The sequence below is a fragment of the Rathayibacter agropyri genome (assembly GCF_013249015.1).
Taxonomy (GTDB): domain Bacteria; phylum Actinomycetota; class Actinomycetes; order Actinomycetales; family Microbacteriaceae; genus Rathayibacter; species Rathayibacter agropyri.
In genome coordinates this window covers 170254-400259 of sequence record NZ_JABRPL010000002.1, presented here as the reverse complement: position 1 = coordinate 400259, position 230006 = coordinate 170254, and the positions used below count along the sequence as shown (strand labels likewise).

Sequence of the window (230006 nt, the reverse complement as noted above, 5' to 3'; positions counted from 1 at the left end):
CCGTACTCGAGAAACGGCGAGAACTCGGTCCAGCCCTCGGGTCCGCGCATGAGCGCGATCTCGCGATGGTCGACGCCGCGGAATCGCGTGCGTAGCGGCAGGGCGACGACGCGGAGCCCCGCATCGATCTCGCGGAGGGAGGGGAGCGGGAAGGCGGGCACGTCATCGTCCATTCGGCCATTGTCCCCCGCAGGGACCAGGCGCGGGCGCGTCGAGGCGCCGGGCCCGCGGAGGTGTCAGACTAACCAAGTTGTCACGCGAAAGCGGAGGAGTGCGATGAGCCAGGTTCCTACGAGTCCGCCGCCCTCGATGCCGCCCGCTCCGGGCCCGACGCAGGGCTCGATTCCCTCACATCGCCCGCTCGGGACGGGTGGCTGGGTCGCGCTGGGCGCGAGTGTCGTTGTCGGACTGGTCTACACCGGTGTCCTCGGCACGCTCCTCGCGCTCGGCGTTGGCGCGGCGTTGGACGCCGCCCCTCAAGACCTCCCCACGGCGGCTCCGGGCGCCCCGACCGATGATCCCTTCGGCAGCGGCGACCCGTCCGATCCGCTCTACGACTACCCCGGCTACCAGGACGGTGATGCCGCTGCGGTGCTTGGCCAGCCCTCGGCCGAGCAGGTGCGGCAGAAGTCCGACGCGGCCGTCGCCGCGGTCGAGGCCGCGCTGCTCGCGAACTGGACCTCGGCCAACGACGAGTACTACGAGCAGTCCGAGAACGCGTATGGCGGCCCGTCGCTCCTCTACGACTACATCTCGGCGACGGAGTACGCGGCGGGTGACGTGGCGAGTGGAGCCGACAAGCAGGGGGCGGTCGACCGCTTCACGGCGGCGCTCGCTCCGCTCGGCTTCGACGAGGTGGACGTTGCGAGGACTCCCGAGCAGTGGTCCGATCAGGGTTATCAGCTCGAGGGCACCCTGCCGGAGGAGGAGGCATCGACGGCGCTCTGGATCGTGACGGCCCGCTCCTCCACCGACAAGGTGCCAGCGATCGAGCTCGGCCTCGCAGACCTCGACGCAGACCAGAGCGGGCGGGTCGCCGAGATGCTCGAGGATGTCGGGCTGTCGCCGGATCCGCAGGGCGCTTTTCTCGCGGGTTACGCCAATGGCGTGCTTACGGAGGGCGATCGAGACGAATTCATTGACCGGATGAAGGAGTACGGCGGCGTTAAGACGTCGTGACCCCGTTCGGTGGGGCTCTCCCGCGGTGCTGTACGCCCGCGGTACAGGCCGCCCGCCGCCTCCGCAAGCCCAAGCCGACGGATCAAGCGCCACCTACCGTGAGGGCATGGCGGAACCCCGAGCGACCCGGCCCCTGCGCGACTACGCCGCGATCGGTGACGGACGCACTGTCGCTCTGATCGCCAGGGACGGCAGCGTCGACTGGATGCCCGTTCCGGACCTCGGCTCGACGCCTGCGTTCGCCGCGCTCCTCGACGCCGAGTCCGGAGGTTGCGTCGAACTCGCTCCCGACGAGCCCGCGGAGGTCACGCGGGCCTACGTGCGGGACACCAACGTGCTTCAGACCACCTTCGCCACCGAGTCGGGGACCGTCCGCGTCACCGATGCGCTCGTCACCGGGATCGCCGGCCGGCTCCCGTGGGCCGAGCTAGCCCGCAGAGTCGACGGCATCGACGGCGAGGTGCGGATGCGCTGGGCGGTCCGCCCGGGCACCGGCCTCGGCACCTTCTCCCCGTGGATCCAGAACGCCGACGGCCGCTCCCTCATCCGCGCCGGCGACATCACGATTGGTGTGACGGGCGAGGAGCACGGGCCGGACGGCGATGACGCCCCCTCCGGTGCTGGCGATGAACTCACCGGATCTTTCGTGGTGACAGCGGGGAAGGACGCCGTCCGGCACGTCCTGGTCGTCTCGGCCACGCACGACGAGCCCCTGCATTTCCCGGTCGCGAAGAACGTCGACCGCGGCATCGACCGCACGATCCGCAGCTGGCAGGCGTGGTCGGAGGAATTCTCCTACGACGGTCCGTGGGCCCAGGCGGTGCAGCGCAGCGCGCTCGCGCTCAAGCTGCTGATCTATTCGCCCACCGGAGCGATCGCCGCGGCCGCGACCACGTCGCTGCCGGAGTCACCGAACGGCGGCAAGAACTGGGACTACCGCTTCGCCTGGGTGCGCGACGCCGCCTACACGGTGCACGCGCTCGTGCGTTTCGGCCTGCGTGAGGAGACCCACGCCGCTCTCTCCTGGCTCCTGCGCACCATTAAGGCCCACGGGCCGGACCTCCACATTTTCTACGGGCTCGACTGCTCCGCGCCGCCCGCGCTGACGGAGTACGACGTCCCCGGTTATGCGGGGATCGGACCCGTGGTCGCCGGCAACGGAGCTCAAAGCCAGCTCCAGCTCGGCGTGTTCGGCGACCTCTTCGATATCTGTCGCATGTATGTCGATGAGGGCAATGTCCTCGATATTCAGACCGGCCAGTTGCTGGCCCGGGTGGCCGACACGACCTGCGACCTCTGGCGCAACCGCGACGCGGGGATGTGGGAATTGGAGGAGCAGCAGCACTATACCTCCTCCAAGATGGGCTGCTGGCAGGCGTTGGACGCGGCTGTGCACTTGGCCGAGGCCGGTCAGGTGGCGGGCAGCCCCGACCGCTGGCGCTTCGAGCGTGAGCGCATTCGCGACTGGATCGAGGAGCATTGCTGGTCTGAGGTACTCGGCTCGTATGTGATGTACCCCGGGAGTGAGGAGCTGGACGCCTCGGTGCTGCTCCACGGCCCGAGCGGGTACGAGCGCGGCGAGCGGATGGTCTCGACGATCGACGCCCTGGTCGGCGAGCTCGGCCGCGGCGCTCTGATGTTCCGCTACTCCGGGATGGAGGGCGAAGAGCATCCGTTCGTTGCCTGCTCCTTTTGGTTGGCGTCGGCGCTGGCCTGCGTCGGCAGGCACGACGAGTCGGTCGCGCTGATGGACGAGCTCGTCGCGACGGTGCCCAACGATGTCGGCATCATGTCCGAGATGATCGCCGTGGACGACCTCGCCTTCTGGGGCAATCTGCCCCAGGGGCTCAGCCATCTCGCGCTTATCAACGCCGCGATCACCATTGAGGAGTTGGCGCCGGAGAAGGTGGGTCGCGCGTAACTCCGTCGCCGGTGTCCGCGCAACCCATTGAGGGGAGCGCCGGGGGAGCGTAGACCGGATATACCCCGCCACACTGCACATGCCACACCGCACCCGCAAGGAGACCTCTCAGCTATGGACCTCGGAATCGCCGGCCGCACCGCCCTCGTCACGGGAGGTGACTCCGGCATTGGCTGGAGCACCGCGAAGCTCCTGCTGGCGGAGGATGTGACGGTCGTGATTTCGGACAAAGACCAGGGCACGCTTGATGAGGCGGCCGCGCGGCTCGATGCTCCGGAGGGGCGGCTGCACGCCTTCGCCGCTGACGTCACGAGCACGGAGCAGCTCGCCGAGCTGCACCGCCGCGTCGGCGAGTCGGTCGGCGCGATCGACATCCTCGTCCAGTGCTCCGGAGTCACCGGCGCTCAGGGGATGTTCCACGAGATCGACGACGAGGGCTGGACGAGTACCCTCGAGGTCGATCTGCTCGGGCCCGTCCGGCTCGTTCGCGAGTTCCTCTCCGACCTGCGCTCCGGAGGCTGGGGCCGTCTCGTGCTTACTGCGTCGGAGGACGCCGTGCAGCCCTATGACGACGAGCTGCCCTACTGCGCCGCGAAGGCGGGGGTCCTCGCCTTCGCCAAGGGCCTCTCGCGCTCCTACGCGCAGGAGGGCCTGCTGGTGAACACGGTCTCGCCCGCATTCATCCACACCCCGATGACCGACGCGATGATGCACAAGCGCGCTGGCGAGCGGGGCACCTCAGTTGACGAGGCGATCTCGTCGTTCCTCGACGAGGAGCGCCCGTACATGGAACTGAAGCGCCGCGGCGAGGCGGAGGAGGTCGCTGCCGTGATCGGGTTCCTCTGTTCCGACCTGGCCTCCTTCGTGAATGGCTCGAACTACCGCGTCGACTCCGGGTCCGTCGCCACGATCTGATGACGTCCGTCCCGTGCGCACCCCGCGCAGCCGGGCGGTGACCAGCCGAAGAAGCACCTCAAGAGAAAGGAACGGTCCATGACCACCACACTCGATCGCCACGTCGAAGCCCCCGCGGGCTCCGGTGCTAAGACCAGCCGCCGCCAGAATGCCGAGAAGGGCTTCAAGGCGTCGAAGGAGCTGCTCGACAGCCTCCAGCATGTGCTCGTTGATCTGGTCGAACTTCACGTGCAGGGCAAGCAGGCCCACTGGAATGTCGTCGGCAAGAACTTCCGCGACCTCCACCTCCAGCTCGACGAGATCATCGAGTCGGCGCGCGAGTTCAGCGACGACATCGCCGAGCGGATGCGCGCCCTGCACGGGATCCCGGACGGCCGCAGCGACACTGTCGCCGCGACGACGACGCTGCCCGAGTATCCGCACGGCGAGATCGATACGGCCGAGACCGTCGATCTGATCACCATCCGCCTCGAGAACACCGCCGCCACACTGCGCGAGGTGCACGACCAGGTGGACGAGGAGGACCCGACGAGCGCGGACCTCCTGCACGCAATCATCCAGAGTTTGGAGCAGTACGCCTGGATGGTGTCGGCGGAGAATCGCCGCACCTCCACCGCGAAGTAGTAGCGGCGGGGATCTCGATACGCCTCTTTCCCCGCGGAGGGGGCGTATCGAGATTCGCCGTTGCAGTGCGCATCAGTAGGGTCGAGCACATGAGCACGCAGGTCTCCGAACTCTTCGACGCGCACCGCTGGGTGCCGGTCGACGGCTTCGATGCACTCGAGGACATCACCTATCACCACGACCGCTCGGGCCGGATCGCGCGGGTCGCGTTCGATCGGCCAGAAGTCCGCAACGCGTTTCGCCCGCGGACCGTCGATGAGCTGTTCCGTACGCTGGAGGACGCGCGCACGAATCCGCGCATCGGCGTCGTGATCCTCACCGGCAACGGCCCGAGCCCGAGAGACGGCGGCTGGGCCTTTTGCTCCGGAGGCGACCAGCGCATCCGCGGTCGCGACGGCTACCGCTACTCCGACGGCGAGACCGCCGAGGGCATCGACTCCGCGCGCACGGGACGCCTGCACATCCTCGAGGTGCAGCGGCTCATCCGCTTCATGCCCAAGGTCGTCATCGCCGCGGTCCCCGGTTGGGCGGCGGGAGGCGGCCACTCGCTGCATGTGGTGTGCGATCTGACCATCGCCTCGGCCGAGCATGGCCGGTTCAAGCAGACGGATGCCGACGTCGGCTCCTTCGACGCCGGCTACGGCTCGGCCTACTTCGCCCGCCAAATCGGGCAGAAGGCCGCCCGCGAGGTGTTCTTCCTGGCCCGGGAGTACTCGGCGCAGCGCGCCTACGACATGGGCGCGGTGAATGCGGTCGTCCCGCACGCCGATCTCGAGACGACGGCCGTGGAGTGGGCCGAGACGATCCTGACCAAGTCGCCCACGGCGATCCGCATGCTGAAGTACGCCTTCAACGCCGTGGACGACGGACTGGTCGGTCAGCAGCTGTTCGCCGGTGAGACCACCCGCCTCGCCTACGGCACCGACGAGGCAGTCGAGGGCCGCGACTCCTTCCTCGAGAAGCGCGAGCCCGACTGGTCACCGTTCCCGTGGCAGTTCTGAGCGGGGTGGAGCGGCGGTGACCCGCACACTCGCCGACGTCGATCCAGCCCCCGACGCGGTGTTGATCGCCCTGCGCGCCGCACTCGACGGCAGCGGTCCCGCAATCCGGGTGCGTGCGCCCGGCGCCGTCGCGCCCGCCGAGGACCAGGTCGTCCCGCAGCGCGTGGCGGTCGTCATCGAGACGTCGGGCTCGTCCGGTCCCCCGAAACGGGTGGCGCTCGCCACCTCCGCCCTGCTCACCAGCGCGTCTGCGACGCTGGCCGAGCTTGGCGGTCCCGGCCGCTGGCTGCTCTGCCTGCCGACGCACTACGTCGCCGGGCTGCAGGTGCTGGTGCGTTCGGTGACCGCGGAGGCGGATCCGCTCGTGTTGCGGCCAGGCGGCTTCGACGCTGCCGCGTTCCTCGCGCTCGCCCGCACCATGCCCGTGGGGGAGCGGCGCTACTCCTCCCTCGTGCCGGTGCAGCTCGCGCGGCTGCTGGAGCTCGCCGAGCGCGATCCTGCTCAGGCGGAGGCGCTGCGCTCGTTCGACGCGCTCCTGATCGGCGGCCAGTCGACCCCGCAGGCTCTCCGAGAGCGCGCTGCCGCGCTCGGAGTGCCACTCCGCCTCACCTACGGTTCGAGCGAGACGGCGGGCGGCTGCGTCTACGACGGCGTCCCCCTACACGATGTGCGAATGCGCGTAGAGGACGGGCAGATCCTCCTCGGCGGCGCGACCCTCGCCGAGGGCTACCTCGATGCGGCGGGCGCGCTCGAGCACAGTGCCTCGGTCTTCGTCGTCCTCGACGGGGAGCGTTGGTATCGCACGGGCGACGCGGGCACGATCATCGATGGTCGCCTCCGGGTGACGGGCCGGCTCGATCGGGTGATCGTCTCCGGCGGCGAGAAGGTGTCGCTCGACGTGGTGGAGAGCCTGCTGCGCGACGGGATCGTGCCGGACGCTGTCGTCGTGCGTCGCGCGGATGAGCAGTGGGGCGAGGTTCCCGTTGTCGTTACAGCACAGGAGGCGCCGGCGCTCGCCGCCGTGCGCGCTCTCGTCGTGGACCGTCTCGGGCGTGCCGCCGCTCCCGCCGCGGTCCTCGCCGTACCGGCGATCCCGCTGCTAGCCTCCGGCAAGCCCGACCGCCGCGCCCTCGAACGAGGTGCCGCCGGGGCGGGCTAGGGCCACTCGGTAGGATTCCCTCCGTGTCGAGTACGAGTCGCAAGAAGAAGCCAACGGCGAAATCCCGCAGCGGGCGGCCCGGCGGCAGGCCCAGTGCTGTCGCCGTGACGCCCGCCGGTCCGCGCGAATGGATCGCCGGTGCCCGGCTGCGAACGCTCCCGCTCGCCGTCGCCCCCGTGCTTATTGGCACCGGCGCCACTCAGGTGCTTGACGAGGGCTGGCACTGGGTGCGCGCCCTGCTCTGCCTCGCCGTTGCCCTCGCGCTCCAGGTCGCCGTCAACTTCGCCAACGACTACTCGGACGGCGTCCGCGGCACGGATGCCAACCGTGTCGGTCCCTCACGCCTGACCGGCTCCGGAGCGGCGAAGCCGAAGCAGGTGCTCACCGTGGCGCTCGTTTTCTTCGGCCTCGCCGCCGTCGCCGGACTCGCGTTGACCGTGCTCTCCGGCCACTGGTGGTTGCTGATCGTCGGCGCGGCCGCGATCGCCGCCGGCTGGTTGTACACAGGCGGACGTCGTCCCTACGGCTACCTGGGTCTCGGCGAGCTCTTCGTCTTCGTCTTCTTCGGCTTGGTCGCTACCGTCGGCACGACGTTCGTGCAGATCGGTCGCACCAATCAGGAATCGTGGCTCGGCGCCGTCGCTGCCGGGCTCTTTGCCTGCGCAGTGCTGATGGTGAACAACATCCGCGACATCCCCACCGACCGTCTCTCCGGTAAGCGCACTCTCGCGGTGCTGGTCGGACCGGCGGTGGCCCGCGCCATCTATATCGGCTTGGTGCTGGTGCCGTTCGCGATCTCGGTGATCCTCGCGCTCTTCTACCCGCTGGCCTGGCTGACGCTCTTTGTCCTGCTGATGATCCTGCCGGCGATCCTGATCACTCTCACGGCGCGCACGGGCAAGGAGCTGGTCTTGGCGCTGCAGCTGACGAGCCTCGGTGGGCTGGCGTACGCCGTGATCCTCGGGGCGGCGCTGGCGTTCTGATCAGCGTTCGTCGCGGGAGGCGTCCACCGCTGCATCCTCGATGTCGTCGTCAGTTGGTGCGCGCGGAGCATCCTTGCGGCGCTCGTAGATCGCCTCCGCGATCCGCTCGCGCGGCGCGCGGAGCATGATGTACGAGAGTGACAGACTCGCGATCGCGGCCACGAACCCGGCGGTGACCGCGGCGGTCAACTCGGAGTCGACGAAGGTGCGCGCCGGCAGATACACCAGCACGAAGACGCCGGCGAACATAGCCAGGCGCAGGAGCGAGTAGACGGCGACCGCGCGGCTCAGTTTCACCGGGACAGTGTACGTCGGCTCCCGTTGACATCGGCCCCTGCACACGGTTCCGTGAGCACCGTGGGAGCCTCCTGTCCAGCATCCGAGCAGGACGTCCCCGAACGAGGTGCCGGACGTAGACTCGGTCTATGATCCGCCTTGTCATTGGCCTGCTTGTGGCCCTCGCCGTCTTCACGGTTTACGCCGTGATCGACTGCGCCATGAGCAAGCGGCACGCGGTGCGCGCACTCCCCAAATGGTCCTGGCTTCTCGTCGTGATCCTGCTGCCCGTCATCGGCGCGGGCCTGTGGTTCTGGATTGGCCGCCCGCGTCGCGAGCGCACCGGCGGACGCCGCTACACCGCGCCCGATGACGACCCCGACTTCCTCGGCACGATCCGCACGGCGCGCGATCCCGAGCAGGACCGACTCCAGGCCGAGCGCATCGCCCAGCTCGAGCGCGACCTCGCCGAAATGGATGAGAAGGGCGAGGCGGACGGCCCCGGCCACCGTGATGCCTGATTCCTCACCGGTCGCCCCCTCCACTCGCTTCGCGGTCGACCTCGTTACTCGGTTCGTCGCGCTCGGTGTCCGCGATGTGGTTGTGGCGCCCGGTTCCCGGTCCCAGGCGCTCGCACTGGTCGCCGCCGAACTCGAGACCCGCGGCGCCGTACGTCTGCACGTGCGGATCGACGAGCGCTCGGCGAGCTTCCTCGCTCTCGGGCTGGCGCTCGAGACCGGCCTGCCCGCGCTGGTGATCACCACTTCCGGGACCGCGACCGCGAACCTGCACCCTGCCGTGCTCGAGGCCGATGCCTCTGACGTGCCGCTCATCGTGCTCACGGCCGACCGCCCGGACGAGCTGCGCGGCATCCGCTCGAATCAGACGACGGAGCAGCGCGAGCTCTACGGGCGCGCTGTTCGGCTGTTCGAGGACGTCGTCGCTCCTGGCTCCGAGTCGACGTCGGAGGAGGCTGTGGCGCTCGCCGACCGCGCGCTCGCTGCGGCGCTGCATCCGGGCGGACCGGTCCATCTCAATCTCGCGTTCCGCGAGCCGCTCTCCTCCCGGCTGCCGGATTTCGATATCCCGAGTGCCGTTCCCCCCGTCGAGCCCGGCCCCGCGGAGGAGATCGAGTGCGTCCCAGCCGGACCCGATGAGCCGTTCACCGTGGTCATCGCGGGGGACAAGTCGGGCGAGGACGCCGAGGCGACCGCCCGCGCGGGCGACTGGCCGCTGCTGGCCGAAGTGTCCTCCGGCGCCCGCTTCGGGCCGCAGGTTGTCGTCGCCTGGCGCCGTCTCCTGGCCGACGCCGAATTCGGCGGACGCGTGCGCCGCGCGATCGTGTTCGGTCACCCGACCCTCTCGCGGGAGGTGCCGGAACTGCTGCGCCGGAAGGACGTGGAGGTGATCGTCGTTGACCGGGGCCGTCCGCAGTTCTACAACCCTGGCCGACGCGCGCGCCGGGTCGCCGGCGTCGAGGTGGTGCGCTCCGCGGAGCCCACCCGGGCCGAGCGCGCCTGGGCTGGATCGTGGGTATTCCGAAGCCGCGCGCTCGTCCAGGCCGCCGACCCCGAGGCGCTGGCGGAGGCGCCAGACGGTGGCACCATGTCTCTGGAGGACCGCCGGAGCTTTGCCCGCAACGCGCTCGCTGCCGTGCGCGCGCCGCTCACCCGCGAGTCCGTGGTGGCGGCCGTCTGGCGGGTGACCTGGCCGCACGACCGCTTGCTGTTCGGCGCCTCGCGCCTCATCCGTGTTGCCGACGGATCCCTTCCGGGCAAGAGGATCACCGTGCACTCCAACCGAGGGCTCGCCGGCATCGACGGCACGGTCTCGACCGCCCTGGGGATCGCGGTCGCGTCCCAGGCGACCGAGCGCGGTGCGGCGGGAGTGACGCGGGTCGTCCTCGGCGACCTCACGCTCCTGCACGAGGCGGGTGGCCTGCTGCTCGCGCCGGGCGAGCGGCGCCCACGTGTGCAGCTCGTCGTGGTGAACGACGGCGGGGGGACCATCTTCGACGGGTTGGAGGTCGCGTCGAGTTCGTCGCCCGACGCCTTCGACCGGGTGCAGTTCACCCCGCAGTCAGTCGACCTGGAGGCGCTGGCGCGGGCGTACGGGTGGAGCCACCGGCGGGTGTCGACCCGTGGCGAGCTGGAGCACGTGCTGACGTCGCCGGGTGAGGGGCCGGGGATCGTGGAGATTCCGCTCGGACGCTGACGGATGCGCGGCGTAGGCGTCCCTCCACAGGCGTCCGTGGTGCACGAGTTGTCCTGATTGACCGCTGCTGACGGTCCTGTGTCGGTGGTCCCTGGTTCAATACTCGTATGATCAAGACAGGTACGGCAGAGGCAACGATGGGCGAGGTGCGGGCGCACGGCGACCGGGCCGCCGCCCTCGCGCGGAGCGCGTCACCCGTGCTCCTCGCCGCGGCCGAGGCGTTGCATGCGGGCTATCGGGCGGCGCTGTCCTGTCCGGAGTCGTTCGCGCGGGCGCGCTCGCTAGCGCGCAGCGAGTCGAGCGATCTGGTGGAGCGGTCGGTCCGGGCCGAGTTCGCCGTCGCGCTCGGGGTCTCAGAGCGCGTCGCGTCGCGGGAACTCGAGCGGGCGCAGCTTCTCGTCGAGGAACTGCCCTGCACGCGCGCAGCTCTGGCCGCGGCGAGGCTGCGGTGGGAGGCAGGGCAGGCGATCTGTGCGGTGGCGGTGTCGCTCCCTGCGGCGTCCCGCGCGGAGTTCGACGAGCGAGCGGCGGAGTGCGCCATAAGGATGACGCCCACCCAGCTGCGACGCGCGGTGGCGCGATTGCGGGACGAGCTACACGAGCAGCCCCTCGGTGAGCGGCACGCGCGCGCTCGCGCCGACCGCGGGGTGTGGCTGACGCCCGAGATCGATGGGATGGCGACCGTGTGCGCCTACGTTCCGGCGCCCGTCGCGGTGGGCGCTCTGGCCCGCCTCGACCGCATCGCTCGCAACCTCCGTGACGGCGATGGGGAGCACCCGGGCGGCGGCGACGAGCGGACGCTGGCGCAGTTGCGCGCCGATGCGTGGGGCGATCTGCTCTGCCGCGGGGATGTCGCCGGTACCGCACCGACCGGTGAGGACGAGGGCGCGGTGACGTTCGTGCCTGGCCTGCGCGCCGAGGTGAGGCTGACCCTCGCGGTGAGCACCGCCTCCGGAGCCGATGACGCTCCGGCCGAACTCGACGGCTACGGACCGATCCCCGCCGAAACTGCCCGCGAACTCGTCGGTGTCAGCGCCTCCTTTACAAGGGTGCTGACCGATGCCGGGACGGGCGCGGTCGTCTCCGTCGGACGCACTCACCGCGTCCCGCCGCCGCGGATGCGGCTCCTCCTCCAGTTGCGGGATCAGACGTGCCGGTTTCCGGGCTGCACCCGTCCGGCGTCCACGGCCGAGGCAGACCACACGATCGAGTGGCGCAACGGTGGCGAGACGTCCCCGGCGAATCTCGCTTCGCTCTGCGTCGGGCACCACCACGTGCGCCACGGCGATCGCTGGACCTACGTTCTGCATCCCGACGGCACGGCCGAGTGGACCACTCCCACCGGCCGCCGCGTCACTACCCGGCCGCCGGTGCTCCCGGGCCGTCCGCCGGGACCGCAACCCCGATTCGTCGACACACCACCGCCGTTCTGAGGCGCCCACGCACGTCCGCTGACGGAGTGCGCGTCACCCCAGAGCGTCGAGCATCGGCCGGAACTTCATCCGCGTCTCGGCGAGTTCGGAGTCGGGATCGCTGTCCGCCACGATGCCGGCTCCCGCCCACGCGGCGACCGCGCCGTCGGCGGCGACCTCGGCACTACGGAGGCCGACGGCCCACTCGCCGTCGCCGTTCCCGTCGATCCAGCCCACCGGCCCGGCGTAGCGGCTGCGATCGAAGGGCTCTAGCTGCTCCAGCAGCGCCAGCGCGTCGACAGTCGGGGTGCCCGCCACGGCAGCCGTCGGGTGCAGCGCGTTGACCAAATCGAGGGCGGTGGAGGAGTCGGCGAGCTCGCCGTGGACATCGGTCGCGAGATGCCACAGGTTGGGCAGGCGCAGGGCGAACGGTTCGGTGCCGGCGGAGAGCCCGCGCGTGTGCGGGCGGAGCTCGCACAGCAGGCTCGCCAGGGCGAAGGCGTGCTCCGAACGATCCTTGGCGCTGGCGAGGAGCGCGACGGCGACCGCCTCGTCGCCGGAGTCGTCGTCTCCACGAGCGGCTGTGCCCGCGAGCACCCGCGCCGAGACGGCCCCCTGGTCGACAGCGACGAGCGTCTCGGGACTAGCGCCGAGGAAGCCATCGACGGCGAAGGTCCAGCAGTCGGGATAGCCATCGGCGAGGGCCCCGAGCACGCGCCGCAGGTCGGCGCCGCGGGGGAGACGCCCCCGCACGTCACGAGCGAGCACAACCTTGTCGAGGTCACCGGCGCGGATCGCGGCGACCGCTGCGGCGACAGCGTCGCGGTACGCCACGGGGGACATCGCGCCCGGGAGCAGCGGGACGTGGTACTCCTCGCCAATCGACTGCTCGACCGGGACCTCCGGCAGGGCCGTCCCCTCCGGCGCTATGCGGGTGAGCCAGGAGCGACCGTCGCGGATTCCGACGACGGTCCGCGGCACGATCAGAACGCTGGTGGCGCGCGACAAGCTCGAGAAGGCGAAGGCGCCGAAGGCGACGAGCCCGGTGCCCGGCATCCCGAGCGGGTCCTCGACGGTCGCGGAGGCGGACAGCGCGCGCCAGGCATCCGCCGCATCGCGCAAGCGGTCCGGCCCGGAGAACTCCAGGCGCAACGTCTCGCCGCGCCCGCTCAGCCCGGAACCTCCGCGCTGCCAGAGGAGGGGGCGCTGCGGATGAGAGAGGGGGAGGGGCGTCAACGGGGGGTCCAGCGGGGTCGTCTCCACCCGAAGGGGAGGAACCCCGGCGCCGATGAGCGTCACCCAGTCAGAGTACGCCCGCGCCAGAAGGTGAGACGTCGTACGCCGTCCGTGGGGCGTACCCGGAGCCCGTTGCTACCGTGATCCGGTCCGGGGGGCGCCGCGCGAGGCGGAGCGGGGCGACTCCGGCGCTCCTGTTGATCAGGAGCGCGAGGACCGGGCGCGGGATGCCGGATGCACAGCCGTCATCCCGCGCCTCGCCGTAGACTCGAGGATCGTGGGATGCCGGATGCACAGCCGTCATCCCGCGCCTCGCCGTAGACTCGAGGATCGTGACGAAGGCTGACCTCACCAAGCGCCCCAACGAGGTCGCCTCGATGTTCGACACGGTGGCTCCCGCCTACGACCTCGTGAACACCCTCCTCTCGGTGGGCAACGATCACCTCTGGCGCCTCGCGACGACGCGAGCGGTCAACCCTGCGCCCGGAGAGCGCATTCTCGATGTCGCCGCCGGCACGGGCACGTCCAGCGCCTCCCTCGCCCGCTCCGGCGCCCACATCGTTGCCGCCGACTTCTCGCCCGGGATGATCGAGGTCGGCCGTCGACGCCAGGCGGGCAACGAGCGGATCGAGTTCGTCCAGGCCGACGCGATGGACCTCCCCTTCGAGGACGACTCCTTCGACGCCGTGACCATCTCGTTCGGCCTGCGCAACGTCGCGGAGCCGCGCACCGCGCTCGCCGAGTTCCACCGTGTCCTCAGGCCGGGCGGACGTATCGTGATCTGCGAGTTCTCGACGCCGCCGCTGGCTCCGCTGGCCGCTGCGTACGACTTCTACCTCTCGACGGTGATGCCGGCCGTTGTGCGGCTCGCCTCGTCGAACAACCCCGCCTACGACTACCTCGGCGACTCCATCCGCGCCTGGCCGAAGCAGAAGGTCGTCGCCCGCTGGCTCCGGACCGCCGGCTTCGAGCGCGTCGCCCACCGCGACCTGACCGCGGGAATTGTGGCCCTCCACCGTGGCGTCAAGCCGATCGCAGCGAGCCGATGACGGCCTGGGTCCCCGCAGGGGGGGACGCTAGGGTTTCCCTGTGAACGCCACTGCGCCCGTCGCCCGCCGCAGCCCGTCTCTGACGGCGCAGCTCGGCCTCTCCGAGCGCATTTTCTCCTCCACCTCCGACCGCGCTCTCGCCCGCACGATCGACGCCGGGCTCGAGCAGGTCGAGGAGGGACTCGTCCGGCAGCTGTCCTTCGCCGACGCCGTGGCCGACGTGTCGACCCGGTACCTTCTCGAAGCCGGCGGCAAGCGGGTGCGGCCCATGCTCACCCTCCTCGCCGCGCAGCTCGGCCGCGGCAACACTCCGCAGGTGCTGCTCGGTGCACAGGCCATCGAGATCACCCATCTCGCCTCGCTCTACCACGACGATGTCATGGACGAAGCCGAGAAGCGCCGCGGTGTCCCCTCGGCGCAGACCGTCTGGGGTAACAACGTGGCGATCCTCACCGGCGATCTGCTCTTTGCACGCGCGAACCAGCTCATGGTCGAACTCGGCGACAAGGCGATCCGCCTCCAGGCCGACACCTTCGAGCGCCTCGTCCTCGGGCAGCTCCACGAGACCGTCGGCCCGACCGACGGCGAGGACCCGGTGGAGCACTACCTCTCGGTCCTGGCCGACAAGACCGGATCACTCATCGCGGCGGCCGGCCGCACCGGCGTCGCCTTCGCCAACGGACCCGAGGAGTACGAGGAGGCCATGCGAGTCTTCGGCGAGAAGATCGGCGTCGCGTTCCAGATCGTCGACGACGTGATCGACCTCTCGCCGCAGCCGGAGGAAACGGGCAAGAACCCGGGCACCGACATCCGCGCCGGCGTGTCGACCATGCCCATCCTTCGCCTGCGCGAACGCGCCTCCGCCGACCCGGCGGCCGCGGCGCTCCTCGCCCGCATCGAGAGCTATGTGAGCCGCTCGAACGACGAGATTGCGCACACCCAGGAGCAGAGCGCCGACATCTCGGACGCCATCGCGCAACTGCGCGACCACGATGTCACCGCGCAGACCCTCGCCGAAGCCCACCGCTGGGCCGACGAGGCCGTCGCCGCCCTCGCCCCGCTGCCCGACGGCTCGGTCCGCAAGGCGCTCACGCGCTTCGCCGACACGGTCGTCGACCGCACCGGCTGACCCCGATCGTCGCGGCGCGCCCCTGCGCCGCAGGAATGAGACCGGACGAGCGCTTCGGCGCCCCGGCAGGAGGAACACCATGACCAAGCTCAGGCTGGCCATCGTCGGTGCGGGGCCCGCGGGCATCTACGCCGCCGACCTCATGATCAAGGCCGAGAAGAAGTACGACGTCTCGATCGACCTGTTCGAGCACCTCCCGGCACCGTACGGGCTGGTGCGTTACGGAGTTGCACCTGATCACCCCCGCATCAAGGGCATCATCACCGCCCTCCGCGAGGTGCTCGACCGCGGCGACATCCGCATCTTCGGCAACGTGCACTTCGGCACCGACATCACGCTCGAGGACCTCAAGCGGCACTACCACGCCGTGATCTTCGCGACGGGAGCGGTGCGAGACGCCCCACTCAACGTCCCGGGCGTCGAGCTCGAAGGCTCCTACGGTGCGGCGGAGTTCGTCAGCTGGTTCGACGGCCACCCTGACGTACCGCGCACCTGGCCGCTCGAGGCATCCTCCATCGCGGTCATCGGCAACGGCAACGTCGCGCTCGATGTGTCGCGAATGCTCGCAAAGCACGCCGACGATCTCCTTCCCACCGAGGTCCCGCCGAACGTCTACGAGGGGCTGAAGGCGTCTCCGGTCACCGACGTTCACGTCTTCGGCCGTCGCGGCCCGGCGCAGGTCAAGTTCACCCCGCTGGAGCTGCGCGAGCTGGGCGAGTTGCGCGACGTCGACATGATCGTCGCCGACGAGGACTTCGAACTCGACCCGGCCTCGCAGGCCGCGATCGAGACGAACAAGCAGGTCATGGTCATCAACCGGGTGCTGAACCAGTGGCGCACCCGCGAGGTGGGCAGCGCCACGCGTCGCCTCCATCTGCACTTCTGGGCCAAGCCGCTCGCGTTCGTCGACGACGGCACCGGACGCGTCGGCGCGATCCGCTACGAGCGCACCGAGCCCGACGGCGAGGGCGGCGTCCGCGGCACCGGGGAAATCCGCGAGATCCCGGTGCAGGCGGTCTACCGGGCGGTGGGCTACTTCGGTTCGCCGCTGGACGGCCTGCCGTTCGACGAGATGCGCGGAGTCATCCCCAACCGCGAGGGCCAGGTGCTCGACGACCAGGACGAGCAGGTGCACGGCGTGTACGCGACAGGGTGGATCAAGCGCGGACCGGTGGGGCTGATCGGTCACACCAAGTCCGACGCGATGGAGACCGTCGCGCACGTGCTCAACGACCAGGCTTCGTGGTGGACGCCCGAGCATCCGGAGGAGTCGGCCGTCGTCGCGCTGCTCGAGGAGCGCGAGGTCGCCTACACCGATCTCGACGGCTGGCACCGCCTCGACGAGCACGAGATGTCGCTTGGCGCGCCCGAGGGCCGGGCCCGCGTGAAGGTCGTTCCTCGCGAGGACATGGTGGCGATCTCGCGCGTCCCCTAGGCTGCGGGCACCGCTTCGGACGGAGACAGCATGACCACGCCCGCGCCTCACGACGTCATCCGGGTGCGCGGTGCGCGCCAGAACAACCTGCGCGGGATCGACCTCGACATCCCGAAGCGGCGGATCACCGTGTTCACAGGGGTCTCGGGCTCGGGCAAGTCGTCGCTCGTCTTCGGCACCATCGCGGCGGAGTCGCAACGGCTCATCAACGAGACGTACTCCGCGTTCGTGCAGCAGTTCATGGGGTCACCGGCGCGTCCGGATGTCGAATCCCTCGACGGGCTCTCGGCGACGATCGTGGTCGACCAGGAGCGGATGGGCTCGAACGGCCGGTCCACGGTGGGCACCGCGACCGACGCGTACACGATGCTGCGCATCCTCTTCAGCCGGGTCGGTACTCCGCACGCGGGGACAAGCGGTGCCTTCTCGTTCAACCTGCCCGAGGGGATGTGCCCGCGCTGCGAGGGCACGGGTCGTGTCTCGGACATCGACCTTCACGCGCTGTACGACGCGTCGAAGTCGCTCGAGGGCGGCGCGCTCGACGCAATTCCCAACTTCGTCGTCGGCGGCTGGTACTGGAAGGGACTCGCGGAGTCGGGGCTCTACCCGGCCGACGTGCCCATCGCCGACTTCACTCCGGAGCAGCGTGACGCGTTCCTTCACCGCCCCGCGACCAAGATGGCCATCGCCGGAATGACGATGACCTACGAAGGGCTCCTGGTGAAGGTCACCCGCCTTTACCTGGCGAAGGAGGCGTCCCAGCCGCATATCCGCGCTTTCGCCGAGCGGGTGGCCACCTTCGCGGCCTGCCCCGAGTGCGGTGGCGGCCGGCTCACCCGCACGGCGCTCGCGTCGCGGATCGACACTCTCAACATCGCCGAGTGCTCAGGCATGCAGGCGACCGACCTGGCCCGGTGGCTCCGCGGACTTCATGAGCCCTCGGTAGCGCCGATCATCGACACACTTCTCGGCACGCTCGATGCCCTTGTGCAGGTGGGCCTCGGCTACCTCTCGCTTGACCGGGAGTCGGGGACCCTCTCGGGCGGGGAGGCGCAGCGGGTCAAGATGGTGCGGCACCTGGGGTCGAGCCTCACCGATGTCACCTATGTCTTCGACGAGCCGACGGCGGGCCTGCATCCGCACGATGTCTCGCGGATGATCGAGCTGCTGCGGCGCCTGCGCGACAAGGGCAACACGGTGCTGGTGGTCGAGCACAAGCCGGAGATCATCGAGATCGCCGACCACGTTGTCGACCTCGGCCCGCGCGCCGGCGCCGACGGTGGGGAGCTGCGATTTGAGGGAACGGTCGAGGGATTGCGGGCCTCCGGCACCCTCACGGGGCGTCACCTTGACCACCGCGTACCGGTGAAGGAAGCGGTGCGCCGCCCGACCGGTGTGGTCGAGATCCGCGGCGCCTTCACCCACAATCTCCGCGGCGTCGATGTGGACATCCCGCTCGGCGTGCTCACGGTCGTGACCGGAGTCGCGGGCTCGGGCAAGTCGTCGCTCGTGCACGGCTCGCTCGCGACTCGGCCGGGAGTAGTGGTCGCCGACCAGTCGCCCATCCGTGGCTCGCGGCGGAGCAACCCCGCCACCTATACGGGCGTACTCGACGCCATCCGCGCCGCCTTCGCCAAGGCGAACGGAGTCAAGCCGGCGCTGTTCAGCGCCAACTCGGCGGGCGCCTGCCCGGTCTGCAAGGGCGCGGGGATGATCTTCACCGAGCTTGGGCCGGCGGCCACCGTGTCCTCGATCTGCGAGGAGTGCGAGGGAAAACGCTTTACGGCCGAGGTGCTCGAGTACCGCCTGCGCGGGAAGAATATCCATGACGTGCTGTCGATGCCGATTGGCGAAGCCGCCGAGTTCTTCGCCACGGGGCCGGCACAGACGGTGCTTGCGCGGCTGGTCGACGTCGGGCTCGGTTACCTCACGCTCGGCCAGCCGCTGAACACCCTCTCTGGGGGTGAGCGCCAGCGGCTCAAGCTGGCCATCAACATGGCGTCGTCAGGCTCGGTGTACCTGCTCGACGAGCCGACGACCGGCCTGCATCTGGCTGACGTCGACACGCTCCTCGGCCTGCTCGACCGGCTGGTCGACTCCGGGAACTCGGTGGTCGTCATTGAGCACCACCGGGCACTGATGGCCCATGCCGACTGGATCATCGACGTGGGACCGGGCGCTGGCCGGCTACGCGCGCTGACGTCTCAGCGGAAGTTGACGAACTGGAGGTCGAGTTCGAGGTCGGCCCCACGCAGCAGGGTCATCGTGGCCTGGAGGTCATCGCGGCTCTTCGAGGAGACGCGCAGCTCGTCGCCCTGGATCTGCGACTTCACCGACTTCGGCGCCTCGTCGCGGATGAGCTTGTTGATCTTCTTCGCGTGCTCCTGGTCGATGCCCTCCTTGAGGGTGGCCTCGATCCGATACTCCTTGCCCGAGGCGAAGGGCTCGCCGGCGTCGAGGCTCTTGAGGCTGATACCGCGCTTGATGAGCTTCGACTGGAACACGTCGAGGATGGCGTTCGCCCGCTCCTCAGTGTTGGCCTTGATCAGGATCTTCTCGCCGCTCCACGCGATCGAGGCGCCGACGTTTTTGAAGTCATAGCGTTGCTCGACCTCCTTGTGGGCCTGGTTCAGGGCGTTGTCCGCCTCCATCTTGTCGATCTTGCTGACGACGTCGAACGTTGAATCTGCCATGGCTGCGAGTGTAGCTTTCAGTCGCGGCTGGTACTTCTGAGGGGTGCGCCGCCTCCCCGTCCTCCTTCTGCTTCCGCTCGTCGGGGTGCTCGTCGTCGGCTGCGGTCGGCACGCCCCTCCTCGGCAGGTCGAGGAGGGGATGTCCACGATCCCGCCCGCAGCGACGGCGCCCGTCGCGGCCGATCCTGCCGTGCTGCAGGATCCCGCAGAGGCGGCGAAGACGCCGGTGCGCCTCCTCACCGACGAGACGTGGCTGGCCGGGGCCGCTGAGACGACCGGTATCCCGCTGCGGGCACTCACCGCCTACGCCGGTGCCGCCCTGCTGACCTCGTCCGTCAATCCCGGCTGCCGGCTCGACTGGGCCACGCTGGCGGGCATCGGCTACGTCGAGAGCCGGCATGGCACCATCGACGGCGGCACGCTCGGAGCCGACGGCCGACCGACCGCGCCGATCTACGGCCCGCGGCTTGACGGCACGCGCTTTGATCGCGTCGAGGACAGGGACGGCGGAGCCCTCGACGGCGACGCGGAGGTCGACCGCGCGATGGGACCGCTCCAGATCCTCCCGGCGACCTGGATGGCCTGGGCGTCGAGCGGCTGGGATCCGCAAAATGTCGACCAGCAGGCGGTCACCGCGGCCCGCTACCTCTGCGCGTCCGGCGGCGACCTCTCGACGGAGTCGGGCTGGCGCGCCGCCATCGCCGCCTACAATTCGGCCGACAGCTACGCGGGGAAGGTTGCGGAGGCGGCGTCGCGATACGCGGCCACAGTCTCCTGACGCCGCGCCGTCTCGATTTCCGATCCGTCCGCCGCGTAGGTATCCTGATCCAGCGCCTCCGGTTGTGAACACGGTCGGGTGCGCCACGGCGAGTTACCCTAGCGGCCAAAGGGATCTGACTGTAAATCAGACGGCGTAGCCTTCGGGGGTTCGAATCCCTCACTCGCCACAGGATTGCAGTGGCCACAGAATCGCAGGCAACAGAATCGCATTGTGCGATAAAGCGCACAGGCCGTACTGTGACATACATGTCACATGAGCGCGGAACGATCATCCGGTCGGCCAGCGGCGTCGGTGCGCTCGTCGCCGAGAGCCGCGTGGGGCAGGGTCTGACGCAGGCGCAGCTGGCTGAACGGGCCGGAGTGACTCGGGAGTGGCTCAACCGGTTCGAGGCGGGATCGCCCTCCGTGACCCTGTTCCGTGTGATGAGGGTCCTCCGGGAGTTGCGGCTGGAGGTCGTCGTCCGCGCAGCGGAGACTCGGGATGATGACTGAACTCGCTCTGTTCCTCGACGGGGAGCCGGCAGGACTCCTCCGGCAGAGCGCCACCGGGAATGTCACCTTCGAGTACGACGGTGACTACTCCGCGTCGGCGTCCGCTACTCCGCTCTCGCTGTCGATGCCGCTCGAGCGCCGGACGCATCCGAGTCGCGCGGTGCTGCCGTTCCTCGAGGGCTTGCTCCCGGATAGTGCTGATCGGCGGAACGCCCTCGCTCGGGAGCACGGAGTCTCTGCGGGGAATCCGTTCGCGTTGCTTTCGCACATCGGCCGGGACGCGGCTGGCGCTGTGCAGATCCTGCCCGCGGGAGAGAGCAGCCCCGATGCTGCCCGTCGTCAGGGGGACGTCGAGCTGCTCGACGACGATCGCTTTGCCGAGGTGGTCGCCGACGTGATCGCCAATCGGGACGTCTGGGGACGGCGCGAACTTGGTGTCCGCTGGAGCCTGCCGGGAGCGCAGCCGAAGATCGCACTCTTCCGATCACGCGACCAGCTCTGGGGAGTCCCTAACGATTCGACTCCGACAACGCACATCATCAAACCTGCGGTTCCGCCCTACCCGGACCACCACCTGAACGAGTTCATGACGATGACCGCGGCTCGCCACCTGGGTCTGGACGTCGCGAACGACACGATGATCGTGACGACCCGTGGTGACGCGGCCTTCGTCTCCGAGCGGTACGACCGGGTCACGGTCGGTACCCGGTGGGTGCGGCTGCACCAGGAGGACCTCTGCCAGAGCATGGCTGTCCTGCCTCAGAAGAAGTACCAGGTCGACGGAGGGCCGAGCGTCCGGCAGATCGCCCGCCTTTTCCGCAGTCTTCCGGATGCGCAGGACAGGGTGCGCAACGCGGAGCGGTTCTACGACGCCCTCGTCTTCTCCCTAGCCTCGCAGGGGACGGACGCGCACGCGAAGAACTACTCCCTCCTGCTCGAAGGGGACCATGCTCGGCTGGCGCCCCTGTATGACCTGGGCAGCCATGCACCGTACCCGACGCGGGGCGCGGCGCTGACACTGGCGATGTCCATCGACGACGAGTACCGCATCCACGCCATCGGGACGGACGCGCTCGTGCGCGCCGCAGGCTCGCTCGGCCTCGACGACGAGTACGCGCGGGACCGGGTGGGTGTCATCACGGCAGGAGTGGTCGACGCTTTCGACCGCGCGGCCGACGAAGCGCGCGCCGTCATCGGATCGCACGTGTTCATTGACCGGCTGCTGGACGGCATCGCGTCGTGGGCGGAGGAACGCGGCTGGCGATGACTCTGGTCAGGTCGTGAGCGTCGAGAAAGGAGCCGAGACGATCGTCGGCGGCGCAGCAATGGTGATGAGTGCGTTGTCCACGAGCTGAACTCTGGCGAACACTGAATTGAGGATAGTGAATTCCTCGGACGGGATGCGGTGGCGGTCGACTCGGATAATCCCACTCTTCCTCGGTGCCGACCGGAGCATCTCGATCAACTCCGCGCGACCGGCCGTGGCGCCCTCCTTCGCACTGTTCTGAATGTGGTCCAGCGCGTGGAACGACCACTCCCGCTCGTCGTCCTCACCGGACTGTGTGGAACGTGTGGTGAAGGGCGTCGGCGCTGTGCCGTCCAGGAGCACGTGACCGGCCTGGACGGTCAGGTCGATGCCGTCCCTTCCGTAGATCGAGTACCCGAGCAAGCGCGCATCAGCATGGTTCGATTGCAGGACAGGAAGGCCGAAAGTGCGGGCGCGGTCGTCATTTACGTGCACTCGAACGACGCCGGGCGGAAGATCTGCTTCAGCCATGATCAGAGGGAATCGCTCGGATGACCGGCGGAGCAGTCACCCAACGATGTCTCGACGACACCGTTGGACACGTTCGCGAACACTGTCGTTCCCTGGCCCGCCTCACCACCGTACGTGAAATTCGTTCCCCAAGAAAGGCTCGCGCCTGGTACTGGCGGAAGGCCGCTGCGGTCAACGAGCTGATTGCCGGTAGAGGCGCTTACGGAGATGACCCACGTGTGGTAGAGCGCTGTACCGAGAAGTCCGTTGAGATTGTAAGCCGTGTACCCGGATGTCTTCGTGTAAAGAGTCAGTGTCGCCGTGCCGCAGTCTCCTGCAACGGTGTTTAGCTGAGGGAATATTGATGCTGCCCTGGTCTCACCCGTTGTCGGATTGTATTTTGACGTCGCACCTTCCAGGCTTCCATTCGGGGTGCCTATAGGTACCGCGTACTGCCACCCGTCTTCGTCGGTTCTCACGTCGTAACCATTCTTTCCTGCTCGTTCTGCATTGTAGCCGCCGAAGACCAGCGCGGCTGTATGCACTGCTGGCGTAGCAAACGGGGCTTCCTCGGCGACTGCGTTCGTCGTGCCGAGGATTGCCGTCAGGATAATTGTTGAGGCGATCGCTAGCGTATCGCGCGAAAGAGCTGTTGGCATTGTTGATTCCCTATCATATTGGCTGCACCGGAGCGTTGCCCACTGAGATACAAGGACTCTCATTGATGAAGTGGCGAGCGTGCAGGGGACCGCATGGTGCGCTCGGTCCCTAGGCTTGAGCTATGCGCGACCACGCCTCCCTCCTCGCCATCGCCCGCTCGATCGCCGTCGAGGCGGCGCATCTCGCCCGTCAGCGGCGGCAGGACGGAGTCGAGATCGCCGCGTCGAAGTCCTCGCCGGAGGACGTGGTGACGGCGGCCGATCGCGAGGTCGAACAGTTGATCCGCCGCCGTCTCGCCGAGGCTCGGCCGGACGACGGATTCCTCGGGGAGGAGTCGGGTGCGGGCGGCGGGACCAGCGGGCTGACCTGGGTCGTCGATCCGATCGACGGCACCGTCAACTACCTCTACGGCATCCCCTCCTACGCGGTCAGCATCGCGGTGGTCGAGGGCGAGCCGGACCCGGCGACCTGGACGGCGCTCGCCGGCGCGGTCGTGAACGGGGCGACGGGTGAAGTCACCACCGCGAGCCGCGGTCAAGGAGCGGAACGGGACGGCGTTGAGCTTCGAGTCGCGGCTCCGCAGTCGCTGTCGCTCGCTCTCGTCGGCACGGGGTTCGGCTACGACGCCGGCCGCCGGATGCGGCAGGGTGCGGTGGTGCAGGAGCTGCTCGGCTCGGTCCGCGACATCCGGCGCATCGGTTCGGCTGCGCTGGACCTGTGCTCGGTGGCGACCGGGCAGCTGAATGCCTACTTCGAGCGCGGGCTCAACCCGTGGGACCTGGCCGCGGGCGCGCTGATCGCGCAGGAAGCGGGAGCGCGGGTCGCGGGCCTGGACGGCGCTCCCTTCGGCTCCGGATTGCTCATCGCGGCGCCTGACCCGCTCTTCGCCGAGCTGGAGGAGTTGCTGCGCCGTCTGCGCGCGGACGAGGTCTAGGCGGGGTGTGGACGACCTCGGGGGAACGCGCCGTTCTGCGGGCGGCGCTGGCCGGATCCTGGTGCCGTAGCTATCCTTTATGAATTCGTGATGTTCGCACAGGGTGCGCCCACGTCCGCACCCGGCCTGCCCTCCAAACGGAAGATCTTGATTCAGTGAGCCACGATTCGCCCGCCCCCCTCACGCGCCGCGAGCTGCGCGAGGCCGAGCGACGCGTCGCCTCCGTCCGCACCGCCCCCGCACCGGTGGCCGCCCCTCGCTCGGCGCCGCTCAGGCCGGTACGCCGCCCCCGCGTCGGCGGAGTCGTCGCCCTCTCGTACGTCGCCGCGATCGTGGCGGCCACGTCGCTGCCGGCCACGTCGCTCCTGACCGCCGAGGACGTGCAGGCGCGCGGCCTGACGACTCCGTTCGGTGCTGACCCCCGCCGCGGTGCGCAATCCTTCGTGGCCGGTGAGGTCGGCGTCGAGACCGTCGCCCGCGATGGATTCGGCGTGCAGGAGCGCAAGGCGCACACCAACGTGGCCGACATCGTCCGCACCTCCGACTCGGGCTTCACGAACGACCCGAACGCGTCGATCCAGTGGCCGTTCGCGGTCGGCGTGCCGGTCGGCGACCGATTCGGCTACCGCAACTGCGCCGGCTGCTCGGTGAACCACGGCGGCACCGACTTCAACCCGGGCAACGGGTCGCCCATCCAGTCCATCGCCGACGGAGTCGTGCGCACGGTCATCGACGGCGAGGGCTCGCTCGGCGTCCACGTGATCATCGACCACGAGATCGACGGGCAACTCGTGTCGAGCGTCTACGCGCATATGCAGCACGGCTCCGCGGCGGTGAAAGAGGGCGACCCGGTGAAGGTCGGCCAGTTGCTCGGACTCGTCGGCACGACCGGCATGTCGACCGGCCCGCACCTGCACTTCGAGATCCGCCTCGACGGCGTCACGAAGGTCGACTCCTACCTCTGGCTGAAGGCGAACGCGGGACGCTGACGCTGGTGCGCTACTCCGTCCGTAGCCAGACCGTGGCGTCCGCGGGCAGCGCCGGCTCGTGCAACTCCTCCGACGAGAGCACCACGGAGCCGACGGGCAGCTCGACCGGCGCCTCGCCCAGGTTGGCGATCACGGTGATCGCTCCGTTCCTGAAGGCGAGCACGTCCTCCGGGTACCCATCGAGCCACTCGACGACGCCTGAGCCCAGGTCCTCGGTGTGGCGCACCGACAGCACCGTCCGGTAGAACTCGAGGGTCGAGCCCTCGACACCGCGCTGGCGGTCTCGTGCGAAGGGCGCCCACTCGCCCGGCTGCGGCAGCCAGGAGGCGCCTGTCGAGTTGAAGCCGTAAGCCGGCGCCTGGGCCTCCCAGGGGAGCGGGACCCGGCAGCCGTCGCGGCCGTAGCGTACGCCGTGCGTGCGGAACCAGCTCGGGTCCTGCCGGGCGGAATCCGGCAGATCGATCGCCTCGGGCAGGCCCAGCTCCTCACCCTGGTAGAGGTAGGCGGAGCCGGGGAGCGCGAGCATGAGTGCCGTCGCGGCCCGCGCCCGACGCAGACCGAGCACTGGATCCGGCTGGCTCGGAGTGAGCGGACCGACGCCGTACCCCTGCGGAATCTCGACGGGGAGGCCGAGCCGGCTCGCGTGGCGGATGACGTCGTGGTTCGAGAGCACCCAGGTCGGGGGAGCACCGACCGAGGTGAACGCCTCGACCGAGGAATCGATGACGTCACGCAGGTCGGAGGCGTTCCACGGCGTCTCAAGGTACGCGAAGTTGAAGGCCTGGTGCAGTTCATCCGGCCGCACCCACTGGGCGAGCTTCGACAGCGGCTGCACCCACGCCTCCGCGCAGAGTACGCGGTCGTCCGGGTACTCGGCGACGAGGGAGTGCCAATCGCGGTAGATCTCGTGCACGCCCTCCTGGGCAAAGTAGGGAGCAGTGGTGGGTTCGTTGCGGTTCTTCGAGGACATTCCGCTCATGGGGCTGTAGTGGGCCGGGGGCGTGTAGTCCGGCAGACCTGGGGCCTTGATCATCCCGTGCGCGACATCGATGCGGAAGCCGTCGACCCCGCGGTCGAGCCAGAAGCGGAGGATCTCGCGGAAGCGCTCCCGTACCCACTCGTTCGTCCAGTCGAAGTCGGGCTGCGAGGGGTCAAAGAGGTGCAGATACCACTGGCCCGCACTGCCGTCTGGCTCGGTGACACGGTGCCAGGCTGGCCCGCCGAAGACCGACACCCAGTTGTTCGGCGGCAGCTCGCCCGACTCGCCCCGCCCGTCGCGGAACATGTACCGCGCTCGCTCGGCGCTGCCGGCAGGGGCGGCCAGCGCCTCCTGGAACCAGCGGTGCGCACTCGAGGAGTGGTTCGGGACGAGGTCGATGATGATGCGGATGCCGAGGGCGTGCGCGCGGGCAAGCATCGCATCGAAGTCCGCGAGGGTGCCGAAGATCGGATCGACGTCGCAGTAGTCGGCGACGTCGTACCCGGCGTCGTTCTGCGGCGAGGTCATGAAGGGCGAGAGCCAGACGGCATCGATGCCCAACTCGGCCAGGCTGTCGAGCCGCGAGGTGATGCCGGGCAGATCGCCGAGGCCGTCTCCGTCGCCGTCGGCGAATGAGCGGGGGAAGATCTGGTAGATCACGGCGGTGCGCCACCACTCGGCTTTCGGGCGGCCGCCTACCTCTCGGGAGGGGCGGGGGGAGTTCTCTGGCGCGTCGGAAAGGGCGGAGTCCACTGTCATGGCATCGAGCTTAGAGAGCGGGCGGGTCCGCCGGGATGGGGATGTGCGCACGCGACGGTGCAAGCGACAATCCGGGCTTTTAGTCTTGCTCGTCGGCGCGGTTGACCGCGTCTGCGAGTTCGTCGACGACGAGGAACCCCGGCGAGACGGACTCGGCCCGGTACCCCGCCCGGCCGACCATGTGCGCCGAGACCGGCACGGTGAGCAGTTGGAAGCCGATCACGAGCACGATCGTGCCGGCCGCGGCGAAGCCGGGATTGCGGATGGCCACGGCGAGCATCACGCAGATCAGACCGAGCACCTGCGGCTTCGTACCGGCGTGCATCCGCGAGAGGAGGTCGTCGAAACGGAGCAGGCCGATGGCTGCAACGAGGGACAGCAGTGCGCCGACGATCAGCAGCACGGCGGTGAGAATGTCGAAGAACAGGTCCATATCAGTCCTCTTCGCGATTCGCCATGAATTTGGCCACGCTGATCGAGCCGAAGACGGCGAACAACGCGAGCCCCAGAGCCACGGGCAGAGTGCCTGCGTGGTGGTTGATAGCCATCTCGGCGCCGATCCCGCAGATGATCGTCGCGACGAGCACGTCGGCGGCGACGACACGGTCGAGCACCGAGGGGCCGCGGAGGATGCGCACGAGCGCGAGCAGGCAGGCGACCCCGAACACGGGCACCAGGATCCAGACGAGCCAGCCGATCATCGGACCGCCCCCGCCCCGGCCTCGAGCGGCTGGTTGACGCGCCGCACGTCGTCTCGGGAGCCGATGGCGCGGACAATGCGCGCCTCCGTCCGCAGGACCGTGAGGCGCACGTCCTCGATCCGCTCGCCCTCATCGTGCACGACACCGAGCACGTGCAGGTAGAGCACGTTCTGCTGCGGGTCGACATCGATCACGAGCGATCCCGGCACAAGCGAGACAGCCTCGGTCGTCCAGACGAGCATCCCCTCGGAGCGGCTGCGCAGGTGTACGGCGACGATCGCGTTGTGCACCGGCACCGGCAGGGTGAGGATCTGCCAGGACACCCGGACCGACGCCACCGCGATGTCGGAGAGGAGGCGCAGGAGGAACACCAGCACGAACCAGGGGTTCACGCGGTTCGAGAACTCGACCGGCGGCAAATAGAACACCCGCGTGATGAGCAGGGCGATCAGGAGGCCGGAGACGACCGAGAGCACCGAGACGTCGTCCCAGAGCAGCACCCAGATGCCGACCAGGGTCACGAACATCGCGACACGGTTCCAGATGTCGACGCGGCGGCGGGGGCTCATCGGGGACCCTCCTCTCCGAAGGACGAGTCACGAAAGACGGTCGCGATATAGGTCGCGGGATCGGCGACGGCGCTCGCGGCGTGCTCGCTCGCGTCGTAGAGCGGACCGGCGCCGACGGTGAGCGCGACGCCGACCACGACCATGCCGGCAGTCGCGAACACCATCATCGGCGGGGAGTGACGGGTGCGGATGCTGCCCGTGTCGTGCGGGTCCTCCTGGAGCTGGTCGATCAGGGGCGACTCATAGCCGGGCACTTCCTCCTGTCGGCGCCAGAACGCCATGTTCCACACGCGGGCGACGGCGTAGAGGGTGAGCAGCGATGTCACGGCGCCGGCCGCGATGACGGCCCAGATCAGCCATGACGGGTGGTCGACGGCCGACTCCGTGCCGGCGACGAAGAGCCCGACCTTGCCGAGGAAACCGGTGAACGGCGGGATGCCGCCGAGGTTCATCGCCGGGATGAAGTAGAGCAGGGCGAGCAGCGGCGAGGCCTTGAGCAGCCCGCCGAGGCGCAGGATCGACGTGGTGCCGCCGACGCGCTCGATCAGGCCGGTCGCGAGGAACAGGGTCGTCTGCACCGTGATGTGGTGGATGACGTAGAAGATCGTGGCCGCGTAGCCGGCCGGTGTGCCGACCGCGATCCCGAAGACCATGTAGCCGATGTGCGAGACCAGGGTGAACGACAGCATCCGCTTGATGTCGGCTTGCGCGACCGCGCCGAGGATGCCCACGATCAGCGTCAGCAGCGCGAGCACCATCAGCACGTCGCTCAGCCGCCCGCCCGGAAACAGCAGAGTCTCGGTGCGGATCAGCGCGTAGACGCCGACCTTCGTGAGCAGTCCCGCGAAGACGGCGGTAACCGGCGCGGGCGCGGTGGGGTAGGAGTCCGGGAGCCAGAACGACAGCGGGAACACGGCCGCCTTGATCCCGAAGCCCAGGAGCAGCACCACGTGCAGCACCAGCTGCACATCGGCCGGCAACTCGGCGATGCGGATCGAGAGCTGCGCCATGTTGACCGTGCCGGTCGCGCCGTAGAGCAGGCCGATCGCCGAGAGGAAGAACACGCTCGAGACCAGGCTGACGACCACGTAGGTCGTGCCCGCCCGGATCCGCGGCGCCGTTCCGCCGAGCGTGATCAGCACGTAGCTCGCTGCGAGCAGGATCTCGAAGCCGACGTAGAGGTTGAAGAGGTCGCCCGCGACGAAGGCGTTGAGGATGCCCGCCGAGAGGATCAGGTAGGTCGGGTGGAAGATCGTGACCGGCGTCTCCCGGTTGCCATCGACGAGACCCTGGCCGACCGAGAAGAGCAGGACGCCGAGCAGCGTGATCGAGGTGATCACCAGCATCAGGGCGGCGAGCGGATCGACGACCAGCACGATGCCCCACGGCGGCTCCCAGCCACCCACGTAAACAGCGCTGCCGCCCTCGTCGCCTGTCAGAACGAGCACGAGCAGCACCGAGGAGATCACCAGCACGCTCGAGAGCGTCGCGATGTTGACGGTGATCTGCGCGCGCCGGTGGCGACCGAGGATGAGTGCGACGGCCGCTCCCAGGAGGGGGAGGGTCACGACGAGCGGGATCAGGGCGTTCATCGGTCCTCCTTCCTGTCGTCGGTCATGGCGCTTTCGCCGTGCTTGGCGGCGGTACCCTCGTCGCTGGATTCGAGCAAGACGTCCAGCGCACGGTCGTCTGCCGTGGTCTGCGCCGAGATGCCCGCCGCGTCTTCGCGGACGGATGTGTCGGTCTCGTCGTCCTCGACCTGGTCGGCGTTCGCAAGTCGCCAGCGCCGGTAGATCATGGCGAGCAGGAAGGCCGAGACGCCGAACGTGATCACGATCGCCGTCAGGATGAGCGCCTGCGGCAGCGGATCGGCCATCTCGGCGGCGATCTGCTCGTAGGAGCGGCCGTCGTCGGTGACGAACGGGGCGACGCCCGAGCGGCCGGCCATCAGCAGAATGAGGATGTTGGTCGCGTTCCCGACGAGCAGGAAGCCGATCAGGATACGGGTCAGGCTCCGTTCGAGCATGTGGTAGACGCCCGCGGCGTACATCACCGCCATCACGATGACGAGGACGACGGTGATGCTCATACGCCGTTCCCCCTGCCCGGTCCGCCCACGACGGTGGAGCCCGTGGGGAGCGTCGTCTCGAGGCCGTCGACCGTGCCCACCGCGGGGCCGGGCGTGCTGCTGATGGAGTGGGTGACGCCGTCGCCCGAGGGTGCGCCGTTCTCGGCTTCCTCGCCGTGGCGGTCGACCTCGCCGCCGAGGCTGCGCAGGATGTCGAGCGTGAGGCCGATCACGATCAGGTACACCCCGATGTCGAAGAGGGTGGAGGTGCCGAGGTGGAGCTCGCCCAGCAGGGGCACTTCAAGGTCGAGCCAGCTCGACTCGAGCACGTCGAGCCCGAAGGCCAGCGACGAGACCGCGGTGCCGACGGCGAAGAAGAGGCCCAGTCCCAGCACCTTGCCCGCGTCGATCGGAGCGGCCTCGCCCAGTTCGAACCGGCCGCCCGCGAGGTAGCGCGCGACGAGGGCGAGACCGGCGAGCAGGCCGCCCGCGAAGCCTCCGCCCGGGGTGTTGTGGCCGGTGAAGAGCAGGTAGACCGAGACGATCATCGCGGGGTGGAAGAGGAGGCGTACCAGCACCTCGAGCACGATCGAGCGGTTCTCGGGGCGGAGGGTGCGGCCGGCGACGAGCCAGGAGCCGCGGTCGCCCGCGCCCTGCAGTTCGAGGCGGGGCGCGCCTCCCGCCCGGCTCGAGAGGAAGATCAGGCTCGCCACTCCGGTCGCGACCACGACCAGTACCGAGATCTCGCCCATCGTGTCCCAGGCGCGGATGTCGACGAGGAGGACGTTGACGATATTGCGGCCCTTGCCCTCCTCGTAGGCAAGGCGCGGCAGCTCGGCCGAGATCGGCGTGGCGGTGCGGGCCCCCAGGGCGATGGTCGCGGCGAGGGCCATGACGGCCCCGACAGCGATGCCGATCACCGCGCGCAGGCGCTTGCGCATCGGCCGGTGCTTCGTCGCGATCCTGGTGGGGAGGCGGCGCAGCACGAGGACGAAAACCACCAGGGTCACCGTCTCGATGAGGGCCTGGGTGAGAGCGAGGTCGGGAGCGCCCTGGAGCGCAAAGAGGGCGACCATCCCGTAGCCCGTCGCGCCGGCCAGGAGCACGGCGGCGACGCGATTGCGGGCCAGGGCACAGAGCACCGCGGCGAGAATCATCACGGCCGCGACCGCAAGTTGCCCCGGGCTGTCCCAGAAGACGAGATCGCCCGGCCAGGTGCGGTTCAGGGCGGCAGCACCGCCCACGCCGAGCACGAAGACGGCGAAGATCACGGTGAGGTAGCGGGGGAGCGAGCCGCGCTGCACGAACTCGGTGACGGTGCTGGCGACGCGGTCGAGCGAGCGGACGGTCGCCCAGTAGCCCTCGGCGGAGTCGATCAGGTGGGGGAGCAGCGACTGGGCTCGAGCGACCGCCACACGCTTGGCGAAGAGGAGGAGGCCGACGCCGATGCCCAGGGCGCTCACGCCCAGCGCAGGCTCGAACCCGTGCCAGAGGGCGAGGTGGTAGCCGCCGTGATCCGAGGCTTCGGCGGCCGCAGCCAGTTGCGGGTCGGCATCCGGCGCGGCGTACGGGAGCGCGTCGGCGTACACGGCCACGAGCGGATCGAGCACGGCGGCGGTGAGTCCGCCGATCACGGTGGCGGCGGCGAGCAGCACCGGAGCGGCGGTAAAGCTCCACGGCTCCGCATGCAGGTGGGTGTCCGCCAGCCCCTTCTTCCGCGCGAAGGCGCCCCAGAAGAAGCGGGCGGAGTAGGCGACGGTGAGAATCGAGCCGATGACCAGTCCGACCAGTGCGACCCAGGCCCAGAACGAGCCCTGTTCACTCGCCGAGATCAGGCTGGTGAACACCGCCTCCTTCGCCACGAACCCGAGCAGCGGCGGGACGCCCGCCATCGAGAGCACGCCGATCAGCGCCGCGGCCGCGAGGACGGGCGCCCGCCGAGCGAGGCCGCTGAGCTTGCGCAGGTCGCGGGTGCCCGCGCGATGGTCGACGATCCCGACCACGAGAAAGAGCAGGGCCTTGAAGAGGGCGTGGCCGATCAACAGCGTCAGCCCGGCGAGCGCGGCATCGCGCGAGCCGAAGCCGACTGCGACGGTGAGGAAGCCGAGCTGGCTGACCGTGCCGTAGGCGAGCACGAGCTTGAGATCGTACTGCCGGAGCGAGCGCCAGCCGCCGACGAGCATCGTCCAGACGCCGACGCTCACCACGACGGGCAACCAGACGGAGTCGTCGGCGAAGCCGGGCGCGAGGCGTGCGACGAGGTAGATGCCCGCCTTCACCATCGCGGCGGCGTGCAGGTAGGCGCTGACCGGTGTGGGCGCGGCCATCGCGGCCGGCAACCAAAAGTGGAACGGCACCAGGGCTGACTTCGAGAATGCGCCGAGCAGCACGAGGACAAGCGCTACCGAGACCAGCGGGCCGGAGGGAGCGGCGGCGACGATCCCCGAGAGGCTCGTCGTGTCCGCCTGCACGATCAGGATGATGATCCCGACCAGCATCGCCAGGCCGCCGAGCGTCGTGACGAGCAGCGCCTGAAGCCCTGCTCCACGGCTTTCTTTCCGGCCGTTGTAATGGCCGATCAGGAGGTAGGAGAGGACGCTCGTCGCCTCCCACAAGACGAAGAGGATGATGACGTCGTCGGCGGTGACGAGGCCATACATCACTCCGGCGAAGGCGAAGAGCAGCGCAGCGAACCGGCCGAGCGAGGGCTCATCGGGCTCGAAGTAGCGGGCGCAGTAGGCGAGCACGAGTGCGCCGACTCCGCTGACGACCAGCGCGAGCACGATCGACAGCGCGTCGAGCCGGAACGAGAGAGCAATGTCGAGTGCGGGGATCCACGGAATGCTTTCGCGGATCTCGCCGCCAGCGAGGATCGTCGGCAGCGCGGTCGCGGTGGCGACGAAGGTCGCGGCCGGCACGAGCGCCAGGGCGGAGAAGGTCTTCGGGCCGAACCGATCAACGACCCACGGGGTGATCACGGCGAGGGTGAACGAGATGAGAAGGATGAGGAGCATCACATGTTCCTCTCAACGTGTACCCAGCGCAATCGTGCGTCAAGGATACCGGAGGCGTTTCTTGCCCAACCTGAGTGTGGAGAGGCTTGACGATCGCGGCTCCCTGGGCGACGGCCTCTAGCGTGGTGACATGGCCCGCTCCCTCCTGCCCACTCAGCTCTGCCGCCTCCGCATCCACGACCTCGCCACCGGAGTCGCGACGACCGTCTTCGAATCCGAGTCCGTGCTCGTCGAGGCGCCGAACTGGACTCCGGACGGGACGGCCCTCGTGGTGAACGGCGATGGTCGGCTGTTCCGCCTCCCGCTCGACGGGCCGGCGGTGCTCGAGCCGATCCCGCTCGACGGTGTGCCGGCCGAGCTCAACAACGATCACGTGCTGGCTCCCTCCGGCGGCCTGGCCTACGTCTCGGCGCGGGACGGACACCTCTACGCGGTCGCCCTCGACGGCTCCGCTCCCGCCCGACGGCTGACCGAGGTGCGCGAGGGCTTCAAGCACTATCTGCACGGCGTCTCGCCCGACGGGACGCTGCTCGCCCTGATCGGCGGCGGCCTCACCTCCAGGCAGTGGCGGACGAACGTGTACACGATGCCGGCAGAGGGAGGCGCGCTCACCGCGCTGACGGACGACGCCTTCGCTGACGACGGGGTCGATGTCGCGGCCGATGGGCAGACGCTCGTGTTCAACTCCGAGCGCGGCGGCGAAGGAGCGCAACTCTTCCGGATGGGCCTCGACGGCTCGGGGCTCTCGCGGCTGGTCGAATCGGGTACCGTTGACTGGTTCCCGCACGAGTCGCCGGACGGCGCGCACCTGCTCTACCTGGCCTATCCCGCGGGGACGCTCGGGCATCCCGAGAACGTGGACGTCGAGCTGCGGTTACTGGAGCTCACCGGGCGGACGAACCGTGAACCCGGACGAGTCGTGCAGCGGATCCTCGGCGGGCAGGGCACGATCAACGTCGCGGGCTGGGCCCCGGACTCGACGCGTTTCGCCTACGCCGACTACCCCCTGCGCTGAGGGAGCTTGCGGTCTCCGGCCCGTCACTGGGGTGCTAGCATCTAACGGTGCCAAATCGCGGGCACGCCCCGATCGGGGCTGTCAGACCCGCGGGTGCGCCCCCTTAGCTCATTGGTAGAGCACTTCCTTGGTAAGGAAGAGGTAGTGGGTCCGATTCCCACAGGGGGCTCCGTTCCCGCAGGCCGAGCCTGCGGGCAACGCGCGGCGGGGTAGCTCAGGTGGTTAGAGCACACGGCTCATAATCGTGGTGTCGCGGGTTCAAGTCCCGCTCCCGCTACCACCCAGTAAAGACGGGTCAGTCAGTGGCTTCGGCGGCAGGCTGGCCCGTCTTTTTCCGTGCTCACCTCGTGGACGCCGCGGTCGTCCCTCCCCGCCCGCCTGTGGAGAACGGGCGGCCGATTGGTAGGGTCTGGTCTCACACCGACCAGGGGGACACATGGACATCACTTTCAAGGGGACCAACGGCGCGATGTCGTTCGACGGTCGCTCGATCTCGATCACCAGGAAGGGCCTCGGTGCCGCGATCTTCTCGGGTTCCCACGGCACGGAGAAGCAGTTGCCCATTGCCGTCGTCTCTTCCATCCAGTACAAGAAGAGCGGCCTAACCGCCGGCTACATCCAACTCACGGTGCCGGGAGACGCGCAGAACAAGTTCGCCGGGAAGAGCCAGACGATTCAGCAGGATGAGAACGCGGTGATCTTCCACGCGAAGCAGAATGAGGAGGCCCGCAGCTTCGCGGACGCTGTCAACGACGCGATCCACGACGCCCACCAGGGTTGCAGCTCGGCGACGGAGTCGGACCTCGTCGACCAACTGAAGAAGCTGGCGGAGTTGCGTGATGCGGGCGTGCTCACCGAGGAGGAGTTCGCCGCGAAGAAGGCGGATCTGCTCGCGCGCATGTGACGTTGTTTGGAGCTATCCAATTGGTGCGGATATCCTTTACGATGTACTGGTGTACCGATGTCGTTGCGGCGTGGCACTGAGAAATAGGCGCGGACGCTATCTCGGCCCCGTTGGAAGGGGAGACGGAGACACAAGGGCGGACTTTGACGACGCGCCCCAGGCGTCACCATTCCATCTGATCCATATCTCGCACGCTGCCGGGCTCGCGCCGTCGTTGCTCGAAGTTTCTGACAGAGAGGCATGAGCTGAGGTGGGAACAAGTTCGTCGAAGACATCGAACTGAATGCTCTCTGCGGTGACATCGGAGCACGTAGCCAGAATCCCCTCAAGATCGTCGTCCGATGTTGCCGGAGCTGCTTCTCGGATGCCGGCCGAGCTTTTACTCAGAGCTGCGTTCTCTAGGAGTTCGAGAACCTGGCGTCCTGATCCTTCGGCAGGTAGTCGACTCGCGCCAGGTTGCAGGAGGAGGAAGAAAATTCCTCCTCCTGCGGCAAGGAGCACCGAAGCGGAAATGAGGAGCGTGAGCCAAAGTTTGCTCTTCTGCATTTTATCCTTCGTCGTGCTTTTCTCGATGTGGTCAGTTGTCTCTCCAGGTCGGTCGTGTGGGAGCCGTAGCCGAATAGCACCCGGGGTCAGAGCCAGCCGTTTCGTTCCACGATGCGCAGCGCATCGGCCCGATTGCGGGCGCCGGTCTTGCCGATGACCGCCGAGAGATGGTTGCGGACCGTGCCCTGCGAGAGGTGCAGCATCCTGGCTAGCTCGGCGATCGATCCGCCGGTGCGCGCGGCGGCGAGTACGTCGGTCTCGCGCTCGGTGAGCGGAGTGCCGCCCTGCGCCAGTGACTCCGCGGCGAGGTCAGGATCGACGACCCGCAGCCCCTGCCCGACCCTCTGCACCGCGTCGGCCAGCCGGGCTGACGGAGTGTCCTTCACGACGAAGCCCGACGCGCCGGCCTGCATTGCGCGGGTGAGGTAACCGGGGCGTCCGAAGGTCGTCACGATCAGCACGCGGCAGGACGGCAGCGCCTCGCGGAGCAGGGCCGCGGCCGCGATTCCGTCGAGGCCGGGCATCTCGATGTCCAGGAGTGCGACGTCGGGAGCCGAAGCGAGGGCCGCCGCGACCACTTCGTCGCCGCGGCCCACCTCGGCGACCACGGTGATGTCGTGCTCCAGGGAGAGCAGCGCGGCGAGCGCGCCCCGCACCAGCGCCTGGTCGTCGGCGATCAGGAGGCGCAGCGGCGCGGCACTCATTGCCCGGCTCCGGGCAGCGTCGCCGCCAGGCGGAAGCCGCCGAGGTCGCTCGTCCCGATGGAGAGGCGTCCGCCCGCCGCCTCGACCCGCTCGCGGAGCCCGGCGAGCCCGGTCGAACTCGCCGTCCCGTCCTGCGGGCCCACGCCGTCGTCGGCGACGTCGACCGTGCAGGGCGTGAGGCGGATGCGGCAGTGCGAGGCGCCCGAGTGGCGGATGACGTTGGTGACGCCCTCGCGGATCACCCAGCCCGCCAGCTCCCGGTGCTGCGAGAGGACGGCGTCGGTGGACGAGGGCAGATCGGCCGAGATCCCCGCGGCGCTCAGGGCACCCCGGGCGGCGGCCAGCGCGCCGCTCGCGGTCGTCGCGCGGAACCCCGACACGGTGGCCCGGAGATCGGCAAGGGCGCCGCGCGCGAGGGACTCCACATCGGCAATCTCGGCCCGCGCGCGAGCAGGGTCGCTGGTGAGGACGCGCCCCGCCAGCTCCGACTTCACCGTGATCACCGTGAGCGAGTGCCCGAGGATGTCGTGGATGTCACGGGCGACGCGGCTCCGCTCGCGCTCGGCAGTCAGCACCTCGAGTTCGGCGCGGGTCACGTGGAGCTGGTTCACGGTGGCGATGGTGCGGGCGAAGGTGGCCATCATCAGGGAGATCGAGAAGATGATCACCGGCACGACGACGGTGCTCTCGGTTCCTGGGCTGCCGTCGAGGCGGAGGGCGAGCGCCACGAGCGTGAGTGCCCCGATGATGCCCAGCGTCAGCCACCACGAGAACAGGCACAGTCCCGCGACCACGCCCACATAGGTCCAGAGACCTGTTACGCCACGGCCCAGCCAGGGGAGGAGCGTGAGCGAGAGGGCGAGCATTCCGGCGCAGATCAGCGCCCGGCCACGGGTCGACACGGTCCAGGCAATCGGCGGCGCAACGAGGAACGCGACGCTGAAGCCGGCGATCAGGGCGACGCCGGCGACCCGGCCGGGCCACTCCGGGGACGCAAGAACTGACGAGTAGACCCAGAAGAGCGAGATGACGGCGCCGACGTACCAGCGCCGAGCGAGCGGCGTCCAAAGCGCACCGCGCTCGCCGTGCGGCGCCATGCTCGTGCTGCTCACGCGCTCACTTTAGGGGCGGGAAGACCGGTCTTCCCGCAGCTGTCACACCCGCCCGGTGTCTCGGCGAAAGACGACGACGGTCCCGGTCAGGAAGACGCCCAGCCAGACGAGCACGTTCACGAGGGCGCCGACGTCAAAGCCCTCGCCCGTCAGCGGCGCGCGGGCGAGCTCGGCGATGCCGTACACCGGAGTGAAGGTGGCGAGGGTTCGTAGGACGTCAGGCATGTTACTCACCGGGTAGAAGAGCCCGCCGAGAAACGCGAGTACCACGATCAAAAGGCTCGTGATCTGCGCCGCGTTCTCGCCCGGCACGAGGTAGCCGACCATCAGGCCGAGCGTGGTGAAGGTGGCGCTCGCGAGCAGCCAGCCCGTCACTCCGGTCGCCATCCACTGCACGGGCGAGAGCTCGATGCCGCTGAGCGCCCCGACGACGTAGGTGGCGACGACGGCGAGCGCGCCGAGAACCATTCCGGCGATCATCTTGATGAGAACGTTCACGACCGGGTTCAGCGGAGTGAGCCGAAGCTGCCGGCTCCAGCCCTGGGCGCGCTCGACCGCGACGGCGGCGCCCGTCTGCGTCGCCGACATCATCGCGCCGTACATCGCCATGGACACCATGATGAAGGCGGCAATCGACACGCCCCCCTCGGAGACCGGGGTCGCGGTCAACGCGTCGTCGAGGCGTGGGTAGCCGACGATGAAGAACATCAGGACGGGGAAGAGCAGAGTGAAAAAGAGCGTCCGCCGGTTCCGCGTCCGCCGCAGGATCTCGATGCGGAGGTAGGTGATGGTGAAGCCGCCGAGCGCCGAGGAGCGGCGGTCGAGGCGGACGCGATCCGCAATGGGGGCTGTGCTGGTCATGCGGAGGCTCCTTCGGAGGTGAGGGCGAGGAAAACGTTCTCGAGGGTCTGAGCGGTGATCTCGACGTCGCGGGCGTCGGTCCGGGTGAGCAGGTGCCGGGCGAGGGCGTCGGAGTCGTCGGTGTGCACCGCGATCCGGTCACCCTTCGCGTCGACGCTCGAGACCCGGGGGAGGCCGGCCAGTGCGGCAAGGTCGGCGCCCGGAAGGGTGGCGCGGACGATGCGCCCCGAGACGACGTTCTTGATGGCGCTGGTCGTGCCGTCAGCGACGATCTGGCCGCGGCTCATCAGGACGATCCGGTCGGCGTACTCGTCGGCCTCCTCGAGGTAGTGCGTCGCGAAGAGGACCGTGCGGCCTCGCTCGGCATCGGCGCGGATGGCGCCCCAGAAGGCGCGGCGGCCCTCGACGTCCATCCCGGTCGTCGGCTCGTCGAGGAGGAGCAGCCCGGGGTCCGAGAGCAGCGCCATCGCGAACCGGAGTCGCTGCTGCTGACCACCGGAGCACAGGCCCACCCGCCGGTCGGCAATCTCACGGATGCCAGCCCGCTCGAGCACCTCGTCGACCGCGCGGGTTTCGGCGAAGAGACTCGCGGTCAGCTCGAGCGTCTCGCGCGCGGTGAGGTCTGTGAGCAACCCGCCCGTCTGCAGGACGGCTGAGACCAGTCCGTGCGCAACGGCGGTCCGGGGCGGGCGCCCGAAGACGCGCACCTCGCCGGTGTCCGGTGTCGAGAGCCCCAGGAGCATGTCGATGGTCGTCGTCTTGCCCGCGCCATTGGGGCCGAGGAAGGCGACGATCTCGCCCGGGCGGACCGTGAGGTCCACGCCGACGACGGCGGCGACGGAGCCGAAGCTTTTGGTGAGGGCGGTCGCCTGGACGGCGAGGAGGGTCGAGGTCATGCCATCAGCCTGCCCGCCCGCCGGCTTCCACGCCCCGGCCCTCCGTCACCACCGGCCCATGACATCCGTCATACGAGGGCCGACCGGGGGGTCAGACGGGGCACGCGCGGGTAGGCTGCGCGGTCGCGAGACGCACGAGCCGCTCGAGGGTGCGCAGACCGTCGGAGGAGAGCACCGACTCCAGATGTCCCTGCACCGACGCGACGTGCTCGCCGCGCAGGGCGTTCACCACTCCTGTCAGGGGATCGACCGAGACCTCGAGCCCGAGTTGTGGCGTGCGCTCACCGCCTGGAGCGAGTGAGGAAAAGGTGTTGTAGAAGCCGATGGCCGCATCCTCGCCGAACACATCGACGGCCATTCGCACACCCTGGCGCGGAGCAGGCAGGGGCTCGACCGCCAGGCCGGCCAGCAGTGACAGCATCTGGTGGCTGAGGCAGACGGCGAGCAGCGGACGCTTCGAGTCGAGGCGCGCGGTCATCAGCTCGCGCAGGCGCGCGATCCGCGGCTCGGAGTCGTCGCGCGGGTCGCCGGGGCCGGGGCCGAAGACGACGAGGTCATCGCTCAGCACGTCGTCGACCTGTGACCAGCGCTCGACCCGGGCATCCATGCCGAGGTGCCGTAGCTGGTGCGCGAGCATCGTCGTGAACTGGTCTTCGTTGTCCACGATGAGCGCAGTGTGCCCGGCCAGCCCCACGATGTGCTCCGAAGCCTGCGGCCGCAGCCAGAACGACGCGAGCCGCTCGTTACGCGCTTCGAGCGCCTCCTGAACACCCGGTTGCGCATTGAGGTCGATCGCCGGCGGCACGTCGCGGTGCGGCAGCAGCCCCAGGGCGGACAGCACGCCGGAGGCCTTGGCGCGCGTCTCGGCGACCTCACCGTCGGGGGTGGAGTGGCGCACCAGAGTTGCGCCGGCCGGCACGGTGAGCCTGCCGTCGGGGCGGAGATAGGCGGTGCGGATGAGGATGGGCGCGTCGACCGTGTATCCACTTTCCTGCGGCTCGAAGAGCGCGAGCACGCCGGAGTAGTAGCCGCGTGGCTCCTTCTCATACTCTGCGATCACGGCGCAGGCATTCTCCATTGGCGAGCCGGTGACGGTCGGCGCGAACATCGTCAGGCGCAGGACCTCCCGGACGTCGAGATCTGTGCACCCCTCGAGCAGGTACTCCGTGTGGCTGAGGCGCGACATCTGCTTGAGGAACGGCCCGAGGATGCGGCCACCGGCAGGGCAGACCGCGCTCATCATCTTCATCTCCTCATCCACCACCATGAAGAGTTCCTCGCTCTCCTTCACATCTGCGAGGAACGCGAGTACCTCTTCGCCGGTCGGTCCGGCGGCTGGGTGGCGGAAGGTGCCGCTGATCGGGTTCATCATGGCGACCCCATCGCGCACCGAGACGTGACGCTCGGGTGTCGCCCCGACCGCGGTGACGGTGGGGGAGCCATCGGAGCCTGGGGTGTGGATGGCAAAGGTCCAGTAGGCGCCCGACTCGTCGGTCAGCAGCCTGCGGAACCAGGCGAGCACCGCTGCCACCGGGGGAGCGTCGGTCTGCGCGACGAAGGCACGGCTGATCACGAAGTTCGCGCCCTGGCCTCTGCCGATTTCCTCGTCAATCACGTGGCGGACAATGTCGGCGTACTCATCGTCCGGCACGTCGAAGCCGCGCTCCTCCACGGGGATTTCGCGTTCGGGCAAAAGGCGCAGTACTTCCGCCAGCGGCACGCTCTCACGCTCACGGACGACGAGGTTGCGCAGTGGCGCCCCATCGTCCTTCGCCGCGAAGCCGCGCTCTCGCACCTGCCGGTAGGGAACCAGGGTCAGCACGTCGGCGCCGTCGAGGGGGATGTCGGCCAGGCCCTGGACGTCGAGGACGTCACCGGTGAACACGTCGACCTCTGAGTGGTCCTGACGGAGGACGACTGCGAACGGCAGCGAGCCGTCGGAGGTGAGGATGCGGGAGAGGAGCGAGGTCATCGTGGTCCTTGAGGGTCGTGCCCCACCCGGGCTCTGACAAGCAGAACGACCGCCCGGAGGAGGCGGTCGAGTGCGAGAGTCTGCGCGCGTCGGTCCGCCTACGAGGCGGGCCACCAGGGGCTGATGATCGGCGCGGGCACGGAGGGAGTCTAGGGGACGCGTTGGTGAGCGGCCAAGCGGAGATCAGGCAGTGGTCAGGCAGTGGTCAGGCAGTGGTCGGCACGGCGTCGATCGGCTCACCGCGCAGGGTGCGCAGCAGGAGCGTCGCGCCCGCTGTCGCCGCGGGCATCGCGACCACGGCGCCACCCGGGATGAGGAACGCAAGGTAGACGGCGACCCCGAATCCGAGCGAGACAGCGCGGTGCTCGCGGAGGAGTCGCCGACGCTGCCCGAGCGAAAGCCCGCGAGCGTCACCCGCGAATCCGGTCAGTTCCAGCGCGAGCGCCCGCCCACCGGCGAGGGCGCCGATGATCAGCCCGATGATCGACCCCACCACGGGTACGAGGCCCAGCAGCACCAGCACCGCCCCGATCCCGATCGATGTCGCGACCAGAACGGCGCAGTCGCGGAGTCCTCGTCCGACGCCACTCCAGAAGCCGGTATCCCGCTCATCCGGGACGCCGCCGAGCCCGTTCTCGACGTGACGCCAGATCCGCTCGTAAAAGGGGTCCCCGACCAGCAGCGTGACCGCGGCGAAGAGCACTACGCCGAGCGCGACGATCGCGCCGACTATCGCGACGGCGAGCAGGAGGCGCGTGGTGGCGGTCCAGCCCTCCTCCCAGCCGTCTGCGAAGGGCGTGAGCGCGATCACCACGTCCTGAACGCGCGTCAGCACCAGGACCAGCACGCCGACGAAGACCAGCCCGACGATCAGCGGAGGGATCGCCCCGAGGAGCATCGCGCGAGGTGAGCGGCCCCAGGTGCGGAAGCCGCGGAGGAACAGCCGAGCGCCACGGCCGAGGTCACGCAGGACTGACATTCCCTGATCCTCGCAGGGTCAGGGACCCTGCTGACCACGGATCACTCACGCTTCGTGCCACGCTTCGAGATCACCCATCTCAGTATGGGATTCTGTCCGCGCTCCTCCACAGCGGGCAAAAGACCGGCTTTTGTCCACAGCCGGGTCCGGATCCGGGCGGGGGGACGCGTCGATGTCGGTGCCGCCTGGTGGGCTTGCCACCTCGAACGATTGGTGCGGAACGTGGACGAACGACAGGACGACAGGAACAACGAATGCCCCCGGTGGTGCGCGGGCGAGCACGACACTCTGGTGGCGGCGGGGGAGCGGCTGCACCGCTCACCGGCGCGCTCGCTCCCGGTGGTGCTGTGGGCGGGTGGGGGTGATCCCTCCGCCGCGACGGTGCACCTTTCGGTGTGCCGCCCCGGGGCCCGCGGCGAGGACCGCTTGCGCCTCGAGGCGGACGGGCTCGGCGAGCTCGATCTCGACCTCAGCTCGGCGGCGCGCTTGGTGGCCGCGGCCGACGCGGTGCTGCGGCTACTCGAGGCCCTCTGATGAGCGCGGTGGATTTGGCGGCAGCAGATCGATCAGGTCGATCTGGAGCGCCTCGCACAACGCGAGCAGAGTGTGCAGCGTCGGGTTCGCCGGCGAGCCGGGCTTCGATTCGCCCTTCTCAAACTTCTGGTACGTGTAGCCGGCGAGGCCCGCCGCGTGGGCGATCCGCTCCTGGCTGGCGCCCAGGGCGATGCGGGCACGGTGCATGTTCGTACCGAGCTCGCGGGCGTACGTCGCCCAGTCGCGCTCGGGAGTGGGTGTTGACATGCCCGCCAGCTTCGAAGATGTTGGGCTATCGGTCAGCCATATACAGATGGGTAATATTCGATGGTCATACCAGAATGGCGCATCGTGCCGCGGTTGGTTTGGAACGCGCCAGAACGCGCCGGACGGCAGCGCCTAGTATTGCCGGGTGTCAGTGAATCCCGAACTCGTCGGGCGTGTCTTCGCGCCCACGGAGCCCTATCAGGTGGGGCGCGAAAAGGTGCGCGAGTTCGCGCGCGCCGTCTCTGCGACCTCCCCTCTCCATCACGATGTCGGGGCCGCGCGCGCCGCCGGTTACTCCGACCTCGTCGCTCCGCCCACCTTCACCGTCGTCGTGCAGGAGTACACCCTCGCGCAGCTCCTCGCTGAGCCCGACGGCGGAATCGACTTCAGCCGGGTCGTGCACGGCGACCAGCGCTTCAGCCTCAGCCGCCCCGTCGTGGCCGGCGACGAGCTGACCGCGACCCTGTCTGTCACAAGCATCAAGAAGCTCGGCGCGCACTCGATGGTCACGACCGAATCGCGGATGGTCGACTCGGGTGGCGAGCACGTCGTCACTGCGATCTCCACCCTCGTGGTGAGGGGTGACGAATGAGTGCGACGCTGCCCGTCCTCGCCGATCTGACCGTCGGCCAGGTCGTTGCCGAGCGCCGGTTCTCCCTCGATCGGAACACTCTCGTTCGCTATGCGGGCGCCTCGGGGGACTTCAACCCCATCCACTACCGCGATGACGTCGCGGCCGAGGTGGGCCTCCCCGGTGTCCTCGCCCACGGCATGCTCACGATGGGCACGGCCGTGCAGGTCGTGGTCGACTGGGTCGGCGACCCGGGACGCGTCCTCGACTACCAGGTGCGCTTCACGCGTCCGGTCGTCGTCGACCCGCGTGACGGCGCCGCGATCGAGGTCGTGGCGAAGGTCGGCACGCTCGACCCGGAGCAGGGCGCGGTCCGCATTGACCTCGCCGTGTCCGTCGCTGGCCAGACCGTGCTCGGCAAGGCGCAGGCGCAGGTCCGACTCTCGTGATCGCCTCCCAATGAGCGCGCCCCTTCTCTCCGCGCTCACGACCCTGCGCGTCGGGGGTCCGGCCGAGCGCCTCCTCGAACCCGCCACCGAGGCGGAACTCGTCGAGACACTGGTGAGCGTGTGGTCCGATGACGAGCCGTGGTTGCTGCTCGGCGGCGGCTCGAACCTGCTCGTCGGGGACGACGGCGTCGAGGGGACGGTCATCCGGGTGCGCACCTCGGGCGTCGAGCGGCTGCCGTCCGACGAGCCCGGCCAGGTCCGGCTCCGGGTGCAGGCGGGGGAGTCGTGGGACGGCCTCGTCGCGATGACCGTCGAGCGCGGCTGGGCCGGAGTCGAGGCTCTGAGCGGCATCCCGGGAACAGTCGGCGCCTCGCCAGTGCAGAACATCGGCGCCTACGGGCAGGAACTCTCGGACACCCTCCTCGCCGTCGACTTCCTCGATGAGGGCGCGCGCGAGCCTGTCCGGCTGACCGCGGCCGACCTCGAACTGGGATACCGCACCTCGATCATCAAGCAGGGCCGTCGCGGTGCCGTTCTCGCGGTCGAGTTCGGTCTCGAGGAGGCGGGAGCCGACGGGATCGGTGCACCCGTCGCCTACGCTCAGCTCGCGTCTGCGCTCGGGCTCGCCCTCGGCGAGCGGGTCTCGCTCGTCCAGGTGCGTGAAACAGTGCTGCGGCTGCGGGCTGCCAAGGGCATGGTGCTCAATCCGACAGACCCGGACACCGCCAGCGCCGGCTCCTTCTTCACCAACCCCCTGGTCACGAGCACGTTCGCGGAAGGTCTGCCCTCCGAGGCGCCGCGCTGGCCCGTCGTCGCTCCCGGCGCAGACCTGGTCAAGCTCAGCGCGGCCTGGCTGATCGAGCGCGCCGGAATCGCCCGCGGCTTCGCGTTGCCCGGCTCGCGCGCGGCTGTGTCGAGCAAGCACACGCTCGCCCTCTCGAACCGTGGAGGGGCGACGGCCGCGCAGGTCGCGGAGCTTGCCCGCTTCGTGCAGAGCCGGGTGCTGGCCGAATTCGGCGTGCTCTTGCACCCTGAACCCGTAGTGATCGGCACGTCCGTCTGAGCGCGTGTGGGTAGAGGCGCGCGAAGTGCGCGATCTGCTCCAGGACGTCGCGCTGCCGGACTCGGAAATCGGCCTAACGGAACAACCGCTGAAGGCGTCTGACGCCCTCAAGAAGCGCGTCGTCGCCGAGAGCGTAGGAGAGACGGAGGTATCCGCTCGGTCCGAAGGCCTCGCCGGGCACCGTCGCGACTTCGGCCTGCTCCAGGATCAGATCGGCGAGCTCGAGTGATGTCGTCGGAGTCACGCCGCCCCACTCGCGGTGCAGCAGCCCTGTCACGTCCGGGTAGACGTAGAACGCCCCACCCGGGGTCGGGCACTCGATGCCGTCGATTGCGGTGAGCTCGGCCACGATGGTCCGGCGGCGACGGTCGAACGCGAGGCGCATCTTCTCCGCCGGCTCCTGTGGGCCGGTCAGGGCGGCGATCGCCGCGCGCTGCGAGATGTTCGACACGTTGCTCGAGAGGTGCGACTGCAGGTTGGCGGCGCCCGTGACCGCGTCGGCCGGGCCGACCATCCAGCCCACGCGCCAGCCGGTCATCGCGTAGGTCTTGGCGACGCCATTGACGAGGATCGTGCGGTCGCGGAGGGCGGGGACGGCCTCCACGATCGAGGTCGCGCGTTCCAGTGGACTGGCGTCGTCCTGGTCGCCGGTGGAGTAGACGAGGTTCTGGTAGATCTCGTCGGCGATGATCCAGAGCCCGTGCTCCTCGGCCCACTCGCCGATCTTCCGCGTCTGCTCGGCGGAGTAGACGGCCCCCGTCGGGTTGGAGGGAGAGACGAAGAGGAGGACCTTCGTCCGCTCGGTGCGCGCCGCTTCGAGCTGCTCGACGGTGACGAGGTAGCCCTGGTCTGCTCCGGCGAACACGTCGACCTGCACGCCGCCTGCGAGCTTGATCGCCTCGGGGTAGGTGGTCCAGTAGGGCGTTGGCACGAGGACTTCGTCGCCGTCATCGAGGAGGGTCTGGAACGCCTGATAGACGGCCTGCTTGCCGCCGTTGGTCACGACGACCTGCGCGGCGTCGACCGCCCAACCGGAGTCGCGCGCCGTCTTCTCGGCGATGGCCTCGCGCAGGTCGGGGAGACCGGCGGCCGGGGTGTACCGGTAGTTCCTCGGATCGAGCACGGCGGCCGAGGCGGCCTCCACGATGTGCTCGGGAGTGACGAAGTCGGGCTCCCCTGCGGCGTAGGACACAACCGGGCGACCCTGGGCCTGAAGGGCCTTCGCCTTGGCGTCGACCTTGAGGGTCGCGGACTCGGCAATGGCGGCGATGCGGGCGGAAATGCGCGTGGTGGAAGACACGACGGCCAGCGTATCCTGCGTGCGCGAGAGGGGTCCCGAGCCTGGCGTCGCTCGGCTGGACACGCCCTGCGGGTGCCCGTACACTCGTCCGAGGTAGTCGATCTCTGCCCTCCAGCTGGTCGATTTCCTCCTCGGATGCTCACAACGGCATCCCTAGGGCGGTGGCTCAATTGGTAGAGCAGCGGTCTCCAAAACCGCAGGTTGCAGGTTCGAGCCCTGTCCGCCCTGCACATCGATGCCCGTCGCACGCGGTCCCCGCGACGCAGCGGTCATCGGTCCAGGGCCGCCCCGGAACGGGCGGTCGGCCACACCGGAGGTTCCGGTGCGGGAAAGGTGCGTGCAGGTGGCCGGGAAAGCAGTCGACGAGCCGAGCGAGGACGTCGTCGCGATCGCGAATCAGCAGCGAGCCGCGCGGCGTAACCCGTTCGCGCGCATCGCCCTCTTCATTAGGCAGGTCATCGCCGAACTGAAGAAGGTCGTCACGCCCACCCGCAAGGAGTTGGGCAACTACGTTGTGGTCGTCCTCATCTTCGTCGTCATCATGATGGCGCTGGTGTCGTTCCTCGACTGGGTGTTCGCCCTGGCCGTGACCTACGTATTCGGCACACCCGCCGCCTAACCCGCTCCGACGGGTGCGACCGATCGATCAAGAGAGAGTTGTGACGAGTGTCTGACAGAAACCGCGACGACGTCGACTGGGCGACGGCTGCTGAGCAGTCGTCCGAGGTCGAGGAGGAGCAGGAGGGCGACACGCAGACTCAGGCCGAGGACGCCGTCGAGCCCGCCGAGGAGGGCGCCCTCAGCGTCATCGACGAGAACGAGTCCGAGGACGACCTCGCCTCCGACCTTGAGGCAGCGCTCGACGCGATCGGATCCGTCGACGACCCCGAGGCCGACTCCGCCGTTGACGAAGCTGCCCACATCGACACCGTCGAGGAGGCCGAAGCGGCTCTCGAGGCCGTCGAGGACGAAGCCGAGGTCGCCGCCGAGGACGCCGAATCCGCCGGTGAAGAGCTTGCCGACATCGACCCCTATGAGGCCTTCCGCGCCGAGCTGCGCGGCAAGCCCGGCAAGTGGTACGTCATCCACTCCTATGCGGGCTTCGAGAAGCGCGTGAAGTCCAATATCGAGAACCGCAAGGTCTCGCTCGAGGCCGAGGACTATATCTTCGAGGTCCAGGTCCCGATGGAGGACGTGGTGGAGATCAAGAACGGCCAGCGCAAGATGGTGACCCGTGTGCGCATCCCCGGCTACGTGCTGGTGCGGATGGATCTCAACGAGGACTCGTGGTCGGTCGTTCGCCATACTCCCGGCGTGACCGGCTTCGTGGGCAATGCCCACAACCCGACTCCGCTGCGCTTCGAAGAGGCCTTCACGATGCTGAAGAGCCTGGTCGAAATCAAGGACGTCGCCCCCTCCAAGACCGCCGGCGCGAAGGGTCAGAAGCAGACCCAGCGCGTCCTGCCCGCCGAGGTCGACTTCGAGATCGGCGAGACCATCACGATCAAGGAGGGCTCGTTCGCGGGTCTTCCCGGCTCGATCAGCGAGATCAAGCCCGAGAGCGGCAAGCTCACCGTGCTCGTGTCGCTCTTCGAGCGCGAGACCCCGGTCGAGCTGTCGTTCGACCAGGTCACCAAGCTCTGACTGCTTGCGCCTCACGCGTGTAAGCTTGCGGGGGTTTTCGTGTCGGCGCGCCCTCGTGTGTGCGTCGGCCGACCCTCCTCCACCGCGATCCGGCACCGTCGGATGCGCGGGAGAGCGGCCGGGAGCCCCCGACCGCTCGAACCCTGAGAAAAGGAATCAGAATGGCCCCCAAGAAGAAGGTCACCGGCCTGATCAAGCTCCAGATCAAGGCCGGCGCGGCGAACCCCGCGCCCCCGATCGGTCCGGCGCTCGGTCAGCACGGCGTCAACATCATGGAGTTCTGCAAGGCGTATAACGCGCAGACCGAGTCGCAGCGTGGCAACGTCATCCCCGTCGAGATCACCGTCTACGAGGACCGCTCCTTCACCTTCATCCTGAAGACCCCGCCCGCGGCGGAGCTCATCAAGAAGGCCGCCGGAGTCGCCAAGGGCTCGTCGACCCCGCACACCGTCAAGGTCGCCAAGCTCACGCAGGCCCAGGTCCGCGAGATCGCCGAGGCTAAGCAGGTCGACCTTAACGCCAACGACATCGACGCCGCGGCGAAGATCATCGCCGGCACGGCTCGCTCGATGGGCATCACGGTAGAGGCGTAATACCCTCCGTCGCGTCGCACCCAGAACTCCAACTTTCCGTGGGAGAGCCCGCCAGGCTCTAGAACCACATTCTCATTTCAAGGAGAAACAACATGGCACAGAAGTCGAAGGCTTACCGGGCCGCAGCGGCCAAGCTCGAAGAGGGCCGCTTTTACACGGCCGACGAGGCCGTCGCGCTCGCTCGCGAGACCGGTTCCGCCAAGTTCAACAGCACCGTCGAGGTCGCCCTCAAGCTCGGTGTCGACCCCCGCAAGGCCGACCAGATGGTCCGCGGCACGGTCATCCTGCCGCACGGCACGGGTAAGACCGCCCGGGTCATCGTGTTCGCGACGGGCCCGGCCGCGGAGGCCGCCATCGCCGCGGGTGCCGACGAAGTCGGTGGCGCCGAGCTCATCGAGAAGGTCGCGGGCGGGTACACCTCGTTCGACTCCGCCGTTTCCACCCCGGAGCTCATGGGCCAGGTCGGTCGTCTCGGCAAGGTGCTCGGCCCCCGCGGCCTCATGCCCAACCCGAAGACGGGCACCGTCACCCCGGACGTGGCGAAGGCCGTGACCGAGATCAAGGGCGGCAAGATCGAGTTCCGCGTGGACAAGCACGCCAACGTGCACCTGGTCGTTGGCAAGGCCGCCTTTACCGAGGAGCAGCTCCAGGAGAACTTCAAGACCGCCCTCGATGAGATCGTCCGCTTGAAGCCGTCCTCCTCGAAGGGCCGTTACATCCAAAAGGCCGCCGTCTCGACGACCTTCGGCCCCGGCATCCCGCTGGACGTCAACGTCCTCGCCTAATCCGAGGGACCGTCGCCCCCGTCGCCGTCTCCGCGGCGGGGGTCAGCAGTCCGAGACGGTAAGGACGATTTTGCCGCGGGTGTGGCCGGTCTCGAGTTGCTCGTGCGCCTCGCAGGCGCGGGCGAGCGGGAAGATTCCGTCGATGAAGACGCGGACGTCACCCGACTCGAGCAGGCGCGAGATGACGGCCAGCGTCGCTCCGTCCGGGGCAACGCGGTAGGTGGAGGCCCGCACGCCGGCCGCCGCCGCCTCCTCGAAGAAGCCGGGCCAGCTGCCCGTCGGTGCGTTCACGATCAACCCGCCAGGGCGTAAGAGTGAGAGCGACCGCGAGCCCGTGTCGTCGTGCACATTGCCGACGAGATCGATCACTACGTCGATCCCGTCGAGCAGCTCATCGAACCTCTCGGTCGTATGGTCGATCACCCGTGCGGCGCCGAGGTCGCGGAGCCACTGCAGGTTGCGGGTCGATCCGGTCGCGGTCACCGAGGCGCCGAAGTAGGCGGCGAACTGCACGGCAAAGTGGCCGACTCCACCCGAGCCGGCGTGGATGAGCATCCGCTGGCCCTCGTGCGCTTTCGCGAGTTCGACCACCATGCCCCACGCCGTGAGCGCCGCGAGCGGAACACCGGCCGCCTCGACGTGCGAGAGGGTCGACGGCTTCCGCGCGATCGACACACTCGGCACGGTGACGTACTCGGCGTACGAGCCGGAGTAGCGAGGAACCATGATGAAGCCGTAAACCTCGTCGCCCGGCCGCAGCGGATGCGCAGGGTAGGGGCTTGAGACGACGACGCCCGAGAAGTCGTGGCCGAGGACCGCCGGGTAGGACGTGATCTGAGAGGCGACTCCCCGGCCGGCCCGCGTCTTCGCGTCCAGCGGATTCACTCCGGCGGCGATCACCTTCACGGTGAACTCGGCATTGATCGACGAGGGCGTCGGCACCGTTGCCAGGTGCAGAGCGGAGGCACGTCCCGGAGCGTCAATCACCGCCGCGGTCATCGTGCGGGGGAGGACAACCTCCTGGGGGATCTCGCCGATCGCGAGTCCGTGCCCGAGCGCGCTGCTGTGCATCATGGCCCTTCGTGTCGCGGCGACAGGGGGTTCTTCGAGCAGGGTCGAGAACGTCGCCCCCGATCCCCGCACTCCGACGCCACTGATCAGTCAAGCGCGGTAATGAGTCAGCGCTGTTACGGCGGTGTCACTCCCCGGAGAACATTCAGGCTCGTGGACACGATTCGGGCGGCGGAGACGCGGGGAAAGCGGTCTGGCACGATGAGGGGATGCGACACAGACGCTCCCGAGGGCCCTTGCTCGTGGGCGGCGCCATCCTGGTCCTGGCAGGTCTCGTTGTCCTCCTCGCTGCTCGGATCAGCATCGGCACGAGTCGCTGGGTGTACGTCAGCGAGATGGGCGCGCCCGATTTGCCGACTGCTGGCGCCTTCCGCATCGCGCTGCTCTTGGTGGCCGCGGGCGGCACCCTGATCGCCGTCGGTGCGTGGTCGGTGCGGGCCCGCCTGCTCCGCGCGGTCCGGCCAGCGGCGGCGATCCTCCTGGCCGCCGCCTGCTTCGCGCTGGCGTCGCAGGTGACCTGCACGGCGGGTTGCCCGCTCCCGGTCGGCCGGGCGTTCAGCTGGCAGGACCTGATCCACACCTCCGCCGCGGTGCTTGGCTTCACCGCGGCGTGCGTCGCGATGCTGCAGCTCGCGACGGCGCAGGCGCATCCGGCGCTCGCCCGGCTCTCGCTGGGGGCCGGGATCGCGGTGGCGCTGGTCGCGGGAACTGGCGGCATCCTCTCGCTCGTGCGCGTGTGGCTCCAGCTCGGCGGCACGTTGGAGTTCGTCGCGACGGCGATCGCGGTGCTCTGGCTCGCGTTCGTCGGACTCGTGCTCGCGCGCGAGGATGTCAGCGCCGCGCGAGCCACTCGCGCACGTGGCCGCGGATCCGCTGCTGCTGATCGGCGAGGCCCGCGTCGCGCGACGGTACCTGTGCGAGGTCCGCGTCCGGAAGAGCCCTAGCCCAGGCCTCGGCGACCGTCAGCGGATGCACCGGGTCGCGCTCTGCCGCGATGACCAGGGTCCGGGCGATCACCTCGCCGAGCTCGCTGGAGTCGCGGTAGGCGGCGTTGCGGGGGATCGCGGCCAGGCGGATGGCGCGCTCGCGAGCGAGCGGGGCGCGGAACTGGAGGGTCAGCGCCTGGGCTGACGCGGGCGAGATCTCGGCGGCGCGGGTGAACAGCGCGCAGGCGCGGAACATCCGCTCGCCGCGTTTCGCGCCGTGGTCGTGTAGCAATTGGGCGATGACGGGGAAGACCGTGAGATTGTCGGGTAGCGGCTGAGTGGTGAAGGCGGGGCGCACGAACACGGCGCGGTCGATGGGGAGCACGCGGCGCACGGCCAGTCGCAGCGCAATCGCCGCGCCCATCGAGATGCCGAGCACCGTGAGTGGCTTGTGCGCGGCTCCCGCACGCACGACCTCCTCTGTCACCTCGTCGGCCAGCGCCTCTAGCGCGAAGTCGCCGGGAGCGCCGGTGAGCTCGGAGGCGCCGTGTGCGCGGATGTCCGGTGCGATCACCTGGGAGCCGGCGGGGAGCGCCGAGCGCAGCAGCCCCAGCGGCTGGGAGCGGTCGCCGCCCAGTCCGTGCAGGAGGAGGACGGTCACCGTGCGCCCGCGCGGGTTCTTTCGTGCAACTCGGCCATCAGCATCCCGGCGAGGCGGACCAGCATGTGGATCTCGTCCTCGTCGCGATCGACCCACCGGCAGTTCGGCTCGCCATCGATCGGCACGAAGTCGCGGTGCTGCTCCCAGACGACGAGGGTGCGCTCGGCGCCCAGCACGTACTGCTGCCAGAAGACCTGGCGGAGGTAGTGGCGGGGGATGCTGCGCCAGGGCTTCGCGGTGGTCTTGATCTCGCAGAGTTCGAGCCGGCCGTCGTCGCGCACGCCGATGCCATCGGGAGTGGCGAGGTGGCGGCGCTCCTGGCTGGCATGGAAGAGGGTGCTGCTGGGCTCGATCGCGTGCTCGCGGCGCACCCACGCGGCGATCTCCGGTTCGCGGGCACGGCCGTGATCGGTGAACGCGTTGCCGCCGAATCCGGTGCCGTACAGCTTGTCGAGTGCGGCCTTGCCGATGGCGGCGGGGGAGGAGAGACGGGCGACGTCGGTCGCGGTGATGCCGCGGGAGCGGGCGCGGAGCCAGGTGACGCGGTCCGACGAGTCGGCGACGACCCGGCGCAGGTGCGGGGGCTCGGCGTCCACGAAGACGGGCTGCGTCTCCCAGGGGAAGGAGAGCTGCAGATCGGGCACCGATTCATTCTGTGCCTCGTACCCGGCCTCGCCGAATCGGCACGCCGGAGGCTGTGTCCCGAGTGGGGTCAGCACGCGAGGAAGGCGTCCACCTGGGCGGAGGAGAGGAGGTGACGGCGGACCATGAGGGCCGCGCCCCGCACTCCGCCGCCGGACGCCGCGGCCTGGACGATGTCGAGGGAGCGCGTGGCGAGGGGGAGGGAGCGGCGGTAGACCACCTCGCGCACGCCCGCGAGGACCTCGTGGCTCGCCTCCGCCACGCTGCCCCCCACGACGATGACGGAGGGGTTGAGCAGGTTCACGCAGGTTGCGAGGACCTCACCGAGGTCACGTCCGGCCGCGCGGGTGAACTCGACTGCGGTCGGGTCGCCGGCGGAGAGCAGGGTGACGACGTCGGAGGTACTGGAGACGTCCCGACCGGCCTCGGCCAGGCGCCGGGCAATCGCGGAGCCGCTCGCGATCGCCTCGAGGTCGGCCTCGCCGCGGTCGCCGGGTACTTGGACGTGGCCGAGGTCGCCAGCGGCTCCAAGCGCTCCACGCTGGAGGGCGCCGCCGCTGACGATCCCGGCGCCGATGCCGGTGGAGACTTTCACGTAGAGAAGATCATCGACGTCGGCGTAGTGGTCGGCGTGCTCGCCGAGGGCGAGGAGATTCACGTCGTTGTCGACCAGAACGGGGACGGGGAGGCGGCGGGCCACGAACTCGGGGATGTCGAAGCGGTCCCAGCCGGGCATGATCGGCGGCTTGACGGGACGGCCCGTCGCGTGCTCGACCGGCCCCGGCACTCCGACGCCCACTCCGGCGAGGGGCCCCGCCTCCGGCAGCTGACCGAGCAGTGCGTCGGCGATGTCGAGCGCGTGGCCGAGGACGGCGAGCGGGCCGTCGGCGATCGCGATTCTCTCGCGCCGACGGGCGAGAACCTGCCCGTCGAGGTCGGTCAGGGCGATGACGGCGTGGGCCGCGCCGAGGTCGATCGCCAGAAGGCTGCGGGCCCGAGCATCGAAGGCGACGCGGGCTGCGGGGCGACCGCCGGAGGAGGGGGCGTCGTCGCGGCGCGCGATCAGACCGGAGGTGGCGAGCGCGTCGAGCTGGGCGGACACGGCCGCCCGTGGGAGGCCGGCCTCGCCCACGAGGTCGGCGCGGGTGCGCGGCGCTCCGTCGGCCAGGAGGAGGAGCAGCTCGCCGACCGCGCTGACGGCGGAGCGGCGCAGCGGTGACATGGCCGAAGTCAACCACAGCGCTCCCCTCCGAGTTTTGCTTGTCCGTGATCAAAAGTCCGCGTAGGGTTCCCAGCAACCCCTCTCGACGTCGATCAGGAGCTTTACCGGTGGCTACACCTCCAGACCTCTCCGCACCCCCGGACCTTTCTGTCCAGCTCTACTCGGTGCGCGAACCGCTCGCGGTCGATCTGCCAGCCACCCTCGATCGCCTCGCCGCCATCGGCTTCACGCAGGTCGAACTCTTCGGATTCGTCGAGCGAGCGGACGCCTATCGCGCGGGGCTCCCCGCGAGTGGACTCACCGCCCCCAGCGCGCACGCGCGGCTGCTCGGCCCGCAGGGCGACGCCACCGTCGAGGAGATTCTCGATGTCGCCGCCTCGCTCGGCGTGCAGACCGTGATCGACCCCTTTGTCGATCCGACCCGCTGGAGCACCGCCGACGACGTCGCCCGAATCGCCGACGACCTCAACGCCCTGGTCGACTCCGCCGCCGCTCGCGGCCTGGTGCTCGGCTACCACAACCACGCCTTCGAGTTCGAGAACCGCGTCGATGGACGCAGCGCCTTCGAGTACTTCGCGGGCCTCCTCGACCCGCGGATGGTGCTCGAACTCGACACCTACTGGGCCGCAGTGGGCGGCGACGACCCGGTGGATGTCCTGGGCCGCCTGGGCGACCAGGTGCGCTTCCTGCATGTGAAGGATGGGCCGATCTCAGCCAACACGCAGGAGCAGCTTCCCGCGGGAGAGGGCGCGATGGACGTCCCCGGGATCCTCGCCGCCGCTGGGCGGGCGCTGCCCGTACTCGAGTTCGACGCCTACGCGGGCGACATCTTCGAGGGCCTGGAGGCGGCTCACCGCTACGTCACTGGGCTCGGCGCATGAGCGGCGCGGGCCGCGTGGGCGTCGGCGTGATCGGCGCCGGGAACATCAGTACGGAGTACCTCACCAATCTCACCGTCTTCCCCGACCTTGAAGTGCTTATCGTCGCCGACCTCGACCTCGAGCGGGCGAAGGCCCAGGCGGAGCAGTTCGGCGTCCCGGCGTCGGGCAGCGTCGATGAGCTTCTCGCGCACGAGGGCGTCGAGATCGTCGTGAACCTCACCGTCCCGGCCGCGCACGTCGAGGTCGCGCGCCGTGCGGTCGAGGCGGGCAAGCACGTCTGGACCGAGAAGCCGTTCTCGCTCGACCGAGACAGCGGACTCGAGTTGCTCGCGCTCGCGAAGGAGAAGGGGCTGCGCGTCGCGACGGCTCCCGACACCTTCCTCGGTGCCGGTCTGCAAACGGCCCAGCGCGTCATTGAGAGCGGAGCCATCGGCACGCCGCTCTCGGCCCTCACCCTCTTCCAGGGCCCTGGCCCCGAGGGCTGGCACCCGAACCCCGCCTTCTTCTTCGCGCCCGGCGGCGGACCGCTGCTGGACATGGGTCCCTATTACCTCACGGCCCTCGTGCAGAACCTCGGCCCGGTCGAGAGCGTCACCGCTGTCTCGTCCCAGGCCCGCGCGACCCGCGTGGTCGGCTCCGGACCCCAGGAGGGCACCGAGTTCCCGGTGACCATCCCGACGCACATCGGCGGACTGCTGCGCTTCGAATCCGGAGCCTCGGCGCAGGGCGTGTGGAGCTTCGAGTCGAGCCTGCCGCGCACGGGCTTTATCGAGATCAATGGCACCGAGGGCACGCTCGTCCTGCCCGATCCGAACACCCACGATGGCGAACTCACGCTCCATCGCCGCGGATTGGACGAGCCGGAGGTCATCGCCGCCGTCGGGTCCACCGCCTCCCGCGGCACGGGAGTCCTCGAACTCGCCCGCGCCCTCCGCGCCGACCGCCCCGAGGCTGCCTCCGGAGACCTGGCGTACCACGTCACCGACGTGATGCTCTCGCTGCTCGAGGCCGCCGAGACCGGCGAGAAGGTACTCGTCACGAGCACGGTCACCCCCCGCCCCGCGCTCCCCGAGAGCTGGGACCCGAGCGAAGCGACCCTCGCCTGATGCCCGCGCCCCTGCGTATCGGCGTGCTCGGCGGCGGCTTCATGGCCACCGTGCACAGCCGCGCGGCCCGCAGCGCCGGTGCGGTGCTCGCCGGAGTCGCCTCCTCCAGCCCCGCAAAGGGCGAGCGAGCCGCCGCCGAACTCGGCTTCGCGCGCGCCTACCCGGATGCCCGCGCCCTGATCGAGGACGAGAGCATCGACCTCGTGCACGTGTGCACGCCGAACGGCACGCACGCCGAGTTGGCGCTCGCCGCGATCGAGGCGGGTAAGCACGTGGTCTGCGAAAAGCCGCTTGCTGCGACGGTCGGCGAGGCGGAGGCGCTTGCCGTCGCCGCCTCCGCCGCGGGAATCGTCGCCACCGTGCCGTTCGCCTACCGCTTCCATCCGATGGTGCGGGAGGCGCGCGCCCGTGTGGCGGCGGGCGAGACGGGTCGGCTCGTCACCGTGCGCGGCAGCTACCTGCAGGACTGGCTCCTGAGTGCCTCCGACGACAATTGGCGCGTCGACTCCGCCGCGGGTGGCCGCTCGCGCGCGTTCGGCGACATCGGCTCGCACCTGGTCGACCTGCTCGAGTTCGTGACGGGCGAGCGGATCGACGCGCTCGCGGCCATGACGAGCACGGTGCACGCCGAGCGCGGCGGTCGCCCGGTCGAGACCGAGGACGTAGCCGGAGTGATCGTGCGGCTCGAGGGCGGTGCCGTCGGCACCCTCCTCGTTTCGCAGGTCGCCGCCGGGCACCGCAATGAGCTGATGCTTGAGGTCTCGGGGTTGGCGGAGTCGCTGCGCTTCGAGCAGGAGCTGCCCGAGACGCTCTGGGTGGGCCGCCGCGACAGCGCCGTGTTGGTCCCGCGCGATGCGTCACTCCTCGCCCCGGATGCGGCGCGACTCTCGATCGTGCCCAGCGGGCATCCGATGGGCTACCAGGACGCGTTCACGGCCTTCGCCCGTGACACCTACGCCGCGGTGGCGGGAGCAGAGGTTGAGGGTCTGCCGACGTTCGACGACGGCCTCCGCGCTGCGCGTATCACCGACGCCGTGCTCGACGCGGCTCACACCGGTGCCTGGGTCACCACGCCGCCTTCTCCACCCAGTAGGCCCGCGGTTAGCCGGCTTTCGCGGCGCGCTCGGACTTGAGGCGGGCCTGCTCGCGACGGACTTCGGCGTAGCGGTTCTGCTCGACGCGCAGCCACTCGGGGACCTCCTCGAGCAGGGCCTGGATCTCGGGAGTGGTCAGCGCGTCGGTGACTCCGCCGCGAGCGAGGCCCGAGATGGAGACGTTCAGCCGGGAGGCGATCACCGAGCGGGGGTGGGGACCCTCTTCGCGCAGCTTCACGAGCCAGGCGGGCGGGTTCGCGACGAGCTCGTCGTACTGCTCGCGCGTGATCGCCGACTCCCGGAACTCCTCGGGGGTCGCGGGCAGGTAGACCTGCAGCTTCTTCGCCGCGGTCGCAGCCTTCATCGTCTGTGTCGCCTTGGCCATGCGGCAACCCTACCGGCGCGCCACGGAGCACCTACCCTGAGGGGATGAGCGAGCAGCCCGAGTCCCCCGATCACGAGGTCGCTGCCGGCCCCGTCCTCGCCGTGGCCCTCGTGCCGGGCGTGACCCCCACCAAGTGGACGCGCATCTGGGGCCAGCGCCGCGCCGACCTGCCGCTGCGCATCACCGTCGTGGGCGAGCACGAGCAGGAGGAGGCGCTGCTCGACGGCCGCGCGCAATTGTCGTTCGTGCGCGGCGAGGTCGCGTCCGCCGCGCTGAGCTCGATCTACCTCTATGACGAGCAGCCGGTCGCGGTGCTGTGGCGCGAGCATGCGTTGGCCGGCGCCGAGGAGGTGGACATCGTCGATCTCGCGGGGGAGCACCTCCTGCAGGAGCCCGCTGATGTGCCCGAGTGGGCGGCCGTCGCGGTCGAGGTCGCCGACGAGTCGCGGCGCCCGCTGCCCCGGATGGCCGGATTCGACGACGCCGTCGAGCAGGTCGCCGCCGGCGTCGGCGTGCTGATCGTGCCGCAGTCCGTGGCGAGGGCGCACGGCCGGAAGGATGTCGTCGCCGTCCCCGTCACCGGAGTTGCCCCCGCGGCGGTCCGTCTCGCTTGGGTGACGGAGGAGAAGGGCGACGATATCGAGGACTTCATCGGTGTGGTGCGGGGCCGCAGTGCCACCACCACCCGCGGGACGGCCGCGACCCCGAAGGTCGAGTCGCGCGCGAAGGCCGCGAAAGCGAAGGCCCGCGAGGCGCGCGAGAAGGCCGAGAAGGCCGGCGGCGGGAAGAAGAGGCCGGCGCGGCCGAAGGCATCGGCCCCGGCGGTGCGGCGCACCCGCAAGCCGCGTGGCCGCTGACACTGCCTGATCGCCGACACTGCCTGGTCGCTTCGCCGAGATCGAGCACTTTTACCTCGCCCCGCACGCGCAGGGGCGCGACCACGCCCTTCCCCGAGCGGCCCCGCGGTCGTAGGCTCGCGCTCATCCGCAACGGGGAGAGGCGCTGACGATGACCGCGACACGCGAGAGCACCGCCCCTCCCGAGCTCAAACGGGTGCTCGGCCCCAAGCTGCTGCTCCTGTTCGTCGTCGGCGACATCCTCGGCACCGGCATCTACGCGCTGACCGGGCAGGTCGCCGCCGAGGTGGGCGGCGCCGCATGGCTCCCGTTCGTGATCGCGTTCGTCGTCGCCCTGCTCACCGCGTGCTCGTACCTCGAGCTGGTGACCAAGTATCCGCAGGCCGCTGGCGCCGCGCTCTACGCGCATAAGGCGTTCGGGATCCACTTCGTCACCTTCCTGGTCTGCTTCACCGTCATGGCAAGCGGGATCACCTCCGCCTCCGCCGCCTCCGGAGCTTTTGCGAGCAACTTCGCCATCGGTTTCGGCCTAGGGGAGGGGGCGGGTACCCGCCTGACCGTCGCGCTGGCCTTCATGGTCTGCATCGCCCTGGTGAACGTGCGCGGCGTGGCGGAGAGTGTCGGGCTCAACGTGGTCCTGACGCTGATCGAGCTCTCGGGCCTGCTGCTCGTGATCCTCGTCTGCTTCTTCGCGGTCTTCGGCGGGCAGGCCGACTTCTCGCGGGTCGTCGCCTTTGAATCGCCGAGCGATAAGTCGCTGCTGCTGGCAGTGAGTACCGCCACCTCGCTCGCCTTCTTCGCGATGGTCGGCTTCGAGGACTCAGTGAACATGGCGGAGGAGACGAAGAATCCCAGCCGGATCTTCCCGCGGGTGATGCTTACCGGTCTGGGCATCACTGCGGTGGTCTACGTCCTGGTCTCGACACTGGCCGTCGCAATCGTGCCGGTGGGGGAGCTGGCCGGCAACGACACTCCACTCGTCACGGTGGTGGAGACGGCGGCACCCAATTTCCCGATCTCGACGCTGCTGCCGTTCATCTCGCTCTTCGCGGTCGCGAACAGTGCGCTGATCAACATGATGATGGCGAGCCGACTCCTGTACGGAATGAGCCGACAGGGAGTGCTGCCGCCGTTCTTGCAGAACGTGCTCGCCGGGCGGCGCACGCCGTGGGCCGCGATCCTCTTCACCACGGTGATCGCGCTGTTGCTCACCGCTTATGTGTCGCGGGATCCTTCCGACCCGATCGCAGTCCTGCTCGGCGGCACCACGTCGCTCCTGCTGCTGGCGGTGTTCGCAGTGGTGAACGTGGCCGTGTTGGTGCTGCGCCGCCAGCCGGTGGAGCACCAGCACTTCCGCACGCCGACGGTACTCCCGGTTCTCGGGACGATTGCCTGCGTTTACCTGGTGCTGCCGATCACGTCCGGTCGGGATATGGCGCAGTACGGGATCGCCGGGATCTTGATGGCGATCGGTGTCCTGCTCTGGCTGGCGACGTTCATCGACCGGCGGGTGCGCGGATACGCTCGAACGGCCGCGCTTGATCCGGAGCAGCTGGACGCCGACCCTGAATGAGGGGCGGGCTTCTCGGTTGCGCGGAGGAGTTTACTCAGCTTGCATTCGGACTTCCCGTTCCAGCGCTTGCCCGCTCCTGACTGCGAGGATGGTGCGTTCGCGCCCGCCTGTGTCGCAGTCCCCAGGAGGAAGTGAGCGCGCGTAGCGGTCTGCTCGTTGTAAACCTCCTCATTCCCGGTTCTGCACAGATTCTCGCGGGTTCCAGACGGTTGGGGCGCCTAGGTCTTAGGGCCACTCTCGTCTTGTGGTCAATAGTATTTCTTGCGGTAATTCTTTCTCTTGTATTCCCGACTGCGTTGTACAGTCTCGCCGCTCTCGACGGTTCGTTACTGTTGGTGCAATTAATCCTTCTCGCTTATGCCGCCCTGTGGCTCATCCGTTACACTGGAGTTTGTTCCTCCTCACGTGATTCCAAAGGCACCGGATTATCCCGCGATTCGGAGGGAAGTTGCAAGCCTCCTTGGAGCGAGTGAATGAGACATTGATGCCCATCGTCGCCGGCTGAACACACAGTCCGTTCGCCGTGAGCTGGTCGGTTTCAGCCGTTCGCGCCTGCCGCCCTGAGGGCGGGTGCCGTCGCGCTGACATCGCGCACAGCGGCGACCTCGGCCGGTCATAGCTCCTCCATAGGAAACTCCCGATACTGGGACCATGAGCACCTCGGTCCCCTCGAAGCACCTCGCCCCCGCGCAGCGCACCCGCCTCAAGCGCGCTGACGGGACGCCGATCCGCGTCCTCGTCGTCGATGACGAGAGCACGCTGACCGATTTGCTCCAGATGGCGTTGCGCTACGAGGGCTGGGAGGTGCGCACCGCCGCTGAGGGCCGGGCCGCAATCACGATCACCCGCGAGTTCCGGCCCGACGTCATCGTGCTCGACGTGATGCTCCCCGACATCGACGGGCTCCAGGTTCTCCAGCGCGTGCGTGCGGACGGCAGCGAGACCCCGGTGCTTTTCCTCACCGCGAAGGATGCGCTCGATGATCGGATCGCTGGGCTCACGGCGGGCGGCGACGACTACGTGACCAAGCCGTTCTCGCTCGAGGAACTGGTTGCCCGGATGCGCGGCCTCATCCGCCGCAGCACCCTGCTCGCGAGCGACGCCGAGGACCCCGAGGTGGCCGTCGGCGACCTGGTGCTGAACGAGGACAGCCACGAGGTGCGCCGCGGAGCCGATGAGATCGAGCTGACCGCAACCGAGTTCGAGCTCCTGCGCTTCCTGATGCGGAACCCGCGTCGGGTGCTGAGCAAGGCGCAGATCCTCGACCGTGTCTGGTCGTACGACTTCGGCGGCAAGTCGAGCGTGGTGGAGATTTACATTTCGTACCTGCGCAAGAAGATCGATGCCGGGCGCTCGCCGATGATCCACACCGTGCGCGGCGCCGGCTACCTGCTCAAGCCCGCCGACCAGTGACCCTTCGCGGACGCCCCGCGCTCGGCGACTTCGCGACCCGCTCCGCGCTGCGGCGCTCCCGCGGCGGTCGACGCGCCCCGTGGACGCTGCGGCGGCGAATGGTCGTCGCCGTGGTCGCGCTCGTCGCAGTGGCGGCAGGGATCGTCGGTGCGGTGAGCGTGCTCTCGCTGCGGGGCATTCTCTACGAGAGCACGGGCGTTCAGTTGCGGGAGTCGATCCAGCGGTTGCAGGCGTTCGACGGCCCGGGAGGATTCACCGGGTCGAGCGCGATCGAGCGCGCCACGTCCTGCCCCAGTGGATCCTTCGACAACGGACCGAGCCAGAACCTCAGCACCATCACCGCGGTGCAGGCGCTCGACGGCTCCTTCGTTGGCGCGTACATCGACGCTGCTGACGTGTGCCGGCAGTTCTCCGAGCCCGCGGACTCCGTCCTCACGGCTGCGGTTACCGCCGCCGGGAACCAGGTAACCATCGAGTTGCCGGGCAGCCTGGGAACGTATCGCGTGCAGGCGGCTGTGGTCGACGGCTCCGTCGTCGTGGTCGGCGTGCCGCTCGGTGAGGTGACCGAGACGCTCGGCTCCCTCACCTGGGTGGTCGTCGCGGTCGTGCTGCTCGCGATGCTGCTCGTGGCGCTGATCGCCACGGCGATTATCCGCGTGGCCCTGCGTCCGCTCGAGCGGGTGGAGGCGACGGCGACGCGGGTCGCCGAGCTGCCGCTGGACCGCGGCGACGTCGAGCTGGTCGAGCGGGTCCCGGAGGAGGACGCCGACACGCGCACCGAGGTCGGCCGGGTGGGCGCTGCGTTCAACCGCATGCTCGACCACGTCACCGGGGCGCTGGAGTCGCGGCAGGCGAGCGAGAACAAGGTCCGGCAGTTCGTCGCCGACGCCTCGCACGAGCTCCGCACGCCGCTGGCCGCGATCCGCGGATACGCCGAACTTCCCCGCCGCGGCGAGACCGAACTGCCCGAAGCGGCCGTCTACTCTCTCGACCGGATCGAATCGGCCGCGACCCGAATGACCTCGCTGGTCGAGGACCTGCTGCTGCTCGCGCGCCTGGATGAGGGACGCGACCTCGAGAAGGAGCCGGTTGACCTGACGCTGCTGCTGATCGAGGCCGTCTCGGACGCGCACGCCGCCGGACCCTTGCAGGAGTGGGACCTGGAACTGCCGGAGGAGCCGATCGAGATCCGCGGCGACGGCTTCCGGCTGCACCAGGTGGTCGCGAACCTGCTGCGCAACGCCTCGGTACACACTCCGCCCGGCACCCGCGTGGTGGCGGCGCTGGCGAAGGAGCGGTCTGAGGGCCGGGCAATCGCGGTCGTGACTGTCACCGACTCCGGCCCGGGCATCGCACCCGAGTTGGTGCCGGTGCTGTTCGAGCGGTTCGCCCGCGGCGACTCGTCCCGGGCGCGCACGACCGGATCGACGGGGCTGGGGCTGGCGATCGTGGCGGCGGTGGTCGATGCGCACGGCGGGCGGGTACTCGTGGAGTCGGAGCCGGGGCGGACGAGCTTCCGGGTGGAGCTGCCAGTGGGCTGAGCGGCCGGCGTGGGGCGCACGCTACACCGAGACGCCCAGCCGTCGGCGCGCGTCGTCCAGCGTCCGCACCACCTGCACCACCTCGTCGAGCGGATGCAGCGGCGACTCGGTGCGCCCCTCGGCCACGTAGCGCGCGACGTGCAGCGCCTCCCACGCCAGGCCCTCGCCGCCCTGCAGCGGTGACTCGTCCGTCCACGATGCGCTTTCGGAGCCGCGGGTGAGCGTGACACCACTGGGGGTCCAGAACGACGGGTGAACGTCGATCCGTCCCTCGCCGCCCGCGACGCTCGCCGCGTGACGGGTGTCGGCCAGCACGGTCGAGGTGGCCACCGACTGCACGCCGTGCGTATGGCTACCGACGATCGTTGCGGTCGCGTCCACGCCCGTCGAGGTGAGGCTGCCTGCCACCACGGTGCTCTGCGGAGTCCCCGCGACCATCGAGACGAAGGAGGAGGCGTACACGCCGACGTCCAGCAGGCCGCCGCCGGCGAGCGCCGGGTCGAAGATGCGGCTGGCCGGGTCGAACTCGAACGCGGCGCCGAAGTCGGCCGATACCAGCACGGGCGCGCCGATCGCCCCGTCGGCGAGGAGCTGCCGAACGACATCCATGTGCGGGAGGTAACGCATCCACAGAGCCTCCATCGCGAAAACTCCGGCGTCACGGGCGGCGTGCACGATCATCTCGGCCTCACCCGGAGTCGGCGCAAACGGCTTCTCGACCAGGACGTGCTTGCCCGCCGCGATGGCAAGCAGCGCCTGCCGGGCATGCTCGGAGTGCGGCGACGCGATGTAGACGACATCGACCTCCGGATCCTCGACCACGGCCTCGTAGCCGGCCGAGGCCCGCTCGATGCCGAAGCGGCTCGCAAAGCGCTCGGCCCGCTCGAGCGAGCGGGAGCCGACGGCAACGACCCGCTGTCGAGTGTGCTTCTGTAGCGCCTCCACGAACGAGGTCGCGATCGAGCCAGGGGCGAGCACCCCCCAGCGCAGGATGGGGGAGTCGAGGAGGGAGGGAAGCCGGGGTTCGGGGAGCGTCAGTGCCATGCGTCCACGCTAGGGCTCGGCGGCGTCGCGGAGCGAGGGGTGTGCCGACGGTCCCCTAGGGTGTGACGGCATGTAGTCGCTGGCGGAGGAGGACGTCATGCCCGAGTGGTACACCCTGGGCGTCGTCGCCCTCGTGATCGTGCTGGTCGTGGTCGCCATCGTGCGGTTCCGCTTCAACCCGGTGCTGGCGCTCGCCGTCGGAGCCGCCGCGATCGGCCTGCTCACCGGTCTGGGGCCTGTCGACACCGTCTCCACGATGACCCGCGGCTTCGGCGAGGTGATGACGGAGGCCGGCCTCCTCATCGGCTGGGGGGTGCTGATCGGCGCAATGCTCAACGAGATGGGCGCCGTCGTGCGCCTGGTGGAGGGACTGCTGCGCGTGTTCGGTCGCCGCGGCATCCCCTACGCGCTCGGTCTCTCCTTCGCCACCTACCTCCAGACGATCTTCGTCGATGCGCTGATCGTGATCGCCGCCCCGCTCGCCCGGAAAATCGCTCCGCGCCTGGGCCGCGCCGGTACCGGCATCGTGGCCGTCACCTTCGCCGTGGGGCTCGAGATGGGCATCGTGATGATGGTGCCGGGCTTCGCCGCGGTCGCCCTCGCGGGTCTGCTCGGAGTGCCGCTCGGCGTGATGATGCTCGGCGGGTTCGCGGTGGTTGCGCCCACCGTCGTGGTGACGATCCTGCTGATGTCGCTCGCGTTCCGCCTCGGTTTCTGGGACCCGGCCCGCGACGAGCAGCTCGCCGTGCGCGAGGACACCGCCATCGACCGTGGCAGCCCGCCGGACGCTCCCGCCGACACTCCCCGCGAGCGCCCGCTTCTCCTGCTGTTCGCCCCGATGCTCCTCGCGCTGCTGCTGATTGCTGTGCAGGCGGTGCTGACGGTGGCGGGTATCGAGGTGCCCATGCTGCAGTTCCTCGGGAACCCGGTCATCGCGCTGCTGCTCGCCGTCATCGGGACCGGAGTCGTCGGCCGCTCGGTCGTCGGCACGGCGCGGATGGAAAAAGCGGTCGCGAAGGGGTTCCAGGACGGCGGCCAGATCTTCCTGCTCACCGGCGTCGGCGGCGCCCTCGCCGCGGTGATCGCGGAGGGCGACCTCGGCGAGATCCTGAAGGGCTACTTTTCGACGTCGGCGTCGGCACCGCTGCTCCTGGTCTGGCTGATGGCGGCGGTGCTGCACATCGCAGTCGGGTCGGTCACCCTCTCGGCCATTACGGCGGCCGGAGTGGTCGCGCCGGTCGCTGCGACGCTCGGCCTCGATCCGCTGCTGATCGCGCTCGCCGCGGGCTCCGGCGCGCTGTTCTGCATCCACGTCACGTCGAACACCTTCTGGCTGCTGCAGAGCTTCCTCGGCCAGTCCGTCCGCGGTGCCCTCAAGTCGGTGACGGTCGGCGTCTCCCTCGCCTCCGTCCTCGCGCTCGGCGCCACCCTCCTCCTCTCCCTCGCCCTCTAACTCTTGCCCTCCCTCCTCGCGAGGTGCCTGTTCGGTACGCGACACGCCGAAGCAGGCGTACCGAAAAGACATCTCGCGGAAGGGGCCGGGCGCGCACGGCAGAATGGGTCGGGATGACCTCCACACCGCCTCCGCTCGGCCTCCTCCTCGATGTCGACGGCCCCATCGCCAGCCCCGTCACGCGCACCATCTCGATCCCCGCGATCGCCGACGACCTCGTTGCACTCGCCAATGCGGGAATCCCAATCGTCTTCAACACGGGCCGCTCCGACGCGTTCCTGCGTGAGCGGGTGCTGCCCGCCCTCCTTGAGCGCGGCGTCTCGGCCGAGGCGCGCATTGTCTGCATCTGCGAGAAGGGCGCTGTCTGGTTCACCGTCGACTACCGCGGCACCTCGGAGCCGATCGTCGATGAGTCGCTCGCCATCCCCGAGCCGGTGGCCCGCGACCTCGAGCGGATGATCCGCTCCGACTATGAGGACCTGGTCTTCTTCGACGAGAGCAAGCGCGCGATGGTCTCAGCCGAGCAGCTGGTCGACCTGGCGAACGAGGACTACCTTGAGCGCCAGCTCGTGTTCGACGCCGACGCCCTGCAAATCATGACGGCGGCGGGCCTCGGAGTCGAGCGCCGCGGTATCCGCTACCCGAACGAGGAGGGGACGGTTGACTTCCGGATCGACCCGACCATCATCTCGACCGACATCGAGTCGAACCGTGTCGGCAAGGACCTCGGCGCCCAGCGCGCCGTCGAACTCCTCGGCGCGACCGGCGCGATCCCGCAGCGGTGGCGCACCGTCGGCGACTCCCGGAGCGACTACGCGATGGCTGACTGGCTGTTCGAGCACGCGTACGACGTCGCCCACGTGGACGTGCGGCCCGCCGAGGGCGTTCCCGAGAAGCCGTACCCGGTGCTCGTCGTCGACGGAGCCGTGAACGACGCGGCCGGCGCCGCCGTCCTCCGCCGCTGGAGTGAACTCGTCGCCGATGAGACGACTCCCGAGGTCGGCGGCGGCATCTCACTCCACTCCCGCGACTGATTCGCCACCCCTCCCCGGCCGCCGGACGTCTCGTTAGCGTTCGGGCATGAGAATCGCAGTCACCGGTGGATCCGGCAAGCTCGGCCGCAGCGTCGTCACCCGCCTCCGCGCCTCCGGGCACGAGGTGTTCACTCTGGACCGCGCGGGGGACCGCGACGCGGGCTTCATCCGCGTCGACATCACCGATTACGGCCAGGTGGTCGACGCTCTGCAGGGAGTCGGCGACCAGTACGACGGGATCGACGCGCTCGTGCACCTCGCCGCGATCCCCGCGCCGGGACTCGCCCCCGACGTCGCCACTTTCCACAACAACATGCTCGCCACGTTCAACGCGTTCCACGGAGCGATCCGCGCCGGCATCCGCAACGTCGTCTACGCCTCCAGTGAGACCGTGCTCGGCCTGCCCTTCGACGTGCCGCCGCCCTACATCCCGGTCGATGAGCAGTACCCGGCGCGTCCGGAGTCGGTGTACTCGCTGACCAAGCACCTCGAGGAGCAGCTGGCGATCGAGCTGTGCCGCTGGCACCCGGACCTGAAGATCATGGGTCTGCGCTTCTCGAACGTGATGGACGAGTCGGACTACGCCGAGTTCCCGTCGTTCGACTCCGACGCGACGCTGCGCAAGTGGAACCTCTGGGGTTACATCGACGGCCGCGACGGCGCGCAGGCGGTCGAGAAGGCGCTGCTGGCCGAGACGACCGGCTTCGACCGCTTCATCATCGCGGCGGCCGACACCGTGATGACCCGGCCCAACGCCGAGCTGGTCGCCGAGGTCTTTCCCGGCGTCGAGCTACGTGGTGACCTCGGACTCAACGACACGCTCCTCTCCATCGACCACGCCCGCGAGGTACTCGGCTACGCACCGGAGCACTCCTGGCGCGACTCGTGATGCCGGATTCGTTACCGACCCGAGGGGTCAGCTCGGGATCATGTTGAAGGTGTCCGGGTCCGGACCGGTGCGGTGGCCGCGGTCGAGCGCCGTGATGTCGGTCATCGCCTCATCGTCGAGCTCGAAGTCGAAGAGCGCGAAGTTCTCCTCCACTCGCTGGCGGGTGACCGACTTCGGGAAGACGATGTCGCCGCGCTGGATGTGCCAGCGGAGGACGACCTGCGCGGGACTCCGGTCGACGTTCCGCGCGATCCGCGTAATGGTGTCGTCATCCAGCACGAGGCCCTGCGCGATGGGCGACCAGGCCTCGGTCGCGATGCCGTGTTCGGTGTCGTAGGCGCGGAGTTCCTGCTGCACGAGGTACGGGTGCACCTCGATCTGGTTCACGGCCGGGACGATGGTCGCCTCGGCGCGGAGCCGGTTGAGGTGGTTGGTCTGGAAGTTGGAGACGCCGATCGCCTTCGCCTTGCCGCTGCGGTAGATCTCCTCCATCGCCTTCCAGGTCTCGACATAGTCGCCGACGTTCGGCAGCGGCCAGTGGATGAGGAAGAGGTCGACGTAGTCGAACTGCAATTCGCCGAGGGTCGTGTCGATAGCGGCGAGCGCGTCCTCGCGGGCGTGGAAGCCGTTGTTCAGCTTGCTCGTGACGAACACGTCGGAGCGGTCGAGTCCGGAGGCGCGCACTGCCTCACCGACGCCCGCTTCGTTGCCGTACATCTCCGCCGTGTCGATGTGGCGGTAGCCGACCTCGAGGGCGGCGAGGGTCGCGTCCTTAGTCTCGGCGGGGTCAATCTGGAACACGCCGAAGCCCAGCTGCGGGATCTCGACGCCGTTGTTCAGGGTGATTGTGGGGACAGTTGCGGTCTCGTTGCTCATAGTCGAGTCACGTCCTTTCGTGGGGTCAACGGCGCAGTGTAGCCACACCGTCGTACCTCTAGTCCACCGTTCCCGCCACCCAGCATCAACCCCTTGCACCAGGCGAGAGGGCAAGCAGGGGTGGCAAGAGACCGCGAAGGCCCCCGGCACGAGAGCGCCGAGGGCCTTCGGAGTGCGCAGCTTACGCGCGCGACTTGCGGCCGGTGACCGCGCCGTAGATGAGGAGGACGACGATCGCTCCAACGACGGAGACGATGATGCTCACGATGTTGATGCCGTTCACGGCGTCATCGATGCCGAACAGCGTGCTGAGGAAGCCGCCCAGCAGAGCGCCGATGATTCCGAGGACGATGGTGATGATCCATCCGCCGCCCTGCTTGCCCGGGAGGATGAGCTTGGCGAGCGCCCCGGCGATGAGGCCGAGGATGATCCAGCTGATAATGCCCATGATATTTCTCCTTCGTATCGTGCTCGACCGGCCGTTCCGATGCGAGCGATGACGCCGGACAGGCCGGCGTCAGTAGAGCGGGTGATCAGCGGAGGGAGCGCTGCACCTTGTCGCGAGCTTTGCTGGCGATCGCGGTGAGCTGCTTGGCCTCGCGCTTCGAGGTCTTCTTGAGCTTCTTGCGCGTCTTCTTCGTGGCCGGGTCGTTCCACACGCCGAGTGCGAGATGGCGAAGTTCTTCGTAGCGGCCACGGCCGGCGCGGGCGCCGAACACATAGGCAACTAACGCGACCACTGCCAGCAGGACGAGGCGGGGATTCATGCGGTGACCCTTCCGTCGGAGAGCACAGAGCCGTGCTCGACACCTATTTGACTCTCCTGCGCAACGCGTGACAAACCGGGCTTTGACCATTGACACGACCCCCTCTTATCGTGTTCCGCGTGCGCGTGTAGCCGATTCAGACGGAGGAGGACGTCGTCTCGGCCGAGAAGCGAGCGTGCAGATATCCGCCGTATCCGCCCTCGACGCGGTTGTCCCGGCGGCCCGACGTCACCACCTCGCCGCGATCCGTCGCTCCGACCCTGGCGCCGCTGGCCCGCAGCCGCTCGACGAGCAGCACGTCCTCGTGTACCGGTTCCGCGCCGAACCCGCCGACCGCGACGTAGGCGCTGGCGCGCACTCCGAGGTTCGCCCCGTGGATGCTCCCGATCGACTCCTCCCGCGCCCGCACGTCGCGCCAGCGCGCAAAGGCGTCGGGGGAGAGGTCCGCCGCGTCGGGTCGCACCGTGCCAAGGAGGGCGTCCCAGTGTCGGGCGTGCTCGATGTGCGCGGCCAGCCACTCGGAGGGCACCACCGTGTCGGCGTCGGTGTTGGCGATCCAGACGCGTTCGGCGGGAGCGGAGACGGAGGCGAGCAGGCGGGCGATCCCGGCGGAGCGGGCCGCGCCGACACCGCAGCGCTCCAGCTCCAGCACCTCGACTCCGGCCGCGTGAGCGCGCTCGGCGGTCGCGTCCGTGCAGCCGTCAGCCGCGATGAGAACTCGCACAGTGAGCCCCGGAGCGGTTCGCCCGAGAGCGATGACGCTGGCCTGAACCGAGGCGATCAGCCCACCGATTCGCTCCTGCTCGTCGTGCGCCGGCACGACGACGAACACCTGCTCGAGGTGGCTCACACGAGCCCCGTCCGGCGGGCGACCGAACGGTCGTCGCGGGCGTGTACGTCGAGCAGCAGGTCCTCCTCCTCGTGCCGTGCGAGGCGGTGCAGCCCCAACTCGGCGACGGCCGCCTGCACCGCGTCGCCGTCCAGCTCGAGCCCGTCGATGGGGTGGCGCCAGTGCACCGTGACCAGTTCACCGGAGGGAGCGAGGCTGTCCAGGACGCTGCGCAGCACGCTCGTCAGCGCGGCCGGCTCAAGGTAGTAGCCGACCTCCGAGAGCACGACGAGGTCGAACGGGCCCGCCGGGACGCTGCGGGTGATGTCGTGGTGCTCGACCCGCACATGCCCAAGTGGTGCCAAGCGGCGGGCCGCGCGGTCGACGGCCGCGGCCGAGACGTCGATAGCGAGAAGGCGGTCGGCGCGGTCGGCGAGGGCTTCGGCCAGCACCCCGATCGAGGCGCCGATCTCGAGTACCGACCCGTAGCGCTGCTCGGGGAGGCTCGCCAGCGTCAGGGCGCGCTTGCGCTGCTCGTACCAGCGGCTCGTGTACCCCCACGGGTCCTCATGCCGCGCGTAGAGCTCGTCGAAGTAGCTCATTCGATCCTCACCAGCCGATCCTCACCAGTCGGTCGTCGCCTGCGAAGGTGCGCAGGAAGAGCGGATGCAGCACCGACCCGGTTCCGTCCGGTGCCGGCTGTGTCTGGCTCGGGTAGCAGGCGCGCGCCCGCCGGGTCCGCTCGCGCAGTTCATCGTCGAGCCGGACGCGCACGAGCGCGTCCCACGGCACGTCGGGGTCCTCCGGTACGGCCCAGTGCCACAACCAGATCGGTGCCGCCAGCAGCGGATGACCCAGCTCCTGCGCGAGGTCCGCGCAGACCTCGCCGACGATCCGGTGATCGCGGTGCCCGTCACCGGCCCAGGTCGAGAGGAGCAGGACCGAACCGGAGGCGCCTGCTGCGCGCTCGCGCACGTCGCGGCCGATCCGCTCGCGGTGCTCGGGTGTGGCGGAGTCTGGCACGTCGAGGAAGGTGAGGCCGATGCCCGAGCCCAGCTGCCCGAGCGCCGCCGCGGCCTCACGTCGGCGCTCGGCGGCGAGTGCGGCGTCGGATCCGCCGTTCGAGGCCGCTCCGTCGGTCGCGACCACGACGTCGACCGGGAGGCCCCGCCGCCGGGCGAGCGCGATGGTGCCACCGCACCCCAGCGTCTCGTCGTCGGCGTGGGCGACGACCACGAGGAGGCGCTCGATCCCCTGCGGCAGTGTCAGTTCCGGGAGCCGCTCGCGACGTCCGTCGGTGCTCCACCGCTCGACCGGAGTGCCTTCGAGACGTCCGTCGAACGGGCGGCTCACCAGTCGGCCGCTTCGCCCGAGGCGAGCACGGAGCGACCGAGGGCCGCATCATCGCGCTCGGCGTGGTGTTGGCGCACGTAGAGCGCGAGGTCGGCGACCCGCTTGGCGTGCTCGGCGTCGAGGGCCAGCGGCGCGGGGCCGAGGGCCCGGCCTGCGCGCAGGAGGATTTCCTCGACCGCTCCCGCGACGCTCGCCCGGACCCGCTTGGCCAGCAGCGATCCCCGCGCACCGTCGGCGTCGCCCGCGTCGATGGCCGAGGCCGCCTCATCCAGCGCGCGTCGCGACGCCGAGAGCGCCGTATCGATGGCGCCCAGGTGCGCGAGCAGGTGCGGGTCCTCGCGTCGGGCCGCCGCGGTAGCGACAGCGGCGGCGACTCCGAGCGCTCCGCCGTGCCAGCAGGCGGCGACGCCGATCCCTCCCCAGGCGAAGCCGGGCCGCGACAGGTACCAACCGGCCTCGCCTACGGGCTTGGCGCGCGCACCGCAGAAGCGGACCGGGCCGCTCGGCACCTCCGTGAGACCCCGGGCATGCCAGGCGTCCGCTTCCGGTGCTGCCGTGCCCTCGTGCAGCGGCACGGCGAAAAGTCGGCGCTCACCGGAGGCGTCGCCCACGTGCGCGGTCACCAGAGCCGCATCGAGGCGGTCGGCCAGGGAGCACCACGGCTTCACTCCGTCGAGCAGCCAGTGACCATCTCGCTCCCGCGCGACGAGCGGATCGTCGCCACCCTCAGCCGCGAACACACCCCACGTCGATTCGGCGGCGAGCCCGGACGCTGTCGGCGTGAGTCCCGCCTCACCGAGGATCGCGAGTGCGTCGAGGTGCGGCTCGAGCGCCCGGGCGACGCCAAGGTCGTGCCGTGCCAGCCGCCGTAGCAGGGTATGCAGCTCCGCGGTGCGTCCGGTGCCGGGCCGCGGAGCGTCGGCGCCGAGTGTTCGCGCAAGGGCGAGAGCGCCGTCGATGTCGTCGGGGAGAGTGGCGGAGGAGGAGGGTTGCACGTCCATCGCCTTCGAAACTACGCAGTCGGCTGGGCCTCGTCCGCCGATTGTCCCCAACCGTGGGGGATGCTAGGCGTCAGATGTCGAGGGCGTTGATCCGTTGGAGAAGGGAGGCGAAGAGCTCGACGTCGGTGACGTCCCAGCGGCGCAACTCCTCGTGCATCAGCGCCTTGCTCGAGCTGCGGACCTCGCGCAGCTTCTGCGCCGTCTCGGGCGTTACCGAGAGGATGGTGGCGCGGCCGTCCCGCGGATCGGGGTTCCGGGCGAGGAAGCCCAACCGATCCAGCGTGGTGATCTGGCGGCTTAGGGCCGATTTGTCCATCTCGAGCAGTTCCGCGAGGGCGCCGGAGTGCACGGGACCGCATCGCTCGAGCGCCGAGAGCGTCTTGTAACCCAGGGGAGAGAGATCCGGATGCAGGCGCTCGGCGTTGGAGCGCATCGCCGCGCGGACGCGATTGAACAGGGTGCTGAGTTCAGCCTCCACTGAGGCGATGGCGGAGTCAGCGCCGTGGGGCGAGGACGAGGACGGACCGATCATGCCTCCAGCATCGCGCCTGCTGACCCTCCGGCTCGACTTGCGCCCGCGCGCCGCGACGACGTACTCTGTCCGAAGCCAAAGACCGCCGGTTTCCGGTGTGCGCACGAGCAGGGCCCTGGCCCCGCGAATCGCCACCGGACGAAGGATTCGCGAAGCGAATGGCCCGCGCAGGTGCAAGAGATTCAGTTCCGCGATCATCGCGTCTCCCGAAGCTCCGCACCCCTGTGCCGGAGCTTTTTTCTTTTCCTGCTTTCGGGCTACCGGCACGAGAATTCACAGGAGTAGCCATGGCGAACAAGGAAGCCTCGGTTGCCGAACTCACGGAGAAGTTCCAGAGCTCGACGGCCGTTCTGCTGACCGAGTACCGCGGTCTCACCGTTGCTCAGCTGAAGACGCTGCGCAAGGACATCAGTGAGCACGCAACCTATGCCGTGGTGAAGAACACGCTGACCAAGATCGCGGCGAACAACGCCGGGATCTCGTCTTTCGACGACGAGCTCGCCGGCCCTTCCGCCATCGCGTTCGTGCACGGCGACCCTGTCGCCGTGGCCAAGTCGCTGCGTGCCTTCGCCAAGGCAAACCCTCTCCTCGTGGTCAAGGGCGGTTACTTCGACGGTAACCCGCTGACCGCAGAAGAGGTGGGCAAGCTCGCCGACCTCGAGTCCCGCGAAGTTCTGCTCGGCAAGCTCGCCGGCGCCTTCAAGGCCTCGCTGTTCGGTGCCGCATATCTGTTCAACGCACCGCTCTCCAAGGCCGTTCGCACGGTCGAGGCGCTGCGCGAGAAGCAGGAGTCCGCGAGCTGACCTCCTCCCTTCCCGGGAGGCAGGACGCACGCGGTTTGTAGACAAAGAAAACAAGGAGAAAAATCATGGCAAAGCTCACGCAGGACGAGCTCATCGAGGCTTTCAAGGAGCTCACGCTCATCGAGCTCTCGGAGTTCGTCAAGAAGTTCGAAGAGGTCTTCGAGGTCACCGCTGCTGCTCCCGTCGCGGTCGCCGCGGCCGGTGGCGGCGCCGCTGCCCCCGCCGAGGAGGTCGAGGAGCAGACCGAGTTCGACGTCGTGCTCGAGGCCGCCGGCGACAAGAAGATCCAGGTCATCAAGGAGGTCCGCGCGCTCACCAGCCTCGGCCTCGGCGAGGCGAAGGCTGTTGTCGACGGCGCCCCCAAGGCTGTCCTCGAGGCCGTCAACAAGGAGACCGCCGACAAGGCCAAGGCTCAGCTCGAGGCTGCCGGCGCGACCGTCACCGTCAAGTAAGTTCCCCGATACAGGGCGTCATCTCTTCGGAGGTGGCGCCCTGCATCGTTTGCGCGCCGTTCCGGATCGCGTGCGCGGTCACGCCTTTAGGATCGGACCGTGATTGCACCCGATCCGCTGGCCGGGCTCCCCGCGCGCGATGTTCCGCCGAGCGAAATCTCGCTCAGTGAACTCCTCAGCGACTTCGTCTCGGTAACCCATCGGATCACCCGGCTCGCGGCGCGGGCCACCGGCAATCAGGAGTCGCAGGCCGTCTGGCGCACGCTCTCGGTCCTCCTCTCGATGGGGCCGATGCGCCTGGGCGAGCTGGCCGTGCAGAGCCGAGTTTCGCAGCCGACGATGACCAAGATCGTGAAGAACCTGGTCGGCTCCGGCTGGCTCGACCGCATCGTCGATCCGGCGGACGCTCGCGCCTGGCAGATCCGCCTAGCTCCCGCTGGCGCGCAGGCACTGGAAGACTGGCGCACCGACCTGGGCGAGGCGTTGACGCCCCTCTTCGCCGACCTCAGCCCGGCCGACCGCTACGTCCTCGAGCGCGCCGTCGAGATCATGCACGAGCGGCTCGCCGTCGGCCGGCGCAACTGATAATCCGCAGTAGGTCCGTCGCGACAGGTGAGCCACACTGGTCGCGTGCAGATGCGACTCGAACTCGTTCCCCTCCCCGTCAGCGACGTCGACCGCTCGGTCGCCTTTTACACGGAGGTGGTCGGCTTCCACCTCGACCACGACGTGCGTCCCTCCGCGACGATGCGCGTCGTGCAGCTCACTCCGCCCGGCTCGGCCTGCTCGATCGTCGTGGGGGCTGGGATGGGGCCCGGGCCTGAGGAGGGGGTCGTCCGCTCTCTGCATCTTGTCGTTGACGACATCGCGGCCGCGCGCGCAGAACTCGTGGGACGCTCGCTCGAGGTGAGCGACGTGCAGGACCTCGGCGGGGTGCAGTACGCCTACTTCGCCGACCCGGACGGCAATACCTGGGCGTTGCAGCAGATCGGCGCGTCGGCTGCACCCGCCGCCTCCGCGTCCACGTGAGTTCAGTCCACGTGAGTTCAGCCCACGGGCCAGCGGATCGGGACGACCTCCGGCGGGTGTAGGCGGCGAAGCCTGCCGTCATGCTCCGATTCTCGCGCCGCGCGGTGCCGAGGTGCTCGTGCGGATCACGAGGGAAGCGGGGATCAGCGTGTGTCGTGCCGGGGGAGGGGACTCGCCGCGCGCGAGGGCCGCGAGGGCGTCCAAAACAAGGGCGACGGAGAGTTCGCCCTGCTGCCGCGGGTCCTGGCGGATTGAACTCACTCCGAACAACTCTGCGAGCGGATGGTCGTCAATCCCGATGATCGACACGTCCTCGGGCACCGAGAGGCCGAGTTCGCGGGCGGCCAGGATGATGCCAATGGCGATCTCGTCGGAGGCGGCAAAGATCGCGGTCGGGCGGCTCCGCGGGTCGCCAAGCACCTGCCTCCCAGCGCGGTGCCCGCCCGGAATGTCGAACGTGGTGGACACGACGGCGTGCTCGCCGGCCGTCAACCCCGCCGCGGCGAGGGCCCGGTGGAAGCCGTCGCGACGCTTGGTGTGGACTCGGAAGTCCATCTCCTCCTCCGCAAGACCCCCGATGTGGACGAGGCGCTCGTGCCCGAGCGAGAGCAGATGTTCGGTCGCGAGGCGGGCGGCGGCGACGTCGTCGATGCTGAAGGTTGGGATGCCAGGCAGCTCACCGCCGATTCCGACGATCGGCTTGCCCAGCGCGAGCAGCGCCTCCGTCTCGTGCGGCGAGATCTCGAGGGTGACCGCGACGATCGCGTCGACGCGCTTGCGGACGAGGTAGTACTCGAAGACGCTGCGGCGGGCGTCGAGGTGCTTGTCGATGTTGTACAGGAGGAGGTCGTAGCCGGCAGCGAGCAGCGCGCGCTCGATTCCCTCGATGATTCCGGCGAAGAACCACTGGTTGATCACCGGGATGATCACCGCGACGTTGTTGCTGCGCCCGGTCACGAGGCTTGAGGCGTTGGCCGAGACGACGTAGCCCAGACTTGTCGCCGCGCGCTGCACTCGCTGCTTCGTCCCGGCAGAGACGTAGCCCCGACCGCTGAGGGCACGCGAGACTGTTGCCTTGGACACTCCGGCGAGTTCGGCCACCTCTTCGATGCCTGTCACGGCGTTCCTCCCGCCCGTCCAGCGTCGATGCTGGAAACGGTTCCAGGAAGTTATACCCCGCCGCAGGTCCGAGCGCCCGCGCGAGATCGATCTCCGATCGCGTGGTGCTCCGCAAAGCGGCGGGTTGACGCCGAATCGTTATCTCAGAGAGCGCTCTCTCACTCGCGTTGTGGTTTCATCGTATTTGTGGAAAGGTTTCCCCCCGTGGGAGCCCACCCATACGACATCGGCGATCCGCCCGGAGTTCCTTCTGGCGTCGCCTGCACCAGCAACCGAGTTGTCGCGGCACGCATGTCGAGCCGCTACAGCCCCCTGACCACCGTCGGCGGGGAGCGGCTCCCTTGGCTGGTTCATCACTCAATGAGGAGGAAGAATGCGGTCATCCCTGCACCGCCGTATCACCGTTCCGGTTGCCGTTCTGGCAGCTGCCGGCATCGCACTGGCGGGCTGCTCCAGTAGCAGTGATCCCAACGACCCGAACGCCGGCGGCGGCAGCTCGGCCGGCAGCGTCGGCACTGCCGACGGCGTCGTCAACGTCTACGGCACGATCAACGGCGACGAGGCCACCCTTCTCGAGCAGTCCTGGGCGGACTGGGAGAAGCAGAACAACATCGACATCAAGTACACCGGTGACAAGGAGTTCGAGAAGCAGATCGGCATCAAGGTTCAGGGTGGCGACACCCCCGACCTCGCGATCTTCCCCCAGCCGGGTCTGCTCGCCGACACCGTCGCCTCGGGCAAGGTGCAGAAGCTCCCCGAGGGCGCTGTCGCCAATGTCAAGGAGAACTGGTCGGAGGACTGGCAGAAGTACGGCCAGGTCGACGGCACCCAGTACGGTGCGCCGCTGATGGCGTCCGTCAAGGGCTACATCTGGTACTCGCCGGCGAAGTTCAAGGAGTGGGGCGTTTCCGTTCCCAAGACCTGGGATGAGATGCAGGCGCTCGGCAAGACGATCGCCGAGAAGACCGGCGGACCCTCCTGGTGCGCGGGCTTCAACTCGGGCGAGGCCTCGGGCTGGCCCGGCACCGACTGGATCGAGGACGCTGTCCTCCGCGAGGCCGGCGCCGACACCTACGACTCCTGGGTCGCCGGTAAGACGAAGTTCACCGACCCGAAGATCAAGGCGGCCTTCGACTCTGTCGGCTCGATCCTGCGCGACCCGGCCCTCGTCAACGCCGGCTACGGCGACGTGAAGTCGATCAACTCCACGGCGTTTGGCGACGTCGCCCAGAACATGGCGAACGGCACCTGCGCGCTCACGCACCAGGCCTCGTTCTTCGAGGGCTTCCTGACGTCTGCGGGCGCGAAGGTGGCGGAGGACGGCGACGTCTGGGCCTTCCTCACTCCGCCGGTCAAGGCCAGTGACCCCCAGGCTGTCACCGGTGGTGGCGAGATGGTCGCCGCCTTCTCCAACGACGCTGACACTGCGAAGGTTCAGGAGTACCTCTCGAGCGCCGACTGGGCGAACAGCCGCGTCAAGCTCGGTGGCGTCATCTCCGCGAATAAGGGCCTCGACCCGGCTAACGCGGGCAGTGACGTGCTGAAGGACTCGATCGCGATCTTGCAGAACCCGGACACCACGTTCCGCTTTGACGCGTCCGACCTGATGCCGAAGGCCGTCGGCTCCGACAGCTTCTTCAAGGGCATCGTCGACTGGATCGACGGCACGGGCACCGACCAGGCGCTCGAAGAGATCCAGGCCGGCTACACCTCCTAGCAGTCCGGCGGAGGGCCGCGGTTTCCCCGGCCCTCCGACCACGCCTCGTCCCGGCGGAGCCGCAGCAGCGGTCCCGCCGGGATGAGGCTTCCGTTGAGTTCAGAGTCGCACTCGAAAGGACGTTCATGTCCCCCATCACCATCTCGGGGTTCTTCAAATGGCTGGCCGGACTCCCGCCGCTGGCGCAGATCCCGCTCATCCTCCTGGCTTTCGCGGCCGTGGTGGCGCTCATCCTTTTCTTTGTCGAGGTGGCCCCCCGACGCGGCGCCGGCTATACGGTGCTCCGCCTCGCGGTCGCCGTCGTCCTCCCGGTCGTCCTTCTGCTCGTCTTCGGCCTGTACAGCTCCGTCCTCTGGGTCGCGGTCGTCGCGGCGGTGCTTGGCGGCGCGCTGTTCCTGCTCGACTTCCGGTCCCGCAAAGGCGCGGGCTACGGACTCCAACTGGCCGCGTTCATGGCGCCGGCCGCTTTCTTCATCCTGATCGGCCTGATTTACCCGACGATCACTACCGCGTTCAACGCGTTCATGAAGAACGACGGCTCGGGCTTCGCTGGTCTCGATAACTTCGTCTGGGTCTTCACCAGTCCCGACGGCATCACCGCCTTCCTCAACACTGTCGTCTGGGTGCTGCTGGCGCCCATCACCGCGACCGCGATCGGACTCGCCTACGCCGTCTTTATCGACAAGAGTCGCGGCGAGAAGTTCTTCAAGCTGCTGGTCTTCATGCCGATGGCGATCTCGTTCGTCGGCGCATCGATCATCTTCAAGTTCTTCTACGACGTGCGACAGGGTGAGCAGATCGGCCTGCTCAACGGCGTCCTCACCGCCTTCGGTGCCCCGCCGGTCGACTGGCTGGGACTCGAGCCGTGGAACACGCTGTTCCTCGTCGTCGTCCTGATCTGGACCCAGGCCGGGTTCGCCATGACGGTCCTGTCCGCCGCCATCAAGGGCGTGCCCGCCGAGCAGCTCGAAGCGGCCTCGCTCGACGGCACCTCGGCCTGGCAGTCGTTCTGGAGTGTCACCGTTCCCGGCATTCGCTCGTCGATCGTGGTCGTCCTCACGACGATTTCGATCGCCTCCCTCAAGGTTTTCGACATCGTTTCGGCGATGACCGGTGGCCGCTCCGACACCACGGTCCTGGCCTTCGAGATGGTCCGCCAGTTCCAACTCGGCGCCCGCAGCGGCTACAGCGCGGCCCTCGCGGTCATCTTGTTCCTGCTCGTGCTCCCGATCGTCGTCTACAACGCCCGCCAGCTCGCCAAGCAGAGGGAAATCCGATGAGCGCCACGCCCACTCCGATCCAGGTTCCGGTCGATCGCACCACCGAACGGCGCCTCGTGCGCGGGGAGTCCCGCATCGAGACGGCCAGCGGCAAACTTAAGAAGGCGACGACGTCCCGCGGAGCCACGCTGGCGGCGCTGATCATCGCGGTCATCTGGACCGTGCCGACACTCGGCCTGTTCATCTCGTCGTTCCGTCCCGCGAACGACATTAAGACCACCGGCTGGTGGACGATCTTCGCCAACCCCGGTTTTACTCTCGACAATTACGCGAACGCGCTGAACTCGGGAGACAGCCTCACCCTCGGCAAGGCGTTCGTAAACTCACTGGTCATCACGCTGCCCGCGGCGCTCATCCCGATCACCATCGCGAGCCTCGCCGCCTACGCCTTTGCATGGATTGATTTCAAGGGCCGTAACACGGTGTTCGTCCTCGTGTTCTCGCTCCAGATCGTGCCCATTCAGATGGCGCTCGTGCCGCTGCTCCAGCTGTTCTCGGACGGCCTGCGCATCGGCGGGCTCTACATCCTCCCCGGTCTCGGCGTGAACGGGTTGGACGGCTCCTACGCGAAAGTCTGGATCGCGCACACGATCTTCGCCCTCCCGCTCGCGATCTTCATGCTGCACAACTTCATCTCGGAGATCCCGGGCGAAGTCATTGAGGCCGCACGCGTGGATGGAGCAGGCCACGGGCAGATCTTCTTCCGGATCGTCCTGCCGCTCGCGGTGCCGGCGATCGCCTCTTTCGGCATCTTCCAATTCCTCTGGGTCTGGAATGACCTGCTGGTAGCGACGGTCTTCACCTCGGGTGCGGGACTACCGATCACGAAGGCGCTGCAGGACCTCACCGGGTCCTACGGACAATCGTGGGAGCTACTCACGGCCGGCGCGTTCATCTCGATCATTGTGCCGCTCATCGTGTTCTTCTCGCTCCAGAGGTTCTTTGTCCGCGGCCTCCTCGCCGGCGCCACCAAGGGGTAGCGGTCCGCGGCACCGTCATCTGCGGCGTTGTCGTCGTCGGCAGTAGCTCCGCTACAGCTCTCCTCCTCCGCCTTGCAGCTAACGGCGCCGCGAACCGCTACAGCTCTCGGAGGGGGAGGGGGCACGGACGAAGGCCCGGGTCCTGCTTGCGCAGGACCCGGGCCTTCGTCGTGGCGGCGACCTCGCGTGCGGCTTCGACCTCGGTGACAGCCCGTCCGTGCGCAGATCCAAGCAGGACACTGCCGAGGTCCACGTGCGAATGACGGGGGTACGTGTCACCATGACTACATGGTCCCCACCCTCGAGGTTCTCACGATTCCCGAAATCGACACTCGCCTCGCTGCACTTGAGGCACGCGCAGGCGCTTCGGCCGATGAGCTGCGCCAGCGCGCGGACCAGTACGAGCTGTCCCAGGAGGGACAAGCAATCTTGCGCAAGCTCGAGGACCTGACCTACCTGCGAGAGCATGCCGAGCGTTGACGCTGGCGGTCAGTCCGACGGGGGGCTTGAGGAAAACGTCTTCGACTTCATGCTGGAGATCATGGAGATGCTCGCGAGGATCATTCCCAACGGACTCGTCGGTTTAGAGAGCAGCGTGGTTCGAACGCGCGGCGGCGGTGTTGCAGTCACAGTTGAGCCAACCGAGGAACTCGGGCTTCGGCTGGACATCGACGACGTAGAGACGTTCCGCCTCATCGTCCAGTATCGGCTCGTGCTGAGTCCGGTGAGCCGCCTCGTGTCTGTAGAGCGCTCGACGTTTAAAGTGAACGTGGTGGGCTCGGCCCGGCCACTCTTCACAGTCGACTATCTCCGACAAAGCGGTAGCGACGTCCCCTCGGCGCACTACAACGTGCATGCCGAGCGACAAGACATGACAGACGCGCTCGCGGCGACAGGCGCCCGACGTCGCGGAAAGATACACCAGAAGCGCCGAGCGAGAGGTGACACGCCGAGATTCGGCGATGTGCATTTCCCAACTGGTGGCCATCGGTTTCGGCCATGCGTGGAGGACGTGCTCGAGATGATGATCATCGAGTTCGGTATCGACACTCTTGATGGCGCGGGCGCTGCGCTTCACCAGGGCCGCCTCCGGTGGCGCACGCGTCAGCTCGCCGCCGCGGTGTCCGATGACCCGATGACCGCCGCTGCAGAATTGGAGCGACTTGGATTCGACGTCAATCCGCGTGACGGCGCCACAACGCATCCGCGCCTTGATCGTCTCACTGCACTCTGACGTCATCCACTGCAAACTCCCCGGAGTGCCCGGCTGACGGTCCCCATACGGAACGTTGAACGGACAGGCAGTGGCCGGCGTTTTAACGACTTGCGGACACATGACGCGGAAGCGGCCGCTGAACGCCCCGTCCCCTACGGAACAGCCGGGACGGACAAATTGCCTCGGCTTCTCGGCTCGCAGGCCCCGTTCGGCTTGAATGGCGTTCGGCACCCAGTACGGTTCGGTGCCTCTGCCTGGGTCGGCCACACCGCTCACGAGACCCGCCTGTTCCTGCCTCTCGTCCCGGCGACGCGGAGAATTCAGGTGGTCCCGATCACCGGTCGCGCCGCGGCACAATGCTGCGAGCGGGCTCCTTCTGCGCCTCGGATATGAAGCCACGCGGTCGCTCGAGGGGCGGCGCGTCTGGGTGGAGCGCCCGGAGCGGTAGGCACTGCCGGTCGACATCGCGCTTTGGCACCGCCACCACGGAGTACGACTGCATGCCGGGTTAGAGAGGTAGACGGCCGGTGATGACCGACGCGGCGACCTCCACCAGAACGTCACGGCCGGCCGGACCAGTCCATCGCGCAGCGCGGTGAGGCGCACCCGCTTTGGAGAGCCCTCTGGTGTCGCGTCGACCATGGCCGCGAGTGCCGCGGTGAGACGGTCCGCAGCGGCTTCGGCGCTCGGCCACTGACCCACCGCTTCTAACCCCGCGGGGCGAACCCCTTGGGCGTACTTGTCCATGCCATCGGAGGTGCTCATGTCGACAACGTTGAGGTGCCGATGCCCGAGGTTGGTCAGGTCGACTACGGCGGCTCGGTGCGTGATCCCCAGCTCCGATGCGATGGTGTCGGCATCAACCTCGTCCTGCTCCTCCAACAGTCGCACAACGGTCATGAGCACGGGGTAGTCGCGGGTGCTCCACTTATACGCTTTCGCGAGGCGATCATGACCCGCCGCTCACCCCTGAGCGCCCCACGCCGGTACGTCGCTGATCGATCCCCTTACGGAAAGGACCTCGCACCCGGTCAGCGACGTTCGGCTGATCGGTCGCGCTTGATGCGCGAGGGCCGCCTGACGAAGCGGCGCTTCGCACTCGCCTTATCGTTAGTGCATGACACGTGTGGAACCGAAGGTGGCTGGAGCGTCGCCGACCGATGCCGTCAACACGTCGATGTCACCCGCGCCCCTCCGCGCGCTGGACTCGGCAGGCCGGCAAACGGGCGTGACCACGTGAGCGGGTGGGAGGACGGCGCCGTCGCGACCTTCGTCGCCGCTCTCATCGCGGGCGTTGTAGGACTTGCCGCGATCGTCGTCACCGTCATCGACGGGATCTCCACTCGACGTGTGACCAAGAATTTCACCGCGCGCGAACAGAGTTGGACGCGCTGGTCGTGGACGATCGAGAAGACGCTCAGCGACACCCCTGCCGAGCGGGAGATGGGGTTGGCGATGATGGACGCTCTCAGTGACATGCCGTGGTTGACAGAGGATGATGAGCGTATAGCGTTGGCCGTCGCGCAGGCGGTCATCGCCCGGAACGAACGTAAGGAACCGTGAGAACGGCAGCGACAGAGTCGCTCCTGATCGGAGGACAGATGAGCAAGGACACCGAACGGGCAATCGAGCACGCTCGTTCGATCCAGGAGAAGATGACGAAGCGCCTGAATGGGCGCGGAACGGTCAGCCGCTCGGCGTTCACCGGCAGATTTGTCTCGAATGTAGCCGCAAGGCATCCCACATCATCCGTTACGGACCGATCCGGTCAAACGGGCGTGCCTAAAGCGGGCTGATCTCGCGCTCACGGGCCAGCCAAAGGGGCTTCGTCCCGGTGGGGCGGCCCGCGCTCCGCAGCACATCTTCGCCGTGGGCGGAAGCCTCGGACCGCAGCGATCAGCGGCGTTAGGGTCGAGCAGTGAGCAGGATGGGCGACGTCGCGGCAGGCGGCGGGATGCGCGGAGGGGCGCGCGGAGGGAGGATCTCGAGCAGCGATCCCGACAGCCAGCGCCAGGTCAACGCGGCGGCGCCCAAGGTCGACGACCTGCTCCGGCGGATCGCCGGACTCTTCCGCGACCACCGCCCGACGCTCACGCTCACCGTGATCCTCGTGCTCGTTGGAGCCGCTCTCACGATCGTGCCGCCGCTGCTCACCCAGCTCGCGTTCGACCGCGGCCTGTTTCCGCCGGGCGGACGGCCGAACCTGCCTGTCCTGCTCGAACTCGTCGGAATCATGGTGCTGATCTGGGCGTTCTCCGCGATCCTCGGCGTCTGGCAGACCTACCTCACCGCGACCGTTGGCAACACGGTGATGGGCGAGCTGCGCATCCGCCTCTTCCGCCACCTCCAGGCCATGGAACTCGGCTTCTTTACCCGCACGCGCACCGGTGTCATCCAGTCGCGCCTCGCGAACGACGTCGGCGGTGTGGCGAGCGTACTCACCAACACCGTCTCGAGCGTGCTCGGCAACACGGTAACGGTGATCGCGGCGGTCGTTGCGATGCTCCTGCTCTCGTGGCAGATGACGATCGTCGCCCTGGTCCTCACTCCGGTGCTCGTCGTCGCGCAGCGCCGCGTCGGCCAGGTGCGCGCCCGCATCGCGACGAAGACGCAGGAGTCCTTATCGGAGATGACCGCGATCACCCAGGAGACGCTGAGCGTCTCGGGCATCCTCCTGGCCAAGAGCTTCGGCCGACAGGAGTCGGAGGTGACACGCTATGCCGACGAGAACGGCCGACAGATTCAGCTCCAGGTGCGCCAGCAGATGTCCGGGCAGTGGTTCTTCGCCATGGTGCAGATCTTTCTCTCGGTGATTCCCGTGATCGTCTACCTCGTTGCGGCCTGGCTCATCCTCGGCGGTACCACTGTTACCGCCGGTACCGTCGTCGCCTTCACCACGGTGCAGGCGCGCCTGATGTGGCCGCTCCTCGGTCTGATGCGCGTCGCGCTCGATCTGCAGACCGCCGGGGCACTCTTCGCCCGCATCTTCGAGTACCTCGACCTGCGCCCCGCAATCACGGACCGGGCAAGTGCCCGCGAGGTCGGCGGCGACGTCGGCCGGGTTGAGCTGGACGACGTTGTCTTCCGCTATCCGGACCAGGCCGAGGACGCCCGGCCAACCCTCGACCACGTCTCCGTCTCGATCGAACCCGGCCAATTCGTCGCGTTCGTCGGTCCCTCCGGAGCGGGAAAGACCACGATCTCGTACCTCATCCCGCGCCTCTACGACGTGGTCGGGGGAGCGGTGCGTTTCGCGGGCATCGACGTGCGGGAACTGCGGCAGGAGTCGCTGGTCTCACACATCGGCATCGTCAGCCAGGAGACGTACCTCTTCCACGCGACGATTGCCGACAACCTCCGCTACGCGCGCCCCGATGCGACGCAGGAGGAGCTGGAGGCGGCTGCCCGTGCCGCGAATATCCATGCCACGATCACTTCGTTCCCCGACGGCTACGACACGCTCGTCGGTGAGCGCGGTTACCGCCTCTCCGGGGGTGAGAAGCAGCGGCTCGCGATCGCCCGCGTGCTCCTCAAGGACCCCGCCGTCCTCATTCTCGACGAAGCGACCAGCGCCCTCGACACCGTCTCGGAGCGGGTCGTGCAGACCGCGCTCGATGACGCATCCCGCGGGCGGACGACCATCGCGATCGCCCACCGGCTCTCGACCATCGTCTCGGCCGATGTCATCCACGTGGTCGAGGGCGGACGGATTGTCGAGTCAGGCACCCACCGCGAACTGCTGGAACTCGGTGGCCTCTACGCATCGCTGTACGCGCAGCAGTCCGAGTCGGCGCTCCAGGGCTGAACAGCCGCGGAGCCCGTCTCGGGTTGCCCGGCTACTCGCAGGCGATCCCATCGCCGTCACGGTCGAGCCCGCGGCTGTAGCCGGCGTCGCCCGCACGAATCGGGGCTGCCTTAGCAGCACGCACTTCGGTGCAGTTGGCGTAGTAGACGGATCCGCCGCCGGTGGTTGCCGCCGGAGGTGCTGCCTGCTCGGCAGCCGCGGCCGGACTATCGGCGGCGGCGATTGGAGCGGCGGCGGCGGATGCGGCGGCGGCTTCGAGCTCGGCGATCCGGGCGTCGCGGCTCGCCAGTGTGGTCGTCGAGGTGGCCGCCTCGGCGGCCATCGAGTCGACCTTCTGCTGGAGCCCGGCAGCGGTAGCCTCCGCGGCGCTGAGGTCGGAGACGGCCTTCTCCCGCGATTCGGTCTGCTCCTTCAGCGAGTCTTCGGCGGTCGCCAGCTGCTGCTGAACAGTGGCGAGCTGCGCCTCGAACTCACCGGTGTCGGAGGCTCCGCCAGCTGCGCCTATTGCGCTGCCGACGACGAGGGCGCCGGCGGACGCCCCCATCAGGGCCAGGAGCGGTACTCGGCGCCGCGGTCGGTCCTGCTTGCGCCCACGCACCTTTGTCGGAGGGAGCGGCGGGGGCCAGACGGTGGCGGACGGGCTGGGTTCGGTCATGGTGCGCTCCTCGCGGCAAATCCACGCCCTCGTCGTTGAGGGCGTCGAGAAAAGATAACCTCTCGTTGCCGGTTGAGACAAGGTGTTTCAACTCAGTCCGAACGCTCGCCGTCACTCCGCGGGGCGGTCGGCGAGCATCTGCTCCATGAGCGAGATCTCGGCCTCCTGCGCCTTGACGACCGAGGTAGCGAAGTCGGTCGCGACGCCCACGCGACTGCGGGCGAGTAGCGCCTCCGCCATGTCGATGGCACCGCGGTGGTGGGCAATCATCAGCTCGAGGAACATCCGGTCGACGTCGCGACCGGAGGCGGTGCTGAGCGCGGCAATCTGCTGCGGAGTAGCAAGACCCGGCATGCTCGTCGGCACGACGCCGTCCTCGGTCCCCATCCCCATCGCCGAGTGCTCGTCAGCGGCTCCGGCGAGTGTCGGCCGGCCCATCCACGTCATCGACGGCTCGGAAGCAGCCTGAGGCAGGCCCCAGGAATTCAGCCAACCGAAGAGTTGTCCCGCCTGCTGCTGCTGCGTGAGCAGGATGTCCTTTGAGACCGTCAGCACCTCGTCGTCGGTGCTGCGCTCGCGAGCGATCATCGCCAGCTCGGCACCCTGCAGGTGGTGCACCTGCATGTCGCGCGCGAAGCCTGCCTCAGCGCTGTTACTCGACGGGGTCGGACTGGAGGCGAAGGGGGCGAGAGCCCCAAAGAGGTAGCCGCCGGCAGTTCCCACGAGCAGAGCGACGGCCGCCACGGCCGCGAGGAGGACGCGTCCCCTACTGCTTGCCGGGCGCATCGATACCGCCGGTGCAGGGCGCGCCGGGCTCGGGCGCGCTCGAGGACTGCCAGAAGCGCTCGACGAAAGCGTTGAGGCGGGGATCGTCGGGGGAGTCGATCGCAACCTGGGCGTCCCACGCGCTGAGCACGATCGGGGAGGTGAGTCCCTCGTAGGGCGAGACGACGGAGTAGGTCTCGGGCATCGCAGCGACCAGCGCGTCGACTTCGCTCTGCGGCAACGACGGGTCGTAGGTCGCCCAGACGGCCCCGTGCTCGAGATCGTGCACGGCATTCTCGTTGGGGACCGGCTGGTCGTAGACCCCGCAATTCATCCAGACCGCATTGTGCGGGCCGCCGGCGGGAGGGGTCTGCGGGTACTCGACCGCTCCGGCCACATGGGTGGCGTCGTTGGTAAAGGTCTGAAGGCCATCGATCTGGCGGGCCTCGACGATCTGCTGGTTGCCGAAGACCGTGACGGCGACGATGCCGCCGACCGCGAGCACGGCTAGCGCCGAGAGCGACCAGATCCAGATGCGGGAGCTGCGTGTGCGGCGATCCTGTTCGCGCTTGTAGGCTTCGAGCTTTTCCTGGCGGGCGCGGTTCTTGGTGGACATCGTGTCTCTGGGCACGGCGGGGTCTCTCGTTCTGGGGGCGGATGGCGCCTGGTGGCGGGCGCAGGCGCCTGAGAGGCGCTCTCAGATGCTAACGAGAATGGCTCCAGATCGGCTCAATGGGGGGTAGACATGTGGAGGACCCTCAGCCCGCGAAGGTGAGCCACAGCAGCAACCCGTTGAGCACGATGAGGAACACCGCCGCGAGCGCGGCTCCGAGGGTCGTGAACCACCGATTTGTCTGATCGCCCATCAGGCCCCGATCCCGAGTGAGGACCACCAGCGGCACCAGCGCGAACGGAATGCCGAACGAGAGCACCACTTGACTCAGCACCAGCGCGCGCGTCGGGTCACAACCGATGGCCAGTACCAGCAGCGCCGGGATCAGCGTTACCAGCCGGCGCGCGACGAGCGGCACGCGCACGTGGAGCAGTCCGTGCATGATCTCCGCTCCCGCATAGGCGCCGACCGAGGTCGAGGCCAGGCCGGAGGCGAGCAGGCCGACCGCGAACAGCGTCGCGACCACCGGTCCAAGCGCCGCCCCGATCGCGGCGTGTGCCCCCTCGAGGCTGTCGGTCCCGGCGACTCCTGAGAGCGAGTGCGCGGCGAGGAGCAGGATCGCGAGGTTCACGGTCCCGGCGATGGCGAGCGCGATGGTGACGTCGATTCGGGTGGCGATGAGGATCCTCCGCCGGGCACCCGCGCCCTCGACATGGCCGAAGCGGTCGCGGGCGAGGGCCGAGTGAGCGTAGATGGCGTGCGGCATGACGGTGGCGCCGAGGATCGACGCGGCCAGCAGCACCGACTCCGAGCCCTCCAAGCGCGGGACAAGCCCGGTAACCGTGGCTCCGACGTCCGGCGGATCGACGACCACTCCCACCGTGAAACCGACAGCGATCAGCACCATCAGCCCCGTGATGACGCGCTCGAACGGCTGAGCGCCGCCCCGGGTCTGCACGAGCAGCAGCACCAGCGACACGGCGCCGGTCACGAGCCCACCGGCCAGCAGCGGCAGTCCAAAGAGCAGGTGGAGGGCGATCGCTCCGCCGATCACCTCGGCGAGGTCGGTCGCCATCGCCACGGTCTCGGCCTGGAGCCAGTAGGCCCGGCGCCCCCAGCGCCCGCGGAGGCGGTCGCCGAGCAGTTCGGGCAGGCTGCGGCCGGTCATCAGGCCGAGCTTCGCCGAGAGGTACTGGATGAGCCACGCCATCAGGTTGCCGAGCACGACGACCCAGACCAGCAGGTAGCCGAAGCGGGCGCCGGCCGTCATATTGCTGGCGACGTTTCCCGGATCGAGATAGGCGACCCCGGCGACCATCGCGGGGCCGAGGAGGCGCAGAAGAGAGATATCGGCCGGACGCCGCGGCGGTGCGGCGATCGGAGAGGTCATTCGGGATCCGTTCCGTCTCGACGGGGGCGCTCGCGGACCCTCACGATAGGGTACTTCGACCGCCGCGGCACTCCCTTCCGTCTTCTCCTCCTGACGACGTCACCGCCTCCCGTCACAGGCCGCAGGGCGGTTGCTACGCTGGCGAGATGACCCTGGATCGCGCCCTGCCCGCACGCCCGGAGGGCGGGATGCCCAGACACCCGGAGACCGGGATGGTCTACGCCGAGTCGGTGCTCGATCTGATCGGCGACACTCCGCTCGTCAAGCTCGGTCCCGTCGCCGCGGGTGTCCGGGCCACCGTGCTGGTGAAGGTCGAGTACCTCAACCCCGGTGGCTCGTCGAAGGACCGCATCGCGACCCGGATCATCGACGCGGCCGAGCGCGACGGCCTCCTTGCGCCCGGCGGCACGATCGTGGAGCCGACGAGCGGGAACACCGGCATCGGCCTGGCCCTCGTCGCCCAGCAGCGCGGCTACCGCTGCGTCTTCGTCCTGCCCGACAAGGTCGGCCAGGACAAGCGGAGCGTGCTCACCGCCTACGGAGCCGAGATCGTCGTCACGCCGACGGCCGTCGCTCCGGAGGATCCCGCCTCCTACTACTCCGTCTCCGATCGCCTCGCCCGCGAGATCCCCGGCGCCTTCAAGCCCAACCAGTACGCCAACCTCAACGGGCCGCTCAGCCACTACGAGACCACCGGCCCCGAGATCTGGCGGGACACCGCCGGCCGCCTCACCCACTTCGTCGCCGGCGTGGGCACGGGCGGCACGATCAGCGGAGTGGGCCGGTACCTCAAGGAGGTGTCGGAGGGTCGCGTGCAGATCATCGGCGCCGACCCCGAGGGCTCTGTCTACTCCGGCGGCGGCGGGCGCCCCTATCTCACCGAGGGCGTGGGCGAAGACTTCTGGCCGAGCGCCTACGACCCGACCGTGGTCGACCGGATCATCGCCTCCAGCGACGCCGAGTCGTTCGCGATGACCCGCCGTCTCGCTCGAGAGGAGGGCCTACTCGTCGGCGGCTCGAGTGGTCTGGCCGTCTCGGTGGCGCTCAAGGCCGCTGCCGATCTCGGACCTGACGACGTGGTGGTCGTGCTCCTGCCGGACGGCGGTCGCGGCTACCTCGGGAAGATTTTCAACGACCGGTGGATGCGCTCTTACGGCTTCCTCGACATGCGAGACGAGGGCACTGTTCGCGACGTGCTGAGTGCTCGGGCCGCGAATGCTCAGGCAGGCGGGCTGCCCGCCCTTGTGCACGCGCACCCGACAGACACCATCCGCGACGCGATCGGGATCATGACCGAGTTCGGTGTTTCGCAGCTGCCGGTGCTGAGCGCCGAGCCTCCGGTGGTGATGGGGGAGGTCGTCGGGACCGTTGATGAACGCGACCTGCTCGATCGCGTGTTCGCCGGCTCCGCCTCGATGAACGATCCACTCGGCGTCTGCGTCGGCGACGTTCTCCCGCTGATCGGTCTCGGCGAGGGCATCACCACCGCCCGAGCCGCGCTCGCCGAGGCGAGCGCGCTCCTCGTCACCGACGAGGGCAAACCCGTTGCCGTGATCACGCGGCAGGATCTTCTCACCTACGCCACAGCCTGATCGCCGTCGCCTCCGCACCTTTGACCCAGGGAGACCGCTCAATGCCCAAGAAGCAGCACTTCGACACCCGCGCTATCCACGCCGGGCAGGAGTTCGACCCGACTACCGGCGCGGTCGTTCCGCCCGTCTACCTGACGTCGACGTTCGTCCAGGACGGGATCGGCGGATTCCGCGGCGGCTACGAATACGCGCGCTCGGCCAACCCGACGCGCGACTCCCTCCAGGAGCTGATCGCCTCGCTCGAGGGCGCGGACGTCGCCTACTCCTTCTCTTCCGGTCTTGCCGCCGAGGACACCCTGCTGCGTGCGGCGCTCGCTCCCGGCGACCACGTCGTGCTCGGCAACGACGCGTACGGCGGAAGCCATCGGTTGATCGACCGTGTGCACAGCGCGTGGGGCGTGCGCAACACGGCGGTCGACATGGCGAACCTTCGCGAGGTGCAGCGGGCTATCGTCCCCGGCGAGACGAAGATGCTCTGGGTCGAGACGCCCTCCAACCCGCTGATGACCATCAGTGACATTGCGGAGCTGGCCGACCTCGCCCATGCGCACGACCTGATCGTCGTCGTCGACAACACGTTTGCCTCCTCCGCCCTGCAGCAGCCGCTCGCGCTCGGCGCCGACGTGGTGGTGCACTCGACCACGAAGTACCTCGGCGGGCACTCCGATGTCGTCGGCGGCGCGCTCGCGCTGCGCTCGGGTGCTCTCGCCGAGAAGATCGCGTTCCTGCAGTTCGCCGTCGGAGCAATCTCGGGGCCGATGGACGCCTGGCTCACCGTGCGCGGCATCAAGACTCTCGGGGTGCGGATGGAGCGCCACTCCATCAACGCGCAGGCGGTCGCCGAGTTCCTCACCGAGCACCCCGCGGTGACGGCGGTGCACTACCCGGGCCTTCCGGGACATCCGGGACACGAGCTCGCTAAGCGCCAAATGTCGCGGTTTGGCGGGATGCTCTCGCTCGAACTCGCGACGCCGCGCGCGGCCCGCAAGTTCGCCGAGTCGACGGAGCTGTTTCAGTTGGCGGAGTCGCTGGGCGGCGTCGAGTCGCTCATCGGGTATCCGAGCGAGATGACGCACGCCTCGGTCAAGGGCACTCCGCTCGAAGTGTCGGAGTCGCTCGTGCGCCTCTCGGTGGGGCTCGAGGACTCCGGCGACCTGATCGCCGACCTGTCGTCGGCGCTGCCCAAGAGGTAGGGGCCGCCCGGCGGTACCCGAGCGTCGTCGGGCCACCGTCCGTTCAGGAGCGTCCCACTACCCTGGAGCGATGCATCCCGCTCTCGCCGCTCTCGGTCGGCGCGTCCGGCCCCGCACGCGCCTCGCCGTCCTGGGCCGACGCGTCCGACCCAGGACGCGGCTCCGCCAGCTCGTCCGACTCTCCCGCACCGCCCTACACCGTCTGGCCGCCCGCCCGATCGACCACCCGGCCTCGCTCGCCTTCCGCCGCGAGCTGCTGGTCCTGGCGCTCGCGAACCGGTTCTCGCGGCGCTCGGCGGTCGACCCCGACGGCGAGGTCGTCGTGACGATGACCACCCACGGCGAGCGGCTGCAGCGCGTGCACGTCGCCCTCGAGTCGATTGCGCGTGGTGAGGCGCGCCCGGCGCGTCTGGTGCTCTGGCTCGACGACCCGGCGCTGCACGCCGATCTGCCCGCACCGCTTCGGCGCCTGCGCCGACGGGGGGTCGAGATCCGCCTGGTCGACGGCTACCGAGTGCACACGAAGTACTACCCGTACCTGCTCTCGGGCCGCGCCGGCGAACGCGACCTCGTCACCTCGGACGACGACATCGTCTACCCGCGCACCTGGCTCCGCGGCCTGTGCGACGCCCGCAGCAGATATCCCCGCACGACGGTCCTCTGCTACCGCGCCCATCGCGTCGGGATCGTCGATGGAGCGGTCGCGCCGTACACGAGCTGGACGCCTGTCGCGGACACGCGCGCCTCCGCCGACGTCTTCGGCACCTCCGTCTCGGGCCAGCTGCTCCCGAGCGAGCTGCTCACCGAGATCGCTGCCCACGGCGACGCCTTCCGCGACATCGCGCCCGATGCGGACGACATTTGGCTGCACGTTCGCGCGGTCGATGCCGGCTACCGCATCGCGCAGATCGAGCCGCGCGCACAGCTCTTCCCGTTCGTGCCGCGCACTCAGCAAACCGGGCTCTACCTCGTGAACTACTGGGACGGCGGCAACGACCGCCAGGCCCGCGCCGCCTACACCCCAGAGGTCACGGCTCGCATCGCGGCCGACGCCGCCGAGCGGGAGGGCCGACTCCGATGAGGCTCCTCTTCGTGAGCAACCTCTACCCGCCGCAGGTTCTCGGCGGCTACGAGATGACCTGCGCCCGGGTTGCAGAAGCGATGGCGGCGCGCGGCCACAGCGTGCGGGTGCTAACCTCGCCGACCTACCTGCCTCCCGATCCCTCGCCGGCGGTCGAGCTGCACCGCACGCTGAGCCTGCGCACGTACTTTCCCCTCCCGCAGACCGGCGGCGAGATCGCGCAGCTGATGCACCACGAGAGCGCCGTCTCTCGCTTCGAGAACACCCGCATCCTGCTGGAGGAGCTGCGCGACTTCGAGCCCACCCACGTGGTCGCGTTCAACCTGCTCGGCCTCGGCGGACTTGCTTTCATCGACCTGTTGCGCAGCGTCGATGCACCCTGGATGTGGAACCTCGGCGACCGGATCCCGAACGCCCTGGTCGACGGGCTGCCCGAGCGGGTGCTCGCCGTCTACGGAGCGCAGGCTCCCGATTACTTCGACCGCGGCGAGATCGTGGCGGTCAGCCGCTCCCTCGTTGACGGGATCGAGGCCGGTGGGCTGACCCTCGGCGAGGTGGAGGTGATCGGCCGTGGAGTCACCGTGCCTCCCGACTCCGGCGAGCCCCGCCTGTACCGGGAGGGAGGCGTCACCCGCTTCACGTTCGCGGCCTCGCTCGGTGAGCACAAAGGCGTGGGACTCGTCGTAGAGGCGGCAGCCGTGTTGGCGGATGAGACCCGCGACTTCCGCGTCGACCTCTACGGCGACGGCGACGTCGAGGGCTGGCGTGCTCGCGCGAGCGACGCCGGGCTCGACGGAGTGGTCGAGTTCCACGGCGCGACGCCCCGGGACGAGGTGCTCGCCGCTCACGAGCACGCGGACGCCTTCCTCTTCCCCACCTGGGAGGGCGAGGCGTTCGGCGTGGCGCCTGTCGAGGCCGCTGCGGCCGGCTGCGTCCCCATCGTCACAGCGGCGAGCGGAGTCGCGGAGTTCCTGATTGACGGCGTCGATTGCGTCAAGATCACCCGCTCCGTTCCCGCGCTCGTCGGCGCCATGCGCAACGTCATGAACGGTTCGACCGACCTGGAGGCCCTTGGTCGCCGCGGGCGGCAGGCCGCCCGCGGGCCGCTCTCGTTCGAACGCTCCATCGAGCTCATCGAAGCCTCGCTCGAGCGGCGCGGCACACCGGGGAGCCTCAGCGACCGCCTGGCCGACACCACTCTCGAGGCCGACATCATGGACAAGGATCAGCGGACGATGGATATCCTTCACCGCCGCTTTTCCGGACGGGACGACGACGATGACCAGTGACCACAACTTCCTCCGCGACCCCGCTGCCGCTCCCACCCGCTTCGGCCGGAGTCACGCTGCGCTGCGCGAGTCAGCGCACAAGCTGCTCGCGCCCTGGTTCGAGCAGGCGCGGCTGCGCACCGAGGAGGTGCGGAGCGAGACCGCCGCGGTGCGAGACGAGACCGCCGCGGTGCGAGACGAGCTCGCGGTCGTGCGCGGCGAGGTTAGCGCCGTTCACGGCGAATGCGCGGCGCTGCGCGACGAGACGGCGGGCCTCCAGTCGGCGCTGGATGAACTGAGAGCTTCGGTGTCGGCGCTGCGCGCGTCGGTGCAGGAGGAGGCAGACGCCGCGCCCGGCCGATTCGACGCTGTGGACGAGCGCGCCGCCCTGCTCGACGAGCGCCTGCGCGGCGCCGAACTCGAGCTGCGCGCGGTGACCCGTCGCCTCGCGGAGGCGCTCGACCGCTGACGGGGTGTGGTGGTGCTGAGCGGTCCGTTTCGCGCCCGTTCGTGTGACGTCGGCGGAGGGAGTGGGAGCTGGAGGCGCTGCGAGCGTGTCCAGCGCCCCGTTTCATCGGGTCTGACCGGCTGATGCTGTTCAGGGCTGCGCGGGCTTGGGCGCAGGTCGCCCAGAACGACCGCGGAATCAGAACGACCGCGGAATAGAGTGGCACTCTTTCCCCGAGAGAGGTCCCCCGATGACTGAGACGTCCGCAGCTTCCGATGACAACTCCTTCGTCCGTCGCGAGGAGGTGGGAGCCGCAGGAGGAGTAGCGCCGCTGAGTGATGACAAGAAGGTCCCCGTGGGCAATCTCCCCGACCGGGTGCTCACGACGAACGGCGGACGCCCGGTCGGCAAGGGCGAGCTGACGTTAAACGCTGCGGATTTCGGGATCCTTGGGACTGCCGACGACTCCGCAACCCTGCAGGCTGCGATCGATGAGGCGACCGCCGCCAGCCACACAGGGCAGACCAAGACGTCGAACGGATCGAGCGCCTGGGCGAGAGTCATGCTGCGTCCCGGCATCTACCGCGCGAACATCATTCTCCGTGCCGGGGTGGAGTTTGCTGGCATGAGCGGCACGTCCGCCCGTTTCGGAATCGGTGACTACCGCTACGGCGGAGTCGTCATCCGCCCGGCCGACCCGTCTAAGCCCGCGGTCACGATCGACGGCGCCGCGACGGCTCTCTCGAGTGTCACGCTCACCGGCGACGGGTCGGGCGTCGGCCTGCATGTCCGCTACGGCTTTGAGACGCGAGTCGATAACGTACGCATCATCAGCTTCGAGAAGGGGCTTTGGATCAGCCAGACCAATAATGCAATCTATAACTTCATCCGTGTTGACAACTGCGGCTCCACCACCAGCCCTGCCGTCGTCATCGAGTCAAACCAGTCGAGCTCCGGAAATGCGCTGATCACCAATACGGCCGACTTCAACTCGCTGCACATCGAGCGAGCTAAGGGAGGCACATCCCTCGCCGTCGGTGTCGGCAATCGGCCGAACTACGATGCGGCAGAATTCCTCCGCTTCGTCAATCTGCACATCGAGTCCTCGACCGACTCGGGCGGAATAGCGAACCCAAATGGTGTCCCTGTAATTGATCTCGGTAATGTCCGCGGTGTTGATTTTGTGGCAGCGTTCGTCTTTGGCGGTCCCGGTCCGCTCCTGCGCATGAATCAGCAGGTCCTCAATACGAGCACCGGTTTCAACGGTGGAGTCTCCGTTGTCGGGGGCACCTGGCTCGGGCAAGGGCCGTCCAACAATCTCTTCGTGCTGGCCCGAGGCAATGGCTTCCACCTGGGCGGCGGCGCCCGCCTCAGCCGGTACACCGGAGCCGCAGTGTTCGTCTCCGTCGACTTCGGGCCCGTGGTCTCGATCAGGGACCCACAGCCCCTTCCGTACGTCAACAACGGCGCGATGGTCGCACCCGGGCCGATCCTCTCCGACCAGCGTCCGAACACAGCCACGACGCGGCGCCCGTACGACGTGCAGGGAGATGTGCGCGTCTGGGGACACGAGATTTTCGTCCAGCCGACGGCACCGACCTTCACGCTCTCAGGTAATGGAGCGACTTTCAGCGGCAGCGGAAGTGACTCACGAGGCACAATCGTCGTTCAGGTCGCGAACGGCGCGACGTCTGCATTCACAGGGGCACCGGGCGGCGTGGAACTGGGGCGAGTCACGTTCGCGCAGCCGTGGAGCAGCGCCCCGCACGTCGCCGTGACGCCCGCGTCGGCGGATGCCGTTGACGCTGGTGTGTGGGCGAATGCGACGCCGACCCAGATCATCCTTTTCGCGAAGAGTGCGCCGTCCGGTGCGACCTCGGCCAAGCTTCTGAGGATCACCTACTCCGCTGTCGGCACCGTCACTGGATGACGATGTTCGCTGGAGCACGGCGCAGGACGTGAGCGACACCCTGCACCCTCGTTGAGGGTTTACCCGGGTTCGGACGTCGGCGTGTTCATCTCATGAATCGTGTCCGCGACCGCGTCGGGACAGGGCTGGACCCCCGTCGTCGCGGTGGAGGTCCTCGCGTAGGGGCCGTTGCTCGGGGCACTGGTCGGGCGAGTCGCCGCCGTCGTGCCGGCCGGACGCTCGGCGGCTGTGGATCCGGCGCGGGCGTTCGTGAATGTGGTGGCCGCATACGAGGTGGCATTCATCGCTGAGAACGAGGGGGTTCTGGCGGCGGAAAAGAAGGAGACCGACGAGCGGATCGCGTTCGCGCCCACGGTGATGAGCGAGCACGGCGGGCGCCGACGAGACCCACCGTCTTTACGCGCCGGAGAGCAGGGGAGGGTGCTAGCGATGTTTTCTCGACCCGTTCTAACAATTTGACGAGCGGTGCTCCTCATGGGTCATTTCTCCTCCCTCCGCCACCGGCTGGTCCTCCCTTACTTCGAGCAGGCGCGCGGCGCGTCGGGATTCTTGTCGTTCTACGACCGTTCGACGAGGAGGTCCTCAGGAGAACTGGGGGAAGAAATCCCTGGTCTGATCTGGTTTCCCTGGGTGAGCGACGTCTTTTCACCCGACCGACGTTTCGCGCCAGCGCGTGCATCGACTCTTCGGCTTGTGGTCTCCTCAGTTTCGTCTTCGGACCCTATTAAAGGAATCACTCATGAATCACCACACCTCTTCCCGCTTCTCCCGTCGTCGCGGGATCGTCGTCGTCGGATCGCCGCTGCTCGCCGCGTCCTCGGTGCTGGCGGTCGGTGTCGCGCCGGGGAATGCTGCCGAGCAGACCAAGTTCTGTCCCCGCGGTCAGTACTGCGCCGGGGAGGACGACAGGAAGCAGGGGCGGATCTTCAACAACAACATGACCATGAGCGACGTCGGTGACTCGTGGAACGACCAGTTCTCGATCATCACGGTGGGCTGACCCATGATGCGTGCTTGTGTTCTACCCCTCGGGTGTGCGGTGCTTCTGCTCAGTGGCTGCGCCTCCGGCGCCGATAACGGCGTGCACAAACCGTCGTCGATCGAGTTCGTGTCCAACGCCGCGGTGCTTGATGAAGCGACGGAGACGGTGCGGGAGCCGTTGGACGTCTACGGACCGAGCGTGCACGACCGGCAGGTTCTCGAACGGGCGTCGGACCTGCTCGCCGAGGACTGCGTTCGCGCGGACGGTCACTCCGTCAGCTTTGTGAACGTACTTGACTACCCGCCCTCCACGATGTGGTCGCTGAAATACTTCGGGGTGTGGACGAAGGCGAGGGCGTCGCAGGCAGGTCTCGGGATGCCGCACGATGCACTCGCCGAGGCGCACCAGCGAGAGAATGAGGCGACCTCTGCCGAGACGTACGACGCCATCATGCAGTGCGTCGGCGTGGACAGCAGAAGCGAGGAGATCGCGTCGCTGAGCTACCGGACGCCCGAGGAGTCGATCCACGAGCGGGGCCGGACCGTGACCTGGAGTTGGGCGAGTGGGGACCCGATCTGGGCTCAAGCCCAAGCGAACCTCGGTGGCTGCCTCGCCGCGCAGGGTTACGCCCTAGACGAGCAGCGGGCGTCGACCTCGCCGAAGATCGCGGAGGCGCCGGACAGTGAAGCGGGCATTCGCGCGGCTCTGAATCAGGTGGAGTGTCTGTCGTCGACGGGTGCTGCGCAGACGTTTGTGGATGTTGTGGCGGCGTATCAGGTGGCGTTCATTGCGGAGAATGAGGGGGCTTTGGTGGCGGATAAGAAGGAGACCGACGAGCGGGTCAAGTTCGCGCAGAAGGTGATCAGTGAACACGGCGGACACTGACGACGACGGGCGCCTTCGAGCGTCGGACGATGCCCCTGCCCTCGGCGCTTGGCACGGTCGGTGGCAGCATGGCCGTCAGCGTCCATGCGGCTGCTCCTATATCGGGCGCAACGGGCCGGACTGAGTCGGCGGAGGCGCTCGAGCGGACCTGAGGCGACCGCCCCGCCGGTGCCTACGCGAGAGGACTTGGCGCGTATTGACTGTTTGATGAGGGGTGTCACCCGGAGGTGTTAACCCTAAAGCTCCAGATCGGAGCGGCGTTTTACGACGTCTAGACGCTGGTCAGCGGAAGCGACCTTCTGCGCCAGACCGCTCCTTCGTTCTCCGGCTTGTGGTTCGCTCAATTTCGTTCACAGGAACTGTCGAAAGGAAATACCATGAGTCACATCACACGTTCTACTTTTCCCCGCCGTCTCATCCTCGCAGCGGGCTCAGCGGCGATCGCGACCGTGTCCGTGCTCGCATGCGGCGTCGCACCGGCGAGCGCATCCCAGACCATGGATTGCCCGAATGGGCAGTACTGCGCGTGGGAAGACGACAGGCAGCAGGGCCATATCTTCAACAATGTCGTCACTATGGCAAACATCGGTGAGTCGTGGAATGATCGATTCTCGTCGTTGCAGAACCTCCGGGGGGTGACCGTTGGATTCTACGAGAATGATTACGGACGGGGTGCAGCGCGCCTCGTCAGAGACGGCGAAGTTGCGAGTGAGCTCCAGTGGGAGTGGCATGACGGAAGGACGTGGAATGACAGCATCACGAGTATTGTCGTCTTCTAAGCGATGAGGCTGACCCGCGGATCATCGGTCGTCGCCGTCTCGATGTCGTCTATGCTGCTGCTGAGCGGATGCCTATCCTCGCCGGATGTGAACAGTGATGAGCGGCCCTTCATCAATTTTGTACCGAATGTCGCGGTGCTGGATGAGGCAACCGAGACGGTGCACGAGCCGCTCGACGTCTACGGCCCGGACCTGCGCGGTCGCCAGATGCTCGAGCGTGCTTCTGATCTGCTTACTGAGGATTGCGTTCATCGCGCGGGTCGCGCGCTTACCCTGGTCAACGTTCTCGACTATCCGCCGTCTTCGCGGTGGACGGTCAACTACTTCGGGCCCTGGACAAAGGAGAGAGCGTCGCGAACGGGGCTCGACAGACCATACGATGCACTTTCCGAAGCTCACCAGAAGGAGGCAGATATTCCTCCCGAGACGACGTCCGCTTTAAGAAAATGTCGCGATTCAGCAAGAAGCGACGAGAGGAATATCTTCGCGGAGCGCAACCCCAGTGAGTCGATCTATGAGCGGGGGCAATCAGAGACATGGGCCTGGGCAAGCCACGATCCGATCTGGGAGAAGGCGCTCGGCGATCTGCAGGGTTGCATGACAGCACAGGGCTATACCTTCGATGATTCGCGCGGTCCTACCGCGCCCGTGATCGCGGATGCTCCGGATAGTGAGGTGGGTATTCGCGCGGCTTTGGACGAGGTGGAGTGTTTGTCGTCGACGGGCGCGGCGCAGACGTTCGTGGATGTTGTGGCCGCGTATCAGGTGGGGTTCATTGCGGAGAACGAGGCGGCTTTGGTGGCGGATAAGAAGGACACGGACGAGCGGGTCGCGTTCGCGCAGAAGGTGATCAGTGAACACGGCGGACACTGACGAGACCCGGGGGCCGCGGTTGCGGCTCGGCCCTCGCCCGTGGGTGATCGTCGTCGTGCTGGTCCCCGTGATCGGTGCGATGGCGGCGGCCTTTCTTGTGGGGCAGGCGCTTCGTGCGCCCGACACGACCGCCTTCAATAATGCGCAGCGAACGCTGACGACGACGGGCACTGTGGAGAAACGGACGATGCCCCTCCCCTCGGCGCTCGGCACGGTCGGGGGCAGCACGGCCGTCAGCGTCCACGCGGTCACTCCCGCCGGAGCCGCCGCGGCGCAGATTACGGCGGCTCCGCTCGGCTCCGGCTCGGTCGTGACCGATGGCGCACTCCTGTTCGCCGTGGCGGAGCGGCCCGTGTTCGCGTTGGCGATCGACGGTCCGCGCTATCGAGACTTGGTGCAGGGTGACGAGGGCGAGGATGTCCTCGCCCTGAACGGCGCACTCTCCCGTCTCGGCTACGCGGCGAATCCGGAGAAGGCGACCTTCGACTCCGCGACCGTCGTCTCACTGGCGGCCTTCTACGATGACCGCGGCTACCAGGCGCAGCGGGGACCGGACGTCGTCTCGGCGGCTCCCGCCTCCGCCGCTCCCGCTGCGACGCCCGCACCCGCTGCGACGCCGGCGACGACCACCACGACGCCCGGGCCGCGAGGTGGCCGCCTGCCGTTCAGCGAGATCGTCGACCTAGACAGATCCGACTTCACCGTCGCCTCCGCGCCGTCTCTCTACTCCACGGTTCCGGCGGACGGCCAGGTGATGACCTGGACTGTGCCGCCTGACCGCGTGGTCGCGCGCGTCGATGTCGCTTCAGCCGATTCGCTCACGGCAGGAGAGCCGGCGTCGATCGTCGATCCTGCCTCGGCGGGGCATGCGGACGGCGTGATCGAGAGCATCGGGCCGTTCGCCCCGTCGGCGGACAAGTCGGCCCCCGGGCACGACGTCACCGTCGTCGTCTCAGCAGAGACGAGAGCTGCGCTGCACTCCGGCGCCTCTGTCACCGTGACCTTCGGCGAGCGTGGCGCCGAGCGGCTCGCCGTTCCCGCGACGGCACTTCGCCGGGACGGCACCACGAGCTTCGTGAACGTCGACCGCGCTGGCGGTCAGCAGCGCGTTGAGATCAACGTGCGCGCCGTCGCCGATGGCTGGGCACTGCTCGACGGTGAGCCCGCGCTCAGCGTCGGTGACACCGTTGTGATCGGCTGACTCGGTGTCGGTCCTCGAATGCTCCGGCGTCCAACGACGCTTCGACGCCGACAACCACCCCCTGCGCGGCGTCGACCTCGCAGTGCACAGGGGGGAGTTCATCGCGATCACCGGACCTTCCGGTTCCGGGAAGTCCACACTCCTCAACATCCTCGGCCTGCTCGATCGCCCGAGCGAAGGTCGCTTCCGCATCGATGGGATCGACACGGCGGTGATGTCGGACCAGCAGCGGGACGAACTCCGCGCTCTGCGGTTCGGCTTCGTCTTTCAGGACGCCCACCTGCTGCCGGGGCGCACAGCCGCTCAGAATGTTGCGGTTGGCGCGCACGCGGGTCGGATCGACGTCGACCTGCTCGAGGATCGGATCACCGAGGCCCTCGCGGCCGTTGGGCTCGCGCAGAAGGCGAACGCGCGCGTCGATCTACTCTCCGGAGGAGAGCGCCAGCGCATCGCGATCGCGCGCGCGCTGGTGCATCGGCCGAGCCTCCTCTTACTCGATGAGCCGACCGGCAGCCTCGACGAGGAGACCGGCGACCGGATCGTCAGCCTCCTCGAGACGCTCCGCGACGGTGGTCTCGCGCTCATCGTGGTCACCCACGACACGCGTCTGGCCGCGCGCGCCGACCGTCATCTCGCGATGCGGCGCGGGCGTCTCGAGGGTCCGGACGCGCCATCTGACCCGGAGCCTGACGCTGCCTCCCCTGACACAGCACAGTTGCGGGTTCCTCTTCATCGGCGGATTCGCACGCTCCTCTCCGACGTGGTGCTTGGCCTCCTCGCCAAGCCGGCGCGGGCATTGGTCGCCGTCGCGATCGTCGCTGTCGGAGCCGGCGGATTCGTGGCGGCCGACGCACTGGCGGTGACTGCGTCGCGACAGATCGACGACACGGTCCGTACGGCCGCCGGCGACCTCGTCCGGTTGACAGCGAGCGGGACGGACCGAGATGTGACGGAGGCGGACGCGGAACGCCTCGCGCATGTCGAGGGCGTTCGTCACGTGGGACTGCGCTGGGATGTCGCAGGTCTTCGTGCCCCGGTGCGGCGGTCGCAGGAGGCTGTGCTCGACGACAGTGGCGCGGGGGTCCCCGTCGTCGCGCTTGGCGCCGACGCGGTGGGGGCGCTCGAGATCAGCACCGTGCCAACCTCTTCCGCCGCTCTGCTGTCGGCCCCGGAGCCTATCTCGAGTCGGATCGCCCTCGTTGGGGCGGAGGCGGCGGAGCGGCTAGGCATCGTCCCAGGGTCCGACGGGGCAACCCTTTCGATGGGCGGGAAAACCTTCAGCGTCGTGGGGAGCATCACCTCAGCGAGCCCGGCGGGCGCGGATCTCACCCGGGCGATCGTCATCGGTCACCAAGCGGTCGACGTGATCTCGGAGGGTACCCAGGGTGGCATGCTCCTCGGCACGACCGAGCCGGGACTTGCCCGGGCGATCGCAGAAATCGCCCCCACCGCGCTGAATCCGGCCGCCCCGACCGCGTTCTATGCCGAGACGACGGCCGACCTCGCGCAGCTGCGCAGCCGCATCAACGATCAACTCGAGCAGCTTGTCCGGACGACCGGGGCGGTACTGCTGGTTCTCGCGGTGCTCGGCGCCTTCGCGACCGCCTGGAGCGGAGTGAGTGCGCGGCGGGCTGAGATCGGACTGCGCCGGGCGCTCGGTGCGTCGCGCGCGGCAATCGCGGCCCTCTTCGTTCTCGAGAGTGCGCTGACGGGTCTTCTCGGCGGCGCCCTCGGCACCGCTCTCGGCATCGGAGTCGTTCTCGCGACCGCCTCCGGACAGGGCTGGACCCCCGTCGTCGCGGTGGAGGTCCTCGCGCAGGGGCCGTTGCTCGGGGCACTGGTCGGGGGAGTCGCCGCCGTCGTGCCGGCCGGACGCTCGGCGGCCGTGGATCCGGCGCGCGAGCTGCGCAGCTGACCGTCGCACGCGACGCACAGACCGCTGGCACACTGGGGCGCATGAGCAGGCTGAGGGTCATCGTCGCGCCGGACTCGTTCAAGGGCTCGGCGAGCGCCATCGAGGTCGCCCGGGCGCTCGCCGAGGGTTGGCGTCGGGAACGTCCGGGCGACGAGATCGTGCTCGCGCCGATGGCCGACGGTGGTGAGGGAACCGTCGCGGCCTTCGCGATCGCGGTCCCCGAGTCCCGGCGGCACGCGCTTGTCGTCCCTGGGCCGGACGACCGGCCGGTCCGGACCGAATGGCTCCTCTTGCCCGACGGAACGGCCGTGGTGGAGCTCGCGTCGTCCAGCGGCCTCACTCTGCTCGAGGCACCGCGACCGCTGACCGCGCACACTCGCGGCTTCGGCCGAGCGATCGCGGCGGCGCTGGACGCCGGGGCCCGAGCGCTGCTGCTCGCGATCGGTGGCAGCGCATCGACCGACGGCGGGGTCGGCGCCCTCCGCGAACTGGGTGCGCGTTTCCTCACTCTTGCGGGGCAGGAGGTGGGCGACGGCGGAGGCGCGCTGCACGAGCTCGCCCGGATCGAGCTCTCGGGGCTGAGGCCGATCCCGGCGGGCGGAGCGAGCATCCTCAGCGACGTCACCCATCCACTGCTGGGCGACGTCGGTGTCGCGCGGGTCTTCGGTCCGCAGAAGGGCGCCGGATTCGAGGACATCCTGCGCCTGGATGATGGACTCCGCCACCTCGCCGCGCACCTGGACGCAGATGCGGGGGCGGCCGGCGCGGGAGCCGCGGGCGGTACAGGATTCGGGCTGCTCGCTTGGGGCGCGCGCCTCGCTCCCGGCTCGGCGGCCGTCGGCGAGGCGCTCGGGCTGCCGCGGCTCGTCGCCGGCGCCGATGTCGTGATCACGGGGGAGGGGCGCTTCGACGCGCAGTCGATGGCGGGCAAGGTCCCCTCCTACGTCCTGGGGCTCGCGCAAGCGGCCGGCGCGCGCACGCTGCTCGTCGCGGGCGCGCTCGAGGCACCGACCACGGCGTTCGCCGCGGCGATATCCCTCACGGAGGAGGCGGGCTCGACAGCCGCGGCGCTCGCGGAACCCCTGCCGCACCTGCGCGCGGTCGCCCGGGAGCTGGCCGCGCTCGTGACGTGAGCGGTCGATCGGGATGTCGGTGGTCGGGCGTACGGTGTGGGCATGCCGACACGCCGGAGCATGTTGTACCCAGGGAGCGGATCGAGACTTTCCACAGCTGTGGATGACTCGTCCGGACCCGCGTCCTTCCGCGGTTCCGCGGGCTCCGGCCTGTGGATGAACCAGGGGATAACTACACCGATGTAACTACTACCTCTAGTGGGCTCACGCCGGATGCCCCCCTATATGTAGTATTGCTGAGCAGGCGGGAGCGAGAGCTCCGCAGGCATCCCCGAACTTCGCTACGACCGTCTCCCGAACTCAGCCCGCACCCCGGGCCACCGCCGGGAGCGGCCCCGAGGCCCCTCCTCCCGAAAGGCGACACCCATGGCTGTGACGGTCTACACCAAGCCCTCTTGCGTCCAGTGCACCGCGACCTACCGCGCCCTCGACAGCAAGGGCATCGACTACGAGGTGTTCGACCTCTCCGTCGACGAGAAGGCCCTCGAGGCCGTCAAGGCCCTCGGCTACCTCCAGGCGCCGGTCGTGATCACGGACGATGATCACTGGTCCGGCTTCCGCCCCGACAAGATCGCCACCCTCTGAGGCGCACGGGCGGCGATTCGCGGCGTTGTCGGCGGGCGCCGTAGCGCCGCTACGGCTTCCTTCTCCGCCTTGCGACTCACCACCCGTGCACCTCAGAGGGGGCTCGGCGGCAAGCAGCTGACAGGGAAAGGGGCGGCGGATGGGCGGGCTCGTGTACTTCTCGAGTAGTTCGGGGAATACGCACCGGTTCATCGAGAAGCTCGGGCGGCCGGCTCAGCGGATCCCGCTCCACGCCCGGCGAGACGGAGTCGCGCTCGACGTCGAAGAGCCGTACGTACTCGTCCTCCCCACCTACGGCGGGGGCAATGGCGGGGGAGCGGTCCCCAAGCAGGTCATCCGCTTCCTCAACGATCCGCGCAACCGCTCACTGATCCGCGGCGTCATCGGCGCCGGCAACACCAACTTCGGTGAGGCTTACTGCCTCGCCGGCGACATCATCGCCCGCAAGTGCGCGGTACCGCACCTCTACCGCTTCGAAGTATTCGGAACACCCGACGACGTCCGCGCCGTCGATGAAGGATTGGACTCGTTTTGGACGCTGCAGTGATCGACGCTCCCCGCGACGCCGCACAGATGGACTACCACTCGCTCAACGCGATGCTCAATCTCTACGGCCCGGACGGAGAGATCCAGTTCGACAAGGACCGTGAGGCTGCTCGCGAGTTCTTCTTGCAGCACGTCAACCAGAACACCGTGTTCTTCCATACGCTCAAGGAGCGCCTCGACTACCTGGTCGAGAAGGAGTATTACGAGAAGGCCGTCCTCGACCAGTATTCATTCGAATTCATTCAGCAGCTCAACGACTTGGCCTACTCGAAGAAGTTCCGCTTCGCGACCTTCCTCGGCGCCTTCAAGTACTACACCTCCTACACGCTGAAGACCTTCGACGGGAAGCGCTACCTCGAGCGCTTCGAGGACCGCGTCGTCATGACCGCCCTTGGCCTCGCGCAGGGCGACGAGACGCTCGCCACCGCTCTCGTCGAGGAGATCGTCGCCGGCCGTTTCCAGCCCGCGACCCCCACCTTCCTCAACACGGGCAAGGCCCAGCGCGGCGAACTCGTCTCCTGCTTCCTGCTGCGCATTGAGGACAACATGGAGTCGATCGCCCGCGGCATCAACTCCGCTCTGCAGCTCTCCAAGCGCGGCGGAGGCGTCGCCCTGTCGCTCTCGAATATCCGCGAGGCCGGCGCCCCGATCAAGCAGATCGAGAACCAGTCCTCGGGCATCATCCCCGTGATGAAGCTCCTCGAGGACAGCTTCAGCTACGCCAACCAGCTCGGAGCCCGCCAGGGCGCCGGAGCCGTGTACCTCTCGGCGCACCACCCCGACATCCTGCGCTTCCTCGACACCAAGCGCGAGAACGCGGACGAAAAGATCCGCATCAAGACCCTCTCCCTTGGCGTCGTCGTGCCCGACATTACCTTCGAGCTTGCGAAGAATAACGAGGACATGTACCTCTTCTCGCCCTACGACGTCGAGCGCGTCTACGGCATCCCCTTCGGCGACATCTCCCTCTCGGAGAAGTACCGCGAGATGGTAGATGACCCGCGCATCAAGAAGAGCAAGATCTCGGCGCGCGAGTTCTTCCAGACCATCGCCGAGATCCAGTTCGAGTCGGGCTACCCCTACATCGTGTTCGAGGACACGGTGAACAAGGCGAACCCAATCAAGGGCCGGATCAACATGTCCAACCTGTGCTCCGAGATCCTGCAGGTGAACACTCCGACGACGTACAACGAGGACCTGTCCTACGCCACGATCGGCAAGGACATCTCCTGCAACCTCGGCTCGCTGAACATTGCGCTGACGATGGACTCGCCCGACTTCGGCCGCACCATCGAGACCGCGATCCGCGGCCTCACCTCGGTGTCTGACCAGTCGCACATCGCATCAGTCCGCTCAATCGAGGACGGCAACGACAAGTCGCACGCCATCGGCCTCGGTCAGATGAACCTGCACGGCTACCTCGCCCGCGAGCGGATCCACTACGGATCGGAGGAGGGCATCGACTTCACCAACATCTACTTCTACTCGGTGCTGTTCCACGCCCTGCGGGCCTCGAACAACCTCTCGATCGAGCGCGGCACCACCTTTGAGGGCTTCGCAGATTCGACATACGCCTCGGGCGCGTTCTTCGACACCTATACCGAGAAGGAATGGGCTCCCGCCACCGAGCGCGTCGCCCGCCTCTTCGCCGATTCGGGCATCGCCGTCCCCACCCAGGACGACTGGCGTGCGCTCAAGGCCTCCGTCATGGAGCACGGCATCTACAACCAGAACCTGCAGGCCGTCCCGCCGACCGGCTCGATCTCGTACATCAACAACTCGACGTCCTCGATCCACCCGATCGCGTCGAAGATCGAGATCCGCAAGGAGGGCAAGCTCGGCCGCGTCTACTACCCGGCACCGTTCATGACGAACGACAACCTGGAGTACTACCAGGACGCGTACGAGATCGGCTACGAGAAGATCATCGACACCTACGCCGCGGCGACGCAGCACGTCGACCAGGGCCTCTCGCTCACGCTCTTCTTCAAGGACACCGCGACCACCCGCGACGTCAACCGTGCCCAGATTTACGCCTGGCGCAAGGGCATCAAGACCATCTACTACATTCGCATCCGCCAGCTGGCACTCGAGGGCACCGAACTCGACCAGTGCGTCTCGTGCATGCTGTAGAGCCCTCAGCCCACCCCTCAGCACGACCCATTCGCAGCAGCGAGAAGGAATCATGACTCCCCCCGAGAAGCTCAAGCTCGTCACCTCCGTCCAGGCCATCAATTGGAACCGGATTCAGGACGACAAGGACGTCGAGGTGTGGAACCGCCTCACGAGCAACTTCTGGCTGCCCGAGAAGGTTCCGCTCTCCAACGACATCCAGTCGTGGAACACGCTCAGCCACGAGGAGCAGCAGCTCACCATGCGCGTGTTCACGGGGCTCACCCTCCTCGACACCGTGCAGGGCACCGTGGGCGCGGTCTCGCTGATCCCGGACGCCATCACGCCGCACGAGGAGGCCGTCTACACGAATATCGCGTTTATGGAGTCGGTGCACGCCAAGTCGTACTCCTCGGTGTTCTCGACCCTGTCGAACACCCAGGACATTGACGAGGCCTTCCGCTGGTCGGTCGAGAACCCGAACCTGCAGAAGAAGGCGTCCATCGTGATGGACTACTACCGCGGCGACGACCCGTTGAAGCGGAAGGTCGCCTCCACGCTGCTGGAGTCGTTCCTGTTTTACTCGGGCTTCTACCTGCCGATGTACTGGTCCTCGCGCGCCAAGCTCACCAACACGGCCGACCTCATCCGCCTGATCATTCGCGATGAGGCAGTGCACGGCTATTACATCGGCTACAAGTTCCAGAAGGGACTCGAACGGGTCGACCAGGCCAAGCGCGACGAGATCAAGGACTACACGTTTTCGCTGCTCTATGAGCTCTACGACAACGAGGCGCAGTACACGCAGGACCTCTACGACCAGCTCGGCCTGACCGAGGACGTCAAGAAGTTCCTGCACTACAACGCCAACAAGGCGCTGATGAACCTCGGGTACGAGCCGATGTTCCCCAAGCAGGCCACCGATGTGAACCCCGCGATCCTGTCGGCCCTCTCGCCCAACGCGGACGAGAACCACGACTTCTTTTCGGGCTCCGGCTCCTCCTACGTGATCGGCAAGGCAGTGACCACGGAGGACGAGGACTGGGACTTCTAAGCCTCAATTTAAACTGTCCGCCTGAAACGACAAGGGGAAATTTCGTGACTGATCCTGGTGAATCAGCAAAAAACTGGCGAGCGGCGTTTGATGAGTTCGAAAAAGAATACAATTTAGGGGCAGATTCGGTAGGTATTTTCGCCGTCAATTTGCGATTTGGACTTGATGATATCCGAGGAGGTGCCGCCGATTCTCTAACTGGTGGTGGCGATGACAAGAAGTGCGACGTGATATATCTTGACCGGGATCGCGGCGTTGCCGTTCTGGCGCAATGTTATTTTAGCACTAGTCTCACAAAGAAAACTTCCGCTCCCGCTAATAAGGCGTCAGATCTGCATACTGCTTTGAGCTGGCTTATTGAAGCACCGCTCGAGAAGCTTCCCGAGGGCCTGCGCGGAAAGGCCGTCGAGTTGCGAGAGGCGCTAGAGGCAAAGCAGATTAGAGAATTTCACGTCTGGTATGTGCACAACTGCGACGAATCTGTGAATGCAACGACGGAGGTTGGGAATGCGGAACGCCTCGCCAGGAAATTGCTGGGTCCGGACGTTAACATATTCGGAAAGGAAGTCGGTTCTAATTCTCTCGAGCGGATGTATATCGGCTCGAAAAGAGCAATAACGGTAACAGAAGAATTTGATATCAAGGTGCACGATGTAATTGAAGTTCAAACCGAGCGATGGTCTTCGGTAACAACTATGGTCCCCGGCGCATGGTTATTTGATCTTTTTGCCGAGCATAAGGAAGAGCTTTTCTCGGCAAACGTTCGCGATTATCTCGGATCTCGCAATAGTGATGCAAATATTAATAATGGAATTAAGCAGACTGCAGAATCAGAACCGGGAGATTTTGCTGTTTATAACAACGGAATCACTGCGCTTGTATTGAGCTACAGCGTGGGACGCCGGTCTAGGGCAAGTCGTAAATTGACCGTTCGGGGGCTCTCAATTGTCAACGGGGCGCAGACGACTGGCTCGCTCGGATCGTTGCCGTCTAGGCCTGATGAAGGGCTATTGGTACCTATTCGTTTCATCAAATCATCAGACTCTCAGCTTCTGGAAAAGATTGTCCGATTTAATAATTCTCAAAACCGAGTCCAGGCCGCCGACTTTCGGAGTGGTGACGAAGTTCAGTCTAGGCTTCGTTCCGAATTCGCTCAGCTCAAAGGCGTCTCCTATGATGGTGGAAGGCGTGGTGGTGCGAGCGACGCAATGAAACGAAGCCGTTCGGCCATTCCGCATTACACCGCAGGACAAGTATTGACTGCTTTCAACGGAGATTCTGTAACGGCATATGATAAGAAATCAGAAATTTGGGTCGATGATAAATTGTACTCAAGTGTTTTTGGCGAGCGCACGACGGCGAGGGGAATTCTATTTTCTTACTCGTTGTACGAAGCCATCTCGTCCCGCCGTTTGAGTCTTCTCGCGAAGCAAAAGTCGAGTGGCGAAGCAATTACCACGGATGACGCGAATGAACTAAAGTTTCTAGGAAAGCGTGGCGCATCATACCTCTTAGTGGAGGCGGTCGCGCGCGTAATTGAGATTGTTCTCGAAAAGTCGGTGTCAAATAAGCTTGATCTCTCCTTTGATGCTAAGGTTGATCTCTCGACGGCCGTTAACCTATGGATGCCGCTCTTGACAAGTCTGATGCCTCTAGCCGCTCAGCTGGATTCAGCTTTTACATCAGGCCGCGTAAAGCAAGAGGGTAAGGATGTGGCGCTTCGGCAGTTTGCTTCGATGTTCGGGTCTTTGATTATAATGTCCGAGAAGAAGTTTCCTGAATTTGCTGGTCGCGTGGTCTATTTGAACAATTAGATCTGTGGGAATCTCCTCGCTACTATTCGCCTGCTTTAATCGGTCAGTAGTACTCTATTTTAGCTGTGCGCCGCAACGGTTCGCGTCGCTCGAAGTCCCTCGACCGACGCGGCGGGGAGCGGCGCGATGATTACCTCAGTCAGGTCGCGGTGAACGAGGTCAGCGAGGTTGATGGGGGCGAGCGCGCCAATGTCTTTGCTGTCGGAGACACTGAGGCTTATGCAAAACTCGCCTGAGCGTCACAAGACCCCAGGTCAGGGGCACCTTAGTCGAGCGCGTGATGCCGTTTTGCATAAGCCTCACTGGCGGAGGAACTCCTCGCGACCATCCCTTATTGCACGCTCAAGGCGGGCGAGCAGACGGTCGGCCTCGGCGAGCAGGCGGACACGCTTCTCGGTGAAGTCGGCGGGCCGTCGCGGTCGCGCCGGGAATCCGTTCGACCCGGCGTCGTCGCTCACAGAGGCACCGCCTCGTCGCGGATGGCCGACACGGTCTCGTCGTCGGGGTTGTCGATCACGACATCGACAGGGAAGCCCAGGAACTCCTCGGCACGCGCGCGGAAGGCCGCCAGCCGGAGGAAGTCCACGGCAGGATCGGCCGCGACGAGGAGGTCGACGTCACTCCGCTCATCGTCTGTGCCCCGTGCGGACGAACCGAACACTCGGACATCCGTCAACCCGTGATCCTGAGCGAGCCGGCGGATGTCGTCGGCGAGATACTCGAGGGCGATCGATGGGCGAAGTCGGGCGGCCAAAAGGAGGCGATCGAGCATCTCCGGGCTCGGTCGGCGAGCGTCTGACTCGATGGCGGCGATGTTCGGCTGACGGACACCGGTGGCGGCGGCGAGTGCACTTTGCGACATCGCGACGTCCTCGCGGGCTCGCCGGACCACGGTGCCGAGGGAGACGTTGTCGAGGAGCACGACGACACGATATCTCCGTGATATGTCAGAGCGCGAGGCGCATCAGCACCCGCGGGAAGCCGTTCAGCACCGAGGTCGTATCGGCCGCCTTCTCGAAGCCCGCGCGCTCGAAGAGCGAGCGCGTACCGACGTACGCCATCGTGAGATCGACCTTCGCGCCGGCGTTGTCCACCGGGTATCCCTCCACCGCCGGAGCTCCGTGCGCCCGGGCGAACTCGATCGCGCCCTCGAGTAGCGGATGCGAGATGCCGCGCCCGCGGAAGCCCGGGCGCACCCGCAGGCACCAGATGCTCCAGACCTCGAGGTCATCGACGTGCGGGATCTTTCGGTTCTTCGAGTAGCTCGTGTCGGCCCGCCGATGCACAGCCGCCCAGCCGACCACGTCGTCGCCGTCGTAGGCGAGGACACCCGGAGGCGGGTCCTCCGTCACGAGCTGGCGCATCCGCTCGCCGCGGGCTGGACCCCGAAGGGAGGTGTTCTCGACCGACGAGAGCAAGCGGTAGCTCAGACACCAGCACACACTCGCATCGGGCCGGGCGGGCCCGTTCATTGTCGCCAGATCATCGAAAACGGTGGCGGGGCGCACCTCGATCGTCATGGCGGCAGCCTTCCACCGCCCGCTCTGGGCGGCAAGGTCTTCGTAACGAAGGCTGAGGCAGGGGTGGAGCGCTCTCAGAACGTCGATCAGCCGTCTCATCCTTGGTTATGAGCGGGGCAGGCTTCCCTTCGCCACTCCGGCCGACGAATCGCACCAGCAACCCCTGCACAGGGTTAGACGCCCACGTCCCCGGCGCCTACCGTGGAGGTATCCAACGAAGGAGCACTCTCTGTGAAGCACGTCCCCCTCGGCACCTCTGGTGTCGATTCCCCGAACGTTGTTCTCGGCCTCATGCGCATCCCTGAGATGAGTGACGAGGCGATCCGTGGACTCGTCGGCGCCGCGCGTGACTCCGGCATCGACTTCTTCGACCACGCGGACGTGTACGGCGGTGAGTTGCACCGCTGCGAGGAGCGTTTCGCCGAGGCGATGGCGTTCACCCCGTCTGAGCGCGAGCAGGTGGTGCTGCAGACCAAGGCGGGCATCGTGCCGGACGGCCCGTATTTCGACTTCTCGTACGAACATCTGATCGCATCGGTCGAGGGCTCGCTGAAGGCGCTGCGCACCGACTACATCGATGTGCTCCTCCTGCACCGGCCCGACGCACTGGTCGAGCCCGATGAAGTTGCACGCGTATTCGATGAACTGCACGCCTCCGGCAAGGTGAAGCACTTCGGCGTCTCGAACCAGACGCCCTACCAGATCGAGCTGCTGAAGAAGTCGCTGAACCAGCCGATCGTGGCGAACCAGTTGCAGCTCTCGATCACTCATGCGCCGCTGATCGCGCAGGGTGTCGCGTCGAACATGGTGGGCGAGGAGCAGTCGGTGATGCGCGACGCGGGCATTCTCGATTACTGCCGCCTGAACGACATCACGGTGCAGGCGTGGTCGCCGTTCCAGGCCGGCTTCTTCACGGGCGTCTTTCTCGACAACCCGGCTTACTCCGAGCTGAACGCCGTGATTGACCGGCTTGCGGCGAAGTACGAGGTGCCGGCCGTCGCGATTGCCACGGCCTGGATCACCCGCCACCCCGCGGGCATGCAGGTCGTGCTCGGTACGACGAACGAGCAGCGCGTGCGCGACGCGGCCCTCGGCTCCGACCTTCCGCTCACGCGGCCGGAGTGGTACGAGCTGTTCCGCGCGGCAGGCTATCTCGTCCCCTAGAACTCCCACCCCGGAGAACTGCGCGTCGGCGCAGAGGAGGCGCGGACCCACGCGGGTCCGCGCCTCCTTTTCGCGCGCCGGTCAATCGGTGACAGGGACGTCGCGGTGCTTCTCGCGGACGAGATCGGCGACGGACGGGAAGTCCGGTTCGCGAGCGCCTCGAGGCCAGTGGGAGGGCGGAGTCAAAGGCGTCGCGGCCGCGGTCGGCCAGCGAGCGAGCGCTGTCGCATGCCTCCGCGAGAAGGGCGAGCCAACGCTCCGCGCGATGTCGCTCTCGCGGGTTGAGCGGCCCTGTGCGACGGAGCCGACGACGGAGAGACGGGTGATTCCGGCGCTAGTTGCGAGCGCGAGGAGTTCGGTCCGGTGTGAGACGAGGTGAGCCCGGGAATAGGAATCGGCGCCCCGCGTTGAACTTGAGCGTAACCGACTCAACTTCCTCAGGAGGACTGGTGCCCGACAACTTCAACGAGGCCGGAGCGAGCTCGTTCGACGACTTCCTCGCCCGCTACCTCGACGGTGAGCGCGCCCGCGCGGCGCGGTCGATCGACCTCAGCCGATTCCTCACCGCCCGTACCCAGAGCATTCTGCAGTCCGCAGGACGCTTCGCCCTTGAGCGCGGCCAGACCGAGCTCGACGCTCTGCATGTGCTCCGCGTCCTCATCGAGGACGAGGCCGTGTCGCAGGCCGTGCACCGCATCGGCGTGGATCCCGCCGTCATCGCCACGGCGACGGAGGCGCGCCTCCCGCAGGCCGACGAGGCCCACGCCACGCAGAACGCTGCGACCATCACCCCGAGCGCTCAGCGGGCGCTGTTCCACGCCTATCAGGTCGCCCGCGCCAGCGGCTCGACCTACATCGAGCCCGAGCACCTCTTCTTCGCGCTCGTGCTCGGCCAGGACGCCCCGGCCGGGCAGGTCCTCGCCCGCGCCGGCGTCACCGCGGAAGCCCTTACCGAGGGCATGCGCGAGGCCGACGCCCCGCAGCAGCAGACCGCCCCGCCCGCCTCCAACACTCCGATGCTCGACAAGTTCGGCACCGACCTCACCGCGCTCGCCCGCGAGGGCCGACTCGACCCGGTGATCGGGCGTGTCGATGAGATCGAGCAGACGATCGAGATCCTGAGTCGCCGCACGAAGAACAACCCGGTGCTGGTTGGCGAGGCCGGCGTCGGCAAGACGGCGATTGTCGAGGGCCTGGCCCGCGCGATCGTGGCGGAGGAGGTGCCCGAGCAACTGCGCGGCAAGCGCGTCGTTTCGCTTGATGTGCCCGGCATGCTGGCCGGGACGCGCTACCGCGGCGACTTCGAGGAGCGCCTGACGGGCACTCTGGATGAGATTGCCGCGCACGCCGGCGAGCTGATCGTCTTCATCGACGAGGTGCACACCGTCGTCGGTGCGGGCGGAGGCGGCGAGGGCGGCATGGACGCGGGGAACATCCTCAAGCCCCGGCTGGCCCGCGGAGAGCTGCACCTCGTCGGTGCCACGACGCTCACGGAGTACCGCACGATCGAGAAGGACCCGGCGCTGGAGCGGCGCTTCCAGCCGGTCCGTGTGGGCGAGCCGAGCATCGAGGACGCGGTAGCGATCCTGCACGGCCTGCGTTCCGCGTACCAGGAGCACCACCGGGTGACCTACACGGATGAGGCCCTGCGCGCCTCCGTCGAACTCTCGGCGCGGTACCTCACCGACCGTGTCCTGCCGGACAAGGCGATTGACCTGATCGACCAGGCCGGGGCGCGGCTCCGCCTGAAGCTGGGGGCGGGTGGTGACTCCGCTGCGCTGCTCGAGCGTCTGGCCACGCTCGAGGCCGACAAGAACGCGGCCGTCTCGGCTGAGCACTACGAGGAGGCGTCGCGTATTCGCGACGCGATGACGGCCGTGCAGGCCGAGCTCGAGGAAGCGGCCACCCCCGTTCAGGCGATCATCGGTGAGACCGAGATCGCCGCGGTCATCGCCCGGGCGACCGGCATTCCGGTATCGCGGCTCACGGAGGGGGAGCGCGAGCGCCTCGCGCACCTCGAGTCGGAGCTGCACCAGCGGGTTATCGGCCAGGACGCCGCGGTCGCCGCGGTCGCTCGGGCTGTCCGCCGCAGCCGCACCGGGCTCGGCGACGCGTCGCGGCCGGTCGGCTCGTTCCTGTTCCTCGGCCCGACCGGTGTCGGCAAGACCGAGTTGGCGCGCACCCTCGCCGGCTCGCTCTTCGCGGACGAGCAGGCGTTGATCCGCTTCGACATGAGCGAATTCGGCGAGCGGCACACGGTCTCGCGACTCGTCGGTGCCCCTCCCGGATACGTCGGCTATGACGAGGCCGGACAGCTGACCGAACGCGTGCGCCGCAATCCCTACTCCGTTGTCCTGTTCGACGAAATCGAGAAGGCGCACCCGGACGTGTTCACGCTGCTGCTCCAGGTCCTGGACGACGGTCGGCTGACCGACGGGCAGGGTCGCACCGTCGACTTCCGGAACACCGTCATCATCATGACCTCGAACCTCGGCTCGGAGTTTCTGGCCTCGCGGTCGGGTGCGCTCGGCTTCGTCGCGCAGAGTGACGCGTCGGCGGAGGGATTCGCCTCGGAGAAGGACCTGCACGACCGCGTGATGGGTCGACTCCGCGAGGCGATGCGTCCCGAGTTCCTCAACCGGATCGATGAGATCGTGCTGTTCCGCCGCCTCGGCCGCGAGCAGCTGCGCGAGATCGTCGGGATCGTCCTCGACGCCACGCGCGCACGCCTGGCTCCCCGCGGGGTTGCGCTCGAGGTGACGGAGGCCGCGGTCGACTGGCTCGCCGAGAACGGGTACGAGCCGCAATACGGTGCCCGTCCGCTTCGGCGCCTGGTGCAGCGCTCGATCGATGACCATATCGCGGACCTTGTCGTCAGCGGCGAGGTGTCCGACGGAGGCGCCGTGCGCGTCGATGCGGTGGCCGGCGAGCTGCGGGTCACCTCGGCCGCCGTGCTCCCGCTCGCGGCCTAGCGCCTCCGCCCGGCTCACCCCTCCGCGAGATGCCTCTGAAGACCGCCTCCGTTCCGTCGGCGTGTCGCGTACTCAAGTGGTATCTCGCGGAGGGAGAAAGAACGGGCGAGGAGGGGGAGACTGGAGGCATATGGGCGCGAGGACCGGAGGCACGATGTCGAATCCGCGGTATTACGACCCGGTGGGCAAGGCGGTCCGGTCGCTCTTGGTGCTGAGCTTCGTCTGCTTCGCACTCGCGGTCGGACTCTTCGCGCTCGACATCGTCACGCCGGGGACGGTGACCGACGCGCGCCGGCCCTACGCGGACGCGAGCGCGGCACTCGCCTCGTTCGGGATCCTCGCCCTGATCGTGTACTTCGCAACGGTCGCGATCGTCGGCGCCATTCGCGGTCGCGGTCAGTAGGCAACACCGGCGCTGGCAGCTCCGGACCCGCAGGCATCGTCGACCGCGTTCTCCCGAGCTGGAGGTGCAGGTCAGGGGCACTTCTTCGCGGTGATGGTCACCTTGAGGGCGGCGTCCGGAGCGACGGGCGAGCCGGCCGCCGGCTCTTGGGCCGTGACCTGCCCGGTGTCCGGGGCGTTCGGGTTCTCGGAGCAGGCGAGAGTGAGCTTCGTGAAGCCCGCCGCTCCGAACGCGTTCTTCGCGGCCTCGAGCTCCTGCCCCGTCACGCTCGGCACGGTCTTCTGAGTGCCGGAACTCGTGAAGACGGTGATTGCGGTCCCCGGTGCTGCCGTGCCAGAGGGTTCAGCGCGGGTGATCGTCCCAGCAGGTGCGTCGCTCGCTTCGGTACCGCCCTGGACGAAGTCGAAGCCCGCGGAGTCGAGCTTGGCCTTCGCATCGGCGACGGTAAGTCCCTTCACATCCGGGACGGTGGGCGCTGGTACGACCTGCAGCGATCCATCCGCCACGGGGAACTTGTCGCCGCCGTACTTCGCGTTCGCCGTCTGCATGTAGGGCTTCCAAATCCGGTGTCGCGCGAGTGCTGCGGGGCCGGACGGGAACGTCACGGCCCGCTGATTGACGTAGCCGTTGACGTTCATGACGCCGACGACGGTCGCGACCTTCGTGCTGGCGCCGCTCATCCAGGTGGCGATGGCGTCGTCTGTCGTTCCGGTCTTGCCGATGAGGGGAGTGCCGTCTCCGGGGTTGCTCTCCGTGGTCGTTCCGCCATCGAAGGTGGATTGCAGGGCAACAGCGGCGGTCGCCGCAACGTTGCCGTCAATCGCCTGCTTGCAGTCGGCGGCAGGAACGGGGAGGGAGGCCTCGCTGGAGTCGACGATCTTGTCGATAGCGACCGGCCTGCAGACCGTCCCGCCGGCAGCGATGCCCGCGAATGCCGTGGCCATGCTCAGCGGAGCGACTTCGTTGGTCCCGAGGACCGCGGACCCATTCTCTCCGAGGACGTTCCCATCGGCGCGGTGCACGCCGAACGACTCGGCTGTTCCCTTGATCGCACAGAGGTCCAGCTTCTTCGCCATCGCGACGAAGCCGGTGTTCTCGGACTTCTTCGTGCTGTACGCCGCGGTCCACGTGTCGCCGGTGCCGCCCTCATCGTTCTTCGGTGACCAGCCGGCCTGCGACCAGGTGCCGTTGGCGTTGCAGCTGTCCTCGAAGGTCCCCCAGTCGGAGCGGACCTTCGCGTTCACGCTCTCGTTGAGGCTGTGCCCCTCCTTGAGCCACTCCATCAGAGTGAAGATCTTGTAGGTGGATCCGGGCTGGAAGCCGGAGGATCCGCCGTAGGAAAAGTCGGTGTTGTAATTCACGCCCGTCGCCGTGGGGTCGGCCGCCTGGACGTCCGGATCCTGCGAGTACGTCTTGTTCTGCGCCATCGAGAGGACACGTCCGGAGCCGGGCTGCACGCTGACGACGACCGCGCCCACGTCGAAGTTCGGCATGGTGCGCGGCACCTGGGCGTCGAGGTTCCGCTGCGCAGCGTTCTGGAGGTCGACGTCGAGTGTCGTGTACACGTCGAGGCCGCCGCGGCGGAAATTACTCCAGCGGCTGTCCTCGTCGGCACCGAAGATGCTGTCGTTGCGCAGGACGTTGGTGACGTAATCGCAGAAGAAGCCCGCGTTCCCCGCCGTCGAGCAGCCGGTGCTGGGCTGGGTGATTGTCGGCTCGACGGGAGTGGCGACGGCGGCATCGTGATCCTCCTGCGAGATCTTCCCCTCCTCGAGCATCTTTCCGATGATGTAGTCGCGGCGGTCCTTGTTGCGGGCGTAGCCGTTCGCGGCGCCGTTGTCCGCGTTATCGGGCTGGTCGATCCGCAGCACGGAGGGGTTGTTCACGATCGCGATGAGCGACGCCGCCTGGGCGATCGAGAGGTCGGCCGCGGTGGTGCCGTAGTAGTAATTCGCCGCGGTCTCGAGGCCGTAGGTGGTGCCTCCAAAGAACGCGATGTTGAGGTAACCCTGGAGGATCTGGTCCTTCGTGTACTGCTTCTCAAGGCCGATTGCGAATTTCATCTCGCGGAGCTTGCGCTCGGGCGATGTGCGGGTTGCCTCATCGATCGCCGCGGCGCGCTCGGCCTCGTCGGTGATATTGCGTACGGCCTTCTCAACGAGCACGTTCTTGACGTACTGCTGCGTGATGGAGGAGCCGCCCTGCACGTCGCTACCGAGCACGTAGGTCTGGGCGACTGCGCGGAGCGTGCCGGGGAGGTCGACTCCGCCGTGCACGTAGAAGCGGGGATCCTCACCCGAGACGGCGGCGTCCTTCGCGGACTGCGCGATCCGGTCGAGCGGGACTTCGACGCGATTCTCGACGTAGAAGGAGGCGAGCAGCTGCGGTGAGCCGTTGGCGCTCGTCGCGTAGATGTTGCTCTTCTCGGAAAGCTTGTCGACCTCGAGGTAGTCGGGCAGTCCGTCGAAGACTCCGATCGACTCGTTCGCGGCGACTCCGGCGAGAGCCACGGCGGGGGTGACGGTGGCGGTCACGAGGATTCCGGCCACCACACTCATGCCCAGGAAGCCGATGGTCGCCTTGATGACACTTCCGATGGTCTTTCTGTCGGACGTCAAACCTTCTCCTTCGGAAATCCCCCGGATGATACGACGACCGTGGCCGACGCCCTGCGCGCTGTCTGCGCGAGGTCAACCTCGATAGACTAACCCGAGACTTCCCGAAGACGAAGGCCCGGCCAGAGGCCCGAAACGGCTGTGAAGCCGTGGAGGAGCCGCGATTGTCTGCCGGCGTGACCCCCGCGAATGCTCAGGCGGTGACCGGCCACACGTAGTCGAGGTCGTTGGGCGTGCCCGGGAACAGCGGGGCGTAGTGCTCCTCGTCCTTCGCCACGAGTTTCGAGCGGTGCGAGAGATGCACGAGTTCATCGCCGAACCACGGCGGCATCGGGTACTCACCGGAGAGGTACGCGGCGAGGTCCGGCGGCACGGCCGCGAGTGCCGCCTCCGTCTTCACCAGGCAGGTGTCGGCGAAGCCGCGTGCGGCCCACTCGGCGCAGGTCTCGCGCTGGTACGCCATGAGGGCGGGCCGGTAGCCGCGCCACATTCGCGTGACGGGATGGTTCTGCCAGCCGTAGCCGGGCACGGTGAGCGCTCGCATCACCTGCAGCGTCTCGACCCGCTGCTTGCCCAGTCGCTTGCTATCGAGGGCGCGGACGCTGCTGGCCAGGTCGGGGTAGGGGAGAAAGGTCTGCATCCCTCCCATTCAACAGCCGCCCGACGTCGCGCGGCCACTGCTCGGGTCCGCACGGCCGCCCCGTCCTCGGCGGGGAGCACCCCGCGCTCGGGCGGATGGGGATCAGCATCGCCCATTGCGACGGCGCCGTCGTCGCGGCGCTGGCGACCGGCCGTGACATCGGGATCGACGCGGTGCGCGCCCGCGAGGGCGCGACGGAGGCATGGATCGAGGGCTCGAGCCGCTACTTCGCGGTCTCGGAGTCGGCGGTGCACTCCGCGCTCGTGGTAGCGGTGGCCGTCGCTCAGGACTGAGAGCGGGAGGGCGGCAGCCGGTGTCGACGCGAACAGTTCGGTCGACATCAGTCAGAACGGCTGAGGCTGAGGACCGCGGCGAGTTCCTGCGCGAGCGGCGGCCGCCGTCCGCGCCGCCGACCGCGCCGGGGCGCCGGTAAGCGGGCGCGGGTCTCGGCGCGTCCGTACACTGGCGCGCGAGAGCGACCCCCCTGCGGGTGGGGTGAAAGGAATGGCCGGCACGATGAGTAGTCCCGATCGTTACGTCCGGCATGGGCGCCTGCGGCCGCGGTCCGGTGCCCGCTCCCTCCTCCTCCTGGTCGCTGCCTGCCTGGGCGTGCTCGCCGTGAGCGGAGCCTCGCTCGTCGCGATCGCGACGGTCAGTATCAGCCGGAACGTCGCGGACAACGCGGTCGACCTAGGTATCGAGGCTCCCGGTGGCGCCGGCTCGCAGATGGGGGCAATCGAGGGCGGCTTCTCCGTTCTCGTCGTCGGTACCGACAACGATGCGACCCAGGGGGAGCGGTTCGGGGTCCGCGACGCGACCCTCAACGACGTCAATATCCTCCTGCACGTGTCAGCCGATCACCGCAGCGCGACAGTGATCAGCTTCCCCCGCGACCTGATCCTCGATCGCCCCGACTGCACCGACACCAAGACGGGCACCGTCAACGCGGCGGAGGCGGGCGTCTCGCTGAACTCGACCTTCGAGGACGGGGGCTTGGCCTGCGTCAACGACACCCTGCAGCGATTCACCGGCCTGAGCGTCCCCTACGCGGGCTGGGTGTCGTTCGACGGCGTGATCGAGATGAGCAACGCCGTCGGCGGCGTCCCCATCTGCCTGTCCGGTCCGGTTCTCGATACCGATTCAGGGCTCGACCTACCCGCGGGGACCACGACCGTGTCCGGAGCGACCGCGCTCGCGTTCCTGCGCACCCGCCACGGTGTCGGCGACGGGAGCGACCTCAGCCGCATCTCCTCGCAGCAGCAGTACCTCGCTTCTCTCATGCGCACCGTCCGCTCCGCGAACACGCTCTCGAACTTCCCAGCGCTCTACGGACTCGCCCACGCAGCGTCCTCGAACCTGCACCTCTCGACCACCATGACGAGTCCGGCGACGATGATCGCGCTCGCCCTCTCGCTCAAGGACATCGATCTGTCGCAAATGGTGTTCGTGCAGTACCCGGTGCTCGATGACCCCAACCGCCCCGGAAAGGTCGTTCCGGACACGGTGCTCGGCGCCGAACTGATGACGCGGGTCGTTAACGACCAGCCCGTCACGCTGGCCTCGACTCCGGCCGCAGAGCAACCGCAACAGGGAGCCGGGACGCCCGCCGCGACCCAGGGGCCGGCCGCCCCGGAGGAACTGGCAGCCCCCGGCCAGACCGCTGCACAGCAGACCTGCGCGGTCCCGTCGAACTGAGCCCGCCATGTGTCGACACGGTGCGACGGGGCTGAGCGGTCAGACGTCCTCGCCAATCGAGAGGCGGAGCCGGCGGATCTGAGCTTCGAGAGCCGCGTGACACTCCTGATCGGTGGGCGTGTGTCCACGGCGTGCCCCGAGGTCGGTCCGGTCGGGAGGCGTCACGTGATCAGCTCCAGCGTGAAAACGGTCGTGCAGGGGATCGCGGACGCCTCGGTCCTCGGTCGAGAGCCGCCCGAACTCTGCAGGCTTAGCCTGGCACCGTCCGACGCCGCGGCGCGAAACGACGCCCGCTGTGGAGGGAAAGCGGCGCGAGCGGCCATGATGTGGAGGTGCGTGTCTCGGTCGTCGTCCCCGTCTGGAACGAGGAGGACTGCATCATCCGCTGCCTCGAGGCGCTACAGAGGCAGACGGTCGCGCCGTTCGAGGTGATCGTCGTCGACAACCTCTCGACCGACGACACGGTCCAGCGCGTGCTCGCGATGGAACCGAGCGGCGTCCCGATCCGCGTGCTGCGGCAGGACCGCCGCCAGGGGCTGATCCCGACGCGCGACCACGGGTTCGAGGCGGCCCAGGGAGACGTCCTCGCGCGCATCGATGCCGACACCGTCGTCCGAAACGACTGGGTGGAGCGGCTGACGGCGAGTTTCGCATCCGGTTCCGTCTGCGCCGTGACCGGCTCAGTCGGCTACTACGACGTCGTCGGCGCATCTGTACTCGGGCGCCTCGACCTCGGGGTGCGGCGGCTTTTGTTCGCCCTCGAGCGGCGTCAGCCGTACCTGTTCGGCTCGAACATGGCGATCCGGCGCGATGCGTGGCTGCTGATCGCCGACGAGGTGTGCGCCGACGTCGAGGACCGATTCCATGAGGACATTGACCTCGCGATCCATCTGACCCGACGAGCGTTGCCCATCCACTTCGACTCCGCCGTGCGGGTCACGATCTCGGCGCGTCGCCTGAACTGCACCGCCTCCGACTTTCACGACTACCTTTTGCGGTTCAGCAGGACCTTCGAGGCGCACGAGACGACCCACGTTCCGCTGCGTCTTGTCGCCGCGCTGCTGCGCGTCGGCTTCCCGCTTCTTCGCCGCGCCCATCTGCGGGCCGTCGCTCCCGGGCCGCTCGCGCCAGCGGCCGAACGGGTCGACGTGTGACTACGTCCCCAGTGAGGGAGCCCTGAACCAGTCAGGGAGCCCGCTGGAGCGGGCGGCCTCGACGGTTCGTGGTTCCCTCGCTGCCCCGGGAGGCCGGGGCAGGTTGCGGAGGTGTGTCGGCCTCTGGCAATGTCCTCTCCGGACTTATCTGGACGTTCTCGGGGGAGACAATAATGCACTGTGCCGCTTGGGTGAAGCGAATGTCGACCGGCCTAGCGACAGTGGCGGTTCTCGCCTCCGTCGCCCTCGGCCCGGTTGCCACGGCCGATGATGCTCCCTCTGGATACCTGACCGCCGCGCAGATCGATGCCGTCTCGGCGGTGATGACCGACGCGGGCGTTCCCGCGAATGAACAGGCGAGCCTGATCGCTACCCTGAACGCCGGGAAGGCGGTCGAGTCCCAGATCAGCTCATCCATCCCGGTCTCCACCTTCACCGAGCAGCGCGCCGGTCGTACGCGCACCGTCAGCGTCTTTAGCGACGGCTCGCGCCGGTGGATCGAGCAGCAGACGCCGACGACGGACAAAGGAACCTCGATGCAGGCGATTGACCCGCAGAGAAGCGAATGCAGCTATGGCGGCGGCTGGTTCAGCAACTGCAAGATCGCTATCAGTGACATTGTCAGCACTGCGTCATTTCGGGTCGACTACGCGGCCGACAAAGTCCGGGATTACCGCGGAGCCGGCTGCAACAATTCTGTCGGCAGCTGCTCTGTTTCCGGCGGAATCAAGCGCCCCACCGCGGGGTCGGAGGGGCCCGCCTGGGCGGAAATGGAATTCCACGCGAACGTCGGGCCAATCGCAAATGTCGCCAGCGGCGCATTCGGTATCCGCGTCGAAGGTCCGTGGGTCTCGCTGTACGGCTCCTGACTGTACGGCTCCTGACTCGAAGGCAGCAATGGCGGCCCGATCAGGTGCTTCGAGGGCGACGGAGTGGCCTTCTCGGTTGGAGCGCTCTGGCGCGCAGCCGGTCGCTCGCTCCTCACCGCGGCGCGCGCAACTCCCCGAGCGTCCCGTCGTGCAGTGGTTCCGTCTCCCACTGCGCGGTGAACGTTCGTCCCTCCGGCGAGAGTTCAACGTGCAGCCGGTGCGGCGTTTCGAGGAACAGCACGTCCACCCACCGGCCTCCGCTGACACCTCGACGGCGGACAGCCACGACGACCCCGCCGCGGGAGTGTAGCTGCCGGTGGCGGGGGAGGCACCCTCAAGCGGAGGCAGCGCCAGCGCCGCGAGCCGGTCGACCAGCCGCGCATCCGCCTCCGAAGTCGACCCGCGCCCTACCGCCGGCAGCAGGTGCTCCCACGCCAGCGAGAGCAGCGTCTGCGTCTGCGTCGTCTGTCCGGTGAGCGCGACCACCAGCTCAAGCTCGGGAACGATCAGACTGAACTGCCCAGAGGCGCCATCCGCCCGGTATCCGAAGGCGGATCGCCAGAACTGGAAGCCGTAGCCCGCTTGCCAGTCCGGCCCGCCGTCCTCGTGCGTGTCGATGTGTGCGCGCGAGGCCTCGCGCACCCACTCGGGGGAGAGGAGCTGCCGGTCGCCCCAGCGCCCCTCCTGCACGTAGAGCTGACCGAGCGCGGCGGCGGCCTCTGTCGTGGCATGCAGTCCGCTGTAGCCGATCTCGCGGCCGGAGGCGTCGCGCTGCCAGGCCACCTCGCCGATACCGAGTGGATCGAGCAGGCGCGGGCGGAGGTAGTCGACCAGCGAGTCACCACTGACCCGCTGGACGATCGCGGCGGCCGTGAAGGTGCAGGGCTGGTTGTAGGCGAAGACGCTCCCGGGCTCCTGCTCGGGCGGGAGGAGGAGGAAGCCGCGGACCATGTCTACCGGATCGATCGCGCGGACCCGGTCTATCGTCTCGGCGGTGTGGCCGCTGGCCATCGCGAGGACATGACGGACACGGATCGAGCGCGAGCGTAGATCCGTCACCTCGGCGTCGAGCTCGCCCACCAGCCCTCGGCCACCACGTCGCCACCCTGCACGACCATCAGGCCGTGCAGCTCGACGCCGGGGGCGGCCTCGACCGCATCGACGAAAGCGAGAACTCCCTCGGCGTCGAGGCAACGGGCGGACGGAGTGCTTCTCGGCAGTGAGCGCGACATGTCCCGATGCTACGGGTGGGCAGGCGCCCGGCTCAGGTGGGCTCGGCGCCGGGCTCCGCCGGGAACGGGCCGACCCCCAGCAGGAACCGGAGGAGCGCGTCGGCCGGGACGCGCAGGGCAGGGCCGGCGCCCAGCTCCCACTCCGCATCGGTCGGCGAGAGGGTGCGACCGCGGACGGCGGCGCGGATCGCGAGCGGCGCGCGTTGCAGGCGGTCGAGGGCGACGGCTCCGGAGACACGGGGCGGCAGCGCGAACGGGTGGGGAGAGAGGGCGAATTCGACGCGGACGACCTCGACCAGCTCGGCCACGGAACGCGGTCCGCTGCCTGAGCGGCGAGCGGAGGCGAGAGCTGCCAGAGCGGCGGGGACGTCGGCGGGCGGGGGAGGGGAGGAGGCTTCGCGAGCGCCGAAGCGGGTGGCTACGCGCTGGCGGGTGCTGCTCGACAGCCGCACGACGAGCTCCCCGAGGAGGGCGTCCCGGGAGACGGCACTGGCCGCCTCCCTCTCCGTCAGGGTGGGCGAGGCGGCCAGGACGGCGAGGCGGTCGAGCCGCTCGGCGACGAGGGGGCGCCAGTCACTGCTGACGCCCGTCTCGTCGACCGAGGGTCCGGTGCCCAGCGGCAGGTACCGCGACCAGTCGGGCACGACCCCAGGGCCTAGCGTCCGCCCGAGCGGCGCTTGTTGTAGACGTCGAAGGCGACCGCGAGCAGGAGCACGAGGCCCTTGACCGCCTGCTGCCACTCGCTGCCGATGCCCATGATCGACATACCGTTGTTCAGGACGCCGATGATGAGTCCACCGATGATCGCGCCGCCGATGGTGCCGACGCCGCCCTGAACCGCAGCGCCGCCGATGAAGGCGGCCGAGATGGCCTCGAGCTCGAAGCCGTCGCCTGCTTTCGGTCCAGCGAGGTTGAGGCGCGCGGTAAAGACGAGGCCGGCCAGCGCCGCGAGGACGCCCATGTTGACGAACAGCCAGAACGTGACGTTACGGGTCTTGATGCCCGAGAGTTCAGCGGCGTGCAGGTTGCCGCCGATGGCGTAGACGTGACGGCCGAAGACCGAGCGGTTCATCACCACTCCGTAGATCAGCACCAGGACGGCGAGGATGATCAGCGTAACCGGGATGCCCTTGAAGGTGGCCAGCGCGTAAGCAAAGGCGGCGACTGCGACTGCGACCAGGACGAGCTTGGTGACGAACCAGGCGCCTGGCTCCACGCTCTGCGCATACTTCTGCCGGCCGCGGCGAGTACGCACGGACTGCACGGTGAACGCGACGATCGCGAGCGCGCCGATGACGAGCGATAGCGGGTCGAGATCGGTCTTGCCGAACAGGTCGGTGAGGAATCCGTTTCCCAGCGCGCGGTACTCAGTGGGGAAGGAGCCGATATTCGCGTTACCGAGGACGACGAGCGCCAGGCCGCGGAAGATCAACATGCCCGCCAACGTCACGATGAACGCCGGGATCCCGACAAAGGCGATCCAGAAGCCCTGCCAGGCTCCGACCGCCGCACCGATCAGAAGGGAGAGGACGATCGACAGCCACCAGGGGAGGCCGAGATTGACCGCGAACACTCCCGAGATCGCGCCGACGAAGGCGGCAACCGAGCCGACCGAGAGGTCGATGTGCCCGGCCACAATCACCATCACCATGCCGATGGCGAGGATCAGGATGTAGCCGTTTTGAACAATCAGGTTCGAGATGTTCTGCGGGCGGAGCAGGATTCCGCCTGTCATGACCTCGAACAGCACCACCACCACGATCAGGGCGATGAAGATGCCGTTCTTGCCGAGGTCGCCCAGCACGTGACTGAGGCGGTTCGTGAAGGCGTTCTCGGTGGGCTTCACCTGCGCGCCCGCCGCGGTGGACGGGCCGTTCTGCAGATCGGTCATCGTTGCTTCTCCTGGGTCATGAGAGTGAGGACTGCCTCGGGCGTCGCCTCGGCGATGGGCAGCTCGCCCGTGATGCGGCCTTCCGACAGCGCATAGACGCGGTCGCAGATGCCGAGCAGCTCGGGGAGCTCGGAGGAGATGACGATGATCCCCTTACCCTGTGCCGCGAGCCGGTTGATGATGGTGTAGATCTCGTACTTTGCCCCCACGTCGATACCGCGGGTGGGCTCGTCGAGAATGAGAACGTCCGGGTCGGAGTAAATCCACTTCGACAGGACGACCTTCTGCTGATTACCTCCCGAGAGCTTCCCGGTCTTCGCGAGCACGGTCGGCGACTTGATATTCATGCTGCCGCGGTACTCGTTGGCGACCTCGAACTCGCGGTTGTCGTCGACCAGTCCGCCGCGTGCCACTTTGTCCAGTGACGCGAGCGAGATGTTCCGCTTGATGTCGTCGATGAGGTTGAGGCCGTAATGCTTGCGGTCCTCGGTCGCGTAGGCGAGGCCATGCGCGATCGCCTCCGAGACGTTGCGGATCTTGATCTCCTTGCCCGCTTTGAACACCTGGCCGGAAATGCGGCTGCCGTAGGAGCGGCCGAAGAGGCTCATGGCGAATTCGGTGCGCCCGGCGCCCATGAGGCCCGCAATGCCGACGATCTCGCCGCGATGCACGGTCAGATTGACCTTGTCGACCATTACCCGAGTGGGGTCCTGAGGGTGGTGGGCCGTCCAGTCGACCACGCGCAGGATCTCCTCGCCGATATGCGGCGTGTGATCCGGATAGCGGTGGTCGAGGTCGCGGCCGACCATGTCCTTAATGATGCGGTCCTCGGTGACGTCGTCGTGGGCGATCGTCTCGATGGTCTTGCCGTCGCGGATGACCGTGACGGTGTCCGCGATCTTCTTGATCTCGTTCAGCTTGTGGCTGATGATGATCGACGTGATCCCCTGCCCCTTCAGGTGCAGAATCAGGTCAAGCAAGTGGTCCGAGTCCTCGTCGTTCAGCGCCGCGGTCGGCTCGTCGAGGATGAGCAGCTTGACCCGCTTCGAGAGCGCCTTCGCGATCTCGACGAGCTGCTGCTTGCCGACTCCGATCTCGAGGATCTTGGTGGTCGGGTTCTCACGCAGACCGACGCGGGCGAGCAGAGCGGCCGCCTCCTGGTTGGTCTTGTTCCAGTCGATCAGCCCGCCGAAGCCGCGCACCTCATTGCCGAGGAAGATGTTCTCCGCGATGGAGAGGTAGGGGCTGAGGGCCAGCTCCTGGTGGATGATGACGATGCCCTTCGCTTCCGAGTCGCGGATGTTCGCGAACTGCATCACTTCATCCTCGAAGACGATGTCGCCCTCGTAGGTGCCGTGAGGATAAACGCCGGACAACACCTTCATCAGCGTCGACTTACCGGCGCCGTTCTCTCCGCAGATTGCGTGGACCTCGCCGCGCTGGGCATTGAGTGTGACGTCCTGGAGCGCCTTCACTCCCGGGAACGTCTTGGTGATGCCGCGCATCTCGAGGATGTTCGTGGTCACGCGTGCCTCCTTTCCTTCAGAGAGCCGGGCCTCCTCTCGGAGGCCCGGCACAGTGCTCGTCACCGCAGGTGACGGCTAAGAAACTTCTCCGCGGGGCCCGCGATAGCTCAGCCGTTGACTTCGGCGTCGGTGTAGTAGCCGCCATCAACGAGCACGGACTGGATCTGGTCCTTCGTGACGATGACCGGGTCGAGCAGGAAGGCCGGGACGGTCTTCTTGCCGTTGTCATAGGTGTCGGTGTCGTTGACCTCGGGCTCGGTGCCCTCGAGGACGGCCTGCGCCATCTTCACGGCCTCCTTGGCGAGCTCGCGGGTGTCCTTGTAGATGGTCGCGTACTGCTCACCGGCGATGATCGCCTTGACGGAGTCGAGTTCGGCGTCCTGACCAGTGATGATCGGGAAGTCGGACCCGACGGTGTAGCCGGCGTCGGTCAGAGCCGAGATGATGCCGCGGCTGAGGCCGTCATAGGGCGAGAGGACTCCCTGGACTTTGGAGCCGTCGGAGTACGTCTTGGTGATGATGTCCTCCATGCGGCTCTGGGCGACTTCACCGTCCCAGCGGAGGGTAGCGACGGTGCTGAAGTCGGTCTCGCCGGACTTGACGACGAGCGTCTTGTTGTCGATGTAGGGCTTCAGGGTGTCCATTGCGCCGTTGAAGAAGAACGTGGCGTTGTTGTCGTCGGGGCTTCCGGCGAACAGCTCAATGTTGAAGGGGCCCGCGGGGGCGGTGGCAGCCTTGGCGCCGGTGAGGTCGGTCAGACCGAGGCCGGCGAGGAGCGAGGTGGCCTGCTGGACGCCGACCTTGTAGTTGTCGAACGTGGCGTAGTAGTCCACGTTCTCGGAGTTGCGGATGAGGCGGTCGTAGGCGATGACGGGAATGTCATTGGACTTCGCCTCTTCGAGCACGCTCGTGAGGGTGGTGCCGTCAATCGAGGCGACGATCAGGGCTTTGGCGCCCTTGGTGATCATGTTCTCGAGCTGCGAAACCTGGGTGGGGATGTCGTCCTCGGCGTACTGCAGGTCGACCTGGTAGCCAGCTTCTTCGAGCTGCGACTTGACGTTGTTGCCGTCAGCGATCCAGCGCTCGGACGACTTGGTCGGCATCGCGACGCCGACGAGGCCGCCGCCGCCGGACCCCGAGCCAGAGCCGCCGCTTCCGGAGGAGCAGGCGGCGAGGGAGAGGATCATCGCTCCGCCGGCGATACCGGCGATGAGAGCGCGCTTCATTGTGGTCACTGTTGTTCCTTCGTCATTGAATGCAGTGGATGCAGAGCCGCCCTCGGATTCGGGACGGAGAGGTAATGCTCATGTGAGCGATCACATTGCGTCATGCTAGCCCCGCTGGCACCTTTCTTGTCAACGCAGACGTCTCGACTCGGTAACGGCGTCGGACGTGTCCCGGTTCGGTCGGTGGAGGGCAGACGCGACGGCGGAACGAGGGGCCGCAGTGGAGCCGCGGACGACTAATTGCGGCGAGATCGGCGTGGACGCCTCCGGCCGCCCCCCATCGATGAGTCTGAGCAGCGTCGCCACGCAGCGGCGGCCGAGTTCGGCGAAATCCTGGCGGACGCTCGTCAAGGGCGGCCAGTAGAACGCCGCCTCCGGGATGTCATCGAAGCCGATGACGCTGACGTCGTCTGGCACGCGGACGCCGCGCTCGTGGAACGCGCTCATCAGGCCCAGTGCCATCTGGTCGTTCGCCGAGAAGACGGCGGTGAAGTCGATGAAGCGCGCGAGTTCGTGGCCGACGTGGTGCCCGCGCTCGGCGCTCCAGTCCCCGAGCAGCGGCGGACGCAACGGGATGGAGCGGCGGTCGAGCTCGGCGAGATAGCCGCGCATGCGCGCCTCCGCCTCGATCCAGTCCTGCGGGCCGGCGAGGTGCACGATCTCGGTGTGGCCGAGGTCGATGAGGTGGGCGGTCGCGATCCGGGCGCCGGCCATCTGGTCGACGTAGAGGGCGTCGTCGCGGTCGTCCTCGCTGGTCTGGAGCGTTACGTGCGGGATGCGCAGGGCAACCTGGGAGAGGATGTCGAAGACCCTGATCTGCGGGGCGATGACCACGAGACCCTCGACCGCCTGATTGAGCAGGTGACGGATCCCGGCCTGAATTGATGCGCCGTCGGTGCCGTCGACGTTGGCGGTGACGACGAGGTAGCCGGCGTCGCGCGCGGCCACCTCGATGGCCTGGATGCTGGACGCCGGACCATACTGGAGACTCTGCGAGGAGAGCACGCCGATGGTGCGGGTGCGACTGGTGACCAGGGCGCGGGCGGCCAGGTTGGGTCGGTAGTCGAGCTCGGCCATCACGTCGAGGACGCGTCTCTTGGTCTCGGCGCGCAGGCTGGGGTGGTCGTTGAGGACGCGTGAGACGGTCTGGTGCGAGACTCCGGCCGCGCGAGCGACGTCGTAGATGCTCGGCGCCCGGGCCGCGGGCTTGTCTTCCGGCATCGGCACCGTTGCTTCCTGTGATCGCGTCGGGCGCGGGTGAGCACACTTTACGTCCCCCAGCACGGGGGCGTGGCGCGGCGAGGGAACCTCGGCGGGAAGCTCAGCCGACGGTGACGACGGCGGCGGATGGACGTGTGCCTTGGCGCATCCAGACGAAGAAACCGGTCAGGGTGAAGGCGCCGTAGAAGACGTACATTAGCCAGAACTCGACCCAGCCCTTGGCCATGCCGTAGGAACCGCCGCGCCATCCAGGACTACACCAAGTCTGGCGCCACCACCGGCTTCACAACTCTGATTCTGCACACTCTCACCCTCTGAGCGCGGCGCGAGCCGACCCGGACCGGGCCGGCCCGCTAGCTCGTTCCGCAGACGCGGATCGCGCAAAGACGGTTGGCGAAATGGATGTCTAACACGAATGTCCTGAGCTCTTCCACAACTTATGCTCCCAACGACGACGGGGTAGCGGACTGATAAACGCGGCGGCAACTACCTCTCGCCGCCGCCTTCCGGCTTGTCGTCGCGCTTCTCGTGGGTGCCGCCTGCCGGGCCACGCTCGCGTCCGGGGCGGGTGTCACGGAGCGGCTCGGATGGTTGCGTGCGGCGCTTTGCGATCCACTGACGTCCGACGGCTAGGCTGCCGACCACTGCGCTGACCGCGACGCCGAAGATGGCGCCTCCGATACGTCCCTTGCCGACTCCCCTGTGTAGCCCGTGTCCCCGTACAGGATTACCCATCATCTGTCTCCGTCGATCAGCCACAGCTGGTCGCCTTATTCCTCCAGTGAGAGCGTCAGTGGCGTCTCGTTAGCCGCTCGTTGAACGGACGCCTTCGGAACCCTCATCTGCGGTGTCATTCCTCACGCCCGCCTGCACAGCTCCCTGCGTCACGGCGGCACTCGTTCAGATGAACATGACCAGCTAGCGGCTGGAGGTCACTTGCACTACCGAGGCGGCGCTGCTTCCTCACCGGACGTCCCATATCTGGAACGTCGTACGAGGACTCGGGCGAGTTTAAGCCACGATTTCGGGCCGCGCGCGAGCATTGACGTCGGCCAGGATCTCCACGATGACTGTCACGTCGGACTCGTTGAAGAGATAGTCGATGCCACTCGGAGCCCGGTCTGTGTAGGGCGATTCGTAGAGGCGTCCCGCGTCCATCAGACCGTTCGCAGTGAGCTCGTCGGCGATCAGGTGGATGAATCGGATCTGATCGACGGAAAAACGCGACCCGTCGAGGAAGCGCGCGAAGGACTCGAGCGCTGCCTCCCGATCCAGGCCGACGAGGGAGCGGATGAATGGCCCGAGCCCGTGCGCCTGTTCGGTGGCCAAATCGATGTCGGCCTTGGAGCCTGCTCCACTGGCCAGCAGCATCGACTCAAGGGCGCTCACGTCATCGGGCGTGAGTTGCCGATTGCGGCGCAGGCGTTGCAGCGCCAGGTGGTCCTCGTGCTGCCGCAGGTACGCGGCCGCCTTGGCACGGAACCGTTCGAGGTCGGTGCCCGGCGTGGTCTGGCGCAGCAGGATTTCGGTCGCATCGCTGAGTTCGTCGATGAAGTCGGTGTAGACCCGCGGGCGGGTGACGTTCGGCACGAAGCGCACGAGCGCGCGGATGCGCAGCCGTGCGGCCTCGAGCATGTCGAGGGTTACGTCGACCCACCAGTCATCGCTGGCGACTTCTTCCAGCAGCACGAGCTGTTCTGCGACCGACGGAATCGCTGATTTCGCCAGCAGCGCTGTTGTGATCGCCTGCACCTGCTGGCGGATGCGGTCGGCGACGATCAGGTCGCCGTCGAGCTGCGCAAGCTGCCTGCGCAAAATCAGCAGGTCGAAGCGTTTCGCATCGACGTCGTCGTCTGTTACGCCCGACGGCAGGCTGGCTAGGTGCGCGAGCACTTCGGCCGCGTCTTCGGGCGTCAGAGCGTCCCAGGCGGCCGAGTCGGCGAACTGCTCGACCCAGCGCCGTTTTGGGCGAACGAGGAAGTTGTCGATGTTCATTCCCGCGACGATCCCATGCAGGATGTCGGCGGCAGACGCGCGCAGCTCCCCGTCGATCTGTGCTCGGTCGAGCGCGGTGATCAGCCCGAGCCGGGCCTCGAATAGTCGCTGGCTGAGGGACTTCTGGTTCGAGCCCTCGCTGCCGGGCAGATCCTGGCTGAAGAACTCGAGGTTGCCGCAAAAATCGAAGACCAGGAAATCCTGCTTGGGCTGGCCCTCGCCGAACAAATCGGGGCTTAGGCGGGTGCCGCGGCCGATCATCTGCCAGAACTTCGATTTTGATCGCACCGGCTTGAAGAAGACCAGGTTCACGATCTCAGGTACGTCGATACCCGTGTCGAGCATGTCGACCGAGATGGCGATGTGCGGCGCGTGATCGGCTATTAAGAACTCGTCGATCAGGTTCTGCGCGTACGGGGTGCCGTGGGTGATCACGCGCGCGAAGTGTCCTGCGTGTTCGGGGTACTGCTCGTCGAAGCGGCGCTGGATGAATTCGGCGTGCGCCTGGTTCTTCGCGAACACGATCGTCTTTCCGAGCCGGTCGCCACCGGCGACCTTATAGCCGCGCGTCATCAGGGTCGCCAGCACCTTGTCGACGGTGTCCTCGTTGAAGAGGAACCGGTTCACTTCATCCGCATCGATCGTGGTCGGCGTCCCGTCTTCTCCCCAGTCGAGCGCGTCCCAGTCGTCCTTTTCTGCCTCGCTGAGTTCGTCGTACCGGATACCTTGGCGCAGAAAGCGGGTGCCGACCGACACCCCTCGGGGTGGCACAAGAAAGCCTTCTGCGACCGCCTCGTCGAGCCCGTACGCATCGGTTGGCACGCCGTCTTCGAGGTGGAACCGCCGGTAGGTGTTGTGGTCGACCTCGTCTTTCGGCGTCGCCGTCAGGCCGATGAGTAGCGCGTCGAACCAGTCGAAGATTGCGCCGTACTTCTGGTAGATCGACCGGTGCGCTTCGTCGATCACGATCAGGTCGAAGAACCCCGGCCCGAACCGCCGGGTCGGGATGCCCTCGCCGTCACTCATGCGGTCGATGAGGTTCATCATCGTGGGATACGTAGAGACGTACACGCGTCCCTCAGCGTTCCGCTCGGTCACCAGATTCACCGTCGCGGCGCCGGGCAGGTGCGCCTTGAACTCGTTTGCCGCCTGCTTCACCAGCGCGGTACGGTCGGCGAGGAACAGGATGCGCTTGGCCCAGTTCGCCTTCATCAGCTGATCGGCTAGCGCGATGACCGTCCGCGTCTTGCCCGACCCGGTCGCCATGACCAGCAGCGCCTGCCGTTGCTGTCGATCGAACGCATCCCCGACCGCACGGATGGCCCGTACCTGGTAGTGGCGGCCAGCGATGTCCGGACTCACCGCGGCACCGGAGAGCGGCAGGCGAGTCGAGCGGCGCTGGATCATCAGCTCGAGTTCGCTGCGCGTGAAGAACCCTGCGACCTGACGCGGGGGATACCCCGCCGCGTCGTCCCACAGCCAGTGCTCGTACCCGTTTGTGAAGAACACCACCGGCCGCCGCCCGTACGCCGCTTCTAAGCAGTCGGCGTAGAGCTTCGCCTGCTGTTGCCCGACCTGCGCGCTCTTCGTCGTGCGCTTCGCCTCAACGACCGCGAGCGGCAGCCCGTCACTTCCCCACAGCACGTAGTCGACGAACCCGACTCCCGGCTCGTTCGGCATGCCGACGACCTCGAACTCGCGATCGCGCGGCTCGGTGAGCGGCCAGCCAGCCTCGGCCAACAGCACGTCGATGAACAGGTCGCGGGTCTCGGCTTCGGAGTAGTCGTGGTCGTCGGATGCGTGATTCGACGCCTGCGCCGCGGCCACCTGCGCCCGCAACTGCTCGATCTCTGCGGCCTGCTGGGCCGCGAGCTCGTCCCGGTCCGCGAGTGCCCTGGCGTGGGCTTCGTCCTTCGCGGCGAACTTCGCCGCGAGCCGTTGCACGTCCTCGCGTGTGAGCGGTGCCGCTCGTGCCGCGAGAGCGGGATCGAACGTCGCGCCCGTCGGTACGCCGGCCGGATGTGCCGAATGCCGGAACACGGCCCAGACCAGGACGTGGTGCAACTCCCGCAGCACCGCGAGAGCGATGTCCGGCCGGATCGGCTGCGGCGCGTGAACGGCCTGGTTGCCCAGCTTGCGGATCAGGTTCAGCTTCTGCGTGATCCCCACCCCGGCGACCCGCGCGAAGCCCGCGTCGTTGATGCGCGCGGACAGGTCGTCCTGGTACGGGAGGGACAGGCCGAGTACCTCGTAGAGACGGCCGACAAGCTGCTCCGCTGCACGACGGCCGTAGAAGCACGCCGACCGCGGGTCGCTCGACAGGTAGGACTCGGCGCGCGAGGCGTCAGTGCAGACATCTGGCCATGCGGCCCGCACGAAGTCGAAGTTCGCGGTCATAGTTCTCCCCGGAAGGCGCGCGACTGCAGCGCTGCGAATAGGTCTTCAGCGACCGTCAGATCGCGTTCAATGAGAGTGCGATGCTGTCCGATCGACTTCACTTGCATCGCGAACGCATCGATTAGCTCCTTTGGGGGGTGCGCTATCGAAATCGACTTGAGCTCGGTGGGGTTGATGTTTGCTTGATTTACCGCCGCCTTCGCGCGACCGCGGCGCACGGCTCGCCCATGGCGACTAGTCAGGTAGGCCGATACGAAGTACGCAGAAGCAGGATTGGTGAATCGGACGCGCACGAGGTAGCCCGCAAAAGCGAGGGGGCGGTCGGTCTCGACAACGCAGCATTTTCCGACCTTCTCAGGGCTGTTGGTGCGATTGAAGAGAAGGTCACCGCGTCGCACTGTATACTTGGGGGACTGGGGTGCCAGTAGATCGAGGTACTTCAGATCATCAAGATTCAACCGACCAGCATCCGTGACATTTCCCATACGGAGTACTGGCCACTCGCCAACGGCGCCAGCTTTTGTTGAGGTACCGTACTGAGTGGACTCCACCAGATCTCCGATGGAGCCGAGCGTCCATCGGTCGAACCAGGTGGATGGCTCGCCAAATAGTCGCACGAAGATTGACTGCTGCAGGAGATCCAGCTGGGCGAGCACCTGGCGGCGCTTGGCGCGCAGCGCGTCGGCGCGGTCGAGGATCGCGGCGATCCGCCGCTGCTCCTCGATCGGTGGCAGAAGGAGGCTTTGTCGGTAGGCGTCGTCGCGATTCAGGCCCGGGACCGCGGCTGACTTGTTTAGTTTCTTTAGGCCGAGTCCGCCTAGGCGATAGCTCAACCATTTGAGGTCAACCTGGCTGCTCGTGGAATCGACGTAGTATGCGGTGTCGATCGGCCAACATGCCTCAGTGGAGTACGCAACTTCGCCGAATGACCCCTTCCGTCCGATGATGACAGTTGGCCCGGAAGTCAGTGCGCGCGAGTGCCAGCCGACTACCCCGTTCGATCCGTAGACAGCGTGCATCCCGCCGTCTCGATTCGCATTGGCAAGCGCCTTACCGTATCGAAACTCACAGATTTCACCGAGCGCAACTTCGGGCCAGACGCTCACGCGAGCATCGCCTTCAGCTCGGCCAGTTCGTCGGCGATTTCCGCTTCAAGGGCCTCGATGTCGGCGATGATGTCAAGTGGCGACCGGTGCTCGACTTCATCGTGGACAATCTCCTTGTAGCGGTTGAGGGAGAGATCGTAGCCCTGAGCGGCAATGTCCGCCTTGGACACGGTGAACGACTGATCGGTGCGCGCCCGGTCGCGTTCGCTGGTGTTGCGGTCTGCCCAGCGGGTGAGCGCATCCGGCAGGTCGTTCGCCTCGATCGGGTTGCGTTTGTCATCAAGGGAGAAGCCGTCGGCGTGCACGTCGTAGAACCAGACGTCGTCAGTGCCACCGGAGTCCGTCTTCGTGAAGAACAAGATCGCGGTCGAGACTCCCGCGTAGGGGCGGAAGACGCCTGACGGGAGCTTGACGACCGCGTCGAGCTTCTGGTCCTCCACGAGCATCCGCCGCAACGCCTTGTGCGCGGTTGACGAGCCGAACAGCACACCGTCGGGCACGATCACCGCCGCACGTCCGCCGGGCTTCAACAGCTTCAGGAACAGGGCGACGAAGAGCAGTTCGGTCTTCTTGGTCTTCACGATGCGCTGTAGATCCTTCGACGTCGACTCGTAGTCGAGCGAGCCGGCGAAGGGCGGGTTGGCGAGAATCAGCGTGTATCGCTCGGCGTCGTCGCTTGCGCCCTCGGAGAGCGAGTCGCGGTAGCGGATGTCGGGCGCCTCGATGCCGTGGAGCAGCATGTTCATGCTGCCGATGCGCAGCATGGTCGAGTCGAAGTCGAACCCGTGGAACATGCTCGTGTGGAAGTGCGAGCGCTGCGCCGCGTTTGTCAGCACACCGGGGTGTTCGCGCCGCACATACTCCGACGCGGCGACAAGGAACCCGGCCGTGCCGCACGCGGGGTCGCAGATCTCGTCCGCCGGCTGAGGCGCCATCATGGCGACCATCAGCTCGATGATGTGTCGGGGCGTGCGGAATTGCCCGTTCACTCCCGCGGAGGCGATCTTCGACAGCAGGTACTCGTACAGATCGCCGTTGGTGTCGCGCTCGGCCATGGGGATGTCGTCGAGCATGTCGACCACCCGCGAGAGCAACGCGGGCGTCGGGATGGTAAAGCGGGCGTCGCGCATGTGCTCGCCGTACGTTGATCCGTCTCCGCCGAGGGTCCGCAGGAACGGGAACACCTCGTTACCGACAACATCCCACATGACCTCGGGGTCGTCGTTCTTGAAGCGGCTCCACCTCAAATGCTCCAGCCCCCGCCGGTAGATCGACCGCTCGACCTTACCGCCAGTGACACGCGCCTTCTTCTCGGCAAGCGTCTGCAGGTCATCGAGCCGCCGCACGAACAGCAAATAGGTGATCTGCTCGATCACCTCGAGCGGATTCGAGATGCCCCCGGACCAGAACGCATCCCAGACTCGATCGATCTTGCTCTTCAACTCTCCGGTGATCACGTCCTCACAATATCCGAGCTATCGCCGCTGTCCGTTGCACCTCGCGCTGTCGTCGGCACTGGGCGAGCAGCGCGGCGAGGTCGGCGTCCGCGAAGCGCGCGGACGTGTGGCTGGAGTGGATGAGGGAGAGATGGCGTTCGTCTCTGAGAGGGGGGCGCCTCCGCTCGCAGTGGACCACCAACGAGGCCGCCCCACGGGCACTTCCCTCGGCGGCCGCAGGGTGCTCGGGCTCAGCCGACGGTGACGACGACGGCGGACGGACGGGTGCCTTGGCGCATCCAGACGAAGAAACCGGTCAGGGTGAAGGCGCCGTAGAAGACGTACATCAGGCCGGACGCGTAGTAGCCGGCGGAGAACAGCAGTGGCACGCCGACGAGGTCGACCGCCACCCAGATCAGCCAGAACTCGACCCAGCCCTTGGCCATGCCGTAGGTGGCGAGGACGGAGCCGACGAAGATCCAGGCGTCGCTCCAGACTGGCTCGTAGGAGCCGAGCGCACGGAACACGGGGGTGAGGATCGCGGTGCCGCCGACCATCCCGAGCACGAGCAGCCAGCGGGTGCGCCAGGAGGCCCAGCGCGGCTCGATCCGGGTGCTCGCGTCGAACGGACGGTGCGTCCAGCGGTACCAGCCGTAGACGCTGACGAGGATGAACATCACCTGACGCCCCGCTTGGCCGAGCAGGTTGACCGGATTCGGTGTGTCGAAGAGCGCGCCCATGAAGACGGTGAACAGCAGTACGTTGCCGATCAGGCCGACGGGCCACGCCCAGACCTTCCGGCGCATTCCGCCGAGCGCGCTGAGCAGGCCGAAGATGTTGCCGATGACCTCCCGCCAGAGCACAGTCTGATCGCCGAGGACGATCTGCGCGTCGAACAGCCAGTGCACAAGGTCCACCGAGGCCTTCTTCCTGAGTCGGGATGCCGGGTGGTGCAACCCTGCCCCAGGTCGGCCCATTCCCGGCGCGGCTGACGCTGACGTGATCCGATCGCTCGACGCCTTCGCCGACCGCGACCCGACGCATGCGGAGGGGCTGGCGCCTCTCGCCGGTGCGGCGACCCTAGGCTGGCGGAATGACGTCCCGGGTGCGACTCCTGCTGGCCTCATCGCACCCCGGACCGACCGTGACGGTCACCGTGTTGGCGACCGTGATTGCCGCGGCGTCCGGGCATCCGCTCGGCCCTGTGGTGCTGGTCGCGCTCGCCGTGCTGGTGGGGCAGCTCTCGATCGGGCTGGCCAACGATTGGATCGACGCCGACCGCGACCGCGCGGTGGGGCGCACTGACAAGCCGCTCGCGCAGGGTCTGATCAGCGTGGGCGTGGTGCGCGGGGCGGCTCTCGGTACGGCGGCCGCGACCGTGGTGCTCTCGTTACCGCTCGGGTCGGTCTCGGCGATCGCGCACGTGGTGCTGGTCGGCGCGGGCTGGGCCTACGACGCGGGGCTGAAGCGCACGGCGTGGTCGGTCGCTCCGTTCGTGCTGGCGTTCGGCCTGCTGCCTGTGGTCGCGGTGGCGGCCGGCGACGGGCGGCTTCCGGCCTGGTGGGCAATCGCGACCGGAGCGGTGTTCGGCGTCGCGATCCACTGCACCAACGTGCTCCCCGATCTGGTCGATGACGAAGCAACGGGAGTGCGTGGCTTCCCGCACCGGCTGGGGCTGCGGGTGTCGGGAGTGGTCGCCTTCGGCTCGCTCGTGGTTGCGGCGCTGCTCGTGCTCGGCGGGCAGCTGCTCGGCGGCGGGCAGCTGCTCGGCGGCGAGCCGGTGCGCGGCGCGGGAGCAGTGCTGGCGGTCATGGGCACGGTCGCGGTGATCGCTCTGGCGGGAGTGGGCATCCGCCTGGTGCTCACGGGGCCGCCGACGCGCACTCTGTTCCGGCTGGTGATCGTCGCGTCGCTGGTGCTGGTCGGCGAGCTCGGGCTGGCTGGGGCTCGGCTGGTCGCCTAAGCGGCGGGATCGCTCAGGACCAGCGCATCGCGTAGACGCGCGCCAGGACGTCGGCGGTTGGCAGCGCGAGGGCGGTGCGGAGGAACGCCTCTCGGCCGCGGTGCGCGAGCGTGCCAGCCGGGCGTCCGAGCGCCATGTTCGCCTCCGCCTGCCGAGCTGCGCGACGGGCTGCCGCCGTCCGTCGGCGGGCGAAGTCGGGCCAGGGGCCGGCGTCTGCGTCGCGGATCGCGCCGACCAGGAGAGGCGCCAGCTCGGCCGCGTCGAGCCAGCCGAGGTTCATGCCCTGCCCGCCAATCGGACTGATTTCGTGTGCGGCGTCGCCGATGAGCACGACCCGGCCGACCCCCATCCGCTCGCTCTCGCGCCGACGCACTCGGAATCCACTGAGCATGCTGCACGTCGCCGGATCCGCCTCGGCCCCTGTGCGCTCGCGGACCGCGGCGGCCAGGGCGAGTGCCGCGTCCTGATCCGGGCCCTCCTCGGGTTGCCATGCGGGGGCGCCGAGGGAGTGGTCGGGTCCGCTGAGCGCGACGTAACGCCTCCGACCACCCGGCAAAGGAAACGACTCGACAACCCCTCTCGGGCCGACGTCGACCAGTGCCGTGTCGGTGAGGGCCGCGGGCTCGGGATCGGCGAAGTCGCCCATGACGTAGCGGTCGGGATAGTCGTGGCCGGTGCTGCGGAGGCCGAGTAGGCCGCGCACGGTGCTGCGAGCGCCGTCGGCTCCGACGACGAAGGCGGCGCGGAGGGAGACGGGCTCGCCGTCGCGGCCGGAGCCTGTCACCTTGATGGACTGCGCCTGTCGGTGTAGGTCGGTCAGCGTGATGCCCGGGCGCAGTGCCTCCGGAGCTGCGGCGTGCAGCCGCTCGCGCAGGATCGCCTCGGTGCGGTGCTGGTCGAGGGTGACGACGTAGGGGTGCGTGGTGGAGACGCGTGCGAACGAGAGCGTGCCGAGGGTGCGGCCGCGGCTACGGGCGACCCCCTCCCGCACTAGAGCGGCCTCGGCGAGCACGGGCGCATCGGCGTCGATTGCGGCGAAGGCGTCGAGTGAGGGCGGGTGAATGCCGATCGCCCGCGAGCCGCGCGGCACCGAGGAGCGCCGCTCCCACACCTGGACATCGACTCCGGAGCGAGCGAGGAGCGCGCCCAGGAGGAGGCCGACGGGACCGCCGCCGACCACGAGCACGTCCGTCTGCGCTGTCACGGGATCGAGCCTAGGTGGCGCGGCGGGGCGCGAAAGGGCGTGCGGAGTGGTGAGCTCTCTCGCTTGCACTGGCGGTGACTGACTAGCCCCCCTTGCCTTGACTGACCAGGGGCACTAGTCCCTAGTCGTAAGTCCCCGGTCGTAGTCAAGGAAGTTAGGCAGCGCGAGGTGGAGAAGTTCCTTGACGCGAGTGGGTGGCGGCTGCTCCGAGAGCGCGGTCCGCACAACGTGTGGGGTTCGCCGGATGGCGTGCAGGTGATCGCTATCCCGAGACACGGCAAGGTTTCGCCGGGCGTCGTTCGGCAGGTCATGAAGGCCCAGCCGGGAAGCCCGGAGAGCTGGCAAGACGTACTCGGCTTCTGGCTTCGCAGAAGTGAACACCGTGGAAGTGAATACTGGGTGAAGTAGCACAACCTCCAACGAATTTGCCAAATTCTGTCGTGACAACAACATCGACCGATCGATGGGTCGAACCGGAATCTGCTACGACAATGCAGCAGCAGAAGCATTCTTCGCGTCCTACAAGAAAGAACTCATGCACACAAAGCCATGGCCAACGCTCGAGTTCCTGCGAACCGAGACTTTCCTGTGGATCGAAACCTACTACAACACCCGACGCCGCCGCTCCACCATCGGATATTTGAGACCGACAGAACATGAGCTAGGATTCAGGAACATTGAAGCTTATGCAAAATTCAGTTTAATCGCCACAAACGCCCTGGTCGGAGGTTCGTTCGTTGAGCATGCAAGGGTATTCTGCATAAGCTTCCGTTTCGTTCCGTTCGCGATCGGGTTCTTCGAGAGCCTAGGTCCTTCGCGTTCTGCGCCAACGGCGTTCCACTTCGCGCCTTAGCGACGGCGTCGTGGCTGAACTCATCCCGAGATGGTTCGGGCACTATGGCGGCCGCCTCAGGAGTCGCCCGAATCTTCCGGTGGAACGCCGGAATGACGGGGAATCTGCCTACCGGCCACCACGGCGAGTTGCGTGCATGTTCGGCGGTGCCATCGACAGCGGCACCGCTCTAGTTCCTGGCTGAGGTGTGGGGGCGCACAGTGACGACTTGCGGGTTTCCTGGTCGTGTGGTGGCGGCGTGCTACGGTCGCGGGCAGTTTCAGGAAAGGGACGTTTCGTGGCTCGGTTTAGTGTTTCGCCGGAAGAGTTGAAGTAGCAGGCTCGGGTGTATACCCGCTCGAAGGAAGAGAGTGAGCAGGCTCTTGAGAAGGTGAGCCAGATGAACTCGACCATTGCTGAGCAGTGGAAGGGTCAGGCGTTCCAGGCGTATCTTGAGCAGTATAACCAGCTGTCCGAGAGTGTGAAGAAGTTCGAGGAGTTGCTGGTGAACATCAACGAACAGGTGAACACGTATGTGGACACTATCGGTGAGCGTGATGCGCAGGATGCGCAGAGCTTCGGTTTCTAGCAGCTTCCCGGGCGCAGAAGACTCGGCGCGACGCGTTCTGCGCAGGCTGTCGCGAGAGCCGTGAACTGAATGAGACGGTGAGGAAGCAAGAGGCGATGGGTTCAGACACACGAGGTCTACGCGACGGGTTTCCTGACGAGACTCGGACCGTGTCCGCCCTCACGTCCCGGGTGGCGGAGACGAGAGAGGGCTGGGATCGCAGCGCGACGGATGGTGCTGTGGCGCTGAAGGACACGAACGAGGTGCGGGACGTGCAGGGTGGCGAGGTGCGGCAGTGAGTGTGGTGGAGTTTTCTGCGGATTCGTGGCAGGCGTCGTCTCCTGGGTTGCAGAAGAGTCTCGCGGACCGGAGTGAGGCGCTTGAGGCGCTCCTGCAGGGGCTCCAAAGTCTGGCCGCCTCGGGGAATATCAGTGGTCAGGGTGCGGATGCGATGCGTGCCTATATTCGGGAAGTGCATGTCCCGATCGTGCAGTCGCTGTTGGTGTGTCTGTCGACGTTCCAGACCGCGATCGGCGTGTATTGGAACGGATATTCCCAGGTGGACACGGACGGGAATTTCCGGCTCGTGAACGACGAGTTCGACGCGCACCGTGTCCAGCTTGATACCGGCATCGAGCGGTTGCGGGGGTTCGCGGCCGATCTGCGGTCGATTGCTGCGAGCGCGTCGCATCTGGTGTCGCTGGACGGTGCGGGGGCGACCGCGGCCGAGAATGCTGCGGAGGGTTTCGAGCGGATGCGGTCGATTGTGACGTCTCAGCAGGAGACGTGGGCGGCGTATGAGGCCACGGATCCCGGGTTCGATCAGGTGAAGAACCTTGTGGCGGAGTTGAACCGGGTGGTCGCGAACCTGGGGAGTCTCACTGTCGGGCAGGGACGCTCCTACCTGTCGGGAAGCTTTAACCTCACGCTCGGGAGGTTGGGGGAGTTGGCCGGGGGGATGGTGGAGTATTGCGAGCAGAATCGGGAGGTCGCCTCTGCTGGGTGGGAGGCTCTGTTCTCGGGGTATGTCGCTGATGTGACCGCGGACGCTGAGCGGAAGCGGCACGAGGATGCTCTGTGGGGGATGGTGTGGGATGGGGTGCAGGTCCTCGCGGGTGTCGTGGTCACGGCCGTCGGGATCGGTGTGGCCCCGTTCACGGGTGGTGTGTCTCTGGGGTTGAGTGCCCTGGGTGGTTCGCTGGTGGTGGGCGGGGTGAACAGTGCCATCAATCACGTCACCATTGCGACGACGGGTGAGGAGTTGAACCTGATCGGGATGGCCTCCGAACAGGTCGGCCACTGGTATGACGCCACCCTCGCGCAGCCCGCGATCGCGTCCGGCGATAAACGCTTACAGTTCCTCGCCGGGCTCGGTTCTGGGTGGGGAGACCAGGTCAGCGGGGCGCTGCAGCTGAACATGCAGGACACCGTGACCGGCGTGTTCACCCTCGCGACCGGTGTGTTCACTCTCGCGACCAGCGACGAGGCGCGCTCGAAGTTGTGGAACCAGCTGACCACGACGGTCGGGCAGGTCGCCTCGGGGAACACGTTCGTGATCGGCGAGATCGCCGGGAACCTTACCCCTTTCGGTGCTGCGGCGAAGGTGAACAAGCTCGAGAACCTGATCAACAAAACCGACGACCTCGGGCGCCTGGTCACGAAGGCCGATGATCTCGGCTTCGGGAAACACGTCACGATCGCCGCCGCGAGTGATGCCACCAGCGCACTGGACTGGCTCAAAACCCATTCCGGCGCGGGAGGGGTGACAGTCAGCGACGAATTCACCCCGTCAATACGGCCAGCAGACGGGGTGCAAAGCGTTGTAGACAAGATTCGACGGGGCGAGTTGACTCCCGAAGAAATTAAGGCCCTGCCGGACACAATTCGAGAGCAGCTTCGAGGCATCGACCGAGGCGACAAGCGAGACATTTTCGGACACTACACGGGTTCAGACGCGGTCAGCGCGAACAAAGAAGCACTCGGGCTAGAAAAGGTTCGTGATAGAATGGGCGTCGAGGTCATTTCCGATCGGGTTGGCGTAAGGCTTGAAGCCGGTGGGCAACTCCGCTACTATGACGGGCTAATCCATTTGGTGGGTAATCGGTACATCGGAGTCGAAGTTAAAAGCGGTAACGCTACCCTTGAGTATCAGCGCGGCGGGAATAGTCAGCGTCTCTTCGATAGCAGGGTTTCGTCAGATAATCCGGCGAGGGGTATCTTGAATGGTGAACCGATCGAGATTGTCGAAGTCATCCTTCAGGAAATTCCATAAAAAGAAAGCTTGGGAGATGTCAGTCACGCACGTATTCACTTATAACGGAGTTTCGAGACTAGAAGTCTTGAGTGGTCAGCTTGCTGAGCAAGTTGTTCGCCGCGCGCCAATGCTGATGGACAGTAAAGGCGAATTCGCGATCTCTTTGTCTCGACTGCCGGAGGGCAAGCGGTTGAGGGATGATCTGCCTGGTTCTTGGGCGGATTTGTTTTTGCAGGCTGCTGGGAGTGCGGCTGCGATGATGATCGAGGTGCGTAAGCAGAATCTGGACGGCTCCGAAAGTCTCTACAGGCTGGCTCGCCTGTTGCCCGAAGGTGAACAGTCCACGGGCACTGCGGATATCACTTGGAACGGTCGTGTTGATAAAGTGCCCGCTGAGGAGGCGTTTGGCGCTGTCGAAGCTGGTGACATCTTCTGGCACTACTACCAGTATGACGCGGTGCCTGAGCGGTACGAGCTGCGCTTCCTTGAGTGAGTAGATTCCCTCCGGAGCGCTGCAGCTGAACATGCAGGACATGGCGGAGGAACCGGTGTGTTCACCCTCGCCACCAGCGACGAGGCGCGCTCAAAGTTGTCGAAGCAGCTGACCACCGTGGTCGGGCAGGTCGCCTCGGGGAACACGGAGGCTTATGTAAAATTCGGGTAGGACTTCACAAAAGCCCTGGTCAGAGGCTTGTTCGCTGGGCGTGCGAGGGGATTTTGCATAAGCCTCACGTTCGTGATCGGCGAGATCGTCGGGAACCTTACCCCTCTCGTTGCTGCGGCGAAGGTGAACAAGCTCGACAACCTGATCAACAAAGCCGACGACCTCGGGCGCCTGGCCACGAAGGCCGATGACCTCGACCTCGGGAAACACGGCACGATCGCCGCCGCGAGTGATACCACCAGCGCACTGGACTGGCTCAAAACCCATTCCGGCGCGGGAGGAGTGACAGTCAGCGACAAATTCACGCCGTCAATACGGCCCGCAGACGGGGTTGACGGGTCGAGTGTGACGTCGCGTAGTGGAGGTTCAGACTTCGATGCTGGAAATCGTGGAGGCGGTGGTGATCAGTTACCTGCCGATGCTGGCCTGTTGACGCTGAAGCAGGGAGAACTCCCTCGTGCCGGGGAATCCTGGCGCGGCCAGACCGAGGGTGGCCCCGGCATCTGGAGGGAAACACCAAAACGAAACGGGGGCGAGGCGTACCAAGAGTTCACCACACGCATGGAACGCGGCACAGAGTACGAAGTAAATGACGTAAACTTCGACGGACACGATCCGATCCGTAACGTGCATCATTGATGCCAAAGACTGGCGGAAGTACCCACCACTAAAAGAAACATTTTGGCAGAAAAAGACACTGAAGGACATCGAAAAACAGGTTAAGGCAGCCGGCGCCACGCCTATCGAATGGCATTTCTCTACAGAGGCCGCCAAGCAAGCAGTTGATCTGCTACTGAAGGACGAAGGCTTCGAAGGCGCATTCAGAACCGTTTATACTCCATATTGAGCTAGAGCGAGGAATCATGACTACGTTTCAATCATATCTCGGCGCATTCTGGAAATCACGCGAGCTGACCTTCGGTCAGTTCACGATCCAGGTGCGAAAGTTCCTTGAAGGGCTACGAGAGTTGCATCCCGTCTTCGAAACCTGGTATGCGCTCGGCGATCGAATGAACGACGAGAAACCGCTTGGAGCTGATCTGCAGCACCTTGATGAGCTTATGCTCGAACGCGGCTGGGATAGGAGTGCTCCTCAGCACTTCTTCACACACCTTGATGATGATGGGTGCCCCACCGCGAATTCAACGGCAAGTGTTGGTTGGAGCTTTGACCTTGTGACCGAGCCGGAAAGGCAACGGACGCGTGACTTCGTGCACGTGTCGATGTTTGCGGGAGCTACAAGTCCTCGCCTGTCGAATAGTGTAACATTGAAGGTGGGCGATCCTGCGTCGCCGTTGCTGGACCCGGTGGTGTCTGAGCGGGTGTTTCGATACATGATCGAGTTGTGGAACCCTGATCGCGCGCTCGTCACCGAGCGGGCTTATCGTGACGCAGTGCATGATTCAGAAACGAAAGAGCAGCTGGGTTGGCTGAACTACCGGGCAGACTCATCGTTCGTCGAGTTCCTCCCGGACGGGGTACGGCATGAGCCGCTCAAAGACGGGGTATTGTTCCGCATCGGCGACGGTCGCGTGCTCGGCGAGAACTCCCTGGAAGAGGTAAAACTCGGTCAGCGGATCCAACACGAGATCCTCGCTCGTAGGTAGGCGAAAGCAACTCGGGAGATGTCTGAGCGGCGTTACGTTGTGATCAGTGAGGCTGAGGCAAAATTCCCTCGCACGCCCAGCGAACAAGCCTCTGACCAGGGCTTTTATGAAGCCCTACCCGAATTTTGCATAAGCCTCATTCACGAACTCGCGGCATAAGACCCGAGTCCACCGAAGCGGGAACACTCCACTCCGGTACTCTTCGCCTTGAAAGTGCTCCCCAGCTCCGACGCATTGAGTTCTAGCCCACCCCAATTATCCCAGGTTGCGAATAGGCGTCGGCCCGTCTCGGTGACGGGCCGCCGACGGCGGGTCGCTCCCAGAGCGCGAGGTGCGCGTCGACGGCCGGGGCGCCCTTCGCGAGCGGTGTCTGCCACGTCAGTACCTTCTCGTTTTGAAGTCGGCCGACGACCAGAATGGGGTGGACGCCCAGCGCGCTCGCCACTTCCTGCACCCACTCGGCTCGCACGCGAGCGGGCGCGGGCGGAAGCGCTTCGGGAAATGTCCACGTGCGCGCGAGATCGTCGGCTGGCTTCTCCGTCCCGAGTGTGTGCGGATTGTCGGGGTCATCGACGATAATCCCCGATTCATCCACGTGACCGAGCACGACGTGAGCAGTTTCGTGAAGCACGGTGAAAAGGACTTTGTCAAGACGTTTTCCGCGGCCGGAGATGCCGATAACGGGCTTTTCATTCACTATCAAAGAGCAGCCGTCGATCTTGCTGGAGGGAAACGATTCGACGTACACCAGCGTCACACCGCACTCGGCAAACAGCGCTGGAAGTATGGTGACATGCTCCGCTTCTCGCACCACCTGCGAAAGGCGCACGGCGAGAGCCTCCAGTCGTTTTGGGGAATAGTCGGAAACACTTCGCTTCTCGGCGAGGGCTCGAACGCACGCTACCCATGCCAGCTGTGTTGGCGTCAGCTTCTCCTCCTGGTTCGTCCTGCGCGCCGCGATCTGGAGGTCTGGCTCGTCCTCAAGGGAATCCATGCGATAAAGCTGTCGAAGCTCCGCAGCCCGCCCTTCCGTCGTGGTCGACGTGATGAAACCCCTCTTGACGAGGAGCGGGATCGGCGCGAGTTCCTTGAGGCGGGCCCGAATACGAACGTCTTTCAGAGCCGCCTGGGTCGGTCCATCCTGGCTGTGGAGCCAGAGAAAGTACCTGTCCTGGAGGTCCAGCCACATCTCGGCCGACGTGCCGAGCGCCGCGCCGAGCTGCGCCGCGGACTCCCGAGTGATCTCCTTCTTGCCGGTGATGATCTCGGAGACGAACTGAGGTGGTCGGCCGAGAATGTCGGCGAACTCGGCCTGGGTCCAGCCGCGCGCGGCTAGCTCGTCGGCGAGGAAGTCCCCAGCGGGAAAGACTTCAGCGCGGATGGTTGCCATGATGCGGCTCCTCTCGTGGTGTCTGGGCTTTCAGTGGTAGTCGACGAGTTCGAGGATGATGACGAAGCGGCCCTCGTCATCCGTCTCGAAGCGAAGAATCACTCGGTACTGGCCGTTGAGGCGAATCGAGGATGTTCCCGCTCTGTTTCCCGACAGCTTTTCGAGGCGCAGCGCTTTCAAGGCACGCACGTCTCGATCGTCTTTTGCCGCGTCGAGCAACTGCAGTTTTTTTCGAAAGGAGCGGATGACGTCGCGGCCCCAGCCCTTGGGGGCGAAGCCTGGGTCCTCCGCGAGACGACGAAGGACGTCGTCTCTGATGTGTACGCGCACACCCTCTACCTACCTCACCGCCTGCGGGCTGGTGCCCGCCTGAGGTTAACGAATGTCTAAGGGCACGTGTGGTTGCTGGTATGTCATCACCCCTTGGGTGATTGAGTGTATGCCCGGTTGCGGTGAGAAAGCAAGTGGTGGAGGAGCGAGGCGAGATGGCCGTCACTCCGGGGCGACGACCAGCTCATCGCCGGCCGCCCGCGAGACGCACGGCATGATCCAGTGCTCGCGCTCCTCGGTGCTGAGCACGAGGTCACGGTGGTCGGCCGCGCCCTGGACGAGGCGCAGGCGACAGGTGCCGCAGGTACCTGACTCGCAAGAGGAGTCCACATCGATCCCTGAGGAACGCAATGCTGTGAGCATCGACCGGTTGGCTGGAACGTCGACGGCCGCGCCGGTTGGCCCCCAGACGGCGGTGAACGGAGCAACCCTGCCGCTGAGAGCGTCGACTCCGGCGAAGTCTTCGATGTGGATCCGGCTCGGCCGCCAGTGCACCGTGAGGGCGAGCACCTCGTCGATCAGGGCCGTCGGGCCGCAGCAGTAGACGCGGGCGGAGTCGTCCGGTTCGGCGACTAACGGCCAGAGGTCGAGTCGGCCGTGAATGGAGCTGTGGTGCACGAGCGCGCCGCTCGCCGCGAATTCGTCGAGGTAGGCCGCGTCGTCGGGATCCCGGCTGAGGTAGACGACCTGCACCTCCGCACCGCCGCGAGACCGCAGCTCGGCGGCCATCGCGCGGATCGGGGTGATGCCGATCCCGCCAGCGATCAGGAGGTAGCGCTCGGCGGGCTCGAGCGCGAAGGTATTCGCGGGTGTCGCTGCCTCAAGGACGTCGCCCACGCGCACGTCGTCGTGGAGGCTCCGCGACCCACCACGTCCCTCCGGCTCGCGGCGTACGGCGATCGCATACTGCGGAGGCTCCGGGGACCCCGCCTCCAGGAGGCTGTAGCTGCGACGGTCGCCGGACGGTGTCGTCAGCGTGAGGTGCGCTCCGGCGGAGTAGCCGGGAAGCGGTGTGCCGTCAGCGCTGCGGAGGACAAAGCGGGTGACGGCGGGCGTGAGTGGCTCCCGCTCGGCCACCACGAGCCGCAGCTCAGCCACGAAGCACCAGCTCATCGCCGACGCTCAGCGTGCCGCCGTCGAGCACCTGGGCGTAGACACCGAGGAGGTCGTGGCCGTAGGTGCTGTGCAGCAACTGCGGCACCGGCAGGTCGCGTCGCCCGGTTCCCGGCTCGACCTCGGTGGCGGCGCAGCGCTCGGTCGGCTTCGTGATCCGCAGTCGCAGGTCATCGACTGTGAACTCGCTGCCGACGAGGTCGAGTTCACTCCAGGCGGGTAGGCCCTCCAGGTAGATGTTGCCGCGGAACCGTAGCGGGTCCACCTTGTGCCCGATGCGCTCGGCGAAGTCGCGGACGCTCGCGAGGTTGATCAGCGAGATGTACTCCATCTCGATGTCGGAGGTGCGGGCCGTGTCGGTGAAGCGGCGGCCCTCGTCCTGCGCGATCACCGGCTCCGTGCCGAGTGGCAGATCGAGGACTCGGGCGTAGAAGGCGCGGAGCTCGGTGCGACCGGTCTCGGTGCCGAGGTCGACGGTGAGGGCGCGGTGGCCCCGGACGTCGACGGTCCAGACGCCGGTCTCTGGCTCGATGTGCGTGGTCAGACCGGCGAGGCGGGCCTCGGCGACGAGGACGAAGTACTCGCGCTTGGAGATCCCGTGCCGCATCCCGGGGCTGTAGGCGCCTCCGGGCCGGGCGAGGGCGAGCGTGCGGTCGAAGGGGACGCCGCGGCCGGTGGTGAGCGCTACCCGCGGGAGCGGCTGCGGGGTCATGCCCTTCACGGGATAGACGTAGAGGCCGTCCACGCGTGTCGTCATGGCGTCCATCCTGACGCATGCTCCACGCGTCTCGCCAACGCTGACGCGCCCAAGAATGCTGCGATGGCGGCGGCGCCGGAGCCGACGCCGAGAGCGATCGCTGCGCTCACCAGAGGACGGTGGGGGGCGTGGTTTCAGGTATCTGACCTTGATTACGGACAGTGCCGCGGCTTTACAGACGGTAGTGGTCCCGCTCCGGCGGTCCGCACGGCGGCGCCCCTCACGGCCTGTAGTGGGCGCGCACCTCCGCCTGCCATCGCTCGCGCTCCTGTTCGGTGATGAACGCCGCATCGAACGAGTTGAGCGCGAGCCGCTCCAGCTGTGCGTCATCCATCCCAAGTTCCTCGACCAGGGCTCGGTAGTTCTCATCCACGTAGCCGCCGAAGTAGGGAGGGTCGTCGCTCGAGACAGTGGCGACCAGTCCCTCGCGCAGCATCGCGGGCAGCGGATGATCCGCCATCGTGTCGACCGCCCGCAGCGCCACGTTCGACAGCGGGCAGACCGTGACCGGGATCCGCCGCTCGCGCAGCATCGCAACGACCATCGGGTCTTCCATCGCCCTGATCCCGTGGTCAATCCGCTCGACCTTGAGCAGCTCGACCGTGGCCGCCACCGTCTCGGGTCCGCCCTCCTCGCCGGCGTGCGCAACCAGACGCAGGCCCTCGGCGGCCGCGCGCGCATAAACGTCCACGAAAAGCTCCGGACCGAAGCCGATCTCATTCGAGTCAAGCCCCACGCCGATGATGTGCTCGCGCCACGGGAGGATCGAGGTCAGCATCTCGTTCGCGGCCTCTGCACCGAGGTCGCGCAGGAAGCACATGATCAGCGCGGTCGAGATCCCGTGGCTCTCCTCGCTGGACTCGAGCGCCCTGGTGATCCCGGCCATCACCGTCTCGAGCGGCACCCCATTGCCGAGGTGGGTCTGCGGATCGAAGAAGATTTCGGCGCGGCGGACGTTTGCCGCCTTCGCGCGGTCGAGGTAGCACGTCGTCAGCTCGAAGAAGTCGCGCTCGGTCGCGAGCACGGTGAGGTTGGAGTAGTGCAGCTTAAGGAACGAGGCGAGATTAGTGAACGCGTACCGGGCGCGGAGGGCGTCGAGGTCCTCGGTCGGCAGGGTGATTCCGTTGCGCCTCGCAATCTCGACGATGTGCTCCGGCTCGAGAGTGCCCTCAAGGTGGATGTGCAGCTCGGCGCTGGGCGGAGCGGGAAAGGCGGGGCGGGGCATGGGAATCCTCCAGGGGAGTGCCGCTGAGTTGCCCGGATGAGCGCGCGCTCACGGCGTGTCGTGCGCCGATCCGGGCACTTCAGCGAGGGGCTTCGGAAGTCCCGCTGCTCGGCGCACCAGCTCGACGACAGTCGATCGGGTCGTGTCGTCGGCGGCGGTGAGCGCATAGGCCGTCGGCCAGATCGTGCCGTCGTCCAGCTGCGCGCCGTCCTGGAAGCCGAGGGTGGAGTAGCGCGTGCCGAACTTCGCGCCGGGTTGGAAGAAGATGATCGCCTTGCCGTCGGTGCGCGCGTAAGCGGGAAAGCCGTACCAGGTCTTGGGCAGTAGATCGGCGGCGTGCTCGGCAACGACGTCGTGCAGCATCTGCGCGATCGGGCGCTCGACGTCGGTCATTGCGGCGATAGCCGCCTCCGCGTCCTTTTTGTCGGCGTCAGCCTTATCGGCGCTTTTCTGCCGCTTCGCCTCCGCCCGCAGCTCGGCCGCGCGCTCCTTCATCGCCGCACGCTCGTCCTTCGAGAAACCGCTGTCGGTGACCATGTCCGTCCGTCCCGTCCGTGTGCTGGCCCCTCGTTCGGGGCTGCCTCCGCTTCATGGTGGCAGCGTCGACGCCAGCGGCACAACGGCCTGCCTCGTCCGCTGCGGCCTGGCCGGTGGCCGTTGCCGTGGGCGGATGCGCCTCCTCCTGATCCGCTACGGCCAGACCCCCTCCAGCGTCGCCGGGCTCCTCGATACCCGCATCCCCGGACCGGGCCTGACCGACCTCGGCCGGCGCCAGGCCGAAGCACTGCCCGCTCTGCTCGCCGAGGAGGGAATTGGCGCCCTCCTCGTCTCGACCATGCGCCGCACCCACGAGAGTGCCGCTCCGCTCGCCGCCGCCCTTCCGCTCGACAACACGGGCGTCGTAGTGCTAGAAGGGTCGGGGACTCGGTGGACGCTCGTGTCCTGGCAGGGTGAGCCGGTGAGCGGAGTCGGCGCGATGGCCCCGTCCGGCCCCACGGGCGACATCACGTCCTGAGCCGGCAGCCTCGTGGGTGCGGCCCTTCGCGCCACTCGGATGGTGATGCCGCGCCACGGGGAAAACCTGCTCTAGCCAGCGGTTCCCCACGACTTCGCTGCCGCACGCGCCGCCCGGCATTCGGCTGACGTTTGCCGACTGCCGACTCGGCGGCTACCGTGGACGGCGGTCCTGACGGACCCCGATGAACCGGTCCGCGCTTGCACGGCGTCCCCACGACGCACCGCGAGCGTACGGTCAACGGGAGTGGAGGCGGCCCCAAGGCCGCCTCGGACGCACGAGGATCGCCTCCACCCCTGCCGCGCAGAGCGGCGGGGCGCCCCAAGAGGCTCGACGGACGACTGTCCCACGCTCCCGACCCGGTACCACGAGATGAGCGCAGGGCGTCACCCCTGTGCGCCGACGGAGCGTACGTGCAGCAGAACCAGCAGATCCTCAGTGAGCCGCGGAGCGAGGCGGGCGTCGCTCTCGAAGCCCGCGGCCTCTTCAAGGTGTTCGGCCGCAAGCCCGACGAGGCGGTGCGTCGCCTGCGCGCGGGCGCCGATCGCGCTGAACTCGACCACGCCACGGCGGCCGTGATCGACGCCTCCTTCTCGGTGCGCCGCGGCGAGATCTTCGTCGTCATGGGCCTTTCCGGCTCGGGCAAGTCCACGCTCATTCGCATGCTCAACGGTCTCCAAGAGCCGACGGCCGGCGAGGTCTTCATCGAGGGCAGCACCATTACCGGTGTCCCCGCGGCGGAGCTGCGACGCGTCCGCCGCTCGTCGGTTTCGATGGTCTTCCAGCACTTCGCGCTACTCCCGCACCGCACGGTGCTCGACAACGTCGCGTATCCGCTCGAGATCCAGGGCGTGCCTCCTGCCGAGCGCCGCGAGCGCGCCCTGCTCGCCGTGGAGCGCGCCGGCCTCGCCGGCTGGCACGAGAAGACGCCCGACCAGCTCTCGGGAGGCATGCGCCAGCGCGTCGGCCTCGCTCGCGCCCTCGCCGCCGACACCGGGATCGTTCTGATGGACGAGGCGTTCTCGGCGCTCGACCCGCTGATCCGCCGTGAGATGCAGGAGCAGCTCATCGAGCTGCAACACGAGCTCGGCAAGACGATCGTGTTCATTACGCACGATCTCAACGAGGCGATGTTCCTCGGTGACCGCATCGCCGTGATGCGTGACGGCCGCATCGTCCAGATCGGCACGCCGGAGGAGATCCTCACCGATCCGGCCACCGACTACGTCGCGCAGTTCGTGCAGGACGTGGACCGCGCCCGTGTGCTCACCGCCGCGGCCGTGATGGAGCCGGCGCGCTCGGTGGTGACGCTCTCCGCGGGACCGCGCGCAGCCCTGCGCAGCATGCGAGATCTACAGACGTCGGCGGCGTTCGTGGTGGGCAGTGGCCGCCGACTGCTCGGGACGGTCCGCGACAGCGACGTCATTGAGCAGGTCCGCCTCGGGGTGAGCGACCTCTCGGCCGTGCTGGTCTCCGACGTCGTCACCGTCGCTCCGGACACCGCGCTGCACGAGGTCATCGAACCGGCCGTCGAGTCGGCTCTGCCGGTCGCGGTCATCGACGCGGAGGGGCGGCTGCTCGGCGCGATCCCGCGGGTGACCCTGCTCGCCGCGCTCGGCAATGTGCAGACGGGCGAGCAGCCGGTCGTCGAGCCGCAGGCGACGCTCCCGATCGACCTCGTCACCGCGACTCTGCGTGCCACGGGCGGACCCGTGGACGATGCGCTGCTCGCGACAGAGGGGGGAATTCGATGACCGGCCTTGGTTTCCGCCTCCCGCTCGGGGCCGCGGCGGAGGGTGCTGTCAGCCTGCTCACCCACACGTTCCAGCCGTTCTTCGACGTGCTCCGCACCGTCTTCGGCGGGCTCTACTCCGGCGTCGACCTCGTGCTCGCCACACCGCCCTTCTGGGTGATCGTCGCCTTCATCGCCGTGCTCGCCTATGCCGTCCGCGGCTGGCTCCTCGCGATCGGGACGGCCGTCGGCCTCCTGGTGATCGTCGGGGTCGACCAGTGGGATAACGCGATGGACTCGCTCGCGCTGGTGCTCGTCTCCTCCGTCCTCGCGATCGCCCTCAGCGTGCCGCTGGGCGTGCTCGCCGCCCGCAACCGGACGGCGTCGGCCGTCATCCGGCCCGTTCTCGACCTGATGCAGACGATGCCGGCCTTCGTGTACCTGATTCCCGCGCTAATCCTGTTCCGCGTCGGAGTCGTGCCGGGGATCGTCGCGACGATCGTCTTCGCGATGGCGCCGGGCGTGCGCCTGACTGAGCTGGGCATCCGCGGCGTCGACCCGGAGCTGGTCGAGGCAGGGGAGTCGTTCGGCTCGTCGAAGTGGCGCATTCTTCGGCAGATCCAATTGCCGCTGGCACTGCCGTCGATCCTGGCGGGACTCAATCAGGTCATCATGCTGTCGCTGTCGATGGTCGTCATCGCGGGAATGGTCGGCGCCGGGGGACTGGGGGGAGATGTAGTCGCGAGCCTCAACCGGATCGACATCGCGCTCGGCTTCGAGGCCGGGATCGCCGTGGTCATCCTGGCCGTGATCCTCGACCGGATGACCGGAGCGCTGGGCAGTCCGTCGCCTGCCCGCCTCGCCCGAGCCCATGATCGGCGCGCCGTGATCGCGACTCGCGCGGCCGTGGGCGTCGTCTCGATCGGCCTGGTCGCCTCGCTCGGCGCCGCGACGTTGGTCGTTCCGCCGGCTGCGGCCTCGGTTGACAACGGCGACCGCACCGACGTCACCATCGCCGTGTTCCAGGGCTGGGACGAGGGCATCGCCGTCTCGGCGCTCTGGGAGTCGGTGCTCGAGGCGAAGGGCTACGTCGTCACCCTGCAGAACTCCGATGTCGCGCCCGGCTTCCAGGGCCTCTCGACCGGTGACTACGACCTCGCCCTCGACACCTGGCTCCCGGTGACACACGCGAGCTATGTGGAGAAGCACGGCGACTCGATCATCGATCTCGGTGCCTGGAACGACGAGGCGAAGCTCACCGTCGCGGTGAACGAGGACGCCCCGATCAACTCCCTGGAGGAGCTCGCGGCGAACCCGGGCGTTGTCGGGAACCGTCTCGTCGGCATCGAGCCGGGCTCTGGCCTGAACCGGACGATGACCGAGGCCGTCATCCCGGGCTACGGGCTGGAGAAGATGGACTACCTGACGTCCTCAACGCCGGCGATGCTGCAGGAGCTGTCGAACGCGATCCACGCTGGCGAGAACATCGCCGTCACGCTGTGGCGCCCGCACTGGGCGTACGACGTTTTTGCGCTGAAGAATCTCGCAGACCCGAAGGGCCTGCTCGGCAAGGCGGAGAGCCTGCACTCGTTCGGCTCGGCGTCGTTCGATGCCAACTACCCGACGATGAGCCGCTGGATCCGCAACTTCCGCATGGACACGGCGACGCTCTCCTCCCTCGAGAACGCCCTGTTTAACGCCGGCAGGGGTGACCGAGCTGCCGCGCTCACCCGCTGGGAGGGGGAGCACCGCGACTACGTCGACTCGCTCACGTCGTGACCTGTCCTGTCTCTCGCGAGCTGTCGCGAGAGACAGGCGTCAGCTCCGGGCGGCGGCGTACTGCGAGCGGATGACCGCTCGGTAATCCGGCGCAGGCTCGGCAACCGAGGTGACCGTCCACGTCGGACGCGAGCCGGTCAGCGCCCACGCGGCCTGCACGGCGGCACCGTCGGCGACGTACTCGCCGGGCGTCGGCACCACCACGGGCGCGTCGAACACCTGCGAGGCCGACAACTGCACCGCACGGTTCTGGGCGGCACCGCCGATCAGCAGGATGCGACGCGCCTGGACGCCCTGTGCGCGCACTGCGTCGAGACCGTCCGCGAGACCGCAGAGCATCCCCTCAATCGCTGCCCGCGCCAGGTTCGGCCGCGTGGTCGACGCAATGGTCATCCCGTGCAGGCTCGCCGTCGCGTCGGGCAGGTTCGGGGTGCGCTCGCCCTCGAAGTAGGGAACGAGCACGAGTCCGCCCGCTCCGGGCTCCGCCTCGAGGGCCAGGGCGGCGAACTCGTCGAAGTCGCAGCCCAGCAGCGTCGCGGTCGAGGCCAGCACGCGCGCCGCATTCAGTGTCGCGACGAGCGGCAGGAAGCGTCCGCTCGCGTCGGCGAAGCCGGCCACGGTTCCGGAGGCGTCACGCACCGGGTCGTCCGTCACCGCGAAGACGGTGCCGCTTGTGCCGATGCTGACGACCACATCTCCAGGGCCCGCGCCAAGCCCGAGCGCGGCGCCCGCGTTGTCGCCCGCGCCGGGTCCGACGACGACGCCAGTTTCGGTCCGGCCAGCTTCCTCCGACGGGCCGAGCACGCGGGGGAGCAGCGGACGGTGGCCGAGCGCGCGCTCGAGCAGGTCGAGGTCGTAGCCGTCGGCGCCCCAGTAGGAGGTGCCGGAGGCGTCAGAGCGGTCGGTGGTCAGCGCGTCGAGCCGCGGTCCTCGAGCGGAGTCGGGGCCGTAGCCGAGCAGGCGCCAGGTCAGCCAGTCGTGCGGGAGCGCGACGGCGGCGACGCGGCTCGCGTTCTCGGGCTCGGCGTCGCGCAGCCAGCGCAGCTTCGTGGCGGTGAAGGAGGCGACGGGCACCGATCCGGTGCGCTGAGCCCACGCCTGGGCGCCGAGCTCCTCGATCAGTGCGGCTGCCGCGGGGGCGCTGCGGGTGTCGTTCCAGAGCAGGGCGGGGCGGATGACGTGCCCCTCGCCGTCGAGGACGACCATGCCGTGCTGCTGCCCGCCGAGTGAGATCGCGGCGACGTCATCGAGTCCGCCGGCGTCAGCGAGTGCCCGTTGCAGCGCCTCCCACCATGCGGCCGGATCGACCTCGGTGCCATCGGGGTGGCTGGCCCGTCCGGTGCGCACGACGGCGCCGGTGTCGAGGTCGCGGACGACCACCTTGCAGCTCTGGGTCGATGAGTCGACTCCTGCGACAAGCGTCATCGCTGTCACCTTCCGTTCGTGTCCGATTGCGGCCGTCTGGGCGGAGTCGACTCCGCCGAGATGCAGGAGAACGGACGAGATCCCGTGCCGCGGCAGGGAATCTCGTCCGTTTCAGGGGATCTCGCGACATTTCGCGAGATGAGGGGGTGTTAGCGGGCGCCGAGGAGGTGCTCGGTGGCCAGTTGCTGGAGGCGCACGAAGCCGAAGCCCTTGCCGCCTAGGTAGGCGTCTGTGTCGAAGGACTCGTAGGCGGCGGTGTCGGCGAGCAGGTCGTCGTACGACTCGCCCTCGTTGAGCGTCGGGGTGGACAGTTCGGCGACCTTGGCGGCGGCGAGCGCCTCCTGGACCTCGGGGTCGGCGCGGAAGGCCGCGGCGCGCTCCTTAAGCAGCAGATAGGTGTGCATGTTTGCGGCGGCCGAGTCCCACACTCCGGTCTCGTCCTCGGTGCGCGAGGGCTTGTAATCGAAGTGGCGCGGGCCGTCATAGGCGGGGACGCCGCCGGGGCCGCCGTTCTCGAGCAGGTCGACGAGCGCGAACGCGTTGTGCAGGTCGCCGTGTCCGAAGACGAGGTCCTGGTCGTACTTGATGCCGCGCTGGCCGTTGAGGTCGATGTGGAAGAGCTTGCCGTGGTACAGCGCCTGGGCGATGCCGGCCGCGAAGTTCAGGCCCGCCATCTGCTCGTGGCCGACCTCGGGGTTCACGCCGACGAGTTCCGGGCGCTCGAGGGAGTCGATGAACGCGATCGCGTGGCCCAGCGTCGGCAGGAGGATGTCGCCGCGGGGCTCGTTGGGCTTGGGCTCGATCGCAAATCGGATGTCGTAACCCTTGTCGGTGACGTAGTCGCCGAGCAGGTTGACGGCCTCACGGTAACGCTCGAGCGCCGCGCGGATGTCCTTCGCGGAGTCGTACTCGGCGCCCTCGCGGCCACCCCACATCACGAAGGTCTGGGCGCCCAGCTCGGCGGCCAGGTCGATGTTGCGCAGGACCTTGCGCAGCGCGAAGCGGCGGACGTCGCGGTCGTTCGAGGTGAAGCCGCCGTCTTTGAAGACCGGGGCGCTGAAGAGGTTGGTGGTGACCATCGGGACGACGAGCCCGGTCGACTCCAGCGCGCCCTTGAGGCGGTCGATCTGAGTCTGGCGCTCGGCGTCGGTCGAGCCGAAGGCGAACAGGTCGTCGTCGTGGAAGGTGAGGCCGTAGGCACCGAGTTCGTCGAGCTTCTCGACCGCGTGCACGACGTCCAGCGGCTCGCGGGTCGGGCCACCGAACGGGTCTGTCCCGTTGTAGCCGATGGTCCAGAGGCCGAACGAGAACTTGTCGGCGCGAGTGGGGGTCAGGGACATGGAACCAATCCTTTCCGGCGACGTCGCCGAATTGTTGTTGAAGCCAACATATCTCCTGGGAATGGCTGCGCGCAACGAGTCCTCGGGTCTCGTTGCGCGGGCTGCTCAATCTCCGGAGACGGGCATCGAGTCGGGAGAGGCGGGGAGGGGCGGGGGCTCCGCACCCTCCCGCGCCGGTCCTAACCCATCGAGGTGTCAACGACCCTACTTATCCCAGGTGAGGAGCATTTTCCTCATCCACTATGGTGCCCGCCAGGTGCATCAGCAGGAAAGCCTGAGGCTAGGCGGCGGTGACGCTGACGCTCCAGGTGACACCGAAACGGTCGGTGAGCATGCCGAAGCCGGCGCTCCATGCCGACGCGGCCAGCGGCTCGACGACGATGGCGTCGACCGCGAGTGCATCCCAGTAGCCCTGGAGCTCATCGAGGGTGTCGGAACCGATCGAGACGAACAGCGCCTGGTCGGTGACCGTGGTGTTGTTCTCGCGGCGGGTCGAGCCGCCGCCGGCAATCGAGCCCTCCGTCTGGCCGGGGATGTCGTAGCCCATGACCCGGAAGCCGTTCTCTGCGGCCACGAGACCGAAGACGACCTTGTCGGCACCGGGCAGGTCAGCCGGCATTCCCACGTCGGCGTAGCTGTTGATGACGGCGTGCCCGCCGAAGACGGACTGGTAAAACTCCAGCGCCTGGCGCGCGTCGCCACGGAAGTTGAGGTGTGTGGTCGTCTGGATGGTCATCTCTGCTCCTTGATGAGGTCGGCCCGTTCGGCTCGATGTCTCTACTGTCACAGCCGTGTAGGTCGGCTTCTGTCCTACACCGAGTGAGAATGAGGGACATGACGACGACATCGCGGCTGCTCACTCTGTTGTCGCTGCTGCAAGCCCACCGAGAGTGGCCGGGATCGCTCTTGGCGTCCCGGTTGGAGGTCAGCGACCGCACCGTCCGCCGGGACATTGATCGTCTACGGGAGATGGGCTACAACATCCGGGCAACGATGGGTCCCGACGGCGGATACCGCCTCGACGCCGGCAGCGAGCTCCCACCGCTCCTCTTCGACAACGACCAGACCGTCGCGGTCGCGATCGCTCTACAGGCAGCTCCCGCGATGGGCGCCGGAATCGAGGAAGCCGCGATCCGCGCCCTCGGCACCATCCGTCAAGTGATGCCCTCCCGGCTCCGACACCGCCTCGACGCGCTCGAGGTGACCACCATCGGTCGCGCCGGCGATGCGGCGCCAGTGACCATCTCGCTCGACGTGCTCGTCACGCTCGCGCAGAGCATCCGAGACCGCGAAAGCCTCCGTTTCCACTACCCGGCCCGTGACGTGGTCGACGCCGACGAGCGGCAGCCCCTTCCGCCCCGGCGCGTGGAACCGCACCACCTCGTCACGTCATACGGGCGCTGGTACCTCGTCGGATGGGATCTCGACCGTGACGATTGGCGCTTCTATAGCGTCGACCGCATCCACCCGCGCGTACCGCACGGTCCACGCTTCACCCCGCGGACTGTGCCAGGCGGCGACGTCAATGAATTCGTTTCCGCCCGCTTCACAGGGTCTGACGTCACTGCGTGGCCATGCCGCGGCACCGTCATCCTTCACCTCCCCGCGCGTGACGTCCTCCCGTTCGCCGGCGATGGCACCGTCGCCGCCATCGACGAGCACACCTGCAGCCTTGCAGCAGGATCCTGGTCCTGGAGTGCACTGGCTGCATCGTTCGGAAGGTTCGACGCGCCGATGGACGTGGTTGGTCCGCCCGAGCTCGCCTCGGCCTTCGCCACGCTCGCCGAGCGGTACGCAACGACCAGCAGGACGGGACCGACCCAGGACTAGCGACCTGAGGTAGCGAACGACAGGGGGTGCAGCGGGGGCGTCGCTGTCGACGGACCATGAACTCGGGAGTGGGGCGTATCCCTGCCTGAGCCCCACCGAGGGCCGTGCTTGCGCAAGCGCTTCGACTCTGCGTACAGTCGCTCCAGCACCACTGGTCGAAGCGCTTCGAATCTTTGACCGTGACCGACGACGACGTCCGGCAGGAGGAATCATGGCGACCATCCACGACGTGGCCCGCGTTGCCGGAGTCTCGATCAGCACCGTCTCCTACGCCCTCTCCGGCAAGCGCTCGATCGCAGCCTCCACGCGCCAGCGCATCGACGAGGCGGTTCGCCAGCTCGGCTACCGTCCTCACGCCGGGGCCCGGATGCTCGCCGGGGCGCGGACGCATATCCTCGCCCTCTCGGCCCCCATGCGCGGTGAGCTCCACCTGCCGACCCACATGCGCTTCGTCACCGAGGTGCTCGAGCGTGCCCGCGAATCCGACTACGACGTCCTCCTGCTCGTCACTGACGAGGCGTCGAACGGCATCGGCCGCGTCTCCTCCTCCTCCCTGGTCGACGGCATCGTCCTGATGGGCGTGGACGACGACGACGACCGCGCCGAGCTGATTCGCGCGGCGGGGGTGCCCGCAACCTTCATCGGGGTGCCCGCCGACTCCCACGACCTCGCCTGCGTCGACCTCGATTTCGAGGAGGCGGCACGCCAGAGCGTCCGCCGTCTCGCTGAGCTGGGGCACCGCTCCATCGGCCTGCTCGAGCACCCGCAGTCCTACACCGATCGCAACGCGGGCTTCGTCCGCCGCTTCGACGAGGCGTTCCGCGCCGAGGCCGCCGTCCTCGACGTGGCGGTCGCCGTCGAGCGCCCGCACATCGGCCGCCTCAGCGCCGCTGCCGCGATCGACGCGATTCTCGCCGCTGAGGTTGCCGCCACCGCGCTCGTGCTGCACTGCAACGAGCCCGTGGCGGAGGCGGCGATCGAGCACGTCCTCGAGCGCGGCCTCTCCGTGCCCGGCGATCTGTCGATCCTGGCCGCCTGCGCCAGCTACGACGGCGGCGCCCTCCCGGTCCCCACCAGCAGCCTTCCGCTCCCGTTCGATGCGATGTGCCGCGCGGCCGTCGCGCGGACCCTCCAGCAGATCGACTCCGGCCGCACCGTCGGCGTCGAGCTGCTCCCGCCCTCCTACGTCGACCGCGGGTCCCTCGCGTTCGCTCCGACCGGCGTGCGAGTGCCGGCCACCCTCTGATCCCTCCGTCCGTTCTCACCGTTCCTCCTCCGCAGACTGTCGAAACGCATCGACATTCATCGCCCGGGGAGCGCCCCACAGCACCATCACCCACTGAGCATCACCGCCCCGTTCGAAGGAGAACCCCGCCATGCCGCTCCGATCCCGTTCCGCCTTCCACCGTCCGCCCATCGGCCTCAGCCGCCGCACTCTCCTCGCCGGCGGCGTGGGCGTGGGCGCGATGTTTGCGCTCGTCGCCTGCTCGGGGGGAGGCGCCGACGCCGGCTCCGCGCCGCTCTCGACCACCGTCGACGGCGCCGGTCGCACCCTGACCATGTGGGACTTCGAGACCCCCGACAGCGACCGCGGCATTGCCTGGCTCGCCGCCCGCGACATCTTCACGAAAGAGACCGGTGCCGACATCGCCTACGAGTTCAAGGCGTTCGAGCAGCTGCGCACCGGCGCCAGCCAGATCTTCAACTCTAACTCGGCGCCCGATGTGGTCGAGTACAACAAGGGCAACGCCACCAGTGGACTGCTCTCGAGCCAGGGACTGCTCACCAACCTCGACGAGGCGGTCGCCTTCTACGGGTGGGACAAGTTGGTTCCCGGGGCGTTGCAGACCACGGCAAAGTACGACGAGAACGGCATCATGGGCTCCGGCTCCTGGTACGGCGTTCCCAACTACGGCGAATTCACCTTCGTCTACTACAACAAGGACGCCTTTGCCGCGAACGGACTCGAGGTGCCCACCACCTATGAGGAGTTCACCGCGGTCCTCGACGCTTTCGTCGCCAAGGGGATTACGCCCCTGGCCGAGGCCGGGGGCGAGTATCCGCTGCAACAGCTCTTCTACCAGCTCGCTCTACTCAAGGCCGACCGCTCCTGGATCACCGACTACCAGACCTACACGGGCGAGGTCGATTTCGAGGATGCGGCCTGGAGCTACGCGGCGGACCAGCTGAAGGTGTACGCCGACAAGGGCTACTTCTCGACGGACGCCTCCGGGCTTAAGGCTGAGGACGCGGGTACCGCCTTCATCTCGGGCAAGTACCCGATCTTCTTCTCGGGCTCGTGGTGGTTCGGCCGCTTCACGACCGAGATCACCGGCTTCGACTGGAACACCTTCCTCTTCCCGGGCGCCGAGTTCACGATGGGTTCCGCGGGCAACCACTGGGTGGTCCCCGAGACGGCACAGAACAAGGACCTCGCCTTCGCGTGGATCGACATCACGATGCGTCCCGAGATCCAAAATCTGATCGGCAACAACGGAGGCATCCCGCTGGTCGTCGACGAGACCGCCATCACCGATGAGAAGAGCAAGGAGCTGCTGTCGCAGTGGAAGACGGTTGTCGCCGGCGATCAGCTCTCCTTCTATCCCGACTGGCCGACCGCCACCTTCTACGACGACCTCGTCGCCGCCACCCAGGAACTCATCAACGGCTCCACGACCGAGTCCGACATGCTCTCCGCCCTCCAAAAGAAGTACGACGACGGAGTCGCCGACATCACCTAAGGCGCGGTCCGACCCCTCCTGCGCGATGCCACTTGTGACCATGACACGCCGAGGTCACAAGTGGCATCTCGCGGGGCCCACCAGAGCCGCACGAACCGCACGAACGAGGAGTGACCATGACGACGACTGCACATCGTCGCGCGGAGAGCGCGCCGCCTCCCGCGACGCCGCCGCGCGAAAAGCGATCGGGCGGCTACTGGCTGTATTTGATCCCCGGATTCGTGCTCTTCACGTTCATCGTGATGATCCCGCTTGTCTGGAACATCGCGATCAGCTTCACCTCGTGGCGCGGGATCAAGCCGCCGATCTTCATCGGCCTCGACAACTGGGTCGAGCTGATGGGTGACGATCAGTTCTGGACCTCGTTCCTCAATTCCGTCTACATGATCATCGCGATGGTGGTTGTGCCGACCCTCCTGGGCCTGCTGCTCGCCGCGATCCTCTTCGATCTCGTCGGCAAGAAGTTCGGCGGTCGCCTCGCCAGCTTCCTCCGCGCGACCTACTACCTGCCGCAGATACTCCCGACCGTTATCGCCGCGATCGTCATCGGCTGGATCCTGCGCCCCGACAATGGCGCGCTGAACTCGATCCTCGAGGCCGTCGGTCTGGGCTCGCTCGCGCACGACTGGCTCGGCAAGCCCGACACGGCGATGCTCTCGATCATGGTCGTGATGATTTGGGTGCAGCTCGGCTACCCGGTCGTCATCTTCATGGCGGCGCTTCAGCGCGTGGATCCCGAGCTCTACGAGGCCGCCGAACTCGACGGCGCCAACTGGTTCCAGCGCTTTCGCTGGATCACGGTCTCGATCATCCGCCCGGAGATCTTCGTGGTCACCCTCACCTGCACCATTGCGGCGCTCAAGGTCTTCGGCCCCATCTATGCGCTGACCCGCGGCGGGCCGGGCGACTCCACAATCGTCCCCTCTTACTACTCGTACACCGAGTTCTTCCAAAAGCAGCAGGTGGGCTACGGCGCCACCATCGCGACCGCGCTCACGATCGTCATCGTGATCCTGGCCGTGCTGTTCATCCGCGCCCAGGAGCGCGTCGAGCGCAGCGAAGGAGCCCGCTGATGTCGGCCATCGAGACGCTGCCGGTCACCCAGGCCGGTACCACGGACGCTGATCTTGCCGAGTCGAAGCGGGCCCCGCGCCCGCCGAAAGGCACCGCGAAGCGCACGGTCGGCGACTGGGTGATCCTCGCCGTGGCCGTCGTGATCGGGCTGGCGATCATCAGCCCCGTGCTGCTGATCCTGCTCAATTCATTCAAGACGCCCGCGGAGTACTCGGCTAGCGGTCCGCTCGCCTTCCCGACCGGCCTCTCCTTCGACGGCCTGTCCACTTTCTGGAACCGCGTCGACTTCCCTGAAAAGCTTGGCAACTCCATCCTGATCTCGGGCTCCGTCGCGATCCTGGCGGTCGCGCTCTCGGTCCTCAACGCCTATGCGATCGGCATCGGCCGAGTGAAGGGACGCAGCTGGATCATCATCCTGTTCCTGCTGGCCAACATGCTCCCGCAGGAGGCCCTGCTCTACCCGCTGTACTACATGTTCAAGGCGGTCGGGATCTACGACACTCAGCTCTCGGTGATCATCATCTTTACCGTGATCCAGTCGGCGTTCGGCACCTATCTGCTCTCGAGCGTCTACGGCACCTTCCCCAAGGAGATCCTCGAAGCGGCCGCTCTCGACGGTGCGTCGAAATGGCAGGTGCTCACTCGGGTGATTGTGCCGATCTCACGGCCCACTCTCTCCGTCCTCATGATCTTCTTCTTCATCTGGACCTGGAACGAGTTCCTCATTCCGCTCGTCTTCCTGGTGAGCGACGCCACGCAGACCGTGCCGATCGCCATCTCGAGCCTCCAGGGCGACAAGATCATGGACGTCACGACGACCAGCGCGAGCGCTCTGCTGGGTCTGCTGCCGACGCTGATCTTCTTCCTGATCTTCCAGCGCACCCTCACCCGCGGCATCACCGCCGGCGCGGTCAAGTAGCTCTCCTCCCCTCCGTCGCAGGTGGGCCCCGTGATCGGGGTCCATCCGCGCGCCGTCCTCGAAAGGCACCGCTATGAAGTTCACCGACGGGTTCTGGCAGACGCGGGCCGGATTCACGCCCCTGTTCGCTCAGGAGGCGTACGACATCCGCACCAACGGCTCCTCGCTGGAAGTGATCGCGCCCACCCGGGTGATCCGCGACCGCGGCGACGTGCTGAACCGGCCGGCCCTGACCATCACGATCTCCTCGCCCGCCGAGGGGGTCGCGACGGTGCGCATCGAGCACTGGCGCGGGACCGCGACGCGTCCCGGCTTCGAGCTCGTCGACGACGGGGTGGGCCGAACGAGCGTCACGGAGGCGGGCGGCGTGCTCTGCACGGGAGATCTTGAAGTCCGCGTCGCGCAGGGCGCGCCCTGGTCGCTCGAGTTCTGGGACACGTCCACGGGAACCCGTTTGACCGGCTCCGGGCACAAGGCGCAGGGCTACCTGACCGGCCCCGATGGCTCGGCCTACGTGCACGAGCAACTCGACCTCGCCGTGGGGGAGCTGATCTACGGCCTCGGTGAGCGCTTCGGCCCGTTCGTGAAGAACGGCCAGAGCGTCGATGTCTGGAACGCCGACGGCGGCACCTCCTCCGAGCAGGCCTACAAGAACGTGCCGTTTTATCTCTCCAGCCGCGGCTACGGCGTGCTCGTCAATGATCCGGGCCTGGTGTCGTTCGAGGTTGGTTCGGAGGCGGTCGAGCGCGTGCAGTTCTCGGTCGGAGGCGAGGCCCTCGAGTACCTGGTGATCCAGGGCCCGACGAAGAAGGATGTGCTGCGCCGCTACACCGCCCTCGCCGGACGGCCCTCCGTCGTGCCCGCGTGGAGCTACGGGCTCTGGCTCACCACCAGCTTCACCACGAGTTACGACGAGGAGACGGTGAACTCGTTCATCGACGGGTGTGCCGAGCGGGACTTGCCACTGTCGGCGTTCCATTTCGACTGCTTTTGGATGCGCGAGTTCCAGTGGACCGACCTCGAGTGGGACCCGCGGACCTTCCCCGATCCGGAGGGCATCCTCGCCCGCCTGCACGAGCGCGGCCTGCACACCTGCGTCTGGATCAATCCCTACATTGCCCAGGCGTCGCCGCTGTTCGCCGAGGGGCGTGAGAAGGGTTACCTGCTGCGCACCGCCTCCGGCGACGTCTGGCAGTGGGACCTGTGGGTCGCGGGCATGGCCCTGATCGACTTCACCAACCCGGAGGCGACCGCGTGGTTCCAGGAGAAGCTGCGCGTCCTCGTGCGCCAGGGCGTCGACTCCTTCAAGACCGACTTCGGTGAGCGGATTCCGTCGGAGGGCGTGGTCTGGGCCGACGGCACCGATCCGGAGGCCATGCACAACTGGTACACGCAGCTCTACAACCGGGCGGTGCACGAGGTGTTGGAGCAGGAGCTCGGCGAGGGCCGAGCCGTGCTGTTCGCCCGGAGTGCCACGGTCGGCGGGCAGACCCTGCCGGTGCACTGGGGCGGGGACAACACGTCGTCGTACGTGTCGATGGCCGAGACCCTGCGCGGCGGACTTTCGCTCGCGCTCGGCGGCTTCGCCTTCTGGGCGCACGACATCGGCGGATTCGAGGGCACGCCCGACCCCGGCGTCTTCAAGCGCTGGCTCGCCTTCGGTCTGCTGTCTTCACACTCCCGGCTGCACGGCTCGTCGTCGGTGCGCGTTCCGTGGGCGTTCGACGAGGAGGCGGTCGAGGTCACCCGGCGCTTCACGCGGCTGAAGCTCTCGCTGATGCCCTACCTCTACGCGGCGGGGGCGGAGGCGGCGCGCACCGGCCTGCCGCTGATGCGCCCGATGGCGCTCGAGTTCGAGGACGACCGCAATGCCGCCCACCTCGATACGCAGTACGTACTCGGGCACGATCTGCTTGTCGCTCCGGTGTTCACCGAGGACGGCACGGTGGAGTTCTACCTGCCGCGCGGGCTCTGGACGAGCTGGTGGACCGGCGAGACAATCGCGTCGACGGGGGAGTGGCGCCGCGAGGTGCACGGCTTCGACTCGCTGCCGCTGTACGTCCGAGAGGGCGCAGTGATCCCGGTCGGCGCCCGCGAGGACACGGCCGAGTACGACTACCTCGACGGGCTCGAACTGCGCGTGTTCCCGGGGCCGGACGGCGTGACGCACGCGCGCGTGGTCGCGCACGACTCAGGGGAGGAAACCGTGTTCGTGGTGACTCGCTCCGGCGGTGCCGTCTCGGTCGAGGGACCGGCCGGCTCCTGGACCTGGACCGCGGGCTAGACGCGGGAGTGCTCCCGTCCTCGCGCGCCGTCGCCCGCGGATAGGCTGACCCGCAAGCAGAGGAGACCGCGGAATGCCCGATCACGCCACGCGCGGCAACAACCTCGACCGGGTCCGACGCCACAATCTCTCCGCGATCCTGCGTCTCGTGCACCGCGGCGGACCCCGCTCCCGCTCGCAATTGACGCGCTTGACCGGCCTCAACCGCTCCACCATCGCCGCGCTGGTCGGCGAGTTGGTCGAGCTGGGCATCGTGCGCGAACGCGAGCCCGCCACTGTGAACCAGGTCGGCCGCCCCAGCCCGATCGTCGAGGTCGCTCCCGGCGTGGTCGCGCTCGCTGTGAATCCCGAGATCGACGCGGTGACGGTCGCTGTTGTCGGCATCGATGCCTCGGTGCGCCGACGTATCCGCCGCTCCGCATCCGTGCCGAGCGCTGAGGCCGCAGCGCGTCTGGCGGCCGAGGCGATCGCCGAACTCCTGGCCGATCTGCCCGAGGACACGCGCACGGTGGGCATCGGCGTGGCCGTTCCCGGGCTCGTCCGCGATGCCGACGGCCTCGTCCGCGTCGGTCCGCACCTCGGCTGGGTCGACGATCCGTTCTCACGCATGCTCGCCGACGCGACCGGACTGCCCGTGCTCTCGGCCAACGACGCCAACCTCGGCGCTCTCGCCGAGAGCGTCCTCGGAGCCGGCCGCGACGTCTCCCACCTCGTCTACCTCAATGGCGGGGCGAGCGGAGTCGGTGCCGGCGTCATCGTCGGAGGCGCGCCCCTGCACGGCATCGACGGCTACGCGGGCGAGATCGGCCACACCCTCGTCAACAGCGTCGGGATTGACTGCCACTGCGGCGCGGTCGGCTGCCTCGAGACGGAGGTTGGCCGTGCCAAGCTGCTCACGGCGCTCGGCCTCGACGAGAGCGAGCGGCTGGAGGAGGCGCTCGCCGCCTCCGAGGACCCGGCCGTGTACGCGGAGGTCGAACGGCAGCTGGGCCACCTTGCCGTTGCGCTGCGCAACGTCATCAACGTCTTCAATCCGCAGCTCGTCGTGCTCGGCGGGTTCCTCGGCGCCCTGATCGGAGTTGCGCCCGGTGTCCTCGAGGAGCGTCTCGCTCACGGAGGCCCCTTCCGCGTCGCGCTCGGCTCCGTCCGGATCGTCCGCACCGAGCTCGGCGCCGACCTGCTCATGCTTGGTGCCGCCGAGCTCGCCTTCGAGCACCTTCTCGCTGACCCCCTGAGCACGCCGCTTCACCCCGTCTGACTCGCCCGGTCCGCAAGCCCCCGCGGGTGGAGAGCGGGTGGAGGCATCATGTCTGGATGGACTTTCCCCCGACTCCCGGACGCGCCCACCCCGATGCGGTCCAGCGCGAGCGGCTCCGGGAGCGGGCACCCATCGACGGCGTTGCCGCGCGGTTACTCAGCACGGAGGCGGCCCACCGCGTCTCGCGCCGCTGGCCGCTGGTCTCCGCGTCGCTGGCGCTTCTGCTCACGGGGCTTCTGGCTCTGCTGATCGCGGTCCGCCCCAGCACCGCCTTCGGCTTCGACGTCGAGTGGATGGACGAGATCGTCGAGCACCGATCGCCCGTCTGGGACGTCCCCGCCCTGATCATGAACATTGTCGGCGCGGGCATCACTGGCACGGCCGTCATTCCGCTGGGCATCGTGGCCGTTCTGCTCGTGTTCCGGAGGCGCTGGGCCGCGCTGTACTACGCGATCGCCGCTCTTGTCAGCGTCGGGGCCGCTCAGCTCATCAAGGAGCTGGTCGGCCGCGCTCGTCCCGTCGACATGCTGGTGACGAGCGACTACGGCTCCTTCCCCTCCGGTCACACCGCGAATGCGGCGACCACCGCGATGGTGCTGGCGCTCGTCTTCCCTCTGCTCTGGGTGTGGATCGCGGGCTTCCTCTACACCGTGGCGATGATGGCGAGCCGCACCTACCTCGGCGCGCACTGGCTCAGCGACACCGTCGGTGGCCTCCTGCTTGGGATCGGCGTCGCACTCGTTGTCTGGGCGCCGTTCGCCGGCCGCCTCCGTACCGAGGCCGAACTCCCACACCCGCCACTCTGGACCCGCCGCCCATCCTGACCCGTGCCCTCTTTCCTCGCGGCGCCGGGTTACCCGGTGAAGGGGGTGAAGGCGGCGAGGGAGTCGAGTTCGTTGAAGGTGTAGACGTGTAGGCCCGCGAGGCGGTCGCCGGCGGCGGAGTCGAGGCGCGCGACGAACGTGGTCGGGTCGAAGCGGCGTCCGCGCAGTAGCCCGCCGGCGACCGACGTGCTTCGCGTGAGGAAGCCGAGCGAGGCGCCGACCCCGATCCGCGCCCCCAGCGTCAGGAGCTTCGAGCGCTCGACCGGCCCCGGCACCCCGGCCCACACGTCCGCGGTCACGCCCTGCTCGCGCAGTCGGTCCGTGTAGTGCACAACGGCATCCACGTCGAAGCACATTTGCGTGATGATCGAGCGAATGAACGGGGCACGCTCGCGCAAGTGCCGCTCGATGCTCTCGTCAGAGAGGTGCGGATGCCCCTCCGGGTAGCCCGCGATGTCGAGCGCGAGCGAGGGAGCCAGCTCACGAGCATCGCGGATCAGCTCGAAGCTTGTCGCGTAGGAGCCCGTAGCCGCCTTGGCGTCGCCTGAAATGACGAACGCCTCGTCGATCCCGGCGTCACCCATCCGCGCGAGGACCCGCTGCAGGACGTCGCGCCCCTCGATGGTGCGCGCCGCGAGATGCGGCACGACTCGGAACCCGCGGCCGGCCAGCTCCACCGCGCAGTCCACGGTCCGTTCCGTCCCGTGCTTCGGGAGGCTGGTAACGGTCAGGGTCACCGCTGACGGGTCTGGGAATGCTCGTTGGGCGCGCTCGACGATGTCATCCGACGGGATGATCTCAAAGCGCGCGCGGGTCATCCGCCCAGCCTGGCACGCGCGTCGTGAGCGGCCGCGTATCGCGGTCCGGCCGGACCCTGCTCCGCCCGGAGCGGCGGTCGAATGTCGGAGGGTCGCCCTAGCCTTGAGGCGGTCGCCGCCCGGCGGTCGTGGAGGGAGTCGCGTGTACCTAGAGTCTGGCCGGCTGGTCACGAGCCCCACCGATCTTTCGAACTGGGCCGCCTGCGAGTGGGCGGTGCTGCGGCGTCTCGACGCGATGCTCGGCCGCGCTCCCCGCCTCGAGGTCGAGAAGGACGGCATGCTCGAGCGCACGGCCGCCCTCGGCGACGAGCACGAGCACCGCTTCCTGGCGGAGCTGAAGCGCACCCACGACGTACTCGAGTTCGCGCGCCCCGAGCCGTCCGACTACGCTGCGGCGGCCGATGCCGCGGTCGAGGCGATGCGCGCCGGAGTCGACGTGCTCTACCAGGCCACCTTCTTCGACGGCGACTTCCTCGGTTTCTCCGACTTCCTCCTCCGCACCGCCGATGGTGCCTATGAGGTCTACGACACGAAGCTCGCTCGGCACGCGAAGATTCCGGCGCTGCTCCAGCTCGCCGCCTACGCCCAGCAGATGATCGCCCGTAGCGTGCGGGTGGGCGAACAGGTGCACCTGGTGCTCGGCGACGGCTCCGTCACCAGCCATGCGCTGGCGATGATCGCACCGGTGCACCGTGTGCAAAGCGCCCGGCTGCGGGCGGTGCTCGCCGAACGACTCGCGGCCGAGGAGCCGCTGGCTTGGGGCGACCCGCGCTACGTCGCCTGCGGGCGCTGCTCCGTCTGCGCCCCCGAGGTGCAGGCGCACCGCGACCCGATTCTGGTCGCCGGGATGCGGCTCGACCAGCGGGCCAAGCTCGCCGCTGCCGGAGTGATGACCCTCGACGCGCTCGCGGAGCACGACGGCCCCGTCCCCGGCCTCGGTTCCGGGACCCTCGAGACGCTACGCGCGCAGGCGCGGCTGCAGCTGCGCTCCGAGACCTCGCCGGTGCCCGCCGTCGAGGTGATCGATCCCACCGTCCTCGCCGCCCTGCCCGCCCCCGACCCTGGCGACCTCTTCTTCGACTTCGAGGGGGACCCGCTGCACACCGAGAACAACCGCGAATGGGGTCTCGACTACCTGTTCGGCATGGTTGACGACCACGAGGAATTCACTGCCTTCTGGGCACACGATCTCGCTGCCGAGCGGCAGGCGCTCCTCGATTTCTTGGCGCACCTGCGCGAGCGCCGCGCGCAGTATCCGCGGATGCACGTTTATCACTACGCCTCGTATGAGCGAGCGCACCTGCTGTCGCTCGCGCTCCGCCACGGGGTGGGCGAGGAGGAGGTCGACGCCCTGCTGCGCGACGGCGTGCTCGTCGACCTCTACCCGGTCGTCCGGCGCGCGCTACGGGTCGGTTCGCGCAGCTACTCCCTCAAGAAGCTCGAGCCGCTCTACATGGGCGAGGAGGTGCGCGATGCATCTGGAGTGACGACCGCGGCCGACAGCATCGACGAGTACGTCAGGGCGCGAGCCGCTCTGCTCACCGACCCCATCGAGGGGCAGCGGCTGCTCGACGGGGTCGCCGAGTACAACGCCTACGACTGCCGCTCAACCCTTCGGCTGCGCGACTGGCTGCTGTCGCTCGCTCCGCCGCGCGAGGAGTTGTCGCCGCTCGTCGAGGTCGAAGCCCCCGTCCCGCGCGAGCCGCATCCCGTCGCGGTCGCGCTACTCGAGCAGGTCGAGGGTGTCCCGCCGCGCGGCCGCACACCCGACCAGACGGCGCTCGCCCTCGCCGGTGCTGCCATTGACTACCATCGCCGCGAGGCGAAGACCTTCTGGCAGGAGCATTTCGACCGCCTCCGCCAGCCGCTCGACGACTGGGCCGACGCCCGGGATGTCGTGATGATCGACCGGGTCGAGGTCGTCCGCGACTGGTCGACGCTCCCGAAGGCACGCACGCAGTCGCGTGAGTTGCGGATCCTCGGCCGGCTCGCTCCCGGCAGCCGCCTGAGCGTCGGCGCCTCGCCGTACCTTGTCTACGACGCGCCGCCGCCGCCCGGTGCGCCCGCTCCCGGTCCGGGTCTGCGCGGAGCGTCCGACCGCTCCACGATCCTCGCCGTCACTGCCGACGGCGAGCAGATCGCGCTGCTGCTCAAGGAGGGGGTGAAGGCGGGGGAGGAGCCGCACGACGACGTTCCTGTCGCTCTCGCCCCCGCGCCGCCGCCGCGCGCCGCTCCGCAACCCGAGGCCATTGCCGAGTGGGGCGGCGAGATCCTCGACGCGCTGCCCGAGGTCCTGCCCGATCCCGCCCTCGACATCCTGCGCCGCGTGCCGCCGAGCGCCGTCGCCCCGGTGGTAGGCGACGACGTGATCAGCGCGGTCGTCGCGACCCTTCTCGGCCTCGATCGGGCGACGCTCGCTGTCCAGGGTCCACCCGGAACCGGCAAGACCTACCTCGGCTCCCACGTCATCGCTCGACTCGTCCGCGAACACGGCTGGCGGATCGGTGTGGTGGGCCAGTCGCACTCGGTGGTCGAGAACGTCCTGAGTGCCGTGGTCGGTCGGGGCGTTGATCCGTCCCGCGTCACCAAGGTGCCCAAGGCCGGGACCTCGGCCGAGGCGCTGGAGGCCGTGGCGTGGTCGCCGGTGAAGAACTCAGGCGCGCTTGCCGCGGTCCTGGAGGAGGGCGGCGGCTGCGTGGTCGGCGGCACCGCGTGGACCTTCGCCAACGCCGCCACCGTTCCCCGCCGCTTACTCGACCTGCTCGTCGTCGACGAGGCTGGCCAGTTCTCTCTCGCGCCGACCATCGCCTCCTCCGTGTCTGCGCAGCGCCTGCTCCTACTCGGCGACCCGCAGCAGCTCCCGCAGGTCAGCCAGGGGTCGCACCCCGAGCCGGTCGACGCGTCGGCGCTCGGCTGGCTCGCCGAGGGCCACGACGTCCTGCCCGCCGAGTATGGCTACTTCCTCGCGCAGACGTACCGGATGCATCCCGCGCTCGCTGCCGCCGTCTCCGAGCTCTCCTACGAGGGCGCCCTCGCGTCCCGCGCCCCCGCGGAGCGTCGGCTGGAGGGGGTCGCGCCGGGTGTGCACTCGGTTCCGGTCGAGCACACCGGAAATACCACGTCCTCGCCGGATGAGGCCCGGCGCGTGGTCGACATCGTGGTGTCGATGGTTGGCCGCGCCTGGGCCGACGAGCACGGTGAGCGGAGTCTCACCGCGGCCGACGTCATCGTCGTCGCCCCCTACAACGCGCAGGGCGGGCTCCTCCGAGCCGCCCTCGACGCGGCGGGGCTCGACGAAACCGCGGTCGGCACAGTCGATCTGTTCCAGGGACGGGAGGCGGTGATCGCGATCGTCTCGCTCGCCGCCTCGTCCTGCGCCGACGTCCCGCGGGGCCTCGAGTTCCTCCTCCTGCCCAATCGGCTCAATGTCGCGATCTCTCGGGCGAAGTGGGCCGCGTACCTCGTGCACTCGCCAGCGCTCGCCGCCTCGCTGCCCACCTCGCTCACCGAGCTGGAACGGCTCTCGGGTTTCCTCCGCCTCCTCGAACGCTGCAACCCAGGCTCGGAGGGACGGATCCAGTGGCCGTGACGCGCGGCGCCTCGTCCGGAGCCGGTGTGCTCGGCTATCCGTGAGGACGGATCGCCGCGACCCTAGGCTGAGCCCATGAGTAACGAGGGGCTCGCTGCGGCGAGAGATGAGGCGCGCGCGGCTCTGGATGCTGCCCGCCGATTGCAGGCCGAGGCCGCGGAGGCCGTGGCACGAGCGGAGGCAGCGGCCGCGGCGCTCGCTGCCGCGTCGGGTCCGGAGGAGGTCGCCGCCGACGTGAGCGTGGTCGCGGAGCCGACGGCCGAGGCTGCCACCGCCGAGGCTGCCACCGCTGAGGCCGGACCGACCGAGGCTCCGGAGGCGGCGCCCACCACGGCACTGGCCACTCCCGCCGCGCCTGCCCCTGGCCCCCTCCCCGAGGCCGCCGTCCAGGCTGTGCGCGCCGGCTATGCCTTCGCTGGCCCGGCCCTCGAACTCGGCGCCCTCGTCAACGGCGACGCGCGGATCGACGTGCCCGTCCGCATCCCGCTCGGGATGCTCAATCGCCACGGCCTCGTCGCCGGCGCGACCGGCACCGGCAAGACCAAGACCCTCCAGGTTCTCGCCGAGCAGCTCTCTGCGCAGGGCGTCCCCGTTTTCGCCGCCGACATCAAGGGGGACCTGTCCGGCCTCGCCACCCCTGGCACTCCGAGCGACGCGCTGCTCACCCGTACTCGCGGCATCGGGCAGGACTGGCTCCCTGAGGCGGCACCCGCCGAGTACTTCGCGCTCGGCGGCATCGGCACCGGCATCCCCGTCCGAGCCACGGTCACCGGATTCGGACCGCTGCTGCTCTCGAAGGTGCTCGGCCTGAACCACACCCAGGAGTCCAGCCTCGGCCTCGTCTTCCACTACGCCGAGGGCGCCGGACTGCCGCTCGTCGACCTCTCTGACCTTCGCGCCGTCCTCACCTACCTGGTCGGCGCCGAGGGCAAGGCCGAACTCGCCGAGCTGGGCGGCCTCTCGAAGGCCACCGCCGGGGTCATCCTGCGCGAGCTCATCGCGTTCGCCGATCAGGGAGCCGACGTCTTCTTCGGCGAGCCCGAGATCGACACTGCCGAGTTTCTGCGCCTCGCGCCCGACGGCAGGGGAGTGGTCAGCCTTCTCGAGGTCCCCGGAGTCGCGGACCGGCCGGCCCTGTTCTCCACCTTCCTGATGTGGCTGCTCGCTGACCTCTTCAACGACCTCCCCGAGGTCGGCGACCGTGACCGCCCCAGACTCGTCTTCTTCTTCGACGAGGCGCACCTGCTCTTCCGCGACGCGTCGAAGGACTTTCTCGCCGCGATCACGCAGACCGTGCGCCTCATCCGCTCGAAGGGCGTCGGCATCGTCTTCGTCACGCAGACGCCCAAGGATGTCCCGAGCGACGTGCTGGCTCAGCTCGGCTCGCGGGTGCAGCACCAGCTCCGCGCGCACACGCCAGATGACGCGAAGGCCCTGCGCGCTACCGTGTCGACCTACCCCGAGAGCGACTACGACCTCGGTGAGGTGCTTCAGGCCCTCCCGATCGGCGAGGCCATCGTCACCGTCATGAACGAGCGCGGAGCCCCGACTCCGGTTGCCTGGACGCGCCTGCGCGCTCCGCTCGGCTCGATGTCGCCGACTCCCGAGGCTGAGCGGGAGGTAAGCGTCCAGCGCTCCCCGCTGCTCGCCCGCTACGGCACCGCCCTCGACCGCGACTCCGCCCGCGAGATCCTCACTCGCCGCCTGGACGCCGCAGCCGAGGCCGACCAGGCGCGCGCCGTCGCTGAGGAGCAGGCGGACGAGGCCGCCCGCCGCGCGAAGGAGGCTGCGGCGGAGGAGACACGCCGCGCCAAGGAGCGGGCCGCCGCCGACCGCGCCGCCGACCAGGCCGCCGAGCGCTCCCGCCGCCGCACCGTGCCCACCTCCCGCAACCCCCGCCGAGGCACGTCCGTCGTCGAGGAGGTCCTCGGCTCGAGCGTCGGGAAAACTCTCCTCCGCGAGGTCGTCCGCGGCATCTTCGGTACCGCTCGCCGCCGCTGACCCCTCCTCGAGCGAGAAGTCGCGAGAGGGCATTGTCCGGTCGAGATCCGCTGCCGGAGGCGTCTCATCCTCACAACAGCATCTCGCGGAGCAACGGGTGCTAACGGATGCGTGTTAGCGTCGGTAGCGTGAGCGACAGCGGGACGACACGGGAGCGCATCCTCCGGGCGACGATGGAGCTGCTGGCCGAGGGCGGGCGGGATGCGCTGTCGACGCGGGCCATCAGCGCGGCGGCAGGAGTGCAGGCGCCCACCATCTATCGCACGTTCGGAGACCTGCGCGGGCTGCTCGACTCCGCCGCCGCCGCGGGTTTCGCCTCAGCTCTTGCCGACGTCGAGCGGAGCGAGCCCCCGGCCGACCCCATCGACGCCCTCCGCGCCGCGTGGGATCACCACGTCGCCTTCGGACTCGCCGAGCCGCACCTCTACGCACTGATGTTCACCGCCCGGCCGGGCGAGGAGTCGGAGGCGGCGCGCCTGTCCCGCGGCGTCCTCCTCGACGCGGTCCGCGCAATCGCCGAGGCTGGCCGCCTCATCGTTGACGTCGACCGCGCCGCGCGCCTGCTCCAGTCCGCCGCCCTCGGCTGCACCCTCACCCTGACCGCGCTCGCCGAGCCCGACGACGAACTCTCCCCCCGTTCGCGCGAGTCCGTCCTCGCGGCGATCACCACGGCGGAGGCGGGCCCCACCGATCCCGCGGCCCGCGCGGTCGTCGCGCACGCCGTCGCGCTGCGCACCGCCCTCCCCGAGATCGAGCCTTTAAGCCCGGGGGAGCGCCTGCTCCTCGACGAATGGCTTGGGCGTATCGCGGAGTGACGGGAGGCACAGGGCACACTCGACACGCCACCGTCTCCATCAAGAGACCGCACGCGACGTCGCGTCTCGATGCCGGATCAACGCCCACACCACTATCCGCAGAGCGCGCGAGTCGGGGTGAGGTCTCCACGGCTCCAAGAATTGGTCGGGACTGGACGATGCTGTCCTAAAGAGGTGTGATTGTGCGTCGTGATGCGGGGTGCATCACCTTGTCGCCGGGATCACCGACAAGCGGGAGCAGTGCGAGCAGCGCTTTCTCAGAATAAGCCACTCTGCGACGAAATCCACCGGTAGTCCTCGGTCTTGAGGAAAAGCCGCGGTTTCTCGGCTGGCTCGTCGCCGACCAGCGACACGGCTGCCGGTCCGAAGCCTCGAGCGCGCGTGATCGAGACGACTGCGTCAGCACTGAGCGGCTCTCTGTCGAGGTTTGCCGACAGCTCAGCGCGGACGGACTCGGGGAGCGCGGGCCACCAGTCCTCGATCTTCTTCGTGATCTCGTTCATGGCGACGACGCTACGCCCTGAAAGGGAATTGTTGCCAGTACCACCAACGTCACAGCCACCGCCGCGGGTCAGTAATGCGCTCGGCACTGCGCGATCTCAAGGTCGCCATCATCGGTGACCCGATACACAAGGCGGTCGCCGAGTGTGATTCGCCGTGAGTACCAGCCTTCAAGCTCGTACTTCAGCGGCTCTGGCATACCTAAACCTTGGTAGTGAGACCCCCGCCGAATCTCCTTGATGAAGTCGTTAAGTTTCCGAAGATCCTTTTTGTGCTGCGGCGCGTGCCACTCCTGGTACTCGTCCCACGCGTCATCGGACCAAATGATCCTCAATCGGTGGTGTGATCGCGACCCTCGCCACGAGTGAGCTGTCTTACGCTCCGCAGGAGTCGGTCGCGGTTACGGCCCGAGAGAAGATACTCTGACGTGTCCTGGCCAGGAGCTGGCCCCCTCCGAACAACGCGAGGTCGTCCGGTGAGCAGAAGCAAGAGCTGCGCGAAGGCTCCAGGGCGGTTGCGGTCAGCGCCGTGTCGGTGACTGATAGCGGTCACGGTCTGCTCCCTCCGTATGCAGTTCCAGCCCCCAGCCGATGATGTCCGCGGCTGGTGGGCGGATGCCGTTCTGACTGATGCTACCCAACGACGCGGCTGAGTGTCGGCGTCAACGTGTGGGTTGTCGTGGAGCGGGTCGGGTGTCCGGCTTCGCTGACTTCCACCAACAGCGCGAAAACGGTGCCCGTGCTGGCGAGAGCTACGGACACCGTTCGCGGAGGATGGGGGATTCGAACCCCCGAGGGCTTTCACCCAACACGCTTTCCAAGCGTGCGCCATAGGCCACTAGGCGAATCCTCCTGGCGCGACCGTGGCCGCGACTCATCGATACTAGCCGGTGTCGGAGCCGACCGCCGACCACGACCGGTCCTGGGCGCGCTCGGCGAACCTCGACGTCGGTTAGACTATCTTCCGGCTCCCCGCGTGGCGCCATCCAGGCCAACTCCCCCAGGGCGGAAACGCAGCAAGGGTAACCGGGCTCTGGCGGGTGCGCGGGGGGTCTTCCTCGTTAATGGGCGGCTGGGTCTTCACCGGGCGGTTGCGTTGTGGGCCTCGGGACGCCCGGGCCGCGGGCGGAGACGCTCCTCCACAGCCCCCACAACTGCACCCCTTTTCCCTCCCTGGCCTCACACTCAGCCAGCCGCAGCGACCCCCTCGGTAGGCTGGCTCCGATGGTTCAGAGCATCTACATCTCGTCCGCCGAAGGTCACTCGGGCAAGTCCACGGTCGCCCTCGGCGTCCTCGACGCGCTGAGCAGTCAGGTGCAGCGGGTCGGCGTCTTCCGCCCGATCGCCCGCTCCACGTCCGAGCCCGACTACGTCCTCGAGATGCTTCTCGGGCACGCCGACTCCGGCCTGGCCTATGAGGACTGCATCGGTGTGACCTACGAGGATGTCCACGCCGACGGCGAGGCCGCCCTCTCGCGCATCGTCGAGCGCTACAAGGGCGTCGAAGCCCAGTGCGACGCGGTCGTCATCCTCGGCTCCGACTACACCGACGTCGGCAGCCCGACCGAACTCGGCTACAACGCCCGGATCGCCGCCAACCTCGGCGCCCCGGTCCTGCTCGTGCTCACCGGCCGCGACCCCTCCCGGAGTGAGCAGCTCGGTCAGGCGCCCGCCCGCACACCCGAGGAGATGCGCCAGATCACCGAACTCGCCTCGGTCGAGCTGCGCACCGCCCACGCGAGCCTCATCGGAGTGATCGCGAATCGCGCCGATCCGGGCACTGCGGCCGAGGCGGTCGCCGCCATCCGCGAGACCATCCCCGCGTCCGTTCCCGTCTGGGCGATTCGCGAGGACCCGTACCTCGTCGCTCCCAGCCTGTCTCGCCTGGTCGAGGCGGTGGACGGCGTGGTCGTCGCCGGCGACCCCGAGCTGCTCGGCCGCGAGGCGCTCGGCGTGGTCGTCGCCGGCATGTCGATGGTCAACGTTCTGCCTCGTCTCACTGAGGGCGGAGTGGTCATTGTCCCCGGTGACCGCCCCGAGGTGGTCCTCGCGGTGATCATGGCCTACGCCTCCGGCACCTTCCCGACGGTGACGGGCATCATCCTCAACGGCGGGTTCGAACTGCCCGAGCCGATCGTGCGTCTGATCGAGGGCGTCGACACCCCGCTGCCGATCATCATGACCGAGCTCGGCACCTACGACACCGCCGTTCGCGTCACTGCCGCCCGCGGGCGTCTCGCCGCCGATTCACCGCGCAAGCGCGACACCTCGCTCGCGCTGTTCCAGGAGGCGGTCGATGTCGTCGAGCTGCTCACCCTGCTCGACGTCGGCCGCTCCGAGGTCGTCACGCCGCTGATGTTCGAGTACGGCCTTATCGAGCGCGCCCGCATCGCCGACCGCCACATCGTCTTGCCCGAGGGCGGGGACGACCGCATCCTCCGCGCCGCTGCGACTGTGCTCAAGCGCGGCATCGCCCGGCTGACCATCCTGGGCGAGGAGAGTGAGATCCGTGCCCGTGCCGCCGGTCTGGGCCTCGACCTCGACGGCGCCCGCGTGCTCAGCACCCTCGACCCCGAGCACCGCGCTCAGTTCGCCCAGGAGTACGCTCGCATCCGCGCGCACAAGGGCATCACGTACGACCACGCCTACGACACCGTCACCGACGTCTCTTACTTCGGCACGATGATGGTCCAGCTCGGGCTCGCCGACGGCATGGTCTCGGGAGCAGCGCACACCACCGCGCACACCATCCGCCCCGGCTTCGAGATCATCAAGACGAGCCCGGGCGTCTCGGTCGTCTCGAGCGTGTTCCTGATGGCCCTCGCCGATCGGGTCCTTGTCTACGGCGACTGCGCGGTCAATCCCGACCCCACCGAGGCTCAGTTGGCCGACATCGCGATCTCTTCCGCCGAGACCGCGCAGCAGTTCGGCATCGACCCGCGCATCGCGATGCTCTCCTACTCCACCGGCGAGAGCGGAGCGGGGGCCGATGTCGAGAAGGTCCGCGCCGCGACGGCGCTGGTGCGTGAGCGCCGGCCCGATCTGCTCGTCGAGGGGCCGATCCAGTACGACGCGGCAGCGGATGCGGCGGTCGCCGCCTCGAAGATGCCCGGCTCGCAGGTCGCGGGCCGCGCGACCGTGTTCATTTTCCCGGACCTCAATACGGGCAACAACACCTATAAGGCCGTGCAGCGCTCGGCCGGTGCCGTGGCGATCGGCCCCGTGCTGCAGGGCCTCCGGAAGCCGGTCAACGACCTCTCACGAGGCGCCCTCGTGCAGGACATCGTCAACACCGTCGCCATCACGGCTATCCAGGCCGCGACGCAGGCCATCGTCCCGCCGACCTCCGCTATCCCCGTCGTGCGCTAGCGGCGGGTCGCCGCCCCCTCCCGACCCCGATCCCCCCCAGGAGTCCCTCATGTCCGTCGTCCTCGTTGTCAACAGTGGTTCGTCGTCGTTCAAGTACCAGCTCATCGAGATGACGACCGAGGAGACGCTCGCCAGCGGCCTCGTCGAGCGGATCGGTGAGGAGACCGGCCGCACGAAGCACACCCGCGACGGGGAGTCCTTCGAGATCGAGGCACCGATCCAGGACCACACCGCGGGCTTCGCCGCGATGATCCGCGCATTCGGCGAGCACGGTCCGAGCCTTGACGAGTTCCCGCCTGTCGCAGTCGGCCACCGCGTGGTGCACGGCGGCAAGCGCTTTTTCGAGCCCACTGTCGTCACCGACCTGGTCAAGATCAACATCGAGGACCTCGCCGACCTCGCACCGCTGCACAATCCCGCCAACCTTGAGGGCATCGAGGCGGCACAGAAGGCGTTCCCGAACGTCACCCACGTCGCCGTCTTCGACACTGCTTTCCACCACACGATCTCCGACGCCGCGTCGAGTTACGCCCTCCCCATCGAACTCGCCGCGAAGCACCGCATCCGGCGCTACGGCTTCCACGGCACCTCGCACAAGTTCGTGTCGGAAGCGGCGGCGGCCTATCTCGGCCGCCGCCGCTCCGACCTCAAGACGATCGTGCTGCACCTCGGCAACGGAGCCTCCGCCTGCGCTGTCGATGGCGGCGCCTCCGTCGAGACGTCGATGGGGATGACCCCGCTCGAAGGTCTCGTGATGGGCACGCGCTCGGGCGATCTGGACCCGGCCGTCGTCTTCCACCTCGTGCGCAAGGCCGGGCTCTCGATCGACGATCTCGACGCGCTCCTCAACCGGAGTAGTGGACTGCTCGGCCTCAGCGGTCACAGCGATATGCGCGACGTGCAGGAGGCGGCTGAGGCGGGCGATGAGCAGGCCCGCGCCGCGCTGGAAATCTATTACCACCGCCTCCGCCACTACATCGGTGCCTACTACGCCCAGCTCGGCCGGGTCGATGCCATCGTCTTCACGGCAGGAGTCGGCGAAAACGTCGCCGCCGTCCGTGCCGGCGCCCTCCGCGGCCTCGAAGGCCTCGGCATAGAACTCGACCACGTACGCAATACCGCGCACGACCGCGGCGCCCGCCGTATCTCGACCGATGATTCGCGCGTCGCCGTCCTCGTGATCCCCACCAACGAAGAACTGGAAATCGCCCGGGAATGCTTGTCTGTCGTGTAGCGGCTCCGCCGCTACACGACCGCGGTTGGCTTGTGCAGGGGGTGCGTTTCTAGGAGCGGGGAGCGTCGGGCTGCCCGGAATCGCCGGCATGCGATTACGGGCCGTGCCCTCCTCCTTCCAGAGATCGAATGTGGGGAAGGGGAAGTGAGGTGCGCTGCCGCGCGGGCGGTGCGAGCAGCTCCTGTGCGCAGGACACGGCCGGGCTGGTGTCGGAGGTCGCGGCTACTCTGTACGGGTGGTTGCAGCCCTGTATCGCCGGTACCGGCCCGAGACGTTCGCCGAGATGATCGGCCAGTCACAGGTGACCGATCCGCTGATGACGGCCCTGCGCACCAACCGCGTCAACCACGCCTACCTCTTCAGCGGTCCGCGCGGCTGCGGCAAGACCACCTCGGCGCGCATCCTCGCCCGCTGCCTCAACTGCGCCACCGGCCCCACCGACACCCCGTGCGGTGTCTGCGACAGTTGCGTCGAACTCAGCCGCGAGGGCCAGGGTTCGCTCGACGTGGTCGAGATCGACGCGGCGAGTCACAACGGAGTCGATGACGCGCGAGACCTGCGCGAGCGCGCCATCTTCGCGCCCGCCCGCGACCGGTTCAAGATCTTCATCCTCGATGAGGCGCACATGGTGACTCCGCAAGGCTTCAATGCCCTGCTCAAGATCGTCGAGGAGCCGCCGGAGCATGTGAAGTTCATCTTCGCGACGACCGAGCCCGACAAGGTCATTGGCACGATCCGCTCCCGCACCCACCACTATCCGTTCCGCCTTGTCCCGCCTGCCCAGATGCTCGACTACACGCAAGAGCTTTGCGAGCGAGAGCGCGTGTACGTGTCTGCCGGCGTGCTGCCGTTGGTGGTGCGAGCAGGTGGCGGCTCGGTCCGCGACACCCTCTCCCTCCTCGACCAACTCATGGCCGGCTCCGAGGCCGAGACCATCGAGTACGAGCGAGCAGTCGCGCTCCTCGGCTACACGCACGGCGCGCTGCTCGACGAGGTCATCGACGCGCTCGCTGAGCACGACTCGGCCGAGGCATTCGGAGCGGTCGATCGGGTTATCCAGACGGGTCAGGATCCCCGCCGCTTCGTCGAGGACCTTCTTGAGAAGCTGCGCGACCTCATCGTCGTTGCGGCCACGGGGGGTGCTGCCTCCGCCGTGCTGCGTGGCGTCTCGCAGGACGAACTCGACCGGATGGCCGGCCAGTCGCGCGCACTCGGTCTGGCAGAGCTCTCGCGGATCGCCGACGTGGTCAACGACGCGCTGACCGAGATGACCGGCGCGACCTCGCCGCGCCTTCACCTCGAGCTGATGATCGCGCGCACGCTCGTCCACGGCACCGGAGCGGGCATCACCCCCGCACCGCTTCAGGAGGAGCGCTCTCGACACGTCCAGGAGTCTCGTCCCGCCGCGGTACAGCCCCCGACCGGGCCGACGCGCGTCCCCGAGCAGGCCCGAGCCTCCCACGCCGCCAACCCCGGCTCCGTGCCGGAGACGATCGCCGCCGCTCCACGGACCGAGGCGCCGGTCACGGCCTCGACTCTGGTCGACGCGCCGCCCGTGACGGTGCCGGAGCAGCGGTCCCGGACGGACTCACCACAGCCGGGTCCTGCACTCGAGGCGAGTGCGCCGTCGCCTGCGCGAGTCCCGGACGGCGACGACTCCCGCACCGCCGACGCGCCTCCCGTTGACGCCGGGATCTCCCTCCAGCGCATGAAGGACACGTGGCCCGAGATCCTCGAGGTCGTGCAGAAGGCGAAGATGACCGCCTGGCTCGTCGCGTACACCGCGCAGGTCCGCGCTCTGCAGGACGACGTGCTCACGCTCTCGTTCCCGAGCCAGAACGACGTCGAGTCGTTCAAGATGCCCGGCACAGCGGGACAACCCGGCGTCAGTGAGTACCTGCGACAGGCGATCCAACAGGTCCTCGGTCTCAGGGTCAAGTACATCGCCCGGGTCGAGCCGCGCGCCGCGGCTCCGGAGGCGGAGCGCGCGGCGGTCGAGGTACCAACCGCACCGCCTCCCGTGGCCGAGACCCCGAGCGACGGCGACGGCTGGACGACGGTCGCAATTCCTACCGATCCGGCTCCCGTGCCCACCGCAGAGCCTTCGCCTGCACAGGCACCTGCCGCCGAGGTCGTCGTCCCTGCCAGGCCGGAGGCCGCCTCCGCAGAGCCCGCTCACCGGCCGACCGCTGACACGCCCCCCTCCGCGACGCAGGCCCCTTCCGTCGCCGAGCCCCCCTTCGACCAGGAGCCGCCAGAAGAGGACATGCCGCCGGTCGAGCCGCCGATGCCCGACTCTTGGGCCACTGTTTCTCCTCCGGGAGAGCCCGCTCCGGAGCCCGTCGCCCCGCCTCGGACGAGTGCTACTCCCGAGCGTCCCGCGCCCGCGGCGCGTCCCGTGACCCGCACCACCCGCGCGGCCACAGCCGACGGGCGTCAGCGCTACGGCGAGGCCGTGGTACGCGAGATCCTCGGCGCGCAGTTCATCGAGGAGCAGCCGCACACGCCGCGCGGACCCCGCGTGACCGGCGCATGACTCGCAGCATCGTCCACCTCTCCGCCGACGTTCCGGCGGCGCTTCCTGTCCACCCCATCCGAGAGGAGGCGACCGCATGTACGAGGGCATCGTCCAGGAGCTGATCGACGAGCTCGGTCGGCTCCCCGGCATCGGTCCGAAGTCGGCCCAGCGCATCGCATTCCACATCCTGCAGACCGAGACCTTCGACGTCACCCGCCTGGCCGAGATCCTGCTCGAACTGCGCAACCGTGTGCACTTCTGCGACATCTGCGGCAACGTCGCCGAGGAGGCGACGTGTGGCATCTGCCGAGATCCGCGCCGCAGCCGTGCGGTCATCTGCGTGGTCGAGGAGGCAAAGGATGTCCCGGCAATCGAGCGCACCCGTGAGTTCCGCGGGCTGTACCACGTCCTCGGCGGGGCCATCAGCCCGATCGACGGCATCGGCCCCGACCAGCTCCGCATCCGCCAGCTTCTGCAACGCCTCGCTGACGGGGAGGTGCAGGAGGTCATTATCGCGACCGACCCCAACCTCGAGGGCGAGGCCACGGCCACCTACCTCTCGCGCATGCTCAGCACCCTCGGCATCCGCATCACCCGGCTCGCGTCCGGCCTGCCGGTCGGAGGTGACCTCGAGTACGCCGACGAGATCACCCTCGGTCGCGCCTTCGAGGGTCGCCGCCTCGTCGAGAACTGACACGGCAGCACCCGGCTCCGCTTCATGGCCCCGTCGGCATGCCGCCACCGGTAGGCTCGGCCGTCGGGTCGCGACGGCGCCCCACCCACCGACCCGGGAGTAGCGCGTGAGCCTGATCGTTCAGAAGTTCGGCGGGTCCTCCGTCGCCGACGCGGAGAGCATCAAGCGGGTCGCCAAGCGCATCGTCGCCACGAAGCAGGCCGGCAACGATGTCGTCGTTGCCGTCTCGGCGATGGGCGACACGACCGACGATCTGCTTGAGCTCGCCCATCAGGTGACGCCGATTCCGGCTCCGCGCGAGCTCGACATGCTCCTCTCCTCCGGCGAGCGGATCTCGATGGCCCTGCTCGCGATGGCCATCAAGAGCATGGGTTACGAGGCCCGGTCCTTCACCGGCAGCCAGGCCGGCATGATCACCGACGCCCAGCACGGCGCCGCACGCATCGTCGACATCACGCCGGTCCGCCTGCGTGAGGCGCTCGACCAAAACGCGGTCGTCATCGTCGCGGGTTTCCAGGGTTTCAACCGCGACACGAAGGACATCACCACCCTCGGCCGGGGCGGATCCGACACCACGGCGGTCGCGCTCGCTGCGGGCCTCGGCGCTGACACCTGCGAGATCTACACCGACGTCGACGGCGTCTTCACGGCCGATCCGCGCGTCGTCAAAAAGGCCAGAAAGCTCGACCGCATCTCAAGCGAGGAGATGCTCGAGCTCGCGGCGGCCGGCGCGAAGGTCCTGCACATCCGCGCCGTCGAGTTCGCCCGCCGCCACGGAGTCACGCTCCACGTGCGCTCCTCCTTCAGCCCCAACGAGGGCACCATCGTCTACAACGCCGAGACCGCCGGCATCGAGCAGAACGGACAAGCCGTGGAAGAGCCCATCATCGCCGGAGTCGCCGCCGACCTGAACGAGGCGAAGATCACCGTCGTGGGAGTACCGGACATCCCGGGCAAGGCGGCGCAGATCTTTACGATTGTCGCCAAGACCGGCTCGAACATCGACATGATCGTGCAAAACGTCTCGGCTGCGGCAACCGGCCGCACAGACATCTCGTTCACGCTGCCCAAGGCCGACGGCCAGACCGTCCTGATGGCACTCAATGCCGAGAAGGACGAGGTCGGCTTCGAGTCGCTGCAGTACGACGACCAGATCGCCAAACTCGCTCTCGTCGGCGCCGGAATGCGCACCAACGCTGGTGTCTCGGCCAAGCTGTTCCGCTCCCTCTACGAGGCGGGGATCAACATCGAGATGATTTCGACCAGCGAGATCCGCATCTCGGTCGTGACCCGCGCGGACACGGTGAACGATGCCCTGCGCGTCGTGCACACCGCGTTCGGCCTTGACGGGGACGACGAGGCCGTCGTCTACGCCGGCACCGGCCGCTGACGTCCGGGATCGACCCGATCCGTCGGATCCCCGGTACCGTCTCCCTCGGTACCTCCGCCAGGAGCGGCCCGCGCGCCGCACGGACGAAAGAGCACAGCATGAGCAGAACCCCCCTCCACGTCGGAGTCGTCGGCGCGACCGGACAGGTCGGCACGGTGATGCGCCGGCTCCTCGAGGAGCGCGACTTCCCGATCGCGTCGATCCGCTTCTTCGCGACCGCTCGCTCGGCGGGTACGACGCTGCCCTTCCGCGGCGAGGACGTCGTGGTCGAGGACGTCGAGATCGCCGACCCCGAAGGCCTCGACATCGCCCTGTTCTCAGCCGGAGCGACGGGTTCGCGCGCGCAGGCACCCCGCTTCGCCGCAGCCGGAGTCACTGTGATCGACAACTCCAGCGCCTGGCGGATGGACCCCGAGGTGCCGCTGGTCGTCAGCGAGGTCAATCCGCACGCCATCGACCATGCGGTCAAGGGCATCATCGCCAACCCCAACTGCACGACGATGGCGGCGATGCCGATCCTCAAGGTCCTCGACCGGGAGGCCGGCCTGACCCGCCTCATTGTCAGCACCTATCAGGCCGTCTCAGGCAGCGGTCTCGCCGGCGCCAACGAGCTGGCTGGCCAGGTCCGGGCCGCGGTCGCCGATGAGCACCTGCTCGACCTCGTCCACGACGGGTCCGCGGTCGCCTTCCCGGCTCTCACCACGTACGTCGCGCCGATCGCCTTTGACGTGATCCCCTTCGCCGGGAACCTCGTCGAGGACGGCTTGAACGAGACCGACGAGGAGAAGAAGCTCCGCAATGAGAGCCGCCGCATCCTCGAACTCCCCGACCTGCTCGTCTCGGGGACCTGCGTGCGTGTGCCGGTTTTCACCGGCCATTCGCTCTCGGTGAACGCCGAGTTCGCGCGGGCGCTCAGCCCGGACCGGGCGCGCGACCTGCTCGCCGACGCTCCCGGCGTCGTCCTCCGCGAGGTGCCGACGCCCCTCGAGGCCGCGGGCAAGGACCCCAGCTACGTCGGCCGCATCCGCGCCGACGAGGGCGCCCCGGAGGGTCGCGGTCTCGCCCTCTTCATCAGCAACGACAATCTGCGCAAGGGCGCGGCGTTGAACGCCGTGCAGATCGCGGAGCTGATCGCGGCGAAGCAGCCCGTCGCCTGACTCGCGGAGGGCCGAGGCCGAGCACGCCGGCCCCTCCGAAGTGGAAAAGCCACGAATTTGATGGGGGAGCGCGCCTCCTTCCGGCCGTTGTGCGCCGGAGCGACGGTAAACTCGACTCTCGTGAACTCCTCGGAACCGGTCGACGTCGCCCTCATCGGTGGGGGCATCATGAGCGCCACTCTCGGCGCACTGATCACTCAGCTGCAGCCCGACTGGACGATCGCGGCATACGAGCGCCTCGGCGACGTGGCTCAGGAGTCGTCGAACCCCTGGAACAACGCGGGTACCGGGCACGCGGCCCTCTGCGAACTCAACTACATGCCCGAGGCGGCCGACGGTTCCGTCGACCCGGCCAAGGCGATCCAGATCAACGAGCAGTTCCAGATCTCGCGCCAGTTCTGGTCGAGCCTGGTCGAGTCGGGCGACATCCGCGAGCCGTCCAGTTTCATCACTCCCGCCCCACACATGACCTTCGTGCATGGCGAGGCGAACGTCGAGTATCTCCGCAAGCGCTATCAGGCGCTCAAGGACCAGCCGCTGTTCGCCGGCATAGAGTTCACCGAGAGCACCAAGACCATCCACGAGTGGGCGCCGCTGCTGATGGAGAAGCGTCCGGCCGGCGGCGGCCCCTACGCGGCGACCCGCATGCCAGCCGGCACCGACGTCGACTTCGGCTCGCTCACCCATCAGTTGTTTGACCACGTGGTCGCGCGCGGCGGCACTCTCGACACCGGCCACGAGGTGACCAGCATCGCGCGGCAGAAGGACGGCACCTGGCGTCTCGATCTCAAGCAGGCGGTTGGAGGCACCCCGAAGCGCGTTACAGCGCGCTTCGTCTTCGTCGGTGCCGGCGGAGGCGCGCTGCACCTCCTGCAGAAGTCCGGCATCCCCGAGATCAAGGGCTTTGGCGGCTTTCCGATCTCGGGTCAGTTCCTCCGGACCGACAATCCCGAGCTGGTCGCCCGGCACAGGGCGAAGGTGTACGGCAAGGCCGCGGTCGGCGCGCCTCCGATGTCGGTGCCACACCTCGACGCGCGCGTTGTCGACGGCGAGTCCTCCCTCCTCTTCGGCCCCTATGCCGGCTTCACCCCCAAGTTCCTCAAGCGCGGCTCGTGGCTCGACCTTCCGCTCTCCATCCGTCCGCACAACATCGGTCCGATGCTTGCCGTAGCTCGCGACAACCTCGACCTGATGAAGTACCTGATCGGCGAGGTCCTCGCCGGTCGTGGCAAGAAAATGAAGGCGCTACGCGAATTCCTGCCCACCGCCCGCGACGAGGACTGGTACCTCATTACGGCTGGCCAGCGCGTTCAGGTGATGAAGAAGGACGACAAGAAGGGCGGAGTGCTGCAGTTCGGTACCGAAGTCATTACCGGGGGAGAGGGCACGATCGCCGGTCTTCTTGGCGCCTCGCCCGGCGCCTCGACCGCGGTGCCCATCATGCTCGACATCGTGCAGAAGTGCTTTCCGGAGCGGATGAGCGCCTGGGAGCCCCGGATCCGCGCGCTCGTACCGAGCTACGGCTCGACGCTGAACGACGCGCCCGAGAAGGCGGAGCGGACGGTCACGGCGACCGCCGAGACGCTGGAACTTTCGGCTTCGGTTTAGCTCGAGCAGCGTCCCGATCCGCCAGCTGTTCGAACATATGTTCTAATAGCTGCATGAGATGGAACGGACAGTCGATTGGTGCGGCGGATGAGGCTGCGCTGCCCGGGCTCGTCAAGCTCACCGATCTCGTCCGGACGGTGCGCACCCCGGAGTTCGATGGCGTCACCTTCTATGAAGTGCTGGCGAAGTCAGCGCTCAACAAGGTGCACACGTCGTCACAGATGCCCTTCGGCTGGAGCATCAACCCGATGCGCGGCTGCACCCACGCCTGCACCTACTGCTTCGCCCGGCCCACCCACGAGTACCTCGAGTTCGACGGCGGTCGCGATTTCGACTCGCAGATCGTCGTGAAGGTCAACGTCGCAGAGGTCCTCACCCGCGAGTTGGCCCGCCCGAGCTGGGAGCGGCATCCCGTCGCCCTCGGCACGAACACCGACCCGTATCAGCGGGCCGAGGGCCGCTACCGGCTGATGCCGGGCATCATCGCCGCGTTGGCCGCCTCAGGCACGCCGATCTCGATCCTTACCAAGGGATCGCTGCTGCGGCGCGACCTGCCGCTGCTGCGCGAAGCGGCGGAGCACGTCCCGGTCGATCTCGGAGTCTCGATCGCGGTGTACGACGAGGAGTTGCAGCGCTCCGTCGAGCCGGGAGCGCCGAGCGCGGCGGCTCGCCTGGCGACGGTCACCGCGGCGCGCGAGGCGGGGTTCGACTGCTCGGTGTTTCTGATGCCGATCCTGCCGTTCCTCACCGATACCCGGGCGCATCTCGACGCGTCGCTGCGCGCCTGCCGCGAGGCCGGCGCGAGCACCATCATGTATTCGACCCTGTACCTCAAGCCCGGAGTGAAGGAGTGGTTCCTGCACTGGCTCTCGCAGGAGCACCCGGAGTTGCTCGACCGCTACCGTTCGCTCTACCCCGGCCGCGCCGCCTACGCGCCACTGGAGTACCGCCGCTGGCTGTCCGCGCGCATCCGACCTCTTCTGCGCGATCATCGGCTTGAGCGCGGCGAGGAGGACCCGGCCACCGGCTCAGTCCGCTCCTCCGCACTCGGCTCGCTGGGCACCTTGCGTACGCTCGGCGGCCAGCGGCGCACCCTTCAGCGCGACGGCCTGCTCGTGGGCGAGCTTGGCCCCGAGCGCGCCGCGATCCTGCCCGGTGTCGGCCGGCCGACGCTGTTTTGAGCCGGCCATCCATCGTGCCGCGGCTAGGATCGTCCGCATGGTCACCCGCTCCGGAGCGCCGTCTGGCGGCTCCTCGACTCGGAGTTCCGACGATGCAATCAGGTCGCGGGTGCGGCTCGGTCTCCTCGATGCTCACAAGGGCATCCTCGCCGAGAGGGGCGGCTGGATCGACGAACACGCCCCGGATTTCGAGCTCGCGGTCAGCGCCAGTAGCTGGCTGGAACTCATCACGAGCGAGGCCTTCCCCACCCAGGTTGTCATCATGAAGCTCGAGCTCAACGAGCCGATCTCTCTTGAGGCGCGCGTCCGCACCTGCCGCGCAGCGGGTGCCGCGGTCATCGTCCTCTCCTCGAGCGAGGACCGTGCGATCCAGCAGCGGGTTCTCCAGGCGGGCGCCGTGCGCCACTTCTGCGCGTCCCGGCCGACGCGCGTCCTGCTGGAGGAGACTCGGGCCGCCCTCGAGATGCGCTCGGCGGATGTCTCGGCGGCTCAGTGGCGGCCGCTTCCGTCGGGAGTCGCCGGGATCCGGCGGCCACGGCTGAGCGCCGGGGAACTCGAGGCGCTGAGGCTCTACGCGTCGGGATCGAGCACGCCCGAGGTGGCGGCGTCGATGAACGTGCGGTTCGAGACCGCGAAGACCTATCTGCGGCGAGTGCGCCGAAAGTACAGAGAGGTCGGTCGATCTGCGAGTCGGCGCATAGACCTCATCCGACGCGCCGGCGAGGACGGGTTTCTCGAGTGATCGCTGCCTCGAACCGGGGCCACCGCCGCACCCGCCCCAAGGAGACCTGATGGCGAAGCTCTACTTCCGTTACGGCGCAATGAACAGCGGGAAGAGTACGTCTCTCCTCCAGGCCGCGCACAACTATGAGGAGCGCGGTCACCAGGTGCTGCTCGCCAAGCCGGCGGTCGACACCAAGGGCGACGATCTGATCGTTTCGCGCCTCGGCGTGTCCCGTGCCGTGGACATCCTGTTCGAGCCCGGCGGCGATCCGGTTGCTGTCTTCGCCGCCGCTCGCGCTCAGGTGCTCGCCAGGACTGCGCGCGACGTCAGCGCTCTGCTCGTCGACGAGGCGCAGTTCCTGCCGGAGTCGCACGTCGATGACCTGCTCCGAATCGCCATCCTCGAGAACGTCCCGGTTCTCGCCTACGGCATCCGCACAGACTTCCGCACAGCGGCCTTCCCGGGCAGTCGGCGACTCCTCGAGATCGCGCACAGCCTCGAGGAGTTGAAGACCATCTGTCGTTGCGGGCGCAAAGCAATCTTCAACGGGCGCGTGATCGGCGGGCGCTTCGTCTTCGATGGCGATCAGCTCGCGATCGACGGAGCGGCGGTGACTTACGAGTCTCTGTGTGGCGCGTGTTACCTCCAGGAGAGTCGCGGACGGCTCCGCGGATGACCGCAGGAAGATCCGTTGGGACCTCGATACCCATTGGAAACGACGAAGTGGGTAGCCTGGCGACGTGACTTCACCGGAAACGGAACTCCGCCTTTCGGAGCAGCAGGAAAGGTCGGGAGAATCGATGACGGCGCAGGGAACCACGCCGAGACGCCGCCCGCCGTGGGAGCAGGACTACCGTCGACGTCTGCTGATCTCGGACGTGGTAGCAATCGTCGTTTCCGTGTTCGGCACTCAGCTCTATTGGTTCGACCTCGATCTCAACTCCGGCGTCGGTTTCACGAACCCCGCAGACATCGCGATTAGCTACACGTGGGTCTCGATCGTGCTCTCGCTGGGCTGGCTGGTCGCGCTACAGGTCTTCGACAGCCGCGACCGGCGCATCGTTGGCACGGGCTACGTCGAGTACCGCAGGGTCGTCGACTCGTCGATCTGGCTGTTCGGGATCGTGGCGATCATCGCCTACCTCCTTCAGATCTTGCTGGCGCGCGGGTACATCATTACGGCGTTCCCCGCCGGCATCATCCTGATTTGCGCAGGACGCTTGTTCTGGCGGTCATGGTTGACCCGCCAGCGCCGTTCCGGCCGTTTCTCCAGTCAGGTCGTGTTGCTGGGCTCCCGCGCGAGCGTGCTACACACGGCCCGCGAGCTGCGTCGAGGCACAGAGGCCGGCTACAAACTGGTCGGCGCCATCTCGACCTCGGTCGGCGGTGCGGAGGCGTTGCAGGACGAGGAAGAACTCTCCGGCCTCGCGGTCCACGGCTTCACCGGGGTGGACGGCGTCCGCAGGGTGATGGACGCGACCGAAGCGGACACCGTCGTGGTGACCAGCTCGGACGAGCTCGCACCACAGCGCATCCGCGAGCTCAGCTGGACCCTCGAGCCCGGGCGTGAGCACCTGGTCGTGGCTCCGAGCCTCACCGATATCGGCGGTCCGCGCATCCACACCCGCCCCGTGGCCGGCCTTCCGCTGATCCACGTTGAGACGCCGCGTTTCGACGGTCGACAGCGCTTCGCGAAGCGGCTGTTCGACATCCTCGCCTCGACGATGCTCATCATCGTCAGCGCGCCCGTTCTCGTGGCTGTCGCGGTTCTGGTCAGGGTGACCAGCAACGGTCCCGTCCTGTTCCGGCAGGAGCGGATCGGGCTCAACGGTGCGACCTTCGAAATGCTCAAGTTCCGCTCGATGGTCGTCGATGCCGAGGCGCGTCTTGCTGCTCTGGAGTCGCAGCAGCGGGCTGAGGGCAACTCGATCCTGTTCAAGATGGCAAGGGACCCGCGGGTCACGCGCGTCGGCGCGGTCCTTCGCCGCTTTAGCCTCGACGAGTTACCCCAATTCCTCAACGTCTTCCGCGGCGACATGTCGCTGATCGGCCCTCGCCCGCCGTTGGCGCGCGAAGTCGAGCAGTATGAGGAGCACGTGCACCGCCGCTTCCTGATGAAGCCGGGCATCACCGGGCTCTGGCAGGTCAGCGGACGCTCAAACCTGTCTTGGGAGGACACCGTACGCTTGGACCTTTACTACGTGGAGAACTGGTCGATGACCGGCGATATTGTCATTCTTTTCAAGACGGCGCGCGCTGTGCTCGCGCGGGACGGGGCGTACTGATCGCCGGCGTGAGGGCGGCAGCGCCCAAAATCATGTCGGTGTCGGTACTCGAGACGCCGTTTCGCGTCACCTTCGGCCAGGGTGTCACCGCTGACGACGCAGCCAGGATCGCCAGCAGCTGGTCGTCCTGCGCGGCTGAGTCCGACAGCGCGGCTCGCGATGTCCTCGCCGAGGTCGCTGCGATCGCCTCTCCAACGGACGGCGAAACGGTGCAGGTCTCGACCACCACCCTCGCCCAACTCGAGGAGACGCTCACCTCGACCCTCACAGTGGAGGCGATCGGCGCGCGCCGACACGAGCTGTTGATGTTGCACGCGTGCGGGGTCGCCGACGAATCCGGTCGCGTGCTGGCGTTCGTCGCCGCCTCCGGTACCGGCAAGACGACGATTGCCCGCGCGCTCGGCGCCCGCTTTGGCTACGTCACGGACGAGACCGTGGCAGTGACTCCCGAGGGCCGCGTGCTGGCCTATCCGAAGCCGCTCTCGGTGAAGCCGCTCACCGGCTCAGCTCCCAAGGCTCAGCTGGCGCCCGACGCGCTCGGTCTCCGACCGGTGCCCAACGCGCACCTCACGCTCGCCGGGGTGATCCTGCTTGAGCGCCGCGACTGCTTGGAGGCGCCGCGTCTCGAGCACGTCGACCCGGTCGACGCGATCGAGGACCTCGTGCCCCAGACCTCCTACCTGTCGGCGCGGCCCCGCCCGATCACCGATCTCGTTCGCACTCTGACCGCGCTCGGCGGGGTCCGGCGCCTCATCTACTCAGAGGCCGGGAGCGTCGTCCGACTGGTGGAGGAGACGTTCGCCAAACTCGGCGCCGTAGCCCCGCCAGTGTGGAACGAGGTGGTCCCGGTGTCGCTCGAAGCAGTCGGTGACGCGCCTCCCGGAGCCATTCTCCGGACCCCCGCTGACGACGCGGTCCTGCTCCCCGACGGGCAGCTCCTGCTCTTCTGCGTCGACACCCTTGTGCGCTTGTCGGGCATCGGCCCCGTGATCTGGCGTCTCGCCGAGCGGGGACCGGGGTTGGACGACTTGGTCACCGCGGTGCTGGCCGAGGTGGGGGAACCGCCTGCAGGGATCGACGCCAGGAAAGCGATCGAGGTGGCTCTCAGCGAACTCGAGGACCTCGGGGTGGTCGCGAGAACACTTCCGCATCCGCCTACCCCCGACGGGTGGCACGCATGATGCGCCTGGCGTTGGTGGCACGGAGGCGCTGTGCCACAATTCGACAGCACCCGTCGCCGGTTTGCGCCGCGTGATCTCGAAGAGCGAAGGAACTTGACTCAGTGGAACTACGAGACGTCGTCCGGCTCCTTCGCGACCACTGGCTTCCGATCGTCGCGGCGATCCTCCTCGGTACCCTCGTCGCATTCGGTTGGGCGTCCCTGCAGTCCAAGAAGTTCGTCGCCGACTCGCAGGGTCTCGTGTCGGTAGCCACTGGAGGTAGCTCCGATCCCAGCCAGGCGATCTACACGCAGCAGATCGCTCAGGGTGTCGCTAAGTCGAGCCTGGCCACTTACGTGCCGATTGCCACATCGCGCGACGTAGCTCAAATTGTCATTGACAACCTCGGGCTCAGCATCTCGCCAGCTGCGCTGAGTTCGGCCATCCAGGTCGAGCCGGACACGCTCGCTCCCGTCCTCAAGGTCAGCGCCACGGCCTCGACGCCCGAGGGCGCGCAGAAGCTTGCGGACGCCTGGGTTGGCGCGATCGCAACGAAGGTAAAGCAGGTCAACCAGGAGACGGGCGTAGGCGACAGCGTCACTCTTACCGTCCTTCAGACGGCCGCACTGCCCACCTCGCCGGCATTCCCGAATACCCGGCTTTTTCTCACGATCGGTGCGCTCGCAGGGCTCATCATCGGGCTCGTCTACGCGTTCGTCCGCAACACGCTCGACCGGCGCATCCGTACCGCTGAGATGGTCGAGCGACTGTTCGATCTCCCCGTCGTGGGTACCCTGCCCATCGACAAGCGGCTGAGCGAGACCAACCGCATCGTCCCCGAGGCCGACACGACCGATTACGTAGCGGCCGACGGCAAGCATGCGCTGGCAGAGTCGCTCCGCGAGCTGCGAACGAACCTCCAGTTCATGAATATCGACAGCCCGCCGCGGATCATCGTCGTGACGAGCCCGCTGCCCTCCGATGGCAAATCGACCGTGACGGCCAACCTCGCAGTGACACTCGCCGCATCCGGACAGCGCACCGTCGTCGTCGATGGCGATCTGCGAAAGCCCACGGTAGCCAAGTCGTTCGGCCTCGTCCCCGGCGTTGGCCTCACAGACCTGTTGATCGGCAAGGCCGAGCTCCAGGACGTGCTCCAGCCCTGGGGTCCGTCTGGCAACCTCTGGATCCTTGGCGCAGGATCCCTCCCGCCCAACCCGTCCGAACTCCTCGGGTCCAACGGGATGGACATTCTGCTTCACGAGATCGCCAGGGAAGCGATCGTCATCGTGGACGCGCCGCCGTTGCTGCCCGTCACTGACGGCGCGATCCTGACAGCGCGAACCGACGGCGCGCTCGTCGTCATTTCGGCGGGTAAAACCACGACCGACGAACTAGGCAAGGCAATCCAGAACCTTGAGCGTGTGAGCGGCCACACGCTCGGTGTCATCCTCAACCGCGTCCCGCCGCGCGGGCAGGTCGGCCGCGGCTACGGGTACTACTACACCAGCTACTACGGCTCCACTCGCTCGGGCGCCCGCCCGGACGCGACCGCCGAGCCCGCCCCGACGTCCGTGTGAGCAGCACACGATGACCTTTCCGGGAGACGATCCGTCCCGGCGCGCCCGTCGAGGTTGGCGGCCGGATGAATCAGCGGCCGGCTCCGTCGCGCCGGTGTTCACTGTGCTGTCGGTGTGCACCGGGAACATTTGCCGATCGCCGATGGCAGAGCAGCTCCTGCGTGCCTCGCTCGCCGATGTGACATCTGCCGCGGGTACACCCCTGTTCGCCTTCACGAGCGCCGGAGTGGCGACTCGCGACGGCTACCCGATGGATCCGGTCTCGGCGCGGTTCTCAGCGCAGCACGGTGGTGATCCATCGACCCACTCGAGCGCCGTGCTGAGTGACGCTCTCGTCGGCGAGGCCGACCTGATGCTCACGATGACGCGCGATCACCTGATCGATGCATCGCGTCGTTTCCCGTCGTTGCTGCTCCGCGGCTTCACGCTGCTCGAGTTCGCCCGGGTCCTGCCATTCGTTCTCCGCGAAGTGCCGCTTCCGACTCTCGAGGATCCGGCAGCGCGGCTGCGTGCCGCGGTGCGTCTCGCTGCCGCTCATCGCGGCCGGGCACCACGGAGCGAGACCGGTGATGACGTCGATGATCCGATCGGCCGCAGCGAGGCCACGCACGAGCGCGTCGCCGCGCAGATCGCCGCCGCGGTCGCCGACGTCTCCCGTGATCTGAGAGCATTGGCGCGGCGATAGTCGCGCGGTGATGCGCGTCGGCCGGTCGCCGCATCGCCTGCTCCTCCTCACCGTCGCGACCGCGACACGAACCTGCCACGATTCGGAGACCCCCTGTGAAGCTTTCTGTCATTGGCTGCGGCTACCTCGGTGCCGTCCATGCTGCCGCGATGGCCGAACTCGGCCACGACGTCATCGGTATCGACGTGGACCAAAAGAAGATCGATGCCCTCTCCGCCGGCATTGCTCCGTTCTTCGAGCCCGGCCTGCCCGAACTGCTGGCGTCCGGCGTCGCCTCAGGCCGCCTGCGCTTCTCGACGGACACGGCGGATGCCGTCGGTGCCGCCGTGCACTTCATCGCCGTCGGCACCCCGCAGAAGCCCGGTGAGAACGCGGCCGACATGACCTACGTCGACGCCGCGATCGACGGACTGCTTCCCTACCTTCAAGCGGGCTCTCTTATTGTCGGCAAGTCGACCGTTCCGGTCGGCACCGCGACGCGCCTCGCCGAGCGGATTGCCCCGTCCGGTGCAACGCTCGCGTGGAACCCTGAGTTCCTGCGCGAGGGCTTCGCCGTCCAGGACACGATCAGCCCCGACCGCCTCGTGTACGGCGTTCCGGAGGGCGAGGCCGGACAGAGGGCGAAGGCGACCCTCGACGAGGTTTACGCGACTGCGCTGGCCGCCGACACGCCCCTCGTCGTGACCGACTACGCCACCGCCGAGCTGGTCAAGGTCTCGGCCAATGCGTTCCTCGCGACCAAGATCTCGTTCATTAATGCGATCGCTGAGATCGCCGAGGTGACCGGCGCGGACGTCACGCAGCTCGCCGATGCCATCGGCTACGACGTGCGCATCGGACGCCGCTTCCTCAACGCGGGCATCGGCTTCGGTGGGGGGTGCCTACCGAAGGACATTCGCGCCTTCTCAGCCCGTGCCGATGAGCTGGGCGTCGGCGAGTCGGTCGCGTTCCTCAAGGAGGTCGACAAGATCAATCTGCGCCGCCGTCAGCGCGTCGTCGACCTGGTCGCGGAGGGACTTGGCGGCTCGGTCGAGGGCCGCCGTATCGCCGTTCTCGGCCTCGCCTTCAAGCCCGAGTCGGATGACATCCGCGATTCGCCGTCCCTCGACGTCGCTGCCCGCTTCCACGAGCTCGGCGCCATCGTTGTCGCGACCGATCCCGAGGCAATCGAGAACTCGCGGCGCCGCTACCCCGACATTGCCTATACGACCGACGTGGACGAGGCGCTCGAGGGCGCAGACGCAGTCGTGGTCGTGACCGAATGGAAGCACTTCCGCGACCTCGATCCGGTCGCCGTCGGCGCGCGGGTCGGCAACCGATTCATCGTCGATGGACGCAATTGCCTCGACCCCGCCGCGTGGCGTGCGGCCGGCTGGGAGTACCGCGGCCTCGGCCGCTGAGAAAATCAGTCCAACCGCCGGTGAGCCTGAGCGATCTACTGTCGGATCAGCGCCCGCCGGCCGGCTGATCCGCGACGACGCCGGAGGTGCCGCGGAGGGGAATGTGCGCGAAGGCGTCGTTCCACTCCGCAGCCCTCCGTCGTTGGCGAGCCAGGAGAAGCTCGCGCAGCAGACCCCCGACGAGGGCACCGAGGGCGGCGCCGCCGGTGTTCGCTGCTACGTCCTCAAGGGTCGCGAAGCGGGCGGAGAGGAAGAGGAGCTGCCCGAGTTCGATGAGGCAGCTCGTGAGCGCTCCCACCGCGATGGCGACCCACGCGAACCCCGGTCGCAGATGCAGAGCCAGGAGCAGCCCCAGGGGGATGAAGAGGACCACGTTCGCTCCTGCCTCAATCAGGGCGTAGTCGATGACGGGTAGCCCGTGACGGGCGAACCACGCGGTCATCCGGCCGAGGTCGCCGCGGACGGCGGTGTCGACCGGGGACGGCCAGAACGCGATAAGCGCGAGGGTGACGATGTAAGGCGCACCCAGCGCGAATGTGAGGCGGGTCAGTGACCGGGCCACGGTGCTCCTCTCAGGCGCGACGGACGGGGGACGACCGCGGTGGAACTTAAGTGTCGCCCGCGTCGGCTGGGACCGGATGGGAATTCGCGGGTAAGAGCATCCGAAGGCGCAATTTTCTGATGAGTAGCGTTCCTGCCCGAAAGGTTCTCGAACAACGTGGCCCTCGGAATCGACGTGGCCGTCGACAACGACGAAGCCCGGCCGGATCGTTGATCCTGGCCGGGCTTCTCACCGGTCGGGGTAGCGGGATTCGAACCCACGACCTCCTCGTCCCGAACGAGGCGCGCTACCAAGCTGCGCCACACCCCGGTGTACTCATGACAGATAACCGTGCACGAGCCTCAGCAATAGTAGCCGATTTCAGGGACTGTGTCTGACGACCCTCGTCAGACCGAGGGCGTCAGCGTCACCAGGGTCACCTCGGGCCGGCAGGCGAAACGCACGGGAGCGAAGATCGAGGTGCCGACTCCCGCCGAGACGTTGAGGTAGGAGCGGCGCAGCCCGGTGTCCCAGGTCGTCGAGCCGGCCACCTTGTCACGGGGGATGTCGCAGTTGGTGACGAGCGCTCCGAAGCCGGGGACGCGGACCTGTCCGCCGTGTGTGTGTCCGGCGAGGACCACGTCCGCCCCGCGGGCGACGAAATCATCGAGAATTCGCTGGTAGGGCGCGTGGGCGACGCCGATACTGACATCCGCCGCTCCGTCCGCCGCCGCCCGCAGGTCATCGACGGCACCGGCGACCAGGTCGATCCGATCCAGCCCGACGTGCGGGTCGTCGACGCCGAAGAACTCGATGCGGCTGCCCTTGACCGTGACGCTCTCGGCACGATTGTTCAGATCGCCCCAGCCCAGCCCGCCGGTGAAGAAGCCCAGGAGGCCCTCGACGTCGAGATCGGGCTCGCGGGACTCCGGAAGGACCGAGGGACTGCGGAAGTAGCGCAACGGATTCTTCACTCGGGGGCGGAAGTAGTCGTTGGAACCGTTGACGAAGGCGCCGGGGATGCCCGCGAAGGGCTCGAGTGCGCGGCGGATACCGAGGATGCCGTCACGGTGCCCCAGGTTGTCGCCCGTGTCGATCACGATGTCCGGCGCGAGAGCAAGCAGCGAGCGGATCCAGTCCTGCTTCTTCGTCTGCCAGGGCGCCATGTGCAGGTCGGACACGTGCAGGATGCGTACGGGCTCGGCGCCCGCAGGCAGGACGGGGAAGGTGGTCCGACGGACGGTGAAGAGCGTCCGCTCCACACCGATGCCCCACGCCGCGGCTGCGGTTCCGACCGCGGCGACCGTCGCGAGGGCGATGGTGAGGGGGCGTCTGCTGCGTCCAGTCATGGATCCTTCTCTCGCGCGACGGCCGTGAACACGACCGCGTTCATTCTGCCGGACGCTTGTGCCAGACCGTGTCCGGTCAGTCTTCCGGCGGAGGGTTGCCTCGTCCGGCGCTGAGTTGCAGCGTGATCTGAGCACCCTTCGCGGCCCGCGAGCCGGCGGGAGGGTTCGTCTGCGCGACTGAACCGGCTGGCCGGTCGGAAGGGATCGGACTGCCGTCGATCCTGACCGTAAATCCGGCCGACCGCAGACGAGCGGTGGCCGCGTCGGGACTCTGCCCCGTCACCTGCGGCACCGCCTCCTGCGGCGCCTCGGTGAGTGAGCGCGACGGGGTCGGGAACGCGGACCCGCCGTACTTCGCGTCGGCAACCCGCATGATCCGCGGCCAGATCTGATGGCGCACCTGACCCGCATTCACGCCGTCGAGCGTAAAGCTACGCATCGAGGTGAAGCCGCTGACGTTGCCCACCCAGGTCGCCGTCGCGACCTCGGTGCTGGCGCCGACCATCCAGGTGTGCAGCGCATCGTCGGTGGTGCCTGTCTTGCCCATGTGGGGGATGCCGTTCTTCGGATCCGAGGGCGCGCCGGTACCGCCGGTCACGACCTGCTGGAGGGCGTAGCCGGCCGTCGCGGCGACCTCCTCGGACAGTCCTTGAGTGCACTCGGAGGCGGGTGGGGCGATGTCGGCGCCCGAGCGGTCGACGATGCGGTCGATCGCGATCGGCGTGCAGACCGTGCCCGTGTTCGCGAAGCCGGCGAACGCGGTCGCCATCGTCAGCGGTGCGATCTCGTTCGTGCCGAGGATGGTCGGAGCGATCCGCTGCAATTCAGTGCCGTCGGCGCGGTGCACGCCCATCGCCAGTGCAGTGTTGCGGATGCCGCAGAGATCGAGCTGCTGTGCCATCGCAGCGAAGGAGGTGTTGATGGAGCCGGTGGTCGCCCGGAGTGCCGTGGTGACGCCTCCGTTGCCGCCCTCGTCGTTGCCCGGGTTCCACGGCTCTGCGCCGGTGTAGACGCCGTCGGCCTCGCAACTGTCGCGAAATGTCGTATACGCACGCCGCGTGCCGTCGACGCTCTCGCCCAGAGCGCGCCCTTCCTGCAACCACTCCGCCAAGGTGAACACCTTGTAGGTCGAGCCGACCTGGAAGCCGGACGAGCCGCCGTAGCCGAAGTCGGTGTTGTAGTTGACGCTCGTGACATGTGCGCCCGTCACGGACGGGTCGTTCGAGTAGTCCTTGTTTTGCGTCATCGCGAGGACGCGGCCTGTGCCGACCTCGACCGAGACGCTGGCGCTGCCGATGTTGACGTTCGCCATCGACTTCGGCACCCAGTCGTTCGTGGCAGAGACGGCCGCCTGCTGGAGCTCGGAGTCGAGGGTCGTGTAAATCTGGTATCCGCCACGCTTGAAGGTGGCGTCGCGTTCGTCCTGGCTCGCGCCGAATGCGTCGTCGTTCTTGATCACCCAGGTGACGTAGTCGCAAAAGAAGGCGGCGGCCCCGGCGGTGTGGCAGCCGGTACTGGGCTCGGTGATCGCGGGGATGACGGGCTCTGCAGCGGCCGCCTGCGCCTGCTCGGGGGTCACCTTCGACTCGAGGTCCATCCGGCCGAGGATGTAGTTGCGCCGGTCCAGGGTCTGCGGGTAGCCGTCGGACGCGGGGTTTGCCGGGTCGTCGGGATGGTCGAAGCGGAACTTCTCGGGATTGTTGACGATCGCGACGAGCGCCGCCGACTGAGCGAGCGAGAGGTCCTTCGCGCTGATGCCGAAGTAGTAGCGGGCGGCCGCCTCGATGCCGTACACCGTGCCGCCGAAGAGGGCGATATTGAGGTAGCCGAGCAGGATGTCATTCTTCGGGTACTCCTTCTCGAGGCCGATCGCGAGGCGCATCTCGGCGATCTTGCGCTCCGGAGTGGTCTCGGTCGCTTCGCGGTAGGCCGCGTTGCGCTCGATCGGATCGCTCAGTGCCTCTGCCTTCTGTACGAGCACGTTCTTGACGTACTGCTGCGTGATGGAGGAGCCGCCCTGTACCTCCCCGCCCATCGCCGTGGTCGCCGCGGCGCGCACGGTGCCGAGCAGGTCGATCCCGCCGTGCTCGTAGAAGCGCGGGTCCTCGGAGGCGACCACGGCGTCCTTCACGAACGGCGAGATCTCCTCCCAGCCGACCTCGACGCGGTTCTGCGCATAGAAGGAGGCGAGCAGCACGTCGCCGCCGGAGGAGTCCTTGGCGTAGACGTTGCTCTTCTCGGCGAGCGTGCCGATCTCGAGGTACTCGGGGAGATTGTCGAACATCTCGACCGCGTTGCCGGCCGCCATGCCGCTCAGCGCGATGGCGGGCGTTACCGAGGCGGCCACCAGGACCCCCGCGACGACGCTCATGGCGACGATGCCGATGAGGCCGCCGACGGCGCCTCCGATGGTCCTCACGACTCTGGTCCCGTCCCGCCCCGACATAGAATCAGCGTAGTCGCCGCGCTCGGACGAGCCGTGGCGCTCATCCCGCCGACGCGCGGCGCTCAGCAGTCGTCCCGCACCGGCCGCACCCGAGGAGAGCCATGTCCGTCCCGCGCTGGGAGTACGTCACCACCCCGCTGATGATCCACACCACCACGGCCATCCTGAACACCTGGGGCTCGGAGGGCTGGGAACTCGTCCAGGTCGTCACCGGGCCCGAGGGCGGGCTGGTCGCCTATCTCAAGCGTCCCGTCGCCGAGGCCGACGCGTGATCGCCGAGCGGCTGGCTGAGCTCGGTGTCGAGCTGCCCGCAGTGGCGGTGCCCGCCGGTGCCTACGTGCCCGCAGTCGTGAACGGGTCGCTCGTTTACACGGCGGGGCAGATCCCGTTCGTTGACGGCGCGCTGCCGCTTGTGGGCAAGGTCGGAGCGGAGGTGACGGCCGAGGCGGCGAAGGACCTCGCGCGAGTCTGCGCGCTGAACGCGCTGGCGGCGGTCGCCGAGGTGATCGGGTCGCTGGACCGCGTGACGCGGATCGTGAAGCTGACCGGTTTCGTCGCTTCTGCCTCCGGATTCACGGGACAGCCGGGCGTGATCAACGGCGCATCGGAGCTGCTGGCCGACGTCTTCGGGGAGGCGGGTCGCCACGCCCGCTCGGCCGTGGGCGTGGCCGAGCTGCCGCTCGGGGCGCCGGTCGAAGTCGAGCTAATTGTCGCGTTCGCCTGACCTGTCTTGCTCTCGCGAAATGTCGCGAGATGCGGGCTTCCGGACGAGATGCGCTGCCGCGGCGCTGCATCTCGTCCGGAAACCGCTCTCTCGTCCGTTCCAGCGCACTTCGCGACATTTCGCGGAGGAGGGCTCGGCTCCGGTTACTCAGCGGTGATGGCGGCGGTGATGGCGGCCATCACCTGGGTGTCGGCGAGGGTCGTCGTGTCACCCACGGCGCGTCCCTCCGCCACGTCACGGAGCAGCCGCCGCATGATCTTGCCGGAGCGGGTCTTGGGCAGTTCCTGCACCACGATGACGCGCTTCGGGCGGGCGATCGCACCAATGTGCTCGGCCACGTGCGCCTTCAGCGTCGCGGCCAGCTCGTCGTGCCCGCTCGCGAGCGCCTCCGCCTGGCTGGCCTTGGCGATAACGAACGCGACGACGGCCTGGCCGGTCGTCTCGTCCGCGGCTCCGACGACCGCCGCCTCGGCGACCACCGGGTGCGAGACCAGGGCCGACTCGATCTCGGCGGTCGAGAGGCGGTGACCGGAGACGTTCATCACGTCGTCCACGCGCCCGAGCAGCCAGAGGTCGCCGTCGCGGTCGCGTCGGGCGCCGTCTCCAGCGAAGTAGCGGTCGCCGAACTTCGACCAGTAGGTCTCGACGTAGCGCTCGGGGTCGCCCCAGATGCCGCGCAGCATCGACGGCCACGGCTCGGTGATCACGAGGAGTCCGCCCTCGTCCGCGCCCACCGGGGTGCCGTCGTCATCGACCACGTCGATCGAGATGCCGGGTAGCGCAACCTGCGCCGATCCAGGCTTCAGCGTCGTGACGTCCGGCAGCGGTGACACCATCATCGCGCCGGTCTCCGTCTGCCACCAGGTGTCGACGATGGGGGTGCGCCCGCCGCCGATGACGTCGCGGTACCAGATCCAAGCCTCGGGATTGATCGGCTCGCCGACCGAGCCGAGCAGCCGCAGGCTCGAGAGGTCGTAACGCTGCGGGATCTGTCGGCCCAGCTTCATGAACGAGCGGATCGCCGTGGGTGCCGCGTAGAGGATCGTCACGCCATGCTTCTCGACGATCTCCCACCAGCGGCCCGGATGTGGGCTGTCGGGCGTCCCCTCGTACATCACCTGAGTTGCGCCGTTGGCGAGTGGGCCGTAAACGACGTAGCTGTGCCCGGTGATCCAGCCGACGTCGGCCGTCGACCAGTAGACGTCTGTCTCGGGGCGCAGGTCGAACACGGCCCGGTGTGTGAAGGCCACCTGAGTGAGGTAGCCGCCGCTGGTGTGCAGGATGCCCTTCGGCTTGCCGGTGGTGCCGCTGGTATACAGGATGAACAACGGCTGCTCGGCGGGGAACGGCGTCGCGACGTGGTCGGCGTCGACCGCGACGATCTCGTCGTGCCACCACAGGTCGCGGCCCTCGTGCCACTCCACCTCGTTGCCGCCGCGGCGCACCACGAGAACGTGCCGCACGCTGGACTCGCCGTCGAGGGCAAGCGCCGCGTCGACGGCGGGCTTCAGCGGTGAGACCGCGCCCTTGCGCCAGCCGCCGTCCGCGGTGATGACGAGCGTCGCCTCCGCGTCGTCGATGCGCGCCCGCAAGCTCTCGGCGCTGAAACCGCCGAAGACGACCGAGTGGACGGCGCCGAGGCGGGCGACGGCGAGCATCGCGACGACCGCCTCCGGGATCATCGGCAGGTAGATCGCGACCCGGTCGCCCGGGCGGATACCGAGGCTGGTCAGGAGGTTCGCGGCGCGCTTCACGTCGGCGGTGAGCTCGGCGTAGGTGATCGAGCGGGAGTCACCAGGCTCGCCTTCCCAGTGGATCGCGACGCGGTCGCCCTGTCCGGCGAGCACGTGCCGGTCGAGGCAGTTGTAGGCGACGTTCAGCTCGCCGTCGTCGAACCACTTCGCGAACGGCGGCTCGCTCCAGTCGAGGGTTCTGGTGAAGGGCCGGTGCCAGTGCAGAAGCTCTCGGCTACGAGCCGCCCAGAAGGCGAGGCGGTCGGCAGCGGCCTCGTCGTAGAGCGCGGCGGTCGCCACGGCGTCTTTCGCGACATCGGCGGGCGGTGGGAAGCGGCGGGTCTCGTGTAGCAGGTTGTCGATGGCCGAACCGATGCCGGAGGCGTCAAGGGAAGTGGGCATCTGCGATTCGCTCCTTTGCGAGTGCGACGTTCGCCGACCCGCTCGGCCGGCTGGGACCACCGTATCGCTCAGCCCGGGCGGTGACGGTGTAGGCCGGATGGCGCAGGCGCGGAACCTGAGTGCCCGGCGCGCTTCTGATAAGAGTCAGCCGAGAACGGAGGACGGACTTGGCGATTCGCGATCTTTCCCCTAGAGTTGCATACGGCCGAATGAACTTCGGCTCAGCGGCGCAAGTGATTCCCCCCAATCCAGCGCCGCCGAGGCGGCACCTGTTCCCCCCAATGGGTGCCGCCCCCTTCTTCACGCCAGGCCTTGTCCGGCGGAAGGAACGCCCCCGCTTGAGCCTGGCTCGCGGGGGCGTTCGTCATTCCTCCCCAGGCGCGTCCTGTCCGCTCTGTCCACAGATGCGCCTCCTCTCCACCGCCTGAGCCGTCGCAGTTTTAGCGTTCGGGGATGAGCCCTGACTTCGTGCCCCTCGTTCCTCCCGAGCATCGCCGCGACCCGACGCCCGCGCGTCCAGCAGCGGTCGGCCTCGGCCTCCTCGCGCCCCACGCGGCCGATCCGGCGGTGACGGATCTCTTCGTCAACGGCGAGTCTGGCCTGTGGGTCGATCGCGGGGGAGGGGCGGAGAGGGTGCCGGAGTGGACGCTCGATGCGGCGGGCGCGCGGCGCCTCGCCGTCGCCCTCGTCGCGGCTGGCGGAAGGCACGTCGACGAGGCCAGTCCCTGCGTCGATGTCCGGCTGCGACACGGTGTGCGGGTCCATGTGGTGCTGCCACCCGTCGCCACTGGCGGAGCTCTGATCTCGGTGCGGGTGCCGCGCGCGGACTCCTGGACGCTCGACGAGCTCCAGGCCGCAGGGATGCTCGACGCGCCCGACGTACGGCTGTTGCGGCGGGCGGTGCGCGAGCGCTGGAACCTCCTGATCACCGGCGCCGGCGGATCGGGCAAGACCACGCTGCTCGGTGCGCTCCTGAGCGCCGCCCCGTCCTGCGAGCGGATCGTGGTGATCGAGGACGTCGGGGAGCTGCGTCCGGCGCATCCGCACGTCGTGTCGCTCGAATCGCGGCAGCCGAACCTGGAGGGTGCGGGAGCGGTCGGCCTCGATCGGCTAGTACGGGAGGCACTACGGATGCGGCCGGATCGCCTCGTGCTCGGCGAGTGCCGGGGCATCGAGCTGCGGGAGCTGCTCTCGGCGCTGAACACCGGGCACGACGGCGGTGCCGGGACAGTGCACGCGAACTCGCTCGAGGACGTGCCCGCGCGTCTCGAAGCACTCGGGGTGCTCGCCGGGCTGGGACCGGAGGCGATCGCCAGGCAGACAGTGAGCGCGATCGATCTCGTCCTGCACCTGGAGCGGCGCGGCGGCCGTCGCAGACTCGCGGCGTCGGGCGTCTTCGCGCTCGATCCGGCAGGACGGCTCCGCGTCGAGGAGGGGGCGCTGCCGCCGCGATCGCGGTCGGGCCGGTGAGCGGCGGAGACGGGCTTGACGAGGTCGCCGCGATCGTACAGCGGCTCGCGGTGCTCCTCGCGGCGGGGATCGCTCCGGGATCCGCGCTGGGTCATCTCGCGGCGGCGGAGGGCTCGGGGCGCGGGGTTGTCCGGCGGCGCCGTCTGTTGCGTGCCGTGGCGGAGGAGGCAGCTCGCGGTGGTGATGTATCGGTGGCGTTGCTTCGGGGGCGTCCGGCGTCACGACGGGCGCCCCGCTCGGCAGGCCGTCGTCTGCCGCGGGGGCCTGCGGTGCTGGGTCGCGGAGGTCCATCTGGTGGTAGCGCGAAGCGCCGCAGCGGGCCGACCGATGCCGGGGAGGAGACGGCGTGGGCGGCGCTCGCTGCGTGCTGGCGAGTGGCGGCCGACTCCGGTGCTCCCGTCGCGGCGGCTTTGAGCGCGCTGGCGGAGTCGCTAAGAGAGCTGGCGCGGGCCCGACGCGACATCGAGGTGGCGCTCGCCGGTCCGTCCGCGACCGGACGCGTGGTGAGCGCGCTCCCGGTCGCGGCGATCGGGCTGGGTGCTCTGCTCGGGTTCGACGTCCTCGCAGTGCTCGTCGGCACGGCTCCCGGTCTCGTCTGCCTCGTGGGCGGTCTGGGGTTGATGGCGGCCGCCCATGCGTGGACCCGACGGCTGGTTCGGGCCGCGTCCACCGGCGACCCTGCTCCCGGGCTCGCGCTCGACCTGCTGGCGGTCGCGCTGGCTGGAGGCGGCTCCATCGACTCCGCTCGACACCGGGTGATCGAGGCGCTGGCGGAATGTGGGATCAGCACGGGCGAGCAAGCACTGGCCGATGGCGAGGCGGTGCTGGCCCTCTCGATGGCGGCGGGGGTGCCCGCGGGGCGCCTTGTGCGCAGTGAGGCGGCGTTGGTGCGGGCGCGCGCTGCCTCAGTCGCGCGGGAGCGCGCGGCTCGGCTGGGGGTGACGTTGATGCTGCCGCTGGGGGTGTGCGTCCTCCCGGCATTCCTGCTGCTCGGGGTTGCTCCGATGGTGGTGTCGGTGCTCCTCTCGACCTTCTCGGTGACGACGTGAAAGGGCCGCGGTTACTCCTCCACAGGGGCCGGATTCTCAACGCCTCCACTGATCGGAGGTGTGAGCCCCACGGCCGCCGGCGGTCCACGATCCTCGGAGAAGGGGGCACGAGACGGGGCGGGAATGGAGCGAGATGATGAGTGGCGAGAGCGCGATGCACAGTAGGGGCAGCAGGAAGAAGGAGCCATGGTCCGAGAGTTTGCGGCTGGACGGTGACGGGAGCGGGTCTTTGGGGTCGTGCGGGAGCGTGCTGGGAGACGAGGAGGGATCGGCGACCGCGGAGTACGCAATTGCGACGATGGCCGCGGTCGGCTTCGCGGGACTGCTGGTAGTGATCCTCAAGGGCGACGAGGTGCGGGGGATTCTGACCGATTTGGTCACACGAGCGCTCACGGCAGCGGGATGAGGGCGGGTGCAATCCTTCGCGGACGACTCGCGCAGGAGGAGGGCTCGGCTACCGCCGAGCTTGCACTGGTGCTGCCAGCGGTCGTAGCGGTGCTGGCACTGTGCCTGGGCTCGGTGGCCTCCGCGGCGCAGTACGTGCGGCTCATCAATGCGGCGGCCGACGGGGCGCGCTCGGCCGCTCGGGGCGACGATCCGCGAGCGCCGGTCGCCCGCGCACAACCTCAGGCCTCGGTGTCGACCGAGGAGCGGGACGGGCTGGTCTGTGTCGACGTTCGAGCCACGCTGCAGCCGATCCCGGCGCTGGTCCTGCCGGTCTCCCTCCGCTCGTGCGCGCTGGGGAGTGGGCGGTGATGGTATTGATGCGCGGTGGTGCCACCCAGGAGGAAGGATCGGCGTCGATCGTCGCGGTCGCGGTCGTTACGGGCACGATCCTGGTGACGACCGCGGTGCTCCTCGGATGTGGCGTAGTCGTTGGGCATCAGCGCGCGGTGGCAGCGGCGGACGCGTCGGCCCTCGCCGCCGCGGACGTTGGGTCGGGTCTGGTGCCGGGGGAGCCCTGTGCGGAGGCCGAGCGCGTCGCGGCGGCGGGCGGAGCCTCCGTGCTCACCTGCACCTTCGAGGGCAGTGTCGCGTCTGTGCAGGTCGCGGTCGGGCCGCTGAGGGCGCGCTCGAGGGCCGGACCGCCGCCCTCATGACGTCCGAGAACGCTGTTGTCGATGCCGCTCCGTTCGCCCCTGCGCGGGAGGCGGACGGAGCGGCATCGACGATCAGACGGAGCTGAGCCGCTGGTAGCGGTACGCGGCTGCCGTCGGCAGGGACCCTGCGCCCTCGTCGTGCTCGAGTCCGCCAGAAAGGAGGTAGATATAGTGAGAGCCCTTCCGGGCGCCTGCGATTTCGAGTCGCGCGGCCGGAGCGGAGTCACCGCCGTAAGAGCGGCGGAGGGTCTTGCCCTCCAGCGGACCGTCGAGGAGCTTGGCGGTGTAGGCGAAAGTGGTAGTGGTATGCATCGTTGCCATGCCGTTCATCATGCGCCGATCGGCGCCGCCCGTCACCCCATGCTGCGCAGGCGGAGCTGGTGGCGTCGAGGGGGCGCCCGCCTGGCGTCGGAAGCCCCCCGAGACAGAGGGAGGGGGACAGGACGTCCGGGGGCAGTGTGTATGGTGTGCCTGTCGGACGCCCCGCCGATGCGGACGCGTGGCCGTTCGCAGCACCGGTCCCCGCGCACCGCCTCCCCGCAGCAGGGGACCATCGGACCACTGGTCGTCCGACCCGACAGCATCAATCGAGGAGAACTGTGTCCGGCACGAAGAAGCTGGTGATCGTCGAGTCGCCGGCGAAAGCCAAGACCATCGCCCAGTACCTGGGTGACGGGTACGAGGTGCTCGCTTCTGTCGGGCACATCCGCGACCTCATTGAGCCGAAGAACCTGCCTGCGGAGCTGAAAAAGGGCCCGCTGGGCAAGTTCTCCGTCGACGTCGACAACGGCTTCGAGCCGTACTACGTCGTCTCCGACCAGAAGAAGAAGACTGTCGCCGACCTCAAACGCGCCCTGAAGAACGCCGACGAGCTCTACCTCGCCACTGATGAGGATCGCGAAGGCGAGGCCATCGCGTGGCATCTCCTCGAAGAACTGAAGCCCAAGGTGCCTGTGCACCGCATGGTCTTCCACGAGATCACGAAGGACGCGATCCAGAAGGCCCGCGACAACACCCGTGATATCGACACGTCCCTCGTCGATGCGCAGGAGACCCGCCGCATCCTCGACCGGCTGTACGGATACGAGATCTCCCCTGTCCTGTGGCGCAAGGTTGGCCCCGGGTTGTCCGCCGGTCGCGTGCAGTCGGCGGCGACCCGCCTGGTCGTCGACCGTGAGCGCGAGCGTCTTGCCTTCGTTTCGGCGAGCTACTGGGACCTCGCGACCGTGCTCGCCCCTGAGTCCGATGTGGCGGCGGGCTTCGACGCTCGCCTGGCGCGGCTCGACGGCAAGCGTGTCGGAAGCGGACGCGACTTTGACGATCGCGGGCAGCTGAAGAGCGACGTGACCGTACTCGATGAGACGGGCGCCAGCGCGCTCGCGCTGGCGCTGCGTGACCCGGCCACCACCGTGCAGGTGTCGAGCCTTGAGTCCAAGCCCTACTCGCGCCGTCCCGCAGCCCCGTTCACCACCTCTACGCTTCAGCAGGAGGCGGCGCGCAAGCTTCGCTTCTCGGCGCGCCAGACGATGAGCGTCGCGCAGTCGCTCTACGAGAACGGCTTCATCACCTATATGAGGACCGACTCGCCCGGGCTCTCGCAGCAGGCGCTGAATGCGGCGCGGACCCAGGCGGCGTCCCTCTACGGGGCCGAGACGGTGCCCGACAAGCCGCGTCTCTACTCCGGTAAGAACAAAAACGCGCAAGAGGCGCACGAGGCGATCCGCCCCGCAGGTGAGACGCTCCGCACTCCCGACCAGCTTTCGGGAACCCTCCGTGGCAACGATCTGCGCCTCTACGAGCTCATCTGGAAGCGCACCGTCGCCTCGCAGATGGCCGACGCGAAGGGGTCGACGGCGACGGTGACGCTCCTGGCCGAGCCCGCGGGTGATGCCGCTCAGACCGCCGAGTTCACTGCATCCGGCACCGTCATCACCTTCCGCGGCTTCCTCCTCGCATACGAAGAGGGCCGCGACGAGGAGCGCCACGGCGCCCGCGACGAGAAAGACGCCAAGTTGCCTCCGCTCGAGGTCGGCCAGCGTCTGGTCGTCGCGGAGGTCGAGGCCAAGGGCCACGAGACCTCGCCGCCCCCGCGCTACACGGAGGCCAGCCTCGTCAAGTCGCTCGAAGAGTTGGGGATCGGGCGCCCGTCGACCTATGCCTCGATCATCTCCACCATTGTCGATCGTGGCTACGTCACCCCCCGTGGCACGGCGCTCGTGCCCAACTGGATCGCCTTCTCCGTCGTGCGCCTGCTCGAGGATTTCTTCTCCGACCTGGTCGAATACGACTTCACCGCCGAGATGGAGGGTGATCTCGACCGGATCGCCGGCGGCGAGGAGGACCGCGTTTCGTGGCTCAACCGCTTCTACTTCGGCGGCGGCACTCACCCCGGGCTCCGTCACGTCGTCGACAACCTCGGCGAGATCGACGCGAAGAGCATCAACTCGCTCAAGATCACCGATGACATCACCCTGCGGATTGGCAAGTACGGGCCCTATCTCGAAGTCGCGCAGGAGGAGGGGCAGGAGACGCCCCGCCGGGTGAACCTGCCGCTCGAACTCGCACCCGACGAACTCACCCCCGCCAAGGCGCGGGAACTCGTTGACGCGCCCGTGCAGACGGACCGCGTGCTCGGCAGCAACCCCGAGACGGGCAAGACCGTGGTCGTCAAGGACGGCCGGTTCGGCCCGTACGTCACCGAGACCGATCCCGAACCCGAGACGACCGCCGACCCCACCACTGGAGAAGTCGTCGAGTCGGCACCCGCCAAACGCGGTGCCAAGAAGCCGGCCGTCGTGAAGCCGCGCACCTCCTCCCTGTTCAAGTCGATGGACGTCGCGTCGATCGACCTGGCGACAGCGCTGCGCCTGCTCGACCTGCCCCGCACGGTAGGAGAGGATCCCGAGAGCGGCGAGCCGATCACCGCGCAGAACGGGCGGTACGGTCCCTACATCAAGAAGGGCACCGACAGCCGGTCATTGACGAGCGAGGACCAGATCTTCGAGGTCGATCTGCCGACGGCGCTCGAGATCTTCGCGCAGCCTAAGTACGGCGCACGCCGCGCCTCGAGCGCTCTCAAGGAGTTCGAAGCCGACCCCGTGAGCGGCAAACCGATCCGCATCCGTGACGGTCGCTTTGGCGCCTACGTGACCGATGGTGAGACCAATGTCACGATCTCGAAGGGTCTGACGATCGAGGAGATCGACTTCGAGCAGGCGGTCCAGATGCTCGCTGACAAGCGGGCCAAGGGACCGGCCAAGAAGGCGCCCGCTAAGCGGCCGCCGGCTAAGAAGACGGCCGCGAAGGCGAAGGCGACGGCAACGAAGGCGACCGCCGCGAAGACGACCGCCGCGAAGGCGACCGCCGAGAAGAAGCCAGCAACAAAGACGACAACCGCCAAGAAGGGTTCCGCTCCCGGGACGACGGGCGCCACGGAGTCGTGACCGGGCTGTTCGTCACCCTGGAGGGCGGAGACGGCACGGGCAAGACCACCCAGGCCCGGCTGCTCGAAGAATGGCTGGGAGCGCGCGGCGAGACAGTGGTGCGCACCCGCGAGCCCGGCGGCACAGACGTCGGCGTTCAGATCCGCGAGATCGTCCTGCACCACCGCGGCGAAATCGATCCGCGCGCCGAGGCGATGCTCTACGCCGCAGACCGCGCACAGCACATCGGCACGCTGGTCCGCCCGGCGCTTGAGCGGGGTGAGGTGGTTGTGCAGGACCGTTACATCGACTCCTCCGTCGCCTACCAGGGCGCCGGGCGCGTGCTGGATGCAGGCGAGGTCCGCGCGCTGTCGGAGTGGGCGACGCAGGACCTCCGCCCCGATCTCACGGTGCTGCTCGATCTGGACCCCTCCCTCGCACGCACGCGCATCGATTCGGCACGCACCCGCTTCGACCGGTTGGAGGCCGAGAAGGAGGAGTTCCACGAGCGCGTCCGATTGGCCTTCCTCGCCATCGCCGAGGGTGACCCCGAGCGGTTCCTCGTGGTTGATGCCGCGCTGTCCGTCTCCGCCATCGCCGAGCAGGTGCGCGCCCGCGTCGAGACGCGCCTCGGGCGGCGCACTGTCAGCGCCCGTGGTTAACCTGGTCGCATGAAGGTCTGGAGCCAACTCATCGGGCAGGAACACGCTATTGGGGCACTACAGGATGCCTCCACGCCTCGGAATGACAGCGGGCACGAGTCGGCCTCGATGACGCACTCCTGGCTGCTCACCGGTCCACCGGGATCTGGCCGCTCGAACCTCGCCTACGCCTTCGCCGCCGCGCTGCTGTGCCGGAGTGGCGGCTGCGGCGAGTGCCCCGACTGCCGCCAGGTCGCGGCGCGCTCGCATCCCGACCTCTCGGTCCTGACGACCGAACGCGTCATCATCTCGATCGACGAGGTCCGTCGGCTGGTCAGCAGTTCTCAGTACTCGCCCTCGATTTCGCGCTACCGCGTCATGGTGATCGAGGACGCCGATCGGATGAGCGAGCGCACCTCCAACGTTCTGCTGAAGGCGCTCGAAGAGCCGCCGGAGCGCACTGTGTGGATCCTCTGCGCGCCAAGCGAGGCCGACCTCCTGCCCACGATCCGCTCCCGGACGCGCTCGGTACGCCTCCGGGTGCCGAGTGTCGACGACGTGGCCGGGCTGCTGCAGCGTCGCGACGGGGTCGACGCCGCGACTGCGGAGCGAGCTGCGCGTCAGGCGCAAAGTCACATCGGGATGGCACACAGGCTCGCGACCGACGCGAACGCCCGCGAGCGGCGCGAGGAGACGCTCCGGATCGCCCTGCGCCTGCGGGGAGTCTCGGACGCGGTCCTCGGAGCGGCCCGGATGATCGAGGTCGCGACCGAGGATGCGAAAGCGATCACGCTCGAGCGCGACGAGGTGGAGCGGCAGCAAGCTCTGCACTCCCTCGGCGTCGAACCGGGCGGCACGGTCCCCGCGCAGCTCCGCTCGCAACTGCGGGCGCTCGAGGAGGACCAGAAGCGGCGGGCGACTCGTAGCCTCCGCGACGGTCTCGACCGTATCCTCGTCGACTTGCTCTCCCTCTACCGCGATGTCGTTCGCCTCCAGCTCGGAGCACCCGGGGGAGTGATCAACGAGGAGGTGCGGCCGGAGATGAGCGCTCTCGCCGACTCCACTTCGCCCGAGCGCACCCTGGACGTGCTCGACGCCGTTGGCACTGCTCGTCAGCGGATCGACGCCAACGTCTCCCCGGTGCTCGCCCTCGAGGCGATGCTGGTCGTCGCTGCTCGCCGGGCGGTGGCGGCATGATGCGCGCTCGCCGCTCCTGGTCGCTCGCGGCCCTCGTCGTGGTCGTCCCTCTCCTGACGGCCTGCTTCGCGCCTGGTCCGACCGTCGAGAAGACCTCCACGCCGGCGCCGCAAAGCGTCGACGCCGACCTCGCTCGCTACTACTCGCAGGTCCTCGTCTGGGACGACTGCGGCGACGGAGCCCTCTGCGCCACCGCGACGGTCCCGCTCGATTGGGACGAGCCGACCGGTGACACTGCGTCGATCGCACTTGTGCGCCGGCCCGCGACGGAAGGCCCCGCTCTCGGCTCCCTCCTGGTCAACCCCGGCGGACCAGGCGGCTCGGGCGTCGACTTCATCCGCAACAGCGCCAAGTTCGCGGTCGATTCCCGGCTCGCCGCACGCTACGACGTGGTCGGCTTCGATCCCCGCGGCGTGGGAGCCTCGACTGCTGTGTCATGCCTTGACGGCCCCGGCCTCGACTCCTACCTCTACGGCATCACACCGGGCGAGCGCGGTAGCGACGAGTGGATCCAGGCCCAGCGGACCTCGGCCGCGGCGTTTGCCGCCGGGTGCGAGCAGCGCAGCGGCTCCCTCCTGCCCGAGGTGGGCACTCCCAACGCCGCGCGCGATCTGGACGTCCTGCGCGCGGCGCTCGGCGACAAGACCCTGAATTACCTCGGGTATTCCTACGGCACCTACCTCGGCGCCACGTACGCTGGCCTGTTCCCGGACCGCGTCGGACGGCTTGTGCTTGACGGAGCGATCGACCCCGCGGCGACCTCGTTGGACATCGTCCGCGAGCAAGCGAAGGGCTTCGAGAGCGCGCTGCGGGCTTACCTCGCGGACTGCCTCGGCTCCGAGGGCTGCCCCTTCACCGGCTCGGTCGACGAAGCGATGACGCAGCTGCGCTCGATGCTTGAGCGGGTCGATGAATCCCCGATTCGGGCGAGCGACGGTCGGCAGCTCGGAGCGACCACGCTGTGGACGGCGATCATCTATCCGCTGTACGACGCGACGGGATGGCACGCACTGAGCGAGATGCTCTCGGACGTGCGGCGTGGCGGCGCCACGATCGCGTTCCGATACGCCGACGCCTACAACAGCCGCAGTGCCGACGGGACCTACTCGGACAACAGCACCGAGGCGTTCCTCGCCGTCAACTGCCTCGACCACTCCTCCCCTGCCGACACCGCCTCGGTGCGCGCTAACGCGGCGGCTCTCGAGGAGGCGGCTCCCACCATCGGCCGCTACCTCGCCTACGGTGAGATCATCTGCGGCGAATGGCCGGCCGCGTCCCAGGGCTCGCGCGCGCCGATCCGAGCGGAGGGCGCTGCACCGATCGTCGTCGTCGGCACGACGCACGATCCCGCGACGCCCTACGTCTGGGCCCAGGCACTCGCGGGCGAACTCGCGGACGGCCACCTCATCACCTACGACGGTAAGGGACACACCGCATACAACAAGTCGAACTCGTGCGTGAACGACGCGGTCGACGCGTACCTGATCGACGGCACCGTCCCCGAGAAGGATCCGCGGTGCTGACCGAGCAGGAGCGACCTCGCGAGCGGCCTGGGCTCCGAGAGCGCAAGCGCCTTGCGACTCGCCGGGCGATCGAGATTGCAGTTCTCCGCCTCGCCAGCGAGCGGGGGCCGGAGCGGGTGACGATCGAGGACGTGTCGAGGTCTGCGGATGTCTCGACCCGGACCTTCTTCAACTACTTCGCCTCGAAGGAAGACGCTCTCGTCGGCAAACTTCCGGTGATCTCCGACGAGACCGCCGCCGCGTTCGTTCTCCGTGAGGGGCCGGTGCTCGACGATCTGCAGCGCGTCTTCGTCGCGGTGATGGAGCAGCTTGAGGACGACCGCGAGTTGCACGTACTGCGGCGCGCGCTGTTCCGCGAGCAGCCGCACCTGGTCGGCCTGAAGATCGCGGGGATGCGCGAGTTCGAACTCGCCATCGAGGGGCTGATCGTCGAGCGCCTTCACCGCAATGACGGCGACGCAGAGCGGGTGCGCAGCCGCGCGAGGATGCTGACCCTCGTGGGTCTTGCAGCGGTGCGGCACGCGTGGGCGGCGTGGGTCGACCACGACGGTCGGGAGTCGCTGTCCGGATGGATCGCCCGCTCCTTCGAGGAGTTGCGCGACGTACTGGTCTGATGACCAGACCGCGCTCGATTCACCCTGGCCCGCGCGGGCAGGCTATGCTCTGTAATCGTGTCCGAGGCTCCGGCCCCGTGTGCACGCCGCCTTAGCTCAGTCGGCAGAGCGTCTCACTCGTAATGAGAAGGTCGTGGGTTCGATTCCCACAGGCGGCTCCCTTCCTCCCGCGCCCTCAGGTCATGTCGACGCGAGGCAATTATCATGGCGTGGATGATCGAGTCTCCTTCCCGTCGCTGGACGCTCGCGATCGCTGCCGTGCTCGCCGCCGTCGTGGTTGGTGCAGGTGCATTCGGGTTGGGCACTGCGATGGGCACTCATGCCGGGCAGGAGGAGCTGACCGTCGCGTCCATCGCAACGCCCAGCGAGCCACCGACTCCGACGCCTGTCGCGCGTCCGACCGCTGAGGCAAAGGCCCGGGTTCTGCGGACCTGTTCCGTGGCAGAGCTCGCCGCCGACCCTCGGCTGGGTTCGATGCAGGCCCGCGCAGTCGACGCGGCATCCGGCGAAGTGCTGTTCGATCGTGGCGGTACGACGGCCTCCCGGGCCGCGTCGGCGCTCAAGATCCTTACCGCTGCCTCCGCGCTCGAGGTGCTCGGGCCGGATACGCGCATCGCCACGACCGTCGTGCGCGGCAGTGCACCGGGGTCGATCGTCCTGGTGGGTGGTGGCGATCTCACGCTGACCCGGCTGCCGAGTGGAGAGGAATCGACCTACGCCGGAGCAGCGCACCTCGACGACCTCGCGGCGCAAGTCCAGAGTGCATGGGACGCCGACCCCGCGACGGCGGGAACGCCGATCGCGAGTCTCGTCCTCGACGCGTCGCTCTACTCGGGGGAGACGTGGCAGGAGAGCTGGAACCGTAAAGAGCAGGTCGATGGCTACATGCCCGAGATCACGGCGCTCCAGGTTGACGGCGACCGCGACGACCCGTCCGCCTCCACCTCCGAGCGCAGCACCGATCCTGTCGGGCGGGCGGGGGAGGCGTTCGCCGACGAGTTCAGCGGCTCGCCGACGATCTCGACCGGCAGCGCGCCCGCGGGTGCTCAGGTGCTGGGCACCGTTGAATCCGCACCGGTGAGCGCGCTTGTGCAGCAGATGCTGCTCGTCTCGGACAACGCGATCGCCGAGATGCTGGCGCGGCTCGTCGCGATCCGCACCGGGTCGGGGAGCGACTTCGGCGCCGAGCAGGCCGGGGTCCTGCAGGGCCTTGCGGGTTACGGAGTGGACACCGCGGGCATCACGATCGTGGACGGCTCGGGGCTGAGCGATAACAACGCGGTCGCCCCCGCCTACTTCACCGAGTTGCTGCGCAAAGTGCAGGCGAGAGAGGGGCGGCTGGGCATCCTTCTCGACGGTCTGCCTGTCTCCGGACAGACGGGTTCGCTGGCCTACGCCGACCGCTTCACCGGCGACAATGCGGTCGCCGACGGTGCGGTGCGCGCAAAGACCGGCTGGATCGACACCGGCTACACGCTGGCCGGAGTCGTTACCGCGCAGGACGGCACTGTCCTCACCTTTGCGGTCTACGCTCTCGACAATGTCGCCGACTCCGCTAAGACCGCGATCGACACCCTCGTCACTGGCTTCTACCGCTGCGGCGGCTCGCTCTCGGACTCCTGACCCGGAAGGACCACTATGACCACGGCACTCCTGATCGTTGATGTGCAGAACGACTTCACCGAGGGCGGTGCGCTCGGCGTACCCGGTGGCGATGCCGTCGCGGCGGGGATCCGTGCGTACCTCGCCGCCCATCCCGACCGGTACGCGACGGTGCTCGCATCGCGCGACTGGCATGATGGCTGCTCCGACAACGGCGGGCACTTCGCCACAGAGCCGGACTTCGTCGACACCTGGCCCGTGCACTGCGTGGCGGGGACGCCGGGAGCGGAGTACCACCCGGCGCTTGACCTCGATCGGATCGACGTGCACGTCCGGAAGGGGCAGGGGCGGCCCTCTTACTCGGCATTCGAGGGGACGACGACCGACGGGCAGGCCCTTCCGGACGCTCTGGCGGGCCTCGGCGTGACGGTGCTCGACGTGGTCGGCCTTGCGACGGACCACTGCGTGCGCGCCTCGGCACTCGATGCACGGGGGGAGGGGCTCGAGGTGCGCGTCCTCGAGGATCTCGTCGCCGGTGTCTCGGCCGAAAGGAGCGCTCAGGCACTGCGCGAACTCGCGGAAGCAGGCGTCCGCATCGAGCAGTCCCGCTGACTCGAGGACCGCTGCGTTCCGATAGGCGGTCCGCGACAACGTCCCTCCACAGGCCCGGCGAGGCGGGTGATACTGCAGGATCGCGTCTGCTCGGGTCCGTCGATGACCTGACCGACCTAAGCTAAAGGAACGAAAAAACCCTCACCGCGTGGCTGGCGCGGCCCGATCCAAAGAAGTGGTTCCCTCCCGTGACCGATTCCGCCGCCACCCGCTCCGCCGAGACTGCTCTGCTCGCGCGCACCCCTACGCAACTGTTGATCGGTGGTGAGTGGGTGGACCCGTCCGGAGGCGGCACGATCGACGTGGAGGATCCCGCTACCGGCGCGGTCCTCGCCACGATCGCGAACGCGACACCGGAGGACGGCGTGCGGGCGCTCGACGCGGCGGTGGCGGCAGGATCGGCGTGGGCGGCGACGGCGCCCCGCGTGCGCGGTGAGATTCTCCGCCGAGCATTCGACCTTCTGCACGAGCGCAAGCACGACTTCGCCCTACTGATGTCGCTCGAAATGGGCAAGCCGGTCGCGGAGGCGTTGGGCGAGGTGGCCTACGGCGGCGAGTTCCTCCGCTGGTTCAGTGAGGAGGCGGTGCGCATCTCGGGCCGGTACGGCGTCGCGCCTGAAGGCGGAAGCCGGATGATCGTCTCGCAGCACCCGGTCGGTCCGTGCTATCTGATCACCCCGTGGAACTTCCCGCTCGCCATGGCAACGCGCAAGATCGCGCCGGCGCTCGCCGCAGGCTGCACGATGGTCATAAAGCCCGCAGAGTCGACTCCGCTGACCACGCTCGCGTTCGCCGCTCTGCTCGCCGAGGCGGGCCTGCCCGAGGGTGTCGTCAATGTGATCACGACCTCGTCGGCGGGAGCGGTCTCGGCGCCGATCCTGTCTGATCCGCGACTGCGCAAGCTGTCGTTCACCGGCTCCACTCCGGTCGGGCGCACGCTGCTTCAGCAGGCCTCCGAGAACGTGCTGCGGACCTCGATGGAGCTGGGCGGCAACGCGCCGTTCGTCGTCTTCGACGACGCCGATCTCGGTCGCGCGGTTGACGGCGCGATGCTCGCCAAGTTTCGCAACATCGGGCAGGCCTGCACGGCGGCCAACCGCTTCTTCATACACGAGTCGGTTGCCGAGGAGTTCGCCGCCCGGGTCACCGAGCGGGTGCTGGAGTTGCGGGTCGGTCGCGGGACCGACGAAGGCGTGACCATCGGTCCGCTGATCGACGAGCGCGCCGTCGCCAAGGCGGCCTTCCTCGTCGAGGATGCTGTCTCGCGGGGAGCCCGGCTGCGAACGGGCGGGAACCGCATCGAGGGGCCCGGCCACTTCTACACGCCGACCGTGCTCTCCGACGTCGAGGGTGGCAGCGAGATCCTGCGCACGGAGATCTTCGGCCCGGTCGTCGCGGTCGTGCCGTTCCACGACGAAGACGAGGCGGTCGCTCTCGCCAATGACACCGAGTACGGCCTCGTCTCCTACGTCTTCACCCGTGATCTGGCCCGCGGACAGCGGATGATTGATCGGCTGGCCACGGGGATGATGGGCCTGAACGTCGGGGTCGTCTCGAACGCAGCGGCGCCGTTCGGCGGGGTGAAGCAGTCCGGACTGGGACGCGAGGGCGGACTCGAGGGCATTCACGAGTACCTCACCACCAAGTACACGCTCACTCCCGATCCCTTCGCCTGATCCGGTGGAGATCATCGAGGTCACATCGCTCGCGGACCCACGACTGCGCGACTACGCGCACGCCACGGACGTTGCGCTGAAGAATGCGCGGGGTCCGCACGGCCTCTACATCGCCGAGTCGGCTCGTGTGCTCGAGCGGGCCCTGGCAGCGGGCCACCGAGCGCGGTCCGTGCTCGCGCTGGGTGGGTCCGCGGCCGAGGCGGAGCGACTGGTGGGCGACCGCGACGTGCCGATCTTCATCGGGCCCGGCGAGTTACTGGCCGAACTCACCGGGTACACGCTGCACCGCGGGCTGATCGCCGCGATGAACCGCCCGGAGCTTGGCGACCCGGCGCGGCTCCTGGCCGAGGCGCGACGAGTGGTCGTGCTCGAGGACGTGGTCGACCCGACGAACGTGGGTGCGATCTTCCGCTCGGTGGGGGCAATCGGGGCGGATGCTGTGCTGGTGACTCCGCGCTGCTCCGACCCGTTCTACCGCCGCGCAATCCGCGTGAGCATGGGCACGGTGTTGCAGGTTCCGTGGACACGGGTGGGGGACTGGCCTGCGACGCAGAGCCTCCTGCACGGTGCGGGCTTCACGATCGCCGCCATGGCGCTTACTCCGGAGGCGATGCCGCTGCGCGACTTCGCGGCCGCAGCTCCCGAGCGGGTCGCGCTCGTGCTCGGAACCGAGGGCGACGGCCTGTCGCCGGAGGCCCTTGCCGCGGCCGATGTCGCTGTGCAGATCCCAATGCGGCACGGGATCGACTCGCTGAACGTTGCGGCCGCGAGCGCGGTGGCCATGTGGGCGCTGGCCGACCCGATCTGAGGTCTTCGTCAGCCGTCGCTCCTGATGACCCGGGCGCCTCTGGCCCCTCGAAGGGTGCCAATCGGACGGAGAGTGCGCCCGTCCTCCTCAGCTGACCATGGCTGCGCTACCGTGGGCACACTCCCACCCGTGTCGGCCTGATCGAGGTAGCCCATGCTCCAACGTCCGAGGCTCCGCCCGGTTGTCGTGCTGCTTGTCGCTGCCGGTCTCGCGGTCGGTCTCTCGGGCTGCATGCCTCGCTCGGCCGACGTTCCTGGTGGCTCGGTGCAGGAGCCGACGACGAGTGCGCCCGCCCGTCCCGTCGATTCGGCCGTCCCCCATGACTCCGCCACCCCCGGCATCGGCGACGGCGTGGACGGAGCGCTCATCGCCCGGCTGGTCCAGGACTGTCTTGCCCGGTACGGGCTGAACGAGCGGCCTCCGCAGGTCAGACCGCTGGCGGAGGAGCAGGAACAGACGGCAGCCCGGCGTTTGCGCGAGACCTACGACGCGACGCTGACCACCTGCTCCGCCGAGGCGCTGGCGATGGCCGGAAGGGCACCGCAGGAGGGCGTCGACGCGCCCTACACCGAGACTCCGACGGGCTGACGCGGGCTTCGATATGCCGCCTGCGCTCGATCGGCACGCTGCCCGGCGATCGAGCAGGGGCGGTCAGACCAGCAGTTGGTGCTTGGCGAGGTCGCGGTAGAGGGGCGTCGACTCGACCAGCTCGGAGTGGGTACCGACTCCGACGACCTCGCCCTTGTGCAGAACGACGATCCGGTCGGAGTCGACGACGGTCGACAGCCGGTGCGCGATCACCAGCAGTGTGCGATTCTCGGCCACCGCGTCGATCGCGAGACGTAGACGCTGCTCGTTGAGCCCGTCCAGGCTCGAGGTCGACTCGTCCAGGAGCAGGATGGGCGGCGCGGCGAGGAGCGCGCGCCCGATCGCGAGGCGCTGGCGCTCACCTCCCGAGAGCATCACGCCGCTCTCGCCAACGGGCGCGTGCAGGCCGAGCGGACTGCGCTCGAGCACGTCCGTGAGGTTGACTGCTTCGAGGACGCGGAGGCAGTCGGCGTCGTCGGCGTCGGGCCTGCCGAGGACGAGGTTCTCGCGGATCGTCCCTGCGAGCACCGGCGCGTCCTGCTCGACATAGCCGATCTGCGCCCGAAGCGCGTCCCGGTCGATGGCCGTGATGTCCACTCCGCCGAGGCGCACGGTACCCGCTTCCGGGTCGTAGAACCGCTCGATCAGCGCGAGGATCGTGCTCTTGCCGGCGCCGGAGGGCCCGACGAGCGCGGTGCGCTTGCCGCGCGGCACGGTGAAGGAGACGCCGCGCAGGACGGTCCGGTTGCGCTCCGGTGACGCGGGTCCGTCAGAGCCGGGAACCGCTCCCTCCTCGTACGAGAACATCACGTCCTCGAACGAAATCGCCTCTTCCGACACGCCGGCGCCGAGCCCGCCCGCCGAGCCGTCGCCGTCGCCCTCGATCGGCAGGTCGATGATCTCCTGGATGCGGCCGAGCGCGCCGAGCGCGGAGTTGACGGAGGTGATCGCGCCGATGAAGTTGCCGAGCGGCATCACCATCATGAAGAGAAAGAGGATGAACGAGACGAGCTGGGCGATGTCGATCGCTCCGGACGCGACCCGGTAGCCGCCGACTCCAAGGACCGCGAGGAACGCGACCTGCATGGCGATGCCGGCGACCGGGACGACGAGGGCTGAGACGTGCGCTACGCGCAGGCCGAGTTGGTAGGCCTCTGTCGCGTGCCGGTCGACGACCGCAATCTCGCGGTCGGTGGCACCCGCCGCGCGGATCGTGCGAACTGCGCTGATCGCGCGCTCGACCGAGGCGGCGAGATCGCCGACCTTTTCCTGCGCCTTGCGGCTGGCCGTGCGGATGCCGCGGCCGAGGGTGAGCGCGAGGCCGAGGGCGACCGCCACCACGACCACGATGATCAGCAGCAGGACCCAGTCGATGATTGCCATCGCGACGATCGCGCCGACGAAGACGAGAGAGCCCGCGATCGAGTCGACGAGCCCCTGGGTCAGGACCGCGCGGAGCAGCGTCGAGTCGGAGCCGACGCGCGAGACGAGATCGCCGGTGCGGCGCGCGTCGAACTCGTGGATCGGCAGGCGCAGGAGCCGGGCCACGAGGCGACGCCGGCTCGAGAGGACGATGCCCTCTCCCGTGCGCTGGAGCAGATAGTGCGCGAAGCCCGAGATGAGTCCGGACGCGACAACGAGACCCACGAGCACCCAGACGAGGGGACCGAGGTCGAGTCCTTCCTGCACGCGGGTAATGACCTGGCCCACGAGGAGCGGCTGCCCGAGGCTGGCCGCCGCCCCGACCAGGCTCAGCACGACAACGATTGAGAGGATGCCGCGGTGCTCGAGGAGGTAGGGGACCAGCTGCGAGAAGGAGGCGCGGGGGCCGTCGTCCTCGGCCGGTCGGCGTCCGCGCCGCCTCGTGCCCGTGGTGCTCATTGCTCGTTCTTCCCCACTCGTGCTCGGCTGTACTTCTTGTGGACCGCCTGACGACTGACGCCGAGGGCGATCAGCTGCCAGGACGCATTCGCCGTGCGCCCGCCTGACGGCCGGGTCGTCGGCTCAGGCGTTTCCCGCGAGGGTCGTGATCGTACCGTCGTTCATTCTGCCTCCTCCTCGCTGCGAACAGGCCGGGTTGCGGCGCAGACGCGTGTGGGCGGGAGCACGTGCGATGTGCAGGGTTTCGCGCGTCCGCCGGGGCGGTCCACAGCGCGGATCGGCGGATCTCGCCCAGATCCCCTGCAGATCGCACGCGCCCCTGCAGATCGCACGCGAGCAGCGCCTACGAGACGTTGTCGGCGTACGAAACGTGCTTCGTCTCCGTCGAGAGCAGCAGCGCGATCAGCGTCAGCACTGCCGCGGCGCTGAGGTAGAGCCCGACCAGGACGGTGCTGCCACCGGCCGACCGCCAGAGCGCGACCGCGATGATCGGCGCGAGCGCGGCTCCGAGGATCGACGCCAGGTTGTAGGCCATCGCCGACCCGGTGTAGCGGACGTTCGTTGGAAAGAGTTCGGGCAGGACGGCGCCCATCGGTCCGAACGTCAGGCCCATCAGGGTGAAGCCGAGGATGAGGACCGCCATCACGCCGGCGAAACCACCGCTGAACAGGGGGACGAAGAGCAGACCGAACACGAGGATCGCGGTGGTGACGACGAGCAGCGTGCGACGGCGACCGAACTTCTCTGCCAGCGGTCCAGACACCAGGGTGAAGATCCCGAAGAACACGACGCCGACGATCAGCATGACCAGGAAGTCGTTGCGCGCGTAGCCGAGTCCGGGGATTGCCGCGTCGGAGGGCGCTGTGCCGTAGGTGAGGGTGAACGTGGTCATCAGGTAAAAGAGCACGTAGGTCGCCAGCATGATGAAGGTGCCGAGGACCAGCGGGCGCCAGCTTGAGACGAAGACGCGAGCCAGCGGCAACTTGGCTACTTCTCCCTCCTCGACGACCTTCTGGAACGCGGGGGTCTCGACCAGCTTGACGCGCACGTAGAGGCCGATGATCACCAGGACGGCGCTCGCGAGGAACGGCACGCGCCAGCCCCAGGCCGCGAACGTCTCGTCGCTCATGCTGCTCGCAAGGACGAGGAACAGCACGTTGGCGACGATGAAGCCGATCGGTGCTCCCAGCTGGGGGAAGGTGCCGTAGATGGCGCGCTTGCCGGCGGGAGCGTTCTCTGTCGCGAGCAGCGCGGCTCCCGACCACTCGCCGCCCAGGCCCAGACCCTGGCAGAAACGCATCACGACGAGCAGGAACGGCGCCAGGAACTGCCAGCCGGGCGTGAGCGCGGTTGGCAGGCAGCCAATCAGGAAGGTCGCGATGCCCATCGTGAGCAGGGAGGCGACCAGGGTGCCCTTCCGGCCGACGCGGTCACCGAAGTGGCCGAAGATGATCGAGCCGATCGGGCGGGCAATGAACGCGACGCCGAAGACGGCGAACGAGGCGAGGAGGGCGGTTCCCGAATCCTCGTTGGCGAAGAACAGCGACGGGAAGACCAGGACAGCGGCGGTCGCGTACGCGTAGAAGTCGTAGAACTCGATCGACGTGCCGATAAGGCTCGCAAAAATGACCCGGCCGCGCGAATTCTGCGGGGCTGCGGCGGGCGCGGCAGAGACAGAGGGGGAGGAGGACATGAGGGAGGGGCTCCGTGTGAATGGCGACTTCCCGAAGCCGGCGGGTGGGGCGTCGATCAGGCGTCGCAAGCCCGCTGAGGCGAGGGGGAGGAGAGGGCAAGGAGAAGACGGGTCGCTCGTGACGACCCGCTCACTTTACCCTGTGATCTCCCAGCTTCGCGTGCTTGCCCCTGCCACGGATCCGCGCGCTCAGTCGCGGAGCGAGCGCAGCAGCAGCGCGGTCGCAACCGCCGCCTCCGCGGCCTCGCGCCCCTTGTCCTCCTTGGAGCCGGGGAGTCCGGCACGGTCGAGGCCCTGCTGCTCGGTGTCGAGGGTGAGCACGCCGAAGCCGACGGGCTTCCCCGTCTGGATCGACACGGTCGTGAGCCCCGAGGTGGCGGCATCGGAGACGTACTCGAAGTGCGGAGTGCCGCCGCGGATGATCACGCCGAGCGCGACGACCGCGTCAGCCCCGGCTTCCAATGCTGCCTTCGCCGCGACGGGCAGCTCGAACGATCCGGGCACGCGCACCAGCGACCACGAGGCGCCGGTCTCGTCGAGCGCGTGGCTCGCGCCCGCGATCAGGCCGTCGGTGATCTGCTCGTGCCAGGTGCCGGCGATGACGACGACCGTCAGGCCCGCGCCGTCGAGGGGAGAGGTGGTGGGGGCGCCGCTACCGGCCATTGTTACTCCTTTATGGTGGCGCCGGCGGTCCCGGCGTCGAGGATGGCGCCGGCGGTTCCGGCGTCGAAATGCGCGAGCACGCTGCCGAGGGTGTGGCCCATTCGGTCGCGCTTGGTCTCGAGGTAGCCCTCGTTGAAGGCGCCGATGCCGACCACGAGCGGGACACGCTCGGAGACGACGATCCCGCGGGTGGCGAGCTGGCGAACCTTCTCGGGGTTGTTGGTGAGCAGGCGCACCTCCGTGAGGCCGAGGTCCTCGAGGATGCCGACGGCCGCGCCGTAGTCGCGGGCGTCGGCCGGGAGCCCGAGCGCGAGGTTGGCCTCGAGGGTGTCGAGCCCGTCCTCCTGGAGTCGGTAGGCGCGCAGTTTGTTGATCAGGCCGATGCCCCGGCCCTCGTGTCCGCGGAGATAGACGACGACTCCACCGTCGCGCTGAATCGTGTCGAGGGCGGCGTCGAGCTGCGGCCCGCACTCGCACTTCAGCGAGCCGAACGCCTCGCCGGTCAGGCACTCGGAGTGCACGCGTACGAGCGCGGGACGGCCGTTCGCAACGTCTCCCGCGAGGATCGCAACGTGGTCGGCCCCCGTCTGGCGGTCGCGGTAGGCACGGATTCGGAACGGACCGTGCGTTGTCGGGACGGTGGTCTCGACCTCGAAGCTGACCCGGGGGCTCTCGGGCACGGCGACCGCGACGGGCACCTCGGTGTCGCCGTGCACCTCCTGCAGGTAGGCGATGAGCGCCGCGACCGTGGTCACGGGGACGTCCTCGCGCTCGCCGAGCGCGATCAAGCCGGGGAGGCGCATCATCTCGCCGTCGTCCGCGACGATCTCCGAGATGGCGCCGACCGGGAACAGGCCGGCGAGCTTCATCAGGTCGACCGCAGCCTCGGTGTGCCCGTCGCGCTCGCGCACGCCGCCATCGACGGCGCGCAGGGGGAGGATGTGGCCGGGGCGGTGCAGGCGCGCGGGCGTTGACTCCGGGTCGGCGAGCACCCGGAGAGTGTGTGCGCGGTCGGAGGCGCTGATGCCGGTGGACAGGCGGTCGGCCGCGTCGACCGAGAGCGTGTAGGCGGTGCCGCGGGGGTCCTCGTTCTCGACCACCATCAGCGGGAGGGCGAGTCGGTCGGCGATCTCGTTGGTCATCGGCGCGCAGATGAAGCCGGAGGAGTGGCGGACCATCCACGTGATCGTCTCTTGGCTGGCGAGCTGGGCGGAGACGATGACGTCGCCCTCGTTTTCGCGGCCCTCGTCGTCGGCGACGATGATCGGCCGGCCGGCACGCAATGCGGCGACCGCCTCCGGGATCGTGGCGAGGCTCACGAGCGGGCCCCGGCGACTGTGCGCAGCGCGAGCATCCGCTCGACGTGGCGCGCGAGGATGTCGGTCTCGATGTTGACCTGCTCGCCGATCGCGCGGTCGCCGAGTGTCGTCGCGGCGAGGGTCTCGGGGATGAGCGAGACCTCGAACCACGGCTCCCGCTCCGCTGCGGGGCTGATCGCCGACACCGTCAGCGAGACGCCGTCGACGGCGATCGAGCCCTTGTCGACGACCAGCGCAGCAGCGTCGGCCGGGAGTGACAAGCGCAGTACTCGCCACGCCTCGCCCGGAGTGATCGCCAGGAGCGTCGCGGTGCCGTCGATGTGGCCCTGCACGATGTGCCCGCCGAGCCGGTCGCCGACCAGAGCCGCGCGCTCGAGGTTCACGCAGTCGCCGACCGCCACGCCGTCCAGGGTCGACATGCGCAGGGTCTGTGCCATCACGTCCGCCGTGAAGCCCTCGTTCGTGTGCTCGACGACGGTGAGGCAGACGCCTGAGACCGCGATCGAGTCGCCGTGGCGCACTCCCTCGACCGCCAGTGGGCCGCGGATCCCGAGCCTGATCGCGTCGGTGCCGGACTCGATCGCCGTCACGACGCCGATCTCCTCGATGATTCCGGTGAACATCAGTGGGTCTCCATCTGCAGGACGTGGGGGAGGCGGGTCGGCATGCCGGCGCCGCCCGTGGGGAGGGCGCCGGGGCGCGCGGTGACGAGGAGGTCATCCCCGAGGAGTTCGACGGAACGGAGGGTGAGGCGCCGGGCCTCGCCGATGCTCGCGACGCCCAGATCGCCGAGCGCGAGGCGGGGGCCGCCGAGCAGGACGGGGGCGAGGAAAACGACGTACTCATCGACCAGTCCGGCGGCGACCAGGGCGGAGGCAAGGGTCGGGCCGCCCTCGACGTAGACGCTGCGGATCTCGGCGGAGTAGAGGCGGCGGAGGACGGCGACCAGGTCGTGGGAGTGCTCGAGCATCGCGGCGCGCGGATGCGCATGGAGGCGAGCGCCGGGCGGGACGGGTCGGAAGCCGACGACGACGGGCACCGGCTGGTGGGCGAGCAGTTCGCCTCCGTCGCCCCGAGCGGTCAGGGCGGGATCGTCGGCGAGCACTGTGCCGGTGCCGGCGAGGATCGCGTCGTGCGCGGCGCGCTGCTCATGCACCCGCTGACGCGCGGCGCCTCCGGTGATCCAGCGGCTGCTGCCGTCGGCGGCGGCGGTGCGGCCGTCGAGAGTGGACGCCCATTTGAGCGTGACGAAGGGGCGCCGACGGCGGTTGGCGGTGAGCCAGGCGTGCAGGAACTCCTCGGCCTCGTCGGCGAGGACTCCCTCGACGACCTCGACCCCGGCCGCTCGCAGGGTGCGTCCGCCGTCTCTCGAGTGCTCGCCGGGATCGGCGACGGCGTAGACGACGCGCGCGATTCCCGCGTCGATCAAGGCGCGGCTGCACGGGCCGGTCCGCCCAGTGTGGTCGCAGGGCTCGAGTGAGACGACGGCTGTGGCTCCGGAGGCGGCGCCCGGCGCGACGTGGCTCAGCGCGTCGACCTCGGCGTGGGCGGTGCCCGCTCCGTGGTGCCAGCCCTCGCCCAGCACTGTGCCGTCGGGCGCGAGGATCACGCAGCCCACGCGCGGGTTCGGGCCGCGGGCAGGCCCGCGCTGGGCGAGTGCCAGCGCCCGGCGCATCGCGTGCTCGTAGTCGATCGTCATTCCCGGTCTTCCGTTCGTTGCCGAACTCCGGGGTCTCGATCGGCGGTGCGCGGGCACCGTCGCTCAGCACCGCGCTGGACCGCGCGACGCTCGTGCTGCCTCTCCTCCGGACTTTCACCGTCGGTCCTGGAGTTCCACCAGGTCAACCGCCTCCCCCTTGTGGGGCCGCGGCTCGCGGACTGTCACCGCCGGTTCGGAATTCTCACCGACCCCGGAGCACGTGCTTTCGGGTCAGCCTACCCATCGGTTGAGGGGAGGGAGCCTCGCAGGGTCACACTCTCGGGGAGCGGACGGCACCCGGAGGGATGGTCAGCGCCAGTGCTCGCTCCGTATCGGTGCTCGTCGTCGTGGTCGGTGTGGGCAGCATCCGTCCTGCAGATGCACGAACGCAGTGCACTCAGAGAGCGCAGGTGAGAGCGATCATCGCTGTCGATAGTGCGTCACGCCTCCAGCGCGTGCCGCACGGCGTCATCGACGATGTGCGTGACATGCGTGTCCGCAACGGAGTAGTGCGCCTCGCGTCCCACGCGCTCGACCGCGACCAGCCCGGCGGTGCGGAGCATCCGCAGGTGTTGCGAGACCAGGGGCTGCGAGAGCCCGGTCACCTCGGCCAGCCGGCCGACGGTCGACGTCTCCTCGGCGAGGGCTCGCAGCAGGCGCAGCCGGGAGGAGGAGGACAGCACCTTGAAGAGCTCAGCGGCGGGTTCGAGGTCCTCGGTCATCTGCTCATGTAAGCAGAGGTGCATGCGCCGTGTCCGCGGGGCGGGGAGCGCGCCTCCGGCTACCCTCGGTGCGATGGACGAGGACAGGTATGGGCAGGACGTGCTCGCGGGGGATTGGCGGGCGCGGGGCAAGGTCGAGGTGGCGGTCGTCGAGGCCGAGCGCGACCTGGTGGTCGAGGAGGTCGCGTCCGGCTTCGTGGGCGCCGTGCTCGGCGTGGAGTTGCGGATGGTGCGGCTGGAGGACCGGTTCGGGAAGGTCCGCGTGTTTCCGCTCGGCCCCGGCTTCCTCCTGGATGGGAAGCCCGTGTCGCTCAAGGCGCCCGGGCTCAAGCGCGACGCGAACCTCGGGCGCGCCCGCTCCGCCTCCGGCTCCTTTCACGTCGCCGAGGCGAAGGCGCGCGTTGCCCTGCCCAGCCGGATCTATGTCGAGGGCCGCCACGACGCCGAGCTGGTCGAAAAGGTCTGGGGCCACGATCTGCGGATCGAGGGGGTCGTGGTCGAGTACATCGAGGGCGTCGACAACCTCGACGAACTCGTGCGCGAGTTCCGGCCCAGCCGGGGGCGGCGCATCGGGGTCCTCGTCGACCATGTGGTGCGCGGCTCGAAGGAGTCGCGGATCGCCGACCAGGTCGCGGCCGGCCCGCACGGCGCCCACGTCCTCGTCGTTGGCCACCCCTACATCGACGTGTGGCAGGCCGTGAAGCCCGCTCGGCTCGGCCTTGCGCGCTGGCCCGAGATCCCGCGCGGCATCGAGTGGAAGCACGGGATCTGCGAGGCGCTCGGCTGGCCGCACGAGGAGCAGGCGGATATCGCTCGTGCATGGCAGCGCATCCTCGGGCAAGTGCGCACGTTTCAGGACCTGGAGCCGGCGCTGCTCGGCCGGGTGGAGCAGCTGATCGACTTCGTCACGGAGCCCGCGTGACCCGCCGGTCGTGGCTCGGGCTCGGCTTGGACGCCGCGCTCGTGCTGGTGTTCGTGATCATCGGGCGGCGCAGCCACGAGGAGGAGTCGGAGCTGCTGGGGCTGCTCGGAACGCTCTGGCCCTTTCTCGTCGCGTTGCTCGCGGGCTGGGCGGTCGCGCGCTCGTGGCGCGCGCCGGACCGGATCGCCCCCACGGGCCTCGTGGTGTGGGCGGTGACCGTGGCGG

214 protein-coding genes, 7 tRNA genes, 1 other RNA gene, 2 pseudogenes and 1 riboswitch (2 of these 225 only partly in view) are annotated in these 230006 nt (G+C 68.2%); of the genes and pseudogenes, 140 read left to right on the top strand and 84 right to left on the bottom strand.

The genetic code is table 11. The features are described from left to right. A protein-coding gene (locus HRF29_RS07480) for an o-succinylbenzoate synthase (RefSeq protein ID WP_173246997.1) crosses the window boundary here: on the bottom strand, window positions 1-173 show its start. The gene continues 826 nt to the left of window position 1, outside the view; only the first 173 of its 999 coding nucleotides appear in the window; its start codon is at window positions 171-173; its stop codon lies beyond the left edge, outside the window. Window positions 174-276: 103 nt separating this feature from the next. On the opposite strand from HRF29_RS07480, the gene HRF29_RS07475 reads away from it, so the two are divergent. From HRF29_RS07475 to HRF29_RS07445, 7 genes are all read left to right on the top strand, one after another. Then, window positions 277-1179: a hypothetical protein gene (locus tag HRF29_RS07475; protein WP_173246994.1), complete on the top strand. Its 903-nt coding sequence runs from the start codon at window positions 277-279 to the stop codon at window positions 1177-1179. A 106-nt stretch (window positions 1180-1285) separates the two neighbouring features. Beyond that, complete coding sequence (locus HRF29_RS07470; protein WP_173246991.1) at window positions 1286-3100, top strand: glycoside hydrolase family 15 protein; 1815 nt, start codon at window positions 1286-1288, stop codon at window positions 3098-3100. 114 nt (window positions 3101-3214) lie between these two features. After that, window positions 3215-4015 carry an SDR family NAD(P)-dependent oxidoreductase gene (locus HRF29_RS07465; protein ID WP_173246988.1) on the top strand — a complete coding sequence of 267 codons (801 nt, stop codon included), beginning with the start codon at window positions 3215-3217 and terminating at the stop codon, window positions 4013-4015. Between the two features lie 78 nt (window positions 4016-4093). Beyond that, window positions 4094-4639, top strand: a complete 546-nt coding sequence (locus HRF29_RS07460) for a Dps family protein (RefSeq protein WP_173246985.1) — start codon at window positions 4094-4096, stop codon at window positions 4637-4639. Window positions 4640-4728: 89 nt separating this feature from the next. After that, a complete protein-coding gene (locus HRF29_RS07455) occupies window positions 4729-5640 on the top strand; it encodes a 1,4-dihydroxy-2-naphthoyl-CoA synthase (protein ID WP_173246982.1) in 912 nt (303 codons plus the stop codon). A 16-nt stretch (window positions 5641-5656) separates the two neighbouring features. Then, the gene (locus HRF29_RS07450) at window positions 5657-6799 is read left to right on the top strand and encodes an AMP-binding protein (RefSeq protein ID WP_173246979.1); all 1143 of its coding nucleotides are present in this window, start codon (window positions 5657-5659) and stop codon (window positions 6797-6799) included. Window positions 6800-6822: 23 nt separating this feature from the next. Further along, a complete protein-coding gene (locus HRF29_RS07445) occupies window positions 6823-7782 on the top strand; it encodes a 1,4-dihydroxy-2-naphthoate polyprenyltransferase (protein WP_343043685.1) in 960 nt (319 codons plus the stop codon). Here HRF29_RS07445 and HRF29_RS07440 read toward each other — a convergent pair whose 3' ends face one another. Continuing rightward, window positions 7783-8079 (bottom strand): DUF4229 domain-containing protein, encoded by a 297-nt coding sequence (locus HRF29_RS07440; protein ID WP_173246976.1) that lies wholly within the window; start codon window positions 8077-8079, stop codon window positions 7783-7785. Between the two features lie 128 nt (window positions 8080-8207). On the opposite strand from HRF29_RS07440, the gene HRF29_RS07435 reads away from it, so the two are divergent. The 3 genes from HRF29_RS07435 (at window position 8208) to HRF29_RS07425 (ending at window position 11705) form a co-directional block, all read left to right on the top strand. Continuing rightward, the gene (locus tag HRF29_RS07435; protein ID WP_173246973.1) at window positions 8208-8579 is read left to right on the top strand and encodes a PLD nuclease N-terminal domain-containing protein; all 372 of its coding nucleotides are present in this window, start codon (window positions 8208-8210) and stop codon (window positions 8577-8579) included. Next, window positions 8572-10272: a 2-succinyl-5-enolpyruvyl-6-hydroxy-3-cyclohexene-1-carboxylic-acid synthase gene (menD, locus tag HRF29_RS07430; protein ID WP_173246970.1), complete on the top strand. Its 1701-nt coding sequence runs from the start codon at window positions 8572-8574 to the stop codon at window positions 10270-10272. Before HRF29_RS07435 ends, menD begins: the two co-directional genes overlap by 8 nt. Before the next feature lie 107 nt (window positions 10273-10379). After that, window positions 10380-11705 carry an HNH endonuclease signature motif containing protein gene (locus tag HRF29_RS07425; protein WP_173246967.1) on the top strand — a complete coding sequence of 442 codons (1326 nt, stop codon included), beginning with the start codon at window positions 10380-10382 and terminating at the stop codon, window positions 11703-11705. 33 nt (window positions 11706-11738) lie between these two features. On the opposite strand, the gene HRF29_RS07420 is transcribed toward HRF29_RS07425, so the two are convergent. Further along, window positions 11739-12983 carry an isochorismate synthase gene (locus HRF29_RS07420; protein ID WP_343043684.1) on the bottom strand — a complete coding sequence of 415 codons (1245 nt, stop codon included), beginning with the start codon at window positions 12981-12983 and terminating at the stop codon, window positions 11739-11741. A 269-nt stretch (window positions 12984-13252) separates the two neighbouring features. Between HRF29_RS07420 and ubiE the strand changes: the two genes are divergently transcribed. The 4 genes and pseudogenes from ubiE to HRF29_RS07400 all read left to right on the top strand — a co-directional run. Continuing rightward, complete coding sequence (gene ubiE / locus HRF29_RS07415; protein WP_173246965.1) at window positions 13253-13969, top strand: bifunctional demethylmenaquinone methyltransferase/2-methoxy-6-polyprenyl-1,4-benzoquinol methylase UbiE; 717 nt, start codon at window positions 13253-13255, stop codon at window positions 13967-13969. 40 nt (window positions 13970-14009) lie between these two features. Next, window positions 14010-15098 carry a polyprenyl synthetase family protein gene (locus tag HRF29_RS07410; RefSeq protein WP_173246963.1) on the top strand — a complete coding sequence of 363 codons (1089 nt, stop codon included), beginning with the start codon at window positions 14010-14012 and terminating at the stop codon, window positions 15096-15098. 79 nt (window positions 15099-15177) lie between these two features. Then, a complete protein-coding gene (locus HRF29_RS07405) occupies window positions 15178-16533 on the top strand; it encodes an FAD-dependent oxidoreductase (protein WP_173246962.1) in 1356 nt (451 codons plus the stop codon). A gap of 30 nt (window positions 16534-16563) precedes the next feature. After that, window positions 16564-18717 (top strand): annotated as a pseudogene (locus HRF29_RS07400) (ATP-binding cassette domain-containing protein); the annotation flags it as partial. Window positions 18718-18737: 20 nt separating this feature from the next. Here the strand turns inward: HRF29_RS07400 and HRF29_RS07395 are convergent. Beyond that, the gene (locus HRF29_RS07395; protein WP_173246961.1) at window positions 18738-19226 is read right to left on the bottom strand and encodes a YajQ family cyclic di-GMP-binding protein; all 489 of its coding nucleotides are present in this window, start codon (window positions 19224-19226) and stop codon (window positions 18738-18740) included. 43 nt (window positions 19227-19269) lie between these two features. Here HRF29_RS07395 and HRF29_RS07390 point away from each other — a divergent pair, with 43 nt between their 5' ends. The 4 genes from HRF29_RS07390 to HRF29_RS07375 all read left to right on the top strand — a co-directional run bounded on the left by HRF29_RS07390 (window position 19270) and on the right by HRF29_RS07375 (window position 21765). Continuing rightward, window positions 19270-20004 carry a lysozyme family protein gene (locus tag HRF29_RS07390; protein ID WP_173246959.1) on the top strand — a complete coding sequence of 245 codons (735 nt, stop codon included), beginning with the start codon at window positions 19270-19272 and terminating at the stop codon, window positions 20002-20004. 87 nt (window positions 20005-20091) lie between these two features. After that, a tRNA-Tyr gene (locus HRF29_RS07385) sits at window positions 20092-20173 on the top strand. 79 nt (window positions 20174-20252) lie between these two features. Then, entirely contained in the window at window positions 20253-20498 is a 246-nt protein-coding gene (locus HRF29_RS07380) for a helix-turn-helix domain-containing protein (protein WP_173246957.1), read from the top strand. After that, window positions 20491-21765 (top strand): type II toxin-antitoxin system HipA family toxin, encoded by a 1275-nt coding sequence (locus tag HRF29_RS07375; RefSeq protein ID WP_173246955.1) that lies wholly within the window; start codon window positions 20491-20493, stop codon window positions 21763-21765. Before HRF29_RS07380 ends, HRF29_RS07375 begins: the two co-directional genes overlap by 8 nt. A gap of 6 nt (window positions 21766-21771) precedes the next feature. Here the strand turns inward: HRF29_RS07375 and HRF29_RS07370 are convergent, their stop codons facing one another. Together HRF29_RS07370 and HRF29_RS07365 are read right to left on the bottom strand one after the other, a co-directional pair. Continuing rightward, window positions 21772-22275 (bottom strand): hypothetical protein, encoded by a 504-nt coding sequence (locus tag HRF29_RS07370; RefSeq protein ID WP_173246952.1) that lies wholly within the window; start codon window positions 22273-22275, stop codon window positions 21772-21774. Window positions 22276-22277: 2 nt separating this feature from the next. Then, window positions 22278-22913, bottom strand: a complete 636-nt coding sequence (locus HRF29_RS07365; RefSeq protein ID WP_173246949.1) for a hypothetical protein — start codon at window positions 22911-22913, stop codon at window positions 22278-22280. 122 nt (window positions 22914-23035) lie between these two features. On the opposite strand from HRF29_RS07365, the gene HRF29_RS07360 reads away from it, so the two are divergent. Both HRF29_RS07360 and HRF29_RS14885 read left to right on the top strand, forming a co-directional pair. Continuing rightward, on the top strand, window positions 23036-23848 hold the full coding sequence (locus tag HRF29_RS07360; RefSeq protein WP_173246946.1) for an inositol monophosphatase family protein: 813 nt from the start codon (window positions 23036-23038) through the stop codon (window positions 23846-23848). Window positions 23849-24003: 155 nt separating this feature from the next. Then, window positions 24004-24837, top strand: a complete 834-nt coding sequence (locus tag HRF29_RS14885) for a peptidoglycan DD-metalloendopeptidase family protein (RefSeq protein ID WP_173246943.1) — start codon at window positions 24004-24006, stop codon at window positions 24835-24837. Window positions 24838-24847: 10 nt separating this feature from the next. On the opposite strand, the gene HRF29_RS07350 is transcribed toward HRF29_RS14885, so the two are convergent. From HRF29_RS07350 to HRF29_RS07320, 7 genes are all read right to left on the bottom strand, one after another. Beyond that, the gene (locus HRF29_RS07350) at window positions 24848-26575 is read right to left on the bottom strand and encodes a glycoside hydrolase family 13 protein (protein WP_173246941.1); all 1728 of its coding nucleotides are present in this window, start codon (window positions 26573-26575) and stop codon (window positions 24848-24850) included. A 79-nt stretch (window positions 26576-26654) separates the two neighbouring features. Further along, window positions 26655-27008, bottom strand: coding sequence for a monovalent cation/H(+) antiporter subunit G (mnhG, locus tag HRF29_RS07345; RefSeq protein WP_246226816.1), 354 nt, complete (start codon window positions 27006-27008; stop codon window positions 26655-26657). A gap of 1 nt (window position 27009) precedes the next feature. Then, window positions 27010-27276 (bottom strand): MrpF/PhaF family protein, encoded by a 267-nt coding sequence (locus HRF29_RS07340; protein ID WP_173246938.1) that lies wholly within the window; start codon window positions 27274-27276, stop codon window positions 27010-27012. Continuing rightward, the gene (locus HRF29_RS07335; protein WP_173246935.1) at window positions 27273-27845 is read right to left on the bottom strand and encodes a Na+/H+ antiporter subunit E; all 573 of its coding nucleotides are present in this window, start codon (window positions 27843-27845) and stop codon (window positions 27273-27275) included. The genes HRF29_RS07340 and HRF29_RS07335 overlap by 4 nt, the downstream gene beginning before the upstream one ends. Further along, window positions 27842-29437: a Na+/H+ antiporter subunit D gene (locus tag HRF29_RS07330; RefSeq protein ID WP_173246932.1), complete on the bottom strand. Its 1596-nt coding sequence runs from the start codon at window positions 29435-29437 to the stop codon at window positions 27842-27844. The genes HRF29_RS07335 and HRF29_RS07330 overlap by 4 nt, the downstream gene beginning before the upstream one ends. Next, window positions 29434-29934 carry a Na(+)/H(+) antiporter subunit C gene (locus HRF29_RS07325; protein ID WP_173246929.1) on the bottom strand — a complete coding sequence of 167 codons (501 nt, stop codon included), beginning with the start codon at window positions 29932-29934 and terminating at the stop codon, window positions 29434-29436. The genes HRF29_RS07330 and HRF29_RS07325 overlap by 4 nt, the downstream gene beginning before the upstream one ends. Further along, complete coding sequence (locus HRF29_RS07320) at window positions 29931-32927, bottom strand: Na+/H+ antiporter subunit A (protein ID WP_173246926.1); 2997 nt, start codon at window positions 32925-32927, stop codon at window positions 29931-29933. The genes HRF29_RS07325 and HRF29_RS07320 overlap by 4 nt, the downstream gene beginning before the upstream one ends. A gap of 130 nt (window positions 32928-33057) precedes the next feature. Here HRF29_RS07320 and HRF29_RS07315 point away from each other — a divergent pair, with 130 nt between their 5' ends. The 4 genes from HRF29_RS07315 (at window position 33058) to HRF29_RS07300 (ending at window position 34846) form a co-directional block, all read left to right on the top strand. Next, on the top strand, window positions 33058-33942 hold the full coding sequence (locus tag HRF29_RS07315) for a TolB family protein (protein WP_173246923.1): 885 nt from the start codon (window positions 33058-33060) through the stop codon (window positions 33940-33942). Between the two features lie 97 nt (window positions 33943-34039). Continuing rightward, window positions 34040-34111: transfer RNA gene (locus HRF29_RS07310), tRNA-Thr, on the top strand. Window positions 34112-34145: 34 nt separating this feature from the next. Continuing rightward, window positions 34146-34222, top strand: a tRNA-Met gene (locus tag HRF29_RS07305). 156 nt (window positions 34223-34378) lie between these two features. Continuing rightward, complete coding sequence (locus tag HRF29_RS07300) at window positions 34379-34846, top strand: DUF4429 domain-containing protein (protein WP_173246920.1); 468 nt, start codon at window positions 34379-34381, stop codon at window positions 34844-34846. A 632-nt stretch (window positions 34847-35478) separates the two neighbouring features. Here HRF29_RS07300 and HRF29_RS07295 read toward each other — a convergent pair. The 6 genes from HRF29_RS07295 to HRF29_RS07270 all read right to left on the bottom strand — a co-directional run bounded on the left by HRF29_RS07295 (window position 35479) and on the right by HRF29_RS07270 (window position 41916). Further along, entirely contained in the window at window positions 35479-36096 is a 618-nt protein-coding gene (locus tag HRF29_RS07295; RefSeq protein ID WP_173246918.1) for a response regulator transcription factor, read from the bottom strand. Next, a complete protein-coding gene (locus tag HRF29_RS07290; RefSeq protein ID WP_343043683.1) occupies window positions 36093-37208 on the bottom strand; it encodes a sensor histidine kinase in 1116 nt (371 codons plus the stop codon). Before HRF29_RS07290 ends, HRF29_RS07295 begins: the two co-directional genes overlap by 4 nt. Window positions 37209-37250: 42 nt before the next feature. Continuing rightward, window positions 37251-38069: an ABC transporter permease gene (locus HRF29_RS07285; protein WP_173246916.1), complete on the bottom strand. Its 819-nt coding sequence runs from the start codon at window positions 38067-38069 to the stop codon at window positions 37251-37253. Beyond that, window positions 38066-38965: an ABC transporter ATP-binding protein gene (locus HRF29_RS07280; RefSeq protein ID WP_173246914.1), complete on the bottom strand. Its 900-nt coding sequence runs from the start codon at window positions 38963-38965 to the stop codon at window positions 38066-38068. The genes HRF29_RS07285 and HRF29_RS07280 overlap by 4 nt, the downstream gene beginning before the upstream one ends. Window positions 38966-39056: 91 nt before the next feature. Continuing rightward, window positions 39057-40937 carry a chorismate-binding protein gene (locus tag HRF29_RS07275; RefSeq protein ID WP_173246912.1) on the bottom strand — a complete coding sequence of 627 codons (1881 nt, stop codon included), beginning with the start codon at window positions 40935-40937 and terminating at the stop codon, window positions 39057-39059. A gap of 205 nt (window positions 40938-41142) precedes the next feature. Next, entirely contained in the window at window positions 41143-41916 is a 774-nt protein-coding gene (locus HRF29_RS07270) for an EI24 domain-containing protein (protein WP_173246910.1), read from the bottom strand. Window positions 41917-42138: 222 nt separating this feature from the next. Here HRF29_RS07270 and HRF29_RS07265 point away from each other — a divergent pair, with 222 nt between their 5' ends. Continuing rightward, window positions 42139-42450, top strand: coding sequence for a DUF6907 domain-containing protein (locus HRF29_RS07265; RefSeq protein WP_173246908.1), 312 nt, complete (start codon window positions 42139-42141; stop codon window positions 42448-42450). Here the strand turns inward: HRF29_RS07265 and HRF29_RS07260 are convergent. Continuing rightward, window positions 42433-42717, bottom strand: a complete 285-nt coding sequence (locus HRF29_RS07260; RefSeq protein WP_173246905.1) for a helix-turn-helix domain-containing protein — start codon at window positions 42715-42717, stop codon at window positions 42433-42435. The genes HRF29_RS07265 and HRF29_RS07260 overlap by 18 nt on opposite strands. A gap of 145 nt (window positions 42718-42862) precedes the next feature. On the opposite strand from HRF29_RS07260, the gene HRF29_RS07255 reads away from it, so the two are divergent. The 3 genes from HRF29_RS07255 to HRF29_RS07245 are packed head-to-tail and all read left to right on the top strand — an operon-like array spanning window position 42863 to window position 44800. Then, complete coding sequence (locus HRF29_RS07255) at window positions 42863-43309, top strand: FAS1-like dehydratase domain-containing protein (RefSeq protein WP_173246902.1); 447 nt, start codon at window positions 42863-42865, stop codon at window positions 43307-43309. Continuing rightward, window positions 43306-43737 carry a MaoC family dehydratase gene (locus HRF29_RS07250; RefSeq protein ID WP_173246899.1) on the top strand — a complete coding sequence of 144 codons (432 nt, stop codon included), beginning with the start codon at window positions 43306-43308 and terminating at the stop codon, window positions 43735-43737. The genes HRF29_RS07255 and HRF29_RS07250 overlap by 4 nt, the downstream gene beginning before the upstream one ends. A gap of 10 nt (window positions 43738-43747) precedes the next feature. Then, a complete protein-coding gene (locus HRF29_RS07245) occupies window positions 43748-44800 on the top strand; it encodes a UDP-N-acetylmuramate dehydrogenase (protein WP_173246896.1) in 1053 nt (350 codons plus the stop codon). A gap of 73 nt (window positions 44801-44873) precedes the next feature. Here the strand turns inward: HRF29_RS07245 and HRF29_RS07240 are convergent, their stop codons facing one another. Further along, a complete protein-coding gene (locus tag HRF29_RS07240; protein WP_173246893.1) occupies window positions 44874-46100 on the bottom strand; it encodes an aminotransferase class I/II-fold pyridoxal phosphate-dependent enzyme in 1227 nt (408 codons plus the stop codon). A 155-nt stretch (window positions 46101-46255) separates the two neighbouring features. Between HRF29_RS07240 and HRF29_RS07235 the strand changes: the two genes are divergently transcribed. The 5 genes from HRF29_RS07235 to rplA all read left to right on the top strand — a co-directional run bounded on the left by HRF29_RS07235 (window position 46256) and on the right by rplA (window position 49122). Next, window positions 46256-46328 (top strand) — tRNA-Trp (locus HRF29_RS07235). Between the two features lie 115 nt (window positions 46329-46443). Next, the gene (gene secE / locus HRF29_RS07230) at window positions 46444-46719 is read left to right on the top strand and encodes a preprotein translocase subunit SecE (protein ID WP_068208793.1); all 276 of its coding nucleotides are present in this window, start codon (window positions 46444-46446) and stop codon (window positions 46717-46719) included. 47 nt (window positions 46720-46766) lie between these two features. Further along, window positions 46767-47744, top strand: coding sequence for a transcription termination/antitermination protein NusG (gene nusG, locus HRF29_RS07225; protein ID WP_173246890.1), 978 nt, complete (start codon window positions 46767-46769; stop codon window positions 47742-47744). Window positions 47745-47905: 161 nt separating this feature from the next. Beyond that, entirely contained in the window at window positions 47906-48337 is a 432-nt protein-coding gene (rplK, locus tag HRF29_RS07220; protein ID WP_104266344.1) for a 50S ribosomal protein L11, read from the top strand. A gap of 92 nt (window positions 48338-48429) precedes the next feature. After that, window positions 48430-49122: a 50S ribosomal protein L1 gene (gene rplA, locus HRF29_RS07215; RefSeq protein WP_173246887.1), complete on the top strand. Its 693-nt coding sequence runs from the start codon at window positions 48430-48432 to the stop codon at window positions 49120-49122. 42 nt (window positions 49123-49164) lie between these two features. On the opposite strand, the gene HRF29_RS07210 is transcribed toward rplA, so the two are convergent. Then, window positions 49165-50121, bottom strand: coding sequence for an NADP-dependent oxidoreductase (locus HRF29_RS07210; RefSeq protein WP_173247726.1), 957 nt, complete (start codon window positions 50119-50121; stop codon window positions 49165-49167). 281 nt (window positions 50122-50402) lie between these two features. Between HRF29_RS07210 and HRF29_RS07205 the strand changes: the two genes are divergently transcribed. Further along, window positions 50403-51137, top strand: a complete 735-nt coding sequence (locus tag HRF29_RS07205) for a DUF998 domain-containing protein (protein WP_173246884.1) — start codon at window positions 50403-50405, stop codon at window positions 51135-51137. Here HRF29_RS07205 and HRF29_RS07200 read toward each other — a convergent pair. The 3 genes from HRF29_RS07200 to HRF29_RS07190 all read right to left on the bottom strand — a co-directional run bounded on the left by HRF29_RS07200 (window position 51025) and on the right by HRF29_RS07190 (window position 53644). Beyond that, a complete protein-coding gene (locus tag HRF29_RS07200; protein WP_173246881.1) occupies window positions 51025-51780 on the bottom strand; it encodes an alpha/beta fold hydrolase in 756 nt (251 codons plus the stop codon). The genes HRF29_RS07205 and HRF29_RS07200 overlap by 113 nt on opposite strands. Then, window positions 51777-52415, bottom strand: coding sequence for a YqaJ viral recombinase family protein (locus HRF29_RS07195; protein WP_173247723.1), 639 nt, complete (start codon window positions 52413-52415; stop codon window positions 51777-51779). Before HRF29_RS07195 ends, HRF29_RS07200 begins: the two co-directional genes overlap by 4 nt. A 77-nt stretch (window positions 52416-52492) precedes the next feature. Then, window positions 52493-53644, bottom strand: a complete 1152-nt coding sequence (locus tag HRF29_RS07190) for an ROK family protein (RefSeq protein WP_173246878.1) — start codon at window positions 53642-53644, stop codon at window positions 52493-52495. Window positions 53645-53751: 107 nt separating this feature from the next. Between HRF29_RS07190 and HRF29_RS07185 the strand changes: the two genes are divergently transcribed. From HRF29_RS07185 to HRF29_RS07175, 3 genes are read left to right on the top strand one after another with little or no spacing between them, the layout of a single operon-like run. Continuing rightward, window positions 53752-54525, top strand: coding sequence for a TIM barrel protein (locus HRF29_RS07185; protein ID WP_173246875.1), 774 nt, complete (start codon window positions 53752-53754; stop codon window positions 54523-54525). Then, a complete protein-coding gene (locus HRF29_RS07180) occupies window positions 54522-55631 on the top strand; it encodes a Gfo/Idh/MocA family protein (protein ID WP_173246872.1) in 1110 nt (369 codons plus the stop codon). Before HRF29_RS07185 ends, HRF29_RS07180 begins: the two co-directional genes overlap by 4 nt. Beyond that, window positions 55631-56764, top strand: a complete 1134-nt coding sequence (locus tag HRF29_RS07175) for a Gfo/Idh/MocA family protein (protein ID WP_173246868.1) — start codon at window positions 55631-55633, stop codon at window positions 56762-56764. The genes HRF29_RS07180 and HRF29_RS07175 overlap by 1 nt, the downstream gene beginning before the upstream one ends. Here HRF29_RS07175 and HRF29_RS07170 read toward each other — a convergent pair. After that, window positions 56733-57110, bottom strand: a complete 378-nt coding sequence (locus HRF29_RS07170) for a DUF5997 family protein (RefSeq protein WP_246226814.1) — start codon at window positions 57108-57110, stop codon at window positions 56733-56735. The genes HRF29_RS07175 and HRF29_RS07170 overlap by 32 nt on opposite strands. Before the next feature lie 44 nt (window positions 57111-57154). Between HRF29_RS07170 and HRF29_RS07165 the strand changes: the two genes are divergently transcribed. The 4 genes from HRF29_RS07165 (at window position 57155) to HRF29_RS15315 (ending at window position 62494) form a co-directional block, all read left to right on the top strand. Continuing rightward, window positions 57155-57967 (top strand): LysR family transcriptional regulator substrate-binding protein, encoded by an 813-nt coding sequence (locus HRF29_RS07165; protein WP_173246865.1) that lies wholly within the window; start codon window positions 57155-57157, stop codon window positions 57965-57967. Window positions 57968-58118: 151 nt separating this feature from the next. After that, window positions 58119-59540: an APC family permease gene (locus HRF29_RS07160; protein WP_173246862.1), complete on the top strand. Its 1422-nt coding sequence runs from the start codon at window positions 58119-58121 to the stop codon at window positions 59538-59540. 651 nt (window positions 59541-60191) lie between these two features. Beyond that, window positions 60192-60953 carry a response regulator transcription factor gene (locus HRF29_RS07155; protein WP_173246859.1) on the top strand — a complete coding sequence of 254 codons (762 nt, stop codon included), beginning with the start codon at window positions 60192-60194 and terminating at the stop codon, window positions 60951-60953. Continuing rightward, on the top strand, window positions 60950-62494 hold the full coding sequence (locus tag HRF29_RS15315) for a sensor histidine kinase (RefSeq protein ID WP_222929616.1): 1545 nt from the start codon (window positions 60950-60952) through the stop codon (window positions 62492-62494). Before HRF29_RS07155 ends, HRF29_RS15315 begins: the two co-directional genes overlap by 4 nt. A 21-nt stretch (window positions 62495-62515) precedes the next feature. On the opposite strand, the gene HRF29_RS07145 is transcribed toward HRF29_RS15315, so the two are convergent. After that, window positions 62516-63538, bottom strand: coding sequence for a Gfo/Idh/MocA family protein (locus HRF29_RS07145; protein WP_173246857.1), 1023 nt, complete (start codon window positions 63536-63538; stop codon window positions 62516-62518). 97 nt (window positions 63539-63635) lie between these two features. On the opposite strand from HRF29_RS07145, the gene HRF29_RS07140 reads away from it, so the two are divergent. The 3 genes from HRF29_RS07140 to HRF29_RS07130 all read left to right on the top strand — a co-directional run bounded on the left by HRF29_RS07140 (window position 63636) and on the right by HRF29_RS07130 (window position 66914). Beyond that, complete coding sequence (locus tag HRF29_RS07140) at window positions 63636-64991, top strand: GntP family permease (protein ID WP_173246854.1); 1356 nt, start codon at window positions 63636-63638, stop codon at window positions 64989-64991. 113 nt (window positions 64992-65104) lie between these two features. Further along, complete coding sequence (locus HRF29_RS07135) at window positions 65105-66025, top strand: HAD family hydrolase (RefSeq protein ID WP_173246851.1); 921 nt, start codon at window positions 65105-65107, stop codon at window positions 66023-66025. A 46-nt stretch (window positions 66026-66071) separates the two neighbouring features. Continuing rightward, window positions 66072-66914, top strand: coding sequence for an NAD-dependent epimerase/dehydratase family protein (locus HRF29_RS07130; protein ID WP_173246849.1), 843 nt, complete (start codon window positions 66072-66074; stop codon window positions 66912-66914). A 27-nt stretch (window positions 66915-66941) separates the two neighbouring features. Here the strand turns inward: HRF29_RS07130 and HRF29_RS07125 are convergent, their stop codons facing one another. The 8 genes from HRF29_RS07125 to HRF29_RS07090 all read right to left on the bottom strand — a co-directional run bounded on the left by HRF29_RS07125 (window position 66942) and on the right by HRF29_RS07090 (window position 72272). After that, the gene (locus HRF29_RS07125; protein ID WP_173246846.1) at window positions 66942-67790 is read right to left on the bottom strand and encodes an aldo/keto reductase; all 849 of its coding nucleotides are present in this window, start codon (window positions 67788-67790) and stop codon (window positions 66942-66944) included. A gap of 181 nt (window positions 67791-67971) precedes the next feature. Beyond that, window positions 67972-68238, bottom strand: a complete 267-nt coding sequence (locus HRF29_RS07120) for a GlsB/YeaQ/YmgE family stress response membrane protein (protein WP_173246842.1) — start codon at window positions 68236-68238, stop codon at window positions 67972-67974. 85 nt (window positions 68239-68323) lie between these two features. Continuing rightward, on the bottom strand, window positions 68324-68557 hold the full coding sequence (locus tag HRF29_RS07115; RefSeq protein ID WP_173246840.1) for a hypothetical protein: 234 nt from the start codon (window positions 68555-68557) through the stop codon (window positions 68324-68326). A 136-nt stretch (window positions 68558-68693) separates the two neighbouring features. Continuing rightward, the gene (locus HRF29_RS07110; protein WP_173246837.1) at window positions 68694-69407 is read right to left on the bottom strand and encodes a glycosyltransferase; all 714 of its coding nucleotides are present in this window, start codon (window positions 69405-69407) and stop codon (window positions 68694-68696) included. Next, window positions 69404-69988, bottom strand: coding sequence for an SAM-dependent methyltransferase (locus HRF29_RS07105; RefSeq protein ID WP_173246834.1), 585 nt, complete (start codon window positions 69986-69988; stop codon window positions 69404-69406). The genes HRF29_RS07110 and HRF29_RS07105 overlap by 4 nt, the downstream gene beginning before the upstream one ends. Window positions 69989-69995: 7 nt before the next feature. Then, window positions 69996-70739, bottom strand: a complete 744-nt coding sequence (locus HRF29_RS07100; RefSeq protein WP_173246831.1) for a PIG-L family deacetylase — start codon at window positions 70737-70739, stop codon at window positions 69996-69998. Continuing rightward, window positions 70736-71740: an acyl-CoA dehydrogenase family protein gene (locus HRF29_RS07095; RefSeq protein ID WP_173246828.1), complete on the bottom strand. Its 1005-nt coding sequence runs from the start codon at window positions 71738-71740 to the stop codon at window positions 70736-70738. The genes HRF29_RS07100 and HRF29_RS07095 overlap by 4 nt, the downstream gene beginning before the upstream one ends. Window positions 71741-71810: 70 nt before the next feature. After that, entirely contained in the window at window positions 71811-72272 is a 462-nt protein-coding gene (locus HRF29_RS07090) for a MarR family winged helix-turn-helix transcriptional regulator (RefSeq protein ID WP_173246825.1), read from the bottom strand. A 287-nt stretch (window positions 72273-72559) separates the two neighbouring features. Between HRF29_RS07090 and rplJ the strand changes: the two genes are divergently transcribed. The 4 genes from rplJ (at window position 72560) to HRF29_RS07070 (ending at window position 74556) form a co-directional block, all read left to right on the top strand. Continuing rightward, a complete protein-coding gene (gene rplJ / locus HRF29_RS07085; RefSeq protein WP_055791018.1) occupies window positions 72560-73075 on the top strand; it encodes a 50S ribosomal protein L10 in 516 nt (171 codons plus the stop codon). A 65-nt stretch (window positions 73076-73140) separates the two neighbouring features. After that, the gene (rplL, locus tag HRF29_RS07080; protein ID WP_173246822.1) at window positions 73141-73527 is read left to right on the top strand and encodes a 50S ribosomal protein L7/L12; all 387 of its coding nucleotides are present in this window, start codon (window positions 73141-73143) and stop codon (window positions 73525-73527) included. A gap of 99 nt (window positions 73528-73626) precedes the next feature. After that, a complete protein-coding gene (locus tag HRF29_RS07075) occupies window positions 73627-74112 on the top strand; it encodes a MarR family winged helix-turn-helix transcriptional regulator (RefSeq protein WP_343043682.1) in 486 nt (161 codons plus the stop codon). A gap of 45 nt (window positions 74113-74157) precedes the next feature. Further along, entirely contained in the window at window positions 74158-74556 is a 399-nt protein-coding gene (locus HRF29_RS07070) for a VOC family protein (protein ID WP_343043681.1), read from the top strand. Between the two features lie 78 nt (window positions 74557-74634). On the opposite strand, the gene HRF29_RS07065 is transcribed toward HRF29_RS07070, so the two are convergent. Further along, on the bottom strand, window positions 74635-75675 hold the full coding sequence (locus HRF29_RS07065) for a substrate-binding domain-containing protein (protein ID WP_173246819.1): 1041 nt from the start codon (window positions 75673-75675) through the stop codon (window positions 74635-74637). 373 nt (window positions 75676-76048) lie between these two features. Between HRF29_RS07065 and HRF29_RS07060 the strand changes: the two genes are divergently transcribed. The 8 genes from HRF29_RS07060 to HRF29_RS07025 all read left to right on the top strand — a co-directional run bounded on the left by HRF29_RS07060 (window position 76049) and on the right by HRF29_RS07025 (window position 84673). Beyond that, window positions 76049-77392: an ABC transporter substrate-binding protein gene (locus tag HRF29_RS07060; RefSeq protein ID WP_173246816.1), complete on the top strand. Its 1344-nt coding sequence runs from the start codon at window positions 76049-76051 to the stop codon at window positions 77390-77392. Window positions 77393-77517: 125 nt separating this feature from the next. Then, window positions 77518-78672 carry a carbohydrate ABC transporter permease gene (locus tag HRF29_RS07055; protein ID WP_173246812.1) on the top strand — a complete coding sequence of 385 codons (1155 nt, stop codon included), beginning with the start codon at window positions 77518-77520 and terminating at the stop codon, window positions 78670-78672. Further along, window positions 78669-79652 (top strand): carbohydrate ABC transporter permease, encoded by a 984-nt coding sequence (locus HRF29_RS07050; protein ID WP_173246809.1) that lies wholly within the window; start codon window positions 78669-78671, stop codon window positions 79650-79652. Before HRF29_RS07055 ends, HRF29_RS07050 begins: the two co-directional genes overlap by 4 nt. A 288-nt stretch (window positions 79653-79940) precedes the next feature. Next, complete coding sequence (locus HRF29_RS07045; RefSeq protein WP_173246806.1) at window positions 79941-80132, top strand: hypothetical protein; 192 nt, start codon at window positions 79941-79943, stop codon at window positions 80130-80132. Beyond that, complete coding sequence (locus tag HRF29_RS07040; protein WP_173246803.1) at window positions 80119-80886, top strand: hypothetical protein; 768 nt, start codon at window positions 80119-80121, stop codon at window positions 80884-80886. The genes HRF29_RS07045 and HRF29_RS07040 overlap by 14 nt, the downstream gene beginning before the upstream one ends. A gap of 762 nt (window positions 80887-81648) precedes the next feature. Continuing rightward, a complete protein-coding gene (locus HRF29_RS14615; RefSeq protein ID WP_187698298.1) occupies window positions 81649-82431 on the top strand; it encodes a hypothetical protein in 783 nt (260 codons plus the stop codon). 38 nt (window positions 82432-82469) lie between these two features. Continuing rightward, window positions 82470-82664 (top strand): hypothetical protein, encoded by a 195-nt coding sequence (locus HRF29_RS07030; RefSeq protein WP_173246800.1) that lies wholly within the window; start codon window positions 82470-82472, stop codon window positions 82662-82664. 131 nt (window positions 82665-82795) lie between these two features. Next, the gene (locus HRF29_RS07025; protein WP_173247708.1) at window positions 82796-84673 is read left to right on the top strand and encodes an ABC transporter ATP-binding protein; all 1878 of its coding nucleotides are present in this window, start codon (window positions 82796-82798) and stop codon (window positions 84671-84673) included. A 31-nt stretch (window positions 84674-84704) separates the two neighbouring features. Here HRF29_RS07025 and HRF29_RS14670 read toward each other — a convergent pair whose 3' ends face one another. The 4 genes from HRF29_RS14670 to HRF29_RS07005 all read right to left on the bottom strand — a co-directional run bounded on the left by HRF29_RS14670 (window position 84705) and on the right by HRF29_RS07005 (window position 88096). Then, the gene (locus HRF29_RS14670; protein WP_222929615.1) at window positions 84705-85328 is read right to left on the bottom strand and encodes an excalibur calcium-binding domain-containing protein; all 624 of its coding nucleotides are present in this window, start codon (window positions 85326-85328) and stop codon (window positions 84705-84707) included. A gap of 111 nt (window positions 85329-85439) precedes the next feature. Beyond that, window positions 85440-86114 (bottom strand): DUF305 domain-containing protein, encoded by a 675-nt coding sequence (locus tag HRF29_RS07015; protein ID WP_173246796.1) that lies wholly within the window; start codon window positions 86112-86114, stop codon window positions 85440-85442. After that, on the bottom strand, window positions 86095-86724 hold the full coding sequence (locus HRF29_RS07010) for a thioredoxin-like domain-containing protein (RefSeq protein WP_343043680.1): 630 nt from the start codon (window positions 86722-86724) through the stop codon (window positions 86095-86097). Before HRF29_RS07010 ends, HRF29_RS07015 begins: the two co-directional genes overlap by 20 nt. Before the next feature lie 127 nt (window positions 86725-86851). Next, window positions 86852-88096, bottom strand: a complete 1245-nt coding sequence (locus HRF29_RS07005) for an Nramp family divalent metal transporter (protein ID WP_173246792.1) — start codon at window positions 88094-88096, stop codon at window positions 86852-86854. Window positions 88097-88308: 212 nt separating this feature from the next. Here HRF29_RS07005 and HRF29_RS07000 point away from each other — a divergent pair, with 212 nt between their 5' ends. The 19 genes from HRF29_RS07000 (at window position 88309) to HRF29_RS15310 (ending at window position 109487) form a co-directional block, all read left to right on the top strand. Then, on the top strand, window positions 88309-89688 hold the full coding sequence (locus HRF29_RS07000; protein WP_173247698.1) for a cystathionine beta-synthase: 1380 nt from the start codon (window positions 88309-88311) through the stop codon (window positions 89686-89688). Between the two features lie 41 nt (window positions 89689-89729). Further along, window positions 89730-90881, top strand: coding sequence for a cystathionine gamma-synthase (locus tag HRF29_RS06995; RefSeq protein ID WP_173246789.1), 1152 nt, complete (start codon window positions 89730-89732; stop codon window positions 90879-90881). A 70-nt stretch (window positions 90882-90951) separates the two neighbouring features. Further along, entirely contained in the window at window positions 90952-91962 is a 1011-nt protein-coding gene (locus HRF29_RS06990) for a glycosyltransferase (protein WP_173246786.1), read from the top strand. 11 nt (window positions 91963-91973) lie between these two features. After that, on the top strand, window positions 91974-93251 hold the full coding sequence (locus HRF29_RS06985; protein WP_173246783.1) for a glycosyltransferase: 1278 nt from the start codon (window positions 91974-91976) through the stop codon (window positions 93249-93251). After that, window positions 93241-93699 (top strand): hypothetical protein, encoded by a 459-nt coding sequence (locus tag HRF29_RS06980; RefSeq protein ID WP_173246780.1) that lies wholly within the window; start codon window positions 93241-93243, stop codon window positions 93697-93699. The genes HRF29_RS06985 and HRF29_RS06980 overlap by 11 nt, the downstream gene beginning before the upstream one ends. 229 nt (window positions 93700-93928) lie before the next feature. Then, a complete protein-coding gene (locus tag HRF29_RS06975; protein WP_173246777.1) occupies window positions 93929-95608 on the top strand; it encodes a right-handed parallel beta-helix repeat-containing protein in 1680 nt (559 codons plus the stop codon). A gap of 168 nt (window positions 95609-95776) precedes the next feature. Then, a complete protein-coding gene (locus tag HRF29_RS06970; protein WP_173246774.1) occupies window positions 95777-96067 on the top strand; it encodes a hypothetical protein in 291 nt (96 codons plus the stop codon). A gap of 280 nt (window positions 96068-96347) precedes the next feature. Continuing rightward, complete coding sequence (locus HRF29_RS06965) at window positions 96348-96608, top strand: hypothetical protein (RefSeq protein ID WP_173246771.1); 261 nt, start codon at window positions 96348-96350, stop codon at window positions 96606-96608. A 39-nt stretch (window positions 96609-96647) separates the two neighbouring features. Continuing rightward, on the top strand, window positions 96648-97475 hold the full coding sequence (locus HRF29_RS06960) for a hypothetical protein (RefSeq protein ID WP_173246768.1): 828 nt from the start codon (window positions 96648-96650) through the stop codon (window positions 97473-97475). 377 nt (window positions 97476-97852) lie between these two features. Continuing rightward, the gene (locus HRF29_RS06955) at window positions 97853-98254 is read left to right on the top strand and encodes a peptidase inhibitor family I36 protein (protein ID WP_173246765.1); all 402 of its coding nucleotides are present in this window, start codon (window positions 97853-97855) and stop codon (window positions 98252-98254) included. Window positions 98255-98341: 87 nt separating this feature from the next. Next, entirely contained in the window at window positions 98342-99127 is a 786-nt protein-coding gene (locus tag HRF29_RS06950) for a hypothetical protein (RefSeq protein WP_222929614.1), read from the top strand. Further along, entirely contained in the window at window positions 99108-100328 is a 1221-nt protein-coding gene (locus HRF29_RS06945; RefSeq protein WP_173246759.1) for an efflux RND transporter periplasmic adaptor subunit, read from the top strand. The genes HRF29_RS06950 and HRF29_RS06945 overlap by 20 nt, the downstream gene beginning before the upstream one ends. Before the next feature lie 4 nt (window positions 100329-100332). Beyond that, the gene (locus HRF29_RS06940; protein WP_173246756.1) at window positions 100333-102243 is read left to right on the top strand and encodes an ATP-binding cassette domain-containing protein; all 1911 of its coding nucleotides are present in this window, start codon (window positions 100333-100335) and stop codon (window positions 102241-102243) included. 41 nt (window positions 102244-102284) lie between these two features. Then, window positions 102285-103376, top strand: coding sequence for a glycerate kinase (locus tag HRF29_RS06935; protein ID WP_173246753.1), 1092 nt, complete (start codon window positions 102285-102287; stop codon window positions 103374-103376). A gap of 366 nt (window positions 103377-103742) precedes the next feature. Further along, window positions 103743-103961, top strand: a complete 219-nt coding sequence (gene nrdH, locus HRF29_RS06930; RefSeq protein ID WP_068255139.1) for a glutaredoxin-like protein NrdH — start codon at window positions 103743-103745, stop codon at window positions 103959-103961. Between the two features lie 139 nt (window positions 103962-104100). After that, window positions 104101-104508 (top strand): class Ib ribonucleoside-diphosphate reductase assembly flavoprotein NrdI, encoded by a 408-nt coding sequence (gene nrdI, locus HRF29_RS06925; RefSeq protein WP_173246750.1) that lies wholly within the window; start codon window positions 104101-104103, stop codon window positions 104506-104508. A gap of 26 nt (window positions 104509-104534) precedes the next feature. Beyond that, window positions 104535-106640 carry a class 1b ribonucleoside-diphosphate reductase subunit alpha gene (gene nrdE / locus HRF29_RS06920; protein WP_173247695.1) on the top strand — a complete coding sequence of 702 codons (2106 nt, stop codon included), beginning with the start codon at window positions 104535-104537 and terminating at the stop codon, window positions 106638-106640. Window positions 106641-106692: 52 nt separating this feature from the next. Further along, window positions 106693-107673: a class 1b ribonucleoside-diphosphate reductase subunit beta gene (gene nrdF / locus HRF29_RS06915; protein ID WP_173246747.1), complete on the top strand. Its 981-nt coding sequence runs from the start codon at window positions 106693-106695 to the stop codon at window positions 107671-107673. Window positions 107674-107717: 44 nt separating this feature from the next. After that, a complete protein-coding gene (locus HRF29_RS15310; RefSeq protein ID WP_173246744.1) occupies window positions 107718-109487 on the top strand; it encodes an AIPR family protein in 1770 nt (589 codons plus the stop codon). Between the two features lie 299 nt (window positions 109488-109786). On the opposite strand, the gene HRF29_RS06905 is transcribed toward HRF29_RS15310, so the two are convergent. From HRF29_RS06905 to HRF29_RS06895, 3 genes are read right to left on the bottom strand one after another with little or no spacing between them, the layout of a single operon-like run. Beyond that, window positions 109787-109945: a hypothetical protein gene (locus tag HRF29_RS06905; protein ID WP_173246741.1), complete on the bottom strand. Its 159-nt coding sequence runs from the start codon at window positions 109943-109945 to the stop codon at window positions 109787-109789. After that, the gene (locus tag HRF29_RS06900; RefSeq protein ID WP_173246738.1) at window positions 109942-110409 is read right to left on the bottom strand and encodes a nucleotidyltransferase domain-containing protein; all 468 of its coding nucleotides are present in this window, start codon (window positions 110407-110409) and stop codon (window positions 109942-109944) included. Before HRF29_RS06900 ends, HRF29_RS06905 begins: the two co-directional genes overlap by 4 nt. Before the next feature lie 25 nt (window positions 110410-110434). Further along, entirely contained in the window at window positions 110435-111007 is a 573-nt protein-coding gene (locus tag HRF29_RS06895) for a GNAT family N-acetyltransferase (protein ID WP_173246735.1), read from the bottom strand. 231 nt (window positions 111008-111238) lie between these two features. On the opposite strand from HRF29_RS06895, the gene HRF29_RS06890 reads away from it, so the two are divergent. The 3 genes from HRF29_RS06890 to HRF29_RS06880 all read left to right on the top strand — a co-directional run bounded on the left by HRF29_RS06890 (window position 111239) and on the right by HRF29_RS06880 (window position 115546). Further along, the gene (locus tag HRF29_RS06890) at window positions 111239-112171 is read left to right on the top strand and encodes an aldo/keto reductase (protein WP_343043679.1); all 933 of its coding nucleotides are present in this window, start codon (window positions 111239-111241) and stop codon (window positions 112169-112171) included. Window positions 112172-112620: 449 nt separating this feature from the next. After that, a complete protein-coding gene (locus HRF29_RS06885; protein ID WP_173246732.1) occupies window positions 112621-115143 on the top strand; it encodes an AAA family ATPase in 2523 nt (840 codons plus the stop codon). A gap of 130 nt (window positions 115144-115273) precedes the next feature. Next, window positions 115274-115546 carry a hypothetical protein gene (locus HRF29_RS06880; RefSeq protein ID WP_222929613.1) on the top strand — a complete coding sequence of 91 codons (273 nt, stop codon included), beginning with the start codon at window positions 115274-115276 and terminating at the stop codon, window positions 115544-115546. A 71-nt stretch (window positions 115547-115617) separates the two neighbouring features. Here the strand turns inward: HRF29_RS06880 and HRF29_RS06875 are convergent, their stop codons facing one another. Both HRF29_RS06875 and HRF29_RS06870 read right to left on the bottom strand, forming a co-directional pair. Continuing rightward, window positions 115618-118164: a transglycosylase domain-containing protein gene (locus tag HRF29_RS06875; protein WP_246226810.1), complete on the bottom strand. Its 2547-nt coding sequence runs from the start codon at window positions 118162-118164 to the stop codon at window positions 115618-115620. 190 nt (window positions 118165-118354) lie between these two features. Then, the gene (locus HRF29_RS06870; protein WP_173246726.1) at window positions 118355-118801 is read right to left on the bottom strand and encodes an MSMEG_6728 family protein; all 447 of its coding nucleotides are present in this window, start codon (window positions 118799-118801) and stop codon (window positions 118355-118357) included. Window positions 118802-118896: 95 nt separating this feature from the next. Here HRF29_RS06870 and HRF29_RS06865 point away from each other — a divergent pair, with 95 nt between their 5' ends. From HRF29_RS06865 to HRF29_RS06855, 3 genes are all read left to right on the top strand, one after another. After that, window positions 118897-119094 (top strand): 4'-phosphopantetheinyl transferase family protein, encoded by a 198-nt coding sequence (locus HRF29_RS06865; protein ID WP_173246723.1) that lies wholly within the window; start codon window positions 118897-118899, stop codon window positions 119092-119094. A gap of 223 nt (window positions 119095-119317) precedes the next feature. Next, window positions 119318-120496 carry an LCP family protein gene (locus tag HRF29_RS06860; protein ID WP_173246720.1) on the top strand — a complete coding sequence of 393 codons (1179 nt, stop codon included), beginning with the start codon at window positions 119318-119320 and terminating at the stop codon, window positions 120494-120496. A gap of 332 nt (window positions 120497-120828) precedes the next feature. Next, entirely contained in the window at window positions 120829-121650 is an 822-nt protein-coding gene (locus HRF29_RS06855) for a glycosyltransferase (protein ID WP_173246717.1), read from the top strand. 632 nt (window positions 121651-122282) lie between these two features. On the opposite strand, the gene HRF29_RS06845 is transcribed toward HRF29_RS06855, so the two are convergent. The 12 genes from HRF29_RS06845 to pnuC form a co-directional block, all read right to left on the bottom strand. Next, window positions 122283-123599 (bottom strand): serine hydrolase domain-containing protein, encoded by a 1317-nt coding sequence (locus HRF29_RS06845; protein WP_222929612.1) that lies wholly within the window; start codon window positions 123597-123599, stop codon window positions 122283-122285. Then, window positions 123575-123751: a hypothetical protein gene (locus tag HRF29_RS14665; protein WP_222929611.1), complete on the bottom strand. Its 177-nt coding sequence runs from the start codon at window positions 123749-123751 to the stop codon at window positions 123575-123577. Before HRF29_RS14665 ends, HRF29_RS06845 begins: the two co-directional genes overlap by 25 nt. Window positions 123752-123783: 32 nt before the next feature. Next, complete coding sequence (locus HRF29_RS06840; protein ID WP_173246711.1) at window positions 123784-124395, bottom strand: hypothetical protein; 612 nt, start codon at window positions 124393-124395, stop codon at window positions 123784-123786. An 11-nt stretch (window positions 124396-124406) separates the two neighbouring features. Beyond that, on the bottom strand, window positions 124407-125642 hold the full coding sequence (gene mmsB / locus HRF29_RS06835; protein WP_173246708.1) for a multiple monosaccharide ABC transporter permease: 1236 nt from the start codon (window positions 125640-125642) through the stop codon (window positions 124407-124409). Beyond that, window positions 125639-127168 carry a multiple monosaccharide ABC transporter ATP-binding protein gene (gene mmsA, locus HRF29_RS06830; protein WP_173246704.1) on the bottom strand — a complete coding sequence of 510 codons (1530 nt, stop codon included), beginning with the start codon at window positions 127166-127168 and terminating at the stop codon, window positions 125639-125641. Before mmsA ends, mmsB begins: the two co-directional genes overlap by 4 nt. A gap of 107 nt (window positions 127169-127275) precedes the next feature. Then, window positions 127276-128394, bottom strand: coding sequence for a multiple monosaccharide ABC transporter substrate-binding protein (chvE, locus tag HRF29_RS06825; protein ID WP_173246701.1), 1119 nt, complete (start codon window positions 128392-128394; stop codon window positions 127276-127278). A 129-nt stretch (window positions 128395-128523) separates the two neighbouring features. Continuing rightward, window positions 128524-129615, bottom strand: a complete 1092-nt coding sequence (locus HRF29_RS06820) for a LacI family DNA-binding transcriptional regulator (RefSeq protein ID WP_173247686.1) — start codon at window positions 129613-129615, stop codon at window positions 128524-128526. Window positions 129616-129715: 100 nt separating this feature from the next. After that, window positions 129716-129841, bottom strand: a complete 126-nt coding sequence (locus HRF29_RS15135; RefSeq protein ID WP_281357281.1) for a hypothetical protein — start codon at window positions 129839-129841, stop codon at window positions 129716-129718. Between the two features lie 785 nt (window positions 129842-130626). Next, window positions 130627-134007, bottom strand: a complete 3381-nt coding sequence (locus HRF29_RS06810; protein WP_173246698.1) for a DEAD/DEAH box helicase family protein — start codon at window positions 134005-134007, stop codon at window positions 130627-130629. After that, window positions 134004-135113 (bottom strand): restriction endonuclease subunit S, encoded by a 1110-nt coding sequence (locus HRF29_RS06805; RefSeq protein WP_173246695.1) that lies wholly within the window; start codon window positions 135111-135113, stop codon window positions 134004-134006. Before HRF29_RS06805 ends, HRF29_RS06810 begins: the two co-directional genes overlap by 4 nt. Then, a complete protein-coding gene (locus tag HRF29_RS06800) occupies window positions 135110-136570 on the bottom strand; it encodes an N-6 DNA methylase (RefSeq protein WP_173246691.1) in 1461 nt (486 codons plus the stop codon). Before HRF29_RS06800 ends, HRF29_RS06805 begins: the two co-directional genes overlap by 4 nt. A gap of 230 nt (window positions 136571-136800) precedes the next feature. Further along, window positions 136801-137466, bottom strand: a complete 666-nt coding sequence (gene pnuC, locus HRF29_RS06795) for a nicotinamide riboside transporter PnuC (RefSeq protein WP_173246687.1) — start codon at window positions 137464-137466, stop codon at window positions 136801-136803. A gap of 176 nt (window positions 137467-137642) precedes the next feature. On the opposite strand from pnuC, the gene HRF29_RS06790 reads away from it, so the two are divergent. Continuing rightward, window positions 137643-138512 carry a UbiA family prenyltransferase gene (locus HRF29_RS06790; protein WP_173246684.1) on the top strand — a complete coding sequence of 290 codons (870 nt, stop codon included), beginning with the start codon at window positions 137643-137645 and terminating at the stop codon, window positions 138510-138512. Between the two features lie 13 nt (window positions 138513-138525). On the opposite strand, the gene HRF29_RS06785 is transcribed toward HRF29_RS06790, so the two are convergent. Beyond that, on the bottom strand, window positions 138526-139716 hold the full coding sequence (locus tag HRF29_RS06785; RefSeq protein ID WP_173246681.1) for an FAD-dependent monooxygenase: 1191 nt from the start codon (window positions 139714-139716) through the stop codon (window positions 138526-138528). Between the two features lie 168 nt (window positions 139717-139884). Between HRF29_RS06785 and HRF29_RS15500 the strand changes: the two genes are divergently transcribed. The 8 genes from HRF29_RS15500 to HRF29_RS06750 all read left to right on the top strand — a co-directional run bounded on the left by HRF29_RS15500 (window position 139885) and on the right by HRF29_RS06750 (window position 145641). Next, window positions 139885-140124: a type II toxin-antitoxin system HicA family toxin gene (locus HRF29_RS15500; protein WP_173246677.1), complete on the top strand. Its 240-nt coding sequence runs from the start codon at window positions 139885-139887 to the stop codon at window positions 140122-140124. A 55-nt stretch (window positions 140125-140179) separates the two neighbouring features. Further along, complete coding sequence (locus HRF29_RS15495) at window positions 140180-140569, top strand: integrase core domain-containing protein (RefSeq protein WP_173246674.1); 390 nt, start codon at window positions 140180-140182, stop codon at window positions 140567-140569. A gap of 325 nt (window positions 140570-140894) precedes the next feature. Next, the gene (locus HRF29_RS14870; RefSeq protein ID WP_343043678.1) at window positions 140895-141137 is read left to right on the top strand and encodes a WXG100 family type VII secretion target; all 243 of its coding nucleotides are present in this window, start codon (window positions 140895-140897) and stop codon (window positions 141135-141137) included. Window positions 141138-141286: 149 nt separating this feature from the next. Then, complete coding sequence (locus HRF29_RS15305) at window positions 141287-141415, top strand: hypothetical protein (RefSeq protein WP_343043677.1); 129 nt, start codon at window positions 141287-141289, stop codon at window positions 141413-141415. Next, entirely contained in the window at window positions 141412-143388 is a 1977-nt protein-coding gene (locus HRF29_RS06765; RefSeq protein WP_173246671.1) for a T7SS effector LXG polymorphic toxin, read from the top strand. The genes HRF29_RS15305 and HRF29_RS06765 overlap by 4 nt, the downstream gene beginning before the upstream one ends. 16 nt (window positions 143389-143404) lie before the next feature. After that, on the top strand, window positions 143405-143863 hold the full coding sequence (locus HRF29_RS06760) for a hypothetical protein (protein ID WP_173246668.1): 459 nt from the start codon (window positions 143405-143407) through the stop codon (window positions 143861-143863). Between the two features lie 243 nt (window positions 143864-144106). Beyond that, window positions 144107-144673 carry a hypothetical protein gene (locus HRF29_RS06755; RefSeq protein WP_173246665.1) on the top strand — a complete coding sequence of 189 codons (567 nt, stop codon included), beginning with the start codon at window positions 144107-144109 and terminating at the stop codon, window positions 144671-144673. Window positions 144674-144897: 224 nt separating this feature from the next. Then, complete coding sequence (locus tag HRF29_RS06750) at window positions 144898-145641, top strand: Imm52 family immunity protein (protein ID WP_173246662.1); 744 nt, start codon at window positions 144898-144900, stop codon at window positions 145639-145641. A 241-nt stretch (window positions 145642-145882) separates the two neighbouring features. On the opposite strand, the gene HRF29_RS06745 is transcribed toward HRF29_RS06750, so the two are convergent. The 6 genes from HRF29_RS06745 to HRF29_RS06720 form a co-directional block, all read right to left on the bottom strand. Next, window positions 145883-147031: a HigA family addiction module antitoxin gene (locus HRF29_RS06745; protein WP_173246659.1), complete on the bottom strand. Its 1149-nt coding sequence runs from the start codon at window positions 147029-147031 to the stop codon at window positions 145883-145885. 30 nt (window positions 147032-147061) lie between these two features. Further along, the gene (locus HRF29_RS06740; RefSeq protein WP_173246656.1) at window positions 147062-147361 is read right to left on the bottom strand and encodes a type II toxin-antitoxin system RelE/ParE family toxin; all 300 of its coding nucleotides are present in this window, start codon (window positions 147359-147361) and stop codon (window positions 147062-147064) included. A gap of 162 nt (window positions 147362-147523) precedes the next feature. After that, complete coding sequence (locus HRF29_RS06735) at window positions 147524-148459, bottom strand: 2Fe-2S iron-sulfur cluster-binding protein (RefSeq protein WP_173246652.1); 936 nt, start codon at window positions 148457-148459, stop codon at window positions 147524-147526. Continuing rightward, entirely contained in the window at window positions 148452-149231 is a 780-nt protein-coding gene (locus tag HRF29_RS06730; RefSeq protein ID WP_173246649.1) for an MOSC domain-containing protein, read from the bottom strand. The genes HRF29_RS06735 and HRF29_RS06730 overlap by 8 nt, the downstream gene beginning before the upstream one ends. 220 nt (window positions 149232-149451) lie before the next feature. After that, window positions 149452-150456, bottom strand: coding sequence for an adenosine deaminase (locus HRF29_RS06725; protein WP_173246646.1), 1005 nt, complete (start codon window positions 150454-150456; stop codon window positions 149452-149454). A 48-nt stretch (window positions 150457-150504) separates the two neighbouring features. Further along, window positions 150505-150993 (bottom strand): hypothetical protein, encoded by a 489-nt coding sequence (locus HRF29_RS06720; protein WP_173246643.1) that lies wholly within the window; start codon window positions 150991-150993, stop codon window positions 150505-150507. Window positions 150994-151126: 133 nt separating this feature from the next. Between HRF29_RS06720 and HRF29_RS14865 the strand changes: the two are divergent. The 3 genes and pseudogenes from HRF29_RS14865 to HRF29_RS15300 all read left to right on the top strand — a co-directional run. Beyond that, window positions 151127-151372 (top strand): annotated as a pseudogene (locus tag HRF29_RS14865) (histidine phosphatase family protein); the annotation flags it as partial. Between the two features lie 512 nt (window positions 151373-151884). Next, window positions 151885-153225: a quaternary amine ABC transporter ATP-binding protein gene (locus HRF29_RS06710; RefSeq protein WP_343043676.1), complete on the top strand. Its 1341-nt coding sequence runs from the start codon at window positions 151885-151887 to the stop codon at window positions 153223-153225. Then, window positions 153222-154982: a glycine betaine ABC transporter substrate-binding protein gene (locus tag HRF29_RS15300; protein WP_173246640.1), complete on the top strand. Its 1761-nt coding sequence runs from the start codon at window positions 153222-153224 to the stop codon at window positions 154980-154982. Before HRF29_RS06710 ends, HRF29_RS15300 begins: the two co-directional genes overlap by 4 nt. A 39-nt stretch (window positions 154983-155021) precedes the next feature. On the opposite strand, the gene xylB is transcribed toward HRF29_RS15300, so the two are convergent. The 3 genes from xylB to HRF29_RS06690 all read right to left on the bottom strand — a co-directional run bounded on the left by xylB (window position 155022) and on the right by HRF29_RS06690 (window position 158483). Continuing rightward, entirely contained in the window at window positions 155022-156407 is a 1386-nt protein-coding gene (gene xylB, locus HRF29_RS06700; protein ID WP_173246637.1) for a xylulokinase, read from the bottom strand. 149 nt (window positions 156408-156556) lie between these two features. Beyond that, window positions 156557-157747 carry a xylose isomerase gene (gene xylA / locus HRF29_RS06695; RefSeq protein ID WP_173246634.1) on the bottom strand — a complete coding sequence of 397 codons (1191 nt, stop codon included), beginning with the start codon at window positions 157745-157747 and terminating at the stop codon, window positions 156557-156559. A gap of 280 nt (window positions 157748-158027) precedes the next feature. Continuing rightward, window positions 158028-158483 carry a VOC family protein gene (locus HRF29_RS06690; protein ID WP_173246631.1) on the bottom strand — a complete coding sequence of 152 codons (456 nt, stop codon included), beginning with the start codon at window positions 158481-158483 and terminating at the stop codon, window positions 158028-158030. A 98-nt stretch (window positions 158484-158581) separates the two neighbouring features. Here HRF29_RS06690 and HRF29_RS06685 point away from each other — a divergent pair, with 98 nt between their 5' ends. The 8 genes from HRF29_RS06685 to HRF29_RS06650 all read left to right on the top strand — a co-directional run bounded on the left by HRF29_RS06685 (window position 158582) and on the right by HRF29_RS06650 (window position 168677). Further along, window positions 158582-159577, top strand: a complete 996-nt coding sequence (locus HRF29_RS06685; RefSeq protein ID WP_173246628.1) for a helix-turn-helix transcriptional regulator — start codon at window positions 158582-158584, stop codon at window positions 159575-159577. A gap of 211 nt (window positions 159578-159788) precedes the next feature. Beyond that, a complete protein-coding gene (locus HRF29_RS06680; RefSeq protein WP_173246625.1) occupies window positions 159789-160823 on the top strand; it encodes a LacI family DNA-binding transcriptional regulator in 1035 nt (344 codons plus the stop codon). 130 nt (window positions 160824-160953) lie between these two features. Beyond that, window positions 160954-162318, top strand: coding sequence for an ABC transporter substrate-binding protein (locus tag HRF29_RS06675; RefSeq protein ID WP_246226806.1), 1365 nt, complete (start codon window positions 160954-160956; stop codon window positions 162316-162318). A gap of 116 nt (window positions 162319-162434) precedes the next feature. Further along, window positions 162435-163391, top strand: a complete 957-nt coding sequence (locus HRF29_RS06670) for a carbohydrate ABC transporter permease (RefSeq protein ID WP_173246622.1) — start codon at window positions 162435-162437, stop codon at window positions 163389-163391. Continuing rightward, the gene (locus HRF29_RS06665) at window positions 163391-164311 is read left to right on the top strand and encodes a carbohydrate ABC transporter permease (protein WP_173246619.1); all 921 of its coding nucleotides are present in this window, start codon (window positions 163391-163393) and stop codon (window positions 164309-164311) included. Before HRF29_RS06670 ends, HRF29_RS06665 begins: the two co-directional genes overlap by 1 nt. Before the next feature lie 73 nt (window positions 164312-164384). After that, window positions 164385-166595: an alpha-xylosidase gene (gene yicI / locus HRF29_RS06660; protein ID WP_173246616.1), complete on the top strand. Its 2211-nt coding sequence runs from the start codon at window positions 164385-164387 to the stop codon at window positions 166593-166595. Between the two features lie 73 nt (window positions 166596-166668). Beyond that, the gene (locus HRF29_RS06655) at window positions 166669-167853 is read left to right on the top strand and encodes an ROK family transcriptional regulator (protein WP_173246613.1); all 1185 of its coding nucleotides are present in this window, start codon (window positions 166669-166671) and stop codon (window positions 167851-167853) included. Window positions 167854-167909: 56 nt separating this feature from the next. Continuing rightward, the gene (locus tag HRF29_RS06650) at window positions 167910-168677 is read left to right on the top strand and encodes a phosphatase PAP2 family protein (RefSeq protein WP_173246610.1); all 768 of its coding nucleotides are present in this window, start codon (window positions 167910-167912) and stop codon (window positions 168675-168677) included. Between the two features lie 29 nt (window positions 168678-168706). Here HRF29_RS06650 and HRF29_RS06645 read toward each other — a convergent pair whose 3' ends face one another. Then, the gene (locus HRF29_RS06645; protein WP_173246606.1) at window positions 168707-169495 is read right to left on the bottom strand and encodes a methylenetetrahydrofolate reductase; all 789 of its coding nucleotides are present in this window, start codon (window positions 169493-169495) and stop codon (window positions 168707-168709) included. A gap of 142 nt (window positions 169496-169637) precedes the next feature. Here HRF29_RS06645 and HRF29_RS06640 point away from each other — a divergent pair, with 142 nt between their 5' ends. From HRF29_RS06640 to HRF29_RS06630, 3 genes are all read left to right on the top strand, one after another. Then, window positions 169638-173084, top strand: a complete 3447-nt coding sequence (locus HRF29_RS06640) for a TM0106 family RecB-like putative nuclease (RefSeq protein WP_343043675.1) — start codon at window positions 169638-169640, stop codon at window positions 173082-173084. A 75-nt stretch (window positions 173085-173159) separates the two neighbouring features. After that, window positions 173160-175085, top strand: a complete 1926-nt coding sequence (locus HRF29_RS06635) for a helicase HerA-like domain-containing protein (RefSeq protein ID WP_173246600.1) — start codon at window positions 173160-173162, stop codon at window positions 175083-175085. A gap of 128 nt (window positions 175086-175213) precedes the next feature. Next, on the top strand, window positions 175214-175900 hold the full coding sequence (locus HRF29_RS06630; protein ID WP_222929610.1) for a TetR/AcrR family transcriptional regulator: 687 nt from the start codon (window positions 175214-175216) through the stop codon (window positions 175898-175900). 257 nt (window positions 175901-176157) lie between these two features. Here HRF29_RS06630 and HRF29_RS06625 read toward each other — a convergent pair whose 3' ends face one another. From HRF29_RS06625 to HRF29_RS06615, 3 genes are all read right to left on the bottom strand, one after another. Further along, the gene (locus HRF29_RS06625; RefSeq protein ID WP_173246594.1) at window positions 176158-176403 is read right to left on the bottom strand and encodes a hypothetical protein; all 246 of its coding nucleotides are present in this window, start codon (window positions 176401-176403) and stop codon (window positions 176158-176160) included. Between the two features lie 68 nt (window positions 176404-176471). Continuing rightward, on the bottom strand, window positions 176472-176735 hold the full coding sequence (locus tag HRF29_RS06620) for a Txe/YoeB family addiction module toxin (protein WP_173246591.1): 264 nt from the start codon (window positions 176733-176735) through the stop codon (window positions 176472-176474). Between the two features lie 433 nt (window positions 176736-177168). Then, a tRNA-Ser gene (locus HRF29_RS06615) sits at window positions 177169-177253 on the bottom strand. A gap of 110 nt (window positions 177254-177363) precedes the next feature. Here HRF29_RS06615 and ffs point away from each other — a divergent pair. The 16 genes from ffs (at window position 177364) to HRF29_RS06535 (ending at window position 197385) form a co-directional block, all read left to right on the top strand. After that, window positions 177364-177460, top strand: an RNA gene (ffs, locus tag HRF29_RS06610) — signal recognition particle sRNA small type. A 164-nt stretch (window positions 177461-177624) separates the two neighbouring features. After that, a complete protein-coding gene (pta, locus tag HRF29_RS06605; RefSeq protein ID WP_173246588.1) occupies window positions 177625-179769 on the top strand; it encodes a phosphate acetyltransferase in 2145 nt (714 codons plus the stop codon). Window positions 179770-179818: 49 nt separating this feature from the next. Then, entirely contained in the window at window positions 179819-181003 is a 1185-nt protein-coding gene (locus HRF29_RS06600) for an acetate/propionate family kinase (RefSeq protein ID WP_173246585.1), read from the top strand. Between the two features lie 235 nt (window positions 181004-181238). Further along, a complete protein-coding gene (locus HRF29_RS06595; RefSeq protein WP_173246582.1) occupies window positions 181239-183539 on the top strand; it encodes a DNA polymerase III subunit gamma and tau in 2301 nt (766 codons plus the stop codon). 76 nt (window positions 183540-183615) lie between these two features. Continuing rightward, complete coding sequence (gene recR, locus HRF29_RS06590) at window positions 183616-184215, top strand: recombination mediator RecR (protein ID WP_123447702.1); 600 nt, start codon at window positions 183616-183618, stop codon at window positions 184213-184215. Window positions 184216-184321: 106 nt separating this feature from the next. Further along, window positions 184322-185605: an aspartate kinase gene (locus HRF29_RS06585; RefSeq protein WP_173246579.1), complete on the top strand. Its 1284-nt coding sequence runs from the start codon at window positions 184322-184324 to the stop codon at window positions 185603-185605. 98 nt (window positions 185606-185703) lie between these two features. After that, a complete protein-coding gene (locus tag HRF29_RS06580; protein WP_173246574.1) occupies window positions 185704-186762 on the top strand; it encodes an aspartate-semialdehyde dehydrogenase in 1059 nt (352 codons plus the stop codon). A gap of 60 nt (window positions 186763-186822) precedes the next feature. Further along, on the top strand, window positions 186823-188370 hold the full coding sequence (locus HRF29_RS06575; RefSeq protein WP_173246571.1) for a malate:quinone oxidoreductase: 1548 nt from the start codon (window positions 186823-186825) through the stop codon (window positions 188368-188370). A 53-nt stretch (window positions 188371-188423) separates the two neighbouring features. Continuing rightward, window positions 188424-189551: an Rv2578c family radical SAM protein gene (locus tag HRF29_RS06570; RefSeq protein ID WP_173246568.1), complete on the top strand. Its 1128-nt coding sequence runs from the start codon at window positions 188424-188426 to the stop codon at window positions 189549-189551. A 37-nt stretch (window positions 189552-189588) separates the two neighbouring features. Continuing rightward, window positions 189589-190293 carry a response regulator transcription factor gene (locus HRF29_RS06565; protein ID WP_187698296.1) on the top strand — a complete coding sequence of 235 codons (705 nt, stop codon included), beginning with the start codon at window positions 189589-189591 and terminating at the stop codon, window positions 190291-190293. Between the two features lie 49 nt (window positions 190294-190342). Continuing rightward, a complete protein-coding gene (locus tag HRF29_RS06560) occupies window positions 190343-190951 on the top strand; it encodes a thymidine kinase (RefSeq protein WP_173246566.1) in 609 nt (202 codons plus the stop codon). Window positions 190952-191015: 64 nt separating this feature from the next. Then, window positions 191016-192560: a sugar transferase gene (locus HRF29_RS06555; RefSeq protein ID WP_343043674.1), complete on the top strand. Its 1545-nt coding sequence runs from the start codon at window positions 191016-191018 to the stop codon at window positions 192558-192560. A gap of 38 nt (window positions 192561-192598) precedes the next feature. Continuing rightward, window positions 192599-193741, top strand: coding sequence for an ATP-binding protein (locus HRF29_RS06550; protein ID WP_173246563.1), 1143 nt, complete (start codon window positions 192599-192601; stop codon window positions 193739-193741). 101 nt (window positions 193742-193842) lie between these two features. Then, the gene (locus HRF29_RS15295) at window positions 193843-195300 is read left to right on the top strand and encodes a polysaccharide biosynthesis tyrosine autokinase (protein ID WP_173246560.1); all 1458 of its coding nucleotides are present in this window, start codon (window positions 193843-193845) and stop codon (window positions 195298-195300) included. Window positions 195301-195310: 10 nt separating this feature from the next. Continuing rightward, on the top strand, window positions 195311-195985 hold the full coding sequence (locus HRF29_RS06540) for an arsenate reductase/protein-tyrosine-phosphatase family protein (protein ID WP_281357280.1): 675 nt from the start codon (window positions 195311-195313) through the stop codon (window positions 195983-195985). 95 nt (window positions 195986-196080) lie between these two features. After that, window positions 196081-197385, top strand: coding sequence for a nucleotide sugar dehydrogenase (locus HRF29_RS06535; protein WP_173246554.1), 1305 nt, complete (start codon window positions 196081-196083; stop codon window positions 197383-197385). A gap of 46 nt (window positions 197386-197431) precedes the next feature. Here HRF29_RS06535 and HRF29_RS06530 read toward each other — a convergent pair whose 3' ends face one another. The 4 genes from HRF29_RS06530 to HRF29_RS06515 all read right to left on the bottom strand — a co-directional run bounded on the left by HRF29_RS06530 (window position 197432) and on the right by HRF29_RS06515 (window position 201721). Further along, the gene (locus HRF29_RS06530; RefSeq protein WP_173246550.1) at window positions 197432-197947 is read right to left on the bottom strand and encodes a VanZ family protein; all 516 of its coding nucleotides are present in this window, start codon (window positions 197945-197947) and stop codon (window positions 197432-197434) included. 235 nt (window positions 197948-198182) lie between these two features. Next, window positions 198183-198256: transfer RNA gene (locus HRF29_RS06525), tRNA-Pro, on the bottom strand. Between the two features lie 77 nt (window positions 198257-198333). Further along, window positions 198334-199275, bottom strand: coding sequence for a metallophosphoesterase (locus HRF29_RS06520; protein ID WP_173246547.1), 942 nt, complete (start codon window positions 199273-199275; stop codon window positions 198334-198336). Window positions 199276-199351: 76 nt separating this feature from the next. Beyond that, complete coding sequence (locus tag HRF29_RS06515) at window positions 199352-201721, bottom strand: penicillin-binding protein (RefSeq protein ID WP_222929609.1); 2370 nt, start codon at window positions 201719-201721, stop codon at window positions 199352-199354. Window positions 201722-201822: 101 nt separating this feature from the next. Between HRF29_RS06515 and sp36 the strand changes: the two genes are divergently transcribed. Together sp36 and HRF29_RS06505 are read left to right on the top strand one after the other, a co-directional pair. Beyond that, on the top strand, window positions 201823-201993 hold the full coding sequence (gene sp36, locus HRF29_RS06510) for a Sp36 family protein (protein ID WP_173246541.1): 171 nt from the start codon (window positions 201823-201825) through the stop codon (window positions 201991-201993). Beyond that, window positions 201990-202445, top strand: a complete 456-nt coding sequence (locus HRF29_RS06505; protein WP_343043673.1) for a RidA family protein — start codon at window positions 201990-201992, stop codon at window positions 202443-202445. Before sp36 ends, HRF29_RS06505 begins: the two co-directional genes overlap by 4 nt. 143 nt (window positions 202446-202588) lie before the next feature. On the opposite strand, the gene acs is transcribed toward HRF29_RS06505, so the two are convergent. Continuing rightward, a complete protein-coding gene (acs, locus tag HRF29_RS06500; protein ID WP_173247665.1) occupies window positions 202589-204553 on the bottom strand; it encodes an acetate--CoA ligase in 1965 nt (654 codons plus the stop codon). A gap of 480 nt (window positions 204554-205033) precedes the next feature. Between acs and HRF29_RS06495 the strand changes: the two genes are divergently transcribed. From HRF29_RS06495 to HRF29_RS06475, 5 genes are all read left to right on the top strand, one after another. Continuing rightward, window positions 205034-206050: a TadA family conjugal transfer-associated ATPase gene (locus tag HRF29_RS06495; RefSeq protein WP_173246538.1), complete on the top strand. Its 1017-nt coding sequence runs from the start codon at window positions 205034-205036 to the stop codon at window positions 206048-206050. Beyond that, on the top strand, window positions 206047-207099 hold the full coding sequence (locus HRF29_RS06490; protein WP_173246535.1) for a type II secretion system F family protein: 1053 nt from the start codon (window positions 206047-206049) through the stop codon (window positions 207097-207099). Before HRF29_RS06495 ends, HRF29_RS06490 begins: the two co-directional genes overlap by 4 nt. Window positions 207100-207304: 205 nt before the next feature. Continuing rightward, entirely contained in the window at window positions 207305-207505 is a 201-nt protein-coding gene (locus HRF29_RS06485) for a DUF4244 domain-containing protein (RefSeq protein ID WP_246226851.1), read from the top strand. Next, the gene (locus tag HRF29_RS06480) at window positions 207502-207855 is read left to right on the top strand and encodes a TadE family type IV pilus minor pilin (RefSeq protein WP_173246532.1); all 354 of its coding nucleotides are present in this window, start codon (window positions 207502-207504) and stop codon (window positions 207853-207855) included. Before HRF29_RS06485 ends, HRF29_RS06480 begins: the two co-directional genes overlap by 4 nt. Next, window positions 207855-208199, top strand: a complete 345-nt coding sequence (locus tag HRF29_RS06475; protein ID WP_246226802.1) for an Rv3654c family TadE-like protein — start codon at window positions 207855-207857, stop codon at window positions 208197-208199. The genes HRF29_RS06480 and HRF29_RS06475 overlap by 1 nt, the downstream gene beginning before the upstream one ends. 72 nt (window positions 208200-208271) lie before the next feature. Here HRF29_RS06475 and HRF29_RS06470 read toward each other — a convergent pair whose 3' ends face one another. Then, window positions 208272-208520 carry a hypothetical protein gene (locus HRF29_RS06470; protein ID WP_246226801.1) on the bottom strand — a complete coding sequence of 83 codons (249 nt, stop codon included), beginning with the start codon at window positions 208518-208520 and terminating at the stop codon, window positions 208272-208274. A 278-nt stretch (window positions 208521-208798) separates the two neighbouring features. Between HRF29_RS06470 and topA the strand changes: the two genes are divergently transcribed. The 11 genes from topA (at window position 208799) to HRF29_RS06415 (ending at window position 220882) form a co-directional block, all read left to right on the top strand. Next, window positions 208799-211642: a type I DNA topoisomerase gene (topA, locus tag HRF29_RS06465; protein ID WP_173246529.1), complete on the top strand. Its 2844-nt coding sequence runs from the start codon at window positions 208799-208801 to the stop codon at window positions 211640-211642. Further along, window positions 211639-212283 (top strand): dTMP kinase, encoded by a 645-nt coding sequence (gene tmk / locus HRF29_RS06460; protein WP_173246526.1) that lies wholly within the window; start codon window positions 211639-211641, stop codon window positions 212281-212283. The genes topA and tmk overlap by 4 nt, the downstream gene beginning before the upstream one ends. Before the next feature lie 9 nt (window positions 212284-212292). Further along, window positions 212293-213459, top strand: coding sequence for a DNA polymerase III subunit delta' (locus HRF29_RS06455; protein WP_173246523.1), 1167 nt, complete (start codon window positions 212293-212295; stop codon window positions 213457-213459). After that, window positions 213456-214982: an alpha/beta hydrolase gene (locus HRF29_RS06450; RefSeq protein ID WP_173246520.1), complete on the top strand. Its 1527-nt coding sequence runs from the start codon at window positions 213456-213458 to the stop codon at window positions 214980-214982. The genes HRF29_RS06455 and HRF29_RS06450 overlap by 4 nt, the downstream gene beginning before the upstream one ends. Beyond that, window positions 214976-215596: a TetR/AcrR family transcriptional regulator gene (locus HRF29_RS06445; RefSeq protein WP_173246517.1), complete on the top strand. Its 621-nt coding sequence runs from the start codon at window positions 214976-214978 to the stop codon at window positions 215594-215596. The genes HRF29_RS06450 and HRF29_RS06445 overlap by 7 nt, the downstream gene beginning before the upstream one ends. A gap of 85 nt (window positions 215597-215681) precedes the next feature. Continuing rightward, window positions 215682-215754 (top strand) — tRNA-Thr (locus HRF29_RS06440). A 55-nt stretch (window positions 215755-215809) separates the two neighbouring features. Continuing rightward, window positions 215810-217219: a D-alanyl-D-alanine carboxypeptidase/D-alanyl-D-alanine endopeptidase gene (gene dacB / locus HRF29_RS06435; RefSeq protein ID WP_246226799.1), complete on the top strand. Its 1410-nt coding sequence runs from the start codon at window positions 215810-215812 to the stop codon at window positions 217217-217219. A gap of 15 nt (window positions 217220-217234) precedes the next feature. Next, window positions 217235-217810, top strand: a complete 576-nt coding sequence (locus HRF29_RS06430; RefSeq protein ID WP_173246511.1) for a nicotinamidase — start codon at window positions 217235-217237, stop codon at window positions 217808-217810. A 188-nt stretch (window positions 217811-217998) separates the two neighbouring features. Beyond that, window positions 217999-219486 (top strand): aldehyde dehydrogenase family protein, encoded by a 1488-nt coding sequence (locus HRF29_RS06425; RefSeq protein ID WP_173246508.1) that lies wholly within the window; start codon window positions 217999-218001, stop codon window positions 219484-219486. A gap of 4 nt (window positions 219487-219490) precedes the next feature. Further along, a complete protein-coding gene (locus tag HRF29_RS06420; protein WP_173246505.1) occupies window positions 219491-220294 on the top strand; it encodes an RNA methyltransferase in 804 nt (267 codons plus the stop codon). A 153-nt stretch (window positions 220295-220447) separates the two neighbouring features. Continuing rightward, entirely contained in the window at window positions 220448-220882 is a 435-nt protein-coding gene (locus HRF29_RS06415) for a hypothetical protein (RefSeq protein WP_173246503.1), read from the top strand. Between the two features lie 63 nt (window positions 220883-220945). On the opposite strand, the gene HRF29_RS06410 is transcribed toward HRF29_RS06415, so the two are convergent. From HRF29_RS06410 to HRF29_RS06380, 7 genes are all read right to left on the bottom strand, one after another. After that, on the bottom strand, window positions 220946-222763 hold the full coding sequence (locus HRF29_RS06410) for an ABC transporter ATP-binding protein (protein WP_173246500.1): 1818 nt from the start codon (window positions 222761-222763) through the stop codon (window positions 220946-220948). 343 nt (window positions 222764-223106) lie between these two features. After that, on the bottom strand, window positions 223107-224456 hold the full coding sequence (locus HRF29_RS06405; protein ID WP_173246497.1) for an MFS transporter: 1350 nt from the start codon (window positions 224454-224456) through the stop codon (window positions 223107-223109). Window positions 224457-224645: 189 nt separating this feature from the next. After that, window positions 224646-225119, bottom strand: coding sequence for a 6,7-dimethyl-8-ribityllumazine synthase (gene ribH / locus HRF29_RS06400; protein ID WP_173246495.1), 474 nt, complete (start codon window positions 225117-225119; stop codon window positions 224646-224648). Window positions 225120-225121: 2 nt separating this feature from the next. Beyond that, entirely contained in the window at window positions 225122-226438 is a 1317-nt protein-coding gene (gene ribA / locus HRF29_RS06395) for a GTP cyclohydrolase II (protein ID WP_173246492.1), read from the bottom strand. Beyond that, window positions 226435-227061, bottom strand: coding sequence for a riboflavin synthase (locus tag HRF29_RS06390; RefSeq protein ID WP_173246489.1), 627 nt, complete (start codon window positions 227059-227061; stop codon window positions 226435-226437). Before HRF29_RS06390 ends, ribA begins: the two co-directional genes overlap by 4 nt. Further along, window positions 227061-228137: a bifunctional diaminohydroxyphosphoribosylaminopyrimidine deaminase/5-amino-6-(5-phosphoribosylamino)uracil reductase RibD gene (gene ribD / locus HRF29_RS06385; RefSeq protein ID WP_246226797.1), complete on the bottom strand. Its 1077-nt coding sequence runs from the start codon at window positions 228135-228137 to the stop codon at window positions 227061-227063. Before ribD ends, HRF29_RS06390 begins: the two co-directional genes overlap by 1 nt. A gap of 89 nt (window positions 228138-228226) precedes the next feature. Beyond that, window positions 228227-228360, bottom strand: a riboswitch (FMN riboswitch). A 217-nt stretch (window positions 228361-228577) separates the two neighbouring features. After that, window positions 228578-228859 carry an ArsR/SmtB family transcription factor gene (locus HRF29_RS06380; RefSeq protein ID WP_173246486.1) on the bottom strand — a complete coding sequence of 94 codons (282 nt, stop codon included), beginning with the start codon at window positions 228857-228859 and terminating at the stop codon, window positions 228578-228580. Window positions 228860-228932: 73 nt separating this feature from the next. Between HRF29_RS06380 and HRF29_RS06375 the strand changes: the two genes are divergently transcribed. Together HRF29_RS06375 and HRF29_RS06370 are read left to right on the top strand one after the other, a co-directional pair. Then, on the top strand, window positions 228933-229781 hold the full coding sequence (locus tag HRF29_RS06375; protein WP_173246483.1) for a DUF3097 domain-containing protein: 849 nt from the start codon (window positions 228933-228935) through the stop codon (window positions 229779-229781). Further along, window positions 229778-230006, top strand: partial view of a DUF3054 domain-containing protein gene (locus HRF29_RS06370; RefSeq protein WP_343043672.1) — the 5' portion only. It continues 140 nt past the right edge of the window; the window shows 229 of its 369 coding nt (coding positions 1-229); it begins with the start codon at window positions 229778-229780; the stop codon falls past the right edge of the window. Before HRF29_RS06375 ends, HRF29_RS06370 begins: the two co-directional genes overlap by 4 nt.

Coding starts and splice junctions, on each gene's coding strand:
- HRF29_RS07165 (WP_173246865.1), top strand. CDS start 57,155: ATGAGCGAGCAGCCCGAGTCCCCCGATCACGAGGTCGCTGCCGGCCCC.
- HRF29_RS07465 (WP_173246988.1), top strand. CDS start 3,215: ATGGACCTCGGAATCGCCGGCCGCACCGCCCTCGTCACGGGAGGTGAC.
- HRF29_RS07395 (WP_173246961.1), bottom strand. CDS start 19,226: ATGGCAGATTCAACGTTCGACGTCGTCAGCAAGATCGACAAGATGGAG.
- HRF29_RS07350 (WP_173246941.1), bottom strand. CDS start 26,575: ATGACAGTGGACTCCGCCCTTTCCGACGCGCCAGAGAACTCCCCCCGC.
- HRF29_RS06685 (WP_173246628.1), top strand. CDS start 158,582: ATGACGACGACATCGCGGCTGCTCACTCTGTTGTCGCTGCTGCAAGCC.
- HRF29_RS07405 (WP_173246962.1), top strand. CDS start 15,178: ATGACCAAGCTCAGGCTGGCCATCGTCGGTGCGGGGCCCGCGGGCATC.
- xylA (WP_173246634.1), bottom strand. CDS start 157,747: ATGTCCCTGACCCCCACTCGCGCCGACAAGTTCTCGTTCGGCCTCTGG.
- HRF29_RS07060 (WP_173246816.1), top strand. CDS start 76,049: ATGCGGTCATCCCTGCACCGCCGTATCACCGTTCCGGTTGCCGTTCTG.
- HRF29_RS06495 (WP_173246538.1), top strand. CDS start 205,034: ATGAGCCCTGACTTCGTGCCCCTCGTTCCTCCCGAGCATCGCCGCGAC.
- HRF29_RS07175 (WP_173246868.1), top strand. CDS start 55,631: ATGCCCGCGCCCCTGCGTATCGGCGTGCTCGGCGGCGGCTTCATGGCC.
- HRF29_RS07105 (WP_173246834.1), bottom strand. CDS start 69,988: ATGAGCTACTTCGACGAGCTCTACGCGCGGCATGAGGACCCGTGGGGG.
- HRF29_RS07050 (WP_173246809.1), top strand. CDS start 78,669: ATGAGCGCCACGCCCACTCCGATCCAGGTTCCGGTCGATCGCACCACC.
- HRF29_RS06895 (WP_173246735.1), bottom strand. CDS start 111,007: ATGACGATCGAGGTGCGCCCCGCCACCGTTTTCGATGATCTGGCGACA.
- HRF29_RS07300 (WP_173246920.1), top strand. CDS start 34,379: ATGGACATCACTTTCAAGGGGACCAACGGCGCGATGTCGTTCGACGGT.
- HRF29_RS07455 (WP_173246982.1), top strand. CDS start 4,729: ATGAGCACGCAGGTCTCCGAACTCTTCGACGCGCACCGCTGGGTGCCG.
- HRF29_RS07250 (WP_173246899.1), top strand. CDS start 43,306: ATGAGTGCGACGCTGCCCGTCCTCGCCGATCTGACCGTCGGCCAGGTC.
- HRF29_RS06725 (WP_173246646.1), bottom strand. CDS start 150,456: ATGCCCCGCCCCGCCTTTCCCGCTCCGCCCAGCGCCGAGCTGCACATC.
- HRF29_RS06810 (WP_173246698.1), bottom strand. CDS start 134,007: ATGACCGCGAACTTCGACTTCGTGCGGGCCGCATGGCCAGATGTCTGC.
- HRF29_RS07135 (WP_173246851.1), top strand. CDS start 65,105: ATGACCTCCACACCGCCTCCGCTCGGCCTCCTCCTCGATGTCGACGGC.
- HRF29_RS06415 (WP_173246503.1), top strand. CDS start 220,448: ATGCTCCAACGTCCGAGGCTCCGCCCGGTTGTCGTGCTGCTTGTCGCT.
- mnhG (WP_246226816.1), bottom strand. CDS start 27,008: ATGGACCTGTTCTTCGACATTCTCACCGCCGTGCTGCTGATCGTCGGC.
- HRF29_RS07125 (WP_173246846.1), bottom strand. CDS start 67,790: ATGAGCAACGAGACCGCAACTGTCCCCACAATCACCCTGAACAACGGC.
- nrdE (WP_173247695.1), top strand. CDS start 104,535: ATGGACTACCACTCGCTCAACGCGATGCTCAATCTCTACGGCCCGGAC.
- pta (WP_173246588.1), top strand. CDS start 177,625: ATGGTTCAGAGCATCTACATCTCGTCCGCCGAAGGTCACTCGGGCAAG.
- HRF29_RS07330 (WP_173246932.1), bottom strand. CDS start 29,437: ATGAACGCCCTGATCCCGCTCGTCGTGACCCTCCCCCTCCTGGGAGCG.
- HRF29_RS06575 (WP_173246571.1), top strand. CDS start 186,823: ATGGGGGAGCGCGCCTCCTTCCGGCCGTTGTGCGCCGGAGCGACGGTA.
- HRF29_RS07325 (WP_173246929.1), bottom strand. CDS start 29,934: ATGAGCATCACCGTCGTCCTCGTCATCGTGATGGCGGTGATGTACGCC.
- nrdI (WP_173246750.1), top strand. CDS start 104,101: ATGGGCGGGCTCGTGTACTTCTCGAGTAGTTCGGGGAATACGCACCGG.
- HRF29_RS06430 (WP_173246511.1), top strand. CDS start 217,235: ATGACCACGGCACTCCTGATCGTTGATGTGCAGAACGACTTCACCGAG.
- HRF29_RS07370 (WP_173246952.1), bottom strand. CDS start 22,275: ATGGCTGAAGCAGATCTTCCGCCCGGCGTCGTTCGAGTGCACGTAAAT.
- HRF29_RS07155 (WP_173246859.1), top strand. CDS start 60,192: ATGAGCACCTCGGTCCCCTCGAAGCACCTCGCCCCCGCGCAGCGCACC.
- HRF29_RS06670 (WP_173246622.1), top strand. CDS start 162,435: ATGACGACGACTGCACATCGTCGCGCGGAGAGCGCGCCGCCTCCCGCG.
- HRF29_RS06390 (WP_173246489.1), bottom strand. CDS start 227,061: ATGTTCACCGGAATCATCGAGGAGATCGGCGTCGTGACGGCGATCGAG.
- HRF29_RS06820 (WP_173247686.1), bottom strand. CDS start 129,615: ATGCCGGAAGACAAGCCCGCGGCCCGGGCGCCGAGCATCTACGACGTC.
- HRF29_RS06745 (WP_173246659.1), bottom strand. CDS start 147,031: ATGGCAACCATCCGCGCTGAAGTCTTTCCCGCTGGGGACTTCCTCGCC.
- HRF29_RS06980 (WP_173246780.1), top strand. CDS start 93,241: ATGACCAGTGACCACAACTTCCTCCGCGACCCCGCTGCCGCTCCCACC.
- HRF29_RS14665 (WP_222929611.1), bottom strand. CDS start 123,751: ATGTCGCGCTCACTGCCGAGAAGCACTCCGTCCGCCCGTTGCCTCGAC.
- HRF29_RS07475 (WP_173246994.1), top strand. CDS start 277: ATGAGCCAGGTTCCTACGAGTCCGCCGCCCTCGATGCCGCCCGCTCCG.
- HRF29_RS07090 (WP_173246825.1), bottom strand. CDS start 72,272: ATGATCGGTCCGTCCTCGTCCTCGCCCCACGGCGCTGACTCCGCCATC.
- HRF29_RS06410 (WP_173246500.1), bottom strand. CDS start 222,763: ATGAGCACCACGGGCACGAGGCGGCGCGGACGCCGACCGGCCGAGGAC.
- HRF29_RS06600 (WP_173246585.1), top strand. CDS start 179,819: ATGTCCGTCGTCCTCGTTGTCAACAGTGGTTCGTCGTCGTTCAAGTAC.
- ribH (WP_173246495.1), bottom strand. CDS start 225,119: ATGGCCGGTAGCGGCGCCCCCACCACCTCTCCCCTCGACGGCGCGGGC.
- HRF29_RS06870 (WP_173246726.1), bottom strand. CDS start 118,801: ATGCAGACCTTTCTCCCCTACCCCGACCTGGCCAGCAGCGTCCGCGCC.
- recR (WP_123447702.1), top strand. CDS start 183,616: ATGTACGAGGGCATCGTCCAGGAGCTGATCGACGAGCTCGGTCGGCTC.
- HRF29_RS07280 (WP_173246914.1), bottom strand. CDS start 38,965: ATGACCTCGACCCTCCTCGCCGTCCAGGCGACCGCCCTCACCAAAAGC.
- sp36 (WP_173246541.1), top strand. CDS start 201,823: ATGTCCGTCCCGCGCTGGGAGTACGTCACCACCCCGCTGATGATCCAC.
- yicI (WP_173246616.1), top strand. CDS start 164,385: ATGAAGTTCACCGACGGGTTCTGGCAGACGCGGGCCGGATTCACGCCC.
- HRF29_RS07295 (WP_173246918.1), bottom strand. CDS start 36,096: ATGAGTGCCGCGCCGCTGCGCCTCCTGATCGCCGACGACCAGGCGCTG.
- HRF29_RS06880 (WP_222929613.1), top strand. CDS start 115,274: ATGGGCGCGAGGACCGGAGGCACGATGTCGAATCCGCGGTATTACGAC.
- nrdH (WP_068255139.1), top strand. CDS start 103,743: ATGGCTGTGACGGTCTACACCAAGCCCTCTTGCGTCCAGTGCACCGCG.
- HRF29_RS07460 (WP_173246985.1), top strand. CDS start 4,094: ATGACCACCACACTCGATCGCCACGTCGAAGCCCCCGCGGGCTCCGGT.
- HRF29_RS07205 (WP_173246884.1), top strand. CDS start 50,403: ATGCGACACAGACGCTCCCGAGGGCCCTTGCTCGTGGGCGGCGCCATC.
- HRF29_RS07340 (WP_173246938.1), bottom strand. CDS start 27,276: ATGATCGGCTGGCTCGTCTGGATCCTGGTGCCCGTGTTCGGGGTCGCC.
- HRF29_RS06990 (WP_173246786.1), top strand. CDS start 90,952: ATGCATCCCGCTCTCGCCGCTCTCGGTCGGCGCGTCCGGCCCCGCACG.
- HRF29_RS07320 (WP_173246926.1), bottom strand. CDS start 32,927: ATGCTCCTCATCCTTCTCATCTCGTTCACCCTCGCCGTGATCACCCCG.
- HRF29_RS07145 (WP_173246857.1), bottom strand. CDS start 63,538: ATGGCACTGACGCTCCCCGAACCCCGGCTTCCCTCCCTCCTCGACTCC.
- HRF29_RS06665 (WP_173246619.1), top strand. CDS start 163,391: ATGTCGGCCATCGAGACGCTGCCGGTCACCCAGGCCGGTACCACGGAC.
- HRF29_RS06955 (WP_173246765.1), top strand. CDS start 97,853: ATGAGTCACATCACACGTTCTACTTTTCCCCGCCGTCTCATCCTCGCA.
- HRF29_RS07275 (WP_173246912.1), bottom strand. CDS start 40,937: ATGACCTCGCTCCTCTCCCGCATCCTCACCTCCGACGGCTCGCTGCCG.
- HRF29_RS06560 (WP_173246566.1), top strand. CDS start 190,343: ATGGCGAAGCTCTACTTCCGTTACGGCGCAATGAACAGCGGGAAGAGT.
- HRF29_RS06450 (WP_173246520.1), top strand. CDS start 213,456: ATGATGCGCGCTCGCCGCTCCTGGTCGCTCGCGGCCCTCGTCGTGGTC.
- HRF29_RS06375 (WP_173246483.1), top strand. CDS start 228,933: ATGGACGAGGACAGGTATGGGCAGGACGTGCTCGCGGGGGATTGGCGG.
- HRF29_RS06720 (WP_173246643.1), bottom strand. CDS start 150,993: ATGGTCACCGACAGCGGTTTCTCGAAGGACGAGCGTGCGGCGATGAAG.
- HRF29_RS06730 (WP_173246649.1), bottom strand. CDS start 149,231: ATGACGACACGCGTGGACGGCCTCTACGTCTATCCCGTGAAGGGCATG.
- HRF29_RS06760 (WP_173246668.1), top strand. CDS start 143,405: ATGTCAGTCACGCACGTATTCACTTATAACGGAGTTTCGAGACTAGAA.
- HRF29_RS07170 (WP_246226814.1), bottom strand. CDS start 57,110: ATGGCCAAGGCGACACAGACGATGAAGGCTGCGACCGCGGCGAAGAAG.
- HRF29_RS07030 (WP_173246800.1), top strand. CDS start 82,470: ATGAGCAAGGACACCGAACGGGCAATCGAGCACGCTCGTTCGATCCAG.
- dacB (WP_246226799.1), top strand. CDS start 215,810: ATGATCGAGTCTCCTTCCCGTCGCTGGACGCTCGCGATCGCTGCCGTG.
- HRF29_RS07005 (WP_173246792.1), bottom strand. CDS start 88,096: ATGACCTCTCCGATCGCCGCACCGCCGCGGCGTCCGGCCGATATCTCT.
- HRF29_RS06790 (WP_173246684.1), top strand. CDS start 137,643: ATGACGTCCCGGGTGCGACTCCTGCTGGCCTCATCGCACCCCGGACCG.
- HRF29_RS06455 (WP_173246523.1), top strand. CDS start 212,293: ATGAAGGTCTGGAGCCAACTCATCGGGCAGGAACACGCTATTGGGGCA.
- rplL (WP_173246822.1), top strand. CDS start 73,141: ATGGCAAAGCTCACGCAGGACGAGCTCATCGAGGCTTTCAAGGAGCTC.
- ribD (WP_246226797.1), bottom strand. CDS start 228,137: ATGACGATCGACTACGAGCACGCGATGCGCCGGGCGCTGGCACTCGCC.
- HRF29_RS07375 (WP_173246955.1), top strand. CDS start 20,491: ATGACTGAACTCGCTCTGTTCCTCGACGGGGAGCCGGCAGGACTCCTC.
- HRF29_RS06750 (WP_173246662.1), top strand. CDS start 144,898: ATGACTACGTTTCAATCATATCTCGGCGCATTCTGGAAATCACGCGAG.
- HRF29_RS06520 (WP_173246547.1), bottom strand. CDS start 199,275: ATGACTGGACGCAGCAGACGCCCCCTCACCATCGCCCTCGCGACGGTC.
- HRF29_RS07015 (WP_173246796.1), bottom strand. CDS start 86,114: ATGCGCCCGGCAAGCAGTAGGGGACGCGTCCTCCTCGCGGCCGTGGCG.
- HRF29_RS07260 (WP_173246905.1), bottom strand. CDS start 42,717: ATGTCAACACCCACTCCCGAGCGCGACTGGGCGACGTACGCCCGCGAG.
- HRF29_RS15300 (WP_173246640.1), top strand. CDS start 153,222: ATGACCGGCCTTGGTTTCCGCCTCCCGCTCGGGGCCGCGGCGGAGGGT.
- HRF29_RS14670 (WP_222929615.1), bottom strand. CDS start 85,328: ATGACCGAACCCAGCCCGTCCGCCACCGTCTGGCCCCCGCCGCTCCCT.
- HRF29_RS07120 (WP_173246842.1), bottom strand. CDS start 68,238: ATGGGCATTATCAGCTGGATCATCCTCGGCCTCATCGCCGGGGCGCTC.
- HRF29_RS07315 (WP_173246923.1), top strand. CDS start 33,058: ATGGCCCGCTCCCTCCTGCCCACTCAGCTCTGCCGCCTCCGCATCCAC.
- HRF29_RS06470 (WP_246226801.1), bottom strand. CDS start 208,520: ATGGCAACGATGCATACCACTACCACTTTCGCCTACACCGCCAAGCTC.
- HRF29_RS07335 (WP_173246935.1), bottom strand. CDS start 27,845: ATGAGCCCCCGCCGCCGCGTCGACATCTGGAACCGTGTCGCGATGTTC.
- HRF29_RS07160 (WP_173246862.1), top strand. CDS start 58,119: ATGACCGCGACACGCGAGAGCACCGCCCCTCCCGAGCTCAAACGGGTG.
- HRF29_RS07210 (WP_173247726.1), bottom strand. CDS start 50,121: ATGACCGCGGCGGTGATTGACGCTCCGGGACGTGCCTCCGCTCTGCAC.
- HRF29_RS06655 (WP_173246613.1), top strand. CDS start 166,669: ATGCCCGATCACGCCACGCGCGGCAACAACCTCGACCGGGTCCGACGC.
- HRF29_RS07190 (WP_173246878.1), bottom strand. CDS start 53,644: ATGTCACCGCTGCGCCGCTCCGCCGTCAGCGCGGTCGGCGAGCTGCTC.
- HRF29_RS07435 (WP_173246973.1), top strand. CDS start 8,208: ATGATCCGCCTTGTCATTGGCCTGCTTGTGGCCCTCGCCGTCTTCACG.
- HRF29_RS06480 (WP_173246532.1), top strand. CDS start 207,502: ATGAGGGCGGGTGCAATCCTTCGCGGACGACTCGCGCAGGAGGAGGGC.
- HRF29_RS06405 (WP_173246497.1), bottom strand. CDS start 224,456: ATGTCCTCCTCCCCCTCTGTCTCTGCCGCGCCCGCCGCAGCCCCGCAG.
- HRF29_RS07180 (WP_173246872.1), top strand. CDS start 54,522: ATGAGCGGCGCGGGCCGCGTGGGCGTCGGCGTGATCGGCGCCGGGAAC.
- menD (WP_173246970.1), top strand. CDS start 8,572: ATGCCTGATTCCTCACCGGTCGCCCCCTCCACTCGCTTCGCGGTCGAC.
- HRF29_RS06565 (WP_187698296.1), top strand. CDS start 189,589: ATGGTCACCCGCTCCGGAGCGCCGTCTGGCGGCTCCTCGACTCGGAGT.
- HRF29_RS06570 (WP_173246568.1), top strand. CDS start 188,424: ATGAGATGGAACGGACAGTCGATTGGTGCGGCGGATGAGGCTGCGCTG.
- nrdF (WP_173246747.1), top strand. CDS start 106,693: ATGACTCCCCCCGAGAAGCTCAAGCTCGTCACCTCCGTCCAGGCCATC.
- HRF29_RS06645 (WP_173246606.1), bottom strand. CDS start 169,495: ATGACCCGCGCGCGCTTTGAGATCATCCCGTCGGATGACATCGTCGAG.
- HRF29_RS15135 (WP_281357281.1), bottom strand. CDS start 129,841: ATGGCCAAGGGCTGGGTCGAGTTCTGGCTAATGTACGTCTTCTACGGC.
- HRF29_RS07095 (WP_173246828.1), bottom strand. CDS start 71,740: ATGGACGTGCAACCCTCCTCCTCCGCCACTCTCCCCGACGACATCGAC.
- HRF29_RS06995 (WP_173246789.1), top strand. CDS start 89,730: ATGCCCAAGAAGCAGCACTTCGACACCCGCGCTATCCACGCCGGGCAG.
- HRF29_RS07270 (WP_173246910.1), bottom strand. CDS start 41,916: ATGTCAGTCCTGCGTGACCTCGGCCGTGGCGCTCGGCTGTTCCTCCGC.
- mmsB (WP_173246708.1), bottom strand. CDS start 125,642: ATGACCGATCTGCAGAACGGCCCGTCCACCGCGGCGGGCGCGCAGGTG.
- HRF29_RS07130 (WP_173246849.1), top strand. CDS start 66,072: ATGAGAATCGCAGTCACCGGTGGATCCGGCAAGCTCGGCCGCAGCGTC.
- HRF29_RS06635 (WP_173246600.1), top strand. CDS start 173,160: ATGAGTAACGAGGGGCTCGCTGCGGCGAGAGATGAGGCGCGCGCGGCT.
- HRF29_RS07425 (WP_173246967.1), top strand. CDS start 10,380: ATGATCAAGACAGGTACGGCAGAGGCAACGATGGGCGAGGTGCGGGCG.
- HRF29_RS15495 (WP_173246674.1), top strand. CDS start 140,180: ATGGGTCGAACCGGAATCTGCTACGACAATGCAGCAGCAGAAGCATTC.
- HRF29_RS07000 (WP_173247698.1), top strand. CDS start 88,309: ATGGTCTACGCCGAGTCGGTGCTCGATCTGATCGGCGACACTCCGCTC.
- HRF29_RS06975 (WP_173246777.1), top strand. CDS start 93,929: ATGACTGAGACGTCCGCAGCTTCCGATGACAACTCCTTCGTCCGTCGC.
- HRF29_RS07115 (WP_173246840.1), bottom strand. CDS start 68,557: ATGAATCCCCGCCTCGTCCTGCTGGCAGTGGTCGCGTTAGTTGCCTAT.
- HRF29_RS06935 (WP_173246753.1), top strand. CDS start 102,285: ATGAGCAGGCTGAGGGTCATCGTCGCGCCGGACTCGTTCAAGGGCTCG.
- HRF29_RS06680 (WP_173246625.1), top strand. CDS start 159,789: ATGGCGACCATCCACGACGTGGCCCGCGTTGCCGGAGTCTCGATCAGC.
- HRF29_RS07040 (WP_173246803.1), top strand. CDS start 80,119: ATGCCGAGCGTTGACGCTGGCGGTCAGTCCGACGGGGGGCTTGAGGAA.
- HRF29_RS07025 (WP_173247708.1), top strand. CDS start 82,796: ATGGGCGACGTCGCGGCAGGCGGCGGGATGCGCGGAGGGGCGCGCGGA.
- rplA (WP_173246887.1), top strand. CDS start 48,430: ATGGCACAGAAGTCGAAGGCTTACCGGGCCGCAGCGGCCAAGCTCGAA.
- HRF29_RS07365 (WP_173246949.1), bottom strand. CDS start 22,913: ATGCCAACAGCTCTTTCGCGCGATACGCTAGCGATCGCCTCAACAATT.
- HRF29_RS06475 (WP_246226802.1), top strand. CDS start 207,855: ATGGTATTGATGCGCGGTGGTGCCACCCAGGAGGAAGGATCGGCGTCG.
- HRF29_RS07045 (WP_173246806.1), top strand. CDS start 79,941: ATGGTCCCCACCCTCGAGGTTCTCACGATTCCCGAAATCGACACTCGC.
- HRF29_RS07285 (WP_173246916.1), bottom strand. CDS start 38,069: ATGACCAGCACAGCCCCCATTGCGGATCGCGTCCGCCTCGACCGCCGC.
- HRF29_RS07470 (WP_173246991.1), top strand. CDS start 1,286: ATGGCGGAACCCCGAGCGACCCGGCCCCTGCGCGACTACGCCGCGATC.
- HRF29_RS07055 (WP_173246812.1), top strand. CDS start 77,518: ATGTCCCCCATCACCATCTCGGGGTTCTTCAAATGGCTGGCCGGACTC.
- HRF29_RS06540 (WP_281357280.1), top strand. CDS start 195,311: ATGACCTTTCCGGGAGACGATCCGTCCCGGCGCGCCCGTCGAGGTTGG.
- HRF29_RS06515 (WP_222929609.1), bottom strand. CDS start 201,721: ATGTCGGGGCGGGACGGGACCAGAGTCGTGAGGACCATCGGAGGCGCC.
- HRF29_RS06965 (WP_173246771.1), top strand. CDS start 96,348: ATGAATCACCACACCTCTTCCCGCTTCTCCCGTCGTCGCGGGATCGTC.
- rplK (WP_104266344.1), top strand. CDS start 47,906: ATGGCCCCCAAGAAGAAGGTCACCGGCCTGATCAAGCTCCAGATCAAG.
- HRF29_RS07140 (WP_173246854.1), top strand. CDS start 63,636: ATGCCCGAGTGGTACACCCTGGGCGTCGTCGCCCTCGTGATCGTGCTG.
- HRF29_RS06675 (WP_246226806.1), top strand. CDS start 160,954: ATGCCGCTCCGATCCCGTTCCGCCTTCCACCGTCCGCCCATCGGCCTC.
- HRF29_RS07360 (WP_173246946.1), top strand. CDS start 23,036: ATGCGCGACCACGCCTCCCTCCTCGCCATCGCCCGCTCGATCGCCGTC.
- HRF29_RS06580 (WP_173246574.1), top strand. CDS start 185,704: ATGAGCAGAACCCCCCTCCACGTCGGAGTCGTCGGCGCGACCGGACAG.
- HRF29_RS06625 (WP_173246594.1), bottom strand. CDS start 176,403: ATGAACGAGATCACGAAGAAGATCGAGGACTGGTGGCCCGCGCTCCCC.
- rplJ (WP_055791018.1), top strand. CDS start 72,560: ATGGCGAACAAGGAAGCCTCGGTTGCCGAACTCACGGAGAAGTTCCAG.
- chvE (WP_173246701.1), bottom strand. CDS start 128,394: ATGAAGCGCGCTCTCATCGCCGGTATCGCCGGCGGAGCGATGATCCTC.
- HRF29_RS06690 (WP_173246631.1), bottom strand. CDS start 158,483: ATGACCATCCAGACGACCACACACCTCAACTTCCGTGGCGACGCGCGC.
- HRF29_RS06865 (WP_173246723.1), top strand. CDS start 118,897: ATGGGGATCAGCATCGCCCATTGCGACGGCGCCGTCGTCGCGGCGCTG.
- HRF29_RS07380 (WP_173246957.1), top strand. CDS start 20,253: ATGTCACATGAGCGCGGAACGATCATCCGGTCGGCCAGCGGCGTCGGT.
- xylB (WP_173246637.1), bottom strand. CDS start 156,407: ATGACGCTTGTCGCAGGAGTCGACTCATCGACCCAGAGCTGCAAGGTG.
- HRF29_RS06860 (WP_173246720.1), top strand. CDS start 119,318: ATGAGTAGTCCCGATCGTTACGTCCGGCATGGGCGCCTGCGGCCGCGG.
- HRF29_RS07245 (WP_173246896.1), top strand. CDS start 43,748: ATGAGCGCGCCCCTTCTCTCCGCGCTCACGACCCTGCGCGTCGGGGGT.
- HRF29_RS06650 (WP_173246610.1), top strand. CDS start 167,910: ATGGACTTTCCCCCGACTCCCGGACGCGCCCACCCCGATGCGGTCCAG.
- HRF29_RS06380 (WP_173246486.1), bottom strand. CDS start 228,859: ATGACCGAGGACCTCGAACCCGCCGCTGAGCTCTTCAAGGTGCTGTCC.